This is a genomic window from Rhodococcus sp. SJ-3 (assembly GCF_051918125.1).
Classification (GTDB): Bacteria; Actinomycetota; Actinomycetes; order Mycobacteriales; family Mycobacteriaceae; genus Rhodococcus.
In genome coordinates this window covers 3,492,978-3,719,339 of sequence record NZ_CM123306.1, presented here as the reverse complement: position 1 = coordinate 3,719,339, position 226,362 = coordinate 3,492,978, and the positions used below count along the sequence as shown (strand labels likewise).

At 65.9% G+C, this 226,362-nt stretch carries 233 protein-coding genes, 2 tRNA genes, 3 pseudogenes and 2 riboswitches (2 of these 240 running past the window's edge); of the genes and pseudogenes, 98 read left to right on the top strand and 140 right to left on the bottom strand.

The annotated features are described in order from the left end of the window. Positions 1–711, bottom strand: the 5' portion of a protein-coding gene (gene rsmI, locus ACTDXD_RS17365) for a 16S rRNA (cytidine(1402)-2'-O)-methyltransferase (RefSeq protein ID WP_440123547.1). Its footprint begins 174 nt before the window's first position; 711 of the gene's 885 nt are visible here — the first part of the coding sequence; the start codon lies at positions 709–711; its stop codon lies off the left edge, out of view. A 23-nt stretch (positions 712–734) separates the two neighbouring features. Between rsmI and ACTDXD_RS17360 the strand changes: the two genes are divergently transcribed. Beyond that, entirely contained in the window at positions 735–2,288 is a 1,554-nt protein-coding gene (locus tag ACTDXD_RS17360; RefSeq protein WP_440123546.1) for a dolichyl-phosphate-mannose--protein mannosyltransferase, read from the top strand. Positions 2,289–2,321: 33 nt separating this feature from the next. Here the strand turns inward: ACTDXD_RS17360 and ACTDXD_RS17355 are convergent, their stop codons facing one another. From ACTDXD_RS17355 to mscL (ACTDXD_RS17330), 6 genes are all read right to left on the bottom strand, one after another. Further along, positions 2,322–3,095, bottom strand: a complete 774-nt coding sequence (locus ACTDXD_RS17355) for a T3SS (YopN, CesT) and YbjN peptide-binding chaperone 1 (protein ID WP_440123545.1) — start codon at positions 3,093–3,095, stop codon at positions 2,322–2,324. 96 nt (positions 3,096–3,191) lie between these two features. Continuing rightward, positions 3,192–4,493: a class I SAM-dependent methyltransferase gene (locus ACTDXD_RS17350; protein ID WP_440123544.1), complete on the bottom strand. Its 1,302-nt coding sequence runs from the start codon at positions 4,491–4,493 to the stop codon at positions 3,192–3,194. After that, positions 4,490–4,900 (bottom strand): hypothetical protein, encoded by a 411-nt coding sequence (locus ACTDXD_RS17345; protein ID WP_440123543.1) that lies wholly within the window; start codon positions 4,898–4,900, stop codon positions 4,490–4,492. The genes ACTDXD_RS17350 and ACTDXD_RS17345 overlap by 4 nt, the downstream gene beginning before the upstream one ends. Further along, a complete protein-coding gene (locus tag ACTDXD_RS17340) occupies positions 4,897–6,501 on the bottom strand; it encodes a BCCT family transporter (RefSeq protein ID WP_440123542.1) in 1,605 nt (534 codons plus the stop codon). The genes ACTDXD_RS17345 and ACTDXD_RS17340 overlap by 4 nt, the downstream gene beginning before the upstream one ends. 459 nt (positions 6,502–6,960) lie before the next feature. Continuing rightward, positions 6,961–7,320: a GntR family transcriptional regulator gene (locus tag ACTDXD_RS17335; protein WP_440123541.1), complete on the bottom strand. Its 360-nt coding sequence runs from the start codon at positions 7,318–7,320 to the stop codon at positions 6,961–6,963. 94 nt (positions 7,321–7,414) lie between these two features. Next, entirely contained in the window at positions 7,415–7,858 is a 444-nt protein-coding gene (gene mscL, locus ACTDXD_RS17330; protein WP_440127676.1) for a large conductance mechanosensitive channel protein MscL, read from the bottom strand. 154 nt (positions 7,859–8,012) lie between these two features. Between mscL (ACTDXD_RS17330) and arsC the strand changes: the two genes are divergently transcribed. Continuing rightward, positions 8,013–8,360, top strand: a complete 348-nt coding sequence (arsC, locus tag ACTDXD_RS17325; RefSeq protein WP_440123540.1) for an arsenate reductase (glutaredoxin) — start codon at positions 8,013–8,015, stop codon at positions 8,358–8,360. Positions 8,361–8,367: 7 nt separating this feature from the next. Here the strand turns inward: arsC and arcA are convergent, their stop codons facing one another. Next, positions 8,368–9,579 carry an arginine deiminase gene (arcA, locus tag ACTDXD_RS17320; RefSeq protein WP_440123539.1) on the bottom strand — a complete coding sequence of 404 codons (1,212 nt, stop codon included), beginning with the start codon at positions 9,577–9,579 and terminating at the stop codon, positions 8,368–8,370. Positions 9,580–9,648: 69 nt separating this feature from the next. Between arcA and ACTDXD_RS17315 the strand changes: the two genes are divergently transcribed. Then, positions 9,649–10,128 (top strand): FABP family protein, encoded by a 480-nt coding sequence (locus ACTDXD_RS17315; protein WP_440123538.1) that lies wholly within the window; start codon positions 9,649–9,651, stop codon positions 10,126–10,128. A gap of 23 nt (positions 10,129–10,151) precedes the next feature. Here ACTDXD_RS17315 and ACTDXD_RS17310 read toward each other — a convergent pair whose 3' ends face one another. From ACTDXD_RS17310 to ACTDXD_RS17295, 4 genes are all read right to left on the bottom strand, one after another. Then, positions 10,152–11,009 carry an SDR family oxidoreductase gene (locus ACTDXD_RS17310; protein ID WP_440123537.1) on the bottom strand — a complete coding sequence of 286 codons (858 nt, stop codon included), beginning with the start codon at positions 11,007–11,009 and terminating at the stop codon, positions 10,152–10,154. A gap of 47 nt (positions 11,010–11,056) precedes the next feature. Beyond that, complete coding sequence (locus tag ACTDXD_RS17305; RefSeq protein ID WP_440123536.1) at positions 11,057–11,200, bottom strand: hypothetical protein; 144 nt, start codon at positions 11,198–11,200, stop codon at positions 11,057–11,059. A 102-nt stretch (positions 11,201–11,302) separates the two neighbouring features. Then, positions 11,303–11,947 carry a response regulator gene (locus tag ACTDXD_RS17300; protein ID WP_440123535.1) on the bottom strand — a complete coding sequence of 215 codons (645 nt, stop codon included), beginning with the start codon at positions 11,945–11,947 and terminating at the stop codon, positions 11,303–11,305. Then, positions 11,944–13,044, bottom strand: a complete 1,101-nt coding sequence (locus ACTDXD_RS17295; protein WP_440123534.1) for a sensor histidine kinase — start codon at positions 13,042–13,044, stop codon at positions 11,944–11,946. The genes ACTDXD_RS17300 and ACTDXD_RS17295 overlap by 4 nt, the downstream gene beginning before the upstream one ends. 112 nt (positions 13,045–13,156) lie before the next feature. Here ACTDXD_RS17295 and ACTDXD_RS17290 point away from each other — a divergent pair, with 112 nt between their 5' ends. The 5 genes from ACTDXD_RS17290 to ACTDXD_RS17270 all read left to right on the top strand — a co-directional run bounded on the left by ACTDXD_RS17290 (position 13,157) and on the right by ACTDXD_RS17270 (position 17,559). Next, on the top strand, positions 13,157–13,894 hold the full coding sequence (locus ACTDXD_RS17290) for an ABC transporter ATP-binding protein (protein WP_440123533.1): 738 nt from the start codon (positions 13,157–13,159) through the stop codon (positions 13,892–13,894). Continuing rightward, the gene (locus ACTDXD_RS17285; protein WP_440123532.1) at positions 13,891–14,658 is read left to right on the top strand and encodes an ABC transporter permease; all 768 of its coding nucleotides are present in this window, start codon (positions 13,891–13,893) and stop codon (positions 14,656–14,658) included. The genes ACTDXD_RS17290 and ACTDXD_RS17285 overlap by 4 nt, the downstream gene beginning before the upstream one ends. 4 nt (positions 14,659–14,662) lie before the next feature. Beyond that, complete coding sequence (locus ACTDXD_RS17280) at positions 14,663–15,253, top strand: DUF998 domain-containing protein (RefSeq protein WP_440123531.1); 591 nt, start codon at positions 14,663–14,665, stop codon at positions 15,251–15,253. 43 nt (positions 15,254–15,296) lie between these two features. Continuing rightward, positions 15,297–15,388: riboswitch (TPP riboswitch) on the top strand. A gap of 54 nt (positions 15,389–15,442) precedes the next feature. Further along, a complete protein-coding gene (locus ACTDXD_RS17275; RefSeq protein WP_440123530.1) occupies positions 15,443–16,222 on the top strand; it encodes a 3-oxoacyl-ACP reductase in 780 nt (259 codons plus the stop codon). Continuing rightward, positions 16,222–17,559 carry an LLM class flavin-dependent oxidoreductase gene (locus tag ACTDXD_RS17270; protein ID WP_440123529.1) on the top strand — a complete coding sequence of 446 codons (1,338 nt, stop codon included), beginning with the start codon at positions 16,222–16,224 and terminating at the stop codon, positions 17,557–17,559. The genes ACTDXD_RS17275 and ACTDXD_RS17270 overlap by 1 nt, the downstream gene beginning before the upstream one ends. A 32-nt stretch (positions 17,560–17,591) precedes the next feature. On the opposite strand, the gene ACTDXD_RS17265 is transcribed toward ACTDXD_RS17270, so the two are convergent. Continuing rightward, a complete protein-coding gene (locus ACTDXD_RS17265; protein ID WP_440123528.1) occupies positions 17,592–18,047 on the bottom strand; it encodes a MerR family transcriptional regulator in 456 nt (151 codons plus the stop codon). Positions 18,048–18,103: 56 nt separating this feature from the next. Here ACTDXD_RS17265 and ACTDXD_RS17260 point away from each other — a divergent pair, with 56 nt between their 5' ends. From ACTDXD_RS17260 to ACTDXD_RS17245, 4 genes are all read left to right on the top strand, one after another. Then, positions 18,104–18,745, top strand: a complete 642-nt coding sequence (locus ACTDXD_RS17260; RefSeq protein WP_440123527.1) for a class I SAM-dependent methyltransferase — start codon at positions 18,104–18,106, stop codon at positions 18,743–18,745. Between the two features lie 100 nt (positions 18,746–18,845). After that, complete coding sequence (locus ACTDXD_RS17255; protein WP_440123526.1) at positions 18,846–19,181, top strand: ArsR/SmtB family transcription factor; 336 nt, start codon at positions 18,846–18,848, stop codon at positions 19,179–19,181. Then, positions 19,174–19,608: an SRPBCC family protein gene (locus ACTDXD_RS17250; RefSeq protein WP_440123525.1), complete on the top strand. Its 435-nt coding sequence runs from the start codon at positions 19,174–19,176 to the stop codon at positions 19,606–19,608. Before ACTDXD_RS17255 ends, ACTDXD_RS17250 begins: the two co-directional genes overlap by 8 nt. 49 nt (positions 19,609–19,657) lie before the next feature. Continuing rightward, entirely contained in the window at positions 19,658–20,017 is a 360-nt protein-coding gene (locus ACTDXD_RS17245) for a nuclear transport factor 2 family protein (RefSeq protein ID WP_440123524.1), read from the top strand. Positions 20,018–20,039: 22 nt separating this feature from the next. Here ACTDXD_RS17245 and ACTDXD_RS17240 read toward each other — a convergent pair whose 3' ends face one another. Next, positions 20,040–21,056, bottom strand: coding sequence for a GNAT family N-acetyltransferase (locus tag ACTDXD_RS17240; RefSeq protein ID WP_440123523.1), 1,017 nt, complete (start codon positions 21,054–21,056; stop codon positions 20,040–20,042). A 114-nt stretch (positions 21,057–21,170) separates the two neighbouring features. Between ACTDXD_RS17240 and ACTDXD_RS17235 the strand changes: the two genes are divergently transcribed. Both ACTDXD_RS17235 and ACTDXD_RS17230 read left to right on the top strand, forming a co-directional pair. Beyond that, complete coding sequence (locus ACTDXD_RS17235) at positions 21,171–21,779, top strand: TetR/AcrR family transcriptional regulator (RefSeq protein WP_440123522.1); 609 nt, start codon at positions 21,171–21,173, stop codon at positions 21,777–21,779. Between the two features lie 69 nt (positions 21,780–21,848). After that, the gene (locus ACTDXD_RS17230; RefSeq protein ID WP_440123521.1) at positions 21,849–22,049 is read left to right on the top strand and encodes a hypothetical protein; all 201 of its coding nucleotides are present in this window, start codon (positions 21,849–21,851) and stop codon (positions 22,047–22,049) included. 14 nt (positions 22,050–22,063) lie between these two features. Here ACTDXD_RS17230 and ACTDXD_RS17225 read toward each other — a convergent pair. The 5 genes from ACTDXD_RS17225 to ACTDXD_RS17205 all read right to left on the bottom strand — a co-directional run bounded on the left by ACTDXD_RS17225 (position 22,064) and on the right by ACTDXD_RS17205 (position 26,269). Then, positions 22,064–22,136 (bottom strand) — tRNA-Ala (locus ACTDXD_RS17225). 145 nt (positions 22,137–22,281) lie between these two features. Next, positions 22,282–23,136 carry a divisome protein SepX/GlpR gene (sepX, locus tag ACTDXD_RS17220; protein WP_440123520.1) on the bottom strand — a complete coding sequence of 285 codons (855 nt, stop codon included), beginning with the start codon at positions 23,134–23,136 and terminating at the stop codon, positions 22,282–22,284. A 265-nt stretch (positions 23,137–23,401) separates the two neighbouring features. Next, positions 23,402–24,037, bottom strand: a complete 636-nt coding sequence (locus ACTDXD_RS17215; RefSeq protein ID WP_169687842.1) for a GNAT family N-acetyltransferase — start codon at positions 24,035–24,037, stop codon at positions 23,402–23,404. Beyond that, positions 24,034–25,296 (bottom strand): molybdotransferase-like divisome protein Glp, encoded by a 1,263-nt coding sequence (glp, locus tag ACTDXD_RS17210; RefSeq protein ID WP_440123519.1) that lies wholly within the window; start codon positions 25,294–25,296, stop codon positions 24,034–24,036. The genes ACTDXD_RS17215 and glp overlap by 4 nt, the downstream gene beginning before the upstream one ends. A 61-nt stretch (positions 25,297–25,357) precedes the next feature. Further along, positions 25,358–26,269, bottom strand: a complete 912-nt coding sequence (locus tag ACTDXD_RS17205) for a UTP--glucose-1-phosphate uridylyltransferase (protein ID WP_247272835.1) — start codon at positions 26,267–26,269, stop codon at positions 25,358–25,360. A 60-nt stretch (positions 26,270–26,329) separates the two neighbouring features. Here ACTDXD_RS17205 and ACTDXD_RS17200 point away from each other — a divergent pair, with 60 nt between their 5' ends. The 4 genes from ACTDXD_RS17200 to mscL (ACTDXD_RS17185) all read left to right on the top strand — a co-directional run bounded on the left by ACTDXD_RS17200 (position 26,330) and on the right by mscL (ACTDXD_RS17185) (position 28,698). Then, the gene (locus ACTDXD_RS17200; protein WP_440123518.1) at positions 26,330–26,932 is read left to right on the top strand and encodes a 5-formyltetrahydrofolate cyclo-ligase; all 603 of its coding nucleotides are present in this window, start codon (positions 26,330–26,332) and stop codon (positions 26,930–26,932) included. A 68-nt stretch (positions 26,933–27,000) separates the two neighbouring features. Continuing rightward, a complete protein-coding gene (locus ACTDXD_RS17195; protein ID WP_440123517.1) occupies positions 27,001–27,288 on the top strand; it encodes an FmdB family zinc ribbon protein in 288 nt (95 codons plus the stop codon). Positions 27,289–27,400: 112 nt separating this feature from the next. Then, entirely contained in the window at positions 27,401–28,153 is a 753-nt protein-coding gene (locus ACTDXD_RS17190; RefSeq protein ID WP_440123516.1) for an SAF domain-containing protein, read from the top strand. 116 nt (positions 28,154–28,269) lie between these two features. Next, a complete protein-coding gene (gene mscL / locus ACTDXD_RS17185) occupies positions 28,270–28,698 on the top strand; it encodes a large-conductance mechanosensitive channel protein MscL (RefSeq protein ID WP_440123515.1) in 429 nt (142 codons plus the stop codon). An 85-nt stretch (positions 28,699–28,783) separates the two neighbouring features. Here mscL (ACTDXD_RS17185) and ACTDXD_RS17180 read toward each other — a convergent pair whose 3' ends face one another. The 9 genes from ACTDXD_RS17180 to mrf all read right to left on the bottom strand — a co-directional run bounded on the left by ACTDXD_RS17180 (position 28,784) and on the right by mrf (position 36,776). After that, on the bottom strand, positions 28,784–29,419 hold the full coding sequence (locus ACTDXD_RS17180) for an MspA family porin (protein ID WP_247272832.1): 636 nt from the start codon (positions 29,417–29,419) through the stop codon (positions 28,784–28,786). 54 nt (positions 29,420–29,473) lie between these two features. Continuing rightward, positions 29,474–30,235: an MspA family porin gene (locus tag ACTDXD_RS17175; protein WP_440123514.1), complete on the bottom strand. Its 762-nt coding sequence runs from the start codon at positions 30,233–30,235 to the stop codon at positions 29,474–29,476. Between the two features lie 765 nt (positions 30,236–31,000). Continuing rightward, positions 31,001–31,498 carry a MogA/MoaB family molybdenum cofactor biosynthesis protein gene (locus tag ACTDXD_RS17170; RefSeq protein WP_440123513.1) on the bottom strand — a complete coding sequence of 166 codons (498 nt, stop codon included), beginning with the start codon at positions 31,496–31,498 and terminating at the stop codon, positions 31,001–31,003. 74 nt (positions 31,499–31,572) lie between these two features. Further along, positions 31,573–32,811, bottom strand: a complete 1,239-nt coding sequence (locus ACTDXD_RS17165; protein ID WP_440123512.1) for a S1C family serine protease — start codon at positions 32,809–32,811, stop codon at positions 31,573–31,575. A gap of 114 nt (positions 32,812–32,925) precedes the next feature. Further along, positions 32,926–34,308 (bottom strand): ATP-binding protein, encoded by a 1,383-nt coding sequence (locus tag ACTDXD_RS17160; protein WP_440123511.1) that lies wholly within the window; start codon positions 34,306–34,308, stop codon positions 32,926–32,928. An 8-nt stretch (positions 34,309–34,316) separates the two neighbouring features. Continuing rightward, on the bottom strand, positions 34,317–35,006 hold the full coding sequence (locus tag ACTDXD_RS17155; RefSeq protein ID WP_169687854.1) for a response regulator transcription factor: 690 nt from the start codon (positions 35,004–35,006) through the stop codon (positions 34,317–34,319). A gap of 45 nt (positions 35,007–35,051) precedes the next feature. Then, positions 35,052–35,225: a 50S ribosomal protein L32 gene (gene rpmF / locus ACTDXD_RS17150; RefSeq protein WP_440123510.1), complete on the bottom strand. Its 174-nt coding sequence runs from the start codon at positions 35,223–35,225 to the stop codon at positions 35,052–35,054. Between the two features lie 28 nt (positions 35,226–35,253). Then, complete coding sequence (locus tag ACTDXD_RS17145) at positions 35,254–35,511, bottom strand: type B 50S ribosomal protein L31 (RefSeq protein ID WP_440123509.1); 258 nt, start codon at positions 35,509–35,511, stop codon at positions 35,254–35,256. Then, positions 35,508–36,776 carry a ribosome hibernation factor-recruiting GTPase MRF gene (gene mrf, locus ACTDXD_RS17140; protein WP_440123508.1) on the bottom strand — a complete coding sequence of 423 codons (1,269 nt, stop codon included), beginning with the start codon at positions 36,774–36,776 and terminating at the stop codon, positions 35,508–35,510. The genes ACTDXD_RS17145 and mrf overlap by 4 nt, the downstream gene beginning before the upstream one ends. 118 nt (positions 36,777–36,894) lie before the next feature. Here mrf and rpmB point away from each other — a divergent pair, with 118 nt between their 5' ends. The 6 genes from rpmB (at position 36,895) to ACTDXD_RS17110 (ending at position 39,936) form a co-directional block, all read left to right on the top strand. Further along, entirely contained in the window at positions 36,895–37,131 is a 237-nt protein-coding gene (rpmB, locus tag ACTDXD_RS17135; RefSeq protein ID WP_440123507.1) for a 50S ribosomal protein L28, read from the top strand. Further along, complete coding sequence (gene rpmG / locus ACTDXD_RS17130) at positions 37,131–37,295, top strand: 50S ribosomal protein L33 (RefSeq protein WP_440123506.1); 165 nt, start codon at positions 37,131–37,133, stop codon at positions 37,293–37,295. The genes rpmB and rpmG overlap by 1 nt, the downstream gene beginning before the upstream one ends. A 2-nt stretch (positions 37,296–37,297) precedes the next feature. Continuing rightward, positions 37,298–37,603 (top strand): 30S ribosomal protein S14, encoded by a 306-nt coding sequence (gene rpsN / locus ACTDXD_RS17125; RefSeq protein ID WP_440123505.1) that lies wholly within the window; start codon positions 37,298–37,300, stop codon positions 37,601–37,603. Positions 37,604–37,614: 11 nt separating this feature from the next. Then, on the top strand, positions 37,615–37,872 hold the full coding sequence (rpsR, locus tag ACTDXD_RS17120) for a 30S ribosomal protein S18 (RefSeq protein ID WP_054719669.1): 258 nt from the start codon (positions 37,615–37,617) through the stop codon (positions 37,870–37,872). A 177-nt stretch (positions 37,873–38,049) separates the two neighbouring features. Continuing rightward, positions 38,050–38,919 carry a DUF559 domain-containing protein gene (locus ACTDXD_RS17115; RefSeq protein WP_440127675.1) on the top strand — a complete coding sequence of 290 codons (870 nt, stop codon included), beginning with the start codon at positions 38,050–38,052 and terminating at the stop codon, positions 38,917–38,919. A gap of 90 nt (positions 38,920–39,009) precedes the next feature. Next, positions 39,010–39,936: an AEC family transporter gene (locus ACTDXD_RS17110; RefSeq protein WP_440123504.1), complete on the top strand. Its 927-nt coding sequence runs from the start codon at positions 39,010–39,012 to the stop codon at positions 39,934–39,936. Here the strand turns inward: ACTDXD_RS17110 and ACTDXD_RS17105 are convergent. Together ACTDXD_RS17105 and ACTDXD_RS17100 are read right to left on the bottom strand one after the other, a co-directional pair. Next, positions 39,925–41,715, bottom strand: coding sequence for an ABC transporter ATP-binding protein (locus tag ACTDXD_RS17105; RefSeq protein ID WP_440123503.1), 1,791 nt, complete (start codon positions 41,713–41,715; stop codon positions 39,925–39,927). The two genes, ACTDXD_RS17110 and ACTDXD_RS17105, sit on opposite strands and share 12 nt — an antisense overlap. Then, complete coding sequence (locus ACTDXD_RS17100; RefSeq protein ID WP_440123502.1) at positions 41,712–43,427, bottom strand: ABC transporter ATP-binding protein; 1,716 nt, start codon at positions 43,425–43,427, stop codon at positions 41,712–41,714. The genes ACTDXD_RS17105 and ACTDXD_RS17100 overlap by 4 nt, the downstream gene beginning before the upstream one ends. A gap of 61 nt (positions 43,428–43,488) precedes the next feature. On the opposite strand from ACTDXD_RS17100, the gene ACTDXD_RS17095 reads away from it, so the two are divergent. Genes ACTDXD_RS17095 through ACTDXD_RS17085 form a run of 3 tightly spaced genes read left to right on the top strand, consistent with a single transcriptional unit; the run spans position 43,489 to position 45,485 of the window. Next, the gene (locus tag ACTDXD_RS17095; protein WP_440123501.1) at positions 43,489–43,881 is read left to right on the top strand and encodes a hypothetical protein; all 393 of its coding nucleotides are present in this window, start codon (positions 43,489–43,491) and stop codon (positions 43,879–43,881) included. Between the two features lie 3 nt (positions 43,882–43,884). Further along, positions 43,885–45,057 carry an MFS transporter gene (locus ACTDXD_RS17090; protein WP_440123500.1) on the top strand — a complete coding sequence of 391 codons (1,173 nt, stop codon included), beginning with the start codon at positions 43,885–43,887 and terminating at the stop codon, positions 45,055–45,057. Between the two features lie 47 nt (positions 45,058–45,104). Next, positions 45,105–45,485, top strand: coding sequence for a hypothetical protein (locus ACTDXD_RS17085; RefSeq protein WP_440123499.1), 381 nt, complete (start codon positions 45,105–45,107; stop codon positions 45,483–45,485). 10 nt (positions 45,486–45,495) lie between these two features. Here ACTDXD_RS17085 and ACTDXD_RS17080 read toward each other — a convergent pair whose 3' ends face one another. Together ACTDXD_RS17080 and ACTDXD_RS17075 are read right to left on the bottom strand one after the other, a co-directional pair. Next, complete coding sequence (locus ACTDXD_RS17080; RefSeq protein ID WP_440123498.1) at positions 45,496–47,430, bottom strand: vWA domain-containing protein; 1,935 nt, start codon at positions 47,428–47,430, stop codon at positions 45,496–45,498. Beyond that, positions 47,430–48,815, bottom strand: coding sequence for a sigma 54-interacting transcriptional regulator (locus tag ACTDXD_RS17075; RefSeq protein WP_440123497.1), 1,386 nt, complete (start codon positions 48,813–48,815; stop codon positions 47,430–47,432). Before ACTDXD_RS17075 ends, ACTDXD_RS17080 begins: the two co-directional genes overlap by 1 nt. Positions 48,816–48,914: 99 nt before the next feature. Between ACTDXD_RS17075 and ACTDXD_RS17070 the strand changes: the two genes are divergently transcribed. From ACTDXD_RS17070 to ACTDXD_RS17060, 3 genes are all read left to right on the top strand, one after another. Continuing rightward, positions 48,915–49,496, top strand: a complete 582-nt coding sequence (locus ACTDXD_RS17070; RefSeq protein WP_440123496.1) for a DUF4126 domain-containing protein — start codon at positions 48,915–48,917, stop codon at positions 49,494–49,496. Positions 49,497–49,534: 38 nt separating this feature from the next. Next, positions 49,535–50,506, top strand: a complete 972-nt coding sequence (locus tag ACTDXD_RS17065; RefSeq protein WP_440123495.1) for an alpha/beta hydrolase — start codon at positions 49,535–49,537, stop codon at positions 50,504–50,506. A 273-nt stretch (positions 50,507–50,779) separates the two neighbouring features. Beyond that, entirely contained in the window at positions 50,780–51,016 is a 237-nt protein-coding gene (locus ACTDXD_RS17060; protein ID WP_440123494.1) for a hypothetical protein, read from the top strand. Between the two features lie 55 nt (positions 51,017–51,071). Here ACTDXD_RS17060 and purH read toward each other — a convergent pair whose 3' ends face one another. Further along, positions 51,072–52,682: a bifunctional phosphoribosylaminoimidazolecarboxamide formyltransferase/IMP cyclohydrolase gene (gene purH, locus ACTDXD_RS17055; protein WP_440123493.1), complete on the bottom strand. Its 1,611-nt coding sequence runs from the start codon at positions 52,680–52,682 to the stop codon at positions 51,072–51,074. Beyond that, a complete protein-coding gene (gene purN, locus ACTDXD_RS17050; protein ID WP_440127674.1) occupies positions 52,669–53,295 on the bottom strand; it encodes a phosphoribosylglycinamide formyltransferase in 627 nt (208 codons plus the stop codon). Before purN ends, purH begins: the two co-directional genes overlap by 14 nt. Between purN and ACTDXD_RS17045 the strand changes: the two genes are divergently transcribed. After that, positions 53,225–53,374 carry a hypothetical protein gene (locus ACTDXD_RS17045; RefSeq protein ID WP_440123492.1) on the top strand — a complete coding sequence of 50 codons (150 nt, stop codon included), beginning with the start codon at positions 53,225–53,227 and terminating at the stop codon, positions 53,372–53,374. The two genes, purN and ACTDXD_RS17045, sit on opposite strands and share 71 nt — an antisense overlap. On the opposite strand, the gene ACTDXD_RS17040 is transcribed toward ACTDXD_RS17045, so the two are convergent. After that, positions 53,371–54,969: a cell division protein PerM gene (locus ACTDXD_RS17040; protein WP_440123491.1), complete on the bottom strand. Its 1,599-nt coding sequence runs from the start codon at positions 54,967–54,969 to the stop codon at positions 53,371–53,373. The two genes, ACTDXD_RS17045 and ACTDXD_RS17040, sit on opposite strands and share 4 nt — an antisense overlap. A gap of 49 nt (positions 54,970–55,018) precedes the next feature. Further along, entirely contained in the window at positions 55,019–55,978 is a 960-nt protein-coding gene (locus ACTDXD_RS17035) for a DUF5336 domain-containing protein (RefSeq protein WP_440123490.1), read from the bottom strand. Positions 55,979–56,042: 64 nt separating this feature from the next. Between ACTDXD_RS17035 and ACTDXD_RS17030 the strand changes: the two genes are divergently transcribed. Next, positions 56,043–56,663, top strand: a complete 621-nt coding sequence (locus ACTDXD_RS17030) for an IMPACT family protein (RefSeq protein ID WP_440123489.1) — start codon at positions 56,043–56,045, stop codon at positions 56,661–56,663. A 91-nt stretch (positions 56,664–56,754) separates the two neighbouring features. Here the strand turns inward: ACTDXD_RS17030 and sucD are convergent, their stop codons facing one another. Continuing rightward, positions 56,755–57,657 carry a succinate--CoA ligase subunit alpha gene (sucD, locus tag ACTDXD_RS17025; protein ID WP_440123488.1) on the bottom strand — a complete coding sequence of 301 codons (903 nt, stop codon included), beginning with the start codon at positions 57,655–57,657 and terminating at the stop codon, positions 56,755–56,757. A 15-nt stretch (positions 57,658–57,672) separates the two neighbouring features. After that, a complete protein-coding gene (gene sucC / locus ACTDXD_RS17020) occupies positions 57,673–58,842 on the bottom strand; it encodes an ADP-forming succinate--CoA ligase subunit beta (RefSeq protein WP_440123487.1) in 1,170 nt (389 codons plus the stop codon). A 488-nt stretch (positions 58,843–59,330) separates the two neighbouring features. Here sucC and ACTDXD_RS17015 point away from each other — a divergent pair, with 488 nt between their 5' ends. Then, complete coding sequence (locus ACTDXD_RS17015; protein ID WP_440123486.1) at positions 59,331–60,287, top strand: M23 family metallopeptidase; 957 nt, start codon at positions 59,331–59,333, stop codon at positions 60,285–60,287. 85 nt (positions 60,288–60,372) lie between these two features. Here ACTDXD_RS17015 and pcrA read toward each other — a convergent pair whose 3' ends face one another. Beyond that, the gene (gene pcrA / locus ACTDXD_RS17010) at positions 60,373–62,739 is read right to left on the bottom strand and encodes a DNA helicase PcrA (protein ID WP_440123485.1); all 2,367 of its coding nucleotides are present in this window, start codon (positions 62,737–62,739) and stop codon (positions 60,373–60,375) included. A 209-nt stretch (positions 62,740–62,948) separates the two neighbouring features. Between pcrA and ACTDXD_RS17005 the strand changes: the two genes are divergently transcribed. Further along, on the top strand, positions 62,949–63,272 hold the full coding sequence (locus ACTDXD_RS17005) for a chorismate mutase (RefSeq protein WP_440123484.1): 324 nt from the start codon (positions 62,949–62,951) through the stop codon (positions 63,270–63,272). Positions 63,273–63,292: 20 nt separating this feature from the next. Here the strand turns inward: ACTDXD_RS17005 and ACTDXD_RS17000 are convergent, their stop codons facing one another. Beyond that, on the bottom strand, positions 63,293–64,744 hold the full coding sequence (locus ACTDXD_RS17000; RefSeq protein WP_440123483.1) for an NAD-dependent succinate-semialdehyde dehydrogenase: 1,452 nt from the start codon (positions 64,742–64,744) through the stop codon (positions 63,293–63,295). A 75-nt stretch (positions 64,745–64,819) separates the two neighbouring features. Between ACTDXD_RS17000 and pgi the strand changes: the two genes are divergently transcribed. After that, the gene (gene pgi / locus ACTDXD_RS16995) at positions 64,820–66,454 is read left to right on the top strand and encodes a glucose-6-phosphate isomerase (protein WP_440123482.1); all 1,635 of its coding nucleotides are present in this window, start codon (positions 64,820–64,822) and stop codon (positions 66,452–66,454) included. 6 nt (positions 66,455–66,460) lie between these two features. Here the strand turns inward: pgi and ACTDXD_RS16990 are convergent, their stop codons facing one another. The 9 genes from ACTDXD_RS16990 to ACTDXD_RS16950 form a co-directional block, all read right to left on the bottom strand. Beyond that, on the bottom strand, positions 66,461–67,249 hold the full coding sequence (locus tag ACTDXD_RS16990) for an FAD:protein FMN transferase (RefSeq protein WP_440123481.1): 789 nt from the start codon (positions 67,247–67,249) through the stop codon (positions 66,461–66,463). A 95-nt stretch (positions 67,250–67,344) separates the two neighbouring features. Next, positions 67,345–68,967, bottom strand: coding sequence for an acyl-CoA dehydrogenase family protein (locus ACTDXD_RS16985; protein WP_440123480.1), 1,623 nt, complete (start codon positions 68,965–68,967; stop codon positions 67,345–67,347). Next, positions 68,964–69,590: a TetR/AcrR family transcriptional regulator gene (locus ACTDXD_RS16980; protein WP_440123479.1), complete on the bottom strand. Its 627-nt coding sequence runs from the start codon at positions 69,588–69,590 to the stop codon at positions 68,964–68,966. The genes ACTDXD_RS16985 and ACTDXD_RS16980 overlap by 4 nt, the downstream gene beginning before the upstream one ends. A gap of 73 nt (positions 69,591–69,663) precedes the next feature. Beyond that, positions 69,664–70,182 carry an RNA polymerase sigma factor gene (locus tag ACTDXD_RS16975; RefSeq protein WP_440123478.1) on the bottom strand — a complete coding sequence of 173 codons (519 nt, stop codon included), beginning with the start codon at positions 70,180–70,182 and terminating at the stop codon, positions 69,664–69,666. A gap of 52 nt (positions 70,183–70,234) precedes the next feature. Further along, on the bottom strand, positions 70,235–70,555 hold the full coding sequence (locus tag ACTDXD_RS16970; RefSeq protein WP_440123477.1) for a hypothetical protein: 321 nt from the start codon (positions 70,553–70,555) through the stop codon (positions 70,235–70,237). A 22-nt stretch (positions 70,556–70,577) separates the two neighbouring features. Then, positions 70,578–70,952 (bottom strand): hypothetical protein, encoded by a 375-nt coding sequence (locus tag ACTDXD_RS16965; protein WP_440123476.1) that lies wholly within the window; start codon positions 70,950–70,952, stop codon positions 70,578–70,580. Positions 70,953–71,048: 96 nt separating this feature from the next. Beyond that, entirely contained in the window at positions 71,049–72,128 is a 1,080-nt protein-coding gene (locus ACTDXD_RS16960; protein WP_440123475.1) for an Hsp70 family protein, read from the bottom strand. A gap of 59 nt (positions 72,129–72,187) precedes the next feature. Further along, positions 72,188–73,624: a GTPase gene (locus ACTDXD_RS16955; protein ID WP_440123474.1), complete on the bottom strand. Its 1,437-nt coding sequence runs from the start codon at positions 73,622–73,624 to the stop codon at positions 72,188–72,190. Beyond that, entirely contained in the window at positions 73,624–75,462 is a 1,839-nt protein-coding gene (locus ACTDXD_RS16950; protein WP_440123473.1) for a dynamin family protein, read from the bottom strand. The genes ACTDXD_RS16955 and ACTDXD_RS16950 overlap by 1 nt, the downstream gene beginning before the upstream one ends. A 119-nt stretch (positions 75,463–75,581) precedes the next feature. Here ACTDXD_RS16950 and ACTDXD_RS16945 point away from each other — a divergent pair, with 119 nt between their 5' ends. After that, the gene (locus tag ACTDXD_RS16945; RefSeq protein ID WP_440123472.1) at positions 75,582–77,093 is read left to right on the top strand and encodes a carboxylesterase/lipase family protein; all 1,512 of its coding nucleotides are present in this window, start codon (positions 75,582–75,584) and stop codon (positions 77,091–77,093) included. Positions 77,094–77,118: 25 nt separating this feature from the next. Here ACTDXD_RS16945 and ACTDXD_RS16940 read toward each other — a convergent pair whose 3' ends face one another. From ACTDXD_RS16940 to ACTDXD_RS16930, 3 genes are read right to left on the bottom strand one after another with little or no spacing between them, the layout of a single operon-like run. Continuing rightward, positions 77,119–77,445, bottom strand: a complete 327-nt coding sequence (locus ACTDXD_RS16940; protein ID WP_440123471.1) for a cupin domain-containing protein — start codon at positions 77,443–77,445, stop codon at positions 77,119–77,121. A 34-nt stretch (positions 77,446–77,479) separates the two neighbouring features. Beyond that, entirely contained in the window at positions 77,480–77,971 is a 492-nt protein-coding gene (locus ACTDXD_RS16935; RefSeq protein WP_440123470.1) for a dihydrofolate reductase, read from the bottom strand. Further along, positions 77,968–78,768, bottom strand: a complete 801-nt coding sequence (locus ACTDXD_RS16930) for a thymidylate synthase (protein ID WP_440123469.1) — start codon at positions 78,766–78,768, stop codon at positions 77,968–77,970. The genes ACTDXD_RS16935 and ACTDXD_RS16930 overlap by 4 nt, the downstream gene beginning before the upstream one ends. 88 nt (positions 78,769–78,856) lie before the next feature. On the opposite strand from ACTDXD_RS16930, the gene ACTDXD_RS16925 reads away from it, so the two are divergent. From ACTDXD_RS16925 to ACTDXD_RS16910, 4 genes are read left to right on the top strand one after another with little or no spacing between them, the layout of a single operon-like run. Further along, entirely contained in the window at positions 78,857–79,723 is an 867-nt protein-coding gene (locus tag ACTDXD_RS16925) for an Fpg/Nei family DNA glycosylase (protein ID WP_440123468.1), read from the top strand. A 1-nt stretch (position 79,724) separates the two neighbouring features. Next, positions 79,725–80,810: a tellurite resistance/C4-dicarboxylate transporter family protein gene (locus tag ACTDXD_RS16920; RefSeq protein ID WP_440123467.1), complete on the top strand. Its 1,086-nt coding sequence runs from the start codon at positions 79,725–79,727 to the stop codon at positions 80,808–80,810. 19 nt (positions 80,811–80,829) lie between these two features. Next, the gene (locus tag ACTDXD_RS16915; protein ID WP_440123466.1) at positions 80,830–81,474 is read left to right on the top strand and encodes an alpha/beta hydrolase family protein; all 645 of its coding nucleotides are present in this window, start codon (positions 80,830–80,832) and stop codon (positions 81,472–81,474) included. A gap of 5 nt (positions 81,475–81,479) precedes the next feature. Next, positions 81,480–83,141, top strand: coding sequence for a sensor histidine kinase (locus ACTDXD_RS16910; RefSeq protein WP_440127673.1), 1,662 nt, complete (start codon positions 81,480–81,482; stop codon positions 83,139–83,141). Positions 83,142–83,163: 22 nt separating this feature from the next. Here ACTDXD_RS16910 and ACTDXD_RS16905 read toward each other — a convergent pair whose 3' ends face one another. Next, the gene (locus ACTDXD_RS16905; RefSeq protein WP_440123465.1) at positions 83,164–83,811 is read right to left on the bottom strand and encodes a response regulator transcription factor; all 648 of its coding nucleotides are present in this window, start codon (positions 83,809–83,811) and stop codon (positions 83,164–83,166) included. Between the two features lie 188 nt (positions 83,812–83,999). Between ACTDXD_RS16905 and ACTDXD_RS16900 the strand changes: the two genes are divergently transcribed. Both ACTDXD_RS16900 and ACTDXD_RS16895 read left to right on the top strand, forming a co-directional pair. Further along, complete coding sequence (locus tag ACTDXD_RS16900; RefSeq protein ID WP_440123464.1) at positions 84,000–84,923, top strand: nitroreductase family protein; 924 nt, start codon at positions 84,000–84,002, stop codon at positions 84,921–84,923. A gap of 22 nt (positions 84,924–84,945) precedes the next feature. Next, on the top strand, positions 84,946–85,215 hold the full coding sequence (locus tag ACTDXD_RS16895; RefSeq protein WP_440123463.1) for a hypothetical protein: 270 nt from the start codon (positions 84,946–84,948) through the stop codon (positions 85,213–85,215). A gap of 66 nt (positions 85,216–85,281) precedes the next feature. Here the strand turns inward: ACTDXD_RS16895 and ACTDXD_RS16890 are convergent, their stop codons facing one another. Further along, a complete protein-coding gene (locus ACTDXD_RS16890; protein WP_440123462.1) occupies positions 85,282–87,435 on the bottom strand; it encodes a DUF6924 domain-containing protein in 2,154 nt (717 codons plus the stop codon). 277 nt (positions 87,436–87,712) lie between these two features. Further along, the gene (locus ACTDXD_RS16885; protein ID WP_440123461.1) at positions 87,713–88,669 is read right to left on the bottom strand and encodes an alpha/beta hydrolase family protein; all 957 of its coding nucleotides are present in this window, start codon (positions 88,667–88,669) and stop codon (positions 87,713–87,715) included. A gap of 118 nt (positions 88,670–88,787) precedes the next feature. On the opposite strand from ACTDXD_RS16885, the gene ACTDXD_RS16880 reads away from it, so the two are divergent. Further along, complete coding sequence (locus tag ACTDXD_RS16880; protein ID WP_440123460.1) at positions 88,788–89,375, top strand: TetR/AcrR family transcriptional regulator; 588 nt, start codon at positions 88,788–88,790, stop codon at positions 89,373–89,375. Between the two features lie 733 nt (positions 89,376–90,108). On the opposite strand, the gene ACTDXD_RS16875 is transcribed toward ACTDXD_RS16880, so the two are convergent. From ACTDXD_RS16875 to ACTDXD_RS16865, 3 genes are all read right to left on the bottom strand, one after another. Beyond that, complete coding sequence (locus ACTDXD_RS16875) at positions 90,109–91,017, bottom strand: universal stress protein (RefSeq protein ID WP_440123459.1); 909 nt, start codon at positions 91,015–91,017, stop codon at positions 90,109–90,111. A 46-nt stretch (positions 91,018–91,063) separates the two neighbouring features. Further along, a complete protein-coding gene (locus ACTDXD_RS16870; RefSeq protein ID WP_440123458.1) occupies positions 91,064–92,104 on the bottom strand; it encodes an LLM class F420-dependent oxidoreductase in 1,041 nt (346 codons plus the stop codon). Between the two features lie 65 nt (positions 92,105–92,169). Next, entirely contained in the window at positions 92,170–93,081 is a 912-nt protein-coding gene (locus ACTDXD_RS16865) for a universal stress protein (RefSeq protein WP_440123457.1), read from the bottom strand. A gap of 145 nt (positions 93,082–93,226) precedes the next feature. On the opposite strand from ACTDXD_RS16865, the gene ACTDXD_RS16860 reads away from it, so the two are divergent. The 3 genes from ACTDXD_RS16860 (at position 93,227) to ACTDXD_RS16850 (ending at position 97,296) form a co-directional block, all read left to right on the top strand. After that, positions 93,227–93,688, top strand: a complete 462-nt coding sequence (locus ACTDXD_RS16860) for an RrF2 family transcriptional regulator (RefSeq protein ID WP_440123456.1) — start codon at positions 93,227–93,229, stop codon at positions 93,686–93,688. Beyond that, positions 93,685–94,911 (top strand): globin domain-containing protein, encoded by a 1,227-nt coding sequence (locus ACTDXD_RS16855; RefSeq protein ID WP_440123455.1) that lies wholly within the window; start codon positions 93,685–93,687, stop codon positions 94,909–94,911. Before ACTDXD_RS16860 ends, ACTDXD_RS16855 begins: the two co-directional genes overlap by 4 nt. Before the next feature lie 78 nt (positions 94,912–94,989). Next, on the top strand, positions 94,990–97,296 hold the full coding sequence (locus tag ACTDXD_RS16850; protein ID WP_440123454.1) for a M28 family peptidase: 2,307 nt from the start codon (positions 94,990–94,992) through the stop codon (positions 97,294–97,296). Between the two features lie 78 nt (positions 97,297–97,374). Here ACTDXD_RS16850 and ACTDXD_RS16845 read toward each other — a convergent pair whose 3' ends face one another. Together ACTDXD_RS16845 and ACTDXD_RS16840 are read right to left on the bottom strand one after the other, a co-directional pair. Further along, the gene (locus ACTDXD_RS16845) at positions 97,375–98,886 is read right to left on the bottom strand and encodes a glutamate-cysteine ligase family protein (protein ID WP_440123453.1); all 1,512 of its coding nucleotides are present in this window, start codon (positions 98,884–98,886) and stop codon (positions 97,375–97,377) included. A 199-nt stretch (positions 98,887–99,085) separates the two neighbouring features. Continuing rightward, positions 99,086–99,898: a peptidoglycan DD-metalloendopeptidase family protein gene (locus tag ACTDXD_RS16840; protein WP_440123452.1), complete on the bottom strand. Its 813-nt coding sequence runs from the start codon at positions 99,896–99,898 to the stop codon at positions 99,086–99,088. A 241-nt stretch (positions 99,899–100,139) separates the two neighbouring features. On the opposite strand from ACTDXD_RS16840, the gene ACTDXD_RS16835 reads away from it, so the two are divergent. Next, positions 100,140–100,212 (top strand) — tRNA-Arg (locus tag ACTDXD_RS16835). 26 nt (positions 100,213–100,238) lie between these two features. On the opposite strand, the gene ACTDXD_RS16830 is transcribed toward ACTDXD_RS16835, so the two are convergent. Further along, a complete protein-coding gene (locus tag ACTDXD_RS16830; protein ID WP_440123451.1) occupies positions 100,239–101,132 on the bottom strand; it encodes a siderophore-interacting protein in 894 nt (297 codons plus the stop codon). 191 nt (positions 101,133–101,323) lie between these two features. Between ACTDXD_RS16830 and ACTDXD_RS16825 the strand changes: the two genes are divergently transcribed. Then, positions 101,324–101,782 (top strand): hypothetical protein, encoded by a 459-nt coding sequence (locus tag ACTDXD_RS16825; protein ID WP_440123450.1) that lies wholly within the window; start codon positions 101,324–101,326, stop codon positions 101,780–101,782. On the opposite strand, the gene mddA is transcribed toward ACTDXD_RS16825, so the two are convergent. The 17 genes from mddA to ACTDXD_RS16740 all read right to left on the bottom strand — a co-directional run bounded on the left by mddA (position 101,769) and on the right by ACTDXD_RS16740 (position 119,427). Then, complete coding sequence (gene mddA, locus ACTDXD_RS16820) at positions 101,769–102,548, bottom strand: methanethiol S-methyltransferase (RefSeq protein WP_440123449.1); 780 nt, start codon at positions 102,546–102,548, stop codon at positions 101,769–101,771. The genes ACTDXD_RS16825 and mddA overlap by 14 nt on opposite strands. Before the next feature lie 76 nt (positions 102,549–102,624). Continuing rightward, complete coding sequence (locus ACTDXD_RS16815) at positions 102,625–102,954, bottom strand: YnfA family protein (protein WP_169687915.1); 330 nt, start codon at positions 102,952–102,954, stop codon at positions 102,625–102,627. Between the two features lie 48 nt (positions 102,955–103,002). After that, positions 103,003–103,263, bottom strand: a complete 261-nt coding sequence (locus ACTDXD_RS16810) for a LuxR C-terminal-related transcriptional regulator (protein WP_440123448.1) — start codon at positions 103,261–103,263, stop codon at positions 103,003–103,005. Positions 103,264–103,405: 142 nt separating this feature from the next. Further along, positions 103,406–105,691, bottom strand: coding sequence for an ATP-dependent DNA ligase (locus tag ACTDXD_RS16805; RefSeq protein ID WP_440123447.1), 2,286 nt, complete (start codon positions 105,689–105,691; stop codon positions 103,406–103,408). A 52-nt stretch (positions 105,692–105,743) separates the two neighbouring features. After that, positions 105,744–106,175 (bottom strand): type II toxin-antitoxin system Rv0910 family toxin, encoded by a 432-nt coding sequence (locus ACTDXD_RS16800; protein WP_440123446.1) that lies wholly within the window; start codon positions 106,173–106,175, stop codon positions 105,744–105,746. 109 nt (positions 106,176–106,284) lie between these two features. Next, entirely contained in the window at positions 106,285–107,919 is a 1,635-nt protein-coding gene (locus tag ACTDXD_RS16795; RefSeq protein WP_440123445.1) for a solute symporter family protein, read from the bottom strand. Further along, complete coding sequence (locus tag ACTDXD_RS16790) at positions 107,916–108,278, bottom strand: DUF485 domain-containing protein (protein ID WP_440123444.1); 363 nt, start codon at positions 108,276–108,278, stop codon at positions 107,916–107,918. Before ACTDXD_RS16790 ends, ACTDXD_RS16795 begins: the two co-directional genes overlap by 4 nt. Positions 108,279–108,403: 125 nt before the next feature. Next, positions 108,404–110,176 (bottom strand): sodium/solute symporter, encoded by a 1,773-nt coding sequence (locus ACTDXD_RS16785; protein ID WP_440123443.1) that lies wholly within the window; start codon positions 110,174–110,176, stop codon positions 108,404–108,406. Positions 110,177–110,187: 11 nt separating this feature from the next. Further along, entirely contained in the window at positions 110,188–110,493 is a 306-nt protein-coding gene (locus ACTDXD_RS16780; protein ID WP_247273046.1) for a hypothetical protein, read from the bottom strand. Between the two features lie 74 nt (positions 110,494–110,567). Further along, a complete protein-coding gene (locus ACTDXD_RS16775; protein WP_440123442.1) occupies positions 110,568–111,350 on the bottom strand; it encodes a LytR/AlgR family response regulator transcription factor in 783 nt (260 codons plus the stop codon). Positions 111,351–111,381: 31 nt separating this feature from the next. Beyond that, a complete protein-coding gene (locus tag ACTDXD_RS16770; protein ID WP_440123441.1) occupies positions 111,382–112,605 on the bottom strand; it encodes a sensor histidine kinase in 1,224 nt (407 codons plus the stop codon). Positions 112,606–112,653: 48 nt separating this feature from the next. Then, positions 112,654–114,291 carry a Na+/H+ antiporter gene (locus tag ACTDXD_RS16765; RefSeq protein ID WP_440123440.1) on the bottom strand — a complete coding sequence of 546 codons (1,638 nt, stop codon included), beginning with the start codon at positions 114,289–114,291 and terminating at the stop codon, positions 112,654–112,656. A gap of 96 nt (positions 114,292–114,387) precedes the next feature. After that, positions 114,388–114,567 carry an antitoxin gene (locus ACTDXD_RS16760; protein ID WP_206039891.1) on the bottom strand — a complete coding sequence of 60 codons (180 nt, stop codon included), beginning with the start codon at positions 114,565–114,567 and terminating at the stop codon, positions 114,388–114,390. A gap of 88 nt (positions 114,568–114,655) precedes the next feature. Further along, a complete protein-coding gene (locus tag ACTDXD_RS16755; protein WP_440123439.1) occupies positions 114,656–114,940 on the bottom strand; it encodes an antitoxin in 285 nt (94 codons plus the stop codon). A gap of 96 nt (positions 114,941–115,036) precedes the next feature. Further along, positions 115,037–117,490, bottom strand: a complete 2,454-nt coding sequence (locus ACTDXD_RS16750; protein WP_440127672.1) for an HAD-IC family P-type ATPase — start codon at positions 117,488–117,490, stop codon at positions 115,037–115,039. Positions 117,491–117,580: 90 nt separating this feature from the next. Then, on the bottom strand, positions 117,581–118,699 hold the full coding sequence (locus tag ACTDXD_RS16745; RefSeq protein WP_440123438.1) for an MBL fold metallo-hydrolase: 1,119 nt from the start codon (positions 118,697–118,699) through the stop codon (positions 117,581–117,583). Beyond that, positions 118,696–119,427, bottom strand: coding sequence for an enoyl-CoA hydratase (locus ACTDXD_RS16740; RefSeq protein WP_440123437.1), 732 nt, complete (start codon positions 119,425–119,427; stop codon positions 118,696–118,698). Before ACTDXD_RS16740 ends, ACTDXD_RS16745 begins: the two co-directional genes overlap by 4 nt. 152 nt (positions 119,428–119,579) lie before the next feature. Here ACTDXD_RS16740 and ACTDXD_RS16735 point away from each other — a divergent pair, with 152 nt between their 5' ends. After that, positions 119,580–120,566: an Acg family FMN-binding oxidoreductase gene (locus tag ACTDXD_RS16735; RefSeq protein WP_440123436.1), complete on the top strand. Its 987-nt coding sequence runs from the start codon at positions 119,580–119,582 to the stop codon at positions 120,564–120,566. Positions 120,567–120,594: 28 nt separating this feature from the next. On the opposite strand, the gene ACTDXD_RS16730 is transcribed toward ACTDXD_RS16735, so the two are convergent. The 8 genes from ACTDXD_RS16730 to ACTDXD_RS16695 form a co-directional block, all read right to left on the bottom strand. Further along, entirely contained in the window at positions 120,595–122,550 is a 1,956-nt protein-coding gene (locus ACTDXD_RS16730) for an ABC transporter ATP-binding protein (protein WP_440123435.1), read from the bottom strand. Then, positions 122,547–124,280 carry an ABC transporter ATP-binding protein gene (locus ACTDXD_RS16725; RefSeq protein ID WP_440123434.1) on the bottom strand — a complete coding sequence of 578 codons (1,734 nt, stop codon included), beginning with the start codon at positions 124,278–124,280 and terminating at the stop codon, positions 122,547–122,549. The genes ACTDXD_RS16730 and ACTDXD_RS16725 overlap by 4 nt, the downstream gene beginning before the upstream one ends. A gap of 86 nt (positions 124,281–124,366) precedes the next feature. After that, positions 124,367–125,347 carry a glycine betaine ABC transporter substrate-binding protein gene (locus ACTDXD_RS16720; RefSeq protein WP_440123433.1) on the bottom strand — a complete coding sequence of 327 codons (981 nt, stop codon included), beginning with the start codon at positions 125,345–125,347 and terminating at the stop codon, positions 124,367–124,369. After that, complete coding sequence (locus tag ACTDXD_RS16715) at positions 125,344–126,081, bottom strand: ABC transporter permease (protein ID WP_440123432.1); 738 nt, start codon at positions 126,079–126,081, stop codon at positions 125,344–125,346. Before ACTDXD_RS16715 ends, ACTDXD_RS16720 begins: the two co-directional genes overlap by 4 nt. Then, entirely contained in the window at positions 126,078–127,280 is a 1,203-nt protein-coding gene (locus ACTDXD_RS16710; protein WP_440123431.1) for an ABC transporter ATP-binding protein, read from the bottom strand. Before ACTDXD_RS16710 ends, ACTDXD_RS16715 begins: the two co-directional genes overlap by 4 nt. After that, positions 127,280–127,921, bottom strand: a complete 642-nt coding sequence (locus tag ACTDXD_RS16705) for an ABC transporter permease (protein ID WP_440123430.1) — start codon at positions 127,919–127,921, stop codon at positions 127,280–127,282. Before ACTDXD_RS16705 ends, ACTDXD_RS16710 begins: the two co-directional genes overlap by 1 nt. Before the next feature lie 125 nt (positions 127,922–128,046). Beyond that, positions 128,047–128,250, bottom strand: a complete 204-nt coding sequence (locus ACTDXD_RS16700; RefSeq protein ID WP_440123429.1) for a hypothetical protein — start codon at positions 128,248–128,250, stop codon at positions 128,047–128,049. 10 nt (positions 128,251–128,260) lie between these two features. Continuing rightward, the gene (locus ACTDXD_RS16695) at positions 128,261–129,148 is read right to left on the bottom strand and encodes an SPFH domain-containing protein (RefSeq protein WP_440123428.1); all 888 of its coding nucleotides are present in this window, start codon (positions 129,146–129,148) and stop codon (positions 128,261–128,263) included. Between the two features lie 172 nt (positions 129,149–129,320). Here ACTDXD_RS16695 and ACTDXD_RS16690 point away from each other — a divergent pair, with 172 nt between their 5' ends. The 4 genes from ACTDXD_RS16690 (at position 129,321) to ACTDXD_RS16675 (ending at position 133,672) form a co-directional block, all read left to right on the top strand. After that, positions 129,321–130,430, top strand: coding sequence for an NAD(P)-binding domain-containing protein (locus tag ACTDXD_RS16690; RefSeq protein WP_440123427.1), 1,110 nt, complete (start codon positions 129,321–129,323; stop codon positions 130,428–130,430). Further along, positions 130,427–131,521 carry a S1C family serine protease gene (locus tag ACTDXD_RS16685; RefSeq protein WP_440123426.1) on the top strand — a complete coding sequence of 365 codons (1,095 nt, stop codon included), beginning with the start codon at positions 130,427–130,429 and terminating at the stop codon, positions 131,519–131,521. Before ACTDXD_RS16690 ends, ACTDXD_RS16685 begins: the two co-directional genes overlap by 4 nt. Before the next feature lie 134 nt (positions 131,522–131,655). Next, the gene (locus tag ACTDXD_RS16680) at positions 131,656–132,990 is read left to right on the top strand and encodes an MFS transporter (protein WP_440123425.1); all 1,335 of its coding nucleotides are present in this window, start codon (positions 131,656–131,658) and stop codon (positions 132,988–132,990) included. 37 nt (positions 132,991–133,027) lie between these two features. Next, positions 133,028–133,672, top strand: a complete 645-nt coding sequence (locus ACTDXD_RS16675) for an FMN-dependent NADH-azoreductase (RefSeq protein WP_440123424.1) — start codon at positions 133,028–133,030, stop codon at positions 133,670–133,672. Between the two features lie 4 nt (positions 133,673–133,676). Here ACTDXD_RS16675 and ACTDXD_RS16670 read toward each other — a convergent pair whose 3' ends face one another. Then, positions 133,677–134,186 (bottom strand): pyridoxamine 5'-phosphate oxidase family protein, encoded by a 510-nt coding sequence (locus tag ACTDXD_RS16670; protein WP_440123423.1) that lies wholly within the window; start codon positions 134,184–134,186, stop codon positions 133,677–133,679. 55 nt (positions 134,187–134,241) lie between these two features. On the opposite strand from ACTDXD_RS16670, the gene ACTDXD_RS16665 reads away from it, so the two are divergent. Next, positions 134,242–135,879 carry an ABC-F family ATP-binding cassette domain-containing protein gene (locus ACTDXD_RS16665; RefSeq protein WP_440123422.1) on the top strand — a complete coding sequence of 546 codons (1,638 nt, stop codon included), beginning with the start codon at positions 134,242–134,244 and terminating at the stop codon, positions 135,877–135,879. After that, on the top strand, positions 135,880–136,254 hold the full coding sequence (locus tag ACTDXD_RS16660) for an RNA-binding S4 domain-containing protein (protein WP_440123421.1): 375 nt from the start codon (positions 135,880–135,882) through the stop codon (positions 136,252–136,254). 387 nt (positions 136,255–136,641) lie between these two features. Here the strand turns inward: ACTDXD_RS16660 and ACTDXD_RS16655 are convergent, their stop codons facing one another. Then, positions 136,642–137,880: a helix-turn-helix domain-containing protein gene (locus ACTDXD_RS16655; protein WP_440123420.1), complete on the bottom strand. Its 1,239-nt coding sequence runs from the start codon at positions 137,878–137,880 to the stop codon at positions 136,642–136,644. 76 nt (positions 137,881–137,956) lie between these two features. After that, positions 137,957–138,817: a phytanoyl-CoA dioxygenase family protein gene (locus tag ACTDXD_RS16650; RefSeq protein ID WP_440123419.1), complete on the bottom strand. Its 861-nt coding sequence runs from the start codon at positions 138,815–138,817 to the stop codon at positions 137,957–137,959. Positions 138,818–139,118: 301 nt separating this feature from the next. Here ACTDXD_RS16650 and ACTDXD_RS16645 point away from each other — a divergent pair, with 301 nt between their 5' ends. From ACTDXD_RS16645 to ACTDXD_RS16610, 8 genes are all read left to right on the top strand, one after another. After that, positions 139,119–140,654, top strand: a complete 1,536-nt coding sequence (locus ACTDXD_RS16645) for a flavin-containing monooxygenase (RefSeq protein WP_440123418.1) — start codon at positions 139,119–139,121, stop codon at positions 140,652–140,654. After that, positions 140,651–141,709 (top strand): alpha/beta hydrolase, encoded by a 1,059-nt coding sequence (locus ACTDXD_RS16640; protein WP_440123417.1) that lies wholly within the window; start codon positions 140,651–140,653, stop codon positions 141,707–141,709. The genes ACTDXD_RS16645 and ACTDXD_RS16640 overlap by 4 nt, the downstream gene beginning before the upstream one ends. A 30-nt stretch (positions 141,710–141,739) precedes the next feature. After that, positions 141,740–142,447, top strand: coding sequence for a hypothetical protein (locus tag ACTDXD_RS16635; RefSeq protein WP_440123416.1), 708 nt, complete (start codon positions 141,740–141,742; stop codon positions 142,445–142,447). Positions 142,448–142,582: 135 nt separating this feature from the next. Further along, positions 142,583–142,855 (top strand): helix-turn-helix transcriptional regulator, encoded by a 273-nt coding sequence (locus ACTDXD_RS16630; protein WP_440123415.1) that lies wholly within the window; start codon positions 142,583–142,585, stop codon positions 142,853–142,855. Positions 142,856–142,858: 3 nt separating this feature from the next. Continuing rightward, positions 142,859–143,389 carry a hypothetical protein gene (locus ACTDXD_RS16625; RefSeq protein ID WP_440123414.1) on the top strand — a complete coding sequence of 177 codons (531 nt, stop codon included), beginning with the start codon at positions 142,859–142,861 and terminating at the stop codon, positions 143,387–143,389. Between the two features lie 4 nt (positions 143,390–143,393). Next, the gene (locus ACTDXD_RS16620) at positions 143,394–144,284 is read left to right on the top strand and encodes an ABC transporter ATP-binding protein (protein ID WP_440123413.1); all 891 of its coding nucleotides are present in this window, start codon (positions 143,394–143,396) and stop codon (positions 144,282–144,284) included. Next, complete coding sequence (locus ACTDXD_RS16615) at positions 144,281–145,474, top strand: ABC transporter permease (protein WP_440123412.1); 1,194 nt, start codon at positions 144,281–144,283, stop codon at positions 145,472–145,474. The genes ACTDXD_RS16620 and ACTDXD_RS16615 overlap by 4 nt, the downstream gene beginning before the upstream one ends. A gap of 117 nt (positions 145,475–145,591) precedes the next feature. Next, the gene (locus ACTDXD_RS16610) at positions 145,592–147,097 is read left to right on the top strand and encodes a carboxyl transferase domain-containing protein (protein WP_440123411.1); all 1,506 of its coding nucleotides are present in this window, start codon (positions 145,592–145,594) and stop codon (positions 147,095–147,097) included. A 10-nt stretch (positions 147,098–147,107) separates the two neighbouring features. On the opposite strand, the gene ACTDXD_RS16605 is transcribed toward ACTDXD_RS16610, so the two are convergent. After that, the gene (locus ACTDXD_RS16605; protein WP_440123410.1) at positions 147,108–147,776 is read right to left on the bottom strand and encodes a GOLPH3/VPS74 family protein; all 669 of its coding nucleotides are present in this window, start codon (positions 147,774–147,776) and stop codon (positions 147,108–147,110) included. A gap of 133 nt (positions 147,777–147,909) precedes the next feature. On the opposite strand from ACTDXD_RS16605, the gene ACTDXD_RS16600 reads away from it, so the two are divergent. After that, on the top strand, positions 147,910–149,802 hold the full coding sequence (locus ACTDXD_RS16600) for a propionyl-CoA synthetase (protein ID WP_440123409.1): 1,893 nt from the start codon (positions 147,910–147,912) through the stop codon (positions 149,800–149,802). Positions 149,803–149,812: 10 nt separating this feature from the next. On the opposite strand, the gene ACTDXD_RS16595 is transcribed toward ACTDXD_RS16600, so the two are convergent. The 3 genes from ACTDXD_RS16595 to ACTDXD_RS16585 are packed head-to-tail and all read right to left on the bottom strand — an operon-like array spanning position 149,813 to position 151,577. After that, positions 149,813–150,070, bottom strand: coding sequence for a DUF3618 domain-containing protein (locus tag ACTDXD_RS16595; protein WP_440123408.1), 258 nt, complete (start codon positions 150,068–150,070; stop codon positions 149,813–149,815). Continuing rightward, positions 150,067–150,492: a phage holin family protein gene (locus ACTDXD_RS16590; protein ID WP_440123407.1), complete on the bottom strand. Its 426-nt coding sequence runs from the start codon at positions 150,490–150,492 to the stop codon at positions 150,067–150,069. Before ACTDXD_RS16590 ends, ACTDXD_RS16595 begins: the two co-directional genes overlap by 4 nt. Beyond that, on the bottom strand, positions 150,489–151,577 hold the full coding sequence (locus ACTDXD_RS16585) for a YihY/virulence factor BrkB family protein (RefSeq protein WP_440123406.1): 1,089 nt from the start codon (positions 151,575–151,577) through the stop codon (positions 150,489–150,491). The genes ACTDXD_RS16590 and ACTDXD_RS16585 overlap by 4 nt, the downstream gene beginning before the upstream one ends. Before the next feature lie 73 nt (positions 151,578–151,650). On the opposite strand from ACTDXD_RS16585, the gene ACTDXD_RS16580 reads away from it, so the two are divergent. The 5 genes from ACTDXD_RS16580 (at position 151,651) to ACTDXD_RS16560 (ending at position 154,742) form a co-directional block, all read left to right on the top strand. After that, positions 151,651–152,157 (top strand): flavin reductase family protein, encoded by a 507-nt coding sequence (locus ACTDXD_RS16580; protein WP_440123405.1) that lies wholly within the window; start codon positions 151,651–151,653, stop codon positions 152,155–152,157. A 38-nt stretch (positions 152,158–152,195) separates the two neighbouring features. After that, positions 152,196–152,957, top strand: a complete 762-nt coding sequence (locus ACTDXD_RS16575) for a pyrimidine reductase family protein (RefSeq protein WP_440123404.1) — start codon at positions 152,196–152,198, stop codon at positions 152,955–152,957. Between the two features lie 115 nt (positions 152,958–153,072). After that, positions 153,073–153,645, top strand: coding sequence for a dihydrofolate reductase family protein (locus ACTDXD_RS16570; RefSeq protein WP_440123403.1), 573 nt, complete (start codon positions 153,073–153,075; stop codon positions 153,643–153,645). Positions 153,646–153,653: 8 nt separating this feature from the next. Further along, positions 153,654–154,172 carry a CinA family protein gene (locus tag ACTDXD_RS16565; protein WP_440123402.1) on the top strand — a complete coding sequence of 173 codons (519 nt, stop codon included), beginning with the start codon at positions 153,654–153,656 and terminating at the stop codon, positions 154,170–154,172. A gap of 81 nt (positions 154,173–154,253) precedes the next feature. Continuing rightward, positions 154,254–154,742: a hypothetical protein gene (locus ACTDXD_RS16560; protein ID WP_440123401.1), complete on the top strand. Its 489-nt coding sequence runs from the start codon at positions 154,254–154,256 to the stop codon at positions 154,740–154,742. 7 nt (positions 154,743–154,749) lie between these two features. On the opposite strand, the gene ACTDXD_RS16555 is transcribed toward ACTDXD_RS16560, so the two are convergent. Continuing rightward, positions 154,750–156,549 (bottom strand): acyl-CoA dehydrogenase, encoded by a 1,800-nt coding sequence (locus ACTDXD_RS16555; protein ID WP_440123400.1) that lies wholly within the window; start codon positions 156,547–156,549, stop codon positions 154,750–154,752. Between the two features lie 113 nt (positions 156,550–156,662). Between ACTDXD_RS16555 and ACTDXD_RS16550 the strand changes: the two genes are divergently transcribed. Next, complete coding sequence (locus tag ACTDXD_RS16550; RefSeq protein WP_440123399.1) at positions 156,663–157,166, top strand: hypothetical protein; 504 nt, start codon at positions 156,663–156,665, stop codon at positions 157,164–157,166. An 83-nt stretch (positions 157,167–157,249) separates the two neighbouring features. On the opposite strand, the gene ACTDXD_RS16545 is transcribed toward ACTDXD_RS16550, so the two are convergent. Beyond that, a complete protein-coding gene (locus ACTDXD_RS16545; protein WP_440123398.1) occupies positions 157,250–157,888 on the bottom strand; it encodes a class I SAM-dependent methyltransferase in 639 nt (212 codons plus the stop codon). A gap of 125 nt (positions 157,889–158,013) precedes the next feature. Here ACTDXD_RS16545 and ACTDXD_RS16540 point away from each other — a divergent pair, with 125 nt between their 5' ends. Then, on the top strand, positions 158,014–158,319 hold the full coding sequence (locus ACTDXD_RS16540; RefSeq protein WP_440123397.1) for a hypothetical protein: 306 nt from the start codon (positions 158,014–158,016) through the stop codon (positions 158,317–158,319). 86 nt (positions 158,320–158,405) lie between these two features. On the opposite strand, the gene ACTDXD_RS16535 is transcribed toward ACTDXD_RS16540, so the two are convergent. The 5 genes and pseudogenes from ACTDXD_RS16535 to bla all read right to left on the bottom strand — a co-directional run bounded on the left by ACTDXD_RS16535 (position 158,406) and on the right by bla (position 162,717). Further along, complete coding sequence (locus ACTDXD_RS16535; protein ID WP_440127671.1) at positions 158,406–158,771, bottom strand: FKBP-type peptidyl-prolyl cis-trans isomerase; 366 nt, start codon at positions 158,769–158,771, stop codon at positions 158,406–158,408. A 6-nt stretch (positions 158,772–158,777) separates the two neighbouring features. Beyond that, a pseudogene (locus tag ACTDXD_RS16530) lies at positions 158,778–159,128 on the bottom strand (FKBP-type peptidyl-prolyl cis-trans isomerase); the annotation flags it as partial. A gap of 54 nt (positions 159,129–159,182) precedes the next feature. Beyond that, positions 159,183–160,481, bottom strand: coding sequence for a citrate synthase (locus ACTDXD_RS16525; protein ID WP_440123396.1), 1,299 nt, complete (start codon positions 160,479–160,481; stop codon positions 159,183–159,185). Positions 160,482–160,702: 221 nt separating this feature from the next. Beyond that, positions 160,703–161,671 (bottom strand): aldose epimerase family protein, encoded by a 969-nt coding sequence (locus ACTDXD_RS16520; RefSeq protein WP_440123395.1) that lies wholly within the window; start codon positions 161,669–161,671, stop codon positions 160,703–160,705. A gap of 83 nt (positions 161,672–161,754) precedes the next feature. Next, on the bottom strand, positions 161,755–162,717 hold the full coding sequence (bla, locus tag ACTDXD_RS16515; protein WP_440123394.1) for a class A beta-lactamase: 963 nt from the start codon (positions 162,715–162,717) through the stop codon (positions 161,755–161,757). Positions 162,718–162,881: 164 nt separating this feature from the next. On the opposite strand from bla, the gene ACTDXD_RS16510 reads away from it, so the two are divergent. Together ACTDXD_RS16510 and ACTDXD_RS16505 are read left to right on the top strand one after the other, a co-directional pair. After that, entirely contained in the window at positions 162,882–163,757 is an 876-nt protein-coding gene (locus ACTDXD_RS16510) for a LysR family transcriptional regulator (protein WP_440123393.1), read from the top strand. Continuing rightward, positions 163,754–164,656 carry a serine hydrolase gene (locus tag ACTDXD_RS16505; protein ID WP_440123392.1) on the top strand — a complete coding sequence of 301 codons (903 nt, stop codon included), beginning with the start codon at positions 163,754–163,756 and terminating at the stop codon, positions 164,654–164,656. Before ACTDXD_RS16510 ends, ACTDXD_RS16505 begins: the two co-directional genes overlap by 4 nt. 54 nt (positions 164,657–164,710) lie before the next feature. Here the strand turns inward: ACTDXD_RS16505 and pdxH are convergent, their stop codons facing one another. Together pdxH and ACTDXD_RS16495 are read right to left on the bottom strand one after the other, a co-directional pair. Next, positions 164,711–165,358, bottom strand: a complete 648-nt coding sequence (gene pdxH, locus ACTDXD_RS16500; RefSeq protein WP_440127670.1) for a pyridoxamine 5'-phosphate oxidase — start codon at positions 165,356–165,358, stop codon at positions 164,711–164,713. A gap of 44 nt (positions 165,359–165,402) precedes the next feature. Next, complete coding sequence (locus ACTDXD_RS16495) at positions 165,403–165,873, bottom strand: hypothetical protein (protein ID WP_440123391.1); 471 nt, start codon at positions 165,871–165,873, stop codon at positions 165,403–165,405. Between the two features lie 166 nt (positions 165,874–166,039). Between ACTDXD_RS16495 and ACTDXD_RS16490 the strand changes: the two genes are divergently transcribed. From ACTDXD_RS16490 to ACTDXD_RS16475, 4 genes are all read left to right on the top strand, one after another. Further along, positions 166,040–167,167: a citrate synthase 2 gene (locus ACTDXD_RS16490; RefSeq protein ID WP_440127669.1), complete on the top strand. Its 1,128-nt coding sequence runs from the start codon at positions 166,040–166,042 to the stop codon at positions 167,165–167,167. Between the two features lie 66 nt (positions 167,168–167,233). Next, the gene (serC, locus tag ACTDXD_RS16485) at positions 167,234–168,355 is read left to right on the top strand and encodes a phosphoserine transaminase (protein WP_440123390.1); all 1,122 of its coding nucleotides are present in this window, start codon (positions 167,234–167,236) and stop codon (positions 168,353–168,355) included. A gap of 246 nt (positions 168,356–168,601) precedes the next feature. Beyond that, positions 168,602–169,504 (top strand): septation protein SepH, encoded by a 903-nt coding sequence (gene sepH, locus ACTDXD_RS16480; RefSeq protein ID WP_440123389.1) that lies wholly within the window; start codon positions 168,602–168,604, stop codon positions 169,502–169,504. Positions 169,505–169,528: 24 nt separating this feature from the next. Then, positions 169,529–170,245: a DUF6928 family protein gene (locus ACTDXD_RS16475; RefSeq protein WP_440123388.1), complete on the top strand. Its 717-nt coding sequence runs from the start codon at positions 169,529–169,531 to the stop codon at positions 170,243–170,245. Positions 170,246–170,257: 12 nt separating this feature from the next. Here the strand turns inward: ACTDXD_RS16475 and ACTDXD_RS16470 are convergent, their stop codons facing one another. The 4 genes from ACTDXD_RS16470 to ACTDXD_RS16455 are packed head-to-tail and all read right to left on the bottom strand — an operon-like array spanning position 170,258 to position 173,327. After that, positions 170,258–170,524: a DUF2537 domain-containing protein gene (locus ACTDXD_RS16470; RefSeq protein WP_440123387.1), complete on the bottom strand. Its 267-nt coding sequence runs from the start codon at positions 170,522–170,524 to the stop codon at positions 170,258–170,260. A 2-nt stretch (positions 170,525–170,526) separates the two neighbouring features. Continuing rightward, positions 170,527–171,333, bottom strand: a complete 807-nt coding sequence (locus tag ACTDXD_RS16465) for a TrmH family RNA methyltransferase (protein ID WP_440123386.1) — start codon at positions 171,331–171,333, stop codon at positions 170,527–170,529. 46 nt (positions 171,334–171,379) lie between these two features. Then, positions 171,380–171,811 carry a MarR family winged helix-turn-helix transcriptional regulator gene (locus ACTDXD_RS16460; RefSeq protein ID WP_440123385.1) on the bottom strand — a complete coding sequence of 144 codons (432 nt, stop codon included), beginning with the start codon at positions 171,809–171,811 and terminating at the stop codon, positions 171,380–171,382. 46 nt (positions 171,812–171,857) lie between these two features. After that, positions 171,858–173,327 carry an NCS2 family permease gene (locus ACTDXD_RS16455; protein ID WP_440123384.1) on the bottom strand — a complete coding sequence of 490 codons (1,470 nt, stop codon included), beginning with the start codon at positions 173,325–173,327 and terminating at the stop codon, positions 171,858–171,860. 81 nt (positions 173,328–173,408) lie between these two features. Here ACTDXD_RS16455 and ACTDXD_RS16450 point away from each other — a divergent pair, with 81 nt between their 5' ends. Next, on the top strand, positions 173,409–173,657 hold the full coding sequence (locus tag ACTDXD_RS16450) for a DUF2530 domain-containing protein (protein ID WP_440123383.1): 249 nt from the start codon (positions 173,409–173,411) through the stop codon (positions 173,655–173,657). A gap of 26 nt (positions 173,658–173,683) precedes the next feature. Here the strand turns inward: ACTDXD_RS16450 and ACTDXD_RS16445 are convergent, their stop codons facing one another. From ACTDXD_RS16445 to ACTDXD_RS16435, 3 genes are read right to left on the bottom strand one after another with little or no spacing between them, the layout of a single operon-like run. Further along, positions 173,684–174,232, bottom strand: a complete 549-nt coding sequence (locus tag ACTDXD_RS16445; RefSeq protein ID WP_440123382.1) for a phosphatase PAP2 family protein — start codon at positions 174,230–174,232, stop codon at positions 173,684–173,686. A 13-nt stretch (positions 174,233–174,245) separates the two neighbouring features. After that, positions 174,246–177,008 (bottom strand): sacsin N-terminal ATP-binding-like domain-containing protein, encoded by a 2,763-nt coding sequence (locus ACTDXD_RS16440; RefSeq protein WP_440123381.1) that lies wholly within the window; start codon positions 177,006–177,008, stop codon positions 174,246–174,248. 1 nt (position 177,009) lies between these two features. Beyond that, entirely contained in the window at positions 177,010–177,861 is an 852-nt protein-coding gene (locus tag ACTDXD_RS16435) for a DUF3027 domain-containing protein (protein ID WP_440123380.1), read from the bottom strand. Between the two features lie 96 nt (positions 177,862–177,957). Here ACTDXD_RS16435 and ACTDXD_RS16430 point away from each other — a divergent pair, with 96 nt between their 5' ends. The 3 genes from ACTDXD_RS16430 (at position 177,958) to ACTDXD_RS16420 (ending at position 181,050) form a co-directional block, all read left to right on the top strand. Next, positions 177,958–178,749, top strand: a complete 792-nt coding sequence (locus tag ACTDXD_RS16430) for a glutaminyl-peptide cyclotransferase (protein ID WP_440123379.1) — start codon at positions 177,958–177,960, stop codon at positions 178,747–178,749. Between the two features lie 94 nt (positions 178,750–178,843). Continuing rightward, positions 178,844–180,559 carry an MFS transporter gene (locus ACTDXD_RS16425; protein ID WP_440123378.1) on the top strand — a complete coding sequence of 572 codons (1,716 nt, stop codon included), beginning with the start codon at positions 178,844–178,846 and terminating at the stop codon, positions 180,557–180,559. Continuing rightward, complete coding sequence (locus tag ACTDXD_RS16420) at positions 180,556–181,050, top strand: DUF2771 domain-containing protein (RefSeq protein ID WP_440123377.1); 495 nt, start codon at positions 180,556–180,558, stop codon at positions 181,048–181,050. Before ACTDXD_RS16425 ends, ACTDXD_RS16420 begins: the two co-directional genes overlap by 4 nt. 99 nt (positions 181,051–181,149) lie before the next feature. Here ACTDXD_RS16420 and ACTDXD_RS16415 read toward each other — a convergent pair whose 3' ends face one another. After that, positions 181,150–181,560 carry a cold-shock protein gene (locus ACTDXD_RS16415; RefSeq protein ID WP_308198756.1) on the bottom strand — a complete coding sequence of 137 codons (411 nt, stop codon included), beginning with the start codon at positions 181,558–181,560 and terminating at the stop codon, positions 181,150–181,152. Positions 181,561–181,608: 48 nt separating this feature from the next. On the opposite strand from ACTDXD_RS16415, the gene ACTDXD_RS16410 reads away from it, so the two are divergent. The 3 genes from ACTDXD_RS16410 to ACTDXD_RS16400 all read left to right on the top strand — a co-directional run bounded on the left by ACTDXD_RS16410 (position 181,609) and on the right by ACTDXD_RS16400 (position 183,404). Further along, positions 181,609–181,956 carry a hypothetical protein gene (locus ACTDXD_RS16410; RefSeq protein WP_440123376.1) on the top strand — a complete coding sequence of 116 codons (348 nt, stop codon included), beginning with the start codon at positions 181,609–181,611 and terminating at the stop codon, positions 181,954–181,956. After that, complete coding sequence (locus ACTDXD_RS16405) at positions 181,953–182,345, top strand: YccF domain-containing protein (protein WP_440123375.1); 393 nt, start codon at positions 181,953–181,955, stop codon at positions 182,343–182,345. Before ACTDXD_RS16410 ends, ACTDXD_RS16405 begins: the two co-directional genes overlap by 4 nt. 334 nt (positions 182,346–182,679) lie before the next feature. Next, positions 182,680–182,807: riboswitch (cyclic di-AMP (ydaO/yuaA leader) on the top strand. A gap of 9 nt (positions 182,808–182,816) precedes the next feature. Beyond that, positions 182,817–183,404 (top strand): transglycosylase family protein, encoded by a 588-nt coding sequence (locus tag ACTDXD_RS16400; protein WP_440123374.1) that lies wholly within the window; start codon positions 182,817–182,819, stop codon positions 183,402–183,404. A gap of 105 nt (positions 183,405–183,509) precedes the next feature. Here the strand turns inward: ACTDXD_RS16400 and ACTDXD_RS16395 are convergent, their stop codons facing one another. Beyond that, positions 183,510–183,698 (bottom strand): hypothetical protein, encoded by a 189-nt coding sequence (locus tag ACTDXD_RS16395; protein ID WP_440123373.1) that lies wholly within the window; start codon positions 183,696–183,698, stop codon positions 183,510–183,512. A gap of 60 nt (positions 183,699–183,758) precedes the next feature. On the opposite strand from ACTDXD_RS16395, the gene ACTDXD_RS16390 reads away from it, so the two are divergent. From ACTDXD_RS16390 to ACTDXD_RS16380, 3 genes are all read left to right on the top strand, one after another. Then, a complete protein-coding gene (locus ACTDXD_RS16390) occupies positions 183,759–186,035 on the top strand; it encodes a helicase-associated domain-containing protein (protein WP_440123372.1) in 2,277 nt (758 codons plus the stop codon). A 312-nt stretch (positions 186,036–186,347) separates the two neighbouring features. Then, positions 186,348–186,515: a hypothetical protein gene (locus ACTDXD_RS16385; RefSeq protein ID WP_440123371.1), complete on the top strand. Its 168-nt coding sequence runs from the start codon at positions 186,348–186,350 to the stop codon at positions 186,513–186,515. A 286-nt stretch (positions 186,516–186,801) separates the two neighbouring features. Next, on the top strand, positions 186,802–188,460 hold the full coding sequence (locus tag ACTDXD_RS16380) for a DNA repair helicase XPB (protein ID WP_440123370.1): 1,659 nt from the start codon (positions 186,802–186,804) through the stop codon (positions 188,458–188,460). Positions 188,461–188,486: 26 nt separating this feature from the next. On the opposite strand, the pseudogene ACTDXD_RS16375 reads toward ACTDXD_RS16380, so the two are convergent. The 6 genes and pseudogenes from ACTDXD_RS16375 to ACTDXD_RS16350 form a co-directional block, all read right to left on the bottom strand. Beyond that, a pseudogene (locus tag ACTDXD_RS16375) lies at positions 188,487–189,168 on the bottom strand (response regulator). Then, on the bottom strand, positions 189,150–190,250 hold the full coding sequence (locus tag ACTDXD_RS16370; RefSeq protein ID WP_440123369.1) for a sensor histidine kinase: 1,101 nt from the start codon (positions 190,248–190,250) through the stop codon (positions 189,150–189,152). Before ACTDXD_RS16370 ends, ACTDXD_RS16375 begins: the two are co-directional and overlap by 19 nt. Positions 190,251–190,294: 44 nt before the next feature. Continuing rightward, positions 190,295–190,534 (bottom strand): annotated as a pseudogene (locus ACTDXD_RS16365) (hypothetical protein); the annotation flags it as partial. A 12-nt stretch (positions 190,535–190,546) separates the two neighbouring features. After that, positions 190,547–190,831, bottom strand: coding sequence for a zinc ribbon domain-containing protein (locus tag ACTDXD_RS16360; RefSeq protein WP_440123368.1), 285 nt, complete (start codon positions 190,829–190,831; stop codon positions 190,547–190,549). Then, positions 190,828–191,397, bottom strand: coding sequence for an RNA-guided endonuclease InsQ/TnpB family protein (locus ACTDXD_RS16355; RefSeq protein WP_440123367.1), 570 nt, complete (start codon positions 191,395–191,397; stop codon positions 190,828–190,830). The genes ACTDXD_RS16360 and ACTDXD_RS16355 overlap by 4 nt, the downstream gene beginning before the upstream one ends. Beyond that, entirely contained in the window at positions 191,325–191,708 is a 384-nt protein-coding gene (locus tag ACTDXD_RS16350) for a hypothetical protein (RefSeq protein ID WP_440123366.1), read from the bottom strand. The genes ACTDXD_RS16355 and ACTDXD_RS16350 overlap by 73 nt, the downstream gene beginning before the upstream one ends. A gap of 147 nt (positions 191,709–191,855) precedes the next feature. Between ACTDXD_RS16350 and ACTDXD_RS16345 the strand changes: the two genes are divergently transcribed. The 3 genes from ACTDXD_RS16345 (at position 191,856) to ACTDXD_RS16335 (ending at position 193,364) form a co-directional block, all read left to right on the top strand. Then, positions 191,856–191,996, top strand: a complete 141-nt coding sequence (locus tag ACTDXD_RS16345; RefSeq protein WP_440123365.1) for a hypothetical protein — start codon at positions 191,856–191,858, stop codon at positions 191,994–191,996. A gap of 117 nt (positions 191,997–192,113) precedes the next feature. Then, the gene (locus tag ACTDXD_RS16340; protein ID WP_440123364.1) at positions 192,114–192,782 is read left to right on the top strand and encodes a DUF3239 domain-containing protein; all 669 of its coding nucleotides are present in this window, start codon (positions 192,114–192,116) and stop codon (positions 192,780–192,782) included. Between the two features lie 18 nt (positions 192,783–192,800). After that, positions 192,801–193,364, top strand: a complete 564-nt coding sequence (locus ACTDXD_RS16335; RefSeq protein WP_440123363.1) for a GNAT family N-acetyltransferase — start codon at positions 192,801–192,803, stop codon at positions 193,362–193,364. A 22-nt stretch (positions 193,365–193,386) separates the two neighbouring features. On the opposite strand, the gene ACTDXD_RS16330 is transcribed toward ACTDXD_RS16335, so the two are convergent. The 7 genes from ACTDXD_RS16330 to ACTDXD_RS16300 all read right to left on the bottom strand — a co-directional run bounded on the left by ACTDXD_RS16330 (position 193,387) and on the right by ACTDXD_RS16300 (position 199,929). Beyond that, positions 193,387–194,373 carry an LLM class F420-dependent oxidoreductase gene (locus tag ACTDXD_RS16330; protein ID WP_440123362.1) on the bottom strand — a complete coding sequence of 329 codons (987 nt, stop codon included), beginning with the start codon at positions 194,371–194,373 and terminating at the stop codon, positions 193,387–193,389. Between the two features lie 40 nt (positions 194,374–194,413). Beyond that, on the bottom strand, positions 194,414–195,760 hold the full coding sequence (locus ACTDXD_RS16325) for an LLM class flavin-dependent oxidoreductase (protein ID WP_440123361.1): 1,347 nt from the start codon (positions 195,758–195,760) through the stop codon (positions 194,414–194,416). A gap of 46 nt (positions 195,761–195,806) precedes the next feature. Then, the gene (locus ACTDXD_RS16320; protein ID WP_440123360.1) at positions 195,807–196,679 is read right to left on the bottom strand and encodes an ABC transporter permease; all 873 of its coding nucleotides are present in this window, start codon (positions 196,677–196,679) and stop codon (positions 195,807–195,809) included. Then, positions 196,666–197,520 (bottom strand): ABC transporter ATP-binding protein, encoded by an 855-nt coding sequence (locus ACTDXD_RS16315; RefSeq protein WP_440123359.1) that lies wholly within the window; start codon positions 197,518–197,520, stop codon positions 196,666–196,668. The genes ACTDXD_RS16320 and ACTDXD_RS16315 overlap by 14 nt, the downstream gene beginning before the upstream one ends. Continuing rightward, positions 197,517–198,605 (bottom strand): ABC transporter substrate-binding protein, encoded by a 1,089-nt coding sequence (locus ACTDXD_RS16310; protein ID WP_440123358.1) that lies wholly within the window; start codon positions 198,603–198,605, stop codon positions 197,517–197,519. The genes ACTDXD_RS16315 and ACTDXD_RS16310 overlap by 4 nt, the downstream gene beginning before the upstream one ends. Before the next feature lie 221 nt (positions 198,606–198,826). Then, entirely contained in the window at positions 198,827–199,318 is a 492-nt protein-coding gene (locus tag ACTDXD_RS16305; RefSeq protein WP_440123357.1) for an NUDIX domain-containing protein, read from the bottom strand. Beyond that, on the bottom strand, positions 199,315–199,929 hold the full coding sequence (locus ACTDXD_RS16300) for a GyrI-like domain-containing protein (protein ID WP_440123356.1): 615 nt from the start codon (positions 199,927–199,929) through the stop codon (positions 199,315–199,317). The genes ACTDXD_RS16305 and ACTDXD_RS16300 overlap by 4 nt, the downstream gene beginning before the upstream one ends. 61 nt (positions 199,930–199,990) lie before the next feature. On the opposite strand from ACTDXD_RS16300, the gene ACTDXD_RS16295 reads away from it, so the two are divergent. Then, the gene (locus ACTDXD_RS16295) at positions 199,991–200,914 is read left to right on the top strand and encodes a sigma-70 family RNA polymerase sigma factor (RefSeq protein ID WP_440123355.1); all 924 of its coding nucleotides are present in this window, start codon (positions 199,991–199,993) and stop codon (positions 200,912–200,914) included. A gap of 12 nt (positions 200,915–200,926) precedes the next feature. Here ACTDXD_RS16295 and ACTDXD_RS16290 read toward each other — a convergent pair whose 3' ends face one another. Beyond that, positions 200,927–201,508 (bottom strand): carboxymuconolactone decarboxylase family protein, encoded by a 582-nt coding sequence (locus ACTDXD_RS16290; protein ID WP_440123354.1) that lies wholly within the window; start codon positions 201,506–201,508, stop codon positions 200,927–200,929. Positions 201,509–201,616: 108 nt separating this feature from the next. On the opposite strand from ACTDXD_RS16290, the gene ACTDXD_RS16285 reads away from it, so the two are divergent. Next, positions 201,617–202,828, top strand: coding sequence for a pyridoxal phosphate-dependent aminotransferase (locus tag ACTDXD_RS16285; protein ID WP_440123353.1), 1,212 nt, complete (start codon positions 201,617–201,619; stop codon positions 202,826–202,828). Positions 202,829–202,830: 2 nt separating this feature from the next. Further along, a complete protein-coding gene (locus ACTDXD_RS16280; RefSeq protein WP_440123352.1) occupies positions 202,831–203,835 on the top strand; it encodes an AraC family transcriptional regulator in 1,005 nt (334 codons plus the stop codon). Positions 203,836–203,857: 22 nt separating this feature from the next. On the opposite strand, the gene ACTDXD_RS16275 is transcribed toward ACTDXD_RS16280, so the two are convergent. Further along, complete coding sequence (locus ACTDXD_RS16275; RefSeq protein WP_440123351.1) at positions 203,858–204,283, bottom strand: VOC family protein; 426 nt, start codon at positions 204,281–204,283, stop codon at positions 203,858–203,860. A gap of 167 nt (positions 204,284–204,450) precedes the next feature. Between ACTDXD_RS16275 and thpD the strand changes: the two genes are divergently transcribed. Next, on the top strand, positions 204,451–205,338 hold the full coding sequence (gene thpD / locus ACTDXD_RS16270) for an ectoine hydroxylase (protein WP_440123350.1): 888 nt from the start codon (positions 204,451–204,453) through the stop codon (positions 205,336–205,338). Here thpD and ACTDXD_RS16265 read toward each other — a convergent pair. The 8 genes from ACTDXD_RS16265 to ACTDXD_RS16230 all read right to left on the bottom strand — a co-directional run bounded on the left by ACTDXD_RS16265 (position 205,322) and on the right by ACTDXD_RS16230 (position 215,453). Beyond that, complete coding sequence (locus ACTDXD_RS16265; protein WP_440123349.1) at positions 205,322–206,182, bottom strand: hypothetical protein; 861 nt, start codon at positions 206,180–206,182, stop codon at positions 205,322–205,324. The genes thpD and ACTDXD_RS16265 overlap by 17 nt on opposite strands. Continuing rightward, positions 206,179–207,057 carry a MerR family transcriptional regulator gene (locus ACTDXD_RS16260; protein ID WP_440123348.1) on the bottom strand — a complete coding sequence of 293 codons (879 nt, stop codon included), beginning with the start codon at positions 207,055–207,057 and terminating at the stop codon, positions 206,179–206,181. The genes ACTDXD_RS16265 and ACTDXD_RS16260 overlap by 4 nt, the downstream gene beginning before the upstream one ends. A gap of 48 nt (positions 207,058–207,105) precedes the next feature. Beyond that, positions 207,106–208,191, bottom strand: a complete 1,086-nt coding sequence (locus ACTDXD_RS16255; protein ID WP_440123347.1) for a 3-deoxy-7-phosphoheptulonate synthase — start codon at positions 208,189–208,191, stop codon at positions 207,106–207,108. Positions 208,192–208,408: 217 nt separating this feature from the next. After that, the gene (locus ACTDXD_RS16250; RefSeq protein ID WP_440123346.1) at positions 208,409–209,122 is read right to left on the bottom strand and encodes a siderophore-interacting protein; all 714 of its coding nucleotides are present in this window, start codon (positions 209,120–209,122) and stop codon (positions 208,409–208,411) included. A gap of 97 nt (positions 209,123–209,219) precedes the next feature. Continuing rightward, positions 209,220–210,575, bottom strand: coding sequence for a phosphotransferase family protein (locus ACTDXD_RS16245; RefSeq protein ID WP_440123345.1), 1,356 nt, complete (start codon positions 210,573–210,575; stop codon positions 209,220–209,222). Then, the gene (locus tag ACTDXD_RS16240) at positions 210,566–211,750 is read right to left on the bottom strand and encodes an acyl-CoA dehydrogenase family protein (RefSeq protein ID WP_440123344.1); all 1,185 of its coding nucleotides are present in this window, start codon (positions 211,748–211,750) and stop codon (positions 210,566–210,568) included. Before ACTDXD_RS16240 ends, ACTDXD_RS16245 begins: the two co-directional genes overlap by 10 nt. 301 nt (positions 211,751–212,051) lie before the next feature. Then, complete coding sequence (locus ACTDXD_RS16235; RefSeq protein WP_440123343.1) at positions 212,052–212,933, bottom strand: glycosyltransferase; 882 nt, start codon at positions 212,931–212,933, stop codon at positions 212,052–212,054. A 93-nt stretch (positions 212,934–213,026) separates the two neighbouring features. Then, entirely contained in the window at positions 213,027–215,453 is a 2,427-nt protein-coding gene (locus ACTDXD_RS16230) for an ATP-dependent Clp protease ATP-binding subunit (RefSeq protein ID WP_440123342.1), read from the bottom strand. A 130-nt stretch (positions 215,454–215,583) separates the two neighbouring features. Between ACTDXD_RS16230 and ACTDXD_RS16225 the strand changes: the two genes are divergently transcribed. Further along, complete coding sequence (locus ACTDXD_RS16225) at positions 215,584–217,884, top strand: DEAD/DEAH box helicase (RefSeq protein WP_440123341.1); 2,301 nt, start codon at positions 215,584–215,586, stop codon at positions 217,882–217,884. 14 nt (positions 217,885–217,898) lie between these two features. Here ACTDXD_RS16225 and ACTDXD_RS16220 read toward each other — a convergent pair whose 3' ends face one another. The 4 genes from ACTDXD_RS16220 to ACTDXD_RS16205 form a co-directional block, all read right to left on the bottom strand. Next, positions 217,899–218,789 (bottom strand): oxidoreductase, encoded by an 891-nt coding sequence (locus ACTDXD_RS16220; protein WP_440123340.1) that lies wholly within the window; start codon positions 218,787–218,789, stop codon positions 217,899–217,901. A 60-nt stretch (positions 218,790–218,849) separates the two neighbouring features. Continuing rightward, the gene (locus ACTDXD_RS16215; protein ID WP_440123339.1) at positions 218,850–219,875 is read right to left on the bottom strand and encodes a YeiH family protein; all 1,026 of its coding nucleotides are present in this window, start codon (positions 219,873–219,875) and stop codon (positions 218,850–218,852) included. Positions 219,876–219,970: 95 nt separating this feature from the next. Next, entirely contained in the window at positions 219,971–220,648 is a 678-nt protein-coding gene (locus ACTDXD_RS16210; RefSeq protein ID WP_440123338.1) for an ABC transporter ATP-binding protein, read from the bottom strand. Beyond that, the gene (locus ACTDXD_RS16205; RefSeq protein WP_440123337.1) at positions 220,645–221,637 is read right to left on the bottom strand and encodes an ABC transporter permease; all 993 of its coding nucleotides are present in this window, start codon (positions 221,635–221,637) and stop codon (positions 220,645–220,647) included. Before ACTDXD_RS16205 ends, ACTDXD_RS16210 begins: the two co-directional genes overlap by 4 nt. A gap of 216 nt (positions 221,638–221,853) precedes the next feature. Between ACTDXD_RS16205 and ACTDXD_RS16200 the strand changes: the two genes are divergently transcribed. The 3 genes from ACTDXD_RS16200 (at position 221,854) to ACTDXD_RS16190 (ending at position 224,943) form a co-directional block, all read left to right on the top strand. Then, the gene (locus ACTDXD_RS16200; RefSeq protein WP_440123336.1) at positions 221,854–223,065 is read left to right on the top strand and encodes a sensor histidine kinase; all 1,212 of its coding nucleotides are present in this window, start codon (positions 221,854–221,856) and stop codon (positions 223,063–223,065) included. Further along, on the top strand, positions 223,062–223,697 hold the full coding sequence (locus ACTDXD_RS16195; RefSeq protein ID WP_440123335.1) for a response regulator: 636 nt from the start codon (positions 223,062–223,064) through the stop codon (positions 223,695–223,697). The genes ACTDXD_RS16200 and ACTDXD_RS16195 overlap by 4 nt, the downstream gene beginning before the upstream one ends. A 94-nt stretch (positions 223,698–223,791) precedes the next feature. Continuing rightward, positions 223,792–224,943: an RNA polymerase sigma factor gene (locus ACTDXD_RS16190; protein WP_440123334.1), complete on the top strand. Its 1,152-nt coding sequence runs from the start codon at positions 223,792–223,794 to the stop codon at positions 224,941–224,943. A 41-nt stretch (positions 224,944–224,984) separates the two neighbouring features. On the opposite strand, the gene ACTDXD_RS16185 is transcribed toward ACTDXD_RS16190, so the two are convergent. Both ACTDXD_RS16185 and ACTDXD_RS16180 read right to left on the bottom strand, forming a co-directional pair. Next, positions 224,985–225,854, bottom strand: coding sequence for an oxidoreductase (locus tag ACTDXD_RS16185; RefSeq protein ID WP_440123333.1), 870 nt, complete (start codon positions 225,852–225,854; stop codon positions 224,985–224,987). After that, a protein-coding gene (locus ACTDXD_RS16180) for an alpha/beta hydrolase (protein WP_440123332.1) crosses the window boundary here: on the bottom strand, positions 225,844–226,362 show its 3' portion. The gene runs 474 nt beyond the window's last position; only the last 519 of its 993 coding nucleotides appear in the window; the start codon falls outside the window, past its right edge; the stop codon is at positions 225,844–225,846. The genes ACTDXD_RS16185 and ACTDXD_RS16180 overlap by 11 nt, the downstream gene beginning before the upstream one ends.

Genomic DNA, 226,362 nt, shown 5'->3' with positions numbered 1-226,362 from the left:
AGTGATTTCACCTCGAACCCCGCCCGCTGCCCACTCGGAGAGCTCAGCGAGGGTTCCGCGTTTGACCTCCTCGTAGGTCTTCGTCAGCTCGCGGCACACCGCGGCGCGGCGTTCTCCGCCCAAGACCTCGGCGGCATCGACCAGACACGCGGCCAGTCGGTGCGGCGCTTCGAAGAACACCACGGCCCGTGGCTCGGTCGCGAGTGTCGCCAGCCAGGTGCGGCGCTGCCCCTGCTTACGGGGCGGGAATCCGTCGAAGCAGAAGCGTTCGACGGGCAGACCAGACAACGCGAGTGCGGTGGTCACCGCGGACGGGCCCGGCAGGCACGTCACGGGCAGGCCCGCCTCGACGCATGCGGAGACCAGCCGGTAACCGGGATCGCTCACCGACGGCATGCCCGCATCGGTGACGAGCAGCACCGTGCGGCCGCTTTCGATATCGGCGATCAGCGCGGGCGCCCTCGACACTTCGACCTGGTCGTAGAAGCTCACGACACGGCCGGTGATGGTCACGCCGAGCGCGGAGGCGAGAGACCTGGTGCGACGGGTGTCCTCTGCCGCGACGACGTCCGCGGTGGCCAGCGCGTCGCAGAGCCGTTTGGAGGCGTCGCCGATATCGCCCATCGGTGTCGCGGCCAGCACGAGCCGACCCCGCCCCGGATTCGCGTGGTGTCCCGGATTCCCCTGTTGTCCCGGATTTTCTGCCTGCATGCGGTTCAGCCTACGATCGGATTGTGACCGCGACGGACCTGCGCCCTTCCGAGGCCCCGCACCGCCGCCTCTCGAGTCCCGCTCCGCTGGTACCACCCCCGCAGTCCGCTCCGGCCGATCGGACACGCGGTTGGGTCGTCACGGCGTTCGTCACGGTTCTCGCGGCCATCACCCGTTTCACGATGCTGAACTATCCGACCGACGCCAGGACGCCGGTATTCGACGAGAAACACTACGTTCCGCAGGGCTGGCAGATCCTCACCGGCGGGTGGATCGAGGACAACCCGGGATACGGGCTCGTGGTGCACCCGCCGGTAGGCAAGCAGCTCATCGCGGTCGGCGAAGCACTGTTCGGTTACAACGGTTGGGGTTGGCGGATCTCGTCTGCCGTCGCCGGCGTCGTGCTGGTGCTGTTGGTTGTGCGCATCGTGCGCCGGATGACGCATTCGACGATGCTCGGTGCCGTTGCCGGATTGCTCCTCATCGTGGACGGGGTCACGTTCGTCTCGTCGCGGATGGGCATGCTCGACATCTTTCAGGCGGTGTTCGTCGTCGCCGCATTCGGATGCCTGCTCGTCGACCGCGACGATATCCGCCGCCGTATGGCCCGCGTGTACGCCGAGGGTCGCCTCGGCGACTCGGTGTGGGGGCCTCGCTTCGGGGTGCGGTGGTGGCGTTTCGGGGCCGGTGTCCTGCTCGGTCTGGCCGTGGGCACCAAATGGTCCGGGCTGTACTTCATTGCGTTCTTCGGTCTGATGTCGGTGGCGTTCGATCTCGCTGCACGCCGGGCCTACGGTGTGCAGCGACCGTGGATCGGCACCGCGCTCCGCGATATCGGTCCCGCGCTGTATGCACTGGTGGTGATCCCCGTCGGCGTCTATCTGGCGACGTTCTGGGCATGGTTCGCCAGCGAGACCGGGGTCTACCGCCATGCCGTGGGCAATCAGATCGGCCACGACAGTGCCTTCTCGTTCGTGCCGGATGCGCTGCGGTCGCTGTGGTACTACAGCGCGAGTGTCCTGCAGTTCCACTCGGGTCTGACCAATTCCGCGGGCAACATCCATCCGTGGGAGTCGAAGCCGTGGACGTGGCCCATGGGGCTGCGCCCGATGCTGTATTACTTCGCGGACGGGTCGAACATCGACGGTTGCGGAGCCGACGAATGCGTCAAGGCCGTGATGCTCATCGGTACTCCGGCCCTGTGGTGGGTGTCGGTGCCCGTCCTCGGGTGGGGTTTGTGGCAGATGCTGGTCCGCCGCGACTGGCGGTGGGCTGCGGTGCTCACCGGTTACGGGGCCGGCATTCTGCCGTGGCTCGCGAGCCTCGACCGGCAGATGTACTACTTCTACGCGGTTCCGCTCGCGCCGTTCCTCGTCATGGCGATCACGCTGGTTCTCGGTGAGGTGCTGGGACAGCGTTACGCGTCGCCGGAAAGGCGGACCACCGGTCTGCTCGTGGTGTGCCTCTACGTGGGTCTGGTGGTCGCGAACTTCGTGTGGTTGTGGCCGATCCTGACCGGGTTGCCGATCACGGTGGCGCATTGGCACAGCGAACTGTGGTTGCCCAGCTGGCGTTGATTCTGCTGATCCGACCGTGCGTGTCCGGCTCGGTCAGCTCGGTTCGTCGAACACCGTCGGTTCGTCGAACAGTGTGGGCTCTGCGTCGGTGTCGCCGGTGTACCGTTCCCCGTCGAAGCGCTGTGCGAATCCGGTGTCGATGGTGCCGAGAAGCACTCTCAACGCACCGAAGAGGTCGGCGAGGTGCCGGGGCACGAACGGGTCGCCCATCACGTCGATCGTCGCCACGAGCCGGTCTTCGACGAGGAGCAGTTTGATGTGCGGCCATGCGCGGTTGAGTTCGAGTAGTTCCTCGGCCGCCCGCGCACGCCCGGTGATGCCGTGCAGCAGCGGCGCCCACAGCTGGATGGTGCGGGCGCTGTCGTCGACCACGACGAACACCGCCTGGGAATCGACGACGACGACATAGTCTCCGTCGGCGTCGAGAGGGATCGGCCGCCCGAACTGTAGCTGGAGTGCCTCACCGACACGCGAGCGCAGTGTGCGGGGAGTGTCGGGCTCCTCGCTGCGCAGGAAGGTGGGATGCAGCACGCCGTAGGTCTCGCGCAGCGCAGAGACGATGCGGTGCGCGATCTCGTCGGCCTGACGCACCGGGCTGATGCTGGGGCCGATTCCCGCCATCTCGACCTCGATACACCTCGCATCGAGCGCGACGATCTTCACCAGGGTGAGATGTTCACCTGTGGTCTCGGCAGCGAGGTCGATTCGCTCGCCCTTTCCGAGCGCGGCGATCCGCGCCGCAAGTCGAGTGCGGAAACGCTCCCAGCCCCGTTCCAGAATTCCGTCGAAGCGGTCTGTGCGGGCCATCCGTGTCTCCCCTCTCGCAGTGCAACAGCGGGCTGCGGTCACGCTACTGCGAGGTGCCGACAACTCCCGTCAGGCGCACCGTCCGAGACCGGGACATCACCCGCTCGAGAGCCATTCGTGACGGGTCCGCGGCATGTTGCTCGCGCCGGTGGCTGTGGGTCGTACGGCGAGAACCTGGTGGATCGACAGACGTCCGGGTTCCTCGAAGCCGAGTGCGCTCGCGGTGAGGTACAGCAACCAGGTCCGAGCTCGTTCGGCTCCGACGAGCGAGCTCGCCTCGTCCCACGATTCCTGCAGGTTCGCGACCCACGCACGCAATGTCAGCGCATAGTGTTCGCGCAGCGCCTCGACGTCGCGGACTTCGAGGCCCGCGCGTTCGAATGCATCGAGGGTCCGGCTCAGCGGCAGTATCTCCCCGTCGGGGAACACATAACGGTCGATGAAGGTAGCGGGACGGCTGCGGGGATCAGGCCGGTGCACCACCGACGCGATGGCGTGGTTGAGCAACCGCCCACCCGGGACGAGCAGTTCGTGCAGGTGCTGCGCGTACTCGGGGAGCTTGGCCGCCCCGACGTGCTCGGACATTCCGATGCTCGAGATCGCGTCGAACGGGCTCTCGTCGATGTCGCGATAATCCTGCAGCCGGATCTCGATGCGATCCGACATGCCTGCCTCGGCGATACGCGCCTGCGCGAAGTCGCGCTGCTCGGCGCTGAGCGTGACGCCGAGGACATCGACGCCGTAGTGCTGCGCTGCATGCAGAGCCATCGATCCCCACCCGCAGCCGACGTCGAGCAGCCTCATGCCCGGTTCGAGTCCGAGTTTCCGGCAGACCAGGTCGAGCTTGTCGTGCTGTGCGTCCTCGAGGCCGGGTGTGCCGGTTTCGGGCCGGCTCCAATAGCCGCACGAGTACACCATCGAGGGGCCGAGAAACAGCCTGTAGAAGTCGTTTCCGACGTCGTAGTGATGCGATACCACCTGGGCGTCGCGTCGTTTGCTGTGCAGGGCACCGCGCCGGCGAGGGATCTCCACCGAGGGTGGTCGTGGCGGGGGCCCGACGATGCCGAGCGCGGCGAACTTTCGCGCCAGACGCGCGAACTCACGTGGCGATGTGTCGCGCAGCGTGCGGCTGCCGAGTCTGTCGACGAGGTCCGGAAGCCCGAGGACCGCGTAGAGATCGCCGTCGACCACGAGGTCGCCGCTGACGTAGGCGCGGCTCAACCCGAGTTCGTTGGGAGCCCACAGCACACGGCGCAGCGCCCGGCGGTTGCGGAATTCGACGCGAGCCTCGGCGTCGGGCGGTCCCGCTTCGGAGCCGTCCCAGCATCGGACGTGAACCGGAATCTGCACTCGCAGGAACTCTTCGAAGGTGGTCAGGAGGTCGCGTGCGGCGCTCATCCTTTCACCATGGCACAGACACCGATCACGCACCGCCCTTCGAGTATGTCGACGATCGCGAGTCCGGCCTGCGAGAGCGTCGTGCTGATCTGCATCGACAGCGGCCCGGCCGACTCGCCGTGCGCAGGCGAATCGAACACCCACAGTTGCCCAGCGGGTGCGAGCAACTCCGCGACACCAGTGAGCTGCGACGCGCCGCCGACACGGAAATCCGGCACCCCGAACGCGCAGACGAGATCGGAGGTGCCGGTCGCGTCGGCCAGGGTGCGGCTGGTTCGAATCACGCCGGCCGGTCCGACGCGCACCGCGAATGCGTCGGCGGCGGTGTCCGTCCCGATCACGAGGACACTGCATCCGGGCTGCGGATCCGTCACCTCGACAGCGAATGCGGCGTAGCCGGGGGTCACTCGATGCGTCTGAGCAGTCGCCGACGCCGGCCACCGGTGATGATCGGATCTCGTCTCAGATCGCGGTAGAGCGACACGCACAGACCGATCATGACGATGACGAACGGCGCTGCGGCGATGATCGTCATCGTCTGTAGTGCATTGAGTGCCTCGGAGCCACCCGTCCACAGCAGCAGCGCCGCGACACCACCCGTCAGACCACCCCAGAACACCACCACGCCTCGGCTCGGTGTGAGCGTTCCTCGTTGCGTGAGACTGCCCATCACCATCGATGCGGCGTCGGCACCCGAGACGAAGAAGATGGACACGAGCACCATCACGACGACGGTGGAAATGCCCACGAGCGGTAGGTGGTCGAGCATGCCGAACAACTGCTCTTCGACGCTTCCGGCACCGGCGACGTCGTAGCCTTGTTCCTGCTGGTTGATCCCGGCGCCACCGAAGACGGCGAACCACAGCAAGCTCACCACGCTCGGCACGATCATCACGCCGATGACGAATTCACGGATGGTGCGGCCACGGCTGATCCGCGCCAGGAACATGCCGACGAACGGCGCCCACGAGATCCACCAGGCCCAATAGAAGATCGTCCAGCTGGACAGCCATTCGCCTGCTTCGGGCCCGGATGCCGCGGTACGAGCCGACATCTCGGCGAGGTCGGCGGCATAGGCGCCGAGCGTGGTGGGAATGAGGTTGAGGATGAAAATCGTCGGGCCTAGCACGAACACGAACAGCGCGAGCACACCCGCAAGCACCATGTTGATGTTCGAGAGCCACTGGATACCCTTCGCGACTCCCGACACCGCGGACGCGACGAAGGCGAGGGTGAGCACCGCGACGATCGCCACGAGGAGCCCCACCCCGGCGGTCTCCAGCCATCCGGTGACCTCGAATCCCGACCCGATCTGCAATGCGCCCAAGCCGAGCGACGCAGCCGTTCCGAACAGTGTCGCGTAGAGCGCAAGGATGTCGATGAGCTTCCCGATGGGGCCTTCGGTACGGCGTCCGAGAAGCGGAATGAACGCGGCGCTCATCAGCTGCTTGCGGCCTTTTCGGAAGGTCCCGTAAGCGATGGCCAAGCCCACCACCGCGTAGATCGCCCACGGATGGAGACTCCAGTGGAACATCGTGGTCGCCATCGCCACTCCCGTTCCGCCATCGGTGCCGGGAGGCGCTGTCACGTAGTGCGAGACCGGCTCGGACACGCCGAAGAACATCAGTCCGATGCCCATCCCCGCGCTGAACATCATGGCGATCCAGCTGACGGTGCGGAACTCGGGTTCCTCCTCGTCCTTGCCGAGTGGTATCTGCCCGTATTTGCTTGCTGCGATCCACAACACGAAGATGACGAAGGCCGTTGCCGAGAGGACGAACAGCCAGCCCATCTCGATGACGATCCAGTCGAGAACGGATCCGGTCACGGAGCTGAAGTTGTCCGGAGCTGCGAGACCCCACACGACTATGGCAACAACCAGGGCCGCGGAGATTCCGAACACGACGCGGTCGGTGCGGATGCGCGGTGGGTCGGTCGGCGGAATATCCGGTGGTCCGGCGGCCACAGCGGCTTCTGCGTCGTGAGTCCGGTCGTCTGGCACAGTCATATGTCCCAACTTTCCTTCATTGACTCGAAATTGTGCCGCTTTCGCAGAACTCGAGCGGCACACTGTGCGGTATTTCCTGCGCCGTCCGGGCCACCGCTCCCGGCGCGTGGCGACGGTAGTGGATGACGCCGCTGACGCGCGTGTGGTGGCGCGGCGGGCTCGGAAGGTCGGCGCGGTTCGCGAAATACCGAGGATTGATCTATCGCTGCGGCGACATCATTCGAAGTGCACTTCGTTCCATATGTTGCCGGTGCGCGTGGGACAGCAGGTACCCGAAAGCCCCTGATCAGGTGGCCGCATCCAGCGTGGGCCTGCCAAGGTCGAGACCTGTCGCAGGAACGCCTCGTAGTGGTTGTTCCGTGCCATGGTTTTCGATCATCTCATCTCCACGACGGAATTTGCCGAAGCACCGGGGTGGGGGCGGCGGACGACGTTGTGCTATCGCGCGGAAGTCGTCTGTCAGGCGCGCAGCGCGGCCTCGACGAACTCGATGATCTCCTCGTCGGACATTCCCAGTACACGCGCAGATGCGACGTATTCGATCGTCGCCTGTTGTGCGAGCGAACGCGTCGGGTCGCCCGAATCCGCGATGAATGTACCGGCCCGTCCGCGTGTTTCGAGTACTCCGAGTTGCTCTAGCTCGCGATATGTCTTCGCCACCGTGTTCGGTGCGATCCCGAGGGTCTCTGCCATTCCACGCACGGTGGGCAGCTTCGTGCCGGCGATCAACTCTCCATCCCGGACAAGTTCCACGATCCGCCGGCGGAGTTGCTCGAACGGTGGGACGGATGAGTCCGAATCGATCGCGATATCGAGCATTAATGCAGGCTAGCAGCGTCCTCGAGAGGTTTCGACCGGAAGAGAACGCGGGCCCCGGATACAGGATCGCCGGTTCGGCCCGGCGACCGCGAAGTCAGACGCGCACCTTGCCGCTGTGGCGGCCATCTGTGTCGTCGTCGACGGTGTTGTAGCTGCCCTTCTCGAGCAGGTCGCGGATCTGGATGAGCAGGTCCGTCTCGCTGAGCGGCTCGTCCTCCGGTTCCTTGTCCGGGGCGAAACGGGCCTTGGCTGCGTTGACCGGCACGATCAGCACGAAGTAGACGACCGCAGCGATGATGACGAAGTTGATCACCGCGGAGATCACAGCACCGAGGTTGATGAAGGTCGCCTCGTTCGACGCAAGGATCTTGAAGCCGAAGCCCATCTCGTTGTTGCCGCCGACCACCGCGACAAGCGGATTGACGATGTTGTCGGTGAACGCGGTGACGATCGCGGTGAACGCCGCGCCCACCACGACTGCGACGGCGAGTTCGATGACGTTTCCGCGCAGCAGAAAATCCTTGAAACCTTTGAGCATTCCCCCGGGCCTTTCACGATTGAGCCACATGGTGCGAACAGATTGACCCGGAAATGTTAATGGGGCCGAGCAACCACGCTCAACAGAGACATTTCCGACAGCCGCACCGGCAGGGACATTTCCGACAGCCGTACCGGCAGGGCACAATCGAGACATGGCACACACCGCAACGATCTACCACAATCCTCGCTGCAGCACGTCTCGCAACACCCTCGCACTCCTGCGCGAGGAAGGTCTCGAACCCACGATCGTGAAGTACCTCGATACCCCGCCGTCGCGCGACGGCCTGCGCAAACTCCTCGACGACGCGGGACTGCGCCCCAGCGAAGCGATCCGGAAGAAGGAATCGCTCTACAAAGAGCTGAATCTCGCCGAAGCATCCGAGGAAGAACTGCTCGGCGCGATGGTCGACAATCCCATCCTCATCGAACGCCCCCTCGTCGTCACCGACAAGGGAACGGTGCTCGCACGCCCCGTCGACAAGGTCCGCGACATTCTCTGACGCGCTTCTACAGCGCCGCCCGCGCCAGCGGGCACGACATGCACCGCGGACCGCCGCGGCCGGAGCCCAGCTCCGACCCGGCGATCCGCAGCACTTCGATTCCGGAATCCTCGAGTCGCGTATTGGTTTCGACGTTGCGCTCGTACGCGACGACCACCCCCGGCGCGACCGCAAGGGTGTTGTTCCCGTCGTCCCACTGTTCCCTCTCCGCGACAACGGAATCGAGCCCCGTGTCGATCATCCGGAGCTTCTCGATGCCCATTGCGTCGGCCGCTGCCTCGAGGAACGGCTGCGGTCCCGATATCCGCGCAGAGCCGTCTTCGCGTCGAATCGTGAACGCCTCCAACGTGTCGCGGATGGCGGGATACATCACGACGGCGTCGACGTCGACCATGGTGCACACCGTGTCGAGATGCATCGATGCGCGCCGCTGCTCGATCGGCACGGCAAGTACCGTATGAGCAAGACCGTCTTCGAAGACACTGCGCGCCAATGCTTCTGCCCCTGCCGGACTCGTCCGCTCCCCGACTCCCACCGCGATCACGCCCGGTGCGAGGAGCAACACGTCGCCACCTTCGACGGGAGCCGTGTGCGACTCGTACGCCCGTCGTACACCGAGGAACTTCGGGTGAAACGCATAGATGAGGTCGGTGAGGTTGGTTTCCCGTCGCCTTGCCGGCAGCGCGAGCGTCGAGATCGCCACGCGCGAGCCCACCCAGAACGACGAATCCCGGGTGAAGAGCAGGTTGGGGAGCGGCTCGATGACGAAGTCCGGGCCGTGATGCATCAGCCGCACCAGCGACGGTGGCGAACCCATACCGGCCGCGGGCAATTCGTCGAAAGTCATTCCTGCGATCAGGATTCGCGCCAGTTCGGGTGCGGCAACGGTGCGCAGATGACCGGCGAGTTCCTTGGCCAGCGAGTGCCCGAGGCGACGCGGATCGACGGCCGACGAAATGCTCTGCACCCGCGCAGCCCCGCTGACCTCGAGGGTTTCGGTGAGCAGATCCGAAAGAAGGAGCACTTCCACACCCCGACTCCGCAGCACCTCGGCGAACGCGTCGTGCTCCTCCTGAGCTCGCGCGACCCACGGCAACGCATCAAACAACAGTTGATCGTTGTTCCGAGGGGTGAGCCGCTCGAGTTCCGCGCCGGGCCGATGCAGCATCACGGACGTGAGCGCACCCACCTCGGAATCGACACCCCACTGCTGGTTCATGCGACAACGGTAACTCTCTGCGGAAGGATGGCGGGTGCACACGCGCAGCCCACCCGCGAGGAGTTACCGATGTCCGACAATCCGGCCGACAACGATCCACTCGGCGAACTCGCCGCGTTCGCGGGTCGCTGGGTGGGAGGCGGTGAAGGCCACTACCCCACCATCGACGACTTCTCGTACGACGAGACGATCGAATTCGCCTCGATCCCCGGCAAACCGTTCCTGATGTACGTGAGCCGGACCCGTCACCGCACCGAGGCGCGACCGCTGCACACCGAGAACGGGTACCTGCGCAACAGCGGCGGGGACATCGAACTGCTCGTGTCGCAACCGACGGGTTTCGTCGAAATCCAGCGCGGTCGCCTCACCCAGGGCGTGCTCGACCTCACCGCGGTAGTTCTCGAACGCTCACCCGATGCGAAACCGGTGCACGAACTGAAGCGTCGCTACGTCCTCGACGGCGACACGCTCACCTACGACCTGTGGATGGCCCACGCCGACACCCCGCTCACCCACCACTTGCACGCCGCACTCCGGCGCGACGCATAGATCGGTTTCGCGGGCAGGTCCGGCTACTTCGCGGAGCCCGAGCGTAGAACCTTGCGGAAGTAGTCGTTGGCGCCCTGCATCACGAGGTTGTAGGGCGGGGCGAACTTGCGGGCCCACCAGAAACCGAACCTGGTGTCGAACGACGTGTACACCATGAAACGATTCTTCCTGATGCCGGCGAGAATGCACTCGGCGACCTTCTCGGGCGACGCCGCGTGCTTGACGAAACGCCCCGTCAGTTTCCGGACCGCGGGCGCGTCGCGATCGACGCCGATGATGTCCACCGTGTCGACCAGCGGGGTGGCCACAGCTCCGGGCACCACGAGCGAAACACCGATACCGTCCCGTTTGAGGTCGAACCGCAGCACCTCCGATACGCCACGTAGCCCGAACTTGCTGGCGCTGTACGCCGAATGCCACGGCAATGCGAGAAGCCCAGCGGCCGACGAGACGTTGACCAGATGCCCTCCGCGACCGGCCGCGATCATCGGCGGCACGAAGTTCTCGATGACGTGGATCGGTCCCATGAGATTGACGTCGACCATGAGCTTCCAGTGCTTGTGCTCCAGGCGGTCGACGGTGCCCCACACCGACACCCCCGCGACATTGGCGACGATGTCGACCGACTCGCAACGCTCGTGGACGGCGTGCGCGAAGGCGGTGACGGCATCGTAGTCCGAGATGTCGAACGCTGCGGAATGCAGTACGGTCCCGCCGCCTGCGCGCACGGCGTCGACAACGCTGTCGAGACCGTGCTGTTGAAGGTCGGTCAGGATGAGATCGGCTCCCTCGCGGACTGCCGCGAGAGCGAGAGCGCGGCCGATTCCGCTGGCCGCGCCCGTAACGAGAAATCTGGTTCCGCGCAGGTCCTTGATCGCCATGGCGACACCCTAACCGCCGCGGCGTTCCGGAAAGCGCAGACCGATCGTCAGAGCCGCTGGGACATCTCCTCCTGGTAGCCGTGAATCGTCTTCTCGAGCATGTCGGCATCGTCGTCGCGTCCCTCGTTACGCGCCCGGTCCGCGCGTTCGCGCAGCACCCGAATGGCCCGCCGCAATTCGTCGTCACTCATCCTGTGATCCATGACACATAGTGTGCCGGGTTCTCCCGATCGGCGCCATGGTCCCGGATGACCGTTCACGCGATCGAAATCCTGCTCACAGCACCGAACAGCTCAACGTAGGACTCCCTCGTGGAGGGCACGCAGCACGGCGTTGGTGCGATCCCGGGCGCCTAGTTTGAGCAGAATCGACGACACGTGGTTCTTGACCGTCCCCTCAGCAAGAAACAGCGTCTCGGAGATCCGACGATTACCGAAGCCTTCCGCCATCAGTCGCAGCACCTCGAGTTCGCGGTCGGTGAGGCGCTGCGCGGGCGGCGCATCGACGCCCGCGGGCGACGGGCCGGACCGGATCGCGCGGAGAAGCCGGTCGGTGATCGACGGGGCGATGAGGGTTCCGCCGTCGGCGAGGGTTCGCACCGCGTGCGTCAACTGGTCGAGCGTGACGTCCTTGAGCATGTAGCCGCGCGCTCCCGAGCGCAGAGCGTCGAGAACGAGGGCGTCGTCGTCGAACGTCGTGAGCACGAGGACCGGGACCCCGACCTCCCGCTCACGCAGGCGATCGAGTGTCCAGATGCCGTCGTACCCGGGCATTCTGAGATCGAGCAGGACCACGTCGGGGCCGGCGTCGGCGATGACGTCGAGGGCCACCCGGCCGTCGTCCGCCTCCCCGACCACGTCGATCTCGGCGACCTCCAGCAAACTCCGGATGCCCTGGCGCACGAGCGTCTGGTCGTCCACCACCACAACGCGAGTCATGAGATCGGCACCCTCGCTGTGACCCTGAAACCACCGTTGCCGTCGAAGGTGGCGTGTCCGCCCAGCGCCTCGAACCGTTCAGCGAGGCCACGCAGACCGTTGCCGACGGTCAACTTCCGGGTGCCGGCACCGTCGTCGGTCGCGGACAGGACCACGCCTCCGGCCTCCGACGAGATCTCGACGCGAACTGTACGAGCATCGGCGTGCCGAAGCGCGTTCGTCACGATCTCCTGCACGGCCCGCACGAATGCCGCGGCCTGCTCTTCTCGGACCTCCACGTCGGATGCAACCTCGATCTGCACATCGAGCCCCGGCAGGTCGCGCACCACACGGTTCAAGGCGACCTCGAGGTTCAAGGGCTCGACTCGCAGCTCCCCGACCGTGGACCGGACGTCGGCGAGCAGTTCCCGTGCGACCCCGTTCGCTCGCTCGACGTGTTCCCGGGCCCGGTCACCGTCTCGGTGCCGTGCCGCCTCCAGTTCGAGCGCGAGCACCGTGAGCTGGTGACCGATGAGGTCGTGCAAGTCGCGGGAGATCCGCAGTCGTTCCGCGGTGCGCGCGGATTCCGACAGCAGGACGCTCGCCGCCTGGAGTTCGACGTGTGCCTCGGCCAGCTCCCGCCGCATCTGCTGTTCCCGCAACAGCGACAACGAACTGAATAGCGTCGCCAGCTGGATGAGGAGATAGAAACCCGCGGTCAGTATCGTCGCACCGGTATCTCCGGTCTGCTGCGCTGTCGCGAAGGCAATGACGAGCGTGTTGAGAACCACCACGAGCAGGCCGATGCGAATCTGTACCACGTAGACGCTCAGGGCAGCGACGACGACGAGCAGAATCGGCAGCGGCCCCATTCCCGGCGCGGTCGCCACCACAGCCCAGCCGGAGACGACAGCCACTGCCAACGAGGCCTTGCCTGCCGACGGTCGCTGGGCCGCAGCGGCAAAGAACAACGCGACGAGCAGGACACCGAACAGCACGATCCATGCGGCGCGCGGGATCTCGGTGTGAGCGCCGCCGAACAGGATCGGTCCGCCCACCACAACCGAGACGACGAGCATCGCCACGCCCGACAATCCCTCAGGTGACCATCGATGCACGACACCACTCTAAGCCGCGACCATCATGCTGAGCGGGTGCCGAAAGTCATGGTCGGCATTCCTGACATCCGGCACACGCGATCACGCACGCTCGGCTCATACCGTCGGCGTCATGAACATCAGCGCCCCGGCTATCGTTGCCGAGCACCTGTGCAAGCGGTATCGCGACAAGGTCGCGGTCGACGACATCAGCTTCACACTCGGGGTCGGCGAAACCCTCGGGATCATCGGGACGAACGGGGCGGGAAAGACCACCACCGTCGAAATGGTCGCGGGCTTGCGATCGCCCGACGGTGGACGTGTGCGTGTTCTCGGCGTCGATCCCCACCGCGACCGTGCGCACGCCCGACAGATTCTCGGAGTTCAGTTGCAGGCGGCCACCCTCCACGGGGCGCTGACCGTCGCCGAACTCGTCGGCCTGTATCGCACCTTCTATCCGGCACCCGCCGGTGCCGCAGAACTCTTGGAGATGGTCGGTCTCACCGCGCAGCGAGGAATCCGATTCGAGAAGCTCTCGGGTGGTCAGCAGCAGCGGTTGTCGATCGCGCTGGCACTCGTCGGACGGCCACGAGTGGTCATCCTCGATGAACTCACCACCGGCCTCGACCCGCGGGCTCGGCGACAGATGTGGGAAACGGTCGAGCGATTGCGCAACGACAACGTTGCTGTCCTTCTGGTCAGCCACGCAATGGAAGAGGTCGAACGTCTCTGCGACCGTGTGGCCCTGCTCGACGCAGGCAGACTCGTCGCCCTGGACACCCCGTCCGGACTCGTTGCCGCAGCGTCTGCGAACAACCTCGACGAGGCATTCGTCGCGCTCACCGGAAAAGAACTGGAGGACACCGTATGAACACCGGTACGGAGATCCGGCGGCCCGGTTTCGCGGCATGGCTGACGCTGATCGCGTGCGAAGCGAGGATGGTGGCACGCGACACGGCGGGTCTCGTCGTCCCGATCGGCCTCCCGCTGCTCATCCTTGTCATGAGTGCGGCGACCGCGAGCGGCGAGGTTGTGATCAACGGACGCTCAGCGCTCGATGTGTACGTTATGCCGCTGGTGTTCACGATCATCATCGCCACGATCGGTGTCATCAACATGCCGAGTTTCCTGGCGTACTACCGTCGCACGGGGATTCTGCGTCGACTGTCGGTGACACCGGCGTCTCCTGCGATGGTCCTGGTGGCACAGGTCGTGGTGAGCGTGCTGCAGACCCTGGTCGGGCTCGGTGCGGCGCTGATCGTCGCGATCGTCTTCTTCGACGCCCGGCTACCTGTGCACCCAGGCACTGCTCTCGGTGTCTTCGTGCTTTCGATGGCGGCGATGTATGCGGTGGGAATGATCGTCGCGGCGATCTCCCCGACCCCGAACTCCGCGGTGGCGATCGGTCTCGTCGCGTTCTTCGCACTCGGCGCGACCGGCGGCTTGTTCGGCAGCATCGATTCGCTCCCGGAGCCCGTTGCCGCGGTGGGAGAGTGGCTACCGTTCGGCGCCTCGTCGCAGGCCATGTCCGCGGCATGGGCCGGAAGTCCGGCCGATCCGGCCCATTTCGTCGCGCTCGGCGTGGCGATCGTGACCGGTGTCGTCGTTGCGGCGGCGCTCTTCCGGTGGGAATGACCGCGTGACGATCATCGGTTCGGTCGCGCTCACGGTCTTCGTCGTGGTCTTCCTCGTCGAGGGGTGGACCCGCCCCGGCTATCACCCGGTACGCCAGCCCGTCAGTGCGCTCGCACTCGGCCGCCGAGGCTGGATCCAGACCACCAACTTCATCGCGTGCGGCGTAGGAGTGGCCCTCGGATCCGTCGGCGTCGCCGACGCATTCGGCAGTGTGTTGCTCGGCGTGACGATCGGAGTGTTCGGCGTCGCCCTCGTACTCTCGGGACTCTTTCCGATGGATGCGATGCGTGGATATCCGCCGGGCACACCGGACCGCACACCGACGGTGTACACGCGCCGCCACAAGATTCATGACCACGCGGGTGCAGTCGTGTTCACCTCGCTTCCTGCAGCCGCGATCATCGCCGCGTTCACGGTGTCCGGCGCCGCGTGGACATGGTTTTCGGGCCTGACCGCCGGCGCGCTGAGCATCGGCTTCGTCGCATTCGGGCAGGCGTGGGAAAACGACGCCCGGCTCGCCGGGCTCGTGCAGCGGGTGGTGATCACCGTGGGCTGGGCGTGGCTCGCGTTGCTGTTCGCCCATGCCGGAACGTGACGTGCTCCGGCGTTGCCCGTGCACACTGCTAACCTGGGGTTCGGAACTCGACACGGGGTGCCGGAAACGGCTGAGACCACACCCGTAGAACCTGATCTCGATCATGCGAGCGAAGGGATGCCGAGTCGGCAACAGACCAGTGGACCGATGCCGCCTGTGTATCCCTCGCTCCGAAGGGAAGGCGCCACAATGGCTCTCGTCACAACGTCACTGCAGAATCAGATCGTCCTGATCACCGGCGCAGCCCGCGGGCTCGGCAGCAGCATCGCGCAGGCCTTCGCGGACGAAGGCGCGTCGGTCGTGGTGAACTACCGGCGCAGCGGCGATGCAGCACAGGCTCTCGCCGAGAGCATCGGCTCCGAACGAGCGATCGCCGTGCAGGCCGATGTCACCGACCGCACGCAGGTACAGGCTGCGTTCGACCGGGCGCGCGAACACTTCGGACGTCCGGTGACCACCGTGGTGAACAATGCCCTTCCCGACTTCTCCTTCAACGGTGACGCCCGAGACAAGGCCGACGAGATCGGTTACGGTGCGTTCGCAGCGCAACTCGAAGGCATCGTCGGTGGCGCGGTGAACACGATCCAGGCCGCCCTGAGGGGCATGCGCGAAGCCGGCGGCGGCAGCATCGTCAACATCGGGACCAACCTGTTCCAGAACCCGGTCGTGCCGTACCACGACTACACCGCGGCGAAAGCGGCCCTGCTGTCGACGACCCGCACCTTTGCTGCGGATCTGGGCCCCGAAGGCATCCGGGTGAACATGGTGTCGGGCGGACTCCTGCGCACCACCGATGCATCGTCCGCGACACCTCCTGAGGTCTTCGACCTGATCGCCGCGTCCACCCCGCTGCGTGCGGTCACGACGCCGGAGGACTTCGCCGCCGCCGTGCTGTTCTTCGCGTCCGACTGGTCGCGAGCAGTGACCGGGCAGAACCTCGTCGTCGACGGCGGGCTGGTGATGGACTGATGCCGGTGGTACGCACCCTGCATCTGGGCGCATTTCTGTACGGTGCCGGGCATCATTCTTCGGCGTGGCGGCACCCGGACTCCGCCGCGGAGCGCATCGGCGACATCGCCTACTTCGAGGAACTCGCGCGCACCGCCGAACGGGGCTGCTTCGATGCGGTGTTCTTCGCCGACGGGCACAGTGTGAACACCGCGTACACGGCGGGCACGACGTGGTTTCTCGAACCGCTCACGGCGCTGTCTGCGATGGCGCGGGCCACTGAGAAGATCGGCCTGGTCACCACGGTGTCCGCAAGTTTCTACACGCCGTTCCACGCGGCCCGCATGCTCGCCTCGCTCGATCACATCAGCGGTGGACGCGCCGGTGCCAACATCGTGACCTCGATGTTCGACGCCGAAGCCCGCAACCACGGACTCGAGTCACTACCGGCCCACGCCGAACGATACGGGCGAGCGGCGGAGTTCATCGACGCGATTGTCGCGCTGTGGGATTCGTGGGAAGAGCACGCCGTGATCGCGGACCGCACTGCCGGGCGTTTCCTGGATGCCGACGCGATCCACCGGATCGAACACCACGGTAGACACTTCCGAGTGGACGGCCCGCTCACGGTGCCACGCTGCCCGCAGGGACGCCCCGTGTTGTTCCAGGCCGGCGCCTCCGACACCGGACGCGACCTCGCAGCACGCCACGCCGAGGCCGTGTATTCGGTCGCCTGGGACCTTCCGGCAGCGCTCGAGTTCGCTACCGATCTGCGGTCCCGCACCGCCGCCGCGGGGCGTGATGCCGCGTCTATCGCGATACTGCCCGGTCTCGTCACCTACGTCGGCCGCACCGACGACGAAGCACACGCGAAGAAGGCCGCATTGGACTCTCTTCTCGATGTCGAGGGTGCTCTCGCCCAGCTCGGGTCGTTCACCGGCCGGGACTACACCGGTCATGCTCTCGACGCTCCGGTTTCGGACCTGCCTCCCATATCGGAGTTCACCGGCCCGCAGGGGCGGTACGCGACGGTGCAGCGAATCATCCAGACGCAGCGTCCCACGCTGCGGGAACTGCTCGGATTTCTCGCAGCAGGTGGCGGCCACGCCACCATGATCGGCACACCGGAATCGATCGCCGACCGTATCGAGGAATGGTTCGCTGCCGGCGCCTGCGACGGCTTCAATCTGATGTGCCCTGCCTACCCGGATTCTCTCGTCGACTTCGTCGACCTCGTGGTGCCGGAGTTGCAGCGCCGCGGTCTGTTCCGCATCGAGTATCCGGGTAGAACCTTGCGCGACTCACTGGGGCTGGAGGTACCGGCTCTACCGCCTCGGCACAGTGCGGTTACCGGATAGTGCACGGAAGTTGCGCCGAGTCCGAGAACGACTCATCGAGATGCCTCTTCCGTCGCGGTACGGTGCGAGCCGAAATCAGGACGTGTGCCGGTGCGGTTCTCGAGGAGATCGGCGACGCCTGCTGCGAAATTGGGGCATGTCGCGATGTCGTGAGCGCGGCATTCGAGTGCATGCAGTGTCATCTCCCGGGAGCGGGCCATCTCCGCCATCCGTCGCTCCAGGTCGTCGAGGTGCGCGGTGAGCACCTCGCGCCGCTCGTCCGTCTGCCCTGCCAGCAGGACATGGATCTGGTCGAGACTCATTCCAGCGGCCTTGCTCCTGATGATCACCGCCACCCTGGTGACGTCGGTGTCGCGGTAGCGGCGGCGCCCTGCGCTGTCGCGGTCGGGCGCGATCAGCCCGACGTCCTCCCAATGTCGCAATACATGTGGGGCGAGGCCGAAGCGCTCGGCCACCTCACCGATCGTCCACCTCGGACTTGACTTCATGTCAACATGAAGTCGCATTATCGGCGGTGACGCAAGCCCGCACACGAGGAGAGTTCATGCACGCCGACACATCACCGGCACAATTCTGGGAGAACCGCTACACCGACAGCGACGGTCTGTGGTCGGGCAATGCGAACGCGTCCCTCGTCGACGCGGTGTCCGGCCTGGCACCGGGCACTGCTCTCGACCTCGGCTGCGGCGAAGGTGCCGACACGATCTGGCTGGCACGCGGCGGCTGGGACGCGACCGGAGTAGACATCTCCCGCACCGCCGTCCGCCGCGCCACCGACGCTGCGCGCGCCGCCGGACTTCCCGTCGATCGCATCCGGTTCGCCGCGGCAGACCTGGCAACCTGGCGCGAAGACAGCAGCTACGACCTCGTCGCCGCATCGTTCCTTCATTCGCCCGTCGAGTTTCCGCGCACCGACGTGCTTCGCCACGCCGCCGGACTCGTCGCGCCGCGCGGGCACCTCGTGATCGTCTCGCACGCCGCGTTCCCACCGTGGGCGGGCGCCGATGCGCACGAGGGGCACGGCGACCATCGGTTCCCGAGCCCGCAGGAAGAGGTCGAGGCACTCGACCTCGAACCGGGCAGCTGGGAAGTGCGGATCGCCGAGACCCGCGCGCGTGACGCCATCGGCCCGGACGGAACCCAGGTCGTACTCGACGACACCGTCGTGGTCCTGCGGCGGCTGTGAGCGCGGGATAGCTATTCCGAGCACTCGAGTCCACGCATATGCATGAGTACAAATATTCATTTGTGCTACCCTCATGGCACTCGATGAGCGGAGGCGAACAATGGGTGCCGAGGCTGCAGCGGACCTCGACAGGGCGTTACGGGCGCTTGCCGACGAGAATCGACGGACGATCCTACGGGTCATCCGCTCCGCTCCGCGCCCGGTGGGTTCTATCGCCGAGGAAGTCGGATTGTCCCAACAGACGACGTCGCACCACCTCGGAGTCCTCCGGAAAGCGGGCCTCGCAGTCAGCACACGCGAGGGCACACGCCATCTGTTCACAGTGAACACCGACGGTCTTGCCGCAGTGCGGTCATACCTCGACGATTTCTGGCCGGGGAAGCTGTCTGCACTCAAGACCGTGATCGAAGCGAGGGCGGGCGAGAACCGTGGCTGAGTTCCGAGATTCGATCGACATTGCCGCAGCGCCCGAGACAGTGTTCGAGTACCTGACCACGAACTCCGGGATGACAGCGTGGATGGGCCAGTATGCCGAACTCGATCCGAGACCCGGCGGCCTCTTCGCGGTCGACATCGCCGGCTACCCGGTCCGTGGCGAGTATCTTCACGTCGACTACCCGACCCGCGTGGTCGTCTCGTGGGGATTTGCAGGGAATGCGGATCTGCCCATCGGAGCATCGACGGTCGAGTTCCGGCTCACCGCCGTCGCCGGCGGCACCCGCGTCGACCTCGTCCACTCCGACCTTCCCGATACCGAACTGCGCGGGCACGCCCACGGGTGGGACCATTTCCTCCCCCGTCTGGCCACAGCAGGCTCCGGCGGCGACGCCGGACCGGACGAGTGGCAGCCGCGCGGCGAGTGAACCGACCCGAAAGACATCACTACACGAACGAGAATCGAGGGAGTCTCCCATGCCACAGGAATCCGCCTACGACGTCGTGAAGAACTACCACCGGGCCTGGACGAGCGGGGATGTCGCGCGTGCCATGACCCACGTTGCCGACGACATCATCTGCCGAGCACCGGGCATCGATCTGAACGGCAAAGCCGCGTACCAGGACTTCATCGCCGGATTCGCACCCGCACTCACCGGTGTGGCCGATATCGCCGACTTCGCAGACCGAGATCGCGTCGCGCTCTTCTACTACCCGCAGACCGCAGCAACCGCCACGGCCCCGGCCGCGGAATGCTTCACGGTGCGCGACAGCAAGATCAGCGCGAGTGTGCTGATCTTCGACCGTCTCTCGTACGGTCCGCCCCAACAGGATTGAGGGGACGTTTGCGTGGTGCGGCTCACCGGTCGCTGGCAAGCATCCCGAAGATGAGGGTGTCCGTCCACTCACCTTTGCTCCACCAGTCCCGGCGCAGATGCGCTTCGTGATGCATTCCAACGGCAGTGGCGAGCTTGGCCGAGGCGGTATTACGCGCGTCCATCTGTGCGGAAACACGGTGCACTCGATAGTGGTCGAACGCGACCTGCAGCACCGCGCTCACCGCCTCGCGTGCGAACCCTCTCCCGCCGTGATCGGGGTCGAGCACCCAGCCGATCTCCGCGACTCTGCGGTCGGCGTCGACGAACCACAGGAGAACATCTCCGATCGGCGTTCCGTCGTGTTCGATAACGAGCGCCAGCGCTCGAGCGTCGCTGTCGAGGCCGGTCTTGGCCAGTCGCTCGCTGACCCGCTTGGCGGCGTCATCGCGGCTCCACGGCTCATCCAACAGATACCGCGCGACACTGGATTTCGAGTACAAACGGTGCAACCAACCCATGTCGCCAGACTCGTGGAGCCGGAGACGGAGGCGTTCGGTCTCCACCGGAATCAGCGGGTTCGATACAAGTTCACGCGAGTAGTGCAACAGGACGACCGCTTCGCCGGAGGGGGCGACGTCGTCGACTTCGGCTCCGCACGAGAACCCTGCCTGTTCGAGTACGCGCCGGGAAGCCAGGTTCTCCGGCACGGTGCGCGCTGTCAGACGGGTGAGTCCGCTGCGCTGGGCGAGCGTGTCAGCGAGGGAGAGTGCGGCACCGGCGAGTCCTTTGCCGCGATGGTCGCGGTGCACCCAGAAGCCAACCTCAACCGACTTGTCGGTGACGTCGAACAGAACGAGACTCCCGGCGAACTCACCTGTGGAGGGGTCGCTGATGGCGAGCACCGCGAGGTCGCCGCGCTCCAGCCCCTCGCTGATTGCGCCGTTGATGAGCGCTGTGACGGACGCCTCGGTGTACTCCGGTTCGGGCAGATGCGCGTACCGGCGCACTGAGGCATCGGCAGTTCCCTCGGCGTATGGGCGTGCGTCGCCGGTGTGCATCGCTCTAAGCACGGCGTGTTCGCTGCGAAGCGGGAGGCGCGTGGCATCCAACATACCCCCAAAACTAACATAGTGCGGATAACAATGCGAACATCGTTCGGATAACCTGGAAGGGTGAGCTACTGGGAGCACCCCAAGCCTGTACGCCGCACACGCGCTGTCGACGTACGAGACATCGCCCGCGCCGCCGTCACCCTGCTGGACGACGGCGGGCTGCGTGCGCTCACCGCTCGCGCCGTCGCGACACGACTCGACGTGGCTCCCGCCAGTCTCTATTCCCGAGTCGAATCCGTCGATGACCTGTTCGACCTCGCTCTGGATGAAGCCCTCGGCAACGACCCGACCATCAGCCAAGCCATCGCTGATGCACCGCTGCTCGAACTCATGCGCGCCTACTACCGGCACCTGACCGACCATCGCTGGGCCTGCCAAGTCATCGGGATGCGCGCACCGCGAGGGCCGAACTACCTCCGGCTCTCCGAGCGCATGGTGATCCTGCTCCAGCAGGCAGGAGCACCAGACCCTCTCGGCGCGGCGTACGCACTGTCGAACTTCGCCATTGGCAGCGCCACGACCGCTCCGATGGCAGACAGCGAACGCGCTACGGCGATCGACGTCGAGACCTCCCCCACCTACGCCCGCCTGCATGTCGCACATGAGGTCGACACCGAAGCCATCTTCACTACGGGGATCGCTGCCCTGCTCGAATACGTGGCGAAGTGACTCGTCCCGTACCCACAAGGGTCGTAGTGATCGCGAGTCGCGGCCAGACGCACAGTAACGAGCAAATTCATGGCCAGTGCCAGAGGACTCTGGCCACTGATCGAGCGATGTTCAGCGGCGCGTCGCACTCACTCCACGGGGCGGCTGACGAACCAAGCACTCACCGACGGCATCGAGATCAGCGAATACGAAAGGGCGACGATCAAGCTCGCTGAGCCGTTCGCCGCCCTCGCACCAACCCCCGGCTTCCACCGATGTCAGGTGTTCTAGTACGTCTGAAATTGTGGAGCTGAGGGGAATCGAACCCCTGACCTCTTCGATGCGAACGAAGCGCGCTACCAACTGCGCCACAGCCCCGAGGGTTCCGCAGAACCAACTCGCAAACCTTAGCAAACGCAGACCCTCAACACGAAATCAAGATATAGACGCAGGTCATGGCCTCACAAGCAGGAAAGCCCGCACCCTGTGGTGCGGGCTTTCCGAAGTCGTTTCCCAGTGTCCGTCATGCACCGGAGGCGTGCCGGACGGGGAAGTCGTCGGGTTCGTCGTAACCCGGGTCGAGGTACCCCGGGTCGACGTACTCGGCGTATTCGTCGTCGAACCTGTCGAGGTGCTCGAATTCGGGGTCTTCGTCGTCGAGTTCGAGAACCACGGCCCCCGGGCGACGCAGTCGCGACGGAACCTCGCCGGAGTCGCCGTCGCCCTGCACGTGCACTCCGGTCGCTGCGGACCTCTGCAGCCGGGCCATTCTGCGCCGGCGGATGTCCTGTTCGAGCCGTACCTGACGGCGCAGATAGAAGAGGTAACCGACGAACGCTGCCACCACGAGGGCGCATACCCACCACATCACGGGCGACAGGATCAAACCCAGCGCCGCAGTCATGATGGAGCCGATGAGCAGACCCAAGACCGCGCGCTGGCGGAACTCGTATCGTTCGGCCGATGCCACCGCATCGGCGTGGGGATCGAATCCACCTCGCCCGCGGCGGCGCGGAACGCTCTGACGCGCCGGGGGGTCGTGGGCCTCGTACCGGTGCTCGTCGGAGTCGATCGCCGCAGCGTCGTCGAGGTCGTGGAAGTCGGGTTCGGTGTCGGGCCTGTCGTCGGTCTGAGTGTTCATACGAGCCTCCGCATGGCGGTGCGTGTGATCACGACTCGGACGCCAGTTCGGATCGGTGCGGTGACCTGTCGCGGGGCCTCGGGGGGCCTTCGGCTTCTGGTCGCCCCGATGCAGAACCCGTGTTGCGAGTGCGGCGTCGGTCGTCTGACGGATGCGAGGACGCTTCGTGACCAGCATGGGAACCAGGACGAACAACCACACGGCAACTAGCCCGATCCACAGGAGTGAGTTCGGCATTCCGGCGGCCCTCCTCCCAGTTGTCGCCTACCAGTCCGTCGACGCCACTGACCTTTCCCAGGTTAACGGCATCATCACTCTTATCTCTACAGAAACGCCGACTCAGACGGCTACTGCCGTCACACTAGTCACGCGAAACCATGGGACACACTCTTCACTCTAGTCACACACGTATATCTCTGCGGTGGGGATTGTTACTCATGTTGCACGTAACTTGCATTACACGCAGCACACCGTTCTCACGGAGACGGGCAGCGGCGGACGCTCAGGCCCAGGTCGCGCGCCCACTGCGCACCAAACGATCGGCCACCGAGCCGGGTACTTCCTCGGCCGTCATCGCAACGAGAAGATGATCACGAAACCGCCCCTGCACGTCGAGATAGCGCTGGAGCAGACCTTCGTCACGGAAGCCGACGTTGCGCAGCACGGCGCGGCTTGGCTGGTTCTCCGGACGCACCGTCGCCTCGACACGGTGCAGGCCGATGGGGCCGAAGCAGTGATCGAGCCCGAGCGCGAGTGCTGCGGTTGCGACGCCGAGTCCGTTGACCTCTTTCTCGACCCAGTAGCCGATCCACGCGGATCTCAGCGCCCCGCGCACGATGTTGCCCACCGTGATCTGACCGCAGTACCGACCGTCGAGTTCGATCGCCATCGGCACCATCAGTCCCTTGCGGGCCTCCGCGCGCAGACTCCGATACAGGCCCGGCCACACGGAGATGTGATGCCGCATCTCCCACGGTGACTCCCCCGTCGGCTCCCACGGCTCGAGGTGCTCACGGTCGCGTGTGCGCAACCGGCTCCACGCGGCGGCGTCCCTGAGCCGCACCGACCGCACCGTCACCGACCCACCCGCGACACGAAGCGGCCCCAAATCGGCCGGCCACCCGGGGTGACGACTCATCCACGTTGCCCGAGGAACGACACATCCACCGGGTCGCCCGTGCGGATCTCCGACACCTCCGGCGGAACCAGCACGAGGCAATTCGCTTCCGCAAGAGTCGCGAGCAGGTGCGACGACCCGCCCGCCGCGCCCCCGAGCGCCTGCACCAGATAGTCACCTGACGTTTCGTCGCGCATGAGCTGCCCGCGCAGAAATCCTTTGCGCCCCGGAATCGACGTGATCGGGGCGATCGTGCGGGCCGTGACGATGCGGCGCATCGGTTGGCGTCGCCCCAGCGCGATCCGGATCAACGGACGCACCATCACCTCGAACACCACCAGGGAACTGACCGGATTCGACGGAAGCAGGAAGGTGGGCACCTCGTCGCGACCGAGCTGTCCGAATCCCTGAACAGAACCCGGATGCATCGCCACCCGCTCGACCTCGAGCTTGCCGAGATCGGTCAGGGCCTCACGGACGTCGTCGAGCGCACTACCACCGACAGCACCCGCGATCACCACGATCTCGGAGCGGATCAGCTGTCCTTCGACCACCTCGCGCAGCCGTTTCGGCTCGGTGCTCGCGATCCCGACCCGATTGACGTCGGCGCCTGCGTCGCGCGCGGCCGCAGCCAGCGCGTAGGAGTTCACGTCGTAGACCTGCCCCGGGCCGGGCGTACGGTCGATGTCGACGAGTTCGCCGCCGACCGAGATCACCGACAGTCGCGGTCGCGGATGCACGAGCACCTTGTCGCGCCCGACCGCGGCGAGCAGACCCACCTGTGCGGCGCCGATGATCGCGCCCGCACGCACGGCCACGTCGCCGGGCTGTACGTCGTCGCCGGTGCGTCGCACGTAGTCGCCCGAGCGGACCGGTTCGAAGACCTTGATCCGGGCGTCGCCCCCGTCGGTGCTCCCGAGCGGGAGCACCGCATCGGCGAGCGTGGGCAGCGGCGCACCGGTATCGACCCGCACGGCTTGCCGCGGCTGCAACCGGATGGGCTGACGCGAGCCCGCGCGCACTTCGCCGACCACCGGGAGCGTCACCTCGGCGGGTTCCTCACCGGATTCCGGATCGGGGCGCGCACCCACCGTCTGCACATCGACGCTGCGAACCGCGTAACCGTCGATCGCGGCCTGGTCGAATCCCGGTAACGGACGCTCGGTGACCACCTCTTCTGCACAGAGCAATCCCTGCGCCTCCGAGATCGCCACCCGCACAGGCCTGGGCGCAACGGCTGCCGCCGTCACCCTGGTCTGCTGATCCTCAACCGACCGCATACCGCTACCGTCCTCCAGCCCGCACTACCGCGCGTCACCGTTCACAGATCACCCGTCGACGTCATCGTTCGAGACGTTCGACCAGCCACTCACGAAGCGAGGGACCGTACTCCTCGGTGTTCAACGCAGAGTCAACCGCAGCACGCAGGTAGCCACCGGGATTTCCGAGGTCGTGTCGGGTGCCGCGGTGGACCACGACGTGGACGGGGTGTCCCTCGGAGATCAACAGCGCGATCGCGTCGGTCAGCTGGAGCTCTCCGCCCGCCCCGGGCTCGATGCGACGCAGCGCGTCGAAGATCGCGCGGTCGAGCAGGTAGCGGCCTGCCGCGGCGAAGGTCGAGGGCGCATCCTCGATGGCCGGCTTCTCGACCATGCCGAGCACCTTGAGCACATCCGGGTTGGTGGCGTCGGGCACGACCTCGACGTCGAACACGCCGTAGGCACTCACCTGGTCCTTCGGCACGTCGATCGCGCACAGCACCGATCCCCCGCGCTTGGTGCGCACCTTCTGCATGGTCTCGAGCACGCCCACGGGCAGCACGAGGTCATCGGGCAGGAGTACCGCGATCGCATCCTCGTCGTCGTCGAGCGCATCCTCGGCGCACGCCACGGCGTGGCCCAGACCGAGCGGCTGAGCCTGGATCACCGAGTCGACCTCGAGGATTCCGGACGACTTGCGGACCTTGGCGAGCAGCTCGTACTTGCCCTTCTCCTCGAGCTTGGACTCCAGCACGAGATCTTCGACGAAGTGCGCAACCACCCCGTCCTTACCGGGCGAGGTGACGATCAGCAGTCGCTCGGCACCCGACTCGGCGGCCTCCCCCGCCACCAGCTCGATTCCCGGTGTGTCGACCACAGGAAGCAGTTCCTTCGGAACGGTCTTGGTGGCGGGAAGGAAGCGCGTTCCCATGCCCGCTGCCGGCACGACCGCGGTTTTGAAATGCCGCGCGACCTCGGTCGAATTGTTCGTCATAAGCTCCAACCCTAACTTTTGCCGGCGAAGTGATGGCTCGGTGATCCTAAGGTGACGAATATGCATCCCCCGACCAAGGCCGATTGGCGCACCAAGGTCCTCGACGGACGGCGCACTCTCAGCGCCGAACAGCGCCGTAGCGAGAATGCCGCTTTGGCCACGTTAGCCGCAACGCTCGTTCCCGCTGACACGACCGTGTGCGCGTACGTCCCTGTCGGGTCCGAGCCCGGCGGCATCTCGATGCTCGACGCGCTGGCCGAGGCAGGTGCCGAGGTCCTCGTACCGGTCACCAGACCGGACACAGCCCTGCACTGGGCACATTTTCTCGGGGCCGACACACTGGCTGCGGCAGGTTTCGGACTTCACGAACCCACCGGCGAGGTACTGCCGCCCGAGACGGTGGGGCGGGCGCACACCGTTCTCGTCCCGGCACTCGCGGTGGACCGGCGCGGCGTACGACTGGGACGCGGCGCTGGGTTCTACGACCGCACTCTCCACCTGGCCGCGCCGCAGGCACGGATCATTGCGGTGGTGCGCGACGACGAATTGGTCGATGAGCTGCCCGAAGATCCGCACGACATCCGTATGGGCTGGGCGCTCACACCGGGATCCGGCCTGGTCCGTCTCGGCTCCGGCGAAGGTGCGGAACAACACAGTCCCTAGATTTGTTGGCACTGTCGACTGTAGAGTGCTAAAGCTGCGGTTCGATCTTATTCGCGGAGGAGTCACCGGTGCCCACTTATTCATATGCCTGCACAGCGTGCGACAACAAGTTCGACATCGTGCAGTCGTTCAGCGACAACTCGCTGACCGTATGCCCGCAGTGCAGCGGCAAGCTCCGCAAGCTCTTCAACTCCGTCGGCGTCGTCTTCAAGGGAAGCGGCTTCTACCGCACCGATTCGCGTAGCGGCAGTACCGCGAGCGAGTCTGCTGCTCCTGCGAAGACCGAGACGAAGTCCGACTCCGCGCCTGCCGCAGCGTCCGCGTCGTCGACCTCGACGGCCGCAGCTGCCAGCTGACATTTTCGGCTCCACGCCGGAGTTGTCCACAGCTGCCCTGTTCATCCACAGGCCGCGGCAATCCCCCGGTTCCTCAGGTCCGGCGGGCCGATCCGAGCTCTAGGTTCGGAGCATGCCCGCCGGACCCTTGTTTTCTCGAGATCTACAGTTCTTCCGAGATCGACCGCAATTTCGTGATCGTGCGCAGTTTCGTGACCGTGCGCAGCGACCCGCGTCGTCGCTGGAGCCGAGCCTCTCCGACCGCATCGGCGCCCTGCTGCGCCCCGGCTGGGCCCGCACCGTGGCCGTCAGGCGTGCGATAGCGGCACTCCTCGTCGTCCTCGCTGTGGTCCTCGCGTTCCGAGACGATTCCTCTGCCGAACGGACCGCCGTGGTGGTCGCGGCCCGCGATCTGGCGCCGGGAGTCGCGCTCACCGCCGACGACGTCGAGTTCGCCGACCGCGACACCGCCGCTCTCGCGACGGGCACCCTCACCGATATCGCCGACGCCGTGGGCCATACACTCGCCGGTCCGGTGCCTGCCGGTGAGGCACTCGTCGACACCAGGATCCTCGGCCCCAGGCTCGCGGCTGCCGCCGTCGGCGCCGATAATGCCCGCGTCGTGCCCATCCGGCTCGCCGATGCGGGGGTCGGCCGGTTGCTGCGCGAAGGCGACAAGGTAGACGTCCTGACGGTGACGGGCGAGTCCGACTCGGCGATGCCCGATGCGCACGTCCTTGCGCACGGAGCCGTAGTGGTGCTCGCTGAGCATGAAGAGGCGACCGACCAGCGCGAACGCGTGATTCTGGTGGCTCTCGAACCCGAGCAGGCCGTGTCGGTGGCGGCCGCCTCACTCACCAGCGCTCTGACGGTGACGCTGCACTGACCCCCGCGATCGCTCTTCGCGGTTTATCGTCCCCATATCGGCATGTGACGCAGAACACGCATGTCGCCACAGGGTCGATTCCGCATTCGCGCGGTCCAGCCGAAAGGGAGAGCAGCATGTTGAAGGGATTCAAGGACTTCCTCCTGAGAGGAAATGTCCTCGATCTTGCCGTCGCAGTGGTGGTCGGCACCGCGTTCACCGCGATCGTCACCGCCTTCACCGAATACATCATCGACCCGCTCATCGCGGCCCTCGGCGGCGACAACGAGATGGGGTGGGGATTCCAGGTCATCGCCGACAACCCCGCAACATTCATCAACATCGGCGCGGTGATTTCTGCGGCCATCAACTTCATCATCATCGCGGCGGTCGTGTACTTCGTGCTCATCGTCCCGGCCAACGCGGCGAAGAAGCGCTTCGCGACCGAGAAATCCGACGAGAAGGCCAGCGCCGAAGACCTGCTGATCCAAATCCGCGACATTCTCGAATCCCAGGCTGCGCAGTCGGGTCAGGGCGGAGCGCACGCAAAGCCACTGCCGGAGTAGCCGCTACAGGCAGACGAAGCTGGGCCCGCTCGCAGTACGAGCGGGCCCAGCTTGTGGAGCGTCGGCTTACGCCGGATGGTCCGTCTTAGACGGTCCAGGCCTGACCGTAGGTGGTGACGTTGTCGCCGTTCGCGGTGATCGCGCGGACGAACGGACGCACCTGGACAGCGCCGAGGACGCCGGAGGCGGTGCCGTGGACGTTCGAGAACTGAACGGTCTTGAAGTCGCCGTCGAACTCGCCCTCGGCGACGACGAGCTCCTCGATGCCCGGAGCCGGGGTCAGCTCGAGCTCGGCGTACGCCTGCGGGAGGATGTCGGTGACCTTGGCCTCAGGGCCCGACTGCTTCAGCGAGAGCTCCAGCTGCGGGGTCGAGTAGGTGACCCCGATGGCGCCGTCGATGCTGCCTGCCCATGCGAACTGGTAGCCGAACTGCATGGTGGTGCCGGACTCGTCAGCAGCACCCTCACCGAGGAGGTTCACGGTGCCGCGGCCGTTGTGGAAGAACTCGCGGTTGAACGGGCTGCCGCCGAGCGCCGGGACACCCTGGATGAAGGTGTCTTCCTGCGTCACGACGACCTCGAGGCCGTCGGAGACGATGCGGTTCTGGTCGTTGACCTCGGCCGAAGCGGCACCCGAGGCACCGACGACCATGCCGAGAACGGCGGCACCGGCCAGGACGCTGTTGCGAGCGGCCTTGAAGCCACGCGACTTGATTCCCATGATTACTCCGTACTAGGTGGTGGGGATTTACTGCGGGATTGCTCGGACCGGACTCTAAAGAGTCCAGACCTGGCCGTAGGTGGTGACGTTGTCGCCGTTGTCGGTGATGACGCGGACGAAAGGACGGAGCGAGACCGGGCCGATGACGCCGGTGGCCGCACCGTGCACGTTGGCGATCTGGACTTCCTTGAAGTCGCCGTCGAACTCGCCCTCGGCGACGACGATCTCTTCGATGCCGGGAGCCGGGGTCAACTCAACCGCAGCAGTCGCCTGCGGCAGCAAGCCCTTGGCTACAGAGGACGATTCAACCGAATCGACGTTCTTGTACGCCGGGACGGGTTGTCCCTCATCATCCAGAATTGGAGTGCCATCCTGGTTGTACTGGTACACAGGATCACCGTTGTCGTCGACAATCGGCACTTCCACCTGAGTCGGTTTGAACGTGGCCTCCAGCTGCGGGCTCGTCCAACTGAACCCGATCGAACCGTCGAGCGACGCCGACCACGCGACCTGGTAGCCGAACTGGAAGGTCGAGCCCTCGAAGTCCGCTGCTTCGGGTCCGACGATGTTGGCGAGACCGCGACCGTTGTGGAACCACTCACGGCTCAGCGGGCTGCCACCGATCGGAGGCACACCGTTGATGAAGGTGTCTTCCTGGGTGACGATCACTTCGTGGCCGTCGGAGACGATCCGGTTCTGATCATTGACCTCGGCACTTGCTGCCCCGGCCGATCCGAGAACCAGACCGGCCACAGCGGCCGCCGCCACCGTGGCGTTGCGGGCGGTTCGGAAACCGCGTCGCGTCTGAATCTTCATGAATGTCTCATCCGTTCTCTGCGTGCCGGTATGCGCGCCCGCGTCCGACAACTTGGTCGCCCTAGCCGTCCGCGAGGCGTATCCCACACAGAGCTCACCGCCGGTGGTTGCCGCCGGTGAGCTCGTTGTTGATCAACGTCCGCACGGTTTGCGTTACCGATTCGTGATCGAAGGCGGCCCCTGCGACCTTTCCTTGATCTGATCGAACCTGTCAGGAGATTAGACCGTGACCTATCTCGAGGCAATGGCTACACCTGGCCACCGGAACGCTCACGAAACACAGTCGGACACAAGTGGGAAACCTCCGATACGCGCTACCGGGATTCACCCCAAGATCCGGAACGAGCCTCGCGCATTGGTTCTTGCCACCAAGATCTGAACGTTCGTGCAGGTAGTTGCTCGAATTTTGTGCACTTGAAGTGCACATACACGATGCATGCCTGTGATCATGAACACTCGTCACGCCCGCCGAACCCTACCCCGTAGGCAAACGAGACATTACGAACCGGTTGCGACACGCCGACACCGAGCCGAGCTCGGGACTTAAGTTACCCTACGCAAAGTGATTGATATCACAGTTAACCGTGATGAGGCGGAACCTGACGTTTGAGCCATTCGTCGGAGTCGCCCGATCGGTCTTCATCGACCCCGCGTTCGTCCTTCGTCGTGTCGGGAAGTGCGTCACCGAAGATCCGAGCAAGCCGCGCCCGGTCGATCCGGGCGCGGCTCTCATGGTCCGTCTTGTCCGAGTCTGCAGAGATGGTGCTACTCCTCCACCCGCGACAACTCGTCGATGACGTGGGTAGCGAGTGGCAATAGGGTCGCCATGCCGTCGCGGATCGCCGCGCGAGACGAAGCGAGGTTCGCGACGAGCGTCGAACCCGACACGCCCACCAGGCCGCGAGAAAGTCCGGCATCGACGGCACCCGATGCGAGACCGGACGAGCGCAGAGCCTCGGCGATACCCCTGATCTCATGGTCGAGCACGTCAGCAGTGGCGTCCGGCGTCACGTCGCGCGGGGTCACACCGGTGCCACCGACGGAGATCACAAGGTCCACTCCCCCGATCACCGCGGTGTTGAGCGCGTTGCGGATCTCGACCTCGTCGGCCGACACCGACACCACACCGTCGACGACGTAGCCGGCTTCGACGAGCAGTTCCGTCACCAGCGGGCCGGTCGAATCGGGGCTGTCGCCATGCGACACGCGGTCGTCGACGATCACCACGAGTGCGCGGCCGGTTCGGGGGGCTTCGAATTCCATGGATCCAAAGGTAGTTCGCAGGTCGTCCGGACGCGCTGTATGTTCGACAATCTCCATGATGTCTGCCTCCTGAATCATCGGCCACCATCCGCGTCGGAGGCGGTTTCCACATCGACAGTCGTCGGGTTGTTGCCCTGCGCGTCGGTGTAGGTGACGCTCACCGTGGTGCCCGGGGCTTGCGAGCGGATCGCCGCGATCAGGGAGTCACCATCGGTTACCACCCGGTCGTCGACCTTCGTTATGACCGAACCGGCGGGGATTCCGGCACGCGCGGCGGGCCCGTCCGCAACCACCTCGACGACCGCGGCTCCGTTCACGTCCGCGCGAGCGGGCACCTGCACACCGATGAGCGCATGTGTTGCGGTCCCCGTGTCGATGAGTTCGTCGGCAATGCGCCGGGCCTGATCGACCGGGATCGCGAAGCCGAGGCCGATCGAACCGGACTGCTGACCCGAGGTCGCGATCGCGGTGTTGATTCCGACGAGGTTGCCTTCCATGTCGACGAGCGCGCCACCGGAGTTGCCCGGATTGATGGCCGCGTCGGTCTGGATCGCGTCGATCACGGTGTTCTGATTACCCGTCTCACCACTGGTGGAGACGGGCCGGTTGAGCGCGGAAACGATCCCGGAGGTCACGGTGCTCTCCAGTCCGAGCGGTGAACCGACCGCGACGACAGCCTGCCCCACCTGAAGGTTCTCGGAGTTGCCCATCTCGATCGGGGTGAGATCGTCGCGGCCGTCGACACGGATGACCGCGATGTCCGTGATCGGGTCGGTCCCGACGACGGTCGCCTCGGCGGACGTTCCGTCGGCGAAGGCCACGGTGAGCTCGGCGCCCGGCCCGGCTCCCGCGACGACGTGGTTGTTGCTGAGGATGAGGCCGTCGGACGAGAGGACGACACCGGATCCTTCACCCGCACCCGAACGCCCGACCACCTCGATACGGACGACGCTGGGCACGACCCGCTGCGCGACCGCCTGCACGGTGCCCTCGGGAGCGTTCGCCACCGTGGTGGTCTCCGGCCGCGGAGAGTCGAGTGCATTGGTCACCCCGACGCCCGACCCGGAATCACGGACCGACAATGCACCCACCGCGCCACCGATACCGCCACTGACGATCGCCAACGCGATGGCACCCACGACGAGTGCGGTACGCCCGGACTTGCGCGGCTGCGCGGGCGCATGCGGCTGCTGATATGGGGCGGTCGGCGGCGTTCCGTACGGGTGGGGCTGCTGCGGCTGCGCGGGACCGGGTTGTCCGGGCACAGGTTGTCCAGGCGCAGGCTGTCCGGAACCGTGGGTAGGGTCGGTCATCTCGTTCGTCGCCTTCGTCCTTCGAGTCGATCCGGGTGGAGGGTGTGTACTCCATCCAATATGGACCTGTCGGCTGAGAAGCTCCTGAAGAATCGGCTCACAGTTTCCTGGCAATCAGTCGGCGTCGAGCTGCGGGGTGCCCGGGAGCACGATGCGGATGAGCGCACCACCGCGCTCCGATCTGTCCACCGCGATGGTCCCGCCGTGCTTCATCACGACCTGCCGCACGATTGCCAGCCCCAACCCCGAACCGGGCATCGACCGCGCTGTGGTCGCACGATAGAACCGTTCGAACACCAGCTCCCGTTCTTCCTCGGGGATACCCGGCCCGGCGTCGTCGACGGTCAGTTCCATCAGTCCGGTGCCGATCTGATGCATCTTCACCACCACGTCCTCACCCGCCGGGCTCCACTTCGCCGCGTTGTCGAGGACGTTGACCACCGCACGGGTCAGGGTCGCGTGGTCGCCGAACACGAACCACGGTTCGGTGACGGCGGTGAAATCGATCTCGGTACGACGTCGTCGTGCTCGTTCGAGACTGCGATCGACGACCTCGGCGATGTCGACGGCCTCGAACACCGTTTCCGGTGCCTCCTCTCGGGCCAGATCGACGAGGTCGCCCACCAGTGTCGACAATTCCGCGATCTGTCCCACGACGTCCTCGCGGAGTTCGGCCATGTCGTCGTCGGGGAGGCTCGGCGCCCCGGGGCGACTCGCGGCGATGAGCAGTTCCATGTTGGTCCGCAGCGAGGTCAGCGGTGTGCGCAATTCGTGGCCGGCATCGGCCACGAGCCGGGCCTGCCGCTCCCTCGATTCGGCCAGCGCCCGCAACATCATGTTGAAGCTCTCGGTGAGTCGCGCCAGCTCGTCGTGCCCGGTCACGCGGATCGGTCGCAGGTCGTCGGTCCTCGCGACACGTTCGGCGGCGGCGGTCAGCCGCGCCACCGGCCGCAGACCGGTCCGGCCCACCGTCGCGCCGACGGCCGCAGCGAGCACGACCCCGCATCCGCCGACGACGAACAGCACGCTTGCGAGGCGGTTGAGCACCTCACCCGTGGGCCGCAGACGTTGCGCGATGACGATGGTGCTGCCGTCGGGGATCTGTTGCGCCAGGACCCGCTGCTGTTCGACGGTCCGCAACGACGATGTCTGCTCGCCTTCCGCGACAGCGAGTTCCGGTGCGCCGATCGGTACCGACGATCCGGGCGGCACGTAGCGTCCGAGGTCGGGATAGATGAGAGCGACGCTGATGTCGGAGCTGTAGAGCTGAGCGCCGCCGATGTAGCGGGGGTCGTAGGTGATCAGCGTGCTCGATTCGACGAGCGCAGAAGCACGAGCCTGCAGTTGCTTGTCGATGTCGGAATAGAGAGCCCGCGAGACCACCATGTAGGCGGCGATGGAGGTCACCGCGACCGCGAGGGCAACCGCTCCCGCAGCGAGCAACGTGACCCGGGTGCGCAGCGGCACCGACCGGGTCAACAGCATGGGGGGTCTCATCTGACCGCTCACGGAGGGGTCTCGCGCAGCACGTAACCGACGCCGCGCACCGTGTGGATGAGCCGTGGTTCGCCGCCCGCCTCGGTCTTGCGGCGAAGATATCCGACGTACACCTCGAGGGCATTGCCCGACGTCGGAAAGTCGTAGCCCCACACCTCCTCGAGGATCCGGCTACGGGTGAGCACCCGCCGCGGGTTCGCCAAGAGCATCTCCATGAGCGCGAACTCGGTGCGGGTGAAGCTGATCTGCCGCTCGCCGCGGGTGACCTCGCGTGTCGCGGGGTTGAGAGTGAGGTCCTCGAAGCGCATCGTGTCCTCGAGTCCACCGTCCGGATCCGGGGCGGCTCGGCGCAGCAGTGCCCGCAGCCGGGCGAGGAGCTCTTCGAGTGCGAACGGTTTGGGCAGATAGTCGTCGGCACCCGCATCGAGCCCGGATACCCGCTCCGAGACCGAGTCGCGGGCGGTGAGCACGAGGATGGGCAGGTCGTCGCCCGTGCTCCGCAGCCGACGGCACACTTCGAGTCCGTCGACGCGGGGCATCATCACGTCGAGCACCATCGCGTCGGGCCGGGCGGCGGCGACCTTCTCCAGCGCGTCCTGCCCATCCGTCGCGAGTTCGACCGTGTAGCCGTTGAAGCTGAGTGACCGGCGCAGGGATTCCCGCACCGCCCGGTCGTCGTCGACCACCAAGATGCGCATGCGCACCATTTTGGCCCCGACCGCTGAGAGGTGCCTGAGAACGGGTCAGAGTGTGTCGGGGTCGACCATTCCGAGCCGGACGGCCTTGACGAGCCGACGTGGCACGCGGTGGGTCACGCCGCCCACGGTCACCGGCACCAGATCCGGCGCTTTCGCGTGCCATCGGGACCTGCGGCTGCGCGTGTTCGCGCGGGACATGCGGCGCTTGGGAACTGCCATGTGAAGTCTCGTTTCTGTTGATTCGGGATCAACCGCGGGGACGCCGGGTGCCGTACTTGCGTTCGAACTTCTCGACGCGTCCAGCGGCATCGAGGACGCGAGCCGTACCCGTCCAGAAGGGGTGCGATTCGCTGGTGACATCGACGACGACGAGCGGATAGACGTTGCCGTCCGGCCACTCGACCGTGCGGTCGGAGGTGATCGTCGAGCGCGTCAGGAACGTCGACCCCGTGTTCGCGTCCTGGAACACGACCGGGTGGTAGTCGGGGTGGAGACCGGATTTCATGCGTGACCTCTCTGTTCGGAGCCTGATTCCGTGCGTTCGGCTGCCTGCTCGACGCGAGTCCCGTCGGTCGGCAGATCTGTGCACGGGTCCTGGTGGTAGTGGCCGAACGGGTCGTCCCACGTCGGCCACAGCTCGGGGTGGACGAATTCGTCGTCGGTGAGGAGGGCGTCCCGCAATGCACCGAGCACGGTGTCGGGATCGGCATCGTGGACGAGCACGACGAGAGAGCTGTCGCGGTCTCCGTACGTGTCGCTCCAGCGCAGGGCGGCCATCGCGCGGCGGGCATCGGGGACGCGCTGCTGCTGTTCGGGTGTCATCGACGCCAGCCACGGACCCCCGTGTGCCACTCGCAGGCCACAGCCCGCCGACTCGATGATCAGCGCGGTGTCGGGCTGGGTCGCGACCCAGGCGCGACCACGAGTGCGCACGACTCCGTCGAGCAGCACGTCGATCGCCTCGTGGAGTCGCTGGGGATGGAAGGGTCGCTGCGCGCCGAATTCGAGCAGCCGGATTCCGCAGTCCTCGTCGAGCGGCGGTTGGCCACGCAGCAGCGGTGAGTGCGCATCGGAGATCTCTCCGCGCCGCGCGCCGGCCGGGATGCGTCGCAGCAGTGCCTCGACGTCGGGGCTGTTGCTCCACACGATCGGTGCGTCGGGCGCGAGCCTGGCCAGTACGGCGTGGAGCCGGGCCTGTGCCCAGCCGTCGGCTCCGGGCCGGACGACGAGTGCGTCTGCGAACTCGACCTGGCCCACCACCACCTGGGCGACGGTGCGTTCGTCGTCAGGTGTGGTCGCAATGTCCTCGTCGCCGGTGGCATCGGTCATCCATGAGGCGGCGTCCACACACGTGACGACTCCTTCGATGCGTACGTCACGAGAGGCGGGGCCGTCGATCTGCCCGACGACGTCGGCGATGATGACGTGCTCGATCGCCCAGCACAGCGCCTCGGGTTCGAGTTGCGGATCGAGGTGGAGCACGATCCGATCGACGTCGGAACGCCTGTGCAGCCGGCGCAGCAGCGGCAGGAGATCTTCCCGCAGGGTGCAGGACACGCAGGCGTGCGCGAGTTCGAGAGCTTCGTGTCGCCGATCGCCCGGTGTGGTGACGGTGCGGTGCACGATGCCGTCCCCGACATGCGCGAGGTCGTGGTGGACGACGATCGTGCCCGCCCGCAGGAATCCGTGGGCGACCTGCCCAGCACCGGCGTCGCGGGTGCCGGTTCCGCCCCGTCCCGCGACGAGTATCAGCGGTGTCCTGGTATCCACCTCTCTCCTTTCGACAATGATTGTCATTAGCCATTCGGCAGCGTACAGTCGGCCCAGCCATTTGTCGAAAATGATTGTCGTTACGCTCTGCGGAGCGGCCGACAGGAAGGACAACATCGTGTCGGCGCACTGCCAGGTGACCGGACGCTCTCCCGGGTTCGGGAAATCCGTCTCGCACTCCCACGTCCGCACCAACAGGCGCTGGAACCCCAACATCCAGCGCAAGACGTACTTCGTCCCGTCCGAGGGGCGACGCATCACGCTCACCCTCTCCGCGAAGGGCATCAAGACCATCGACCGCGACGGCATCGACGCTGTGATCGCCCGGCTGCGGGCGAGAGGAGAGAAGTTCTGATGGCACGAAACGAGATCCGGCCGATCGTGAAACTCCGGTCGATGGCCGGGACCGGATACACCTATGTCACCCGCAAGAACCGTCGCAACGATCCCGACCGCCTGGTCCTGCGCAAATACGATCCGACGCTTCGCAGGCACGTCGACTTCCGAGAGGAGAAGTAGCCGTGGCCAAGAAGTCCAAGATCGCCCGCAACGAACAGCGCAAGCAGGTCGTCGCGCGCTATGCCGAGCGTCGCGCCGCACTGAAGGACACGATCCGCAGACCGACGAGCACCGCCGAGGAGCGCGCCTCAGCACAGGCCGCCCTCCAGCGCCTGCCCCGCAACGCCAGTCCGGTACGATTGCGCAATCGAGACGCTGCCGACGGTCGCCCACGCGGCCACCTGCGTAAGTTCGGGCTCTCGCGAGTACGTGTACGCGAGATGGCCCACCGCGGGGAGTTGCCCGGCGTCCACAAGTCGAGCTGGTGAGGAGCGAGAACATGGCAGTCAAACGAGGGCCGTCGAAGAAGTCGCGGGCCGTCGAGGGCCGCAAGCCGAAGAAGAATCCCCTCTTCGCGGCGAAGATCGACCACGTCGACTACAAGGATGTGAACCTGCTCCGCACCTTCATCTCCGATCGCGGCAAGATCCGCAGCCGCCGCGTCACGGGCCTGACCCCGCAGCAGCAGCGTGAGGTCGCCATCGCCGTCAAGAACGCGCGCGAGATGGCTCTGCTGCCCTACGTCAGCAGCAAGTAGCAGCCGCACCGAGGGCGCCCTTTCCGATTCGTCGGGAAGGGCGCCTTCGTCGTTGGTTGCGCAGTTGTTGTCGTGAATATCGAGTACCGACGACAACAACTGCACACTCGATCGAGTTATCCACAGGACGCAAATCGGTACTTCCGCCAGGTCAACGCATCGGGCAAGGTCGCGGACATGGGGGATTTCTTCTTCGACGAGCCGTTCGTCGGCACCGAAGCGGTCGCTGCGGGACGGTTGACAAAGGGGCAGCTCCGGCGCTTCCGCCGGGTACACCGGGGTGTCTACATCGATCCGACAGTGTCGGTGACACCGATCCTGCGCGCGCAGGCAGCGTGGCTGTGGGCGGGCGGCAAGGGTGTACTTGCCGGACGATCGGCTGCGGCCCTGCACGGGTGCAGGTGGATCGACACTCTCGCACCTGCCGAACTCATCCGAGGCGGTAGTCGCCGCGGATCGGCAGGCCTGGTGGTCCACGGCGACACGCTCCTCGACGACGAGGTGTGCCACGTCGACTCCATGGCCGTCACCACACCGGCACGGACCGGCTTCGACATCGGCCGATGGCTCGACCCAGACGACGCGATCGCCCAACTCGACGCATTGTGCCGCGCCACGCACCTGATTCCCCGCGACATCCTCGAGCTCGCCGGTCGTCACCCCCACGAACGTGGGCTCGTACAGCTGGGCACCGTTCTCGCGAAGGTAGACCCCGGGGCCGAGTCGATTCCCGAGTCCCGGGTGCGGCTGTTGCTCATCCGCGGCGGGCTTCCCGTCCCCGAGACCCAGCTGCCGATCGTTGACGGAGCCCGGGTCATCGCGCGAGCCGACATGGGGTGGCGGCAGTGGCGGACCGCCGTCGAGTACGACGGCACCCACCATTGGACGGACGAGCGGCAACGCACGCGCGACATCGAGCGGTACGAAGAATGTGCGTCACTCGGCTGGTCGATGATCCGGGTGAATTCCGAGCAGCTGCGCCGACGTCCGAAATCCATCGTGAACAGGGTCCGGCTCCGGCTTCGCGCAGCCGGTGCCCCGGTTTGAGTGAGCAGTACTTGTCGTGAATATCGAGTACCGACGACAACAACTGCACACTCGACGGAGGTTCGGAACAGGTCGTTAGACTGGGCAACCGTGTCTGGTGTGATCTCGGGGTTCACTGTGATCTTCGTGATCATCGCAATCGGCTTCGTGCTGGGCCGGCGCGGCACCCTCGGCGCCGAGGCGCAGACCGTGCTCAGCCGCATCGTGTTCGTCGTTGCGACGCCCGCATTGTTGTTCGACGCCCTCGCAACCTCCGACCTGTCGACGATCTTCTCCGAACATCTCTACGTCGGCGCGGCCACCGCATTCGCCGTTGCCATCGGCTATCTCCTGATCGCGCGACTGTGGCTGAAGCGTGCGGTACCGGAGTTGACGGTCGGTGCGCTCTCCGCCGGATACGTCAACTCCGCCAACCTCGGGATCCCCATCGCGGTGTTCGTTCTCGGTGATGCGTCGTTCGTCGCGCCGCTGATGCTCTTCCAGATCATCGTGCTCTCCCCCATCGCTCTCACCGCACTCGATCTGTCCACCGCGCGACCGGGAGCATCGCGACTCGAAACGCTCATCACACCGTTCAAGAACCCCATCGTCGTCGCCGGTGCCGCGGGACTCGTCGTCGCGGGAACGGGCTGGCATGTGCCCGACGCGCTGCTGCAGCCGATCCAGCTGCTCGGCGGGGCGTCGGTACCCGGGGCACTCCTCGCGTTCGGGTTGTCGCTGCAGGGTGTGCGCGTACTCCAGAAGGGCACCAGTCCCCGTCGCGACGTTGCGCTCGCATCAGTACTCAAGATCGTCGTCCAACCACTGCTCGCGTGGGCGATGGGTCGCTACCTGCTCGACCTCGACGGCACCGAACTGTTCGCGGTGGTCGTCGTCGCGATGCTGCCGACTGCCCAGAGCGTGTTCGTCTACGCGAGCGCGTATGGTCGCGGCATGGTCCTGGCCCGCGACGCCGCGCTCGTCACGACGCTCGCAGCGATCCCCGGACTCGGCGTGGTCGCGGCACTACTCGCCTGATCGGCCCACCGACCACGCGGCCCACAACCGCGCATACCGGCCACCCCGAGCGACCAAGTCGTCGTGTGAGCCCTGTTCGACGATCCGCCCGTCGTCCATCAGGACGATGCGGTCGGCCCGCGCTGCCTGACTGAGCCGATGCGCGACGATCAGCGCGCTCCGCCCTCGCAGCGCCTCCTCGGCCGACGCCTCGAGTTCGTCGGCACCGGCCGACCCCGCATCCGCGGTCGCCTCGTCGAGAATCACCAACGCCGGATCCAGCAGGATCAGACGTGCCAGCGCAAGCTGCTGTTCCTGCATCGGAGTGAGTACGTGGCCACCCGAGCCCACCTCGGTGTCGAGCCCCGAGGGCAGCCGCGACACCCAGCCGTGTGCACCGACCCTCTCGAGCACCTCGACGAGCGTGCCGTCCTCTGCGTGGGGCGCCGCCATCCGGAGATCGTCGCGCACCGACCCGGAGAACACGTGCACTTCCTGGGTGACGAGAGCGATCTCGCGCGTGCGACGCTCGTCGCCCAGTTCGCCGATGGGGACCCCGCCGAAAGTGACGGTTCCGGCGCTCGCCGGGTGCACACCCGCGAGCACCGCGGCGAACGTCGTCTTTCCTGCCCCGGAGGCACCGACGAGCGCGACGTGTTCGCCGTCGCCGATCGTCAGGTCCACTCCGTGGACGATCTCCGGCCCGGTGTCGTATCCGAAATGCACGTCGCGCGCAACGAGTTCACGCCCCGCCGGCTGCGTTGCAACCCGAGGCTCACGGTCGGCGCCCTCGAATTCCTCGCATTCCTCGATCAGACCCGCGATCCGCGACAAGGACGCAAGACCGCTCTGCAGCGAGTCCATCACCATCAGCAACTGACCCAGCGGACCGAACAGGCGCAAGAAGAACAGCATCGCGGTAGTCGTGACGCCGACAGTGATCGCGTCGTTGTCCACAAGCAGGAAGCCGACGAACAGGATCGAGGCCATTCCCAGGAACTCGGCGAGATTGACTCGCCCGAACAGACGGTTGACGACGATGCGGGCCCGCAACTCCCAGCGCGCAACCCACCACGAATGCTCGTCGATCGGGCCTGCCAGGCTCGGGCCGAGATCGAACGCGTGCACCGTCGGAAGGCCGCGGATCCCGCCGAGCACGTGGTGAGCGCGCTCCCCCATTGCCACCCGCGACTGCTGGTAGATCGGCGGCGCATCCCGCGTGTACATACGCGCACCCAGATAGTGGACCGGCAACACCACGATCAGCACGATCAGGAACCGCCAGTCCAGTACCGCGAGACCGAACATCGTGAGGACGACGGTGAACAGTGCACCGGAGATCGCCGGCGCGGCCTCGCGGATCGCGGAACTGACCTGGGCCACATCGTCGGTCGCCCGCGACACGAGGTCGCCGCTGCCCGCCGATTCGATCCTGGCCAGCGGCAGCCGCATCGCGGCCTCCAGCATACGTTCGCGCAAGCGCGCCAGGCCTGTCTCGAACAGCTGCGAGGTGAGCATGAGCCCGAGACCGCTCAATGCTGCGAACACGATGACTCCGGCGACCATTGTTCCCGCAAGCCACGCGATGTCGGTGAGATCGCCGCCTTCGAGCACGACGTCGACGGATCGCCCCATCGCCCACGGCGTCACCAGACCGGCCGCTGCACCGACCACCAGCACGACGAATACGCCGGAGGCCATACGACCCTTACCTGCGAACACGGACCGCGCAACACGCACGGTGCCGCGCGCATCCGCGGTCCGGAACCGCTCGCCCGCACGAATAGCTGTAGTACTCATCGATCATCTCCGGAAACTGCGAAGGAAAGGTCGCTCAGCTCGAGCACATCGTCGGCCGCCGCCGTGAACGCGGGCGACCGCGTGAACACCACAGTGGTCCGTCCGCGCCGGAGTTCGGGTACGCGCTCGGCGATCGCGGCCTCGGTGACGGAATCGACGGCCGTCGTGGGGTCGACCAGCACCAGCACTTCTGCGGGCGCCGCGAGAGCGCGTGCAAGCGAGACACGTTGACGCTGTCCACCGGAGAGCAACCTGCCCGCTTCGCCGACCGGTGTGTCGAGGCCAGCGGGAAGCACCCGCGCGACGTCGTCGCACGCCGCGGCGAACACCGCGCGAGTGACGCGGGCATCGGCGTCGGGTGCGTCGTCCGGGACACCCGCAGCGATGTTGTCCACGACAGTGCCCTCGAACAGGTGCGACGCGTGGGGCACCACCCGCACGCTGCGTCGCGCCGCGTCGTTCCCCAGATCGAACAGGTCGACGCCGCCCACCAGGACTCGTCCGTGTTCCGGGTGACGCGACCGCGCGAGCACAGCGACCAGATCAGCGGTGGTCTCGGCGTCGGTATGGACGACGGTGAACTTGCCGGCTGCGATCGTCAGATTCAGATCACGTAGTCGCCCGGCCGTGAACGCCTCGAATTCGAGGGTGCCCTCGTCCGGGGCGTCACGATCGCCGGTGTCGACTGCGGGGGGTGCTTGCAGAACACTCAGGACCCGTTCGGCAGAGGCGACCGCTGCCGCCCACACCGCGCCCATGTTGGATCCGAGCGCGGCGAGCGGCCCCATGATCACCTGTGTCACGCCGACGACGGTGATGAGCTGCCCGACAGTGAGCGAGCCGGAGACGGCCATCGCGCCCGCGGCCACCGCGACACCGACGATGAGCAGGCCCGACGCGAATTCCATGGAGGCAATGTAGGCGCCTTCGGCGCGCGCCGAACGGAGCACACCGTCGAGCGCTCGACGACTCGCGCCGACGTATCGCCGCGACGCCTCCGCGTCGGCGCCGATGCCCTTGACCACGCGGATGCCGGTGACGAGGTCGGTGGCGGTACCTGCTGCAGCCCCCGCCACCTTCTGCTCCTCGAAGCTGCGCCGCCGCAGCGGACCGGAACCCTTGTCGAGCAACCACAGGATCACGGGCGCTCCGACGAGGATCGCCAGGCCGAGCGGCCACGACACGCTCAGCAGCACGACGGCGCCGAACACCACAGCGACGACATGCCCGATCGGGTACACCATGACGGCGATACCGCGAGCAAGCTGTTCGACGTCCGAGGTTGCGATATTCAGCATGTCGCCGGGGGTGCGCTGCGGGCCGCCGACGCCGCGCACGTCGAGGATCCGGTCGGTCACACGCGTGCGCATCCGATGCTGGACCGCAAGCATGCCCGCCTGTCCGATGCGCCCACCGAAGCGTGCCGAAACCGTCAGGACCGCGAATACGAGGGCGAGGACGAGCAGCCATCGCCACAGGGCATCGAAATCCCTGGTCGCGACCGCCCGGTCGATGGCATGCCCCATGACGACGGGCACCAGCGTCTCGCACACCTGATGGATCGCAACGAGCAACGCAGCCGGGGTCGTCCACTTCTTCGCCGCCAGCATCGTCCGCACGGTGAAGCGGCGGGGTGTCAGGGTGTCGTCGACGACGACCTCGGGTGTCGGCATCGCCCGGGGTGGCGGGTCGAAAAAGACTGGCAGCTTCATGTTCCTCCGTTGTGGTGCGCGGGTACACACATTGCCACGTGGCACGCCTACGGTGGAACGCATGCGTCTCGTCGTGCTCTTCGCCTGCTGCCTTCTCGCCGCTGCGTGCGGTTCGACGCCCCCTGATGTCGACCCGCTACCGGAGAGCCCCGAACCGGCAGGCGCCACGGTGTTCTCGGCCCGACCGGACATCGTCGAAGCACATCCGCTCACCATCACGTCGTTCTCACGCATCGGCGACGACCGGCTGTCTCTGCATTTCGAGACCGGAACCCCGGAGTGTTTCGGCGTCGACCCCGCCGTGACCGAGACCGATGACGTCGTGACGGTGTCGCTCGAGGGCGGCACCCTGCCGGAGGCGCAGGACAGCATGTGCATCATGGTCGCGGTGTTCGGGACCATCGAGGTGCCGTTGCAGTCGCCCCTCGGGGATCGAGTGGTCACCGCCTCCTGATCGATGCATTCCCCGCCCCGGCACTGGCTGCTCTATCTCTGCATCTCCACCGCGCTGCTGCACGCAGCATTCCAGTCGGTGCGTGTGCTGGTGTCGTACCGGATCCTCGCTCTCGGCGGCGACGCCGCGACGATCGGCATGATCACCGCCCTGTATGCGATCGTGCCGCTGCTCGCGGCAGTACGGATGGGTCGCGCCGTCGACCGCGGCCACGCGACCGTGATCCTGCGCGGTGGGATCGTCGTGTCCACCGTGGGTCTCGGATCGATCGCGCTCAGTTCCGGCCTGCTGGTGCTCGGACTCGGCAATATCGTGCTCGGGCTCGGTCAACTGCTCGTCACCGTCTCGGGTCAGGCGTTCGTGTCGATCCTGTCGTCGCCCGGCGAACTCGATCGCGGGTTCGCCGGCATCACCCTCGGTGTGTCGGTCGGGCAGGCCGTAGGAGTTCCGGTCGCGGGTGCGATCGCCGCGACCCACAGCACGAGCGACGGCACCGTCGAGACCACCGGCGCGCTCATCGCGATGACAGTGCTGGCGGCGCTCGCCCTGCCGTTCGTCATCGGCCTGCGGGAGCCGCTCGGCTCCGGGCGCACTGGAGACGACGGCCCACCGCAGTCGGTTCGCTCGATGCTCGCCACTCCCGGGATGAAGCCGGCGATGTTGTCGAGCCTGATCGTGCTGGCCTCCGTCGACCTCGTCGTCGTGTACCTGCCGCTGCTCGGAGAGCAGTTCGGTTTCGGGGTCCTGCTCGTATCGGTGCTGCTCACCGCGCGGACGGTCGCATCGATCGTGTCCCGGGCGCTGCTGCCGTGGGCGTTGCGCCGGATCCCGCGACGCCGACTGCTGTTGTCGGCGACCGCTGGCACGATCGTGCCGGTCGCGCTGATTCCCGTGGTGCCGAACCCGTGGGTGATCGGTCTGCTGCTCGCGGTATGCGGGGTTTTCTGGGGCGTGGGTCAGCCACTGACGATGACGTGGGTGGTCGAGCTGGTGGAACCGTCGGATCGGGCCTCGGCGCTGGCGGTGCGGTTGACGGGCAACCGGCTCGGGCAGGTCGCGGTGCCGCTCGCGGCGGGCGCGGTCGCCGGTGTTGCGGGGGTGGCGTCGGTGTTCTGGGTGACGGCCGCGCTGTTGTCCGCAGCAGCCACCTCCACGTGGCGGGCGCTGCGCCGCTGATTCGTCTCCGCGCGAATACACGAGGGGAATCCGGGTACTACCAGAAGATGAACCTGTCGCCCGCATATCCCCGCATCGTCGGGCTACTGACCGCCGCGTACGGCGCCTACACCGCGTTGCGCCCCGCGTCGCTGGTGCATGCCGCCGAACTCGAGGCACGAGGAAGCGGAGAAACCCGCACCGGTCGCGCCCTCGGCATTGCCCTCGGTGCCCGCGACGTGCTGTCCGGACTCTCGATGATGCTGGCCACACCGGGAGCACCGCTCCGGTCGGCCGTTGCGGCGAGGGTCGCGTTCGACCTCGGCGACGTCGTCGCGTTCGGTATTGCCAGTCCGCCCTCCGCGAAAGCCAAGGTCATGGGTGTCGCGGCCGGATGGGCCGCGGTGTGCGCCGCCGCGTTGCCGTCAGCGAGCCGCGTCACGCGCTGACGGCCCGCACCTACCTGCGACGCATCCGTACGTAATTGCCCACCACCGCCGCACCGAGACCGTCGAGGTCCGGAGCGACCACCCGGCCGGCCACACGACGGGCCATCCTGTCGACGATCCGGGCGAGCCCGGGATCGTCGCCGAGCCGGAAGATCGTCACCTGCGCATCGATCTTTGCGAGATGGTCGAGCTCGCGCACGGTCAGCCCGAGGGTCCGCGCGCTGGGCGGGTAGTCGAACGCCGCATACCCATCCGGTTCCAGGTGCGCGGTCGGTTCGCCGTCGGTGACGACGAGCACCACCGGCTGCGCGTTCGGATGACGTCGCAGATGCCGTCCGGCGAGCAACAGCGCGTGATGCAGATTGGTGCCCTGCTCGTAGACGCCGTCCAATCCTGCAAGTTCGGGGGCCGTGACCACCCGCGCGTGCCGACCGAACGCGATGAGCTGCAGTGCATCGCCGCGAAAACGGGTCGACACCAGATGATTCAGCGCGAGGGCGGTGCGCTTCATCGGCACCCACCGTCCGTCCATGACCATCGAGAACGAGGTGTCGACGAGAAGCGCAACCGCAGCCTGTGCGCGCTGTTCCGTCTCGACGACTTCGACGTCCGAGACCGTCATCCGAACGGGCACCCCGGGGTCGCGCAACGTCGCATTGGTCAACGTGCGCACGACATCCCACGGTTCGGTGTCGCCGAATTCCCACGACCGCGCTGCTCCGGTCGGTTCCCCCATCGCCCCGGCACGCCGCGTCTCTCGTTGTCCACCCCGCGACGAGAGACGGTTCATCACATCGCGCAGCGCGTGCTGCCCGAGTTGGCGCATGGCCTTGGGCGACAGACGCCACTGCCCATCCGCGCCGCGATCGAAGTACCCCTGCTTCTGCAGTTCCTTCTCGAGTTCGGCGAGCGTCCGCGCATCGGCGGCAGCTTCCGGGCCGAGATGACGTTCGAGGGCATCGAGGTCGATGTCGTCCAGCGAGGCACCCGCATACTGCTGCGACAACTGCTCGGCGAGCTGGTCGAGTTCCGAGATCTCCTGCAGCGCGCCGGTGCCTTCCCCGAGACCCATGCCCTCGTCGCCGCGGAATCGCTGCGAACCCGTCCAGTCCTCGCCGGGCCGGGCCGCACGCAGATTACCGTCGAGACGGTCGAGTTGCTGCATGAGATCCGGGGAGCCGAACGCCTGTTGAGCCAGCGCATCGAGTTCGTCGCGCTGTTCCTGAGTCAACGAATTGCGCAGTCGCTGCGCAGCGGCGGCACGCTGCGCGAGCGAATCGAGCAGTTCCTCGACATTCTGCGGATTCTCCGGGAAGAAATCGCCGTGCTCGGCCATGAACTGCTCGAAGTCCTCCGGGGTGTCCTCGCCACGGGAGTGCTTGTCGAGCAGATCGTTGAGATCCGAGAGCATCTCGGCGATGCGCTGCCGGTCTTCGTCGGTCGCGCCTTCGAGCGCCTGTTTCATGCCCGCGAACCTCTGGTCCAGCATCTCCCGGCCCAGCAGATCGCGGATCTTCTCGTAGTCCTCGCGCGCCTGAGCGCTCCGCCAGTCGTAGTCGGCCAGTTCCTGTACGGCCTGCGCGGTGGAGCCCGGGAGTTCCTCCATGCGCATCTCCGAGAAGCGCGCATCGTCATCGAGGGCGCGCGCGAGCGTCTTCCGCTCTTCGAGGACAGCCTTGTCCAGCAGCTCACGCACCTCCCGCAGAGTTCCGTCGAGATTGTTGCGGTCGAGCAGCTCACGCCTACGCCTGTTCGCCTGCGCTGCAAGTTTGTCCAGGCCCCGCATAGTGCCCTGCCCGCGGCGGAGCAATTCACGCAGCGCCTGTCGCGGCGAGCTGCCGGCGAGGACATCGTCGCCGATGAAGGCGAGCGCGTCGCGCAGATCCACGGGCGGGGCGAGTGGATCACCGCCGTGGTACGGACCGTAGCGAGCCGCCCGACTCATCAGGAGTACACCGCCGCGCCGTCGTCGCCGGTGTCCTTCGCGATCCGGCGCGCAAGATAGAGCCCCTCGAGTGCGAGTTCGAGTGCGGACGCCCTGGTTCCGGGGTCGTTCGCGGCGAGCCGGTCGGCGATGTCGTCGAGCACAGGCAGTTCGGGCAGCTCGTCGAGCAGCACCTTCGCCGTGATCCGTTCCCCAGTCACGACGGGCTCGCCCTGTTCGACGGCAGAGACGAGCGGGGCGAGATCGATACCGGCCAGGCGGGCGCGGGCAGTCTCGGCGGTCGCGCGGCGCAGCAGGTGGTCGAGCACCTCGAATTCGCGTCCCTCCTCGCCGGACTCGAATTCGACCTTGCCCCGCAGGACCTCGACGACGGTGCCGAGATCGACCGGGCGCGCGACCGGGTCGTCCTCGCCCAGGACGGCACCGCGACGAACGGCTGCGGCAGCAACGGTCTCCGCTCCCGCGACCGCGAACCGCGCCGACACTCCGGACCTCTGGTCGACCGATGTCGACTCGCGCAGCAGCCGGGTGAAGCGAGCCAGGATCTCGAGCAGGAAACCGGGAACACGGGCCTGCAGTTCGGCTTCCTGCCGGATGACCGCGATCTCGTCGTCGAGTTCCATCGGGTAGTGGGTGCGGATCTCTGCGCCGAAGCGGTCCTTGAGCGGTGTGATGATGCGTCCGCGGTTCGTGTAGTCCTCCGGGTTGGCGCTCGCGACGAGCAGTACGTCGAGCGGCAGCCTGATGGTGTATCCGCGCACTTGGATGTCGCGTTCCTCCATCACGTTCAGCAGCGACACCTGGATGCGCTCGGCAAGATCGGGCAGCTCGTTGACGGCGACGATGCCGCGGTGCGACCGCGGTACCAGACCGAAATGGATGGTCTCGGGATCACCTAGGCTGCGCCCCTCGGCGACCTTGACAGGATCGACATCGCCCACGAGGTCGGCCACGGATGTGTCCGGGGTCGCCAGCTTTTCTGCGTACCGTTCGCTGCGGTGCCGCCACGCGACGGGAAGGTCGTCACCGAGTTCGGCGGCGCGCCGGATGGAGGCGGGCGTGATCGGCTCGTAGGGGTGCTCGCCCAGCTCCGAGCCGGCGATCACGGGTGTCCATTCGTCGAGGAGCAGCGGCAGGGTGCGCAGCAGGCGGGTCTTGCCCTGGCCTCGTTCACCGAGCAGCACCACATCGTGGCCGGCGAGCAGTGCCCGCTCGAGCTGCGGGACCACGGTCTCGTCGAACCCGACGATGCCGGGCCACGGGTCGGTGTCGTCGCGCAGCGCAGTGAGCAGATTCTGTCTGATCTCGTCCTTGACGGAGCGCTGCACGTGTCCGGACGCGCGCAGCTCACCGAGAGTGGACGGGCGGGATGTGGGAGAGGTCACCCCACCCAAGGTACGACCGTCGCGTCGTTTCGGCACCCCCTCGCGAATCGAGCGAGCGAAACGACGGCAACACGGGGCCTCGCGCATACACTGCCGCTCATGGACACCTGGTTCCTGGCGGTGCTGCTCGGACTCGGCCTGGCCGCCGCGACCGGGTTGCGCACATTCCTCCCGCTGCTGATGTTGAGCGCTGCGGTGCACTTCGAACTCTTCGGCATCGTCGTGGGTGACTCGATGTTGTGGGTCGGTTCCACCGCTGCTCTGACCGCGCTCACGATCGCGACGGTCACAGAAGTGCTCGCCGATCTGATCCCGTTCGTCGACAATGCGTTGTCTCTGGCCGGTACGGTCACCCGCCCGGTCGCGGGAGCGCTGGTGGCATGGGCAGCGCTCAGCAACCTCGATCCGGCGTGGGCGGCGATCGCCGGGATCGTCGTCGGCGCGCCCACCGCGCTCGCGGTGAGCACGGCGCAGACCGGAACGCGCGCCGTGAGTACCGCCACAACCGCGGGCTTCGGCAATCCGGTGTTGTCGGTGATCGACAGCGTGGCGTCGTTCGTGACGTCGCTGATCTCGCTGGTCCTGCCGCTGTTGGTGATCCCTCTGTTGATCTTGTTCGGCTGGCTCGGATTCAAGGGGTACGGCCGGATGCGACGCGCGCGGTCTGCCGGAACGGCCTGAGTGTCCACCGAGGGGTGCCCTTCTGATAGACAAATGACATGTCGGACACCGAGATCACCTTTTCCAGCGGCGATGTGACCCTGCACGGCAGCATGCGCATTCCCGTCTCGATCAAGGGAGCGGTGCCGGCGGTGCTGTTGCTCGCGGGCAGCGGCCCCACCGATCGCAACGGCGACAGCGCCCTGCTCCCGGGGAAGATCGGCACTCTCCGGCACCTCGCCGACGTCCTCGAAGACAACGGATTCGCAAGCTTGCGCTACGACAAGCTCGGCAGCGGCACCACGGGCCTCGGCCCCTACGACGTCGAGGACGTCGCCGATCTCGGGTTCTCGACGTTCATCGAAGCCGCCGCCGACGCCCTGGCCTTTCTCGCAAAGCAACGCGGCGTGGATTCCTCGCGGATGTACGTCATCGGGCACAGCGAGGGAGCACTGATCGCCCTGTCGCTCGCGCAGAACAACGCTCGCACCGACATCGACATCAAGGGCCTCGGTCTCCTCGAGCCGCTGGCCGTGCGCCTGCTCGATCTGCTCACCGCCCAAATCGATGCCCAGCTCGACGCGGTGGTGTCTGCACGGCAGCTGCCCGTGCAGATCGCCGATCAACTGCGTCTCGCGCTCGCCGGTGCGGTCGAGTCGCTCCGCGCCGACGGTACCTTGAGTGACGACCTGCCCGAACCGCTCCGCAACGCCGGTCTCGTCTCGGCCAACGCGAAAGCCCTCGCAGAAGAGGACGCACTCGATCCCCGGATGCTCGCCGCGCAGATCGACGGCAATCTTCCCGTCCTCACGACCGTCTCGTCGAAAGACATTCAGGTCCGGATCGAGGACGTCGACGCGCTCGATTCCGCGCTGGTGCACACCCGCTTGACGTCGCTGCGCATGCAACGCACCAACCACGTCCTCAAGGACATCGGCGAGCAGCAGTCCACCGGCTCCGACTACGTCGCCGATCTGCCGTACTCCGAGGAGTTCACCAGCGGTTTCGAGAAGTGGATCAAATCGCTCTGACCAGAGGCCCGCGACCGCGCGGGGAATTTTGGATGTCGCTTACGTGTAAATCGTGTATGGTTTGCCGTTAACCCGCTGGAGCACACAAGAAAGGTACGGTCCGATGCAACGTCAGTATCAGTTCTGCAAGCGCCGCTTCGTACCGTTCGCCTACTTCCACTTCCACGTAGCCCCGCGGCAACCCCGAGAATAGAGTCCTCGACGACTCCGCTCTCGGCACCCGGGCACATCGCCCCGGGTGCCTTTTTCTTTCCCTTCCAACAGGAGAACACCATGAAATTCCGACTCTCCCCTACCGGCGAGATCCCGAAAACCCTGCCCGACGATCTGACAGGCCACGCCATCACGATCGATCTCAGCCACGTCGATGCAGAAAAAGCCGCAGAAGCTGCCGATCTCATCCGTAAGCTGCTCGATCGCGGTGCCGCCCGCCTCGTCATCGCCGACGATCGCGGCGTCCTCGACGCAGATGCTCCCGCACAGCACACCGCCCACCCGCACGCTGCCTGAAACAGCAACTGCGAGTGGGCGGTAGCCCTGCGAGAAATACTCTCTCAACGCAACATCAGTGCGCGAAGTGGCGGGCACCCGTCAAGTACAGCGTGATGCCTGCTTCGCGAGCAGCCTCGATGACATCGCTGTCGCGCACTGAGCCGCCCGGCTGCACCACAGCCTTGACGCCCGCCTCGGTCAGCACCTGCAGACCGTCCGCGAACGGGAAGAACGCGTCGGACGCTGCGACGGAGCCGACGACACGGTCCCCGGCGCGGGCCACCGCGAGGCGAGACGAATCGACCCGGTTGACCTGGCCCATACCGACACCGACGGTCGCCCCGCCGGACACCAGCAGGATCGCGTTGGACTTGACGGCACGAACCGTGCGCCACGCGAACTCGAGATCGCGCAGTGTCGCCTCGTCGGCCGGATCTCCGCACGCGAGCTGCCAGTTGGCGGGCGCATCTCCGTCAGCGGTGAGCGCGTCGCGCTCCTGCAGAAGCAATCCGCCGGAGATCTGACGCATCTCGATCTGTGCGGTCTTCGGCGAATCCGCGCGCAGGATGCGGATGTTCTTCTTTCGGGAGAGCACCTCGACGGCACCGTCCGCGTACGCGGGGGCGATGATCACCTCGGTGAAGATCTCGGCGACCTGCTCGGCCATCTTCACGCTCACCTCACGGTTCGCGGCGATCACGCCACCGTACGCCGACACCGGGTCGCACTCGTGCGCATTGCGGTGGGCGGCGGCGATATCGTCGGCGATCGCGATGCCACACGGATTGGCATGCTTGATGATCGCGACGCACGGCTCGCTGTGGTCGTGCGCAGCGCGCCACGCAGCATCGGCGTCCTGGTAGTTGTTGTACGACATTTCCTTGCCGTGGAACTGCTCGGCCTGCGCCAGACCCGGCTCGCCGTCCTCGGACACATACAGCGCAGCGGCCTGATGCGGGTTCTCGCCGTAGCGCAGGACATTCGCGCGGACCCATGTCGCACCTGCCCACGCAGGGAACTGCGAGTCGCCGCCCTCTGCGATGACCTCATCGGTCGCGGCGGCATTTCCCGTCGCTTCGCTCGCCCCGTTCGCGTAGCCGGCGTTCATCCAGCTCGCAACCGCGACGTCGTATGCAGCGGTGTGCTGGAAGGCCTGCGCCGCAAGACGCTTGCGCTGGGCCAGCGTGAACCCGCCGCCCTTGACGGACTCGAGGACGTCACCGTAGCCGGCGGGGTCGACAACCACCGCGACCGACGGGTGGTTCTTCGCCGCAGCACGCACCATGGACGGGCCACCGATATCGATCTGCTCGACGCACTCGTCGGGAGTCGCGCCCGAGGCCACGGTCTGCGTGAACGGATACAGGTTGACGATCACCAGCTCGAACGCCTCGATACCGAGATCGGCGATCTGGTCGAGGTGGTCCTGCTTGCGCGTGTCCGCGAGGATGCCTGCGTGTACGCGCGGGTGCAGCGTCTTGACGCGGCCTTCGAGACATTCGGGGAACCCGGTGAGCTCCTCGACCCGGGTCACGGGCACGCCTGCACCGGCGATCGTCGCGGCGGTGGAGCCGGTGGACACCAGTTCGACGCCCGCGTCGTGCAGCCCACTCGCCAGCTCGACCAGTCCGCTCTTGTCGTAGACGCTGACCAGTGCGCGGCGCACAGTCTTACGTTCGGTCACTGGGGATCACGGCCTTTCGTCCATCGGATACAACTCCACGGGTCGCGACGGCGGCGACAACGTCGACCAGCAAGCGTCGTTCCACAATCTTGATGCGTTCGTGCAAGGCAGCCTCATCGTCGCCGTCGAGGACCGGCACGGTTTCCTGCGCAAGAATCGGACCGGTGTCGACGCCACCGTCGACGAGGTGCACGGTCGACCCCGAAACCCTCACGCCGTAGGCCAGCGCGTCGGGCACAGCGTGCGCACCGGGGAACGACGGCAGCAGAGCGGGATGCGTGTTGATGATGCGCCCCCCGAAACGTCCGAGGAAAGCGGCGCCGAGGATCTTCATGAACCCTGCGGTGACGATGAGGTCGGGTTCGTGTTTCGCGACGGCCTCCGTGAGGGCGCGATCCCACTCGCCGCGGTCGGTGTAGTCGCGCAAGCTCGCTTTGAAGTGTGGGATATCGGCAGCAGCGGCATGCTCTTGCGCAGCGCACTCGCGGTCGACTCCGACGGCAACGATCCGCGCAGGGTAGTCGTCGGTGAAAGTCGCGTCGATGAGCGAACGCAGAAGACTTCCCGTGCCCGAAGCGAGGACGACGATCCGCGCGGGCGCGGTGGGCGGCAGCTGGTCACGCGAGGCAGTCAGCGCTGTACTCCTGGAACTCGAGGGGGCAGGCCGGAAAGGCGGCCGCCTCAGAGACTAGTCGCCTTCCTTCCCACGCTTTTCTTCGACCTCCTCGTGCGCGTCCGACTCCTCGTCTTCGAGGTCGACGACTTCTGCGTCGATGACATTCGGGTCGGTGACGTTCGGGTCGTCGGAGTCCTCGGCTTCGCCGTCGGTATCCCGAGCTTCGAGGACTTCGTCTTCGGTGCCTGCGTCTTCGGTGCCTGCGTCTTCGGTGTCGTCGTCTTCGGTGGCCGGCTCCTCGACATCTTCGGGATCGGCGGCCTCCTCGCCGTCATCCGCAGTATCCGCACCGGGGCCCTCGATCGCCTTGACCTGGTCGTCCCCGTCGTCACCATCGAGGTCGTCGTACTCGTCTTCGTAGTCGTCGTACTCGTCCTCGGCCACCTGCGCTGCCGCGAACTTGCCTTCGCGCCACATCAGCAACTGCGCGGTGATCAGCCCGAGCAGCCCGACCCACGCGAACACCAGAACACCCGTGAGCCACCAATTGCTCCCCACGATCCCGAAGATCCCGAGCGGACCACCTGCAGCCCAGGTCAGCAGCGCGATCGCGACGCCGGTCTGCGCGGCGGCCGCGAGAAGCGTCAGCGACGCGTCGGAACTGCGCACCGGGAGGCCATCGGCCTGCGCCTGCAGGACACGGTGCGCCACGAACCGGCCCGCGAGCGCCCCGACGGTCGCGGGAACCGCAAGCATCACCGGCCAGAACGCAGCTGCAGGACCGGCGGGAATCGCGGCGAGGACGGGCAGCGCAGGCAAGTCGCCGCCGCTCGCCTCGAACAGGCTCAATCGGACGTCACCGAACTGCACGGTGCTACCGGCAAGGATCGACGAGGCACCCAAGAAGACGTTGGGGAGATAGAGAACCGACAGCACCGTCAGACCGAGGACACCGACGACTCCCTCGCCACGCTCGAGCAGGTCGCCCATGGTGGTCCACGACAACGCCATGCCCACCAGCGTGAGGACACCGCCTATCGCGAACATGCTCAGGAGCGCTCGCACTGCCGGGCGCACCGACAGGACGAGCCACTCGGGGACTTCGTACCTCCTGCACACCACGCGCCACGTCCGGGAACCGATCCCCAACACGGCGGCCAGGAGATACAGGCCGTTCACCCAGGAGAGGGCAGCGGCAGCATTGGGGGTCGTCACCGGGAGCACTCCCGCGGCGTCCTGCATCACGACCAGGGCGATCACGGTCACGATCATCGGGCCCGCGAGGGTTGCGACAACGATCCGCGCCGCATCCTGCAGCGTCAGATTCTGTTCGGTGTGGTCGATGGTCGAATCCACGGCGGAGGCACTCGCCCGCGCCGCCTGCCACACGATCAGCCCCGTGGGCAGCAATGGGAGCACGCCGAGCGACGTGTCGTCGATCGACAGGGTCACCTGGTGCAGTGCCAGCCATGTGCCGGCGATCGCCGCGTAGATCCCTGTCAGATCGCTGTTCGCCACGACCATTGTGATCACCACGACGGTCGCGACGAAGGCGATCGTCACCGCGGGGACACGCGCCGCCGCTGCGATCAGGATCCGGAAGCGCTCCGAGTCGATGTGCTCGTCATCGGAAGGTGTGTGCCGAACTGGCCGGCCTAGCGTCGAAGTCATCACCTCGATGGTTGCACCGTCGTTCGGCCGACTGCGTCAGGCGCGCCGGTCACCGCTGGTCGTCGGGCGCGCGGAACACCTGAGTCGGCGCATCCTGGGTGTTCTCGGCCACAGGGTTCTCGGCCGCAGGGGACGTACTCGACTCGGTCTCGCGGGCCTGTTCGGGCTCGGCCTCCTGCGACCGGGTCGGGTCGTGGGACTGCCCCGGGTCGTGGGACTGCCCTGCCTCGCGCTGTGCCGCCACGTAGGGCTGCAGGTACTCGCTGTAGGGAGCCTGCCCGGGTGTCTGCCCCGAAAAGGTGTCCTGCCGGCCCGGGTAGTGCTGCATCCCCGGGTACTGGGTCTGACCGCCCTGTTGCGCACCGAACTGCTGTTGCTGGGCCCCGAACTGCTGAGCTCCGAACTGTTGAGCTCCAATCCCCTGACTGCCGTATCCCTGAGCGCCGTATCCCTGGGTGCCGTATCCCTGCCCGGGAGATTGCGCGCCGAACTGGCCCGCCGGAGATTGCTGGCCCTGCTGGGGTGCACCTTGCTGGAAGGACTGCGACTGGAAGCCCTGCCCGTACACGCCCTGCGGGGCAGATCGCTGCCCCGGCACCAGCACGCCGATACCGAAGAGCAGCGCGAACACCGCAAGCGCCGTCTGCAGGAGACCGAGGACGAGAATCGTCACACCGCCCCAGGCGATGCCGGTGTCCTGAGGCAGGTGGAACAGCTGGAACAGCGACGTCACGAATCCGACCCCCGACGCGACGACCGCTATAGCACGTAGATCCTGGCCGGGCAGCAAGGACAGCGCCGCGCAACCACCGCCGAAAAGCAGAAACGCCAGCGGCACGACCGCAAACCCGAAGTCGAACGACGACAACGACACGAACGAGCCGAACGTGATCCTCACGTACGGGGCGAGCCCGACGATGAAACTCACGACGCCGAGCACCGCCACGCCGATCGGTAACAGCAACGGCACAACCTTGCTCTGGACGGATGGGCCGCTGGGGTATGACATCGATCCTCCTGCAGTAGTCGGTCGCTGATCACCACCCTATGCACCCGACGCCAGAATGGTGGCCATGCCGCACACACTCGCGCTCGGATCCGATGTCGTCGTGGAAACGGAGGTGAAGCATTCGCGCTTCCTCGCCGCGCTGCGGCGGGTCGACTCGACCGGCGACGCCGCCGGTTTCGTGGAGGAACAACGTCGTCTGTATCCGGATGCCCGTCACCATTGCTGGGCATTCGTCGTGGGCGACGACCAGGCGCAACGGGCGGAACGGTCGAGCGACGACGGCGAGCCCGGCGGCACAGCCGGCGTCCCGATACTGCAGGTGCTGCACCACCGCGACCTCGTGAACATTGTCGTGGTGGTCACGCGCTGGTTCGGCGGTATCAAACTCGGCGCGGGAGGTCTGGTGCGCGCTTACTCCGGGGCGGTGTCGACGGCGCTGGACACCGCCGCACTCGTCGAACGACAAAAACGTGAGCGGTTCACCTTCGATGTCGGGCATGCCGACGCCGGGCGACTCGAAGCAGAACTGCGCGGACGGGGCGTGGCAGTGCTCGACGTCGTCTACACCGACCGGGTGGAATTCACGGTGGCGGGCGATGCGGCCGAGCTCGAAGGCCTGGTGGCTTCGCTGACCTCGGGTGCAGGCGAGCTCGAACCGGCAGGCACGGAGTGGATCGACCGGTAGGAGCGGCACTCACCGGAGAACGAGCACGCGGCGCCCCCCGGCTGTATGGTCCGGGTGGGCGCCGCGGTGAATCTGCTCAGGCGCTACCAGCTCAGAGCGATGCGAGGATCTCGCGCGCGAGTGCAGCGGTCTCGGACGGCGTCTTGCCGACCTTGACGCCTGCAGCTTCGAGAGCGTCCTTCTTGGCCTGCGCCGTGCCCGACGAGCCGGAGACGATGGCGCCTGCGTGGCCCATCGTCTTGCCTTCGGGAGCGGTGAAGCCCGCAACATAGCCGACGACCGGCTTCGTGACGTTGGCCTTGATGTAGTCGGCTGCGCGCTCTTCGGCGTCGCCACCGATCTCGCCGATCATCACGATGACCTTGGTCTGGGGATCCTTCTCGAACGCCTCGATGGCGTCGATGTGGGTGGTGCCGATGACCGGGTCGCCGCCGATGCCGATGGCGGTCGAGAAGCCGTACTCACGGAGCTCGAACATCATCTGGTAGGTCAGGGTGCCGGACTTCGAAACCAGGCCGACCGGGCCCTTGCCCGCGATGTTCGCCGGGGTGATGCCGACGAGCGCCTCACCGGGGGTGATGATGCCGGGGCAGTTGGGGCCGATGATCCGGGTCTTGTTGCCCTTTTCGACGTTGTAGGCCCACGCGTACGCGGAGTCCTGCACCGGGATGCCCTCGGTGATGACGACGAGCAGCGGGATCTCGGCGTCGATGGCCTCGACGATGGCGTCCTTGGAGAAGGCCGGGGGAACGAACGCGATCGAGACGTCCGCGCCGGTCTCCTTCATGGCCTCCGCGACGGTGCCGAAGACGGGCAGCTCGACGGCGTTGCCGTCCTTGTCCGTGTGCGAGACCGTGGTGCCTGCCTTGCGGGCGTTCACGCCACCGACGACCTGGGTGCCTGCCTTGAGCATCAGTGCGGTGTGCTTGGTGCCCTCGCCGCCGGTGATGCCCTGGACGATGACCTTGGAATCCTTGGTCAGGAAGATTGCCATTGTTCTGTGTGTCCCTTACTTCGCGGCGAAGGCGAGCTCGGCAGCCTTGTCGGCAGCCTCGTCCATGGTTGCGACGACCGTGACCAGCGGGTGAGCGGCCTCGGCGAGGATGCGCCGACCCTCGTCGACGTTGTTGCCGTCCAGGCGCACGACGAGCGGCTTGTTGGCCTCGTCGCCCAGGGTCTTCAGTGCACCGACGATGCCGTTGGCGACCGCGTCACACGCGGTGATGCCACCGAAGACGTTCACGAACACGCTCTTGACCTGCGCGTCGTTCAGAATGACGTCGAGTCCGGCAGCCATGACTGCAGCGGAGGCGCCGCCGCCGATGTCGAGGAAGTTGGCCGGCTTGACGCCGCCGTGCTTCTCGCCTGCGTAGGCGACGACGTCCAGGGTCGACATGACCAGACCTGCGCCGTTGCCGATGATTCCGACCTCGCCGTCGAGCTTGACGTAGTTGAGGTCGTTCTCCTTGGCCTTGAGCTCGAGCGGATCCGTCGCGTCCTTGTCCTCGAACTCGGCGTGGCCGGGCTGACGGAAGTCGGCGTTCGCATCCAGGGTGACCTTGCCGTCGAGGGCGAGGATCTGGTCGTCGGGCGTACGGACGAGGGGGTTGACCTCGACGAGGAGAGCGTCCTCCTTGATGAAGACCTCCCACAGCTTCTGGATGGTCACAGCCGCGGCATCGAGAACCTCGGCGGGCAGGTGGCCCTTCTCTGCGATCTCGCGCGCGAACGCGAGGTCGACGCCCTTGACGGCGTCGACGGCGATCTTCGCCAGGCGGTCGGGCTTCGTGGCGGCGACCTCTTCGATCTCCATGCCACCCTCGACCGAGCACATCGCCAGGTAGGTGCGGTTGGTGCGGTCGAGCAGGAAGGAGATGTAGTACTCCTCCGCAATCTCGCTCGCCTCTGCAACCAGCAGCTTCTTGACGATATGACCCTTGATGTCGAGGCCGAGAATGTTCTCGGCGTGGGTCTGCGCGTCGTCTGCGGTCGCGGAGTACTTCACGCCGCCGGCCTTACCACGGCCACCGACCTTGACCTGCGCCTTGACCATCACGGGCTTGCCGATTTCCTCGGCGATCTCGCGGGCACCGGCGACGGTGTCGGTCACACGGCCGGCCGATGTCGGCACGTCATGCTTGGCGAAGAGTTCCTTCGCCTGGTATTCGAAGAGATCCATCTGCTCACCGTCTCGTCTGCGTTCTCGCCCGCTCGGGGGTATTGAGCGGGCCGATTTCGGACTCTAGTTTCTCGGACGACCTACGAAACGACTGCGCCCGCACTCTGTGGCACACATCACGGGCTCCGCAGGCCTCGTATTACCTCACGGGGGTTACCTCCGGGAAGGCAGCTGTACGACACCCGAGAGGACCACCTGAACCAGGATGACAGGTGACCGAGACCGCATGGCGACCGGCACCCGGAGCGGGTTCCGGTGATCGCGCGCACAGGCATGCAGGACACCCGACGATCACATTCGCAATCTCCGCACTCATCGAAGGTTTGAATTCGTGACCTGGGGGGAATGACCGGATCCACCCAGGTCCAACCTGTGATGCCAGTCACATAAGCGCCCGCTTCGGACATACGGCTTGCCACCTACGCGACCGTTTCGTTACCGTCACCTCCAGCTCGAGTAACGATGAGGTCACGACGAAGGAGGACGGCATGCGTCCAGGCAGCCAGATCACCGGCAGCCCCGCTCGCCGCTCCACCACCCCCGACGACGCCTGGGACCCCTGGAGTTCGTCCGATACCCAGCACTTCGGCGATACCGACTTCCGCAACACCGGTAAGGCACAACCCACCTACTACGGCAGCGAGCCGGTCGAGAACGTCAACTCCCCCGCGCCGCGTACGGGTGCCCACCGCATCCCCACTCCCCCCACCGCACTCAAGGGTCGCGCAGCCGTCTTTGCGGTCGCCGCCGGTGCCGTCGTCGCCGCAGGACAGGCCGCGACCAGCACTTCCGGTTCGAGCCCCGAGACCTCCGAGATCGCACTCGCCGCCGACACCTCGAACGCGAACACCCTCACCGCGACGGCCGTGCCGCAGGCAGCCCAGTTCGCCTCCGATTCTGCGAGCAACGGCGCAGCGCCGTCACAGGCACCCCAGGTTCTCAACATTGCAGATCCCAACGATCTGTCGCAGTTCTCCAACCTGCTCGCCAAGGGCCAGCGTTTCAGCGAGGAGCGGGCAGCACGCGAAGAAGCCGCCCGCCGTCCCCTGTTCGTACTGCCTGCCGTCGGCGCGTTCACCTCGAATTTCGGAGCCCGGTGGGGCACCCTGCACGCGGGTGTCGACATCGCAGGCCCGATCGGCACCCCAATCCTCGCGGTCGCCGACGGCGAGGTCATCGACTCCGGTCCGGCCCAGGGATTCGGCATGTGGGTTCGCCTGCTCCACGCAGACGGCACGGTCACCGTGTACGGGCATATCAACGAATCGCTCGTCACCGTCGGTCAGAAGGTCATGGCGGGCGATCAGATCGCCACCATGGGCAACCGCGGATTCTCCACCGGCCCGCACCTGCACTTCGAGGTTCACCTCGGCGGCGTCGACAAGATCGACCCGTTGCCGTGGCTCGCCACACGAGGCATCTCCCTCGGCCAGAACGCCGACTGAGCAGAACACTCCGGCGCTTACGGAAAGCGCCACCGCGTCGCCACTCCGCGTGATTTCCCCCGCTGGCGCGGCGCCGCCACTTTCCTCAGAGCTTGGTCATCGGCACACCGCCGACCAGCATCAGCCGCACCTTACCTGCGCTTCCGAAATCGATGACCACCGTCGCGGTGGGCCCGGATCCCTTGGTTTCGAGCACCGTCCCCAGACCGTACTTGTCGTGTGTGACGCGGTCGCCCACGGCAAGCACCAGATGATTGTTGCGCCCTCGCGCCGCTCCGAAACTCGGAGTCGCCGAACGTGATTCGCCGGCGGAGAAGCGAGATCCGGTACCCGACCCGATGGACTGCCCACGCGCCGGACCTGGATCGGCCCGACGCCAATCGACGAGCTCCTGCGGAACCTCTTGCAAGAAACGCGATTCCGGGTTGGTCACCGGCTGCCCCCACGCCGAGCGCAGTATCGCGCGCGACAGGTAGAGACGACGACGCGCGCGGGTGATACCCACGTACGCGAGGCGTCGCTCCTCGGACAGTTCGGCCGGGTCGCCGAGCGCACGCATGTGCGGGAACTGACCGTCTTCCCAACCGGTTACGAACACCACCGGGAACTCCAGCCCCTTCGCGGTGTGCAGTGTCATGAGCGTGACGACGCCGTCGTCGTTGTCGGGAAGCTGATCTGCATCCGCGACCAGCGACACCTTCTCGAGGAATGCGGCCAGAGAGCCGGGCGCGGGTTCGCCCTCCTCGAGTTCAGGATCGACCACCCCGGCAGCGTTGCGGGCATCCGAGCTGAACTCTCTTGCCACACTGACCAGTTCGTGCAAGTTGTCGAGGCGGGTGCCGTCCTGAGGGTCGTCGCTGGCGGCAAGTTCGGCACGGTAACCGCTGCGTTCGATGATCGCCTCGACCACGTCGCCGATGTCGACCGCGTCATTTCCGTCGGCGTCGGTCTCGCTCAACATCGTTCGCAAGTCGTCGAGCATGCCGACAAAACCCGCAATTGCCTTCTGCGCACGCGTGTTCAACAGCGCGACATTGCCCTCAGCGGCATCGAGCAGCGCCTGCCCGAAACTCACGCCGTACCGTTCTGCGTGGACGGCGACACACGCCTCGGCACGATCACCGATGCCACGGCGCGGGGTATTGAGGATACGGCGCAGGCTCACCGTGTCGTGGGGATTGTCGAGAGCCTTGAGGTACGCGACGGCGTCGCGCACTTCCTTACGCTCGTAGAACCGCACTCCCCCGACCACCTTGTAGGGCACACCGTGACGGATGAACACGTCTTCGAAAGGCCGGGAAGCATTGTTGGTGCGGTAGAACACGGCGATATCGGAGTACTTGACCTCGCCGGTGTCGACCAGCCGGTCGATTTCGGAGGCGACGAACCGGGCTTCGTCGTGCTCGTTGTCGGCCACGTAGCCGGTGATCGCCTCACCCGTTCCCGCGTCGGTCCACAGTCGCTTCTCCCGTCGGCCGGTATTGCGGGAGATGACGGCGTTCGCGGCCGACAGGATGTTCTGTGTCGAACGGTAGTTCTGCTCCAGCAGAATGGTGCGCGCCTGGGGATAGTCGCGCTCGAACTCCTCTATGTTGCGAATCGTCGCGCCGCGGAACGCGTAGATCGACTGGTCGGCGTCTCCCACCACGCACAGCTCGCTCGGCGGGACATCGCCCGGTTCGTCAGGGTCGCCGACGAGGGTACGCACGAGCACGTATTGCGCGTGGTTGGTGTCCTGGTATTCGTCGACGAGAACGTGACGGAAGCGACGGCGGTAATACTCGGTGACCTGCGGATGAGCCTGCAGAAGTGCGACCGTCTCGCCGATGAGGTCGTCGAAGTCGAATGCATTGGCCGCACGCAACCGCTTCTGATACTGCGCGTACACACTCGCGACGATCTTCGGGAGCGGAGCGGGATCGGAACTTGCGGTCGCGGCGGCTTCCTCAGGGCCTATCAGCTCGTTCTTCAGGTTCGAGATCTGGGTGGCGAGCAGCCTGGCGGAGTACTTCTTGGTGTCGAGCTCGAGATCCTTGGCAATCATCGTCAGCAGACGACGGGAATCGTCGGAGTCGTAGATCGTGAAATTGGAGTTCATGCCGGTCAGCAACGCGGATTGCGCACGCAGGATCCGCACGCAGCTCGAATGGAACGTCGAAACCCACATCGAATGCGCACGCGGCCCGACGAGCCCCGCCACACGCTCGCGCATCTCGGCCGCGGCCTTGTTGGTGAAGGTGATGGCGAGCACCTGCCCGGGGGTGACACCGCGCTCGGCAAGCAGATATGCGATACGGCGGGTGAGCACAGCGGTTTTGCCCGAACCCGCTCCCGCGACGATGAGCAGCGGAGCCCCCTCGTGGGTGACCGCTTCCCGCTGTTGCGGATTGAGGCCCTCGAGAAGGGCGTCGGAAGCGGGGAGCGAATGGGCGAGCGCTGCAGGAGTGTTCATCGTCCTCTAAAACTACCGGACGGGTCGGACATCGAATCCGACTTGGCCGCTCGGTGTACGGGTGGCAAACTGGACGCCATGTCATGTGTCCTTCGTTCGGCCGAGCTGCGCGCACACGGTCGGTTCCGCGTCTCGACCACCGACGTTTCCCGATCCGGGTAACAGCCCCCGATTCCCGGACGATTCCAGAGCTGACTCGAGGAGACGACATGAGTACGAACATCGACGCTTCCCTGACCGGCGGTGCCGCCACCCCGAACGGTGCCGCAGCCGACCCCGTGCCCACCTCCGAGGCCGAGATCGACAAGCTCCGCCAGGAGATCGACCGCCTCGACGCGGAGATTCTGGCCGCAGTCAAGCGTCGCGCCGAGGTGTCCCGTCTGATCGGCCGCACTCGCATGGCTTCCGGTGGCACCAGACTCGTCCACAGCCGCGAGATGAAAGTACTCGAGCGCTTCAGCGAGCTCGGGCAGGAAGGTCACACCCTGGCGATGCTGCTTCTGCGCCTCGGCCGGGGACGCCTCGGCCACTAGCAGGCGCCCCGAGCCGTCGGTCACTGCAAGGCGATGTACTTCGTGTCGAGGTACTCCTCGATCCCTTCACTGCCGCCTTCCCGACCGAGGCCTGAGTCCTTGACGCCACCGAACGGCGCCGCGACGTCGGAGACCACTCCCCGATTGACGCCCAGGATGCCCGACTCGATCGCATCCGACAGGCGCAACGCCCGGTCGAGGTCCTTGGTGAAGGCGTAAGCCGCCAATCCGTACTCGGTGGCATTCGCCGCGGCGATCGCTTCGTCCTCGGTGTCGAATCCGCTGATCGCGGCCACCGGACCGAACACTTCCTCGCGCAGGATGCGGGCCCGCTGCGGTACGTCGTCGATCACCGTCGCGGGATAGAACCATCCCGGCCCGTCCGGCACCTGTCCGCCGAGGCGCACTCGTGCACCGGCCGAGATGGCGTCGTCGACGAGTTCGACCACGGTGTTTCGCTGGGCTTCGTTGATCAGGGGTCCGAGTGTCGTGTCCGGGTGGGTGCCTGGGCCCATGCGGTATGTCGACATCCGTTCGGCCAGCCTGGTGACGAATTCTTCCTTCACGGAGTTCGCGACGTGGAATCGGTTCGCTGCCGTGCAGGCTTCGCCGCCGTTGCGCAGTTTCGCGGCCACTGCGCCATCGACGGCGTCGTCGAGGTCGGCGTCCTCGAACACCAGGAACGGCGCGTTGCCGCCGAGTTCGAGTGATGTGCGAAGCAGTGAGCGGCCTGCGGTTTCGGCGAGCGCGCGACCCACCCCGGTCGATCCGGTGAAGGTGAGCTTCCTCAGCCGTGGATCTTCGAGGAGTGGCCCGGTGACAGCGCTCGCGTGGGATGTCGGGAGCACGGACAGCACGCCCTCGGGCAGTCCTGCTTCGGCGAAGATCTCTGCGAGCAGCAGCAACGTCAGCGGGGTCTCGGAGGCGGGTTTGACGAGCATGGTGCAGCCGGCAGCGAAGGCGGGACCGATCTTGCGGGTGCCCATCGCAAGTGGGAAGTTCCACGGGGTGATCGCGAGGCACGGACCCACCGGCTGCTTGGTGACGAGAATACGTCCGGTCCCGGCCGGCGCCTGGGTGTAGCGGCCGGGGATGCGGACGGCTTCCTCGGAGAACCACCGCAGGAACTCGGCGCCGTAGGCGACTTCGGATCGGCTCTCGGGTAGTGCTTTACCCATCTCGAGCGACATGAGGTGTGCGAAGTCGTCGGCGCGGGCAGTGACCTTCTCGAAGGCACTCCGCAGGATCTCGCCGCGCTGCCGCGGAGGGGTCGCCGCCCAGTCGGGCCCTGCAGCCACCGCCGCATCGAGGGCTGTGGCGGCGTCGCCGGGCGAGGCATCCGCCACTCGGGTCAGTTCGTCGCCGGTGGCGGGGTCGTGGACGGCAAAGACGGTGTGGTTTTCGGCGGGCACCCAGCGGCCACCGAGGAACAGGTCTGTGGGAACGGAACGGATCAACTCTGCGGTGTCCATTTCCTCATAGTGCTCGGTAGGACACGGTTCGTCATCAACCCAGCAGTAACCGCAGGTGAGAGATAGTCTTCTCGCATGATCGACATCACCTCCACTGTCGAATGGCAGGAACTCGCCGCGCATCGGGCGGAGGTCGAGTCGATACACCTGCGGGATCTCTTCGAGCAGGACCCTCAGCGTGCCACGCGAATGTGCACATCCGCGGGCGAGCTGTCGATCGACTACAGCAAGCACCTGGTAACCGAGCGAACCCTGGAGTTGTTGCTCGGTCTCGTGCGAGCAGCGCGGGTCGAAGACCGACGGGACGCAATGTTCGCCGGGGAGCGCATCAACGTCACCGAGGACCGCTCCGTCCTGCACACTGCACTGCGGCTTCCCCGCGATTCGTCGCTGGTCGTCGACGGTGAGGACGTGACCGCACAGGTACACGAAGTGCTGAGCGCGATGGGTGAGTTCACCGATCGGGTGCGTTCGGGCGCGTGGCGTGGCGCTACGGGAGAGAAGATCGCGACGGTCGTCAACATCGGTATCGGCGGCTCCGACCTGGGGCCGGTGATGGTCACCCGCGCGATGCGCCACTACGCCGACGGCCCCGAGGTGCGGTTCGTGTCGAATGTGGACCCGGCTGATCTGACGGCAGTGCTCACCGGACTCGATCCCGCGTCCACGCTGTTCGTGGTGGCATCGAAGACCTTCTCGACACTCGAAACCCTCTCGAACGCCACGGCCGCGCGACGCTGGCTGGTTGCTGCGCTCGGAGGCGATGCGGTGGCGTCGCATTTCGTGGCAGTCTCGACGCACCGTGAACGGGTCGTCGAGTTCGGGATAGATCCGGCGAACATGTTCGGGTTCTGGGATTGGGTCGGGGGCCGGTACTCGGTGGATTCGGCGATCGGGCTGTCCGTGATGTGCGCGATCGGCCGCGATCGGTTCGCGGAATTCCTGGCCGGCTTCCACACGATGGACACTCATTTCCGCACGGCCCCGCTACCGCAGAACGCTCCGATTCTGCTCGGGATGCTGGGTGTGTGGTACACGAGTTTCCTCGGCGCCCAGTCGCGGGCGGTGCTGCCGTATGCCAATGACCTGGTGCGGTTTCCGGCATACCTACAGCAGCTGACGATGGAGTCGAACGGCAAGTCGGTGCGGATCGACGGGTCTGCCGTCGACTACCCGACCGGTGAGATCTTCTGGGGCGAACCGGGCACCAACGGGCAGCACGCGTTCTATCAGCTACTGCACCAGGGCACGCACCTGGTGCCCGCCGACTTCATCGGGTTCGCGCGGGCACTGGTGGACCTCCCGGGCCGCGACGGCACAGGGTCGATGCAGGCGACCCTGATGGCGAACATGCTTGCGCAATCGAAGGTGCTGGCGTTCGGGAAATCTGCGGAACAGATCCGCGCCGAAGGCACCGCGGACGAGCTGGTGGCGCACAAGGTTATGCCCGGAAACCGGCCGTCGACGACGATCCTCGCACCGCAGTTGTCGCCGTCCACGCTCGGCCAGCTCATCGCGCTGTACGAGCACCAGGTGTTCGTACAGGGGGTGGTGTGGGGCATCGATTCGTTCGACCAGTGGGGTGTCGAGTTGGGGAAGGTCCAGGCCACGGCACTACAACCTGCGTTGGAGAGCGAGGACACGATCTCGGCGGGCGACGCGTCCACCGACGCCCTGATCCGGACGTATCACCGCATGCGCAAGAGTTGACAGTGCTCAGGCCGCACGTGGATCCGACCACGTCGACGTCGTGTGGACCCGGCCTCTCGAATCGATGAGGCGGCCCGCCAGTTCGTACTGCTCGAGCCACGATATCGCTCCGATACCCCGATGCAGCGCCGTCGCCGCGGCGGCATCGGCCCACACTGCGTCCGCTGCGATGACGGTGATCGTGCCCCATCGTTGCTCGCCGGCGGCCGACGTCCGCGAACTCATCGCGGCACCAGCAGGCAGCTCGACGATCCCGTGGTCGGGCAGCGACACCTGCCACCCGCCCGCGGGGCAGTGCCCCGCGGTCGCAATCGTGGCGCCCATCTGCACCAGCACCCCGCATTCGAGGACGGTCGCGACCAGCGTCGCCGCCCTGTCGGTGACGTCGGCGTGCGCGGTAGCGGTGATGTCGAGGCTCGCACCCCACGGTGCGAGCACTGTCTCGTCGTCGAGCTGCACGTCGAGGTAGCGCGGGATCGGATGGATCGGCGGCACGGATTTCTCGTCGAGTCTCGCGTCGTCGCCCGCGACGGGATCGACCGCGCCGTCCGTCATCCGCGCAGCCCACAGTGCAGACCGCAGGAGTGCCGCCAGTCTCGGGCTCACCCGCACCGGTGTGCCCTGCGCCAGGTTCACCGTATGAATCTCCGCGTCGCCGCGTCGGAGGTCGCATGCGGCCGCCGATTCCTCGACAACCGACCGCACGAGTTCTTCGGCTTCACCGAGTGCTGCGCATTCTGTGACTGCCACCGCGACGTCGTCCCCCCACCCCCGCCACTGTGTGCTGCTGATCATGACGGGCACCACCCGCAATCGTTTCTGGGACGTTGGTCTCCAGTATGCCTCGAATATTCGCGCCGGTCAGGTGCCGAAACAGATCCCGGCCGTGGTCAGATTCGAGACAGAATTCCTTCGGTGTCAACCCCTGTGGGCAGAGTGCCCAGTGCGATTCCCCAATCGGAATCGAGCCTGCTCGCGCAGAACGCATCGGCCACCGCGGGGTGCCCGTGCCGCACCAGTTGAGCTCCCTGCAGCACCAGTGCCATGAGTTCGACGATGCGCCGGGCTCGATATTCGATGTTCTCGATGTCGGCGAGTTCCTTGCCGAGGCGTGAGATCGCGTCGTCGAGCCGGCTGTCGGCGCCTTCGGCCAGTCGTACTTCGGAGAAGAACGCGTCGACGCTGCCGGGTTGCTTGACCATCGCGCGAAGCGCGTCGAGAGCTGCGACGTTGCCCGAGCCCTCCCAGATGGACATGAGCGGTGCTTCCCGGTAGAGCCGCGGCATACCCGATTCCTCGGCATAGCCGTTGCCGCCGAGGCATTCGAGGGCTTCGGCACTGTGCGCGGGGGCGCGCTTGCACACCCAGTACTTGGTGACCGCGAGTGCGATCCGGCGCAGCGCCGCTTCCTGTTCGTCACCGCTCGCGCGGTCGGTCGCTCCGGCGAGCCTCATCATCATCGTGGTCGCCGCCTCGGATTCGACGACGAGATCGGCGAGGACGTTGCGCATGAGCGGCTGATCGATGAGCAACGCACCGAACGCCTTACGGTGACGCGCATGATGCACGGCGCGTAGCGTGGCCGCCCGCATTCCGGTCGACGAGCCGATGACGCAGTCGAGCCTGGTCATGTTCACCATCTCGATGATCGTGTTGACGCCGCGCCCTTCCGGCCCCACGAGCCATCCGATCGCACCCTGGTATTCGATCTCGGACGACGCGTTCGATCTGTTGCCGAGCTTGTCCTTCAGACGCTGGATATGGATGCGATTGCGGATGCCGTCGGGCAGGACCCGCGGCAGCAGGAAGCACGACGAGCCGGTCTCCGTATTGGCCAGGGTCAGGAATACGTCGGACATCGGAGCCGAGGTGAACCACTTGTGGCCGACGATCGTGTAGCTGCCGTCGGCGTTGGGTGTCGCCGTCGTCGTGTTGGCACGGACGTCGGAGCCGCCCTGCTTCTCGGTCATCGACATGCCTGCGATCAGGCCGCGCTTGGACGACGGTTCGCGCAGGCCGAAGTCGTAGTGGGGTGCCGCGAGGAGCGGCTCGTAGATCGCCGCGAGCTCCGGGTTGTGCCGGAGCGCGGGGATCGCGGCGTAGGTCATGGAGATGGGGCACATGTGCCCGGCCTCGGCCTGTCCCCACACGTAGAACTTGGCGGCGCGGGCGACGTGCGCGCCCGGACGAGGATCACGCCAGGGTGCGCCGTGCAGGCCGTGTTCGACGGCGACGGTCATCAGGTCGTGCCAGTGCGGATGGAATTCGACCTCGTCCACCCGGTTTCCGTAGCGGTCGTGGGTGTGCAACACGGGCGGGTACTCGTTGGCGAGCCTGCCCCATTCCTGCGCCTCGACACCACCGGCGCGCACACCGAGTTCACGGACCTCGTCTTCGGCCCAGGATGCGCCCTCGCGGCGCAGCCCTTCGAGCAGCGTTCGGTCGTCGGCCGCCTGATAGGGCACGAGATCGGGTACCTGATTGAACACTTCGTGGGTGGCCGGGAATGTCATGACGGAACTCCTTCGTGCCGGTCGAGGGCCGGGTCGCATCCTGCCGCGCGCAGACCGAGGGTGACAAGGTCGGGAATGGTGGTGGCGGCCGCCTCACCGACGCTGAGGGGGCCGGTGAGGACTTCACCGACGGCCCCGACGAGGGCTGCGGCTACGAGCCCGGGGTTCTGCGGGGGTAGTTCGCCGGTGGTGACACCGAGTCGGATCGCATCGGCGAACGAGGCGGCGAACGCACGACGGAATTGGAGTCGCTCGGCGTCGACGGCGGCGTCGACCGGTTCCGCGAGCAGGGCGTATGCCAGGGTCGGTTTCCGCAATGCGCGGGAGGCGAACGTCTCGATGACACGCGCGATACGTTCGGCGGCCGTTCCGGTGGTGGCGACGGCGCTGACCGCGGCGACCTCGCGACCGCACTGTTCACGGAAGACACGGACCATGAGATCGGATTTGTCCGTGAAATGCCGGTAGACGGTACCGGTGGCGACCCCGGCTCGCTCGGCGACGGCTGCGATGGACAACCCCTGGTACCCGTGTTCGGTCAACAACGCGACCGCCGCGGCCGCGATGGAGTCGCGTTGGGCGTCGAGTCGTTGCTGCACTGCGGGAGTACGCCGATAGGCCACATCAAGTATTGAACTTCGGTTCATCCCTTGAGTCAAGGCCCTCGGGTCAAGGAGCATCGCGCACCGGCGACGGTCACACCGCGGGAGCGAGGGCCTCCACCAGACGGGTGCGCGCACGATTGATCCGGCTCTTGACGGTCTGCACCCCGATCCCCTGATGCTCCGCGATCTCGGCATAGCTGAGCTGCGCGTATTCACGGAGCACCACCGCGGTGCGATATTCGTCCGGCAGGTCTGCGAGCGCGCGGCGCACCGCGTCCACGTCGACGACGCGGTCGGCTACCGGCGACTCGGAACTCACACCCAGATCGATCTCGTCGACCATCACCTCGCGGCGACGACGCACGGTCGCCAGAGCCGCGTTCGCCGCGATGCGATGCAGCCACGTGCTGAACTTGGCGGCGCCCCGGAACTTGTCCAGGTTCTGCCATGCCGCAGTCAATGCGTCCTGCAGCGCATCTTCGGCGTCGTGCCGGTTGCCGGTGATCTGGAGACACACCGCCCAGGTCCGGGTTCGATAGGCACCCACCAGCTCACCGAACGCTGCGGTGTCGCCTGCTCGGCACTGCGCGATCAGCTCGTCGTCGTCCATTCATACCCCCATGTCGTGGCGGTAGATTACCGTCCCCGACCTCGGCCGAGCATCACCATCCCAGGTCGAGCCCGTCCAGTCCACCGGAGACCGGCTCGTCCAGGTCGGTTCCGGGATCGCTGTACGCATCGGAGGTCTCGTCTTCCGGGGCGGAATCGGTACCGTCGAGAACGATTTCGTCATCGTCGAGAACGATGTCGTCGCCGGCGACCGCAGATGCGTCGTCCGGCACGAGTCCGGAGTCGACGATCACCGCATCGGGATCCACCGCTGCCCCCACAGCACCGTCCCACACGTCGTCGGGCACCGGTTCGAGAGCACTGTCGGGTGACAATCCCAAGGCCTCCCACAGGGAGACATCCGAGTCGCTCATCGCGTCCCCTTCCCGGAGTCGGTCACATCAGGCCGGTCGAGTCGGTGGACTCCGCCGACCCGGTGTCGGATTCGAGTGTGTAGACCTCGTCGGCATATCCGTCCTGGTCGTAGTCGACGCCCATGACGTCGGCCACTCCATCGCCATCGACGTCGACCATCACGGTGTCGACGATACCGTCGCCGTCCATGTCGAAGTCACCTTCGTCGATCACGCCGTCCTCGTTGTGATCGAACAGTGCACCATCGATACGCCCGTCACCGTCGAGGTCGACGTACAGGGTGTCGGCAACTCCGTCGCCGTCACGGTCGACCGCGCCCTCGCCGAGTGCCGGGTTCGGGACCGGGCCCTGCTCCGAACTGGATCCCGGTCCGACACCGTAAGGATTCTCTGCCATCTTGTCCTCGATTCTCGCTGCTCACCTGCTTACGACAATGAGATGCAGCGACAACCGCAAATGTTCCCGGCCGACGAACATCGGCCGAACCGAAGACTACGACCAGCCGTCGTCGACGACCATCGTCTCCGTGCTCACCGGGGCAGTCCCGTCCCCCCGAGCCGAGGAATTCTCCGGCAGCCCCCGCACAGCGGCAACGGTGACCCCCGCCACGATCAGGGCACTTGCCACCACGATCCCCACGGGTCGGATCCAGCCGATCGCGCGGGCGCGCAAGCTCCGCCTGCTGTTCTCGGCCAAGATCAGCGCCCCCTCTGCCACCACCGCGGGATCGCTCGGGGTCGCGAGAGGGCCGAGGTGCGCCAGCCTGTTACGTAACAGGGGAATTCGCGCAGATCCTCCGGTCGCGCACAGAACGTCGAGATCCCCTACCCCGAGCCGGGCATCGGTCAAGGTGCCCCACATGGTCTCGACCACACGGTCGATGTGGGGTGTGATCGCAGCGTCGAATTCCTCGCGAGTCAGAGTCGCGGCGTATTCGGTACCGTCGAGCGTCACAGCGATCGTGGCCGTCGGCTCGTACGTCAGTACCTCTTTCGCGCGTCGCGCCTGCTCGTCGAACTCCCGGTGCACACCCAGCGGCGCCTGCTGCAGTTGCGCAGCGAATCCCGGTTCGCGCGTGGTGAACACGCCTTCCGCCCACCTGCGCACGGCCGCGTCGAGGGTGCGGCCGCCGAGAGTGTCGTCGCCTCGGGCTGCTACCACCTCGAATCTCCCGGTCTCGGTCACGACAACCACGGCCGTATCCAGCGAGGTGCCGCCGAGGTCGCAGACCGCGTACACCGTCCCGTCTCGTAGAGTCCGGCCCTGGGTGCAGTACTCGACGGTGGCCCGAGCCTCGGAGACCGTCATGATCGTGCGCGCATCGATGCCCGCCCGCGCCCCGGCGTCGGCGAGCGTCCGGATCTGCTGCTCCGACCAGGCGTCCGGATGCGTGAGGACCACGACCTTCGGACGTTGTCCGTGATGTGCGGCGAGGGTCCGCTCGTACACCACCTCGATGGGCCGGACCGCATCATCGACGATCAGCGACTCGACGGTACCGCGTATCGGATTGGTATGCGCAGCAACCGTATTCGACGCACCGAAGTCGATCGACAGCATCCAGCCGGACAACGAACCCCCTCTACGACCACACCGTTTCGTCCGACATCATGCCCTATCCGATTCCGAAATCAACTATGGGTCCGCCAGATGGTGGTATAGGCCCGCGTGAGCACCGTCAGAGCTGCATCCTCGGCTGCAGTGGACGCGGTCAACGTGCGCTGCTGGACCGCTGCGAGCCGCTGCGCCGCTGCGTCACGGATGGCGCCCGCAGGCGCCGAGGGTGGCAGACGCAACCGCTCGGCGAACGTCCGGCCGCGCAGCAGGTCTACCAGTTCCGCAACCAGCGCCGCGGACGGATCTGCCCGCAACAGTGCCCGCAGCGCCCGCAACAACAACACCGGCGTCAGCGCCGGATCGTTCTCCAGGGCGTACGCGATCGACCGGATGTGATCGCGTGCGGGATGAGCGTAGGCGAGCGAATCGATCTCCCGCAGGATCCGGCCTGCACGTTGCAGCACCGCGTATTCACGCAGAGAGGTGTGCAGCACCTCGCGGAGGCGGCCGATGCCGGATCGTTCGGACAGCCAGGTCCCCAACGCATGTGCACCCCCCGTCGCCACCTGACGTCCGTGCACGAGCCCGTACTCGCCCACCAGGTCGAGCAGTCGCTCAACGGTGGATGGGTCCACCGGCATCGGATCACCCACGTCGATGATGTCGAACAGTTCCCGGCCGGGCGGCCCCGCCAGCGAACGCAACGCCCGCGCATCGGTCTCGGTGAGTCGGCCCGTGTGGCTGGTCTCCGCGAGCAGACCCGCAACGGGAATCACCGAGCCGACCAGTCCGGGTAGTTGCGCCGCCAGCACGGCCGCGTGGTCCGCGGCGTGTGGGATCGGGTCGCGTCGGCCCAGTGCCCCCTCCCCGAAACCGTCGGCGCGAGAGAGTACCCCGAGCGTCGTCAGCGGCGTGAACCCGAGCTGATGCAGGAAATCGACCTCGTCGGCGCGCGGTGCGGAATCGAAAAGGAAGATCGCCGCGTCTGCATCCACCGACGCCGTGCGGGTCTGCTCGTATCCGTCGATCAGCGCACGCCGGGTCGTGGCGGCATTGTCGACCGTCAGCGTCGCGAGCCCCGGCGTGTCGATCAACGTGATGTCCGACAACGACTGGGACGGGAGAAACCGCTGCACATAGGCGATTTCGGTGGGCGGAAAAGCGGGTTCGACCGTCCCCCCGAAACTCAACGGCTGCGGGACGACACTGCCGTCGAGTTTGACCACCTCGGCTCGCGACGGAGCGCCGTTGCTGTAGACGGTGACGACGTTGGTCGCCTCGAGAGCCGCGGTCTCGGCCAGCGGGGCACCGATCAGTGCATTGACCAGTGTCGACTTACCGGCTTTGAGGCGACCGACGACGACGATGCGCGGCGGCGAGAAGAGGATCGCGCCGATCCGCGACGCGTGCGACGGTAGATCACCGCCCAAATTCGCCAGAGAGTGCAGTGCCGACTCGATCCGAGCGTGTACCGGATCGACGGCTCGCTGGGGGCTCCCACCCTGAGGCATCAACTCTGCACTCCCGAAGTCTGGGATCCCAGCAGTTTCTCGATCGCCTCGATCCGGTTGTGCACGATTTTCCGGTTCTTCTTCAACCGCTCCAGGGTCTTCTCACGTGTCGCGGCATCGAGCCTGGCAGTTTCCTGCGCTTCCTTCAATTGACTCTGCAGATCCTCGATACGACTCTTCAGGTCGTCGCGGTGGCGCAGCACGATCTCTGGCCGTCCCACCGACAACGCCGACTCGAGCATGCGCGAGGTGCCTGTGCGGGTCGCGGCCAACGTCTCCCGCAACCAGTTCAGGAGGTTGGTCTTTCCTGTCCGCATCGCCTTGTAGCCGAGGTTGACGGCCACCCACACCACCCCGGCCACGGCACCCACACCGATGACCGCGCCGAGCATCGACGTGCCGATCATGCCCATCGTCAGCACGCTCGGGTCGAGCAGACCCTGACGTTTCGAACCGACCTCGGCCGAGCTGACGGTGCCGGTCTGCATCGCGGCCCACACGAGTTCGCGGATCTGAGACCACTGCGGTGAGTTCGGGCCGAACAGTTCCGCGACGATCACTTCGATGCGTTCGAGGAACACCTGCGCTGCCGATTCCATCGCCGCGAGCAGATCGGTCTGCATGTCGGCGGTGAAACTCTGCGCGCTGCGCCGCATCACTTCCAGGGACGACTTGTTGACGCGGGTCGTCCACTGCTGTCGGATCCGGTCGAGTTCCTCGTCGAGGTGGGCGAGCGCGGCCTGGCGGGCGAGCGTCAGATCACGGGCAAGGTACTGCTCCCACTGTTGCGACCGGTTCTTCAAATCCTGCAGGCGGTCGCGTTCGGCGGTGAGATCAGCGGTTGCGGTGGCGTTGTCGTCGATCACCGCGATATCCGAGGCGACCCGTTCCTCGACGCGGCGAAGTCCTTCGAGGAGAGTACGGAGCGTATCGGCATGGGGAAGCTCTGCTCTCGTGTCGAGCAGGGCATTGATCTGCGCGCGCAGTTCGACGATGCCCGACGCTCGTTCGGCCCGGTCCCGTGCGTGACCGGGCGGCATCTGCGCAGCGAGTGCCGCACGCAGGCTCGACACGCCCAGCACCGGTATCTGCCGCTGCAGATGGCGCTCGATCAAGGCGCGGTTCTCGCCCACGATGGGGCGCCAGCGTCGCAGGTTCTTGTCGGTCTTGGTGACTACGACCACCACCGATTCGACGGACGCGGACGCATCGCGCAGGAAGGTCATCTCGGGTTCGGTCAGCGGGGTGGACGCGTCGCACACCATCACCAGCACCGAAGCCTGCCGTGCCGACTGTGTTGCAAGCGCAGTGTGGGAGGCGACGAGCCCACCGGAGCCCGGGGTGTCCACGACGACGGCTCCGCCAAGGACGGGCCGCGCGGTCGCGACCACCGCGCCGGTCGGCAGGTCTTCGATCGTGGGGTCGGAGACGCGCGCACCATTGCTGGTGATCCAGTCCGGCAGTTCGGCGCGAGAGATCGGCACACTTCGATCTGCGTACAGAAGTTCGACGGATCCCGGCGGGTGCCGATCGTCGGGCGGCACGAACCGCACCGCTGCGGACGTGGTGGTCTCGACGGCGGACGGTGACGCATCGAGTTCCTCGACGAGAGCGTTGACCAGCGCGCTCTTACCACGCTGCACCTCCCCCACCACCACCACGGTGCGGCGCTGCACGGGTGCTTTCGATTTGGCCAAGGCGAGCTCGGCCGTGGCATTGCGCCCGTACGCGCGCAGCACCTTCACCGACGCCTCGACCAGTACATCTACGTCGACACCCTCGGAACGAGTCGTCTCTGCAGCGGATTGCGCGGGCTGCGTGGTCTGGGTTCCGGTCACCAGCACCTCCTCTCCTGCACCGGATGCGACAGTATCGGACACCGGAAAACCGGGCATTACCGGACATAGAGGCACGATGCTCACACTGGTGTGACGGGACGTCACGTACAGTGCGCACCATGACGTCCGAGATGCTCGTCACCCCGGACGGCGCCGTCCGCGGAATCCGCAATGGCGACCTCGTCGCCTGGCGGGGTATCCCCTATGCCGCGCCGCCGGTCGGCCCGTTGCGGTTGCGTGCGCCGCAACCCGTCGAGCCGTGGTCGGGTGTCCTCGACGCGACTCGCTTCGGAAACGCCGCGAGCCAGCATCCACGCGGCCTGGTCACCGGCTCGGGCACCCGGGTCGCCGCCGGCGAAGACTGTCTGACGCTCAACGTGCTCGCCCCGTCCGGCCGCGTCCACACGCCCCGGCCGGTGATGGTGTTCATCCACGGTGGTGCCTTCACCATGGGCACCAGCGCGTTGTCCGTGTACAACGGAGAATCCCTCGTGCGCGACGGCGACATCGTGTACGTCTCGCTCAACTATCGTCTCGGCGCGCTCGGCTATCTCGACTTCACCGAGTACTCCGGCGCCTCTCGCCTCTTCGATTCCAATCTCGGTCTCCGCGACCAAGTGGCAGCGCTCGAATGGGTCCAACGCAACATCGCCGCGTTCGGCGGAGACCCGCAGAACGTGACCATCTTCGGTGAGTCCGCGGGCGGCACGTCGATCACCACTTTGCTCGCGACCCCTGCCGCGCACGGACTGTTCGCGCGCGCGATCGCGCAGAGCCCCGCGCCGGGGCTGGTCAACACCGTCGACCGCACTCGCGAGTGGGGTCGGCGCTTCGTCGAATTGCTCGGCGCCGACGCCGCCACCGCAGCGAAGGCGCTGTCGGATGCATCCCCGGCAGAACTGGGTCGTGCCGGCTCACGCCTCGGTGCCTCGGTCCTGCGTGCGACGCCGGGGCTGCACCCGTTCGGTCCGGTCGTCGACGGGAAGTACCTGCCGGTGGCACCACTCGAGGCGTACGAAGCGGGCACCGCGCACCCGGTCCCCTTGATCATCGGAACGAACGACCGCGAGGGTGCGCTCTTCCCGCGGTTCCTCGATGCACTCCCCACCGATCCGCAACGGATCGAGCGGATGTTCGCGGGCACCGACCCCGACGCCCACGAACGCATCACCGCAGCGTATCCCGGGTATCCCTCCGAACGTGCCGCCATCGACCTCGGCGGCGACACCACCTTCTGGTATCCGTCGGTGCAGATCGCCCAAGCACACTCACGCCACGCACCGACGTTCGCCTACCGCTACGACTTCGCTCCCCGCCTGCTTCGATGGACGGGTTTCGACGCCACGCACGCCGTCGAACTGCTGGCCGTGTTCGGACAGGCCGACGAACTGCTGGGCAGGCTGCTCACCTCGGTGGGTGGCCGTCGTGATCTGCGGACGGTCTCCGCCTCGGTACAACGCCAGTGGCTGCAGTTCGCGCGACACGGCGAACCGTTGCCGTCGTGGCCTCGCTACGACGAGACCGACCGCGCGACCGTGGTGTTCGACGTGCCGACCCGCGTGGAGCACGATCCTCGCAGTGAGCGGAGACTCGCATGGGAAGGCTATCGCGGCTATTCCCCTGTGCTGTAGGCACTTCGCTCATCTCGAGCGTGGCTCACATGGACACGGTGAGCAGGAACGCAACGTCTTCGAGCGCTTCGACGCTGTGCCGCTCCGGCGGGATGATCAGCAGATCGCCGGGCGAGCCCTTCCACGAATTGTCTCCTGCGATCAACTGCAACTGACCGGTGAGGATTTGCAGGGTCGCCTCGCCTGGACTGTCGTGCTCGCGCAGTTCCCGTCCGGCCTGGAGCGCGACGACGGTCTGCCGCAGGCTCTTGGCGTGCCCACCGAACACGGTGTGCGAGCTGCGTCCGCTACTCGAGGTGGCGGCAAGTTTCAGTTGCTGTCGGGCCAGCGCGGTGAGCGAGAGCTTGTCCATGGTTCGCAGTATGGCGCACCGGAAGATCCGCCACTCAACTTCGGATGTACCGGATCCATCGGAATCGGGTTCCGGAGGTGGACGTCGTCCACTCGCCGGTGTCGGCAGTAATCCACTCCGGTCCGACCGGCGGGGCAAGGGCATCGCCGTCGACCTCGAGATCGACCTCGGTGACGAGCAGCTGCGTGGCGTGATCCATCGCCTGCGCGTAGATCTGGCCGCCGCCCATCACGACGATCTCGCCGTCACCGGCCCTCTCCAGTGCCTCGTCGACACTCGACGCGGTGAGGGCACCGTCGGCCGACCACTCGGGGTTGCGCGTGACCACCACATTGCGGCGGCCGGGCAATGGCCGGAATCGTTCCGGCAGCGAATCCCAGGTGAGCCGGCCCATCACGACGGGCTTGCCCATCGTCGCCTTCCTGAAGAACGCCATGTCCTCCGGGACGTGCCACGGGATAGCGCCGTCGCGGCCGATCACACCGCCGGGAGTCTGTGCCCAGATCAGCGTGACATGGTCGCTCACACCGCCACCGGTGCCTTGATCGCGGGGTGGTGCCGGTAGTCGACGATCTCGACGTCTTCGAAGCGGTAGTCGAAGATCGAATCGCGCGGTGCCAGCCTCAGCGTCGGGTACCCGTACGCCTCGCGGGTGAGTTGTTCGGTGACCTGCTCGATGTGGTTGTCGTAGATGTGGCAGTCGCCGCCGGTCCAGATGAACTCGCCGACGTCGAGTCCGGTCTGCTGCGCCACCATGTGGGTGAGCAGTGCGTAGCTGGCGATGTTGAACGGCACGCCGAGGAACATGTCGGCGCTGCGCTGGTACAGCTGACAGCTGAGCTTGCCGTCGGCGACGTAGAACTGGAAGAACGCGTGGCACGGCATCAGCGCCATGTCGTCGAGATCCGCGACGTTCCACGCCGACACGATCATGCGACGCGAATCGGGGTTGTTCCGGATCGTGTCGATCACACCGGAGATCTGGTCGATGTGCCTGCCGTCGGGTGCCGGCCACGACCGCCACTGGACGCCGTAGACAGGTCCGAGCTCTCCCTCGTCGGTCGCCCATTCATCCCAGATGGTGACCCCGTGCTCCTGCAGCCACTTCACGTTCGAGTCGCCGCGCAGGAACCACAGCAACTCGTAGACGATCGACTTGAGGTGGACCTTCTTCGTGGTGATCAGCGGAAAGCCCTGCGCGAGGTCGAAGCGCATCTGATGCCCGAACACGCTGCGTGTGCCGGTGCCGGTGCGGTCGGACTTCGGGGTCCCGGTGTCCAGGACGAGGCGCAGCAGATCTTCATAGGGAGTCGGGACAGTCACGGTTGGCAGTCTAGGCGGCTGCGCCACCCGTGCGCGTTTCTGGTCGTCAGAGCTACCAAGACCGCGCACGGGTCGTAGCCTGAGAGGCATGCCGGAGCTCCCCGAAGTGGAAGCACTCGCCGTGTTCTTACGTGAACACGCTGTCGGGTCCGTGGTGGGTCGCATCGACGTCGCGGCCCTGAGCGTGCTGCAGACCGCCGATCCCCCGATCACAACGCTGCAAGGGCGCGACATCACCGGGGCCCGTCGCTTCGGCAAGTTCCTCGTCGTCGACTGCGGTGATCTGTCGCTGATCACGCACCTGTCGCGGGCCGGATGGCTGCGATGGCTCGACGAGCCGTCACAGACACCGCCGAAGCTCGGCAAGGGGCCGCTGGCGTTGCGCGTGCACCTGTTCCGCCCCGACGCCTCCACCCCCGCGTTCGATCTCACCGAGGCAGGCACCAAGAAACGTCTGGCAGTGTGGGTCGTCCGCGACCCCGCCCAGGTCCGGGGTATCGCACGACTCGGACCGGACGCCCTCGACGTGACCGCCGACGAGTTCGGTGCGCTGCTGGAGGGCAGTACCGCGCGCCTGAAGACGCTTCTCGTCGACCAGTCGGTGCTCGCAGGGATCGGCAATGCCTACTCCGACGAGATCCTGCATGTCGCCCGGTTGTCTCCGTTCGCCACCGCGTCGCGTCTCACAGGTGAGCAGGTCGCCACTCTCTACGGCGCGATGCGCTCGGTCCTCGTCGACGCCGTCGACCGATCGGTGGGTCAGGACGCCGCCCGGCTCAAAGGGGAGAAACGCTCAGGACTGCGAGTGCATGCCCGGGCAGGGCTGCCGTGCCCGGTGTGCGGCGATACCGTCCGCGAGGTGTCGTATTCCGAACGATCCTTCCAGTACTGCCCCACCTGCCAGACCGGCGGGAAGATCCTTGCTGATCGCAGGATGTCCCGCCTGCTGAAGTAGGGTGTGCCGAGTGGATCTCTCGTCCCGCTCCGGCGCGGCGGTCCGGACGCTCGCACCCGGATACTTCGCTCTCGTCATGTCGAGCGGCATCATCTCGATCGGTGCCCATCTCCGAGGATTCGACGTCGCGTCGGTGATCCTGCTGATCGTCACAGCCGTGTCGTACGCGGTTCTTCTCGTGCTCTCGATCTGGCGATCGATCAAGTTCCGGCACGACCTGTACGACGACATGGCCGATTCGTCGCGGGCGTTCGGCTTCTTCACCTTCATCGCGGGGAGCAACGTCCTCGGGGTACGTCTGATGATGGAGGGCTGGCATTCCACTGCGGCGGTGCTACTGCTATTCGCGGCGCTGACCTGGCTGGTACTCGGATATGTGATCCCGTGGACCGCAGTCCTCGGCACGACGAAGCGTCCCGTCCTCGCGAAGGCCAACGGCACCTGGTTCATCTGGGTGGTGGCCAGTGAATCCGTCGCCATCGCTGCTGCGGCACTGCAGCCCGTCTACCAGGAACTGGACCGGTTGCTGGCCGCGGTCGCGGTGTTCACGTGGGCCGTTGGCCTGTTCCTGTATGCCGCGGCCGGGATCTTCGTCGGTGCGCGGATGCTGCAATATCCGCTGCGACCCACAGACCTGACTGCTCCGTACTGGGTCGCGATGGGAGCATGCTCGATCACTGTCGTGGCCGGAGCACAGATCGTCGAGATGTCCGACGCGCCGATGGTCGATGCCACCCGCGGCTTGATCGCGGGCCTCGCGGTCGTGATCTGGGCTTTCGCCACCTGGTTGTTCCCGCCACTGATTGCAGCGGGCTGGTGGCGGCACCGTGTCCACAAGGTCCCACTGACGTATGACTCGTCGCTGTGGTCGATCGTGTTCCCCCTCGGCATGTATGCCGTCGCGGGGATCTACCTCGGCCGTGCCGACGAATTGCCGCTCGTCGGCGCCGTCGGTGCGGCCGAACTGTGGGTCGCGATGGCGGCGTGGTTGCTCGTGTTCACGGCCATGCTGCGCCACCTGTGGACCACTCTCGTGCGCCCGCGCGGCACACCCGCACCTGCTCCTTCCGACCGGAATGCGCCATGAGCCCGGTTACGGTGGTCTGGTGAGCGTCGAACTCCTTGACACCGGAACCGTGCACGGCCGGCTGCATATCCCCGACGGGAAGCCGCGTGGCGCGATAGCGCTCACCCACGGCGCAGGCAGCAACAGCGACGCGAAGATCCTGCAGGTGATGTGTGAGCGCTTCGCCGAACACGGCATCGTCTCGCTCCGCTACGACCTGCCGTTCCGGCGTCGCAAACCGAAGGGACCGCCCCAACCGGCCCGCGCCGCGGAGGATCGGTCGGGAGTGGCCGAGGCTATCGCCGCGCTGCGCGAACGGCACACCGGACCGATCATGGTCGGCGGTGTTTCCTATGGCGGCCGACAGACATCCATGCTCCTAGCCGAGCGACCCGGGATCGCCGACGCCCTGGTCCTCCTGTCGTACCCGTTGCATCCGCCGGGTAAGCCCGAAAAAGCCCGGACCGAGCATCTGCCCGCCGTCGCGGTGCCGACGGTGTTCGTGCACGGCGCCCGCGACCCGTTCGGCACCCTCGACGAGATCACGGCCGCCGCAGCGTTGGTGACCGGACCCACGGCCCTTCTCGAGGTGCCTGCGGCCGGTCACGATCTGAGCCGAGCGAAGACCGATCTCTCCGCCGAGACGGTCACCGCGGTACTCGACCTGCTGGGAGACTCCCTGTGAACGACATGCCCGATTCGGTCACCGAAGCGCCGATCGACACCCTCCTGACCGAGCTGCGTGACCGTCTCGACGACGCCGCCACGGCACCCGAGACTCTGCGCAGCCTGCTCGAGGCGGTGCTCGTGGTCGGGTCGGGACTCGAACTCGACTCCGTGTTGCAACGCATCGTCCAATCCGCGGTGTCACTTCTCGATGCCCGGTACGGGGCGCTCGGTGTGCGCGCCGCCGACGGAGGACTGTCGGAGTTCGTCTACGAAGGCATCAGCACTGCTCAACGCAGCAAGATGGGGCACCTGCCGGAAGGGCGCGGCATCCTCGGGCTGCTGATCAACGATCCGCGGCCGGTGCGACTGGCCGACCTGTCGAAGCATCCGGCGTCGATCGGGTTTCCCCCCAACCATCCGCCGATGAAGTCCTTCCTGGGGACTCCGATCATGATCCGCGGCAAAGTGTTCGGCAGCATCTATCTGACCGAGAAGCTGGGCAACCCGGAGTTCACCGAGGAAGATGCGGTGATCCTGAAGGTACTGGCAACGTCCGCGGGGATGGCTGTCGACAATGCGCGCCTGTTCGAAGGATCACTGACTCGCGAGCGGTGGCTCGCGGCGATGGCCTCGATCAACGCGCGTCTTCTCGTGGGTGGCTCGGTCGACGAAACACTCGGCCTCCTCACGGGCCAGGTCCGCGAACTTGCCCGCTGCGCTGGAGTTTTCGTCGTCCTCGTCGACGGTTCCCACGGCACGCTCCACGCTGCATCACCGACCGCACCGGCAGCCGACACCGTGCGGATCGACCTGACCGACACGCCGGTGCTGCATGCGCTCAAGACCCGGCAGGCTGTTCTCACCGACTCCTTGGCGGGGCTGCCGTCGGCCGGGCACGGCAACGAAGGCACCGCGATCGTGCTGCCGCTGTCGGCGACCTCCACCATCACCGGCGTGCTCATCGTCACCCGGGAGACCGGATCCGATCCGTGGGACGACGAGGAGATCGCCCGGCTCGAGTCGATGTCGAATCTTGCCGCCGTGGCACTCGAATTCGCCGAACAACAACGCAAGAAACGCTTGCTCGATGTCCTTGCCGATCGCGACCGCATCGCACAGGACCTGCACGACAACGTGATTCAGCGTCTCTTCGCAACGGGAATGAGCCTGCAGAGCGTCATGGTCCCCGGCGCAGACCCCGGCCGGGTCACCGACGTCATTCATCACGCCGTCGAGCAACTCGACCGGACGGTGCGCGAGATCCGCACGACCATCTTCGATCTGCACACCACGGGGGCCGCGGTGGGCACCAGCCTCCGACGGAGGCTGCTCGACGTCGTGGGCGATCTCAGCATTCACTCGACGGTCGCGCCGAACGTCCAATTCATCGGTCCGATCGACACTTTGGTTCCCGACCGCATCCACCCCCATGCCGAAGCCGTTCTCCGCGAAGGCCTCAGCAATGCGCTGCGCCACTCGCAGTCGGAGAACATCACGGTGTCGGTGACCGCCGACAACGACTTCCGTATCGAGATCGTCGACGACGGCACCGGACTCCCCGATGCACCGCGGCGAAGCGGGCTGGCAAACCTCGAACGCCGGGCCGCGCAATGCGGTGGCATGTGCATCATCGGCCCCGGCGACGTCGGAGGGACCAGGGTGCTGTGGCGGGCTCCGCTCTGAATAGTCCTGTACCCGAGCAGGATCAGGATTGGCCCTGCTGCTTGCCTTTACGCAGCTCGGTCGCGAGGACCGCGGCCTGCGTGCGGCGCTGCATCCCGAGCTTCGCCAGCAACCGCGACACGTAGTTCTTCACCGTCTTCTCGGCGAGGAACAGCCGCTCGGCGATCTCACGGTTCGTCATTCCCTCGCCGATCAGCTCGAACACAGCCTTCTCCTGATCGGACAGTTCCGCGAGGGGGTCGGCGTTCCGCGACGCGCGGATCCGATTCATCAGCGCGGCGGTGGCGCGACTGTCGAGCAGAGAGCCACCCTCCCCCACCGTGCGGACCGCCGACACGAGGTCGGTGCCGAGAATCTGCTTGAGCACGAATCCGGACGCACCGGCCATGATCGCGTCGAACAGCGCCTCGTCGTCGGAGTACGAGGTGAGCATCAATGCGCGCAGTTCGGGCATCCGGGTACGCAACTCCCTGCACAGTTCGACACCGTTGCCGTCGGGAAGCCGAACGTCCAGCACTGCGACGTCGGCGCCGCTCCCCGGGATCCGGGCCAGCGCCTCGCCCACGGACGCGGCCTCACCCACGACGGTGAAATCGGGGACGCTGCTGAGCAGATCCACCAGTCCGCGTCTGACGATCTCGTGGTCGTCGACGAGAAATATGCGGGGCATCGCACGCACCTTTCGTTCAGCTCGATGGTGCCATGGTCGCAGCCTTCCACGACGGCGTTCTTCCCAGGGCCGTTCGACGTCACTTTCGGGACCTTCGCCCCGTGCATCGTCTCGCACTCGTGGGAGACGCTCGTAGTACACCGGGACATGTGTCGGCGCTCGGTGACGACCGGATGAGGAGGGTAGCGATGACCGTCGATTCCGAAACCTGGTCGCCTAGTGATACCGACATCATTGCGCGAGCCGTCATCGAAGCGCCCTCGGTACACGACACCCAACCGTGGGATCTCACGCTTCCCGGCTCCGCCGCGGAGCTGGAGGAACGTCTCGAATTCGCCGAGCCGGGGACGGATCCCCTGCGCCCCGATCGGCTCATCTCGTGCGGCACCGCAGTGGCCCATCTCGAACTCGCGATGCGTGTCCTCGGCAGGCAGGTCCGCACACAGCTGTTCCCCTTCCCCGATCGTCCGTCCGTGGTCGCACGGATCGAGACACTCGGGACTTCTGTTCCGACAAGTTCCGATCTGCGCTTGTACGCTGCAATCTCCCGCCGCAAGAGCCACCGCGAGTCGTTCGCAGATATTCCGGTGCCTGCCGAAACCATCGGCGACGTCGTTGCGGCGGGAGCCGGGGAACCGAGTGTGGGCATCCGCCTACTGGCGTCCGACGAGGCTCCGGCGCTCGCCGACATGCTCACCTATTCGGCCGAGGCCAAGCGTCGCAATCTCCACTATCAGCGCGAGATGTTCTCGTGGACGTCGCATTGGCAACCGGAAGGCAACGCTGAGGTCGTCGAAGGGTGGGATGCCACGCTGGACGAGCACGGTGCCGCAGGCAAAGCCATGATCACCACCGATGTGCCCGACTCATCGGCCCTGGCCGCCGCGATCGACCGCGAAACCGTACTGCTGTTCAACGCCGACTCCGCCGACCCGATCGATCTCGTGCGGATCGGAATAGCCACCGAACGTGCGTGGCTTGCGGCCGTCGACGCGCGTCTGTCCGCGTCGGTTCTCACCCATCCACTACGAATCGAAGACTCCGCCGAACGTCTCGGCGCACGACTGGGAATGGCCACCCCGCCGCAGCTGATCATGCGGATCGGCTACTGACTGCGAGGAAGGATCGTCGAAGGTGACACAAGAACTCACCGCCATCGAGCTCGAGGAACCGTCGAGTTCCGAGCTGTTCCAAACTGTTCTGGACATGGCGCAGGCAGCGAAGTCCGGCAACACATCCGGGTGGTTGGCGGCGCGCTACAGCGGTCTCGCTCTCGAAGACCTCGCCTACACGTGCACGGAAATGCTGGGAATTCTCATCGAGAACAACGCGATCCGTGAGGGTGTTCACCCGGCCGACATGTGGCGTCGCCTGCGAGCGGCCGGCGTCGACGAGTTCGGCTGAACCACGTCCACTTCGCACTCGGAACTCATGTCGCTCACCGGCCGAGTGTCGAAGCCCGGTCACCTTTCAGGCTTCGCCAGGGCCGACCACCCGCATCCCCTCCAGCGGCACCTCCTGAACGATGAACTCGTCGTCGACGTCCGTCACGATAGCCACATAGAACACCGGCCGGCCATCGATATGCACATAGCAGCCGATCTTGAAACCCACGAGACGTGGAATCCGCTGGAGCGTAGGAACGCCACCTGTGATCTCGCCGTCGGGATGCAGCCGGGCAGCTTCGGCCAGAACAGCTCGCTGCACGACATCTCGGTCGATCAGATCGTCGTCGTCGGTCAGCGTCGAGAACGAGACCGGTTCAGTGCATACGAACGGCACCTCGAACCTCATCGGTTGCCGCACACCTTCCTGAGGTGCCGGAGGCACGTAGGCTGCGTAAGTGATGCGGTACGCCGCGATCGGTCGATGGGAAACGCGGTCGAGGACGAAGGTCCAATAGCCGTTGTGCGTCGGCACAGTACCGCGCAGCGCCGGCCCCTCAGCCGAAGTCGCGTCCAAGAACTCGTCGTACCCGAGAAGATCTGCGTGCGTTCCGTGTTCGGTGTCGCGGGTGTGAGCATGCGCCTCCGCCAGGTCGACCTCGAACAACGACACCGGATAGCAGTACTTCCGCCCGGCGATCTGGGCATGGAACTCCCGGAGCGCGTCGGTATCGAGATCGTCTGCGATCCACTGCGCGATCTCGCGGGTGGTCACTTCCTCGACGGGACGCACGGGTTCCGGGAAACCCCGAAATACCCCGTCCTCGTCGGCGCTGTCTGCGAAAGACTCGAAGTCCATGTTCGAGATCGACAGGTTGTTCTCCACACCCCACATCTCCGAGGGAATGACACGGAATGTCCGTCCGCGAGGCCGGTGCGGTTCGTCCGGCCCCGTGTAGGCGGCGACGATGGGCATCTCCGGGTTGCTCACCGTCTCGGCGTCGACGAGAAACGCGTAGTACATCAGGGATTCGCCGATTGCTTCGAGAAGCCCGTCGACAGTCAGCCCGTCGTACTCCGGATTGTCGATGCAGGTGAGGTAAGCAGCGAAATCGGTTCCGTCTCCCTGCGGTACCGGAGCCATGGCCGCGACGGCAATGCTTCGCCAGGCGGCGTCGTCGGTGAAGTCGGTGCGGATGAGCAGTGACTCGCCTTCGAGATGGTCGGTGAGGACTCGTCCTGTTCCGAGGGTGGCGAGCACCTCCGCTTCGCGGCGATCGTGCTCCTCTGCGGCGAGTTCGGCGGTGATCTCGGAGGGGTCGCGATCCGGCGGGTCGACCGGAACGACGGAGTCCACGATCCGAGCGCAATCGTCGCGGTCGATGTCCTGGTGGCTGCGGATCTCGTACGTCCAGTCGCCGATGGACCGCCGGTAGCGTTCCGGCGTCGAATCGTTCGGCCATTCGGTTTTTGGTTCGCCGATCGCGCTCACCCATCGGCGCAGCGTGAACTGCGGCGCATACCCGCTGATCGACACACTCAGCTCGCCGGTGCGGGCATCGCCGGATTGGGACTGTGCGTTTATCGTCAGCGGCAGCCACGCGGGAAGCGCCTGAGGGATCCCGGCCAGAGCGCGCTGACGTTCCTCCTGCTCCCGCTTCAATCTCGCGAAGTCATCCTCAGCTGGGCGTGACGGCCCTGTCCACGCGAACAATGTAGGATCGAATACGTCGTCGAGACTGGGGTTTTCGAGTTCCATCCAGTCGTCACCACGCTGCCACCGCAGCGCGATACCGAGTTCTGCGTCGAACACGTAGGTGACCGTGTCGTTCGCGTGCTGGTCGAGGGCGCTCACCTCCCAACCGTCGCGGCCACGTACGCGAACTGGTCTGGGCGCGCTCGGCCCGGCGAATCGTTGGTCGTCGAACCCGCGAGTTGCCCGGGGAGCAAACACGTCATAGGCGCGGAGCAGAAGGGCGGGCGAGGAGCCGCTGGTTGCGTAGCCGGTGTTGGGAGACTTGACAGTGTGCACCATCGTGCCGCTCCCGTCGCTGGACCATCTGTCGGTGGCGTTCTCGATGAAGGTGGGCTCACCTGACTCGTTCTCGTAACGCCAGGTGTTCTCGGGCGCGTGCCACACGCGGTTCCACGATCCGTCCGGACGGTGGACAGTTCCGCGAACGGTGCGTCCCATCGTGCCGTAGTTCGAGCCCCGGACCTGTTCCCACGTCGGCGTCATGATCGGAACCTACCCGACGGTCGGCTCCGGTCGAAGCCTGCGGAAGGGTACGCGGGCTTGAACTGAGGTCAGCCGAGCACATGTATCCCCCCCGACTGGGGTTGCATCGGCAAATTCGAAAGGGGCTCCGGCCATCTCGCGGGTGCACCGCATTTTCGTGCCGGGACGAGTCGGCTCGACGGTGTGCGAGGTAGGCGTGCCAGTCACGTTCGGCGATGCAGAACCACCGCGAGGTGGTCTGAGGATGGTTTCCGAGCGGATCGGCAAGCACAGCGGCTCACTTGCTGTGGACGTGACCGATCGGGTCGACGCTGTCGTTGAGGGCCGCACGGGCGGATGCCCACTTGTCGTCGATGCCGAGCGCGGTGCGGAGGTAGACGGTGCTCATCCGCTGAAGTACGGCCACACGCTCCGGGTTCTCGTCGGTGGTCTCCGCGACTTCGTACCCGGGAATCCCGCCCAGGGCGTGCTCAGCATCGCAGAAGGTGATGAGATCGGTGGCGCCGGGACTGTGGGTGTAGGCGTCGGTGAACCAGTCGGGGCCGCGGCTCGACATGTGGGACTGGTCGCGGTCGCCTGCCACGACGAGCGTCGGCGTGGTGAGCTCCCCGAACGACGGATACATGAATGGAAAGTTGGCTTGCGCGAAGGGATGCAGCTCCTCGCCGCCGACACCGGTCGCGGACAGCAGGAGGCCCGCCGCGACCCGACTGTCGGACATGTCCTCCCCGACCTGCCCGTCCTTGCCCAGGATCCGGGCGCCCAGAAGCGCCTGCGCGGTCTGCGCGCCCCAGGAGTGACCGGCGACGGCGATGCGGGTGCGGTCGACCCGTCCGCCCAGTCCAGGGATAGCGGCTTCGACGACGTCGAGTTGGTCGAGGATGCGTCCGAGGTCTGCGATCCGCTCGGTCCAGATGCTCGGGAAGCGGGGGTCGTCGAATCCGATCCCGTAGCGCCGGGAGTCCAGGTGGGTGGGCTGGACCACGACGAAGCCCCGGGAGGCCCAGAACGCGGCCAGAGGCGCATAGCCGTCGTGGTGCCACCCGTTGCCGTGTGAGAACAGCACGATCGGCAGGTCGGAGCCGGTGGCAGACGCGGAGATCCGCACGTCGAGCGGCAGTGCGCGACCACGGGCCGACAGTTCGACGGGGGCAACGGACACGACGGGAGTGCCGTCGCCGACGAGATCGTCGAGGGTGGACACAAGTGGAGTAGTCAGGACGGAAGAGGTCACAACGGGATCCTTTCGAGGGTCGGCTCCCTGCCATGAAATGGAAAACGGAGCGCTGTTCCGAATAATACGGAGCGATGTTCCGGATAGCAACACGTGACAGCATGAAAGAGTGTGTTCTGTGATCGATGAGAGTGGACGCCGCACGAAGCGCGCCGACGCGCGGCGGAACGAACAGGCGCTTCTCGACGCGGCTGCGGCGGTGTTCGTCACGTCCGGGGTAGACGCACCGGTTCGTGAGATCGCAGCGAGAGCCGGGGTCGGAATGGGAACGATCTACCGGCACTTCCCGACTCGCCCGGAACTCGTAGTGGCGGTGTACCGCCATCAGGTCGAGGCTTGCGCCGACGCCGGCCCAAGACTGCTCGAGGAGAGCCCGACCCCAGAAGCCGCCCTACGCGCGTGGGTAGCACTGTTCGTGGAATTCCTGGTCACCAAGCACGGCCTCGCCGACGCACTGCAAGGAGACAGCGCCGGATCCGATGCGCTGCACGCCTACTTCATCGATCGCCTCGTACCGGTCTGCGCCTCACTCCTCGAGGCCACGTTCGAACATCGCGGCGCCGGACACGTCGCGCCGGTCGACGCATACAACCTGATGAGGGGCATCGGAAACCTCTGCATCGGAGTAGCCGGCGACCCCGACTACGACGCCGACCGCCTCGTTCAGCTCCTCGTCTCTGGTGTACTCAACAGCTCCGATCAATAGACATATGCCGTGACCAGGCAAGACTCCCTAGCGAACCGAACAATCGTTCGAGTTGACCCCGACCACACCACGTGAGATCATCGCTCCACCGGCCTGAATACAGGTCGACCCCGGCAGGTGCGCTAACACCGAACCGGGGTCTGGGCACACGACAGAAAGAGCTGTCATGCACCGTACGGTGGATTCTATCCACACGCCCTTCAGAGGCGTAAATCAGCAACGAGCCGCGAGCGCATTCTTCCGCGCCGGCCGACACATCACCCGCCCGCCAGGTTCTCCACTGACGTCCTGATCTTCGAGCCCCTCGATCCCTGCCGATTCGGCAGCGCGCATCGAGGGGCTCGAGGTGTTCGCCTGCTTCCGCGTGCGCAAGGGCCGTTTCGGTAACCACGGCACGTCGAGAGGCATCGTCGCTCGCCTCCCACAGTACCGACGTCAGCGCATCGACGCTGCGTGCCGGGGTGCCATTCCCCGGCACGAAACCGACTGGGCGCCAGTATCCTTCGTCTCCGCAGCTGGCGGTGGAGCACCCGATCGCGCGGGTCGACACAACCGACCGGGTCCAGTACAAGCCACACGTCACCTCCGACGTGGGGCCAGAAGTGCTGGCCGAGACGGTCTATCGGGGCATGGCGACCGGGCAGCGTTGGGGAAGGGGCCGAAGGCAAGCTCAGGGACCCGTAGGGTCTCCGCACGGTCAGGCGCAGCCGCCCGCAGGGCGCCCGTCAGATCTCTACTCCCCGCCCACCTCGGACCTCGCCACCAGCACCGGGCAATCGGCGGTCTGGATCAGGGCATTGCTGGTGGACCCCAGCAACAGACCCTTGAATCCTCCCCGCCCGCGCGACCCCACCACGAGAAGCTGTGCGCTCTCGGCATATTCACTGAGCACCCGCACAGGCCGGTCGCGCGCGACCACCCGCTCGACAACGACGTCGGGGTACCGTTCCTGATACCCGGCCAGGCCTTCGGCGAGCACGACTTCCTCGCCCGTCTGGATACGGGCCCAATGCGGATCCTCGGGCACCGCGCCCAGCGACGGCTGCACACTGACATCGCTCCACACGTTGACCGCGACGAGGGTCGCGCGCCGTGCGGCAGCCTCCTCGAACGCACACTCGACGGCGGCCCGGCACGACTCCGACCCGTCCACACCGACCACGACCGGGCCCTCCAACGGGGGCGCCCCATCGAGAGTGCGGCCGCGCACGATCACCACGGGAGCAAGGGAGTGGGCGGCCACGGACGTCGACACCGAGCCCGCGAGCAGACCTTTGACCTCGCCGAGTCCACGTGATCCGACGACGAGCCGATCGGCGTGTGACGATAGTTCGACCAGTGTGGGCGCGACCTTGCCTTCGATCTGCTCGGTGCTGATTTCCACCGAGCCGTTGTTGTCGTCGACGACCTTCCGCGCGAGCACCCCCGCATTGGCGAGGCGGTCGCGGGCAGTGGTCTTCATCTCCTCGTGGAAACTTTGCGCAAGGTAGGGCTCCGAGTAGTAAAAAGCCGGAACGTGGACGACTGTGACAATGCGCAGTGGCACCGATCGGGCACTTGCCGCGCGGGCAGCCCAGATCACCGCGCCCGAGGCCGCGTCGGACCCGTCGACCGCAACTACGATCGGCTTGATCTCGCTCATATCCGGAACCTTTCTCCGTGATGGTGACGCCGACCCGGAGAACGGGTCAGCTGCAGATACTCCGCATCTGTTCGATCAGACGGACCCGCCCTGCGGTGTCGCCGGCGAGCGGAGTGACGTTCAGTGTCGTCGCGCCGGCTTCTTCGAACGCTGCGACACGCTCACGCACATAACCTTCGGGACCGATCAGCGAGACGGCGCGCACGAGATCCTCGGGCACGGCCGCCGCCGCCTGCTCCTTCTTGCCGTCGAGGTAGAGCTTCTGAATGAGCGCGGCTTCCTTCTCGAAACCGTAGCGGACGGCGAGATCGTTGTAGAAGTTCTTGCCCTTCGCTCCCATACCGCCGATGTAGAGGGCGAGCATCGGCCGCACCCAGTCGATCATGTGATCGACGTCGTCGCCGATCGCGAGCGCGACCTGGACGTACGTCTGCAGTTCACCCAGCGCGGGGTCGCGCTTGGCTTTGCCCGCAGCCAGCGCGTCGCCCCACACCTCGGCAACCTTCTCCGGGTAGTAGAAGATGGGCTCCCACCCCTCGGCAATCTCGGCGGTCAGCTCGACGTTCTTCGGGCCGATCGATGCAATGACAACCGGGATTCGTTCGCGCACAGGCTTATTGATGATCTTGAGTGGTTTCCCGAGTCCGGTGCCCTTGTCTTCGGGAAGCGGGAGCTGGTAGTACTTGCCCTGGTACTCGACTTTCTCGCGCCGCCATACCTTCCGGCAGATCTCGACGATCTCGCGGGTACGGCCGAGCGGCGCGTGATACGGCACACCGTGGAAACCTTCGATGACCTGCGGACCCGATGCCCCGATTCCCATCACGAAGCGGCCGTCGGACACGTAGTCGAGGCCGGCGGCGGTCATCGCGGTCAGCGTGGGCGTACGGGTGTAGAGCTGGAAGATGCCGGATGCGAGCTCGACCCGCGACGTCTTCGCGGCGATGTAACCGATCTGGCTCACTGCGTCGAATGAATAGGCTTCCGGGACGAACACGATGTCGAGGCCGGCCCGCTCGAGGTCGGCGACCTCGGCGACGGTCTCGGCGAATCCGCCGCTGTAGTTCAAACCCATTCCGATTCGCATGCGCACACCTCAACTCTGCGGCGTGCGGGGCACGCCTGTGGACCGTGCCCCGAACACTACCGCCGTCAGTCTTCGTCCGGACGGACGACCATGACCGGGCAGTGGGCCTCACGCAGGAGCGAATTGCTCGTGGAACCGAGAACGAGCCCCTTGAATCCACCGCGGCCTCGGCTGCCGACCACGACGAGTTGCGCATGCTCGCTCCACGCCTGCAGATGGGTGCGCGGTCCGTCGATGTAGATCTTGCGGACGACGGTGACGTCGGGATAACGCTCGCCGTAGCCTGCCAGGCGCTCACCGAGGAGCACACGCTCGACGTCCTCTAGCGCCTCCGGCTCGAATTCGAGTGGCATGGTCTCGAGGGTTCCGACCTTCAGATCGCTCCAGATGTGCACCGCAACCAGGTCGACGTCCCGGAACGAGGCCTCCTCGAACGCGGCGACGAGCGCATTCTCGCTCAACGGACTGCCGTCGATTCCGACCACGACGGGACGATAGTCGGGTTCGGGTGGCGCGTCCTCACCACGCACGACAACGACAGGACATGCGGCGTGGCCGACGACCGCAACGGGCGTCGAACCGAGGAACATTTCGCCGAGGCGCCCGCTGCCGGATTGCCCGAGCACGAGCATCCGGGTCTCCCGCGACAATCGGACCAGCCATTTCGCGGTGCCCGTGAGGGCCACCGCGGCGGTGACCTCGAGACCGGGAGAGCTCTCCTTCGCGATCTTCTTGGCTTCGCCGAGGACGGCCTTGGCGTCCTCCTCCGCCCACTCGAAGACCCGTGAGGTCTGAACGAAGGGGGTTGCTGCCCAGCCGGTGGTGGCGAAATCGACCGCATGAACGAGGTGCAGAGACAGTCCTCGTTGCGCCGCGGTGGCTGCGGCCCAGCGGACCGCCCGAGTGGACGCGGGTGATCCGTCCACACCGACAGTCACATTGTTGTGGTCCCGAGGTGTTTCACCGTGAGGTTTCACAAGATCGAGACTAGCCCCTAAGGATGTGGTGTGGAATGGACTTTCGTCCCTGCAACCGGAGAAGTAAGTGAGACAACGAGATTCCCTACGCGATCTACGTCACACTAAATTGTCATCCGGGATGCAAATTAACTAGCGTGAGGCCATGCAACTCACCCAGTTCACCGATCTCGGACTGAGAGTTGTCATGCACCTGGCCGCGTCCTCCGCGGACAGCGTGCCGAGAACGAAACTCGTTGCCGAACAACTACATCTGTCGTACGCACATACGACGAAAGTGGTCGCCAGACTGAATGAGCTCGGCGTCGTCACCACCCGCCGCGGACGTGGCGGAGGGCTGGCCATCACCGAGCTCGGTCGCACCGCCAGTATCGGATGGCTGGCGCGGCAACTCGAAGGAGACGAGGAAGTGGTCGACTGCGAGGGAGCGAACCCGTGCCCCCTCCGTCACGGCTGCAAACTCAGGAAGGCGCTGCGCGACGCGCAGGAAGCCTTCTACGCCACGCTCGACGACGTCACCGTCGCCGACCTGGCGACATCGAAGATCGAACCGGTCCTGTTGACCCTCACTCAGCCCACCCCTGACAGGAAATGGAGTTCACCATGACTCTCTCGCCCGAATCCAAGGAAGTCATCGCCGCTACGTTGCCGGCCGTCGGTGCCGCCATCGGCGATATCACGCCCCTCTTCTACAAGAAGATGTTCGCGGCGCACCCCGAACTCGAGCGCAACCTGTTCAACCGGGGCAACCAGAAACAGGGTGAGCAGCAGAAGGCACTCGCCGGATCGATCGCAGCGTTCGCCACCCTCCAGCTCGATCCCGATCCCGCACGCGTCGAGTCCATCCTTTCCCGTATCGCGCACAAGCACGCCTCTCTCGGCATCAAGCCCGACGAGTACTGGATCGTGCACAAGCATCTGTTCGAAGCGATCGTCGAAGTCCTCGGCGCCGCAGTCACTCCCGAGGTAGCGCAGGCGTGGGACGAGCTGTACTGGCTGATGGCGAACACCCTCATCGCACTCGAGGCCGACCTCTACAAGGCCGCGGGCGTCGAGGTCGGGCAGGTGTGGCGCACCGTACGTGTCGCCGAGCGCGTCTACCAGTCCGCCGACACCGTCTCGTTCGTTCTGACATCCCTCGACGGCGCTCCCCTGCCCGCGTTCCGTCCCGGACAGTATCTTTCGGTCGGCGTCGAGCTGCCCGACGGCGCCCGCCAGATCCGGCAGTACAGCCTGTCCAACGCCCCGTCCCGGGGCGACTGGCGGATCACTGTCAAGCGCGTGGCCGCATCCACCGCACCCGACGGCACCGCCATCCCGGCCGGTGAGGTCTCGAACTTCCTGTTCGAGAACTGCTTCGAAGGCGACGAACTCCAGGTGACCACGCCGTTCGGCGACCTCGTGCTCACCGATGAGGACACCCCCCTGTTCCTCGCCTCCGCGGGCATCGGCTGCACCCCCATGATCGGCATGCTCTCGCACCTCGCAGAGGTCGGCGACCAGCGCCCGATCTCGGTACTCCACGCCGACCGCTCCGCAGCCAACCACGCACACCGGCACGAACTCTCGACCCTCGTCGAGAAGATCCCGTCGGCCGATGTCTACCGCTGGTACGAGGACCTCGGTGCGCGTCAACCGCTCGAGACGATCCGTGTGGGACGGGCCGACATCACGGATCTCCCCCTCGACCCGAAGACCCACGCCTACCTTTGTGGACCGCTCCCGTTCATGCTGTCGCTGCGCGAGGCCCTCATCGAACGCAACGTGCCTGCCGAGAACATCCACTATGAGGTGTTCGGCCCCGACAGCTGGGCACCCGCGGGAGCCTGAGGACAGCTGATCGATCAACGGGCAGTGCTCCGGCTTGTCGGCCGGGGCACTGCCCGTTTTGACCGCTACGCTCGATCCATGGACACCGCCTCGCCCGAGGCTGCTCGGGCACTACCCCGACGGTCGAGCGTGCTCGCGCTACTCGCACTGCTCGTCGTCGGGCTCGCGGCGGTGCTGCTACCCCCCTCCCCGACGCCGCGCGCCACCGACGCGCCCGCCGACGTGTTCAGCGCCGGACGCGCCGCCGCCCACATCGAGGCGATCTCCGCCGAGCCCAGGGTCCTCGGCTCGCCCGCACACACCGCTGCCCGCGAGTACCTCGTCGGGGAACTCGAGGCGCTCGGCTGGCGCACCTCCGTCAAGAGCGGCGTGGGCTGGTACTCCCCCACCGACGGAGCAACGCAGCGCGGCGCCCGAGTGCACAACATCGTCGCGCTCTTCCCAGGAACGGACCCCACCGGGACGGTGGTGCTCGCCGCCCACTACGACACCGTGCGTGGTTCACCCGGCGCCGCCGACGACGGTATCGGTATCGGCACCGTCCTCGAATCCGCGCGCGCGATCACGGCCGGTCCCGCACCGCGCAACGACGTCATCGTCCTGCTCACCGACGGCGAGGAAGACGGCCTCCTCGGCTCTCAGATGTTCACGCAGACGCGCTCACCGTCCCTCGGCCCCACCGTCGTCCTCAACCACGAGGCACGCGGCAACGCAGGCATACCCGTCACCTTCCGCATCACGGACCCCAACGGCGCCCTCATCGAGACGCTTGCCCATGCACCCGGCGCCAACGCCGATTCGTTCACCCAATTCGGGTTCGAACTGCTTCCCAACGACACGGATTTCAAGCATTTCGCCGCTGCCGGGTTCCACGCGTACGACACCGCGATCGCGAGGGGATCGGCGTACTACCACAGCCCCCTCGACACCCCGGACCGGCTGAGCCACGAGTCGCTGCAACAGATGGGCGATACCGCCCTCACCGTCGCGCGCGAACTCGTCGAGTCCGACCTCACCGCGCTCGACTCCGGGGGCCAGGAGGTCGTCACCGCAGCGCCCTGGGGATTGATCCACTATCCGCGCTGGGTGGAGATCGCGCTGACGGGACTCCTCGTCGTCGCGGTCGGATGGCTGGTCGCTGCGCGGATTCGACGCGGTGAAGCCACGTACTGGAATGTCGCCGCCGCCACCGGAGTCTCGGCAGTCACGGTGGGGATCGCGGCATTCGCCGCATGGCTTCCGTGGTTCATCGCGATGCGCCTCGCTCCCGGTATGGCCTCCCCTGTCTCGAGCGAGCCCTTCCGTCCGGGTGTCTACCAGCTTGCCGCCGTCATCGCGGCGGCGGGCGTGCTCGTCACGACCTACCTGTGGGCCCGAACGCGCCTTCCGGCCGCATCCTTCGTTGTGGGGGCGTTCGTCCTGATCGCCTTCGCCTCGGTGATCGCATTGCCGTACGTCGGTGTCGCATCGGTGCTGGTTCTGCCCGCACTGCCCGCTCTCGCAGGAATGCAGATCGCTCGCTTCCTCACTGATCGTCCACCGCTGCCGACCCTTTCGGTGGCGGTCGGGGCCGTCCCCGCCGCGCTGCTCCTCGCCCCCGCCGTGGTGATGTCGTTCGATGCGGGACTCATGTTCGGAGCTCCGCTCGCAGGCATATTCGTCGCGGTGCTGTTCTCCCTGACCCTCGTGCTCTGGGAAGCGGTGCTCCCGTCATCCGCGACCCGGGTCGGGCGTATCTCCGTGACGCAGATGGCCGGAACCGCAGCCATCGCGTCGGTACTCGTGTGTGCACTCGTCGCGGGCTATCTCAACCGCGACGGCGCGACCGATCCGCGACAGGAACACCTGTGGTACGCACTCGACAGCGACCGAGACTCCGCAATCTGGGCGTCCCCGGACTCCCCGCGCTCGGAATGGAGCCGGGAACTGCTCGTCGACCCGGCGAGCCCCCTGCCCGCGGAATTCCCCTGGCGAGACGAGCCGATGGCGCACGGTCCGGCGCCCGTAGCACCTCTTCAGGCACCCGAGATGGAGGTGCTCGACGACACTGCTGCAGGCGGCGCCCGTGAGCTTCGGCTTCGCCTGTCGTCTCCCAGGGGCGCGAACGCCATCGGACTGTGGGTCGACAGCACAACGGCCACTGTCCACGGCGCAACCGTCGACGGGCACCGAGCGGAACCGGCCGACGACTTCGGATTCCGATTCTGGGCAGCGGGTCCGGAAGGAGTCGAGGTGACCCTCACCCTGAGTGTCCTCGAAGATCGAGTGGGACTGCGCCTGATCGATCTATCGGACGATCTGAGGGTCGTACCCGGCTACGAACCACCGACGGATCGAACGGTGATGGCGCCGACGGTCATCGTCAGCCGGTCGTTGCGGATCTGATCGACTCGCGACGCAACGAGATGACGATCGACACACCGACGATCGGCACACCACGGCCGGACGCGGTACGGTCCGCGCCTACGCACCCCACTCGTGTACGGGTCTGCCGTCGGTCATCGCCGCGACGTAATCGCGGAGCATCCCCGACAAAGCGGTGCGACGATCTTCGCCCGCCGCTTCACGTCGCGCGACATGCTCGCGTTGCCATGCCGCTCCGGTTTGCCGATTCAGACACCGGCCCTCGATGATCCCGAGGTAGCGGTCGCGCGCGCGGGCCGAGAGCCCGAACGATTCCAGCCCTCGATCCGCCAGGGGCAGCAACCGGCGCAGGACGAGCTCGTCGGCACCGACCCAGCCCAGTTTCGGCCAGTACAGCCGGGATTCGAGTCCGAACTTGGCACCGATGATCAGGTTTTCTTCGGCCGCGTCGAATGTCATCCGCCGCCACAGCGGGTCGTCGTCTTCGACGAGCGCTCGCAGCAATCCGTAGTAGAACGCCGCGTTCGCCATGGTGTCGAGGACGGTCGGCCCGGCAGGCAGGACGCGATTCTCGATCCGCAGGTGGGCCTGACCATCACTGATGTCGTAGACGGGCCGGTTCCACCGATAGATGGTGCCGTTGTGCATCTGAAGCTCACGCAGTTGCGGAATCAGGCCCGCATCGAGTTCTGCGGCGGGGTCGGAGTCGGTGATCTCCGGTAGCAGCGCAGTGAAGTAGCGGGAGTTCTCCTCGAACAGGTCGATCGGGGACTCGATCCAGCGTTCCCCGAACCACACTCGTGGACGCACGCCCTGGTTCTTCAACTCGAGGGGCCGGGTATCCGTGGCCTGGGCGAACAAGGGAATCCGGCTCTCGTGCCACAGCGCCTTACCCGCCAGGAACGGCGAATTCGCTGCGAGCGCCACCTGTACCCCCGCCAGACACTGCGCCGCGTTCCAATGCGGTGCGAAATCCTCGGGTGCCACCCTCAGATGCAGTTGCAGCGAAGTGCATGCCGCTTCGGGTACCACCGAGTTGGTGTCGGCGCGTAAGCGTTCCACCTCACCCGTACCGGGGAGCGGCACACCGTCGAGGTCGAGTTCGATGTCCTCGCCTCGTGCTGCGAAGATCTGCTCGTTGAGTGCCTCGTAGCGGGGATTGGCGGTGATCCGGTCTCGGCCGAGATGGTCGAGTTCGAGGGTCGGCAACATCCCGATCATCACGAGCTGGGCATCGAACTGGTGCATCCGCTCGTCCGCGCGCCGAAGCGAGTGACGAAGGGATTGTTCGATTTCGATCGTGGCGTCGCCGGACAGCGGACCCGGTTCGACATTCATCTCGACGTTGAACTGGCCGAGTTCGGTCTGGAAGACCGCATGGTCGTCGATCGCCTGGAGAACTTCCAGGTTGGACATTGCCGGAGCCATGTCGTCCTGGACGAGATTGAACTCGATCTCCATGCCGAGCTGCGGTTCCGGCGAAGAATGCGCATCGGCGAACGCACCGTCGCGGAGCATACGTTCGAGCGCGCTCATGCACTCGCGGACCTTGTGCCGGAACTGTCGGCGGTCTGCGCCGGTGAACGAACGAGCAGAAATCTCTGTGCCCACGTGTTCTCCCCGGTCTGTGCCGACAGATCGCTCTGCAGGCGTCTACGCAGATCTGATACTTCTGCCACCTGCGTAGCAGGCGGTGAAGATGAAACTACCGCACGGCCACCCGAAACACCGGAGCATGTGTGCGTCCGTGAACACGAACACACCCGGCCGCGAGGCCGGGTGTGTTTCGAAGTGTTGCCGGTAGCGGCGGTCAGACTGCGCGGTAGCCGCTCCAGTCGGCGACAACGCCGCGGTCACTGAGCCAGGTGTTGGGGTTGGTCTTGTTGCCTGCCTCGTCCCACACCTCGAAGTGCAGATGCGGTCCGGTGGACCAGCCACGGTTGCCGACGGTGGCGATCTGCTGACCCGCGGAGACGCGCTGACCCGCGGAGACCTGATAGGTGTCGACGTGACCGTAGACAGCGGTGGTGCCGTCGTCGTTGAGAACGCGAACCCACTGGCCGTAGCCGGAGGCGGCGCCTGCGTCGAGGACCGTGCCGTCGGCGGCAGACTGGATCGGAGTGCCGATAGGGGCAGCGATGTCGATTCCGCCGTGGTGGGAGCCCCAGCGCGCACCCCAGTCGGACGTGAGCGTGCCCGACACCGGCTGCACCGTGTTCGGCTTGATCGGGTTGAGGTTGTCGAGCCAGTTGCCGCCACCGGTGAATTGGTCCACCAGACCCTGGACCTCGACGGGCAGCTGCGGGGCGCCTTGCTCGGCGGGAGTGGTGATGCCGGGGATCGCGGGAAGCTCGATGCCCTCGGGCAGCTCGAACGGAAGCTGCGGGGCGGGAGCCGCCTGGACCGGGCCGTGATCGTGGCCGGGGTGGGCGGCAGCGGTGCCTGCGGTGAACTGCGCGCCGATGGCCATGAACGCGCCGGTGGCGCACGCCACGGTGGCCGCCTTGGCCGGAGCCGACGGGCCCGTCGGCTCGATGCGATGACGCCCACGCTGAGTCGATCCGACCGTCAGGTCGATCTCGAATGCCGATGCATCTTCGCGTGTCCGCTGGTGCCGTGCCACAGTCGCTGTCCCGTTCGTAGTCCCGATTTCGGCCGGCGCGTAACACCCCGGTCGTTCCTGGCGATTCAAGGTAACAAAACGATATACGTCCGGTCCAGCGTTACCTCTTCGCAATCCCACAGAGCGGGAACCGAACCAACCGGTCGGTAACAAACAGCGAATTTCCGGCTCTCTTCGCACGGCGCGGGAGCGACCGCTACACTCACAGCGCGCCGCGATTCGGTCCACCGAACCGGCGCGCGCCTTCGTAGCTCAGGGGATAGAGCAACCCTCTCCTAAAGGGTAGGTCGCAGGTTCGAATCCTGCCGAGGGCACACACTCTCGACGCACCCGTCAGGGGCTACAAGCCGACCTTCTCCAGCGCGGCCTCGTAGACATCCATCGCTTCTTCCACCGACTTCCCCTCGGCAAGCGCGGCGGCATACACCGCGCGCAGTTCGTCGCCCTGCTCCTCGAACTTCGCCGTCCATCGTTCGGCGTCCTCACGCCAGTAGCCGACGATGTCGTACTGCTCACGCGACCATCCGAGCGAACGCAGATGCTTCTTGGCCGCGCGGATATCGGCGGCCTCCCCCGAGAACCAGCAGTATCCGTCGGCGGGCAGGTCCAGTTCGGAGAGCGCCGCGGACAACCGCGTGCGCGACACACCGTTGCCGCTGCCGACGAGTTCGACGATGTCGGTGTTCTGCCGCGCGGGCAGGTACTCGAGTTCGCTGCGGTCGAGTACTTCGGCGAGGACGGTCACGTGCACCGAAGGTTCGGCCTGCTCCAGAATCCTGGCCATTGCAGGCAGCGCAGCAAGGTCTCCGGCAAGGACGTGACGCGTCGCCGACGACGGAGGTTCGTGCCATGAACGCGGACCGGCCATCAGCACACGCCAGCCGGGCTCCGCTGCTCGCAGCCACTCGATCGCGGGACCGTGCTCGTGCTCCGCGAAGTCGACCACCATCTCCCGGGACTCCGCGTCGTATGAGCGCACGGTGTAGTTGCGGTGCCCGGCGCTTCGCTCCTCGTCGACGATCTCCCAGCCGCCCAGAGCATTCGGATTCTCGCTGGGGCGCGCGTGCAGTTCCTCACCGTCGTGTGAGAGATAGAACGCCACCGACTCGTCGGCCGCAGCGAGCGGAAGGTAACCGTTGCCGGTCCCCTCCCCGATCCGGAGGCGTGCACGCAGCAGGTGTGCTGCAACCTGCTCACGCGCGACCAGCGTGGCAACAAAATTCTCCCACTTCATTAGGCCAGGCTAACCGATGGCAGATCGGGGCCTGTGACTGCCGTAACACTGCCGGACTCGAAACCGTCCCTCGATGATCGACGGATCGATAGAATCACGGCAGTCGATCGGTCGCGGGACGCGCCACGAACGAAATGCACGCCGTGGTCGGCACCCGGACACGACATTCCCCCACCCGAGGAGCCCGCAGCATGTCTGCAGTGCGATTCACCCGTCGAGCACTCACATTCGCAGCCCCCGTCGCAGCCGCTGTTCTCTTCACGGGGGTCGCCGCAGCCGCCCCGACACAACCGTTGGGTACTGCGATCACCATCGGCTGCCTCAACCAAGGCAGTCTCGCATCGCTCACATCAGTGGCAGCCCATCCGGGACCCGACGCGGAACACGGAATCGCCGCAGGTCACGTGCAGTTCTCCACCACGCAGGCACTGTGGCCGATTCCTGCCGCAGGCCAGGTGACCGTCGCGTGGCTCAACCGAGACAACGGACGCACCGGCATCGTCGACCTCACGGGGGACTACCCGAACCTGTCCGCGACGGTGGACACCGGGCCGGGCGAGGTCCTGACCACCGTGTTCGGATCGGTGAGCCTCGCCAGCGGGCCGCTGTGCAATTCGACTCCGGCCACCGGCGGGGTCACCGTCGGCTGAGACCTTTCCACGGAACGATCATCGGCACACGTCTCCGGTAGGAGCGATATCGCTCACCGAACGTCGCGATCAGGTCGCGCTCCTCGAATCTGATCGCAACGAGGATGTATGCGGTGGTGACCGTGGCGAAGAGGAGATGCCCGACGGACATGGTCGGCGCAATCCAGAAGGCAACCAGGAAACCGAGATAGAGCGGGTGCCGCACCGAACGGTAGAGCAGCGGTACCCGGAAGGTGCTCGCAGCAGGCACTTTTCCGCGCAGGTGCCGGACCACCTGCCTCAGTCCGAACAGGTCGAAATGGTCGATGGCGAACGTCGACACGAGCACAAGACCGAACCCGGCGAGCGAGAGCGCGTAGAGCAGGATCCGTAGCGTGCTGCTCTCGACGTCCCAGATCAGATGCGGGAGCGGACGCCACTGCCACATCACGAGTGCCAGCGCGGCCGAGGCGAGCAGGACGTAGGTGGATCGTTCCGCGGGTTCCGGCACGATCCTGGTCCACCGTTTCTTGAACCAGGGTCTTGCCATCACCGAATGCTGCACCGCAAACAGCGAGAGCAGCGCCAGGTCGATCGCGACCGCGATACCGGCCGGGGCACGGGGGCCCTCGTCGATGTTCCGGGGCACCACCAATCGTTCGACCCATCCGATCGCGTACAGGAACACCGCGAGAAATATGAGATACGCGCAGACCCCGTATGCGGTGACGAGCAGCCGGGAAGCCGGAGTGCGTGTGCGAGGACCCGAGTTGGTTGTCGTTGTCATGCGCCCAGTGTCGGGATGATGGCCGGCGCTCAGAAGGTCCCCTGAGGTGGCGAATCCTCCACCCTTGCACGCTCCGTCACCTCGGGGCGTACATGATCACGGCGACGCCTGCGAGACACACCAGCGCCCCCGCGATGTCCCAGCGATCAGGACGGAAGCCGTCCATCACGACACCCCACAGCAGGGAGCCCGCGACGAAGACCCCGCCGTATGCAGCGAGGATGCGGCCGAAATTGGCATCCGGTTGCAGCGTCGCGACGAACCCGTACGCCCCGAGGGCGATCACACCCAGACCCACCCAGATCCAACCGCGGTGCTCGCGCACGCCCTGCCAGACCAGCCACGCCCCACCGATTTCGAACAAGGCGGCAACCGCGAACAGGACGAGGGATTTCAGGACGGTCATGCTCGAACAGGTTACGGATCGGACCGGCCTGACTCGGCGGCACCGTCGTCACAGCTCGTCGATGGATACCACACCGTCTTGGAGTGCACGCACGAGCAGGGACGTCTTGGTGGTCGCGGGACGCCCCACACGCAGGTACTTGTCGCGGATGCGGGCGATGTGAGTACTCACGGTGGCTGCGGTCACGAACAGGCGGGCGGCTGCCTCGGACTTGGAATCACACAGAAGCCACTCCCGAAGTATCTCGGTTTCACGAGCCGAGAGCTGCGGCGAGGAGTAGATACGGGAGGGCTCGAGCACACTCGTCATGTCGGGATTCCTTCGTCGATCGATCTGACTACCGGCGGCTCCCCGACAAAGCCCCCGAGTCCGGTATGAGAAGAACATACGATTTTACACCGACAACCACCAACCGAATGGCCTCATTCGCCCTCATCGGCACCGGCGCATTTCATTCCCGGCGCACGTCGTGCGGGTCCAGATCACTCCGCAGCCCACGCCAGCTCGGGTGACGAAGTCGGCCACCTTCGGTCCACGCCGCGAACCGCACCTCCCCCACCAGATCGGGTTCCACCCACACTGCGTCACGCCGATCGACAGCGGGTAGCTCGTCCGCGAACGGGCTCGTGTCCCGCCGTCTCACCCGCAGCGACGAGGTCAACTCTGCGAGAGTCCGGTCGTCGAACCCCGTACCGACCCTCCCCGCATAGACGAGCCCGCTGTCGCCGGGAAGGCCGAGAAGCAACGAGCCGAACGCCCCCGCGCGGTTCCCCTGCCCCGACCGGTAACCGCCGATCACCACCGACTGCGTGAGCCAATTCTTCGCCTTCACCCACGCCGTACTCCGCTTTCCCGGGAGATACACCGAGTCGCGGCGCTTCGCGACAACACCTTCCCATCCGCGCTCGAGGCTCGTGGCAAGCGCAGCGGCGCCGTCCCCGGTCAACTGGCCCGGCACGGTCAATCTCTCCGCCGCCGCGGCGAGCGCATCGAGCACACGGCGTCGATCGTCGTAGGTCTTGCTCACCAGCGTGACCCCGTCGAGATACAGGAGGTCGAACACCCGGTACTCCGCGCTCGCCCCACGCTGCAACTGCTCGAAGCTCGTGATGCCCGACGCGTCCACGGCGACGATCTCTCCATCGAGAACGGCATCGTGACCGTCGAGCACGTGCGCGAGCTCTCCGAGCGCGGGGAATTCTCCGGTCACATCCCGTCCCGAGCGGGCACGCACCCGGACGGTTCCGTTGCGTACCTCGACGACAGCGCGGTATCCGTCCCACTTACCTTCGAACGCCCACGTCGCACCCTCGAGATCCTCCACATCACCCGCGGTTGCGAGCATCGGACGTAGGTCGGCCGGAAACTCCTCCGATCGCCCAGAACCCGACTGCTGCTTCATCCGGTGGGCCAGCCATTGGTCCTTCTCCGTACGGATGAACGCATATCGGCCCTCGACCTTTTCTCCGTGCAACCGCACGATCACCTCGTCGTCGCGCCACTTCTCGGTGTCGTAGGTGCCGGTGTCCCACACCGTCATCGTCCCGGCGCCGTACTCACCGGACGGTATGGTGCCGTGGAAATCGAGGTACTCGAGTGGATGATCCTCCGTCCGGACAGCGAGATGGTTGCGGCCGGTATCCTCCGGCAGGTTCTTCGGTACCGCCCATGACGCGAGCACACCGTCTCGTTCCAGCCGCAGGTCGTAATGCAGACGGCGGGCATGGTGTTCCTGGATGACGAACCGGTCGTCGTCGCCCGTGGCGGTGATTGCGGACGGGACCGGCTCGGGAGTGCGTGCGGCGTTGCGTTTACGCCGGTAGTCGGCGAGCGCGTCGTCCGCCGTGTTGTTGTCGGTGCCGAGTCGAGGATCGCCGGAGGCCGGATCCAGGCCCTCGAGAAGATCACCGTGTTCGACGATCCGCTCGAGTACTTCGTCGAATGTGAGCTGCCGCAGATCCGGGTCGTCGAGTTCGTCCCAGCTCCGCGGCGCAGCCACCCACGGTTGGTCGCGGCCGCGCAGCGAGTACGGCGCGACCGTCGTCTTGGCCGCATTGTTCTGGCTCCAGTCCACGAAGACCTTGCCGCCGCGCACTGCCTTCGCCATGGTCGCCGTGACGAGATCCGGGTGCAGCGTCGCGAGATTTGTCGCGACCTGCCTGGCGACGGTCGACGCACCGCCTGACGCGAGTTGCCGGTCCAGCGGGACATAAAGATGCAGGCCCTTACTGCCACTCGTGACGGGATAGGTCTGCCACCCGAGTTCGGCAACCATGTCGCGCACGTGCCGTGCGACCTGTGCGCACTGCGCGAGCCCGGCTCCGGGGCCGGGGTCGAGGTCGAACACGAGCCGGGTCGCGGGGCCGGGTGAGGATCCGGCGAACCGCCACTGCGGGACGTGCAATTCGAGTGCGGCCTGCTGCCCGAGCCACGCCATGCCTGCCACCGAGTCGAACACCGGATAGGTGACCGACCGTTGCTTGTGGTGCACCGTGCGACGGTCGAGCCACGACGGCGCGTGCGGCGCAAGGTTCTTCTCGAAGAACGCCGGTTCGTCGACGCCGTTGGGCCAGCGCTTACGGGTGCCGGGACGCTCCACGACGTGCGGCAGCATGACTTCGGCGACGGCGACGTAGTAGTCGATCACCTCGCCCTTGGTGGTGCCGGTGCGCGGATAGAGCACCTTGTCGAGGTTCGTCAGCGTGATGCGACGGTCCCCGATCGTGCGGGTCGGCATCACCTCATTGTGCCAACCTCACTTCGAGCCCATACGGCTTCGAACGAACGATTCAGCCGTACAACTCCGCGAACTTGCGCAGGGAGGCGTCGAGATCGCCTTGCAGTGCACGTGCCACACCCGACCCGATCGGGCCGAACAGCGGGGCTCCCCCGAGCTCGATCTTCATCGTCAACCGCGATCCCGACCCCGTGCCGGCCACCGCGAGGCGCATCTTGAACTTGGTGCCGCCCTTGCCCGCCCCGCGCAGCACCACGTGATGCGGAGCGTCGAGTTCGTCGACCTTCCACTCGACCCGGTTGCGCATCCCCTTGACCGAAACCACGGATTGCAGCGCCACCCCGGCTTCGAGCGTGTCGGGGAGCTCCCCGCGCCAGCCGTCGTGGATGCTCAGCCAGTCGCCGAATGCTTCCAGGTCGGAGGCCTTCTCCCACGCAGACTGTGGGTCGAGCGGAAGGTCGGTCGCGACTTCGAGTTTCGCCATGACTGCAGCGTAGACGAGACGGGAGCCCTCACCGGGAATGGCCGAATGTCACCCTCGGTCAGTTGAACTGACCGAGGGTGACATTCGGCTCACGGACGCAGGTGCTAAGTCAGTGCGACACGGCCTTCTCGACGCCGACACCGGTGAGCGAGCGGACCTCCATCTCTGCCTGCTTGAACGGATCCTCCGGCTTGTTGCGGCCGAGGTAGGTGCCGACGACACCGAGAGCGAACGCGAGCGGGATGGACACGATGCCCGGGTTGGACAGCGGGAAGAACGAGAAGTCGACATCCGGGAACATCGCCGAGGGGCTGCCCGAGACCGCCGGGGAGAACACGATCAGCAGCAGGCAGCTGATGAGGCCGCCGTAGATGCTGAACAGCGCACCGGTGGTGTTGAACTTCTTCCAGAACAGCGAGTACAGCAGCGTCGGCAGGTTCGCCGAGGCGGCGACAGCGAAGGCGAGTGCCACGAGGAAGGCGATGTTCTGCCCCATGGCGAGGATGCCCAGCACGATCGAGACCAGGCCGATCACGACGACGGTGATGCGCGAGACCCGCACCTGCTCGTCCTCGGTGGCCTTGCCGTGCTTGAGCACGCTCGCGTAGATGTCGTGTGCGAACGATGCGGATGCCGTGATCGCCAGGCCTGCGACGACCGCGAGGATCGTGGCGAATGCGACCGCGGAGATCACCGCGAGGAAGATCGTGCCGCCCAGTTCGTACGCGAGCAGCGGAGCCGCAGCGTTCTCCTTGCCCGGAGCGTTCAGGATGACGTCGGGGCCGACCATCTTCGCGGCTCCGTAGCCGAGTACCAGCGTGAACAGGTAGAAGGCTCCGATCAGCGCGATCGCCCACGTGACCGAACGGCGCGCTTCCTTGGCGGTCGGGACGGTGTAGAAGCGCATCAGCACGTGCGGCAGACCCGCAGTACCGAGCACCAGCGCAATGCCGAGGGAGATGAAGTCGATCCGGGTCATGCCGCTGATGCCGTACTTCGCACCCGGCGCGAGGATGTCGCGGCCGGCGACCGCTTCGTCCGCAGAGTTCGATGCCATGGCCTGAGCGTCGGCGAGCAGCTGCGAGAAGTTGCCGCGCACCGCGAGCAACACGAGCACGAACATGACGCCCGCACCCGCGACCAGCAGCACCGCCTTGACCATCTGGACGTACGTGGTGCCCTTCATGCCGCCGACGAGCACGTACACGATCATGAGCACACCGACGACAGCGACGACGATCGCCTGGCCGGCCTTGTCCTGGATGTCGAGGAGCAGGGCGACGAGTCCACCGGCACCGGCCATCTGGGCGAGCAGGTAGAACAGTGACACCGCGAGCGTCGACAGTGCCGCAGCCATCCGCACCGGCCGCTGCTTGAGCCGGAAACTCAGAACGTCGGCCATCGTGAATCGCCCGGTGTTGCGGAGCAATTCGGCGACGAGCAGCAGCGCGACGAGCCACGCGACGAGGAAGCCGATGGAGTACAGGAAGCCGTCGTACCCGTAGACGGCGATGGCCCCTGCGATACCGAGGAACGACGCGGCCGACAGATAGTCGCCTGCGATGGCGAAACCGTTCTGGGGACCGGAGAACTGACCACCACCGGTGTAGAAGTCCGAGGCCTTCTTCGTGGTGCGGCTGGCCTTGATGACCAGGCCCATCGTGACGACGACGAACGCCACGAAGATGACGATGTTGAGCAGCGGGTTACCGACATCGGTGTGGCCCTGCGCAAGTACGTTCACTGCTGCGGTCCTTCCAGCTCTTCACGGATCGCTGCCGAGCGCGGATCGAGTTCACGTCCGGCGAACTTCACGTACACGGCGGTGATGACGAACGTGGTGACGAACTGCCCGAGTCCGAGGATCAGGCCCAGATTGATGTTGCCGATCACCTTCGTCGCCATGAAATCCGCCGCGTAGGTGGCGAGCAGAACGTACAGGGCGTACCAGGCCAGGAAGAACACCGTCACCGGGAAGACGAACCGGCGCAACCGGGTACGCAACTCCTGAAATTCCGGACTCGCCTGCATGTCGACGAAGTCCTGCGGCGTTGGTACCCGCCGCTCCGGTACGTCGCTCTCGCTCAGTGGTGCTGTGGTCACTGCCGACTCCTTGGTCGTCCGTGTGAGGTGTAGTGCACACAAACGGTAATGAGACGACCATCACACATGAAGGGGTGTGGGCCCATCGCACGCCGAACTGTCGTCGCGTGCGCCGAACGGTCGTCTCATTGCGACGAACGGCGCTCTCCGAACGCACCGAGTTCTCGGTCGCGGCCCATCCCGAGCCGTTCCGGAACGTGCATTCGGGAGAACGTGCGACCGACGTCGGCAGGCACCTTCTTCTTCGTCGCGAGGCTCACCCCGATCATGACCAGGAACGCCAGCGGCACGCTCACCGCGCCCGGGTAAGCGGACAGCACTGCCGGCCAGCCCCCGGCGACCGCCGGGTCGAATCGCACGAGAACCGTGAGCAGAGCCGCCCCGCCTGCCACGACACCCCCGACGACCATGCCCACAGCGGCACCGATCGCGGTCAGCCCACGCCACCAGATTCCCAATATCAGCAGCGGACACAGTGTCGACGCCGCGATGGCGAACACCTGCCCCACCGACCTGGACAGATCCAGCGACACCACCGACACCGCAAGGAGCAGGGGAACGATCCCGGCCAGGACCGCTGCTATCCGGAAGTCCCGAACCCGTCCACGCAGCACGTCGGTCGACAGCACTCCCGCGACACTCACGAGCAGACCGGACGACGTCGACAGGAATGCCGCAATCGCCCCCGACGCGACGAGCGCGGCGAGCAGTTGACCCACCCAACCCGAGAGCACTGAGTTGGGCAGGAGCAACACAGCGGCATCCGAGCGGCCGGTGATGAGCAGTTGGGGCACGTACAGACGCGCGAACACTCCGAGAATCGTCGGGAACAGATAGAACAATCCGAGCAGGCCGATCACAGCGAACGACGTCATGCGCGCGGCCCGGCCATCCGTGTTGGTATAGAACCGCACGAGGACGTGGGGCAGTCCCATCGTTCCGAGGAACGTGGCGATCATGAGCGAATACACCTGGAACAGGTGGTGTTCACCGCCTGCACCGATGCCCGCGCCCGGCGACGCCCACGCGTCGTTGTCGGAGGGCGCCCCCGCTACCACCGGCACCGGCGAACCCGCCTCGAGCACCAATTCGGTGCCCGCGCCGAGTTCATGTTCGCCGGGGGCCAGAACGATGCGCCCTGCGACGGGCCGCGAATCCACCTCGCCGGTGGCCGTCACCGAAATCGGCTCGGCGACCTGCACGACGACATCGACAGTGATGTCGACAGTGGTGGTCTCCGTGACAGTGGGAGGTACCGGCTCGTCGACGCCGCGGTTGTCACCTACGAAGTAGATCGTCAGGACCAGCGCGGGAAGCGCCACCGCGGTGAGTTTGAGCCAGTACTGGAAGGCCTGCACGAACGTGATCGACCGCATGCCGCCGCCCACCACATTGGCGATCACGATGACACCGACGACTGCCGCCCCCACCCAGCTGGGAAGACCGAGCAGGATGTTCAGTGTCAGACCCGCACCCTGGAACTGCGGTACCAGGTAAAGCACGCAGATGATCGCCACGATGATCATCGACAGCGACCGCACCCAGGGTTCGCCGAGCCGGAACTCGGCGAAATCCGGCACGGTGTACGCACCCGATCGGCGGAGCGGCGCCGCGACGAACAACAGCAGACCGAGGTATCCGGCGGTGAACCCCACCGGGTACCACAGGGCATCGGTACCGTATTTGGCGACGAGACCTGCGACCCCGAGGAACGATGCGGCAGAAAGGTATTCACCCGAGATCGCGGCGGCGTTCCAACGGGGTCCGACACTGCGGGACGCGACGAGGAAATCCGAGGTGGTACGGGAGATCCGCACGCCGTAGACCCCGATCGCGACCGTCGCGATCGCGGCGGCGACGATGCCGACCACTGTGAGGACAGGAACCGAGGTGTTCATGGATACGGAGGTCAGTCGTCGGTCAGGTCGGTGAAATCCTGCTCATTGCGTTCGGCCAGAAACACATACAGCCACGCGCAGACCAGGAGCAGGAGATACGACACGAAACCCAGCAGGATCCACGGCACCCGCACCTTCCACAGAGTGAGATCGGCCAGCGCGGGAAACAGAGCGAGTACCACCGGAATCGCGCCGAGCAGACATACCGGGACCACCGCGATCCGCAGCGCGAGCCCGAGTTGCGCACGCACCAGACCCCGAACCATCGCGTCGCCCACCTCGGTCTGCTGCTGCACCTCAACCCGCGTACGCACCATGCGCGCGCCGCGCCTCTTCGCGAGCACGACGCGTTCGCGGTGCGGCCCGGCCGGGGGACGCGCGGACGGGCCCGTCACCGCGCCGTCCAGGACTGCATCGGCCCTCGGATCAACCGGTCTTTGAGTTCACGAGTGTGACGGCGGCTGACAGGCAACTCGACCGGAGCAGCATTACCGACCGGTTTCATGCATACGACCAGCCCCGTCCCGGCACTGCGGATGCCGGTCACCAGCGGCAACGACACCAGGTACGAGCGGTGGACACGGAGGAAGCCCGCATCCGCCCAGCGGCTCTCCAACGACGAGATCGGGATGCGCACGAGATGTGACCCGGTGTCGGTGTGCAGGCGCGCATAGTCACCGTCCGCCTCCACCCATCGCACCGACGACCGCGACACCAGGGTGGTCACGCCACCGAGTTCGACGGGGATCACCTCGTCGCGCGACTCCGCCTCGGAACCGTCCGGTAGTGCCGGTCGCCACCGCTCGACGATACGACGTACGGCCTCGACGAGACGCTCCTCCCGCAACGGCTTGAGAACGTAGTCCACAGCGCCCAGGTCGAACGCCGATACGGCTCGGTCGTCGTGCGCGGTCACGAACACCACCGACGGTGGAGTCGCGAAGTTCCGTAGGATTCCTGCGAGTTCCAGCCCGTCCAGTCCCGGCATGTTGATGTCGAGGAACACCGCGTCGATGCCACCGTCGCGCAGCAGCCGCAGCGCGGTGGTCGCATCACCCGCGGTGTGGACCCGCCCGATCTCGGGACGGGCGCGCAGGAGGAAGGCCAGCTCGTCGAGCGCGGGCGGTTCGTCGTCGACGGCGAGCACGGTCATGGTGTCGGGAGTCTCGTTCACAGCAGACTCATCGTGCCACGGACGAATCCGATCACGGCCTGATACCCGCCCGGAATTTCGGCACCCGCATGCTCACCTTGGTGCCTGCGCCCGGTGCAGTGTCGACGATCAGGCCGTAGTCGTTGCCGAACGCAGCACGCAACCGGTCGTCGACGTTGGAGAGACCGACGTGCGCCGATTCCTTGACACCGCTTCCCTCGCTGCCATCGGCGGTCGAATCGAGCATCCCCGAGCGCAGCAGTTCCGGCTCCATGCCTACTCCGTCGTCCTCCACACTGATGATGCAGTCGGTCCCCTCATCGGCCGCCACGATCGTGATGGTGCCTGCCCGTGTCGGCTTGCCCGCAATGCCGTGCCGCACCGCGTTCTCCACCAGCGGCTGCAAGGCCAGGAACGGCAGAGCGACGTTGAGCACCTCGGGAGCGACCTGCAGTCTGACCTCCAGTGCGTTGCCGAAGCGGGCCCGTTCCAGCGTCAGATAGCGGTCGATGTTGCGCAGCTCGTCGGCGAGCAACGTGTACTCGCCGGTCGCGCGGAAGGAGTACCGCGTGAAATCCGCGAAATCGAGCAGTAGCTCGCGAGCACGATCGGGATCGGTACGAACGAACGAGGCGACCGTGTTCAGAGCGTTGTAGATGAAATGGGGACTGATCTGCGCCCGCAACGCACGCACCTCGGCGCGATCGAGACGGGCACGGGACGCGTCGAGTTCGGCGAGTTCGAGCTGACTGCACGCGTACCGGGCCACCTCGGTGAGGGCACCGAGCAGCGCAGGCCCCGGATCAGCGGTGGTGACGACACCGAGCACACCCGCGACACCGACATCGTCGACGACCAGCGGCTGGGCGACCACGGCACGTGCGGCGAAATCGTGCGGCCCCCGCTCGAGGGCAGCGTGCCCGACGAGCACACGCCGCTCGCCATCGATCGCGCGGGTCGCGGCGATCCGCACCTGCCCGGACAGCGATTGGAACGGCCCGTCCCATGCGAGCAGCCCGCCCTCGGTATCGAACAGGGCCACGGCCTGCGCCTCCGCGAGCAGCCGCCGCAGATGCGGCGCCGCTTCCTGAGCCGACGTCGCGTCCAGGCCGCTGCGCAAGGGGCGCGCAGCGAGCGACGCGGTGTGCAATGTCGCGTGTACCGCACGCTCGGCGGGTGTCGTGACGACTCTGCGGGTACGTGCCCATACCGCGGCAATCCCCAAGCCGACGACAAACACCGAGACAGCGACGACGAGGAGGACGGTTACGGTCACGAACTCACGCTACGACGTCTGCTCGTCGATCGATCACGACCGCGCCGGTCAATCCTTCCGATCACGCCGGTCGATCCGCTCCTCCGCCGCTGCCTCCTCGATGTCGAGACTTTCGAGTTCCGCACGCAGCGTCTCGTCGTCGAGGGAGCCGTCGTCACGCGCGGCGATCAGCGCGGTGCGTTGCGCGCGCAGCACGGCGCGGCGGAACCGGTCGAACAACGCTCCCGCGTCCTGGCTGCGTTCGATGTCGATCTCGGACTCGGCGCGCTCGGCATCGACGCGAGAGCGAATCGATCGTTCGACGCGCTCGAGGATCCGCCGCACCTTCGCCGCGTCCGCTCCATCGGGCAGTTCTGCTGCGAGGGCATGCAACCTGTCTCTCGCCGCATCGGAACTGATGGATCGTGCAAGTGCCCGCTGTTCATCGGCGCGCAACTGCTCGTACGGGTCGGTGACATCGAGGCGCCGGATCAAGACCGGCATCGTCGAACCCTGGATCAACAGTGTGCCGACAGCGACGACGATCGCGGTGAGATGGATGATCTCACGGCCCGGGAAGGGCTCACCGGAGGCCAGCACGAATGGGATACCGCCTGCGGCGGCGAGGGTCACCACGCCGCGCATCCCCGCCCAGGACACCACGATGTGTTCCCGGAAACTCAGGGCGTCGCGGCCGAGCCTGCCCAACCCGACCGTCCGGGCGGCTCGTCTCCGACCCCAGTTCAGCAGTCCCCAAATCGGGCGGACGAGCATGACCACAACCAATACCGCGAACGCGTAGAGCAGGATCGTGACGACGTCGTATCCGTTGTCGGTCACTTCGTCGAGGACGAACTTCAGCTGCAATCCCATGTAGGCGAACACGAACATCTCGAGCAGGATGTCGAGACTTTCCCAGACGAATCGTTCCTGCAGTCTCGTCGTGACCGACAGGTCGGTCGAGCGGTGCCCCATGTACAGACCCGCTGCGACGACCGCCAGTACTCCGGATGCGTGGATCTCCTCGGCAACGAGATACGCGGTGAACGGAATGACCAGACCCAAGGCGGTTTCCAAAGAGGGGTGGTCCATTCGGGAGCGCACCCAGTGCACGGCCACAGCGAGGACGAGCCCGACCACGACACCACCGACGACCTCGTAGCCGAAGAACACCACAGGAGAATCGACGAGAACCTGGGTCCCCACCACCGCGGAGACTGCGACCGTGAACAGGGTCAGCGCTGTGGCGTCGTTGACCAGGCCTTCCCCGGTGAGGATGGCGATGACTCGCTTCGGGAGACCGAGCTTCCGGCCGACCGCGACTGCGCTGACAGCGTCGGTGGGCGCGACCACGGCACCGAGAACCAGTGCGGCACCGAACGTCAGCTCCGGGACGAGCCATTCCGCAAAGAACGCTACGGCGAATGCCGTGACGAGGACCGTCCCGATACCGAGCCGGAGGATATGCGACAGATTCCGCTTGAAGGTGGGGACGGAGAATCGCACCGAAGCCGAATACAGCAGCGGCGGGAGGACGACACCGAGGAGCACGTGGGGATCGAGCTCCATCCGCGGCAGGCCGGGAATGAACGACGCGAGCGCCCCGATCACGACGAGCACCAGCGGCGCCTGCAGATTCCCGCGATTCGCCAATCCGGTCACGGCGATCGCCGCGACCACGATGAGCAGGATCCAGGTTCCGTTCACGGGTCGATTGTGCGCCGATGGCTGCGCCGCCACGTGACATGAACGCGCGGCGTGCTCGCGCGCGTCGGCAGGTGCGGCGCGCGCGAGCAGCACGGCTCAGGCGGTGCCGAGCCCCTTCTTCGCCGCATCCTGGGCGGTGTCGACCTTGTCGGCGAACTTGCCACCGGTCTTCTCGTCGGCCAGGTCACCGACCTTGTCGATGGCCTCGTTCACCTTGTCGGGGTGCTCGGCAGCCAGATCCTTGCCCTTGTCGACGAGGCCCTTGACCTGATCCATGAATCCCACAGCGTGTCCCTTTCGTTCGGTATCGAGCGAAGGAATCCTCGCACAACCGACGGGCCTCTCGTCTGTGGACGGACCGGCGTTATGGGGTGCGCGGCCCCGGCTGGGGGTCCGGTCCGGGATCGGACTGAGGGCCCGGCTCGCCTCCGGGGCCTGGTTGCGCGCCGGGCGCAGGGTTACCGGTCGCGCCGAGATGCTTCTTCGCAGCGTCCTGAGCCTTGTCGACGTGTTGCGCATACTTGCCGCCGGTCTTCCCGTCGACCGCATCGCCCGCCTTGTCGATGTACCCCTGGGCCTTGTCGGGATTCTGCGCCGCGTAATCCTTGCCCTTGCCGAGCAGTCCCTTGACCGAATCCATGAAACCCATGCCGCTCTCCTTCCATGAAGTGGAGTCGTCGACACGAATTCCCACCGGAGAGGTCTTGCGAAACATGCATCGACGAGTCCAGGCAACAGTCGTCGGTCAGTGTACTCCCGGGAGCAGGTCGTCCGGGGCCGCAAACAGGCGCCGATGCTCGCCGTGCAGCCGCCCGGAAATCCACCAGATGACCTCGACGAGCACCACACCGATCGCGCCACAGGTCACCGCGATGGTCGAGTAGGCGACGTTCGACGGGTCCAGCGCGAAGAATTCGCGCGTGAACGGCACCGAGAACAGAATCACGTATCCGAGCAGCGACCCGGCGAGCAGGACGATTTTCCACCACTGGTACGGGCGTGCAACCACGGCGAGAACCCACAGCGCGATCATGATCAGCGTGATCAACGCCGATGTCCCGGCTTGGATCTTCTGCTCCTCGGTCTGGTCGGGGCCGCCGTAGACGAGCACATAGCAGACGAACGTGGCCACACCGATCACGACGCCCGACGGAATCGCAAGGCGCATCACCCGCGACACGAAACCCGACCGCGCACGCTCGTTGTTCGGTGCCAGCGACAACAGGAATGCCGGGATACCGATGGTGAACCAGGCCGCGATCGTCACGTGGCGCGGCAGGAACGGATACGGCAGCGGTTCGAAATCGAAGATCTGCGACAGCGCCCCCGATACACCGATGAGGAAAGCGAGCAACACCGAGTACACGGTCTTGGTGAGGAACAGGTTCGAGACGCGTTCGATGTTGCCGATGACGCGGCGACCCTCCCCCACGACGTACGGCAGGGTCGCGAACTTGTTGTCCAGCAGGACTATCTGGGCGACCGAACGGGTCGCAGGACTGCCCGATCCCATCGCGACACCGATGTCCGCGTCCTTGAGTGCCAGGACGTCGTTGACACCGTCGCCGGTCATCGCGACGGTGTGCCCCCGCGACTGCAGAGCACCGACCATCGCGCGTTTCTGATCGGGCCGGACGCGTCCGAATGTCGTTGCCGTTCCCACGGTCTCGGCAAGAGCATCCGGGTCGTCGGGCAAAGTCCGGGCGTCGACGGGATTCTCGCCACCCGGAAGGCCCAGCGACGACGCAACCGCACCCACCGACACGGCGTTGTCGCCGGAGATCACCTTGACGTCGACCTTCTGGCCGGCGAAGTATTCGAGTGTGTCCTGCGCATCGGGCCTGATCCGTTGCTCGAGCACCACCAGTGCCTGCGGTGTCACCGTGCCGGGGGCTTCAGGGTCGTCGACGGGACGGTCGCTGGAGGCGAGCAGCAGCACCCGCAGCCCCTTCGCTCCGATCTGCTCGGCCTGCCGCGCGAAATCCGACGCGGGATCGAGCAACACGTCCGGAGCGCCCAGCAGCCAGTTGCCGTGGCCCCCGTAGGACTGCCCGCTCCACTTCTTCGCCGACGAGAACGGCGCGACCGCAGTCGATTCCCCCCACCCCGCATCATCCGGAAATGCCTCGGCGATCGCGAGCACACTCGCGTTGGGCCGCGGGTCGTCGGCAGCGAGTGCGGCAAGTGCCGCTCGCGCGGTATCGAGATCGGCGCCGTCCGCACCGACGACATCCGCCAGCCTCATCCCGTTCTCGGTGAGCGTGCCCGTCTTGTCGGCGCAGACGACATCGACGCGGGCGAGACCCTCGATCGCGGGGAGTTCCTGGACCAGGCATTGGCGGCGGCCGAGCCGGATCACACCCACAGCGAATGCGATCGACGTCATGAGCACGAGGCCTTCGGGCACCATCGGTACCAGCGCGGCGACCATACCGCTCAATGCGGGCCGGAGCGCCTCGCCGCTAGAGAACAACTGGTTGTAGATGATGAGCAGGCCCGCGGGAATCATCAGGTAGGTGATGAACTTCAGGATCTTGTTGATTCCCGAGTTGAGCTCGGAGTGCACCAGCGTGAACTTGCTGGCCTCGTCCGCGAGCCGCGCGGCATAGGCATCGCGGCCGACCTTCGTCGCGCGGTACGCACCGCTGCCCGATGCCACGAAACTGCCCGACATCACCGTCGACCCGGGTACCTTGTCGATCGCGTCCGCTTCGCCGGTAAGCAACGATTCGTCGAGTTCGAGCGCCGCTGCGTCGACGACGACGCCGTCGACCACGAGCTGGTCGCCCGGCCCGAGCTCGATGATGTCGTCGAGTACCACTTCGCGCGGTGACAGCTCCGCGGAGATGCCGTCTCGCCGGACAACCGGCTTGGCCTGACCGACGATCGCAAGCCTGTCGAGGGTGCGCTTGGCGCGCACCTCCTGGATGATGCCGATCCCGCTGTTCGCGATGATCAGCAACCCGAACATGCCGTCGATGAGCGATCCCGTGAACAACACGATCAGGAAGAGCACACCGAGTATCGCGTTGATGCGCGTGAACACGTTGGCTCGCACGATGTCGTTGACGGACCGTGACGCCCTGTCGGGAACATCGTTGGTCTCACCCCGCGCGACCCGTTCCGCGACCTGCTCGGTCGTCAACCCGGTCACCCGATGGGGAGCTTCGGTCTCGATCGTGTCCGCCGGCCCGACCATCGCGGTGGGCTCGTCTGCTGCCATAGCGAACAGGTTATTCCAGGCAACCACGACCGGTAGCGTTCGCCGCCGATCACGTTCACCCGAGCGTCATCCCAGTGCCACCCACCACGGCTCGTCCGCCCGCGACCGCGACACATCGACGCGCTGTCCCGGCATCGGCACGGCGGTCACGACACCGTCGGCCTGCGCGGCGGGCAAAAGCCGGGAGATCGGCTCCGACCACGCGTGGAACGCGAGGTTGAACGTTCCCCAGTGCACCGGCACGAGAAGGCTGTCGCGGCGCTCGGTTCCGCCGAGGTCGAGATGGGTGCGCACCGCCTCTTCCGGATTCATGTGGACGTCGGGCCACCGGGAGTCGTATGCCCCTACGGGCAGCAGCGTCAGGTCGAACGGCCCGTACTTCTCACCGAGATCGGCGAAGCGGCGGGTGTAACCGCTGTCGCCGCCGAAGAACACCGAATGGGCCGGGCCCGCCAGCACCCACGACGACCACAACGTGATGTTGCGGTGCAGGCCACGACCTGAGAAGTGGCGGGCCTCGGTGCACGTCACCTTCAGCCCGCCGATCTCGGTGTGCTCATCCCAATCGAGTTCGACGATGCGTTCCTCGGGCACCTGCCACCGCCGCAGGTGCGCTCCCACCCCCAGTGGCACGAGGAATCTGGCCCGAGGCTGCAACGCCGCGAGCGTTTCCACCGTGAAACGATCGAGGTGGTCGTAGTGGTCGTGCGAAATGACGACCGCATCGATCGGCGGCAGCACCGACAGTTCGACCGGCGTGCGATGCAATCGCATCGGACCGACCGTTGCCGAAGGTGACACTCGGTCGCTCCACACCGGGTCGGCGAGCACCCGGTATCCGTCGATCTCCACGAGGACACTCGAATGCCCGAACCACGTCACCGCGAGTGGCGCGGCCTCCACCGGCGCCACGTACGGGGCGAGTGGGACCTCGCTCAGCGGTTTTCCGCGGGATCCGCGGGCGAGCAGGTCTTTGACGAACCCACCGCCGGCGTCCGGACCGAGCATCTGCGCGGGATCGGTGTTGTGGAACCGGCCCTCCCGGTACTGCGGCGATCCGGCCGCGTACGGGCGGATGTCGGATACCGACGCACCGATCGAGGTGGGTAGCCCCTGGGCCGCTCGTGCCAGCCACACCAGTCCCGCGCCCGCTGCAGCGGAGGACGCCATTCGCCCGATGTTCATCGGCCGCGGAAGATCGGGTCGCGACGTTCGGCCCGCGCCTGGCGCGCTTCCTGCGCGTCCTCACTGAGCCACGCCGCGGCGGCTGCCGCCTGCTGTTCGGCGGTGGGATCGCGGCGGGTGCCGTCGTCATTGAGGAACAGCTTGTGGGCGTGCATCGACAGCGGCGCAAGTTTCGCGATTTCCTGCGCCCACGTCTGAGCGGTGGCCAGATCACCGATCTTGTTGGCCAGGCCGTACGCGAGCGCGTCCTCGGCCTCGATCGCCTCACAGGCGAGCATCACCGTGCGGGCCCGGCCACCGCCGACGAGCGACGCGAGCCTGCGGACTGTCCACCGGTCCACTGAGATGCCCAGCTTCGCCGCGGGCACCGCGAACCTCGCGCCGGGTGCCACAACGCGGAGATCCGACGCGAGCGCCAGCTGTGTGCCCGCACCGATTGCCGGACCGTTGACGGCGGCGATCACCGGAATCGGCGCTTCCACGATCGTGCGGAGCAGCTCGGCGAGGCTGTCGGTGAATCCCTCCGCGTACACATCGCCGGACAGATCGGCGCCCGCGCAGAACGAACTGCCGCGTCCGGTGATCACGACGACCCGCGCATCGTCCTCCGCGGCTTTCTCCACGGCCTCGCGGATTTCCACGCACAACTGTGTGGTGAGGGCGTTGCGACGCTCTTCACGCTGCAGTTCCACCGTGACGACGTCGCCGTCGCGATTGATTCCGATCATCTCTACCCCATCCTCTCGGTTTCGAGCCTCCGCATTCTCCCACCCCTCGGCGTCACCCGTTCGAGTCGATGACAATCGTCTCTGGACCCGGCGGCGCGGACAGCGAACAATGGGGGCCAGACCGGACCGGTCATACAAGCGTGGGAGCAATCATGAGCACCCGGATTCCCGATTCCGACGTTGTGCGGATGGCCGTGGATCTCGCGTGCCGCGCGCCGTCGGTGCACAACAGTCAGCCGTGGCACTGGCGATACGAAACAGGATCGCTGCACCTCCACGGCGACTCGACACGGATGCTCGGATCGGTCGACCCCTCGGGCAGGCAACTCGTACTCAGTTGCGGCGCGGCGCTGCATCACCTGCAGGTCGCATTCACCGCCCTGAAATGGTCGACCGACGTTCGGCACCTCCCCGAGGGTGCGCACTCCGACCATCTGGCCACCGTGCGGTTCGGGCACGGTGCCCGTCCCGCCTCACACGACTTCGATCTCGTTGCAGCGATCAGGCGACGCTACTCGGATCGACGACCACTCGGAGCACCCGACAACACCACGACACTCGACGTGGTAGCGAGCGCCGGGCCCGGCGACGCCTCTGTGACGGTCCTGTCCCCGGAGGCACGGGCAACCTTGGCCGACGCGACCGCACGCAGCGCCGCTCTCCGCCGTTACGACACCTCGTATCAGCAGGAACTGCACTGGTGGGCAGGTCACACGACGAAGGCCCTCGGCATTCCGCCGGAGGCACTGGTGACCACCGAGCAGCATCGCCGGGTTGATATCGGACGTAGTTTTCCCGCGGGGAACAGAACTTCCCCCGCCGATGCGGCCGGTCAGGTCGACGCTTCGACGGTCCTGCTCGTCAGTACCCCGACGGACGAGCGGCGCGCGTGGCTGGCCGCGGGACGGATGCTTTCGGCACTGCTCCTCGAAGCAACAGCGCACCGTCTGGCCTCGTGTCCCCTGACCCACGTGACCGAGCTTCCGGGTAGTCGCGAGATCATCGCCGGGCTGGCACCCGATGGCGGTTGCCCCCAGGCGCTGATCCGGATCGGGACGGCCGTACCCGAGGGCAGGCCTGCGCCGACGCCGCGGCTCCCGACCGAAGCAGTGTTGTCCATGGCGCACGGTCGACGCTGAACCGAGTTCACTTCGGACAGAACGGGCATCACGCCTGTTCGACGACCGCCTCGTGGCCCCGGTCCTCCTCCGCCTCGACCGGGCCGGTGAACTGGCTGATATACAACTCGTAGTAGGCGCCGCGGGCCGCGAGCAGTTGCTCGTGGTTGCCCTGCTCGACGATATGACCGTCTTCCATGACCACGATGACGTCGGCATCGCGGATCGTCGAAAGCCTGTGCGCGATGACGAAACTCGTCCGGTCGGTGCGTAGTGTCGCCATCGCCTGCTGGATCAGCAGTTCGGTGCGGGTATCGACGGAGCTGGTTGCCTCGTCGAGGATGAGGACCACCGGCTTCGCGAGGAAGGCCCGTGCGATCGTGATCAGCTGTCGCTCCCCTGCGCTGACACCGCCGCCTTCTTCGTCGAGCATCGTGTCGTACCCGTCGGGCAGGGCCCGCACGAAGTGATCGACGTGGCTCAGCTCAGCGGCTTCGAGAACTTCCTCGCGAGTTGCGGTCGGATCGCCGTAGGCGATGTTCTCGTAGATGGTACCGCCGAAAAGCCACGAATCCTGCAGGACCATCCCGGTGCGTTCGCGCAGATCGTCGCGGGTCATGCTCCGGGAGTCCACTCCATCGACGCGGATCGTTCCCGAGTCGACGTCGTAGAACCGCATGATGAGATTGACGAGAGTGGTCTTGCCCGCGCCGGTCGGTCCGACGATCGCGACCATGTGCCCGGGTTCGGCCACCAGCGACAGGTTCTCGATGAGCGGTTTGTCGGGCACATAGCGGAACGACACGTCGTCGAAGTCGATGCGCCCGCTGTTCCTCGACGGGGTCTGCGGGTCGGCCGGATCTGCACTCTGTTCCTCGGCGTCCAGGATGTCGAAGATCCGTTCTGCCGAGGCCACTCCGCTCTGCAGGAGGTTGACCATCGAGCCGATCTGGGCGAGCGGCTGGGTGAACTGACGCGAGTACTGGATGAACGCCTGCACCGACCCGAGGCTGATCGAACCCGACGCGACCTGGAGTCCACCCACGACCGCCACCGCGACGAAGTTCAGATTGCCCAGGAACATGATGGTCGGCTGGACCAGTCCGGAGATGAACTGGGCGCGCCAACTCGAGTTGTAGAGCTTGTCGTTGCGGGTGTCGAACTCGTCCTCGACCTCCTGCTGCCTGCCGAACGCCAACATCAGTTCGTGTCCGGTGAACGCTTCTTCGACCTGCGCGTTGAGTTTGCCGGTCGACGACCACTGCGCGGAGAAGTGCGGTTTGGATCGCCGGGCGATCAGGACGGTCGCGACGATGGACAGCGGGATGGCCACCAGCGCGATGATCGTGAGCAGAGGTGAGATCGACAGCATCATGATCAGGATCGCGATGACGGTCAGCACCGAGTTCAGCGCCTGTGAGACGGTCTGCTGCAGGCTTTGCGACAGATTGTCCAGGTCGTTGGTGACGCGGCTGAGCAGATCCCCGCGCGGGGTCGTGTCGTAGTAGTGCAGAGGCAGACGATGAACCTTGTCCTCCACATCGGAACGCAATCGCTTGATGGTGCCGACGACGACGATGTTGAGCAGATAGGCACCGATCCACGCGAGCAGCGCCGATCCCAGGTACAGGGCGAGAACCGTCAGCAATACCCGCCCGACGGCAGTGAAGTCGATACCGACTCCGGGGGTGAGGTCCATCGAGCCGACCATGTCGGCGAACGTGTCCTGTCCCTGTGCCCGGAGGTCGGCGACCGCCTGCTCCTTGGTGGTACCGGCGGGGAGCATCCTGCCGATGACACCGTTGAAGATCAGGTCAGTGGCGTGACCCAGGATCCGTGGGGCGATCGCCGTGAGGATCACCGATCCGACGGTCGCAGTCAGGATCACGATCATGAAGCCGCGATACGAGACGAGCAGGTGCAGCAGCCGCTTCATGGACGGCACGAACGATCGGGGCTTCTGCACCGGGGCACCCAGCGGCTGCCTGCCACCCGGGCCCGTCACGACCGCTCCTCGACGGCGAGCTGCGATCGGACGATCTCGGAGTAGGTCTCGCACGAATCGAGCAGCTCGTCGTGCTGCCCCACCCCCACGATCCGTCCGCGATCGAGGACCACGATCTGATCGGCGTCCATGATCGTCGATACGCGCTGCGCGACTATGATCATCGCCGAACTGGTGGTCGCGGGCCGCAGCGCAGATCTCAGGCGCGCGTCGGTCGACAGGTCGAGAGCCGAGAACGCGTCGTCGAACAGGTAGATCGACGGCCGGCGGACGAGTGCGCGCGCGATCGCCAGCCGCTGGCGCTGGCCACCCGACACCGTCGTGCCGCCCTGCGCGATCGGCGTGTCCAGTCCCTGCGGCATCGCGCGGACGAACTCGTCGGCCTGCGCGATGCGCAGTGCCTCCCAGACCTCGTCGTCGGTGGCGTCCGGTTTCCCGTAGCGCACATTGGATGCGACGGTGCCGGAGAACAGATAGGCACGTTGCGGCACCAGCCCGATCTCCGCCCGCAGCACGTCGGGGTCCAGGTGCCGGACATCGGTGCCGCCGACCAGGACCGCGCCGTCGGTGACATCGATCAGGCGCGGCACCAATCCGATCAGGGTCGTCTTGCCCGAACCTGTCGACCCGATGACAGCGGTGGTGGTGCCGGGGTCGACGCGGAAGGTCATTCCCTCCAGAACCGGACTGTCTGCGCCGGGGTAGCGGAACTGCGCGGTGCGGAACTCCACGGTGGCCGGATCCGCGTGGAAGCCGATCGGTTCGGCGGGCCGCACCACCGACGTCTCGGTCGCGAGGACCTCCCCGATCCGTTCCGCGCACACGGTTGCTCGCGGAGCCATCATCGCAAGGAACGACGCCATCATGACCGACATCATGATTTGCATGACGTAGCTGATCATCGCGCTCAGTGCGCCGATCTTCACAGTGCCGTCGGAGATCTCGTGCCCGCCGACCCAGATGATCGCGACGATGGTCACGTTCGTGATCCCCATGACCACGGGAAACATCAACGCCATCATCCGTCCGACTCGCAGGCTCGCGTCGGCGAGTTCGTCGTTGGCGACCTCGAACCTGTCGGCTTCGTACCGTTCCCGGACGAATGCGCGGACCACGCGGATCCCCGTGATCTGCTCGCGCAGGATCCTGTTGACGCTGTCCAGCCGGGCCTGCATCACCCGGAAACCGGGGACCATCACCCGGATGATGAGGGCCATCGTGATACCGAGAATGGGCACCGCCACCACGAGTACCCACGCCATGGGTGCCGCGACGTGAATCCCCATGGCGATCCCGCCGATACACATGATGGGTGCCGTGACCAGGATGAACGAACTCATCACCAGCAGGAGCTGGACCTGCTGTACGTCGTTGGTGGTACGGGTGATCAACGACGGCGCACCGAGCGTGCCGACTTCGCGTGCCGAGAAGGTATTCACCCGGTGCAGCAGATCGTGACGGAGGTCGCGTCCCACGGCAAGCGCGCCGCGGGCACCGAAGTACTGCCCATACATCATGCAGACCAGCTGCACCAACGCCACCGCGAACATCCAGCCGCCGATCCGCAGGATGTATCCGGTGTCGCCTTTGGCGACTCCGTTGTCGATGATGTCGGCATTGAGCGTCGGCAGGTAGAGCATCGCGACAGTTGCCACGAACTGCAGAATCACCACCGCCACGACGTTCACGCGATATCGCGGCAGGTAGGTGACGATCAGGCGGATCAGCATGACGGCATCACCCCACGACCCTAGCGGGGGCGATCATGATTCGACCAGAGAATTTCACCGGTCCGATTACGTTCGCGCCGTTCGTTCTAGGAAACGAGCCCCTCGGAGATCAACCACTCGTACGCGACCTCGGACGGCTCCTGCCCCTCGATGTCGACGCGGGCGTTGAGGTCCTGCAGCACGTCTTCGGTCAGTCGCGCAGACAGCGTGCCCATGAGTTCGGCGATCTCCGGATGCGCTGCCAGAATCTCTCCGCGCACCACCGCGGTCCCGCTGTAGGGAAGGAAGAAGCTGCGGTTGTCCTCGAGGACCACCAGGTCGAGGTTCCGCACCCGGCCGTCGGTGGTGTACACCATGCCGAAATTGCAGGGCTCGGCCGACGCGGTAGACATATAGATCACGCCGGTGTCCATCCTGGTCACATTTCCGGCGGGAACACCGTTCGGATCATTGAACGGGATCCCGTATGCCTCGAGCATCGGAACGAAACCATCCGGCCGACTGAAGAACTCGTCGTCCACGCAGAAGGTGCGCTCGCCGACCGGCAGACTCGCGATGTCTTCGAGACGCCGCACACCGAGTCGCTCCGCGGTCGGAGTGGATGCAGCGAACGCGTAGGTGTTGTTGAAGTTCGCCGGCGGCAGCCATTCGAGATCGTATTCCTCCTTCTCGATCTCACGGACCCGCTCCCACAACTCGTGCGGGTCGACGATCGTCTCGGTCTGCCCGTGGTAGTTCACCCACCCGGTGCCCGTGTACTCCCAGACGATGTCGACGTCGCCGTTGAGCAGTGCCTGACGCGACGACGCCGATCCCGGTGCGCCCGTGAGGTCGGAGACGTCGGCGCCCGCGGCGGCAAGGTAGGTGGCTGTGATCTTGCCGAGGATGACACCCTCGGTGAAACTCTTGGACGAGACGACCAGCGACGCTCCGGCCAACGGTTCGCTTCCGTCCGGGAGGGTGGCTTTCCGGAACGTGCCCGACGAACTGACCAGACCGCACGCGGCAAGAGCCACCGCGCACACCACGACCACGAGCACGCGGGCACCGTGCAGGATCCGCGTCACGAGAGGCCTCGCGGTGTTGCGACGAATTCGACGAGCCTGCCCAGCCAATCGATGATCAGTGCCAGCAGGGCCACGAGGATCGCGCCCGAGATGAGCAACGCTGGAAGGAACAACGTGACTCCGGTGGTGATCAGTGTTCCCAGACTCGCGGCCCCGATGAAGGTGCTCAGCGTCGCGGTTCCGACGAGAATGACCAGAGCGGTCCGAATACCGTTGAGGATGATCGGCACTGCGAGCGGCAACTCGACACGCACGAGAGTGCGTGCACTGGAGAATCCGATACCCCGTGCCGCCTCGATGACTCTCCGATCCACCTGGCGCAGACCGACGATCGTGTTCTGGAGGATCGGAAGGATCGCATACACGACGAGACCGATGACCGCGGTCCGGAATCCGGTGCCGAGCCACATCGTGAACAGGACGAGCAGTCCCACTGCCGGGGCGGCCTGCCCGACGTTCGCAGCATTGACGACGACCGGGTTGAGCCATCGCATCGAGTCGCGGCTCAGCAGGATCCCGAGGGGCACGGCGATCACGATCACGATGATCGCCGCCACCACCGTAAGCACGATGTGGTCGACGATGGTCGCCCTCAGGTTGTCCCACCCGAGGGCCGCCTGTTCGGTTTCGGTGAACGACGAAGTCAGATACCAGTACAGATAACCCGCGCCGACCACAACGATGATCAGTGGCTCGAACCAGACGTCCACCGGTACCCGCCGCGCGGAGATCACGAATCCTCCCGGTGCTGGTCCTCGTCGTGTGAGACGTACGAGGGCTCTTCGTCGTCCGATCTCACCTCGGCGGTGTGGGCACGGATCACCGCCATCACCGTGTCGATGCGCAGCGCACCCCGCATGACGCCGCGGCCGTCGGTGACGAGGACTCCACCCTGACTCGCGGCGAGCATCGAGTCGAGCGCGTCGTTGAGCGTCGACGATTCGCTGACCACCGGAAGTCTCGCGTCGATGTAGTCGGAGATCTGTGGTTTTGTGGCGATCTCGGCGAGGGTGGGCCACGCGCGCGGCCTTCCGCGTCCGTCGACCACGACGATCCAGTCGTGGCCCGCAAGACGGGCGCGGTCCGCCACTTCTCCTGCGTTCTCTCCGACCGACGCGGTGACCACCTGTTCGTAGTCGACGTCGCGCACTCTCGTGAGTGTGAGCTGCGCGAGAGTGGCACCGGATCCGACGAACTCCTCGACGAAAGGGGTGGCGGGGTCTGCGAGGATCTCCGCGGGGGGCGCGTATTGCTCGATACGTCCGCCTTCGGACAGGATGAGCACCTTGTCGCCGAGTTTGGTCGCCTCCTGAAAATCGTGTGTGACCAGGACGATTGTCTTTCCCAGCTCCTGCTGGATGGACAGGAGGCTGTCCTGCAGGCGGGCCCGGGTGAGCGGGTCCACCGCCCCGAACGGCTCATCCATCAACAGCACGGGCGGGTCGGCCGCGAGGGCTCGGGCAACACCGACGCGTTGTTGCTGTCCGCCGGACATGTCCCTGGGGAGACGGTCGGCGTAGGTGCCCGGATCGAGGCCCACGAGTTCGAGAAGATACTCGGTGCGTTCAGCGATCTCGGTGCGATTCCAGCCGAGGACTCGGGGGATCGCGCCGATGTTCTTTGCGACGGACCAGTGTGGAAAAAGCCCGCCCGACTGGATGACATAGCCGATCGACTGCCTGAGCCGGTCGGGATTCTCGTCGGTGACGTCGCGGTCGCCTATGAGAATGCGGCCTTCGGTCGGTTCGATGAGCCGGTTGATCATTTTCAACGTGGTGGTCTTGCCGCATCCGGACGGCCCGACGAAGGCGACGATGTCGCCCGCTTCGATATCGAGGTCGAGGCGCTCGACGGCGGGCTTGTCTTGTCCGCGATAGCGTTTGACCACGCCGTCGAGCCGTATCGAAGTGCCGGTGATGCGCCGGTCTGCCATCAGAGTCCCTTCGAAACGGTCAGGCGTCCGAGCAGTACGAGCAGTGCGTCGAAGACCAGAGCCACGAGGATGACGAGGATGGTCCCGGTCAAAGCCATCTCCACGGCGTTGGTTCCGCCGAGGCGAGCCAGTCCGTTGAAGATCAGCGATCCCAGTCCAGGACCGAGCACGTAGGCGACGATCGCGGCCACTCCGACGACCATCTGGGTCGAAACGCGGATTCCGCTGAGAATGACCGGCCACGCGATCGGCAGTTCGACGAATGCGAGAATCCGCCATCGTGCGAGGCCGATTCCCCGTGCTGATTCGATCACCGCCGGAGACACGGATCGCAGCCCGACGACGGAACTGCCGATCACCGGCATCGCCGCGAAGAATGCGAGCATCACGAACGACGGCGTGACGCCGAGCCCGAACGGAATGATCAGCAGCGCGAGCAGTGCGAGCGACGGGATGGTCAGCGCCACCCGGCTGCCGGTGAGCGTGAGCGAGGACATCACCGGCAGCCGATAGACGGCAACACCGATCGCCAATGCGACGACACTGCCGACCAGGACGGTCTGGAACGCGAGGGAGGCGTGCTGGTAGGTCAGGAACAGCAGAGTCTGCTCACGGCCCTGTATATAGCTCCACAGACTCACGGCATTCCTCTTGTCGTTCGTGTCGAAGCCGCCTCGGGGTACCGATGAGGCGCCATCCGCACAAAGCTAACGGCAACGAAGCGCGTGCGTGGGCAGTTCGCGTTGTTCGCCCGGCGGAGATCGAATCACTCGTCCTCGTCGGCGCGGGGACGACCGGGCTTGCGGATCCGTCCCGCGGCACGCGGCATGCGCCCGGCGTCGGTCAGAGCTCGACGCAGGACGAACTCGATCTGCGCGTTGGTGCTGCGCAACTCGTCCGAGGCCCACCGCGCGAGCGCGTCGTGAACCGCGGGGTCGAGCCGCAACAGCACCTTCTTACGTTCGGCCATGCCGTCGTTCCTACTGGTAGAGCGAACCCGTGTTGACGACGGGTTGTGCATTCTGGTCGCCGCAGAGGACGACGAGCAGATTGGAGACCATCGCGGCCTTACGTTCCTCGTCGAGTTCGACGGTGTTCTCGGCGACGAGTCGGTCGAGCGCACTGCCGACGATCGTAACGGCGCCCTGGACGATCTGTTCGCGCGCGGCGATCACGGCACCGGCCTGCTGACGACGCAGCATCGCCTGAGCGATCTCCGGTGCGTACGCGAGCTGGTTGATGCGCGTCTCGATGATGCGGACGCCGGCGGACTGCACACGCTCGTGGACCTCCTCCGACAGCCTGGTGGTGATCTCGTCGGCGTTCTGACGCAGCGACATCACCTCGGTGGGACCGTCGTACGGGTAGCTGCCTGCGATGTGACGAACGGCGGCTTCGGTCTGGACTGCGACGAATTCTTCGAAGTCGTCGACATCGAAGACTGCGCGGGCGGTGTCCTCGACCTGCCAGACGATGATGGCGGAGATCTCGATCGGGTTGCCGTCGGCGTCGTTGACCTTCGCCCGCCCCGTTTCGTGGTTGCGGATGCGTGTGGTGATCTTACGGCGCGAGTTGAGCGGGTTCATCCACAACAGGCCGGGTTCGCGCAGCGTGCCCGAGTACGACCCGCCGAGCAGCTGCAGGACGCGGGCTTCGTTGGGTTCCACGAGCACCAGACCTGCGAGGGCCACTGTCGCCACGACGAAGATCACGGCACCGGCGACGATCAGGGGTACAGCGACTTCGATCGCGCCCCACACGATCAGTCCGATCGCAGCAAGGTCGACGACGAGGCCTGCGACGAGCACGGCCCAGCCGTTGTACGAGCGGCCCGGTCGCTCGACCGTAAATGTGTCCGGTGTGTCCATGAAGTTCCCTTCCGATACCTTGACGATATTAAAGTGATATCACATTCTCGGCCGATGTGGGATCACGAATCCGGCGTTACGGACGTCGAACCGCCTCCCTGCACAGTTGCCGCGCACGTCCCCGCGCCGCGGGGCATCATTGAATACACGGGAACCGACCGGGAGGGGTTCGATGACGCTCGAGGACACCGCCGCCGACACGAAGGCCGTCGACGTCGTCGTGATCGGCGCCGGACAGGCCGGGCTCTCATCCGCCTACTACCTACGTCGATTCGGCGTCCGCCCCGAAACCGGTTTCGTCGTCCTGGACCGCTCCTACGGACCCGGAGGAGCGTGGCAGCACCGATGGCCCTCGTTGACGCTGAGCACCGTCAATGGAATCCATGATCTTCCCGGGTCACCGTTCGAGGACATCGTCGGTTCCGAGACCGGTCTCGTACCCGCATCCACCGCGGTGCCGGAGTACTACGCGGACTACGAGGCGCGATTCGATCTGCCGGTCCACCGCCCGGTCCGAGTGACGGTGGTCTGCGATCGCGGCGACCACCTGCGCATCGAGACCGATTCGGGGATCTACACCGCCAAGGGCATCATCAACGCCACCGGAACCTGGGAACATCCCTTCGTCCCGTGGTATCCCGGTGCCACCCGCTTCCGCGGTCGTCAACTGCACACGAAGGACTATCGCTCCGCGGACGAATTCATCGGCAAGCACGTCCTGGTCGTCGGCGGCGGGATCTCGGCGGTGCAGTTGCTCGACGAGATCTCCCGCGTCACAAGAACCACCTGGACGACCCGACGCGAACCCGCTTGGCGCAACGAAGAGTTCAGTCCCGAGATCGGTAGAGCTGCAGTCGCGCTCGTCGAAGACCGCGTGCGGCGCGGTATGCCACCCGGCTCCGTCGTCTCCGTCACCGGCCTACCCGTCACCCCAGCGATCCGAGCCGCACGCGAACGCGGCGTCCTCGAACGTCAGCCCATATTCTCGGAGATCACCGAGACCGGCGTGCAATGGCCCGACGGGGCACAGCTCGACGTCGATGTCATCCTGTGGTGCACCGGATTTCGCAGTTCCCTGGACCACCTTGCACCACTGGACCTGCGCAACGCGGGCGGCGGGATCACGTTGACCGGCCGACTCGCGACCCAGGTCGAGGGTGATCCCCGGATCCACCTGGTCGGTTACGGTCCGTCGGCGTCCACCATCGGTGCCAACCGTGCGGGGCGCGCAGCGGCTCGCGAACTCGTCGACCATCTGGAGACGGAGGCGCACGCGACGTGACGGGGCGCGGGGGGTCGACGCTACTGGTGGCGTTCGTCGCCACCGCGAGCCTGCTCGTGAGCGCACCCGCCGTCGTCGAGGTCGGATCACCGGCCCCCGTGCCCGTCGCAGCACCCGCGCCGCCACCTCCGCCCCCACTGTCGTTCGACGAACTCGCTACCCGGACCGAATCGGTGGTGGTCAACATCGACGCGAGCCGAGGGTGGAGCGGGGTCGCGGGTACGGGCATCGTCCTCACCCCCGACGGCGTGACGCTGACCAATCATCACGTCGTGAGCGGCGCCACCGAGATCACCGCGGTCAGTCCCGCGACCGGGCTGATCTACGACGTCGCCGTCACCGGCTACGACCCCACCCGAGACATCGCGGTCCTGCAACTCGGCGCGGCGCACGACCTGCCGGTCGCCACCCTCGCCGACACGCCACCTGAAGTCGGATCCCTGGTCACCGCCTTCGGTAATGCCGACGGCGGTGGCGTCGTCGTCGCAGCACCGGGCACCGTCGTCGCCCACGACCGCAACGTCGTGGTGCGTGATTCGACCGACGGATCGCGCCACCGGCTCACCGGCATGCTCCAGACCGACGCGGCAATCCGTCCCGGCGATTCCGGCGGGCCCCTCGTCGACGAGTTCGGTGTGGTCGTGGGGGTCAATACCGCGGGTTCGGTCTACCGCGACCCGTCGGAAACCATCGGGATCGACACCGGCGGGGCACCCCCCGAGGCGTACGCGGTGCCGATCAGCGAAGCACTCGACGTGCTGGAGCAGGTGCAAAGCGGGGTCGGATCCGAGACCGTTCATGTGGGCCCCACCCCGCAGCTCGGCGTCAGCGTCACCACTGCTCGCTCCGACGGTGGCGACCGGGGCGCCGAGGTGCTGTGGGTCTCGTACGGCTCTCCCGCCTACCACGCCGGCCTCGAAACAGGCTTTGTGATAATCGCTTTCGATGGCGCGCCGGTCTCCTCCACCAACGATCTCGAGGACGCGCTGCGTCGGCATCGGCCGGGCGATCGGGTGCGTGTCGAATGGATCGACGAGGCAGGAGTTTCAGGCTCCACCGACCTGACGCTCGAGTCGGGGCCCGTCCGCTGACACCCGATCGAGCATGCAGTTCACGTCGCATTCTTCGAGAGGAGGCGACGAAAACTGCACGCTCGACGACGAAAATCGGTTGCCGATCCCCGTCCGACCGGCCGACACTACGGAAGGCAGGACGGAGGAAGAACGTGCACGACACTACCGCGCGATGGGCACGCGGGCCGGCTCGTCCATTCCGGTGGCAGCAGTACCGGGCACTGGTACTCGCGTTGTCGCTGGGAATGCTCGCGGCGGGCATGTGGCTGATCGCGCTGGTGTGGCAGGTGATAGAGCTCGGCGGCGGACCCGCCCAGCTCTCACTGGTCGCGACCGGTCCGGCAGTCGGCATCGTGCTCACGAGCCTCGTCGGCGGTGTGCTCGCCGACCGGATACCGCAGCGACGGATTCTGCTCGCCGCATTCATCGCACGGGCCGCGATCGTGGCGATCGTCGCGGTACTCGCACTGACCGATCGGGTGACGTTCTGGCATCTCGCGGTCGCAGGCTTCGCTGTCGGCCTCTCGGAAGGATTTCACTACCCGGCCTATTCGGCTCTACTACCGTCGATCGTTCCCCCACAAGACCTGCTGGCCGCCAACGGAATCGAAGGACTACTCCGCCCGGTGTGCATGCAGGCCGCGGGGCCCGCGCTCGCAGGCACAGTGGTCGCGTCGATCTCGCCGGGCGCGGCGCTGGCCGCGGTCGTCGTGTTGGAGGTCGCCGGAGCGCTGTGCCTGCTCGCGGTGCGGCCCACACCGGTACGCCGCGATCTACCGGTCGCGAACGGCCATCCGTTACGTTCGGCCACCATGGATCTCGTCGAGGGATTTCGCTATATGACGCGGACCCCGTGGCTACTCGGCACGCTCCTGTTCGGATCGATGATCGTGCTCGTCCTGACAGGTCCGATCGAGGTGCTGATCCCGTTCGTCGTCAAGGACATCCCCGGCGGCGGGCCGGGCGCCCACGCGATCGTCCTGGCCGCGTTCGGCGTGGGAGGCGCCGTGGGCGCGCTGACGATGGCCTCCACGCGGCTACCTCGCCGCTATCTGACGGTGATGATGCTGATGTGGGGAGTCGGGTCGATTCCGCTCGTCGTCGTCGGATTCGCCGATTCGATCGTGCTGATCGTCGTAGCCGTGTTCGCCGTCGGAGTGCTGTTCGAAGCACCCACCGTGCTCTGGGGGACGCTGCTGCAGCGGCGTGTGCCGCCGCATTTGCTGGGCAGGGTGTCGAGTCTGGACTTCTTCGTCTCGCTCGTGTTCATGCCGCTGTCGATGGCGGTAGCGGGCCCGATTGCACTCGCAGTCGGTCTGGTACCTGCATTCGTGCTCGCCGGTACGGTGCCCATGGTCGTCGCGCTCGTCGTGATCGTCGTGGCGCGCATGCCACGCGACGAAATCGCGAATCCGCTGGATGTCCAGGTGGAGAGCGGGCACTCCCCCTCCGTCGGCGGCGCTACGCAGCCGCAGACGGCGCAGTAAGCTCCGACGACATCACCGCCGGAACCCAGGAGACGCCATGCCTGCACTGCTGCACCTCGATTCCTCCGCCGACCTGCACGCCTCGGTCTCCCGCGGCCTGACCGCGCTGTTCGCCGACACGTGGCGTTCGCTCGGCGACGAGCACACAGTGCTCGTGCGAGATCTGCACCGATCGCCGCTGCCCCACCTACCCGACGCCGGTCTGCACTACGCAGCGCGGTTGCGTACCGGTGCGGAACGGCCGGATCCCGAGGCCGAGGCGTTGCAGGCCGCGCTGATCGAGGAGGTCACGAACGCGGACGTCGTCCTGATCGGTGCGCCGATGTACAACTGGTCGATGCCGTCCACACTCAAGGCGTGGATCGACTACATCCACGTGCTCGGCACCACCGTGCCGTTCGACACCCCGGACGCACCGCTGAAGGGCAAGCCCGCGGTGATCGTGTCGAGTCGAGGTAATACGTACGCACCCGGCACCCCCGGCGAGGGCACCGATTCGGTGATCCCGCCGCTCCAGCAGACGCTGGGCGAATCACTCGGCATGTCGGTGTCGGTGGTAACGGCGGAACTTACTCTCGCCGAAAGGATTCCACCGATGTCCCCGCTCGCCGGGCAGGCTGCGGAGAGCCTTTCCGCCGCACAGAATGCAATCCGAGAGCTTGCCACGAAGCTGGGCTCCTGAACGTCTAGCCGAATCGGTGGGTGGTCTGGCCGTGCGGCTTCTTCGCGAAGACCAGCACCTTCCGGGGCGGGATCCGAAACACCCAGGCGAACTCATCGGCGATACCGAAGCCTCCCTCTCCGACCTCGAAGCGCCATGCTTCGCCGTATTTGGCGAAGTACGCGGCGGCGATCGCGGTGAGTGCGTCGTGGTCGGTGACACGATGGGCTTCCCCTTCGAGCACCACGTCGACGCCGGCATCCCAGTCGTTGCGTCCGGTGGTGACTGCGATGCGGGGATCCTCCACAAGATTGAGTGCTTTCTGTTCGCCCGGGCCGACCGTGAGGTGGAAGGCGCCGCCGTGCCACACGCCGACGAGCGGCGCCACGTGTGGCCGACCGGTCGTGTGGATCGTGCTCACCCAGTACAACGGCGCCGACGCGAACAGGGCCTCCGTCTCGGGCCACGACGTGGGTTCGGCGCCGGGTTCGCCGTAACGGACGTCAATCGTGGTGGTGACTGCAGCTGTTGTCATACCTGTACTGACCCGCGCCGGACGGCGAACTCATCGCGACGGCGATAATCGTGGGGTGAGCGCAACCCTACGAATCAGCGACCTGTCGGCCTCCCGCGGTGAACGCACCTTGTTCGACGGACTGAACCTGACGGTCGCGCCCGGCGACGTGATCGGGCTGGTGGGCGCGAACGGCGCAGGCAAGTCGACCCTGCTCACGACCCTTGCAGGTACGGGAAGCGCCGACGTCACCGGTTCCGTCACGTTGAGCCCGCCCGATGCGACCGTCGGGTACCTCGCGCAAGAACCCGAGCGGGTGCCCGGAGAGACCATCCTCGCGTTCCTGGGTCGCCGCACCGGCGTCACCGACGCCGAGAACACCATGAATGCCGCAGCCGAAGCGCTGGGCACCTCCGACGTCGACGACTACACCCCCGCACTCGAACGATGGCTCGCGCTCGGCGGAGCAGATCTCGCGGAGCGGGCCGAGAAGGTCGTCGCCGACCTCGGCCTCGATATCGGCCTCGATGCCCCGATGGAGGGTCTGTCCGGAGGACAGGCCGCCCGCGCCGGACTGGCAGCGCTGTTGCTGTCGCGCTACGACGTGCTCTTGCTCGACGAGCCGACGAACGATCTGGATCTGGCCGGCCTGGACCAGCTCGAGCGGTTCGTCGCGGAGACACGGAACGCGCTGATGGTCATCAGTCACGACCGAGAGTTCCTGGCGCGGACGGTGACAGGAATCGTCGAACTCGACCCTGTGCAGCAACAGATCTCGGTGTACGACGGGGGTTACGAAGCGTATCTCGTCGAGCGCGAGGTTGCGCGAAGGCACGCGCGGGAACAGTACGACGAGTACGCCGACACCAAGTCGGCGCTCGAGGATCGCGCACAGATGCAACGCAACTGGCTCGAACACGGCGTGCGCAATGCCCGGCGCAAGACGAAGGACAACGACAAGGCCGGACGGAAGGTCCGTGCCGAATCCACCGAGAAACAGGCCGCGAAGGCGCGGCAGACCCAGCGGCGGATCGAGCGCCTCGAGGTGGTCGAGGAACCCCGAAAGGAATGGGAACTGCGCATGTCGATCGCGGCGGCGCCGCGCAGCGGCACCCTGGTCGCGTCGCTCGACGGTGTGGTTGTGACTCGGGGCGGGTTCACGCTAGGTCCGGTCACCACCGAAGTCGAATGGGGCGACAGGATCGTCGTCACAGGACCGAACGGCGCGGGAAAGACCACCCTGCTGCGTCTGCTGCTGGGCGCGCTCACCCCGGACGCGGGTCGTGCTGCACTCGGATCCGGTGTGCTGGTGGGCGAAATCGACCAGGCGCGTGGACTATTCGAAGGCAACGAGCCGCTGGTCGAAGCCTTCGGTGCACACGTGCCCGAGTGGCCGGATGCCGATGTCCGCACACTGCTCGCGAAATTCGCGCTCAAAGGTCATCACGTGATGCGGCCGGCGTCGTCACTGTCACCGGGCGAACGCACCCGGGCAGGTCTCGCCCTGCTCCAGGCCCGCGGCGTGAATCTGCTGGTGCTCGACGAACCCACCAACCACCTCGACCTTCCCGCAATCGAACAGCTCGAGCAGGCCATCGAAAGCTTCGAGGGCACCCTGCTGCTGGTGACCCATGATCGGCGGATGCTGGACACCACCCGCGCAACGCGCAGGTGGAAGCTGGAAGACGGAGAACTGAGCGAGGAGTTGCTGTAGATGGGTGGAAGTGTTCGGGTCGACAGCTGGACGTGGTCGGTGCGGTTGTTCAAGACCCGCTCGGCAGCGGCGAGCGCATGCCGGGGCGGGCACGTGCGCGTCGACGGGGTCACCGCGAAGCCGTCGACCCCCGTCACGATCGGTACCGAAGTGCGGGTTCGCGTGCACGGCATGGAGAAGATCGTCGAGGTCGCGCAGCTCGTGAACAAGCGGGTCGGTGCACCGATCGCGGCGACGGCGTACATCGATCACAGCCCTCCCCCGCCGCCGAAGGAGGTACTCGCGTCGATTCCACGTCGCGACCGCGGCGCAGGACGGCCGACGAAGAAGGAACGTCGTGAGATGGAGAGGCTTCGCGGCTTCAACGAGGATTGAGGGTCGTCCATCAGTTGCCGCCTTACGCCGGCGTGGGTGTACCGGCTCCAAAGCGGTGTCGAGCGCGGACTCTCCTCGCTTGCGCGCTGGAGGGCGGGAACACACTGCGTCGGTCGGCGACAATCATTTCTGCGGTGGTCAAGATGTAGACACCCACTTACCCGATAGTTGCCATACCGAGGATGTACGAGAACGCGGTCTCGTTGAATAGCGCGGTCACCAGGAAGAACACCGAGACAGCGGCCGAACCCCACACCGCGGCGGTTGGAATCTTGTGCGAACGGGGTGACGGATCGATCGAGTTACTGTTCGTACCCGAAACGGCCGTTGACCCGGACGCCAGAATCGCCTGACCACGGCGAGACAGTGGGGCAAAGAGCTGCTTGCTCAGGTGGTGCTGCGCCGAACGAGCAGCATGGTCAGAGCTGCCGCCACCTCTGTGGGGTTCTGCGCGAACGGTTTGGGGAGGAGTTCGTCGACGCGAGCAAGCCGACGATCGATCGTGTTGCGATGGGTATACAACCGCTCGGCCGTGCTCGTCCGGTTGAGACCTTCCTCGACATACGTGAGTACCGTCTGATGCAGGACGGGACTGGCGTCGAGGAAGTCTCCGAGGACATCGACGACGAATCGGTCGCCTGCGGCGAGGTCCGCGGAGAGCAGATCCACGAGGTGGACGTCCTCATACCGCACGACCGACATACTGGAGCCCAGTCGGGCCAGAAGACGTTGTGCTGCAGCGGCATCCATGTGGGTGCGCCGGAAGCCGGGCACGCCCCTGGCCGATCGGCCCAATGCAACGCGGACACGTCGCCGGCCCCGGAGCCGTTCAACCAGGACCGAGGCCGGTGGCGGCGTCTTCCCCGGAATCCACAGCCATAACGCCGCCGTGCCCGCGGCCACGGTGAGGCGACGGTCGGCACCGCACGCGCGCATCACTTGCTCGGCGGCGCGCTCCAGCAACGAGACGTCTTTCTCGGAGTCGACCCAGATCACTGCCCCGATATGCGATCCGGTGAGCGCGTACCCGAGTTGGGCCTCTGCGTGCGGCGTCGTGATGTCCGCGCCTTGAAGGAGCAGCTCGACGGTGGCGTATCGCTGCAGCTGCGGTCCGCCGGCGAGCTCCTCCCGGATCCGCCGCACGTGCTCGCCCAACTCCGCCATGGAGTCGTCGGTGAACGTCGTCAGAGAGTTCCCGGAGATCTCCGTCAGTTCACGAAGCTCGTCCAGATCGTCCGTCGAATCGAAGCACGCGGTAAGCCACCAGTGCCAGCACACACGCTCAGCGCCCCGCCACGCTTGGATCTCGTCGGCGACGAAACCACGCAGCACAACGTCACGCGCATAGGTACGGATCTCGCTACCGCCGATCGGAGCCACCCGCCGACCCGGGTGCGCGATGTTGAACGTGAGCCAATGATCGAGCAGAGAAACGACCAAGCGCGCGTCGGCGGCCGCGAGCACAGGGTCGTCGGCGATCATCCGATACTCCGGAGCGCTGACGGACGCCGCGGTGACCGCGGTGACGATCTCGCCGGACCGCGCAAGCATCCGTTCGGCCAAGTCGCGGATCAATCGCTCGACCGGCTCCGAGGGATCCGACCACAGCGGCTCAGGTGTCGTCATGCCCGCAAGTCTCCTCGGTGCGGTCGGTGGCTTCAGCGAATCCAGCAGACCCCACTGATCAGCTGCGTCGCCGTCCTTACAGCTCGAGGTAATCGGCGAGCTCCGCGTAATCGACCTGCCAGAGCCCCGGCGAACCGAGGGGGTACTGCGACCGGAATCCCAGGATTCGCTGGACGCGCTCGGGGAGAGTCGCCGCGACCTCGCGGTCCACGAGGAACGGATATGCCTCTTCGCCGACCAGGTAGCCCGGGTTGAACGCGAACGACACACCGCGTCGGTACTGGCCCGTGGTGAGGTTCGCTCCTCCTCCGTGAACGGTCTTCCCACTGATGAACAGGGCATCACCCGCCTTCATGATCGCGGGGATGGTCTGTTCCGGTGCGCCGCGGTTCTCGAAGTCGGACCAGTGGTTGCTGCCGGGGATCACCCGCGTCGCACCGTTCTCCTCGGTGAAGTCGGTGAGTGCGATGAGGAAGTTCAGGGTGATCTCGGGTCCCGCAGGCCCCATACCGACGAACGGGTACCAGTTCTCCAGATCCCGGTGCAACATCTGTGCGCGGTTGCCAGGGCCGATCTCGATCACCTGCGCGGTAGTCATCCAGTACGTCCCGGACTCCTCGAGGAACCGTGCGTCGCACAACTCGTGGACCAGGTCGAGATCGATGATCTCGTCGCGGAACATATCGCTGCGATTGACCAAGTTGGTCAGTCGCTTGGTATTGACCCCGTGGAACTCCTGCACGATCTCGTTCTCGTGGGTGCTGCCGGGTGCGAGCGCCGCGAGGTCGGGATCGATCTCCGTATTGAAGCGCTCGACCTGCTCCGGGGAGAGGAGACCTTCGATGATGACGCCCCCCTCTCGCTCGACAGTCGTCAGAATGTCTGCGACTGGGGTGGTCCGGGGAACCCGTGTGATGGTGGTTTCGGCGGTGGTCATGGTGTTCCGATCTTTGGATGCAGGTTCTGTGTCGCAGGTCTCACTATCACTGCCCCGAGTGAGGCTGCCTATCCCCAGATCTCAGCGTTTCCGGCTCCCTGACGGTGCACATCGCACCTGTGACGCAGGTAGGACGATTTCGGAGCTCGGATCACAGGCCCGCCGTCGCCGAAGTGTGTGAGATTTCCACACCTGCCGACAACAAGACGCTGAGATTCGATGTGGCGTGGGTTACACCGACTTCGGCACGCTGAGGGACATCCCGAAGTCGTAAACATACCCAAGAGTGGAGTCAGAGACGATGAGCAGGTCAGCAGCGCAGCCGGAGCACTTCGACGTCGTCATCATCGGCGGCGGCATCTCGGGCATCGGCACAGCGGTGTACATCACGCAGGAGTTCCCGAAGAAGAAGATGGTCCTCCTCGAAGGGCGCGATACCATCGGCGGAACGTGGGACCTGTTCCGGTACCCCGGCATTCGCTCCGATTCTGATCTGCACACCTTCGCCTACGAGTTCAAGTGCTGGCGGCACGAGACCGCGATCGCCGATGCCCCGCTGATCCGCGACTACCTTCAAGAGACCGTCGACGAGTACGGCCTCGACAAGCTCATCCGCCACCGCAACCAGGTCACCTCCGCAGCGTGGTCGAGCGACGATGCCGAGTGGGTGCTGTCGGTGGACGTCACCGATGCCGACGGCACCGTCCGCCACGAGATCATCAAGGCCGACTGGGTCTTCGGGGCTACGGGCTACTTCCGGTACGACGAGGGCTTCACCCCCGAGTTCGACGGTCGCGATGACTTCGAAGGCGACATCATCCATCCCCAGCACTGGCCCGAGGACTACGACTACTCCGGCAAGAAGGTCGTCGTGATCGGCAGCGGTGCCACCGCTATCACCCTGATCCCCTCGATGCTCCAGGGCGACAACGCAGCCTCACATGTCACGATGCTTCAGCGGACGCCGACCTACATCATGACGATGCCGAGGATCGACGGTCTCAGCCTCGAACTCACCAAGCTGCTCGGTGAACGCGGGGGTTACCTCGCGACCCGCTGGAAGAACGTGTGGAGCGACTGGGCCGTGGTCAAGATGCTCACCGCGTTCCCGCAAGCGTCCCGCCGAATGATTCGATACCTCAACAAGAAGCAGTTGCCGACCGGGTTCGACGTCGACACTCACTTCAATCCGCCCTACGACCCGTGGAACCAGCGGCTCTGCCTGGCCCCCGACGGCGACTTCTTCGCGTCCATCCGGAAGGGGAACGCATCCGTCGTCACCGATCGGATCGCCCGCTTCACCGAGGACGGCATCGAGCTCGAGTCCGGTGAGAAGCTCGAGGCCGACCTGATCGTCACCGCCACCGGACTCAACATGCGTCTGTTCGGCGGGATCGACCTCACGATCGACGGGCGTCCGGTCGATCTGTCTTCCTCCGTCGTCTACCGCGGAATGATGCTCTCGGGCGTCCCGAACTGGGTGATGGCGATCGGCTACACCAAGTCGTCGTGGACCCTGAAGATCGGCCTGCTCGGCAAGAGCTTCATCGAGCTGCTCCGCCACATGGACACCCACGGCTACGACACCGCCGTCGCCCACGCCCCCGAGGGCACCGGCACCCGCCCGATCATCGACCTGGATGCCGGCTACATGCTTCGCGCCAAGCACACGCTGCCCCGCCAGGGCGATGAGATGCCGTGGCAGATGAAGAGCGTCTTCCTCGAGGACCGGAAGATGTTCCGCGGTCCTGTCATCACCGACGTCCTTGCGTTCAGTTCGAGGCTCGAGCGTGAACTCCGGAGCGCCCCGACGGCACCGGAAGGAGCACGGCAATGACGGTCATCGACCGGCGCTCGACCGCCGAAGCCCCCGCCCCGCTCACCCCGTCGGAGCGGATTCAGCGCGCGGCGTTCACCGCCCTCGGCCGTGTGCCGGAGCGGATCATCCGCAGCGTGGTGGCCGATGTCGTCAATACCGATGGCGACGTCATGGCCCCCGAGATCACGATTCTCATGCGCGCCGGCGCATCCGGCCCCGACTTCAGCGACGGCACGGTCGCGCAGGCACGGACGTCAATGGACAACGACTGCCGAGTCTTCGCCGATGACGCCCCCGCGATCGACGTCGACGACCTCGCGTTGCCCAGCGGGATCCGGGCGAGTCTGTATCGTCCGGCCGCACGGTCGGCCGGGTTGGTCGTGTTCCTTCACGGCGGCGGATTCGTGCTCGGCAGCCGGGCTGGGTACGACCCGCCGGTCCGCTTGATCGCAGACCGCGCCGGCGTCGCAGTGCTGTCGATCGAGTATCGACTGGCGCCGGAAGCACAGTTCCCCGGACCCGTCGACGACGCGCTCGAAGCATGGCGGTTCGCGGTCGATCACGCCGCCGAGTGGGATGTCGACCCCGAACGGATCGTGCTGCTCGGCGATAGCGCCGGGGCCAATCTCTGCGCGGTGCTCGCGAACGACCTTTGCGGCGAACCGCTCCGCCCACTGATGCAGGTGCTGATGTATCCGGTGCTCGACGCCATCAGCACGAGCTCGTCCCGCTCGGAGTTCGCGGACAATCCCGCCCTCTCGGCCAAGCAGATCGATTGGCTGGCGGGGCTGTATCTGCCCGACGGCCACCCCGGGACCGACCCGCGCGTGTCACCCCTCCACGCCGACGACCTGTCCGGGGCACCCGCCACGCTGATCACCGTCGCCGGGTTCGATCCCCTTCGCGACGAAGCGATCGCCTACGCCCACCGTCTCGCCGACGCCGGCGTACCGACGCGACTGATGCGCGAAAGCGGCCTCGTGCACGGCTACATCTCGCTGACGCGGATCAGCAGGGCAGCGCGCGACGCCGTCGACCGCGTCTCGGACGCCATCGCCGACGCGCTTCGGTAGTACGCCGCATCTCCCTCGAAGGACCCTTTCATGGACATGATCCACATGATATTGATCTTGATTGCGAACGTCGCCATGCTCGTGACCGGGTACGTCTACGGCGTCAGATTTCTCCGTCGGCATCACAACTTCCTGCTCGGCTTCGAGTGGCTGGTGATCGCCTTGTCCGGGACCAACGTGTTGTTCCTGGCAGGCACCGGCGTCTCACACGACAGCTTCAGCTACCACCTCATGGTGTTCTTCGACGCGTTCTCGCGGTCGTTCGGCATGACGCTGATCTTCATCCTCGGCATGCTCACCATCACGCACCACTACCGTCCGAACTGGATCGTCGAAGCCGTCGCGATCACCCTCGCCACCGTCGTCGGGTTGAACCGCGCCCTCGACGTGCGGCCTGTCAGCACCGGATGGACGGTCTTCTACACCATCGCGAACCTCGCGGTCGCGGTGTTCATGCTCTACGTCGCCATCCGGCTCTGGCGAATCGGTGCGCGCAACCACGCCGCATGGGTGTCGTTCGCAACCCTTCTCGGCGCGATCATCGCGGTCTCATACGACATCGTCCGAATTCCCGGCGATGACGCCGACCGCACCCTGTTCTACAGCATCGCGATGGCCGTCTGGGCTCTCATGCTCGTGACGTACTACTACGGATACCGTGTGCTGGAGCAGCACAACCAGCGCATCACGCCCGCCGACGACGCCGACTCCCCGGCTGCCGTGTCGGATTCCCTGTAGTGATCCGGTGGGTTCGGTTGTCAGGGGGTGCATCGCACAGCTGCGCCCCGATGTACGCAGGACCGTGAGTGGCCAGAGCGACCCATTCGCCTGACGACATTGACAAATCGTTGTGTTTTTACAACACTTTGTTCCATGAGTCCGGTACGACGTGGGGAAACGCTCCCCATCTACAACCGCATCCGCGTACTGCGCGCGGAGCGTGGCATGAGCCGCGCGCAGCTTGCCGAGCTCATCGACGTGAACCCGCAAACAGTGGGCGCGCTCGAACGCGGCAACCACTATCCGAGTCTGGACCTCGCGTTTCGCATCTGCGATGTGTTCTCCCTACCGGTGGAAGCCGTCTTCTCCCGCAAGGAGTTCACACCCTTGTCGACCGAGCTCTACAAGCCTCGGAAGGAGGCCTGAGACATGCCCGCCGAATCGCTGCTCGACCGCTACGAGACCTATCGCACCCGACGGTTCCTCAAGAACGAAGAACTGACCGCTCACTGGCTACCGAACTGGCGCACCCAGAAACGTCGACGCGCTCTCGCAGGCACCGTGATGACTCTGCTCGCAACCATGTTCGTCATCGCGATCGTCTCGTACTTCTCGATCACCGCCGCGGTTGCCTGGCTGCCGATAACCCTGGTGTTCCTGCCGACCTGGACGTGCCTCCAGATCGTGTCCGGCCGCCAATCGGACGCACCGCGCCATGCACTCGACGAACGCGAAATCACCGAACGGAACAGCGCCCGTTCCATCGGCCTGTCCGTTGCTCAAACTCTGCTGCTGTTACCGATTTTCGCACTTCTGTTCGGTGCGGCAATCGATTCGCTCGACCATCAATCGCTCGCGTACTCAGCGGGCGGATTCGCGCTCGCATCGATACTGTTCAGCGGATGCCTACCCGCCGTCCTGCTCGCCTGGAACCGCCCCGACGACGACCCTGAGGACTGAAAACGTGACACTCACAATCGACAATCTCTCGAAACGCTACGGCAGCACGGTCGCTCTGGACGGCGCGAGCTTCGACGTCCACCCCGGCGAACTGTTCGGCTTCGTCGGCAGCAACGGCGCAGGCAAGACCACCACCATGCGCATCATCCTCGGAGTGCTCGCCGCCGACTCCGGCGAAGTCAGGCTCGACGGCAACCCCGTCGACCTCGACGTGCGCCGCACCATCGGGTATATGCCGGAAGAGCGCGGTCTGTACCCGAAGATGAAAGTGGGGAAACAACTTTCCTACCTCGCTCAACTCCACGGTCTGTCGAAGCCCGAAGCATCCGACGCGGTGCAGCGCTGGACGAAGCGACTGGGAATCGCTGAGCGCCTCGGCGACACGGTCGATTCGCTCTCGCTCGGCAACCAGCAGCGGGTCCAGCTTGCCGCCGCCCTCGTCCACGATCCGAAGGTTCTCGTCCTGGACGAGCCGTTCTCCGGACTCGACCCCGTCGCCGTGGACGTCATGAGCGACGTGCTGGTGGAGAAAGCGAATGAGGGTGTCCCCGTCATCTTCTCGAGCCACCAACTCGATCTCGTGCAACGTCTGTGCCAGCGCGTCGGCATCATTTCCAAGGGGCAGATGCGCGCCGTGGGTACCGTGGACGAACTTCGCTCCGGTGGAGAGTCGCGCCTCGTGGTGCACGCTCCTCAAGCCCCGACCGGATGGGCGAACGGGCTCCCGGGCGTCACGACCGTCGAGCACTCGGGTGATCGGACCGTCCTGTCGGTCTCGCCCGGTGTCGACGACCAGCAGATCCTCAAAACCGCCCTCGAAACAGGTCCCGTCCACGAGTTCTCCCTGCACCAGCCGTCCCTGACCGATCTGTTCCGAGAGGTGGTTGCCGCATGAGCGCCCCGTTGTCCACCACGCGCGCCATCGGCCTCGTCGCCGGTCGCGAGTTCCAGACTCAAGTTCAGAAGAAGAGCTTCCTCATCAGCAACGCGATCATCCTGGTCGCGATCGTCGCGGGCATCGTTGCCATGTCCGTCTTCGGTGGGGGTGACGAGGAGCGGCCCACCGTCGGCATCGTCGGAACGCCGAGCCTGAACACAACCCTCGGCGCGCTCGGCGACGCCACCGGATCACCGCTCGAGATCTCCGAACTTCCGGACGCCGACGCCGGACGCACCCAAATCGCCGCAGGTGAGCTCGAAGTCGCCCTGATTCCCGGCGACGACGGCAGCGTCGTCGCCCTCACCGAATCCGACATCGACTCCACGTTGAAGACCCTGATCGATGCTGCTGTTGCGCAGGAAGCACAGTCCGCTGCGCTGACCGGCCAGGGTGTCGATCCGGCAGAGATCGCCGCAGCGGCCGCGCAGGCCACCGTCACGGTCGAAGCCATCGACCCGCCGGATCCCGAACAAGGTGAACGCATGATCCTCGCGATCGTCGCGGTGATCCTGCTCTACATGCAGATCCTCATGTTCGGCATGTACGTCGCCATGGGTGTCGTCGAAGAGAAGTCGTCGCGCGTGGTCGAACTGCTGCTCTCGACACTGCGTCCGCTGCAGTTGCTGTGGGGAAAGATCCTCGGTATCGGCGCCGTCGGTCTGCTCCAGCTCGCGGCCTACGGTGTCGTGGGCGTCGGTGCTGCGCTGGCCACCGACACTCTCACCATCACCGGAACCGCGATCAGCGTGTTCGCAGGCACTCTCGGCTGGTTCGTGCTCGGATTCGCATTCTTCGCGGTGCTCTATGCGGCTGCCGGGTCGATGGTGTCGCGCCAGGAGGACGTCAACTCCACCTCCGGGCCGCTCATGTTCATCATTCTGGCGATGTTCTTCGCGGCGTTCTCGTCGATCGACGATCCCGAGGCCACGTGGAGCACCGTGCTGAGCTGGATCCCGCCGTTCTCGGCCATCCTGATGCCGCTGCGCATTGCGGCCGGGGTCGCTTCGCCGTTCCAGATCGTGGGCACCATCGTGCTGATGGTCGCGGTCACCGCACTCCTCGGTCTGGTGGCCGCGAAGATCTACCAGCGTTCGATCCTGCGCATCGGACGCACGGTGACTTGGAAGGAAGCTCTCGGCCGATAGAGACACACGAGGGGGCGGTTGTGCGCGAGATTCTCGTCGAACTCGCACACAACCGCCCCCTCGTCTGTCCAGGACGCGTCGTACAGTCGCACGTGACCGGACCGATAGGGAGGCCACGTGGCTCGGACCAGAATCTCTGCACACCAGTTCATCGATGCCGTGCTCGACAAAGGCAGTTTCAGCTCGTGGGACGAGGCGCCGCTCGACGTCGAACCCGACGACTCCTACCGCACCGAACTCGAGCGCGCCGCGGAGAAGTCCGGCGTGGACGAGTCGGTACTCACCGGTGTCGGTACCGTCCACGGACGCCGGGTCGCGCTGATCGCCTGCGAATTCGCTTTCCTCGCAGGGTCGATCGGGGTCGCGGCGGCCGAACGCATCGTGACGGCTGTCGAACGCGCCACCGCGGAGGGCCTTCCGCTGCTCGCCTCCCCCACCTCGGGCGGAACCCGCATGCAGGAGGGCACCCTCGCGTTCGTGCAGATGGTGAAGATCGCAGCTGCGGTAGCTGCGCACAAGGCCGCGCATCTCGGTTACCTCGTGTACCTGAGAAACCCCACCACCGGCGGGGTGTTCGCGTCATGGGGGTCGCTCGGGCACGTCACCGCGGCAGAGCCCGGTGCACTCGTCGGCTTCCTCGGTCCACGCGTCTACAAGGCCCTGTACCAGGAGGACTTCCCCGAAGGAGTCCAGACGGCCGAGAACCTCCATCGGCGCGGCGTGATCGACGGGGTGATCCCGCTCGGGGGCATCCGGCAGGTGGTGCATCGGCTGCTGCGGGTTCTCGTCGAACCGGATCATCCCGACACCTCCGCAGAGTCTGCACTCACCGATGTCGACGACGTCCCCGATATTCCGGCCTGGCAGTCGGTGATCCTCACCCGCCGACCCGAGCGACCCGGAATCCGTCAGCTGTTGCGGCACGCGGCGTCCGCCCAGGTGCCCCTGTCCGGTACCGGTGAGGGCGAATCCGATGCCACGGTGATGTTGTCTCTGGCGCGGTTCCGCGGTGTGTCGTGCGTGTTGTTCGGCCAGGACCGCAGTGGCCAATCGGCTGCAGCACCCATGGGTCCCGGAGCACTGCGGGAAGCACGACGCGCAATGAGACTCGCCGACGAACTACAACTCCCCTTGGTCCTCGTCATCGACACCCTGGGGGCGGCGTTGTCGAAGGAAGCCGAGGAACGTGGGCTCGCGCCAGAGATCGCCCGTTGCCTTGCAGATCTGGTGACATTGCCGACGCCGACCGTGTCCGTGTTGCTCGGCCAGGGCACCGGAGGCGGCGCCCTCGCGTTGCTTCCTGCGGATCGGGTGCTGTGCGCGCAACACGGCTGGCTGGCACCGCTGCCCCCTGAAGGCGCAAGCGCGATCGTCCACCGCGACACCACCCACGCTCCTCGGATGGCCGAGGCGCAGGGGATTCGCTCGAGGGATCTGTTGCGCAACGGGATCATCGACGGTGTCATACCTGAGCAGCAGGATGCAGCAGACGAGCCGATCCAGTTCCTCAAACGGGTCGGCGCCGCAGTGGCGCGCGAGTTGTCCTCTCTTGCAGACGAACCCGCCGACGAGCGTTACCAGCGCCGAATCTCCCGCTTCCGCGCTCTGGGCTTGCCCACCTGAGTCGCGGCGCTCAGCTGCTCGCTACCACTGCGGGCACGGTGACCGCAACGAGGATCGCCGTGTTGATCGCATCGACCGCTTGACGAACTGCCTGACCCGCCCACTGACCTTCGGCTATGTCCTTGGCACGCTCTGCAATTCTCTTCTTGTCGGCATCGGGGAAGATCTTCGGCGTCGATTTCGTGGCCGACAACAACGAGATCAGCGCTGCTGCGCGGGGCGAGGGTGTCGTCCCGTCGACCAGTACGGAATGAAGCTCGTTGCGTACCCGCCGTTCATGACTGTCGTCGACGGCGGGCCAACGGCGAGCCGGGAACAGCCCGAGTACCTTGCCGCGCTCTTCGCGAACCCAGCCGTTCGCCACGACACGTTCGAGCACGGTGTCTCTCATGTTCTTGCTCAGCTTCTCGATCGCTGCTGCCGGTTTCATCGGCCTGCGCCGGTCGAGGCGCGCCACCGCGTCGGTCAGTATCGGGTCGACGGGCACCGCACTGCCTACCACGACCCGGCTCTTCTTTCCTCCCTCCCCTTTGTCATCGAGGAGAACGACATTGTCGAGTGCCAGTTCGAGGAGCACAGCGCCTGCAAGCGCACGGGGCAGGGTGATGCTGTCGACGATCGCCTTTCCCGACTCGTCGTCGAGCGCGAGAAGCAGCAGATCCTCCGCAAGCAAAGACATGCTCACACGGTACGGCCGTTCACCGATCCATCGGTACCACCCGGCGCAGATGCGTCCGATCCTGTCCCGCCCGGCGGACGGTGTCGAATAGGGTGGTCGCGGTCACGTCGATGTCGAGGAAGGACACGAACCGATGAGCTCGTACGAGGACGCGTTCCGGCGAAGTGTGGACGATCCGGAGTCGTTCTGGCTCGCGGCCGCGCAGGATGTCGAGTGGGACACCGCCCCGACCCGCGCTCTCGACGACACTTCGGCCCCGTCGTACCGGTGGTTCCCCGACGGCACCCTCAACACGAGCGTCAACGCCCTCGACCGGCACGTCCGAGCAGGTAACGGCGACCGGCCCGCTCTGATCTGGGATTCGGCGATGGTGCCTGCCAAGCGCACCTACACGTACTCGGAGCTACTCGACGAAGTGGCCACGTTCGCGGGCGTCCTGCGGGACCAGGGCGTGGTATCGGGCGATCGCGTCATCATCTACATGCCGATGATCCCCGAGGCCGCCATCGCGATGCTCGCGTGCGCCCGTATCGGCGCGGTGCACTCGGTGGTGTTCGGCGGGTTCGCTGCCAAGGAACTCGCCACCCGCATCGACGATGCGCAACCGGTGCTGCTGGTGACGGCATCCGGCGGGCTCGAGCCGGGACGCACCATCGAGTACCTGCCGATGGTCGATCAGGCACTGCAGTTGTCGCAGACTCCCCCGCACACCGTGATCGTGAAGAACCGCGAACAGATCCCCGGTTCCGCAGGCGACTACAAGGCATCCACGGCCGCATGGTTCGACTGGGATGCGCTCGTCGCCGACGCCTCCCCGGCCGAACCGGTGGCTGTGGCGGCAACCGATCCGCTCTACATCCTGTACACCTCCGGCACCACCGGGAAGCCGAAGGGCGTCGTTCGCGACAACGGCGGCCACGCAGTCGCACTCACGTGGTCGATGCGCAACATCTATGACATCGCCGCAGGCGATGTCTGGTGGACCGCCTCCGACGTCGGCTGGGTCGTCGGCCATTCGTACATCGTGTACGGACCGCTGCTGGCCGGAGCGACGACCGTCATGTACGAAGGCAAACCCGTCGGTACCCCCGATGCGGGCGCGTTCTGGCGAATCATCGCCGAGTACGGAGTCAAGGCACTGTTCACCGCACCCACCGCCATCCGGGCCGTGCGTAAGGCTGATCCCGACGCCGACGAGCTGAAGAAATACGACATCTCCTCGATGCAGACGCTGTTCGCGGCCGGTGAGCGTCTCGACCCCGACACCTACGAATGGGCGACGAAGGTCCTGGGACGTCCGGTGGTCGATCACTGGTGGCAGACCGAGACCGGTTGGGCGATCGCCGCGAACCTGCGCGGACTCGACCCGATGCCACTCAAGGCCGGCTCCCCCACCGTCCCGGTCCCGGGTTATCGAGTCGAGATCGTCGACGGCGAAGGCAAGCAGGTCGAGGCAGGCACCGAGGGCAATATCGTCGTGAGGCTACCGTTGCCACCCGGCACCCTCACCGGGCTGTGGCGCGACGACGACCGCTACCGCCGCTCGTACCTCGATACGTTCCCCGGCTACTACCTCACCGGCGACTCCGGCTTCATCGACGACGACGGGTACGTGTTCGTACTCGGCCGCTCCGACGACGTCATCAACGTCGCCGGACACCGGCTGTCCACCGGCAGCATGGAGGCCGTGGTCGCGGCGCATCCCGCGGTCGCCGAGTGCGCCGTCGTCGGAATCCGCGACGAACTCAAAGGTCAGCGTCCGTCCGGATACGTCGTACTCAAGGCCGGTGTCGACATCGACCCCGAAACCCTTCGCCAGGAACTGGTGGCGATGGTGCGCGACCAGATCGGCGCTGTTGCCACCTTCCGCGACGTGACCGTCGTGGACGCGCTTCCCAAGACCCGATCCGGAAAAATCCTGCGGAAGACCATGCGGCAGATCGCCGACCACGAGCAGTACACCGTGCCGTCGACCATCGAGGACCCCGCCGTACTCGAAGCGCTGAGGGAGCAGCTCGGCGGCTGACGGACGCCGGCTACGTTCGTGATCCTCGCCGTCGCCGCCACACGACGAGGGCGAGGATCACGACGAGCGCGCCCGCACCCAATGCGACGAGGTCGGGCCGTTCCCGGACCGATTCGACGCGTTCCTCTGCCGCATGCTTGACGCGGGTGGGCACGTCGAGACGGTCGGTGAGTTCGCCCACGGTCGCCGCAAGTTCGGCCCGCTGACGCTCGATGTCGGGCTCTGCTGCACCGCTCGTTCCGTCTCCATTGGTGGTGGACTCACTCATCGCACTGCTCCCTTCGCTGCGGCGACATCTCCGCGGACACTGTCGATGGTCCGGTCAGGCACGGGCGGCGCCGCATTCTTCGCCTTCGATGCACCGAGCGCTGCGAGGATGCCACCGACCGCAAGCACCACCACCGCGACGATCAAGGTCGCGAGCCATGGATCGAGCACCGTAGCGAGCCCCAGCGCTCCCGCGGCGATCAGAGTCGCCACTCCCAGATACAGAAGGAGTGCGCCGGCGCCGGAGATACCCACGCCGACACCGATGCGAGTGCCCTTCGATTTCACCTCGTCGAGGGCATGAGTGACCTCGGTGCGCACGAGAGTGGACACCTGGGCCGTGAGCCGTTCGGTCAGTTCTACCGTCGACAGGTTCGCGGGTTGTTCCGCAACGGGGCGAGATTCGCCGGAATGCGTCGTCATGAGCGGGTTCCTTCCGTATCGTCGTCGAACTCCGGGGGGCCGTGTGCGGTGCGTAGGCGGCGTCCGTGCTCGATCAATTCCTGATGTTTCGCCTCGTTCTTGTCGATCACCCGGGTGTCGCGCTCGGGAAGTTGCAGCGATTCCTCGGCCTCGATACCGGCCTGCAGTTGCCGTCCGCGTTCGAGTTCCGCGTCGAACTCCGCACCGAAGAGCAAGGCCAGGTTGGTGATCCACAGCCAGAGCAGGAAGACCACCGCCCCTGCCAAAGAGCCGTAGGTCTTGTTGTAACTTCCGAAATTCGATACGTAGAGGGCGAATACGACCGACGCGAGAATCCAGACGACGATCGCGATGAGCGATCCGAGACTGACCCATCGAAACTTGGGCTGAGCCACGTTGGGAGTGGCGTAGTACAGCACCGCCACGATCACGACGACGAGAGCCAGCATCACCGGCCACTTCACGATGTTCCACACGGTGACAGCCGTATCACCGAGCCCCACGGCCTCGCCGATCGCGCGGGCGACCGGTCCGCTGACCACCAGCATCAGCGCGGTGGCCCCGGCTGCAACGAGTGCCAGCGCGGTCACGAGCAGCATCAACGGACGCAGCTTCCAGACCGGCCTGCCTTCCTCGATCTCATAGATTCGGTTCATTGCCCGGCCGAACGCCCCGACGTAACCCGACGCCGACCACAACGCGCCGAGGAGACCGATGATCAGGGCGAACCCTGCGGTAGGTGCCTGAACCAGCTGTTCGATGGGGCCGCGCAGGGTGTCGACTGCAGAACTCGGACCCACATCCTCGATCATCTGCAGGACCGTGTCGACGGTGTTCTGCCCCTGCCCGAACACTCCGAGCAGAGAGACCACTACCAACAGCGCCGGAAACAGTGACAGCACCGCGTAATAGGTCAGGGCAGCGGCAAGGTCTGTGCACTGGTCTCGGCCGAATTCACCGACCGTCCTTCGAAGCACATATTTCCACGACGGCTTCGCCAGATCCGTGGGCGAATCGGGTTTGCGCGGGTCGTCGGGTGCCACCGTCGTATCCGCTGCATCCCTCGGCTCCGAATGATCCGTCATGGCCTCTCGGGTACCGCATGGGCGGAAAATCAAACCCGGGCCGGCTCGGATACGTGCCACGTACGATGCGTGCATGCCTACCGACGACCACGGCTCGAACGACGGCTTCTCGGCCATCGTCGGCCGGTTCGACTATCCGATGTTCATCGTCACCACCAGGGCAGTGAACGAACGCAGCGGATGTCTGGTCGGCTTCGCCACACAGGTCGCGATCGATCCGCCGAGATTTCTGGTGGCGCTGTCCGACAAGAACCGGACGTTCCGGGTAGCGGGTGCCGCCGAACATCTTGCGGTACACATACTCGACCGGTCGCAGCTGGCACTGGCCGACCTGTTCGGTTCACGAAGCGGCGACGACACCGACAAATTCGCACAATGCAACTGGAGCGACGGACCACACGGGCTACCGATCCTCGACGACGCGGCCGCGTGGTTCACCGGCGCCATCGTGGGGAGAGTCGACCTCGGAGACCACGTCGGATTCTTGCTCGCCCCGGATCGCGGCGAACTCCGCTCGGATCTGAGCGACCCGGTGATGTTCGACGACGTGCGGCACCTGGATCCCGGGCACGGCGCGTGACGTGACGGTACCGCCGCCGCCGTGGTCTGATCGACGGTATGCGACGACTCGACGACCCCACAGTGCCCGGCCAAGTCCTCGACGGCTCCGATCTGCACGAGTTGTACGCCTATCCGCCCGACCTCGCCGAGCCGTGGGTTCGTATGAACTTCGTGTCCTCTCTCGACGGCGCGGTCGCTGTCGACGGCCGTTCCGGCGGGCTCGGAACACCGGCGGACAAGGTCGTGTTCGGTCTGCTCCGCGAACTCGCCGACGTGATCCTTGTCGGTGCAGGTACCGCGCGCACCGAAAACTACGGCGGTGCACGGACGAGCGCTTCCCTTCGGGAACGTCGCACCGCCGCGGGGTTGTCGGAAGTGCCGCCGATTGCAGTGGTCACTGCATCGGGCAATCTCGATCCGGGGATGCGGTTGTTCACCGACACCGTCGTACCACCGGTTGTGTTCACGAGCGGCGCGGTGCCGGAGGAGAAACGTCGCACACTCACCGACGCCGGCGCTGACGTCCGTGTCATCGCGGACGGTGATATCGGCGGTGAGGCCCTCGTCGCCGCCGTGGCCCGAGCAGGGTGGAACCGGGTCCTGTGTGAGGGAGGCCCCCGACTGTTCGGTCGTATGATCGCCGACGGCGTCGTCGACGACCTGTGTCTGACCTGGGCGCCGCTGCTCGCTGCAGGGTCTGCGGACCGTATCGCTCACTCCCCCGCCTCCGCTGTCACCGAGATGCGGCGCACTCACCTGGTGTGCGACGACGACGGCACGATTCTCACTCGATGGATCCGCGATGCGGCCACCGAGTAGTGAGTGACAACTTTTCGGTGGAAACCGGTCGAATGTGCTGGCTTCGGTGCTACGCCCGTTCTAGCGTTGCAGTTCGATCAGGTCTCGGCCTGTACCCACATTCGAGGAGGGCTGTGTGCGCACACTGACCTATTACGTCGCGACAACACTCGACGGATTCATCGCCGACCCCTCCGGCGGCACCGAATTCTTCCCCACCGAGGGCGATCACATGTTTCACCGGATCGAGGAGTATCCCGAGACACTGCCGGTGCACGTTCGCGACCAGCTCGAGGTCACGGCGCCCGGCAAGCACTTCGACGCGGTGGTCATGGGTCGTCGCACATGGGAGCCCTCGCTCAGCGTCGGCCTCACCAGCGCCTATCCGCATCTCCAGCAGTACGTCTTCTCGAAGACGCTACCGCAATCCCCCGACGACACCGTCACTCTGGTGGCGACCGACCCCCTCGAATACGTTCGCGACCTGAAGAAGCAGGACGGCAGGGGAATCTGGTTGTGCGGTGGCGGGACTCTCGCGGGTGAGCTGCTGCCGGAGATCGACGAGCTCGCTGTCGAGGTCACCCCGATCATCGCAGGAAACGGGATTCCGTTGTTCCGAACAGGTTTCGAGCCGCAGTTCTTCGAGCTGGCGGAAAGCCGCGTGTTCGACAGCGGCGTCGTCTTCAATCGCTTCACGACGAAGGGCTGAGGCCGGCCATGGCGAGTCGCGGGAACGACCCCGATGCCCACGATGACGATGTCGTCGAAGGAACGGATCTGTCCGATGCGCTGATCGACGAACTGGGCACACTCGCATCCGACTGCAATTTCACCATCGGATGCGTCGAATCTCTCACGGCGGGCACCCTGGCGGCACGACTCGGAGCAGCAAAGGGAAGTTCCGAATGGTTCCGCGGCGCGATCGTGGCCTACTCACGATCCGTCAAGCACGGATTGCTCGAAGTGCCCGAAGGGCCGGTGGTGTGCGAGTCGGCAGCGCGCGCGATGGCCCAGTCGACAGCCGGGCTGCTCGCCTCCGACATCGTCGTCGCCGTCACCGGCGCCGGCGGCCCCGACCCACAGGACGGGCGGCCGCCCGGCACCGTGTGTTTCGCGACAACCGGCCCGCGTGGAACACGCTCCGAAGAACAGCATTTCGACGGGGACCCGGAAAGCGTGCTGGCACAGACGGTACGTCACGCTCTGCGGCTGCTGATCGACGAAGTATCTGCCTGACGCGGAAGGTCCGATTCGCACCGGCCCAGCGGCGCCGAAAACCACGTGCGCATAATGTTCCCGTGGCCTACCGTGCACGGTATGCGTGTCGTGTTCACGAAAGGCCCCGGGACGAGTTACGAGATCGCCGTACACCGTGAGACCGGGGCGACGCTCGCTCCTCGCAACGGCCCCGGCGGGCATCCCTATCTCCCCCACGACCTGCTGCATTTCCTCGTCGAAGTCGAGGCAGGCATTCCTCGCGGGGTGTTCGGGCAGCTCGCTGCCGGCGACAACGGCCTGTTCTGGCCCGCCGACCCCGCCGAACGAACCAAGGCAAACCGGCGCCGAAAGACGAAGGGAGACAACGCGCATTCCCGTCCCAAGGCCGACCTGATCCGCTCCGAGGAACTGGTGGGAATGACGTTACCCGTCTGGGAGTACCGACGCGGCCACGCGCGGGCACTGCCACCGCCTATGACGGCAGACACAGTTCCCCCGCTGGTCGAGCGCATCGTCGGCCGATTCGACGACTACGCCGACCGCTGGCACGCCATGGAGGTGGGCGGGACTCTCACGGTGACGTGGTGAAGTCGTATCAGAATGCAGCTGGTGAGACGTCGAGCGTCGTACGGTCGAGGCCGGCGAGCAGATCGAACTGCGGTCCGGTCTTCGGGAGCTCGAAACGATAGAAGTACCTCGCTGCCGCACGTTTTCCGTCGAAGAAGTCGCCCTCACGGCCGGCTACAGCCAGCATCTGTTCGAGCCACATCCATGCGACCACCACGTGCCCCACCGCTTCGAGATACACCGTCGAATTCGCCAGCGCCAGTGCAGGATTCCCGGAAGACCACAGCGTTGCCGTCGTGGTGCCGACACGCTCGGCCGCGGCGCGCAACAGCTGCGCGTACTCGGCCGCGTCGCCGCCGGCTGCGAGCGCCTTCTTCACGGTGGCGTCGATCGTCGAACCGAGCAGCGCCAGTCCGGCCCCGCCCTGCATGACGACCTTGCGCCCCAGCAGATCCATACCCTGAATGCCGTGCGTGCCCTCGTGGATGGGGTTGAGCCGGTTGTCGCGATAATACTGCTCGACGTCGAATTCGCGGGTGTAGCCGTAACCGCCGAGAACCTGGATCGCCAGACTGTTGGCTTCGAGGCACCACTGTGACGGCCAGGACTTCGCAATCGGGGTGAGCACGTCGAGGAGCAGCCCTGCTTCGGCACGTGCTTCGTCGTTCGTGGCGGTATTCTGTTCGTCGACAAGCTTCGAACAGTACAGTCCCAGGGCAAGAGCACCTTCGACGTACGATTTCTGCGCGAGTAGCATCCGCCGGATGTCGGCATGCTCGATGAGCGGAACCTGCGGTGATGCAGGGTCTTTCGCCCCGAGCGGCCTCCCCTGTGTGCGGGTGCGCGCGTAGTCCAGCGACTGCAGGTAGCCCGCGTAGCCCAGCGAGGTCGCCAAGAAGCCGACACCGATACGCGCCTCGTTCATCATGTGGAACATGTACTGCAGGCCCTTGTGCGGTTCGCCGAGGAGATAGCCGACGGCCCCTGCCTGCCCACCCGGCGCGAAGGCACCTTCGCCGAGATTGAGCAACGCGTGGGTGGTGCCACGGTTGCCCATCTTGTGGTTGAGGCCCACCAGCGCAATATCGTTGCGGTCACCCAGCGTGCCGTCGTCGTTCACCAGGAATTTCGGGACGATGAACAGCGAGATTCCCTTGACCCCGGCGGGGCCGCCGGAGATCTTTGCGAGCACCAGGTGGACGATGTTCTCGGTCAGCTCGTGGTCTCCGCCGGAGATCCACATCTTGGTCCCGGTGACCCGGTAGGTGCCGTCATCCACTGGAACGGCCTTGGTCGTGATGTCTGCCAGCGACGATCCCGCTTGCGGTTCGGACAGACACATCGTGCCGAAGAACCGGCCCTCGAGCAGCGCCGGGACGAACCTCTCGATCTGCTCCCTGCTGCCGTGAGTGACGAGAAGACTCGCATTGGCGGCGGTGAGGAACGGGTACGACGAGGTTCCGGCATTGGCGGCCTGGAACCACGCCATCGATGCGCGCAACAACGTCATCGGCAGCTGCATTCCACCGAGCGACTCGTCGAATCCTCCGGCGATCAGCCCGGCTTTGGCGAACAGATCCAGCGCCGCCTTGACCTCGGGAATGATCTCGACGCGTCCGTCCTCGCCGATCCGCGGCTCCTGGGCGTCGGCCTTCTTGTTGTGTGTGGCGAAATGCTTGGTCGCGAGATCGGCACTCAGATCGAGCACAGCGTCGAACGTCTCGCGTGAGTGCTCGGCGAAACGCTCCCGCGACGTCAGTGATTCGACGTCGAGCCAGTCGTAGAGCAGGAAGTCGAGGTCACGACGGGACAAGACAGGAGCGGGCACGGACAATCCTTTCGGAGGATCTTTCGCGGGGGACACTGTGCCCACAAGTAGACCAACGAGCATGCATGATGTCCAGTAAAAGCAGTGTCCCTCAGAGACGGGAAGCGGGCCTGATGAGCAGCGAGATCATTGTCGAGCACGAGTCGGCCGTCGATGCACCGAATACGGTTGTGTGGGCCCGGGTCACGAGCGTCGAGGGGATCAACGACGAGCTCGCACCGGTACTCGCAATGCGCATGCCCCAGTGGGCGCACACACTCTCCGAGGACACGGTCCCCATCGGACGCCCACTCGCCCGAGTCCCACTACTTCTGTTCGGCGTGCTGCCGGTGGACTACGACCATCTGTCCATCGCCGCGCTCGAGCCCGGTCGCCGGTTCCATGAGAAGTCGACGATGCTCCTCGTGCGTCGCTGGGAACACGAACGCACTCTGGATAAGCTCGCGACGAACCGCACCTGGGTCCATGATCGGCTCACATTCGAGTTGCGCGTGCCGCTGTCGGGGATTCCGGGCGCGGGCACACTCGCGCGCCGCATCGTCGCTGCCCTGTTCGCGCACAGGCACAGACGGCTGGCCGCGTTCTTCGATTCGCCGTACAACGGCCGGCCGTCGTAGAAACGGAGCAACGGACAGATACAACCTCCGCAAAGTCCTGTATCTACCCGTTGTCGTTGTAACTACCGCCTTTCCAAGAGGATTCAGTCTCGGCGCCGTGCGGTGATGGCGCCGTGCGGCCGGTGACCGCTCACCGTTCGCATGTGCGTCTCGATCACGTCGAAGCCGGCAGCATCAAGTTCCGCGCCGAGCTCGTCCACGGGCCATCGATAGGCAGTGGCGACGGCGTGGTCGAACGGCTCGACGGCCGGTCCTTCGAAGAAACCCACCAGCAATCCTCCACCGGGCCGGATCACACGCGCGAACTCGGTGAGGGGAATCGCGATGTCCGCCGGATCGTGATGGATCAGCGAATACCACGCCAGTACACCTCCCAATGATGCTGTCGTGGCGTCCAATTGTTCGAATCGGCCGAGATCGAAGGTGAGCTCCGGATACCGGTCGCGAGCTCGTGCGAGGAACTCGGGCACCAGATCGATTCCGCTCACGTCCAATCCGCACTCGGCCAGAAAGTCCGTCCACTGCCCCGGACCACACCCGGCATCGAGTACAGCACCCGTGAGCGCGGCGGCCCAACTGCCCACCAGCGCACGGTCGGATGGGTGCGTCGAGGTCATGGTGCCGAACAGATCCACGTATTCCTGCGATCTCGCCGAGTAGGCCTCACGGACCGAACTCGACTTCCGGACAGTGTGAGCAACCCCGCCGTGTGCGCTCTCCATACCGTCGATGATCACCTATCGCGCCCAGCCGGGTGTACCGACCCCACCCCTAGGGTGGGTTCGGTGAACGCCACCGAGGGCGCACTCTTGTATCAGCCACCACGCCCCCGCCCCAGGAGAATCGAATGTCGAAGCACCACAAAGTTTTCGCCGCCACCATCATGATCGCCGCAGCTGTGCTGGGCGGGGCCGCCACCGCCTCGGCGGAACCGAAGGTCGATCCGGTCGGGGGACCCGGAAAGGGCTGCCCGATCGTGCACGAGGACGACAACGGCAACGTCGTCAAGGTCGAGTACGCCTCACCCGGTACCCGGAATGGTGCGCTCGTGTGCGGCAACGACGGCGAGTGGAGCTTCGGCAGGACCGTCGGCAACTCCGGAGCCATCCGGGGCAGTATCACCGACAACGGACTTGCCACTGCGGGCTACTGATCGGAGCCACCCGAAACAAACGCAGGCCGCGCATCACCATGGATGCGCGGCCTGCGAACGTGATCGGAATCAGCGCACTGCGCTGATCAGTTGGTGCCCATCAGGTCGATGACGAACACCAAGGTCTTGCCGGAAAGCTGATGCCCCGACCCCGCCGGACCGTAAGCAAGCTCCGGCGGCACCGTCAGCTTGCGACGGCCGCCGACCTTCATGCCGGGAATGCCGTGCTGCCAGCCCGGGATCAGACGAGCGAGCGGGAACGCCACCGACTGACCGCGGCTCCACGACGAGTCGAACTCTTCCCCGGTGTCGAACTCGACACCCTTGTAGTGCACGTCGACGGTGGCGCCGGGCTGGGCCTCCGCGCCGTCGCCGATCTCGATATCCTCGACGACCAGCTCGGTCGGGGCCGGGCCTTCGGGCTTCTCGATCACGGGAGGCTCCGGCGGCACCTGCACGGCGAGCAGGTCGATGATGAACACCAAGGTCTTGCCGGAAAGCTGATGCCCCGACCCCGCCGGACCGTAAGCAAGCTCCGGCGGAATCGTCAGCTGACGACGGCCGCCGACCTTCATACCGGGGATGCCTTCCTGCCAGCCTGCGATCAGACCTGCAAGCGGGAAGCGGATCGATTCACCACGGCTCCACGACGAGTCGAACTCTTCGCCCGTGTCGTACTCGACACCCACGTAGTGGACGTCGACGATTGCGCCCGCAACGGCCTCTGCCCCGTCGCCGACGGTGATGTCCTTGACCACCAGCTCAGTGGGGGCGGGCCCCTCCTGGAATTCGATTTCCGGTTTGGTCATAGGTCCAGCTCCCTCGTCGAACAGTCGATCGTCGAACTCATCGTCGGTGACACGTCAGCGTGCGCTGAGTCCCTTGTAGTCGCGCTCGGTGTACCCGGTGTAGATCTGACGCGGACGGCCGATCTTCAGGGTCGGATCCGAGTGCATCTCGCGCCAGTGCGCAATCCAGCCCGGCAGACGACCCAGCGCGAACAGCACGGTGAACATGCGGTCCGGGAAGCCCATCGCCCGGTAGATCAGGCCCGTGTAGAAGTCCACGTTCGGGTACAGCTTGCGCTCGATGAAGTAATCATCGGTCAGCGCGGCTTCCTCGAGCTTCATCGCGATCTCGAGCAGTTCGTCGCCGGCGCCGAGCTTGTTGAGGATCTTGTCCGCGGTCTTCTTCACGATCGCAGCACGCGGATCGTAGTTGCGGTAGACGCGGTGCCCGAAGCCCATGAGCTTCACACCGTCTTCCTTGTTCTTGACCTTGCGGACGAACTCCGTGACGTCGCCGCCGGACTTCTGGATCTCGTCGAGCATCTCCAGCACGGCCTGGTTGGCACCACCGTGCAGCGGACCCCAGAGGGCATTGATGCCACCGGAGATCGACGTGAACAGGTTCGCATCCGAGGAACCGACCAGACGCACCGTCGACGTCGAGCAGTTCTGCTCGTGGTCGGCGTGCAGGATCAGCAGCATCTCGAGAGCCTGCGCGACCTCGGGGTCGATCTGGTACGGCTCGGCCGGGAACCCGAACGTCATCCGCATGAAGTTCTCGACCAGCGACAGTGAGTTGTCGGGGTAGAGGAACGGCTGACCGACCGACTTCTTGTAGGCGTAGGCCGCGATCGTCGGCAGCTTGGCCATCAGACGGATGGTGGAGAGCTCGACCTGCTCGGGATCGTCGGGGTCGAGGGCGTCCTGGTAGTACGCGGACAGCGCGTTCACAGCGCTGGAGACGACGGGCATCGGGTGCGCGTTGCGCGGGAAACCGTCGAAGAAGCGCTTGAGATCCTCGTGCAGCAGCGTGTGCCGGCGGATCTGATCGGTGAAGACGTCGAGCTGCTCGGTGGTCGGCAGCTCCCCGTAGATCAGCAGATAGCTGACCTCGATGAACGTCGACTTCTCCGCGAGCTGCTCGATGGGGTATCCGCGGTAGCGCAGGATTCCCTTCTCGCCGTCGATGTATGTGATCGCCGACTTCGTGGAGGCGGTGTTGACGAATCCGGGATCGAGGGTGGTGTACCCCGTGTCCGCAAGGAGCTTGCCGAGCTCGATGCCGTCATTGCCTTCCGTCGCCTTGGCGATAGCCATTGTGTGCTCGCCACCGGGGTAGCTGAGGGTGGGCTGTGTGTCATTCTCAGCGGGCACGAAGGATCCCTCTCAAGCTCAGACCTACCAGAAACTTCCGAACATTCACGTAGAACCTAACGGTTCCGTGGCTGCAGCGCGGAGGCAGGGTCGGTCGAAAGTCCCCGAACGGTGTGTCGCACGTACCGCCGAAGGGAGCCCGACAGCACCTTCCGAATCTCCGACGGGACGTCGATGCACGCCGCTCACCAGCATCGATCGTACGCGACGTGCGGCAGAACTCAGCCTTGGGAGTCGTACGCCCGCAGACCCCATCGCCCGCTCCACCGTTCCCCGGACTGCAGGACGAGCAGATCGATGCCGAGATTGAAGGCATCGGGCGGGCACGTCATCGGGGCAAGGGCGAGCGCGCGCGTTCCGGCATCCTCGATCGTCGTCGCATGGAGCCATCCGAATCCCCGGCCGGTCCAGAGTTCGGCACCCCGGCCGTCCGGCCCACACAGTCGATGCCGGGCGTTACCGTCCAGATCCTCGTCGAGGGCGCTGAAGGGAACATCGAGGTGCACGTCCCCCAGCAACCTCGCCCGGGTGAAGTCGTATTCGGTGTCCGCGACGGACTGCGAGTATGCATCGGGCAGACCTCGCGCGCGGTCGAGGGGCATCCTCGTCCCAGCAGCCAACTGCAGCGTGCACTCGTCGAGCGGGGTGTCACCGGCCCGCAGGTAGGGACACACCCCCAACCCGAACGGCGAATGGTATCCGCCGACGTTCGTCGCCGTGTGAGTGACGGTGAGGCCGTGCGGACCCACTTCGTGCGCGACCGTCAACCGCAATTGGTACGGCCAGCCCTTGTGCAGCCCGACCTCCAACGTGTGCTGGATCCTCGAGTCGGTGAGAGCCGTCACCTCCCATCGCCGATGCCAGGCGAGACCGTTGACGGCAGTACCCCGCTCCGGATCGGTGAGGGCGAGCTGATGCTCGATTCCGTCGAAATAGAAGTGCCCGTCGCGGATGCCGCCGGGCCACGGAGCAAGCACAGCCCCGACGTAGTCCTGTGGGGGTTCGTGGCCTGGCGGGGTCTCGACCAGCCGGTAGGCCCCCGCCGAGCCTCGAGCAGCCGAGCCTCGAGCAGCCGATTCTCGCGTGTCCGAGCTGACGTCGTAGTCGAGTGCGAGCAGCGCAGCACCGGTACCGGACACCTCGGCCCGGTATCCGCCGCCCCGGATGGAGTGATGGATCGGCTCGGACATGATCAACAGTCTGCCCGGCGGACACCGTCTTCACTGCGGATTCGGCCTGCCGATTCGGGGCTTCACGGCAGGAGTACCAACCGTCAGGGCACAGCTCTCATCGCCGAGACGAGTGCCGCCGTCGTGTCCACGATCGGAGCGTTCTCGAACGGAGCGTCGCGGTCGCCGGTAGTGGTGTCCGAGAGAATCACCAGCACCAACGGCTCCCCCTCCGGCGACCAGACCACCCCGGCGTCGTTCAGCGTGGCGAAATATCCTCCTCCCGATTTGTCTGCGGCGACCCAGCCCGAGGGGAGACCTGCACGCATCCTCGTATCGGATGTGATGCTCGCATGCATCCATCCCGTGAGGATTCGTCGGCGCGCCGGGTCCAGCGCCGAGCCGAGAAGCAGCTCCCGGTATCCGCGCCCCAATCCGGCCGCAGTCGTCGTGTCGCGCTCGTCGCCGCGCGCGGCGTCGTTCAGCTCGGGTTCCCACCGGTCGAGGCGTGTCGTATCGTCCCCGACCGAGCGTGCGAACGCGGTCACCGCGTCCGGGCCGCCCAGCCGCCTCAGCAGCAGATTGCCTGCCGTGCTGTCGCTGCGGGTCAGTGCGGCCTCGCACAGTTGTGCGTAGGTCATCATTCGGCCCTGGTTCTCGGAAGTGACCGGTGAGTTGACGACGATGTCACCCGGTTCGACAGCGACGGCGTCGTCGAGCCGCAGCCGCCCTTGGGATTCGAGTTGCAGGATGCCTGCGGCGGCGTACGGCTTGAACGTCGAACACATCGCGAACCGTTCGTCGCCGCGATACGTGTAGGTCCGGCCGCTCCCCGGTGAATGTGCGGCCACTCCAAGACGCACCGCATGCATCTTCTCGATCTCGTCGAGGCGCTCGTCGAGTTCCGCCAGGTGGAGCCTCGTTTCGAGTGGCGCACCGTCCGATGGACGATCCGGAACGGACGCGGCAGTCGGTGCGCCACATGCTGAAACGACGGGGATCGACACCGCCACGAGCGCGGAGTTGAGAAACCATCTGCGGGACAATGTTGTTCGCTGCTCAGTCATGCCATCACCACAGCACTCGAGCAATCCGGACCGCCAATATCCGCATGGGTCAGCGACGGGTCGCAAAAAGTATCGCCGCCGGTAGGCGACCCGCAGGAGACGGACGTCGAACTCCCGAAGCGGCACTCCACACCGTGCACAGCAGGCGCTGGTTGAATAGCGGCATGGATCTGATCCGCCATCTCCGCTTCTTCGTCACCGTCGCGGAAGAAGGTCACTTCGGTCGCGCAGCAGCCGCCCTTGACATGACGCAACCTCCTTTGTCACAAGGACTTCGAAGGCTGGAGCAGCACATCGGCACCACTCTTGTGCACCGCACACAGCGGGGAGCCGTCCTGACCACTGCCGGCGCCGCACTGCTCCCCCGCGCACGGTTGCTCGTCGACGACTCCGAACGGTTCCTTGCCGAAGCCGAGCGCGTCTCTCGAACCCGCGGTGTCGTGCGCTGGGGCGCAACGGCCGCACTCCCCGATCGGAATATCACCGCCTGCGCCGCAGCGCTTCGCACCGAACCGGACGTGACGATCGCGACCGAGGTGGCTGCAACAACCGACCTGATCGCGGCCGTCCGCTCCGGCATGTGTGACCTCGCGGTCGTCGAACACCCTGCACTTCTCGACGGTATCGAGGCCGGACCGGTGACGAAGGTGCCTCGATGGGTGGTTGTCCCTGCCGGGCACCGCAGCGCCCGAGCGGAGCGGCCCCGCTTCCCGATGCTCTGCGACTTGTCGTTCGCGACACCCCCGCGAGCCGGAAACCCGGCGGGTTTCGATGCCACACAAGACATTCTGCGAGAGCGCGGACTCGATGTCGATCCGACGACCGTCCCTGACGACCGGACGATCCTCGCGGCGGTCGCAGCCGGAAGGCACTTCGGAATATCCACCGCACCACCGGGCTCGGCGCCCGGCGTCGCGTGGCTGACACTCGCTCCGGATGCCATTGCGCTGCGTGTGCGCATCGTGTGGCGCCCCGGTGCCGAGGTCGACCGGCACGTCGCGGCGATCGATCGCGTGCTGTTCCGCGAGCGCGCGAAATGAGATCGGCTGCCGATCGGATCCGGGCCGTGTTCGCCGACGCCGGGTGCAGCGGCTGGTTGCACGCGCGCCGCTGCTCGACCGACGACATCACGTTGTCGGTGCACGGTGATGAGCGGGTGGTACTCGCCTCGGTCTACAAGCTTCCGCTGTTCCTCGCGTTCTGCGCAGAGGTGGACGCGGGCAGGATCGACCCGACGTCCGAACTGCGGATCGATCCGTACGAGTGCACACCGGGGTCGACCGGCATCGCGAGCATGCGTGATCCGGTGACCATGAGCAGACGCGATCTCGCCGCGTCGATGATGACCGTCTCCGACAATGCCGCTGCTGACGTGCTGCTCGGAGAGATCGGCACCGTCGCAGTGCACGACATGCTCGCCAGGCTCGGTCTAGAGCGCACGAACATCGTCGGCGGCACCGCCGATATGTACCGGCGGCTGGTCGAGGAGACCGACAGCCGCACCACCGTCGAAGCATTCAAGGCCCTCACCGACAACGACGCGGCGTGGTCGGTCTCCGCATACGATCCGGCGTTCACCAGCGCGACCACCGCCGAGGAGATGACCCGGCTGCTCGCCGCGGTGTGGGCAGGCGACGCGCTCTCCGCCGAGCAGACGAACTTCGTCCAGAACGTGATGCGCAACCAGATCTGGCCGCACCGCATCGCCGCGGCCTTCCCCTATCGCGGAGTATCGATTGCGGGTAAGACCGGCACGATCGGCGTCATCCGCAACGAGGTCGCGGTCGTCGAGTTCCCCGGTGAGCATCCGGTGGCGGTCGCGGTCTTCACGCGCGCCGCGCGGGCGGAGCCGGCACTACCGGTGGTGGATGCGGCGATCGGAGAGGCCGCACGGATCGCGGTCACCGAACTGCGGGCACCGAACATGTCGAGTGCGTAGTTCTCCTCGGCTTGAATCCTCCGGGCAGGTCGCGACAACAACTGCACACTCGAATCACGGTTGCAGCCGTTGCGTGTGCCACCTGCCATCAACGAGCCGGGACCGGACACGGTTGTGCATCCTGTTGGGCCTGCCCTGCCAGAACTCGACGAATTCTGGAGAAATGCGGAATCCTCCCCAGAAAGGAGGCACCGGAATGTCGTCGACACCGAACCTTTCGCCTGCCTCGACAAGTGCGTGGTCCAGGTCGGCGCGCGAGGCGACGGGCTGCGACTGATGCGATGCCCACGCTCCCAGCTGCGACCCGCGCGGCCGAGTCCGCCAGTAGGTTTCCGTCTCCTCGGCCGGGATTCGAGTGACCTGGCCTCGGATACCGAGCTGCCGGTGCAGCGGTAACCACACGAAGGTTGCGGACGCGTAGGGCACAGCGTCGAGGTGACGTGCCTTGTCCGATCCGTAGTTGGTGAAGAAGGTGACGCCGTCGGCATCGATTCCTTTGCACAACACGGTCCGGGTCGCGGGATGACCGTGTTCGTCGACGGTGCCGAGAACGATGGCGTTCGGTTCGGGGGCACCTGCGGACACCGCGTCGGCCAGCCACCGTCGTGCCAGCGGAAACCAGCCGTCGGCGACGTCTTCCGGCTTCAGATCGACGTCCGGCGACACCGTTACCGGGGTCGCCGGGGTGTAGTCCACGCGCATGGACGCGAAGGGGTTCTGCGGATCGTGCTGCACGGATGTGGACGCTACTCCGAGATCGCCGTCTCTCGCCGGTCGGTGGATTCTGAGCGATCGCCCCAGCCGAGACGGACAGCAATACTGCGACCCGCCCACTCGAGTGCACCAAGGGGCCGGACGGCGATCTCGGCGATGTCGACGAGCGACTCGAGGCGGCCGGTGACCCTTTCGAGCCGACCGACGACGTCACTCATCTGGCTCACGGTCGCGTCGACCTGGTCGAGAGTTCTGTCGAAGCGGGCCAGCGTGACGCCGAGCCCGGCGATCGCGCCGTCCAGTCCGCTGATGGTGTGGTCCATGTTGCCGAGAGTTCGGTCCAGATCGCCGATGATCGTCTGCAGCTGGTCGACGGTCATGTCGGCGTTGAGCGCGGCCTGCGCGAGTTTGCGGAGGCGCTGTCGTTCGGGTTGCCGCTCCCCGTGCGGCGGGCTCGCGATGCTGCTCGGGACGTCCTTGATTTCCTGCTGCGAGTCGGCCATTCGCCGATTATCCACAGCGAGCACCTCCCGGAGGTCGAAGATGGACTGGGAGACTAGAGTCCTCTTCGACGACAGAGATGAGCTGCCGATCACAACACTGCGCACTCATTCCACCGGCAGTGCCGCCCGGACCGGGCCGCACGTGAACGAGGAGAGCCACACCGTCATGGCACCACACGCGTCCGTACCCGAGGATTTCGTCGCAGGACTCGAAGGCGTCGTCGCCTTCACCAGCGACATCGCCGAACCCGACAAAGACGGTGGCTCACTGCGATACCGCGGTGTCGACATCGAAGAGCTCGTCGGCAAGGGCGTCACCTTCGGGGACGTGTGGGCGCTGCTGGTCGACGGCGAGTTCGGACGCGGACTGCACCCCGCAGAACCGTTCCCCCTGCCGATCCACACCGGCGACGTGCGTGTCGACGTCCAGGCAGGCCTCGCGATGCTCGCACCCATCTGGGGCTTCTCACCCCTGCTCGACATCGACGACGAAACCGCGCGCGACAACCTCGCCCGGTCCGCGGTGATGGCCCTGTCCTACGTCGCCCAGTCCGCGCGCGGCATCTACCAGCCTGCCGTGCCCCAGAAACGGGTCGACGAGGCACAGACCGTCACCGAACGCTTCATGGTGCGCTGGAAGGGCGAGCCCGATCCCAAACACGTCGAGGCCATCGACGCCTATTGGGTCTCCGCCGCCGAGCACGGTATGAACGCCTCCACCTTCACCGCCCGTGTCATCGCCTCTACCGGCGCCGACGCCCCGGCCGCGCTGTCCGGCGCAGTGGGCGCGATGTCCGGTCCCCTCCACGGCGGGGCACCGGCGCGCGTGCTGCCGATGATCGAAGAGACCGAGCGCACCGGCGATCCACGCGCCATGGTCAAGGGCATCCTCGACCGCAAAGAGAAGCTCATGGGCTTCGGGCACCGCGTCTACCGCGCAGAAGACCCTCGTGCCCGCGTGCTGCGCGCCACCGCCAAGCGCCTCGACGCGCCGCGCTACGAGGCCGCCGCCGCACTCGAGCAGGCCGCCCTCGCCGAGCTGCGTGAACGCCGCCCGGACCGCGCGATCGAAACGAACGTCGAATTCTGGGCCGCGGTCATCCTCGACTTCGCGGAGGTTCCCGCCGCGATGATGCCCGCGATGTTCACCTGCGGTCGTACCGGCGGCTGGTGCGCACACATTCTCGAGCAGAAGAAACTCGGCAAGCTGGTGCGTCCTGCCGCGATCTACACGGGCCCCGACCCCCGCGCTGCCGCCACCGTCGCGGGATGGGATTCGATCACACATCGGTGATCGGCCACGCGAGGCGGTTTAGACTACTGCTGCACTTGTCCCTCGACGCTTAGGACACGCTTTCCGATGGCTGACGCTTCACCGATCATTCCCGCCGATCTCAAGCCCGCAGACGGCCGCTTCGGCTGCGGTCCCTCCAAGGTCCGCCCCGAGCAGCTGCAGTCGCTGGTCGACGTCGGCGCTTCGGTGTTCGGCACCAGTCACCGCCAGAAGCCTGTCAAGGACGTCGTGGCTCGTGTCCGCTCGGGGCTGCGCGATCTCTTCTCGCTGCCCGAGGGCTACGAGGTGGTCCTCGGTAATGGTGGCACCACTGCATTCTGGGATGCCGCAGCATTCGGCCTGGTCCGCGAACGTTCGCAGCACTTCACGTACGGCGAGTTCTCGTCGAAGTTCGCCACCGTCACGAAGAACAACCCGTTCATCGGCGACCCGGTCGTCGTGAGCGCCGATCCGGGTTCGGCTCCCGAAATCGTCGCCGACTCGTCGGTCGACCTCATCGGCTGGGCACACAACGAGACGTCCACGGGTGTTGCTGTGCCGGTGTCCCGTCCCGCGGGGTCCGGCAACTCGCTGATCGCGATCGACGCCACGTCGGGCGCGGGTGGACTTCCCGTGAACATCGCCGACACCGACGTCTACTACTTCGCGCCCCAGAAGTGTTTCGCGGCCGACGGCGGACTGTGGATCGCGCTGATGAGCCCGGCAGCGCTCGAGCGCGTCGCCGAGATCAAGGCATCGGGCCGGTTCACGCCGGAGTTCCTGTCGCTGCCGATCGCCGTCGACAACAGCAGCAAGGACCAGACCTACAACACGCCTGCGCTCGCAACGCTGCTGCTGTTCGCCGATCAGATCGAGTGGATGAACAGCAACGGTGGCCTGGACTGGACGGTCGCGCGCACCAAGGATTCGTCGTCGCGTCTGTACGAGTGGGCCGAGGGTTCCGAGTTCGCCACGCCTTTCGTCACCGATCCGGCTCTGCGGTCGCAGGTCGTCGGTACCATCGATTTCGCCGAGTCCGTCGATGCGGCGCAGGTCGCGAAGATCTTGCGGGCCAACGGGATCGTCGACACAGAGCCGTACCGCAAGCTGGGCCGGAACCAGCTGCGTGTCGGCATGTTCCCGGCGATCGACCCCGAAGACATCACGCAGCTGACCAAGAGCATCGACTGGGTCGTCTCCCAGCTCTGATCCCGATGTTGCGACCGCTGTCGCAGCATCGGGGCGAGGGCCGGACCCTGTGGGTCCGGCCCTCGCGCCTTTTCCGAAACCCTCAACCACACATCGAGACATAATCGGCAAACTCAGTACGATAACGCCTCCGACCGGAATTCCTGTGATCCGACCCGGCGTGGCGCGGCGTGTCCACCTCCCGGATCGCGGACAACTCCGATAATCTCGGGCAAGTCGATCGCGAGCCGGCGCGAGGAGGTCAGTGTGCGAGAACTGAAGGTGGTGGGTCTCGAGCCGGATGCTAAGCATGTCGTGCTCGCGGATCCCACAACGGGGGACAAGTTCCGCATTCCAGTCGATGACACACTCCGCGCCGCATCACGCGGCGATCTCGCCCGGCTGGGACAGATCCAGATCGAAACCGCCAGCACCCTCCGCCCACGGGAGATCCAGGCCCGCATAAGGGCAGGCGCATCCGTCGAACAGGTCGCCGAGGAAGCAGGAATCCCGATCTCGAAGGTCGAGCGCTTCGCTTACCCGGTGCTCCTCGAGCGTTCCCGTGCCGCCGACATGGCACAGCAGGGGCACCCGGTGCGCCCCGACGGTCCCGCCGTGCAAACGCTCCTCGAGATCGTCACACAGGCATTCCGCTCGCGGGGCCACAACCTCGACGAGGCGACGTGGGATGCGTGGCGCGACGACGACGGGCACTGGGTCGCTCAGCTCGAGTGGCAGGCCGGTCGCTCTACCAATGCGGCGCACTGGCGCTATCAGCCCGATGCACACGGCGGCACCATTTCGGCGCTCGACGACATCGCCGCCGACCTCGTCGACCCGGATTGCGGTCGCCCCTTGCGTTACCTGACGCCTGTGTACTCGTCCCGCGACATCGACGACACAGTGGAGTCGGAGACCGAGCGGTTCGTCGCCCCACCGGCGGACGCGGTCGTCATCGATCGACAGCCGGAGCCCGAAGAGCACGAGGTACCCGTCGTGGAGGCGGGCCGGTCGATGCCGACCGTCACCGAGCACGATACCGACACCCAGCGCGGCGCTGCCGTCTCGGCCAAGTCGGCAGCGAACCCGAGCAAGGACAAGCGCGGCAAGCCCGCACTTCCGTCCTGGGACGACGTACTACTCGGCGTCCGCAGCAACGGACGCGCCTGAGGGCCGACGCCGATGGCGGCGGTCGTGTCGACACTCTGGTACGTCGACGCCCCGGATCCGGCTGCGGTACTGCGTAATTCAACTCCCGACCGCGATACCGCGCATGCCCTGCTCACGCGCTTGCATCCCGATCGGCACGCCACTGCGGGCGGTCGCGCGACGCTCGCACAGGTCGCTGCAGGAAAAGGGCCGGACGATACGGAGTTCGACGACAACACAGTCTTCGTCGGCAGCTTCCCCGGTGTCACGGTGGTGTGCAGCCGCGAACTCATCCATCGTCGCCCGTCCGCGGTGGGTGCCAACTGGCTGCACACACTCGCATCGGAGAGCACCTACCTGATCGTGTCCGACGCGGCCGGTGGGTGGGGCTCGTTCGCAGCATGGGAGCGCGGTACGCTCCGGCGCGCGTTCGGGGCCGGTGCCATCGAGTTCTACGAGGACGAGGGCATCCCCTTCTTATGGGAGCGTCCGTACTGGTCGGGCGAACACCCCATGCGGTGGCCTGCCGGCTCTGTTCCGCACCCCGAAGCACTGCCGTTCCATCCCCGGCGCCTTGTCGAAGCCGCCAATGCCGCATGGCTCGGATTCCGGTATGTCGGTCGCGCCGAGGACGAGCCCGAGCCGAGCGGTATCGATGTATGGAGTTTCACCCTGCGCAGGCCAGGGGAACCCGCACCGCTTGCCGCACCGGCCGGACAACAGCCCACACGCTCCTGGTGGCGTCGCGCAGTAGGCCTGTAGGTCACCCCGCACTCATCCGAGCAGCAGCACCCCCCACGCCACAGGCACTGCGGCAGCGACACCCCACGCCACCCACCGCCATACCTCTCGCTGTCGCCAAAGAAGAAAGGTCGGGAGGGCTCCCACGACAGCCACGACATTGACCAGTACCGCAACCACGGGATGAATGTCGGCGAGCACATCCCCGATCGCGATGAGGGTTACCGCGCTCATCGCGAAGACGAACACAGACAGCGGTAGCCCCGTCGACCACGGGGTCGGCGAGGGCACGGAAGTCATATTCACCGCGGAATCCGAACCCGTTCGTAGAACGCCATCGCCGCGGCCGTCGCGACATTGAGCGAATCGGTCCCCGGCGCCATCGGTATCCGGGCACGCACATCGGCGGCGCCCATCGCCTGCTCGGTCAAGCCGGGTCCTTCCGCGCCGAGCAGCAACGCAACCTTCTCCCCCGTCATCACCTCGGCGAGCGGCATCGCCTCCGGGTTCGGGGTCAGCGCGATCAGCTGGAAGCCGCAGTCACGCAGCGTATCGAGGTCGCTCGGCCATTGCTCGACGTGCGCGAACGGGACTCGCAGAACATGCCCCATCGACACGCGCACCGCGCGCCGGTACAACGGATCGGCGCAGCTCTTACCGAACAGCACAGCGTCGACACCGAGCCCTGCGGCATTGCGGAACATCGAGCCGATGTTCTCGTGATCGTTGACGCCTTCGAGTACCGCAACGGTGGTTGCCTTCTCGATCATTTCGACGACGTCGAGCGGTTCGGGCCGATACGCGACCCCGAGCACGCCGCGATTGAGGTGGAAACCGACCACCTCTGCCATGGTCGCCGCGTCGGTCCTGTAGAACGGCACGTCCACGTCGCACAGGTCGTCGGCGAGTTCACCGAGACGACGATCGACACCGAGCATGGCGTGCAACGGGAATCGGGAGTCGAGCATGCGCTGCACCACCAGCACACCCTCGGCGACCACCAAACCCTTGCGACCTGGAAGATCAGGACGCCGGTCGGAGGAGTTGAGATCGCGGAAATCGTCCAGCCTTGGATCGGCGGGATCGTCGATGTCGATGACGTGAACCACGACAACATTCTCCCAGTCGGAGACACGATCGCCGCATCGGACTCGACTAGTCTTCCTCGGACACCAACTCGGTCAGGATGCCCACCGCGTCGCGCAAGGTCGCGATGCTGTCGTCATCGAGCTTCGTGAGGCGTTCGGTCAGCCACACTTCACGCGCCTGGTGCTCATCGGCGAGCAAGCTGTCTCCTGCAGAAGACAACTTGACGATGATCTGCCTGCCGTCGGTGGGATGCGGAGTGCGATCTACGAGGCCGAGTTCGTTCAGCGACGCGATCACACGGGTCATCGACGGCGGCTGCACCCGTTCGCGGGACGCGAGCACTCCAGGCGTCATCGCTCCCTCCGTCCGCAACGTCTGCATGGCCGACAACTGCGTCAGAGTGACTCGGGAATGGCTACGCTGTCCCCGCAGATGCCGCGTCAAACGCACCACAGCAAGCGCGAGGTCGCCTGCGAGTGCCCGTGTGTCCGAGATCATGGCGAGCACAATACGGGACAGATCGGGCCTTCGACCCGCCGCTGTGTCAGGTGAGCAATTCCGTGAGCGGGTCCACGGCGAAGTACAGCCCGAACAGTATCGCCACGATCCACAGCAGCGGATGAATGGTGCGCGCCTTGCCGCTCACCGCATGGAGGACGACCCAGGTGATGAAGCCGACCCCGATGCCGTTGGCGATCGAGTAGGTGAACGGCATCGCCATGATCGTCAGGAAGGCGGGGAGCGCGACGGCAAACTTCGTGAAGTCGATCTCGCGGACCTGACCGATCATGAGCGCGCCGACGACGACGAGTGCGGGGGCCGCGGCCTCGATCGGCACAACCTCGTAGAGGGGGGTCAGGAACATCGCGAGCAGGAACATCAGGCCGGTGACGACGTTGGCTAGGCCGGTACGGGCCCCTTCGGCGATGCCCGACGCGGACTCGACGAACACGGTGTTCGACGATGCGGAGGCTCCGCCACCGACGATGGCTCCGGCGCCTTCGACGACGAGGGCTTTCCCGATGCCCGGCAGATTGCCGTCCTTGTCGGTGAGGTTGCCTTCCTTGCCCAGGCCCGTCATGGTGCCCATCGCGTCGAAGAAGTTGGCGAGCACGAGGGTGAAGACCAGCAACGACGCGGCGATCACACCGATACGGGTGAACGCGCCGAACAGATTCACGTCGCCGACCAAGGACAGGTCGGGGAGGCCGATGAAGGAATCGGGTGCTGCGGGAAGACCGAGGTTCCAGCCCTTCGGGTTGGTGCCCTGCGACGGTCCGACCTCCGCGATGGCCTCGACGATCATCGCGAGGATCGTGGTGGTGACGATGCCGATGAGCAGGCCGCCCCGCACCTTCCGCACCACGAGGACACCCATGAGCAGCACACCCACGATGAAAACGAAGGTCGGCCACGACGCGATGGAGCCGTCGATACCCAGTCCGACGGGGACCGTGGTCCCTGCCGCGTCGGGGATGCGCCGCACGAACCCGGCGTCGACCATCCCGATGAAAGCAATGAAGGCGCCGATACCGGCGGCGATCGCCGCCTTGAGTTCCTTCGGGATCGCGTTGAACACGGCGGTGCGGAAACCGGTGAGGGCGAGCACCACGATGATGATGCCGTCGATGACGACCAGGCCCATCGCTTCGGGCCATGTCACCTGAGGAGCGATCGTGACAGCGAGCAGGCTGTTGATGCCCAGGCCTGCGGCGATCGCGAACGGATAGTTGGCGACGACACCGAAGATGATGCTCATCAGACCGGCAACGAGGGCGGTGACCGCGGCAACCTGGTTGACCGGCAGGATGTTGCCGAGGACGTCGACCTTCGCGGTCGCATCGTCGGCGGAGAAACTGCCGAGAATCAAGGGGTTGAGCACCACGATGTACGACATCGCGAAGAACGTGACGAGTCCACCACGTACCTCCCGCGAGACCGTCGAACCTCGTTCGGTGATCTTGAAGTACGTGTCCAGGAATGATGATTTCTTGGAATCGGTGCCTACGGCCATGTCCACTTTTTCCGCTCGTCGAGTACGGTGCGTCGCAACGGGTGAAGATTATTGCAGCGTTGAGGATCTAATCTGCAATTCGTGAGAGATTCAGAAATCATCGCCGGACGGATCCGCGCCATCGCCGACCCCCGGCCCGCACTCGTGATCGGAACGGGGCTCTGGGTGATCGCCACGGTCGCGGTCCTGATCGCCGGCGAGAGCTGGTCGGCTGCACTTCCCGTCTGTATCGCCGGAATCATCGTGGGGCTCTTGGGAACTGGCCTGTTCCTCGTTCAACGCTCGGCGTCGCGTCGCGGTCGGCGGGGTGCGCAGGTAGGTCTCGAGTGAGACCGCCGAGGTCTCGGCGTCCCGGGCTAGCCGCGTAGCCGCTTGCCCTGCACCCACGTGAGCAACCACACCCACAGTAACGCCCAGCCGAAGCCGAGAACCCACCCGGCGAGGACATCGGTCAACCAGTGCACCGCGAGGTACACACGGCTCAGCCCCACCAGCACGGTGTAGGTACCGAGACCGGCGATCGCGACCGTTCTCCGGCCATCGCCACGGGGCCAGGCCCGCATCGCGACGACCGCAAGGGTCGTCGCAAGCACCGCGCTCATCATCGCGTGTCCCGATGGAAACGACCACGTGGCAAGGTCCAGCAGTCGTTCGGGTTCGTCCGGACGCGCCCGGACCGCCAGATTCTTGATCGCCGTCATCACGGGCCATGCCGTGGCCACCGCTCCCCCGACGAGCAACGCGTCTGCCGGCCTCGAGATCCGTAAGAGCAGCAGCACCGCAGTCGTGGCTATCACCAGGTTCGCGATCCCGCCGCCGGCGTGAGTGACCAGAGTGAGCGCCGTAGTGAGCTCCGGACTGCGAATGCCGACAACCCAGTCGAGTGTCGCCTCGTCGATGTTCACGTGCTGTCGATGCTCACGAGCTACGGGACAACCCGGCGAGGGCCGCCGGCAGGCCGAGACGTGTGCAGTGGACGGTACCGGAGACGTCGACCCACCACGGCACCGCACGCTCGCCGGTGATCGCGCCGGTACAGCGCACCGTGAGCTGTTCGTGTACCACCAGTGGCGTCGCCGGTATCGGCAGGCCCGACGCCACCGAGGCGAGCACCGCATCCGGTTCACGCCGCCACGTCGTGGCCTCTCCCGGCCCCGTCGGTTCGCCGGACATCACGGCCGACGCTGCAGCGATGTCGAGAAACTCGGCGAGCGGGGCCGCGGCAGCGTGGTCGACCACGATCAGCCGATCGGCCGGAATCGCCGAAGCAAACCACGGCTGGTCGGCCACGAGAGCATGTGCGGCATCGACGACGGAGCCCGCGAGGCTACGGACCCCGGCGGGCAGGATCACGCCGTCGAGATCGACGGTGCCCGCGGCGTAGGACTGCGCGAGCGCGGTGTGCGCAGCCACGACAGCGGCGGGGTCCGGACGCCGCCCCGGATCGGCGAGCCGATCGAGGAGTATCTCGACGAGGTCGGGATCGTCGATCCCGGTTCCGGCCAGGCACGTACGGAATGCTCCCGCGTCGGGATGCGCGCACGGATCGAGCAGACCTTCGAAGACCGCGTCGTCCACGTACCGTAGATGGCCGAGCGGCTGATCGTCCAGGACCGCGTAATTGCGTAGCCACCACGCGGTGTAGCCGTCACGATCGGTGAGTGTCGCCGCGGTGCCGGGCTCGGCAGCCAGCAGCGAGAGCGCCCGCTCCCAGCGGTTCTCGTCGACGAGGTCGAGATCGCGCACCGCTACCAGCGTGTCGGGATCGGTATCGATCGTCTGCCACCAGAGGTCCTCGTCGGGCAGGTCGTGGTCGGGTCCGGTCGGCAGGTCGGCGCGCAACACGGTGAATCCCCACCCGACGCCGATCGCCCGCAGCGCGTCAGCACCGTATTTCTCGACCAGTTCCGCATCGATCGTGCCGAACGGCGAATCCTCGACGAGAACCTCCGCGAGAGGTGCATCCGGAAGAAGCAGCTCATCAGCGGGGGCGAGTTCACCGTCCACGCCCGGCAACAACAGCCTCCCGAGGTCGTGGGGCACGGCCCCGGCGGGGACCTTCGCGACGAGCGTCAACACGACGGCGGCGAGGTCCTCGGCCGCTCGGTCGTCGGGATCGTGGTACACATCGTCGATGGCTGCGGCGAGCGCCGGATCGCCGAGCAGATCCGCTGCTGTGGCGACGCCCGCGCCGAGCCGGGTCAGCAGCGGGTGCGCCGCATCGGGGTGTACGAGCCTCACCCACGGAAATGCGACGGAGCCGAGGTCGTGCAGGACGACGGTCCGAGGCCCGGTCACGGTCCGTCCATCGGACAGCGGCACCGGAAGGGCCGCGAGCTCCTCGGCTGCGACGGCGTCGACGACCAGGGGTGCCAGCGCCTCGTACAACCTGTTCCACCAGGCCGGCTCCCGCGACTGCCCGGCAAGTAGATCGGCGACTCGCGCAAGACCGATGCGGTGCACGTCGAGCGCAGCAAGCGCCGCCGCGTGTCGAGGTGAGCACAACGCCGGAGAGATCAGTCCCGGGACGACCTCGTCGAGTGCCTCGGCAAGAGCGTCGTCGAGTCCGGTCAGTGCGGTCGCGCGGTCGGGTGCGAGATCGTCGCCCCCGCGTGCGGCGGGCAACCACCTGGTGCGACGAAGCTCGTCGAACAGTGCCTCACGGATGCGTCCGTCGACCTCGCTGCGCGCGAAACCCGGTGTGGGCACCGCCGCGAGTCGCTGATCGCCGGGCAATGCCGCGACGAAATCTGCGTAGCCCGAGACAAGCTGTTCCACCGGAGCGCCGGGCAGAACCCGCCGACGGTCGGGCTGCATCGGAACGTCGGCGACGACAAGGGCGGGTAACGACAGTTCCTCGTCCGACCGGGTGGGTGCGCGGAGCACGTCGTCGCCGACCGGCCGGACCACGCCGTCGACGACGGGCATGAGCCATCGGGCCGAAGCTCCACGATGCTCCCACCAGCAGTGATCGCCGATGCGTAGTTCCCGCAGACCGGACTCGAGAACACGTTCGGTGCGGACGAACTCGTCGTCGTCGACGACGATCGTCTGCAGTGCGGGCAGTTCGAGCAACAGATCCATCGCCTCGCGGCGGAAGTCGCCGAGCAGCGTTTCGACGTCGATTCCGGAACGGACGTCGAGCACCACTTCGGTGTCACTTCCCGCGGCCGGTGCGGTCGTGCTGGGCCACACCAGACGCAGGGTCGGCACGCTGCGGCCGGACACGGCCAATCCGTGTTCGGTCAGCAAGTCACGGGTCTGCGCGGCGGAGAACCTGACGGACCCGGTGTGAGACCGCACCTCGACCTCATCGGAAATTGCGAGTACCGCGGTGAATCCGACGCCGAATCGCCCCACACCGCCACTCTTGCTCGACGCTCGCAAGGCGGTCAGTGCCTGGACACCGGCTTCGTCGAGGGGCGCTCCGGTGTTCGCGATGTGCAGGCAGGTTCCGACCCGCCGAACTCGCAGGGTGCCCGGAATTCCGGCACGACTTGCAGCGTCGGCAGCGTTCTGGGCCAGCTCGGTCAGGACCCGGTCGCGGTATCCGCCGCGGACGAGATCCGCTTCGGTGGCGATGTCCTCTCGTAAACGTGTCGGCGATGACCGCCACGCGGTCACGAGACCATCGCGCAGCGCCGCGGTGCCGAACGGATCCGCGGTGTCGGAGGCGTGCACGTCAGTCGATCTGTTCCGACTGCGCGTTCTCGGTGACGGCTGGGTCGTCGGTGGGCTCTGCAGCGGCACCGGGAAGTTCGACCACCTCCACCGCTCCGTCGTCGTACGCGTCGAACTTCGGCGACCCCGCGCCGGTGGGCAGAGTGGTATCGGAGTGAGCGCCGCAACCGAATTCGGCGTGCACCACATGACCGTCGGCGGCGAGTTCGTTTCCGCACACACCGAACGCTGCCCGCAGCGACCCCGCGAGCGGCAGGTAGAACCCACACAGCATGCACGTCGACGGTGCGGCCTTCGCCATCTCCGAGCGGGGGCCGTATTCACCGTCGAACCAGCGCTCTGCTGCGGCGAGCCGGCCTTCGAGACTCATCACCTGTTTGCGGCCGAGCCCGATTTCACCGGCGGTCTCGTCGACGTCGGGATCACCGGAAGCGGTGTAGCCGGGAACGAGCCGCTCGTCGTCCGGCGCAGGGGCCAGCAGGTCGCCGGGGCCCAGGTCGCCGGGGCGGATGCGTTCGTTCCACGGCACCCATGCGGGCGCAACCAGCGATTCGGGGCCCGGAAGCAATACGAGTTCACTGACGGTGACGTGATCGGATTCGGGCGCCGCGGCCACCACGACGGCCCACTGCCAGCCGTGGTACCCGGCCAGATCGGCTGCGAAGCGGTGGGTGGCTGCGCATTCGTCCTCGGAGGTGACGCCCAGATAGGCGCCGACCACGCCCTCTCCGACCTCGCTCAGGGCAGCCCGAGCGACCTCGACGGCCTCCGCGAGCACCGATCGGACGGCCGGATCCACCGAAGGAACCGTTCCGGGGGCAACGGCAGAAGATGCAACGCTCACGGGCACCATTGTGCCGGACCGATGCCCCGGCATGGTGCCCGGCCACGAGAAGACACATGAGACCGCTGAGAAGAAGCAGGAGAGAACACCGGGAAAATGAACCCCATGACGCGTCGACCGGCTACCTTCGTGCTCGCACTCGTCCTCCTGACCGCGGGATGCAGCGACACCGTCGTCGACGAAACCGGGCCACCCGTAGATCGACTACGCGTCGAGGTCGTTGCGGAGCATCCACACGATCCGGCGGCATTCACCCAGGGCCTCGAACTGGACGGCGGTGAATTGTTCGAGGGCACCGGGCGTGAGGGGACGTCATGGCTGTCGGCCCGCCCACTCGACTCACCCACCGAACGCATCCGGGTGCCACTTCCCGACGACATGTTCGGGGAAGGCATCACCGTCACCGACACGGCGGTGTGGCAGCTCACGTGGAAGGACGGTGTGGCGTTCGTCCGCGACCGCGACACTCTGACCGAGCAGCAACGCATCGACTACGACGGTGAGGGCTGGGGTCTGTGCGACCAACCCCTTCGACTCGTGATGAGTGACGGCTCCGCAGACCTGACGTTCCGAGACCGGGACACGTTTGCCGAACTGGGACGGGTGACGGTACATCGCGACGGCCGTGCGGTGTCGAACCTGAACGAACTCGAATGCACCGACGACGGCGCCGTCTACGCGAACGTGTGGAAGACCGAGGAGATCGTGCGGATCGATCCCGATTCCGGGCGGGTCGAGGCAACGATCGACGCGTCTGCCCTGCGCAACCGACTCGACGAAGCCGATCGAGACAATGTGGACGTCTTGAACGGGATCGCCCACATCCCCGGTACGGACCGATTCCTGGTGACAGGCAAGTTGTGGCCGACGCTGTTCGAAGTCCGGTTCGTCCCATGAGGGTGGCACGCGCAGCCCGCACGTCCGGGCATTGCGAGCGACGCGACAACCGGCCCGACTGCACAACAGGTGCGCGGTGGTGAAGAATCGAAGAGTGACCGAACGGGAAGAGCGACCTGCCGACAAGGCGGATGATCGTGCCCCGGGCTCTCGGCATCCGGGGTACAGCAACTATCCGCCTCCGCGCCGCACTTCTGCGCGCCGCACACCGTTGCCGCCATTGCATCCGATAGACGAGTCGTACCGCTCGGGCCCCGAAGACACCGACAAGCGCGCGGCGGGGCGAGGCACCGGACCGTCGAAGGACTCCTCGGACACGAAGGACGACCGCGCGGATGACACCAGTGGGCCCCGCGCACCGAGGATGCCCCGCAAACTCACCGTGACGCGCGTTGCTGCGTTCCGAAGCCGAGAGCTCACGAACAAGGGAATCGCCACGTTCCGTCGGGCCGCGACCGCCGACGGCGCCGACAAGTCGGGCCTGACGGCACTGATGTACGCGACCATGGCGAACTTCGCAGCCGACGCCGCGATGGCAGTGGCGTTGGCGAACACACTGTTCTTCTCGGCCGCGACCGGTGAGGACAAGACGAAGGTCGCGTTGTATCTGCTCATCACGATCGCACCATTCGCCGTCATCGCCCCGCTGATCGGTCCGCTCCTGGACCGGCTTCAGCACGGTCGTCGCGTGGCGCTGGCGACGTCGTTCGGGTTGCGGACCGTTCTCGCGATCGTCTTGATCTTCAATTTCGACAGCTGGGCATTGTATCCCGCCGCGCTGGCAATGATGGTGCTCAGCAAATCGTTCGCGGTGCTCAAATCCGCGGTCACGCCGCGCGTACTGCCACCCGAGATAGACCTGGTGCGTGTCAATTCCAGACTCACCGTGTTCGGCTTGGTCGGAGGCACCCTCGGCGCCGGAGCAATTGCCGGTGCAGCGGCGTGGGCATTCGATTCGGCGGGCGCACTGTGGCTGTGTGCCGCGATCACCGTTCTCGGCGCGTACCTGAGCATGCGGATACCGGCCTGGGTCGAAGTCACCGAGGGTGAGGTACCCGCGACATTGTCGTACCGCGGGTCCGAGGCCCGCACCGAGGTGCTCGATACCAAGACCGAGGTGCTCTCCCCCGGCGGCAAGAACAGGCAGCCGCTCGGCCGTACGGTCGTCACGGGGTTGTGGGGCAACGGCACCATCCGTGTGCTCACCGGCTTCCTCACCCTGTTCATCGCCTTCGTAGCGAAGAGCACCACCGAACAATCACCGCTCATGCAGGCTGCGATGCTCGGTCTCGTCGGCGCTGCCGCCGCGATCGGGAACTTCGCGGGGAATGCGACCGGCGCACGGATGGCGTTGGGCCGTCCGGCCCTGATCGTTGTGCGCTGCGTGGCCGCAGCAGTCGTCGTGGCGGCGATCGTCGCTGCAACGGACCACGTGCTCGCCGCTGCCCTGGCCGCGCTGGTCGCCGCCTGCGCCAGCGCCCTCGCGAAGGTCTCGCTCGACGCCTCGCTGCAACAGGACCTGCCCGAGGAGTCCATTGCGTCCGGATTCGGCCGGTCCGAGACCGTCCTGCAGCTGAGCTGGGTGCTGGGCGGCGCCATGGGAGTTCTGCTTCCCACCGAGTTGTGGATCGGATTCTCGGTCGTGACGGTGGTGCTGGTTCTCGGTTTCACGCAGACCCTGCTCACCTACCGTGGAAAGACGTTGCTGCCCGGCCTGGGCGGCAGGAGGCCCGAGCACGCCTCCACCGAATCTGCCGACGAGCGTCGAGTACGCACGGATGGGCAGCCGACACGAAATGGGAGCCGATGAATCTGCAAGCCCGGACGAAGAAGGCGATCGCGCTGATCGCGGTAGTCCTGGTGGTGGTCGCCGTGGGTATCGGCGCGGTGGTGTGGAGACTCGTCGACTCGGCCGAGCCGCGACTGCCCGAGATCACAGCCTTCGGAGACGGAAACTCGGTCACGGTCCCTCCGACACAGCACTGCAACATCAATCTCGAGGACTGCGTCGAGAATCCGATCACGCAGCTCCCCGTTCGCGCCGGATTCCCGCTTCAGCTGTCGCTGCCGTCGGAGATCTCCGGTGCGCCGTGGCGTCTGATCGCCGTGTACGGCGATCTCCAGACGGGCGAGACGTTCCTCGACGGCATCATGGTCGAGCCGGGACAGCAGCGCGCGATCACTGTGCCGAGCGACCCGACTCTGCAGTTGCTCGGCGTGGAAGTCCAGCTGCCCTCCGCTGTGGTCGACGAAGCCGGCGAGCCGATCGCTCACGCCGTGTGGGCTGTCCAGACGTTCTGACGCGGCCCGGCCGAGGTCACTCCTCGGTCCGGTGAAGACCGAATGCCGTATCCGATTCGTTCGGATACGGCATTCGGCGTTTCTGTCCTCGTGGTCCGTTCAGTGATCGAGCTCGCGGGCGATGGCTCGCATGACCTCGGAGATCCGCTGTCCAGCCTTGCGGTCCGGGTAGCGCCCACGCTGTAGGTCGGGCTGGACCGCGACTTCGAGAAGCTTGATCATGTCCTCGACCATGCCGTGCAGCTCGTCGGGCGAGCGTCGCTCACGCGCCGGTGCCTCGCGCCGTCCGGCCTGTTGCCGCAACGACGGCTTCTCGAGCAATTCGACCTTGAGCGCCTGGGGTCCGCGACGACCTACGGCCATTCCGAATTCGACGCGTTGGCCCGCTTTGAGGCTCTCGACACCCTCGGGGAGCGCCGACGCGCGAACATAGACGTCCTCGCCTTCATCCTGAGACAGGAAGCCGAAGCCCTTCTCGACGTCGTACCATTTCACCTTGCCGGTCGGCACCGCGCTCACCTGCTCCTGGACGGCCGTGCCCGAGGGCACGATATGGACATGCAAAACAACGCGCCCCAAACTCATCGAGCGGGACGCGCAGACGCGTTCAGTGTACCTCGGCGCACATTCCGCCCCCGACTGCCTGCGACTACCGTAGTCGTCGTGGGTAACTCTTCTTCCGATTCTGCTCGTGCACCCCGCCGGGGCCTGTTCAACGCAGCCATCGCGTGCTTCGTGGTGGGCATCGTGGCAGTGGTCGCAATCTTCCTGACACCGATCGTCACCGACGGCAAGCCGGGTCTCGTGCTTTTCCTGCTCACTCTCGCGTGGCCACTCGGCTTCGCGCTGGCAATCGCGTTCGCTCTGCAGTCAGGTCGGCGCTCGAAGGGCGGTAACGGTTCATGAGGGTCGTTCTCAATATCATCTGGCTGATCTTCGGCGGTTTGTGGCTGGCGCTCGGATACTTCCTCGCCGGCATCATCTGCTGCATCCTCATCATCACGATCCCGTTCGGTATCGCCTCGTTCCGCATCGGCGTCTATGCGCTGTGGCCGTTCGGGAAGACAACGGTCGACAAGCCGACTGCGGGGGCCGGTTCGCTGATCGGGAATGTGATCTGGGTCGTGATCGCCGGCATCTGGCTGGCCCTCGGACACATCACGACAGCGATCGCCATGGCCATCACGATCATCGGTATTCCACTCGCGATCGCGAACCTGAAGATGATCCCGATCTCTCTGATGCCGCTCGGGAAAGACATTGTTCCCGTCGATGCACGCCCAACATACCTGTGACCTTAATCACATAACGAGCTGATAACAGCGCGGGCTCGAAACGGGTTTCGGAGGCTACTCGCGCGACTACCAGCGAGTTCACTCTGGAATAGCCCCAGTACAAGCTCGAGACCGCTTCCGGTCGCGCGTTACCAATTGGTGACACTCGCCCACCGGACCGTTACCGTCGTCATCGGTCGGACCGCCTGGTCCAACCAACCCGGGCCCGCCGCGCCAAATTCCTGTCCCGCGGAAGTCCGGTTATCCCGACGAACGATCCACGAGGGACAGGAAACGGGGGACCCAACCGGTCTCCCTCGGAAGCACCCCGGCCCCCGCCGGGACGCTTCCCCGGAGGCCCGGCCCGCCGCACACGCGGCAGGCCTTGGGGTGAAGCCGGAGCGCTCGACGAGCGCAACGGCCGGACTACCTCTTCAGTCCGAACCCGACAGCTGACCTCGTAGGCGCGTGCGGAGAGGAAACGGAACCGACATGAGCGGACGCCATCGCAAGCCCACCAACACCGGCCGGACCGTCGCGAAGTTCGCGCTGACCGGCGCCGTCCTCGGCGTCACGGGTGTCGCCTTCAGCGGCACCGCCGCCGCAGCACCCGATTCCGATTGGGACCGCCTCGCACAGTGCGAGTCCGGCGGCAACTGGGCCATCGCCACCGGCAACGGCTACCACGGCGGCCTGCAGTTCTCGCCGAGCACCTGGAACGCCTACGGCGGCCAGGAATACGCACCCACCGCCAACCAGGCCAGCCGCGACCAGCAGATCGTCGTCGCCGAGCGTGTCCTCGCAGGCCAGGGCTGGGGCGCATGGCCGTCCTGCTCCTCGAGCCTCGGACTGTCCAGCGCTCCGACACAGCGTGAGGCCCCCAGCGCCCCCGCTCAGTCCACGCCCGCGCCGGTCACCGAGAACCGTGCGGTTCCGCAGCTCGCCGAGGTTCCGGCGCTGCCCGCCGAGGCACAGGGCATCATCGACGGCTTCGAGCAGGGTGTCGACGCACTGCAGGCCGCCGGTATTGCGCTCGACCCGGCCGTCCTCGACGCGGTCCGCGCCGTTCTGCCCCAGTAGGCAGCACTCAGCAGCATCAGCAAAGAACCCCCGCACCGGTCTCGGTGCGGGGGTTCTTCGTTGTCGGGGAGCCTGACAACCGAGGAGGCCTCGGTGTCGAGGAACTCAGCGGTTGATGACGGTGTGCGGGTGCGTGTAGGGAAGCTCGTCCGCCGGGACGGGGAACACGGCGTCCTCGCCGTACGGGGAGAGCGGACCCGAACGCGTCGACGACAGTTCGGTGACCGCATGGTCGCCATCTGCCAACTCCGGCCATCCGCGATCGACGTAGAGGTTCTTCGATTTGTCAGCCATGACGCTCATTTTGGCAGGTGAGTTCGTCTCAGGCCATCTCAGGTCTCTAATCTGGAGCGGATGACACCCGCCACGCCCACCCCCGACGCCGCATCGGACTCGCTCGCCCAGTGGCTGTCCGATCGCCGCGACACGGAACTCGTCGAGCTTCTGCGCTCGCGACCCGATCTGGTGGTGCCCCCACCCGCGTCCATGGGCGTGCTTGCGAACCGCGCACGTCAACGCGCTTCGGTGTTCCGCGCAGCGAACGACTTCACGACCGCCGAGTTCGGAATCATCGAGGCACTTGCCCGTCTCGGAGCTGCAGACGAGGCGGTGGCCAGAAAAACCCTCGTCGATGATCTGCGGGGACGGATCACCGCCAAGGCCGTCGATCGGATTCTCGACCGGCTGCGTTCCGTCCTGCTGGTGTGGGACACACCCGAGGGTCTGCGTCTGATTGCGGCCGCAGTGGAAGCGGTGCCGTGGCGGGTCGGGCGCACCCCCGAAACGGACGCGTTCACCCGCGAGGAACTCGACGTCGTCCTCGCCGAACTCGACCCTGCACAGCGCGGCATCCTCGACACCCTGGCACGCACGTCACCCATCGGGCGTACCCGCGACGCCGCGCCCGGCTCCGACGAGACCCGGCCCGTCCAGAGGCTGCTGGCGTCCGGGTTGCTCACCCGCATCGACGACGAGACGGTCGAACTTCCTCATAAGGTCGGGCAAGCACTACGGGGCGAAGCACCGTTCGATCCGGCATCGCTGCTCGCCCCGAGTGTCGAGGCGGGCACCAAGGCTGCCACCGACACGAACAGCACCGCCGCAGGCGCCGCCCTCGAGCTGCTGCGTCACTGCGAGGACCTGGTCACCGCACTGGGCCGACAACCCGCTCCCGCGCTGCGTTCCGGTGGCCTCGGGGTTCGCGAACTCCACCGACTCGCCAAGGCACTGGACCTCACCGACGACCACACCGCATTGCTTGTCGAGGTGCTCGCGGCTGCGGGACTCGTCGCACGCGGCAATCCCGACCCTGCCCCACCGGGCGACATCGACGATTACTGGGCTCCCACCACCTCGGCGGACGGATGGCTCACCGCGAACACCGCGCATCGTTGGGCGGTACTCGCCGGCGCGTGGCTCGACGCACCACGACGGCCATGGCTGATCGGGCGCCGGGATCAGAACGACAAGCCGATCGCAGCCCTGTCCGAGGAGGTGAACTCCCCGACCGCGGCCTACGACCGCAGACTGCTCCTCGAAGTTCTCGCCGACCACGTCACGCCGACCACCGCCGAGGTGCAGGCCATTGCCGCATGGCGGCGGCCGCGGTCGGCAGGTCACTTCGGTAATGAGACGGTGTCCGAGACGATTCGTGAAGCCACCGCACTCGCACTGGTCGCGCACGGCAGCCTCGGCTCACCCGGCAAGGCCCTGCTCCACGGTGGTGACGCCGAGGCGGAGATGGCGAACGCACTCCCCGAGCCTGTCGACTACGTCCTCGTCCAGGCCGACCTCACCGTCGTCGCTCCGGGTCCGCTCGTCGCGGAACTGGCCGGGCGGGTCGCGCTTGTCGCCGACGTCGAATCGGCCGGAGCCGCCACCGTCTACCGGATCAGTGAGGGCAGTGTGCGCCGTGCGCTCGACGCGGGCATGGGTGCCGGTGATCTGCACGCCCTGTTCTCGGCCCATTCGCGCACACCCGTCCCCCAATCTCTGACCTACCTGATCGACGACGTAGCACGGCGCCACGGTCGCCTGCGTGCCGGCATCGCGTCGTCGTTCGTGCGCGCCGACGATCCGGCACTTCTCGCAGAGGTGCTCGCGGCGCCGGTCGCGGCGACGTTGGCGTTGCGCGCGGTCGCCCCGACGGTCGCGATCTCGCAGGCACCCCTCGCCGAGGTACTCACCTCGCTGCGAGCGGCCGGTTTCGCACCGGCGGGAGAGGATGCGTCGGGTGCGGTGCTGGATCTGCGTCCGCGCGGCGCACGGCTGGTCGTGCCGCGGTCGCGTCCCAGATACGCCGGCCCTCTGCCGCCCAACGACGAACAGCTCGAGACACTCGTACGCACCCTGCGTGCGGGCGATCGTGCCGCCTCCGCGCCGGCAGGCAAACCGGTGCGCGGAGACGGAAGCCGGACGGGAGGTGCGGCCACGATGGCGTTGCTGCAGCTGGCTGTGCACGCGAAACGCAGTGTGACCCTCGGGTACGTCGATGCTCAGGGCACCGCGACCCGTCGCATCGTCGATCCGGTCAGCGTCGCGGGCGGGCAGCTCGAAGCGTTCGACCCCGCGACCGGCTCGGTGCGCAGCTTCGTGCTCCATCGCGTCTCGTCGGTAGCGCTGGTCGACTGAACCTCCCGTTTCCCCCAGCAGTCCGGCCGCATCGGGCAACGGTCACACCGACTGCGAGAGATCGCCGACCTTGATATGCACGCGCGGAAATCGAATCGATTTTTCGCAAACTGGCTTTTTCCAGGATTTGACGTATGGTGTGGCTCGTTGAGTAATTGCCACTCGAAATGAGGAGCGACAATGGCCGACAAGGGAAAAACACTCAAGAAACCCGCGCAGTCCATGAAGGAGCGCCGGGCAGAAAAGCGTGAGAAGGCTGCAGCGGCCGGGGAATTCATTCGTAAGCGGAAGCGGAATTGAGAACCGCACGCCATGAACACCGAAACCGCAGTGCTGGAGGCACTGTACGAAAAGATCCGTGACCTGCCGTCACGATCCGCGGGAACCGACGCGCACAGCAACGGTCATCGGGCAGCGTTGGCCCGTGCACGAGTATTCGTACTCGACGAACGAGCCGGAGTGATCAGAACACCGGTATGAGATAAGAAGACGGTATCGAAATGAAACGGACACTCCACGCCCTGGACAGAATTCAGGAAAGGCTCGAAGGAGAATTGGATTCCGTGATGATTTCCTCCGAAAAGGACGCCGGATATCGTTCCGGAATTTCGGAGGCTCTCGTGTGCGTGATGGAGGTGCGCCGATCGCTGACGAACTGATCATGTTCCTCTGGTGATGTCCGGACGCATGGGCGGCGCGCAGGTGGCGCGCCGCCCTCCGCATCTGGACAATGGAAGAGTTCTACATTCTCTCACCAGGAGGCTTCGTGGCCGACGGACCGCTCATCGTCCAGTCCGACAAGACCGTGCTGCTCGAGGTCGACCACGAGCAGGCGAACGCGGCCCGGCAGGCCATCGCTCCCTTCGCTGAACTCGAGCGCGCACCCGAGCACGTCCATACCTACCGGGTCACTCCGCTGGCCCTGTGGAACGCACGCGCGGCCGGCCACGATGCCGAGCAGGTCGTCGACGCGCTGGTCACCTATTCTCGCTTCGCCGTGCCTCAGCCGCTGCTCGTCGACATCGTCGACACGATGGGCCGATACGGCCGCCTTCAGCTGGTGAAGAATCCCGCCCACGGACTGACACTCGTCAGCTTCGACAATGCGGTGCTCGCCGAGGTCATGCGCAACAAGAAGATCGCTCCTATGCTCGGCGCACGCATCGACGACGACACCGTGATCGTCCACCCGAGCGAACGCGGCCGCCTCAAGCAGATGTTGCTCAAGGTCGGCTGGCCTGCCGAAGATCTCGCTGGGTACGTCGACGGTGAAGCGCACAGCATCGACCTCGACTTCGAGACGCATCCGTGGCATCTGCGCGACTACCAGGAGATGGCCGCGAGCTCGTTCTGGGACGGCGGTTCGGGAGTCGTGGTACTGCCCTGCGGGGCAGGCAAGACGATGGTGGGCGCGGCCGCCATGGCGAAGGCCGGTGCCACCACATTGATCCTGGTGACGAATACCGTCGCCGGACGGCAGTGGAAGCGCGAGCTGATCGCCCGCACCTCGCTCACCGAGGAAGAGATCGGCGAGTACTCGGGCGAGAAGAAGGAGATCCGCCCGGTCACCATCGCCACCTACCAGGTGATCACCCGCAAGACGAAGGGCGAGTACCGCAACCTCGAGTTGTTCGACTCCCGCGACTGGGGGCTCATGATCTACGACGAGGTGCACCTTCTTCCGGCACCGGTGTTCCGGATGACCGCCGACCTGCAGTCCCGACGTCGTCTCGGTCTCACGGCCACGCTGGTGCGAGAGGACGGACGCGAAGGCGACGTGTTCTCACTGATCGGGCCCAAGCGGTACGACGCGCCGTGGAAGGACATCGAGGCACAAGGGTGGATCGCCCCTGCCGACTGCGTGGAGGTGCGCGTGACGCTCACCGACGCAGAGCGGATGGCGTACGCGGTGGCCGAGCCGGAGGAACGTTACAAGCTGTGCTCGACGGCTCGCACCAAGAACGCAGTGGTCAAGTCGATCCTCGCTCGTCACCCCAACTCCCCCGCGCTCGTCATCGGCGCCTATATCGATCAGCTCGACGAACTCGGCGAAGCCCTCGATGCCCCGGTGATCAAGGGTTCGACGCGCAGCAAGGAACGTGAGGCACTGTTCGATCGCTTCCGCAACGGCGAACTCGACGTCCTCGTCGTCTCGAAGGTCGCGAACTTCTCGATCGACCTGCCGGAGGCGTCGGTCGCGGTGCAGGTGTCGGGCACGTTCGGGTCGCGGCAGGAAGAGGCCCAGCGTCTCGGACGGTTGCTGCGCCCGAAGCAGGACGGGGGGCAGGCGCACTTCTACTCGGTGGTCTCCCGCGACACTCTCGACGCCGAGTACGCCGCACACCGCCAGCGTTTTCTTGCCGAGCAGGGCTACGCATACCGGATCACCGATGCCGACGACCTACTGGGGCCGCAGATCGGCTGAGTAAGCGGACCACGCGGCGAATCCTTTCAGGCTTTGTCGGTGCGGACGAGCCGGTACTCCTGTTCGGGGCGGCCCGTGCTGCCGTATCTCAGCTGCATCCGCAGGTTCCCTTTCGCGACGAGTGCCGCGAGGTACCGCTGAGCCGTCGCGCGCGACACCCCCGTCGCCATCGCGACCTCCCCGGCCGACATCGGGTATTCGGACTCCCGAAGTGATTTCATCACAAGCTCTTTGGTGACCGAACGCGCCGGAAGTGCGGCGGTGTCCGATGACGGCAGCACGGGACGCAGCGCCGCGAGGGCCGTGTCGATCTCGGTCTGGGTCAGTTCCGCCGACGACGTGATGCGACGGTACTGCGCATACGCGGCGAGCCTGCGCGCCAATTCGGTGTTGGAGAACGGTTTGACAAGGTAGACCAGCGCCCCGGCAGCCAGTGCCCGCCGCACGGTGGGCCCTTCTCCGGCTGCGCCAAGGACGAAACTGTCGCAATCCAGTTCACGGATCAGATCGATCCCCGAACCGTCGGGTAGATACACGTCGACGAGTGCCAGGTCGACCGGATTCTCTCGCACTGCGTTCCGCCGCAGAGACACTGCCCACCGCATTCGCGACCGTGAATCCGGGGACACCCGACACCACCTGCGCGTGCAGTTCGGCGACGCGGAAATCGTCGTCGACGACGAGCACCGTCAGATCTGATCTGCCCACCCTGTGTCTCCTTCGTCGAGAACTCCGGCGAGCACCGCGAGGAACACCGCGCCGCCGGTCGGGTTGTCCGGTGTTCGACGTCCGCCACGCTCGACCAGGTGCACGTCTCCGCCGTGCTCGCGTGCGATCTGCCGTGCCAATGCGAGACCCATTCCCCGTCCGCCCGGAACCCCACTGGCGGTGTGGGTGGTGGCGCCCTCCTCGAACACGTCGGAAAGCCCAGCGGCAACACCATTTCCGGTGTCGGCGACCGTAATGTGCAGATCCGCTGCATCCTCGACGAGCTCCACCTCCACCTCCGCAGGCCGTCGCCGGCTTTCCCTGGCTGCCTCGATCGCATTGTCCAACAGGTTCCCGAGCACAGTGGTGACATCGACGGGTACGCGCAGCACGCCGTGCACCCATGTGTTCTCCCCCAGCACGAGGCGAACACCGTTCTCCCGGGCGTGAGCCGCCTTCGCGGTGAGGAAGGCGTGCAGGTAGGGGTCGGCGAGAGCATCGACGCCCTCGAGGTGCTGTCCCAGTGGCCCCGACCCGATGATCTGCTCGATGAAGTCGGCGGCCTGCTCTGTACGACCCCGCTGGAGAAGTCCGTTCAGCAGGTGGAGTAGGTTGGCGAACTCGTGCCGTTGCGCGCGGAGCGCTGTCGTGAGCGACTGTACGGCTCCGAGTTCACGCGTGAGGTTCTCCACGTCGGTGCGGTCGCGCACCGACATCACAGTGCCGAGATCCTTTCGATCCCGTATCACCCGCCGCGCGACCGCTACGACGACACGGTCCCCGGCGGTCGCAGCGACCGGTGCGCTCTGCGAATCGTGCAGAATGTCCAACAGGCGCGGACTCATCCCGATCTCCTCGACCGGATCACCTGCACCACCGTGCAGATTCAGCAATCGCCGCGCTTCGGAATTGACCACGGTGACGGTTCCACCCGCATCAGTCGCGACCACGCCATCGGAAATCCCGTGAAGGACGACCTCCTGCTCCCGGACGAGTTCCGCGAGCTGATCGGTTTCGAGTCCGAGTGTGAGCGTCTTCCACCGATTCGCGAGCAGAATCGAGCCGACGGTCCCGAATGCCAAGGCACCGAGCGCGACGAGCGCGGCATAACCGAGATCGCTGCGCAGAGCCGCACAAGCGGATCGAACAAACCGACGTCGATCATGATCCCGAAGAAGATGATCGCGAAGAACAACAAGGCCGCAGTCGGAGCAAGGGATTCGATTCCTCCGACGATCATGTCGCCGATACCGGTACCAGCTCCTGCGATCAGGCCGAACGCGACGGGAACGAGGATCAGTCCCACGACGGGAGTCGCTCGCTTGGACAGGACCAGATACTTAACGCCTCTCCCGCCTGAAGGCAGGAGATTCCCGACTCAGACCGCACCCGAACCACCACCCGAAGGAGGCAGATCCCCGTGACCTACGTCGTCGACACCGGTGTGGCCACGCTCCGCCACAGCCAGAACCACTCTGGCAGCGTTCCGATCCCGACACGCGGTATGCCCGCACGCCCAGCATCGGAAAACTCGTTCAGCGAGTTCGAGGGGTTGCTTGGCTCTCGCGAAACACCCCGAACACGTCATCGTCGTATACGCGGGCCGCACCAACACCACCTTCCGGCCGGCCCGCCTGCCACATTCGACAAGTTCCCGCTTCATCTCGCGATCGCCGCATCCGCGGCCTTACGCGCCATCGTCGACTTCGCCAGGAACTTCGGCTTGAAATCCTCCACCGCCAACAACTGATGCCGATCGACAACCCGCTTGGCCCAGCCTCGTCCGTCGTGCCGGTTCTGCCGGGCCGCCTTCTTGTGCACCTTCGCGGCCTGTTTGCGGGCCTGCTGGTAGCCCTTCGACGGCGCCTGCCCCTTCCCGCGACGGCGTCGGGCCATCCGTTTCTGGGATTTCGCCAACTCCGCCGCACAGCGTTTCCGATGCTGCGCATGCGGCAGATCGAACTCCTCGGCGGTGGCCGTCGCGGTCTTGCTCACACCCCAGTCGATCCCCACACCACTGCCGTCGTCGAGCGCCGGTATCGGCTCTCTCGCGCGGGTCACCACGAACGACGCGTACCAGTGCCCCAACGAATCACGCGTGATGCGCACACTCGACGGCTCCGACGGCAACTCCCGCGACCACACCACCGGAACACTCACACCCTTGGGCAGCACCAACTGCCCGTCACGAATCCGGAAACCTCGTTGGGTGTATTCGAGCGACGGCAACGTGTTCTTCCGCGCCTTGAAGCGGGGACGACCACGGCCTTGACGGTGAACGATGCATCCAACGCCTGCGCGTAGGTGCGGAGCATCTGCTGCTGCGCTACCTGCGAACCGTCGCGCAGCCACGACGAGCGAGCTCGGGTCTCGGTCAACATGGTGCTGAGTTTCGTGAAGTTCGGTCTGCCGCCGGTTTTCTGCTGGTGGACGGCTTCGTTCCACAGAAATCGGCAACGGTGCCATTCCTGGATCAGGGCGCGTTCGGCGAGGGTGCCCGGCCTCAGCCGGTAGTTGTAGCGCACCACCTCGGTCTCCATGCCCGGTACCGTAACCGGACCCACCGGCAAGGTTTCTCGACCCGATTCGGTTGCTCCACGCAGCCCACCCTGTGGAAGGAGGACGGCGCTTCCGCTCCCCGTGAACGAGGGAGTATCCGCGCCGAACATCAGATGAAGGCGGCAATCATGAGGAAGCCGAGGCCTACCAGCATCGTCAGCACCCACTTTCTTGCGATCCGGATGCGGTGGGCACACGCCGTCCACGAGCGACTGCACGATCGGGGCGGGGTGCGGCTCTCGGGAACCCGAGCAACCATCCGGTGGTGACATCAACTGGAGCAAGTGTGGGTTGCATCACGTGGGCCCGTCACGTTTGAGTGCGATAGTCCCGTTGTGCGCATTGTGCTCGAGCCGGGGCCGACGCGCGTCCCATAAGCTGGGTGGGTGCGCCGATTCGAGTTCTCCGTCGACCTGCCCCATGCCAAGAGTGTGAACCAGACGCTCGCCGAGGTCCGCAGCCTGCGGCGTTCCGGCATCATCGTCGCGCTGTTGTGCGCCGCGGGAGCTGCGTGGCTCCTCTATCTCGGTGAGTCCTGGTCGTACGTGGTGGGCGCAGTACTGGTGGTCGCGGCGCTCACGTCGCTGTGGGTGGCGTTGTGGGCCCCCCGCAAGATCGGCACCATCGAGCAGCTCTATCACGACAACCCGCTGGTCCCGGCCGTTGTCGCGGCGACACGTGCGCGTGGAATGACGTTGCTGGCCCTGATCGACATTGCGAAGCCGGAGGCAGGCACCCGCCACTACGCGCTGGTGACCCGCGACGTGCAGGCAATTCCCGGGCACCGTGTCCGTGTGGGCGAGCAGGTGCCCTCGGTCGCCGTGCTGTCCGACCGCTCGACGAACAACAAATCACAGGTGTGGCAGATGGCCAGCCCGATGCCTATCGCATGGGGCACCCGCGACACCAAGGTTCTCGCGGAAGCGGCGGGCGCGATCGACAACGCCGAATGGCGCTTGCTCGCGAACAAACTGAAACTCGCCGACGAGGTCAACGCCACCGACGAGCGGCGCATGGAGCTTCAGAGCAAGGACCTCCCGCCGGAGCTGCGCTGACAGAAGTTCGGAGCCGATATGGAAACCCGAGTTCTCGCTGATGGCGGCGTGACGCTGTCGGCGCCCGTCCCGGAAGACATCGACGTCATTGCCGAGGCCTGCCAGGATTCGGCGATCGCCGCGTGGACGAACGTGCCGAGCCCGTACACGCGAGCCGATTCGGTGCGTTTCGTCGGCGACATCGTGCCTGCGAAATGGGCGGACGGCTTCCCCGACTGGGCGATTCGCACGAGCCTGCACGGTCGGTTGTGCGGCATGGTCGGGTTTCTGGGGCGTGGTTCGGGGGCTCCGGAAATCGGTTACTGGATCGCCCCCGGTATACGGCGACACGGTTTGGCCACCGCTGCCGTACAGCTCGCGTGCAACTTCGCTTTCGCCACCGACGGAATGGGCGTCTCGCGGATCGAATGGCGCGCATTCGTCGGTAACCGGCCGTCGGCAGCGGTCGCGCGGCGGGTGGGATTCCAATATGAAGGAGTCGCCCGGCACGGCACGGTGCAGCGCGGTGTTCCACGCGACGTATGGGTCGCCGGGCTGTTGCCCGACGACCCTCGCACGCCCACCGGCACCTGGCCGATCTGAACCGGATACCGCGAAGGCGACATCACGCTAGTTGCGGAAGCACTTCCTTCTCGAGGAGTTCGAGGCCGGACGTGTCGTATGCGGCCTCTGGGACGTAGAAGATCGCGTACTCGAGACCCTTCTTCTTCAGCGCTGTGAGGTTCTCGACGATCTGCTCGGGAGTGCCCACCGCGGGCATCCCCCGGAATGCGTTGAGCGCCCCATCAGCCTTGTCCGCACCGACGATCGGCTCGAGTCGGCTCCGAAGTTGTTCGAGCCGGTCCTGGACCTCACTCTCCGTCCGTCCGATCGCAACGTTGTAGTTCGCCGAACGCACGATTGCGTCGAAGTCGGTGCCCACGTCCGCACAGTGCTCACGCAGGACGTCCGACTTGTGCGCGAATCCTTCGGGTGTGCCGTCGAAGTTGGTGTATTGCGCGTACTTCGCGGCGATCTTCAACGTGACCTTCTCGCCTCCGCCTGCGATCCAAAGCGGAATACCACCGTCCTGCAACGGAAGTGGGCGACAGATCGCTCCATCGACCTGGTAGTACTTCCCGTCTAGAGTCGCAATGCCGTCGGTCCACGCCTGCTTGAAGATCTGCACGCCTTCGTCGAGGCGACCGAGCCGCTCCCCCGCCGACGGGAACCCGTAGCCGTAAGCGCGCCACTCGTGCTCGTACCACCCGCCGCCGATCCCCATCTCGACGCGACCGCCGGAGATGAGGTCGGCGGTGGCCGCGACTTTGGCCAGGTACGCCGGGTTCCGGTAGGCCATTGCCGTGCACATCTGCCCGATACGCACGCGTTCGGTCACCGCCGCGAATGCCGACACCAGCGACCAGGCCTCATGGGTCGCCTCCTCCGACGGCACAGGCACCGTGTGGAAGTGGTCGTACACCCAGATCGATTCCCACGGACCGTTGTCGGCTCGTTGCGCGAGGTCGCGCATGACCCGCCATTGGTCGGCGGGCGCGACACCCACGAGGTCCAGCCGCCAACCCTGGGGAACGAAGTATCCGAAGCGCATGAAAGTCCTCTCCGCCGATGATCGGTGCGGCGCAGCCCGGTCAGGCAGTCGCTGCGTGCCGACGATCAGCGTACCGACTTTCCGGGCGGTCGAGCCCGTAGTGCCCGCGCAGTGTCGTCTCGGTGTAGTCGGTGCGGAACAGGCCTCGCCTCTGCAAGATCGGCACGACCAGCGCCGTGAAGTCCGCGAGCCCGCCGGGCAGGTATGGGGGCATCACGTTGAACCCGTCTGCCGCATCGCTGACGAACCAGAGCTCGATCTCGTCGGCGATCTGCTCGGGTGTTCCCGCGAAGGTGCGGTGCCCACGGCCACCACCGAGCTTGGCGATCAGCTCTCGCACGGTGAGGTCTTCGTTCTCGGCGAGGTCCTTGACCAGCTGGTAGCGACTCTTGTTGCCTTGGATCTCGTCGATGGGTGGAAGCGGTGGAAGCGGAGCATCCAGCGAGTGCTCGGTGAGGTCGACGCCGACCATCCGTGAGAGCTGCCGCAGTGAGTAGGCAGGCGAGATGAGGTCGGTGAACTCCTGCTCTAGTGCTTTCGCCTCGTCTTCCGTCGTTCCGATGAACGGGACGATACCGGGAAGGATCTTCAAGGACTGCGGGTCGCGACCGGCCTTGATCACGCGGGCCTTCAGATCGCGGTAGAACTCCTGCCCTTCGGCGAGAGTGCGCTGCGCGGTGAACACGGCTTCCGCGTATTCGGCGGCGAAGTTCTTGCCGCTCTCGGACGACCCGGCCTGCACCAGGACGGGACGGCCCTGCGCCGAGCGCGGTGAGTTGAGCGGACCTCGGACCCGGAACCGTTCACCCTCGTGTTCGATCGCATGAACCTTGTCGGCGTTTGCGAAACGTCCTGTCCGGGAGTCCAGTTCGATCGCATCGTCCTCCCAGCTGTCCCACAGTGAAACCGCGACGTCGACGAATTCCGAGGCCCGGTCGTAGCGTCCGGCATGATCCGGAGTCTCGTCGTAGCCGAAATTGCGGGCCTCGTCCTCACCACCCGAGGTGACGATGTTCCAGCCGGCTCGACCACCGCTGATGTGGTCGAGCGACGCAAATTTCCGAGCGAGGTTGTAGGGCTCGTTGTAACCCGTGGAAGCGGTGGCGATGAGCCCGACATGCTCGGTCACCACAGCCATTGCGCTGAGCAGTGTGAGCGGCTCGAAAATCGCCTGTGTGTTGTTCTCGATACGAGGGCCGACCGCGAGACCGTCGGCGAAGAACACCGAGTCGAGTTTGCCGCGCTCGGCGATCTGGGCGAGTTCCTGGAAGTGATTCACATCGAGGACTCGATGGGCTTCGGTGCGCGGGTGACGCCACGCTGCTTCATGATGACCTACGCCCATCAGGAAGGCATTGAGGTTGAGCTGCTTCGGAGACCTGGTCATGACTACCTAACCGATTGCGAGAGAGGACGGGCAAGAGGAAACGGACCTACTGCGTGACGCGCCAGCGCGAGAGCCGGCGTTCGATGGCGATCAGGATGCCGTTGAAAACGAGTCCGACGATCGAGATCGCAATGATGCCCGCATACATGTTCGGAATCTGGAAATTGAGCTGAGAGGCGGTGATCAGATATCCCAGACCGGCCTTGGCGCCGACCATTTCGGCAGCGATGAGGACCAGGATCGACGAGGCCGCCGCCATACGGATACCGGTGAAAACAGTCGGTACCGCGGCCGGAAGGATCACCTTCTGGAACAATCGATGCGGTGGAAAACCCAGCGAACGCGCACTTTTCACCAGGAGAGGATCCACGGTGCGGACACCGGAGATCGTGTTCAGCAGGATCGGGAAAGTGCTCGCATAGATCACCAGCGCGACCTTGGAGGTCTCACCGATGCCCAGGATCAGGATGAACACGGGCAGCAGTGCGAGCGCCGCCGTGTTACGGAAGATCTCCAGAATGGGATTGAGGGTCTCGGCGACGGGTTTGTACCAGCCGATCGCGACGCCGAGCGGAATCGCGAACACGAGTGCGATCGCGAATCCGGTGAGCGCCCGAGACAGACTCGCCCCCAGATGCTCTGCGAGTTGGCCGCTGGCGACCAGCTCACCGAAGGCTTCCAGCACCGTGGTGAGCGGAGGAAGGAACACGTCGTCGACCAGACCCGCGCGCGGTGCGATCTCCCACAGCGCGAAGAACGCAACGATAGCGACGGCCGGCTTGAAGATTCTCCAGGCCACTGCACGGACGTGATCCACCACGCTCGGAGAGGAGGTGGCCTCCGGCGTGTCCGACTTCCGTTCGGCGACGGGCGCAGCCGATTCGGCCGGCCTGGTCAGTGTGGCACTAGTGCTGGACATGCTTCACCTTCTCCGTTGTGATGGTCGGCTCGACTGCCGCGGTTTCGATGCCCAGACCGCGCTCCACCTCCGAGTGCAGTTCACTCCAGATGTCATGGCGGTGGCGGCGGAAGGCGTCGCCGGACCTGACATCGTCCACGCTACGGTCGATTTCGATGTCGACGACCGTTTTGATCCGCCCCGGTCGCGATGTCAGAACCGCGACGCGTTGCCCGAGGTAGACGGCCTCGTCGATGCCGTGAGTGATGAACAGGATGGTCTTGCCGGTTTCCCGCCAGATCCTCAGGAGTTCGTCCTGCAGAGACTCCCGGGTCTGCGCGTCGAGCGCTGCGAAAGGTTCGTCCATGAGCAGCACTTCGGGGTCGAATGCGAGACTGCGCGCTATGGCGACTCGCTGCTTCATACCGCCCGAGAGTTCGTGCGGGTACCGGTCTCCGAATCCGTGCAGGCCGACGAGTTCGAGATAGCGATCGGCGAGGTCGCGTCGCTCCTTCTTCTGCAGCCCCTTCGCTTCGAGTCCGAATTCGATGTTCGAACGGGCAGTTCGCCATGGAAGGAGCGCATACTGCTGGAAGACGATGCCACGGTCGAGTCCGGGCCCGGAGATCTCGCGGCCGTCCAGAAGAATGCGACCGGATGTCGGTTCGCTGAGCCCACCGAGAAGATCGAGCAACGTCGACTTGCCGCAACCGCTGGGTCCGACGAGGACGAGGAACTCGCCCTCTGCGAGATCGATACTGATGTCGTCGATCGCGGTGAACCGTTCGCTGCTACCGCGAACGGCGAATTGCTTGGTCACGTGCTCCAGTCGGAGCTTCGGATCGGTCTGCCGAATCGTCACTGCACTGCCTCCTCGACCGGCTCGCCGTTCGGACCGCTGTCGGGGTCGTAGGTTCCGTTGAAGTAGGGATTGAACTCGTTGGTGTAGACATCGGATGCCTCGAGCGCGCCTTCGTCGAGCTCGCCGTTGCGGGTGAGCCAGTCCAGCCAGATCTGTATTTCGCGATCGGTGATCACGCCGCCCGGCCCCGCGATTCCGGTGCTCTTCCAATACCCCACGAGATCGGTGTTCTCGCTGCGGCCGCGAGTGTCGATGATCTCCTCGAACTTCGCGATCACCTCCTCGCGTGGAGTGATCTGCGCCCAGCGGATCGCACGAGCGGTCCCCTGCACGAAGTCCTCCACGGCGTCGCGATTGTTCGCGATGAAGTCGTCACGGAACGCCAGCGTTCCGTATGTGAATGCACCGAAAAGGGTTTCGTCGGTGAACAGGGGCCGAAGCCCACCGCGCTCCACAGCGGTCTCGCGGAACACACTCCCGAGCGTCCCGACGTCGATCTGGCCTTCACGCAGCGCCTGCTCGGTGTTGACGGGAGGCACCACGATGAGCTCGACCTGCGCGATCTCGTCTTTCGTCAATCCTTGCTGCGCCAGCCATTCCCGCACGAGGAACTCGTGGTGGGCCCCGAGAGTGTTCATGCCGACCTTCTTGCCGATCAGGTCGCGCGCCTCCCGGATCGGGCTGTCATCGAGCACGTAGTAACCTTGAAAGCTCTGCGTGTCGGCCCCGTAATAGCCGAGGACGGAAGTGAGCGGTGAACCGCCGGCCTGTGCCTTGATGACGGCACCGTTGAAAGCGCCGCCGAATTCGATCTGGTTCGTCGCAGTATTCTGCAGCGACTGCGGCCCGTTGCCGTTGTCGCCGATCCATTCGAGTTCGACGTCGTCGAAGTAGCCGAGTGCTTCGGCGAGCTCAGGATAGATGACCTGAGCGGGTGCACCTTCGTACCGCAGGACGGTCCTGCCGTCGGCGGTCACCGAGGCGTCGGAGCCCGTCGAGCAGGCTGTGGTGACAGTGGTCAGAGTGAGAAATGCTGCGCCTGCTGCGACGGCGGTCGTGAGGCGCCGCAGCGCGGAATGAGACATCGCGTAGAAGTGTCCTTGCGTCGGCCCGCTGTTGCGGGCACCGGTACGGGAACGAGGTTGCGGTATGAGCGACGGTGCTTCAGCGACACGGACAGCTACGCACGACGATTCCTTTTCTTTTCGACAACGACCGTGCAAGCATCGCGACCCGGCGCCGCACCGGCAAGGGTTCGGCTCACGGTGATTCCAACGCGGCGCAGTAGGACTACCGCTGCCGTGAACTATTCGAGGCGATAGGGGCGTCCGAGTTCGTCGAGGCGCGCACGAAGTGCATCGAGAACTGGGCGCTGGCCTTTGTGGAGTTTGATCTCGGCCTCGGGCAGCGGCCACCACCGCGCATCGTCGACCTCTGGAAACTGCTGCATCTTTCCCGACCGCGGAGGCCACTCGAGGTCGAACATGTTGCTGGACACGAACTCCAGTTCGGTCGCGGTTTCTCCGGTGTAGACGCTCACTATTTTCCCCGAGGGCTGCTTGTACCGTCCGAGCAGAGTCAACGGAACGTCGGGGGCGGCGAATCCGCACTCTTCCTCGAATTCACGCAGAGCGACCTCGCGTGGATCCTCCTCGTCTCCGTATTCGCCTTTCGGAACCGACCACGCTGCCTCGTCCTTGCCTGTCCAGTACGGCCCGCCGGGGTGCACAAGCCACACTTCGAGGAGACCGGTGTCGTCGATGCGATACAGCAGCAATCCCGTGCTGGTGACAGTCATGCGACGGTGACCGGTTGCCTGAGAATGGTTTTCAGCCTCCCAGGCGCGGTACGGCGGGGATCACTCAGGTAGATCTCGTGATGTCTGCCGTTGTAGGTGAGCCCCCTCTCAGGAAGCACGCGATGATGCAAGCTCTCCAGGGTCGGCCCTTCGTCGTCGTACGCGCCGATGTGCAGGATCTGCACACATCGTCCCTCGGTCCACGTCATCGAATGCAGCAGCGGCAACGAGGCCGGCGCCTTCTTCGCTACAACGGCCTTCGCCGAGTCGACCATCTCGTCAGTGACCCACGGCGGCTGGTTGATCAGCATCGTCCATTTCCATGCCCGCTTGTCACGGCTGACGAATGTCGACATGTCGTCGGCCCACCACAGCCCCTCCAACGGCCCCACAACGGCATCGCGCCCGAGCTCCTTCTTCGAGGCGAACTTGATCGTGTACGACACGCTGTACAAGGCCTCGACCGCCTCCGCGTATGCCCGGCTGCTGTTCGGGTCGCCACTCCCCTCGACCGCAAGATACCGGAACTCGGGCACGTCTACTTCCGTAAAGTCCCCGGCCGACGACGAATACAGATTCTTGTGTGCACGTTTCACGTCGTACTTGTCCATACGTTCCCTCGTCAGGTCCGTCGCTCGTCCCGCATCGTTCTCCCGTCGTAGCATCGAGAATATGCGCGCAGTTGCGATGGCGGAATCGTTCGAGGAACACCGCAGTCACCTGTTGTCGGTCGCATACCGGCTCACCGGCAGCGTGGCGGACGCCGAGGACGCCGTACAGGATGCGTGGTTTCGGCTCGACAACACAGATCCCGACAGCATCGGCGATCTACGAGCGTGGTTGACGACCGTCGTGGGTCGTCTCTGCCTCGACAGGCTGAAATCGGCGGCGGTGCGCCGCGAGAAGTATGTGAGGCAGTGGCTCCCCGAGCCGATCGTCACGCCCCTCGCGGGCACGACGCCACCCGACCCGCTCGAGCAGGTGGTGCGCAATGAGGACAACCGCCTGGCAGCACTGCTCGTGCTCGATACGCTCACACCCACACAACGGATAGCGTTCGTATTGCACGACGGCTTCGGTGTCCCTTTCGACGAGGTCGCACGCATCCTCGATGTCGGTGTTCCGGCGGCACGTCAACTCGCGTCACGAGGGCGACGCGCCCTTGCCGATGCCCCGCCGCCCTCGTCCGCGACCGACCACGAGCATGCCGTACAGCAGCTCTTGACAGCACTTGCCACAGGCGACATCGACACCGTGGTCGCGGCACTGCACCCGGACGCCCGCATGATCGGCGATGCAGGCGGGACCACGCGCACCGCGATCAACGTCATCACGGGACCCGACAAGTTCGCACGATTCTTCCTCGGACTCGTGCACCTCTACGGTGCCGACGCACTCACCACGCTCGAGCCGGCCCTTGTCAACGGCGAACTCGGCTTCCTCAATCGAGGATCCGTCGGCGACGACACACACCGAGGATTCCCCGGGCGCGTCCTGGGCGTCACCGTGCGCGACGGACGTGTGTGGGCCGCATACGACATGGCGAACCCGGCAAAACTCGGCGGTGTCAGGCTTCCGTCCGACCCGCCGGAGTGATCACCGAGCCGGTCAGCGAGTTGTCTCCTCCGCCCATGGCACGCGGCACGCGTCCGTACTGAAGCCCTGGTCGTGGATGCCCAGTGCCGAGTTCATGCGGGCGCGCATGTTCTCGAGCCCGATCTGGTAGGTCAGTTCCACAACGCCCGCACGACCGAACCGCCTCTCGAGGTCGGCGATCTGTTCGTCGGTCACCTCGTTCGCCACATCGCCGGTCATCGCGTCTGCATACGCGATCGCGGCCTTCTCGTCGTCGCTGTACAGGTCCGAGGTGGCGTACTCGGCGATATGTTCGAGCCGATCGGTGTCGAGACCGTCGAGCCGTTGCAGCATCGTGCCGAAATCGACGCACCACGAGCAGCCCACAGTCCATGCCGTGCGGTAGACCGCTATTTCCCGCACGTTCTTCGGCAACACCTTCGATGCCCGATCAGCGAGCATTTCGTGCAGACCGCTCGCACGGAGCAGGCCGGGGTGGTAGGCCACCACGGTGAACGGCTCGGGGACCTGGTCGAACATGCGGCCTGCGACCTTGTACATCGCCTTCGTCGTCAATCCCGCCTGGTCGGGCGTGAGCGGTGGTATCCGTGTCATGATCTGCCTCCTCGGTCGTTTTCATCTTCCTCTTGTTGGACGAGACAGCACCCCGAGATGTGACACAGCATGCGAACAGGGCAAGCACGTACCGGCTACCCTGCAGAAATGCGAGAATCGCCGAACTCGGGACAGGCCCGCACCGTTGCCAGGCTTCGGCCGTTCGCCTCCACGATCTTCGCCGAGATGACCTCACTCGCCGTCGAGCACCGTGCGATCAACCTCGGACAGGGATTCCCCGACACCGACGGGCCGCCGGAGATGCTCGAGGTTGCCCGACGAGCAATCGCGGAAGGCGTCAACCAGTACCCGCCCGGTTCCGGGACCCCGGCACTGAGGGCGGCGATCTCTGCCGACCGGTTCGCGCGATACGGGCTGGAACACGACCCGGACACCGAGGTTCTGGTCACCGTCGGTGCCACCGAGGCCATCAGCGCCGCGCTGCTCGGTCTCGTCGAACCCGGCGACGAAGTGCTGCTCACCGAGCCCTACTACGACTCCTACGCAGCCGCAGTTGCCTTGGCAGGCGCGACCAGACGGACCGCGAGGTTGACCCGATCGGGCAACGAATTCGTGTCCGATGTCGATGCCCTCCGGGCCGCGGTCACCGACCGCACCCGCATGCTCGTCGTCAACACCCCGCACAACCCGACCGGGACCGTCTACGACGACGGCGCCCTGGCAGCGATCGCCGAGCTTGCGTGCGAGCGTGATCTGCTGGTGTTGTCCGACGAGGTCTACGAGCACCTCGTCTTCGACGGTCGTCACCACACTCCCCTCGCTTCACTACCCGGAATGGCCGAGCGCACGATCACGGTGTCGAGCGCCGCGAAGACCTTCAACGTCACCGGATGGAAGATCGGCTGGGCAATCGGCCCCCGCCCACTGATCGACGGGGTCCGCGCCGCCAAGCAATTCATGACCTTCGTCGGCGGTGCACCGTTCCAGCCCGCGGTCGCGCACGCGCTGACGCACGAACAATCGTGGGTCGGATCGATGCGCGACGACCTGCAGCGTAAGCGAACCTTTCTCTCACATGCGCTCACCGAAGCCGGATTCGATGTTCTCGACTCTGCGGGAACGTACTTCGTCTGCGCAGACATCACGCCGCTCGGCTTCCGCGACGGTGTGCAACTCTGCCGTGCACTGCCGAGCAAGATCGGCGTCGCCGCCGTGCCGGTGAGCGTGTTCGTCGACGACTCTGCATCATGGAATCATCTGGTGCGCTTCGCCTTCTGCAAACGCGACGACGTTCTCACCGAGGCGGCCCAGCGACTGCACGGCGTCCGGCGTCTTCACAGCGAAGGAAGGGCACTGTAAGCGTGTCAGCCCCAACGATTCCCTCCGACTTCGTTGGTCGAGCGGTGAGTGTCGCGGCAGCCGACGGCATCGACCTCGCTCCGGCGCTCGCCGCGGCCAGGATCAGCCGAGCAGTGCTCGCGCAACCACACGCGCGACTCACTCCCGAGCAGGTCAGCCTGTTCACCCGCTCGGTCTGGCAGATCACCGATGACGAGTTGTTCGGACTCGGCGCAGGATCGGTGCCGCGCGGATCGTTCCGGATCATGACACTGACACTGATCCATTGCCCGGATCTCGCGCACGCTCTCACACGAATGATCGAGGTCAACCGGGTCCTGCAGGGGCTTCCTCGATTGAGTCTGACCATCGGCGAGACGAGCACCTACCTGGATGTTGCCCTTCCCGAGCATGTGACGGAAAAGACCCGTGTGGCAGTCGATTTCCTACTGATGCTCTTGCACCGCTTCGCGGCCTGGCTCGTCGGGGGCCGGATACCGCTGGTGTCGGTGTCGCTGCCGTATGCCGAGCCCGATCCGATCCTTGCGCGCAGCTACGACGCGATCTTCGGCATCCCCGTCACCTTCGACGCGGGACGCGCGGCGCTCGAAATGGACAATTCGGCCATGCGGTCGCCGATCGTCAGGACCGAAGAGTCGCTCGAAACGTATCTCCGGGATTCTCCGAACCTGATGTTGTCCGAACGCGACTACGAATCGAGCGTGTCGAGCCAGGTGCGCAGAATCTTCGAGTCCGGCATCCAGGGCCGCACCGCAACCACCGACGAGATCGCCGACATGCTTGCAGTGAGTCCGCCACATCTGCGGCGGCTGCTGCGCCACGAGGGTACGTCCCTCGGCCGTCTCCGGGAGGAAGTGCTGTGCGACCTGGCGATCGCCGGACTACGGCGGGGCGAGCCGGTGGACGACCTGTCGGCGCGTCTCGGATTCTCCGAGCCGAGCGCCTTCCGCCGCGCGTTCAAGCGGTGGACGGGGAACACGCCGCGCGCCTACCGCGCGCCGGCCTGATCAGAAGCCATCAGCACAACTGTCAGCACAGGCAGAACTCGTTACCTTCCGGGTCCGCCATCGTGATCCACACGTAAGGACCCTGACTGCCGCGATGCAGCAGCGTGGCACCTGCCGCGACCAGGCGCTCGGCCATCTCCTCGCGGTTGTCTCCCGCTTGGATGTCCAGATGCGCTCGGTTCTTGACGGTTTTTCCCTCCGGGACCCTCTGGAACAACATTCTGGGGCGGTGCGGGTTGTCCGGGTCGGTGATCGCAGACCCCGCCCGCCACACGAGTGTGCCGTCGAAAATCTCGGTGTCCTCTTCTTTTGCGTGCCCGGCCGCAACGAGGCCGCGAATGAAATCCTCGTCGCTGGGTTCGACACGCCATTCGAGCGCTTCGGCCCACCATCGCGCCTGAGTATGCGGGTTGCTGCAATCGATCGTGACCTGAAATTCGTATCCCATGTCGTGACCCTACTGCGCATCTCCGACACGGTCCCGCGTTCGAGTCCCGAGGCGACGAGCAGGGCGTTCTCCGGCGCAGACCCGGTTTGCCGGGTTGCATAACCGACCCGGTTCTGAGACGGTCGGGTAGAACCATCGTCTATCCTCGAGAGGGTGATTCGGAGAATATGCGCACGGTCGTGAAGGATGCCTATCCGACTCGCAACCGCACTGTTTCGGAATCCATCGCGCGGAAGGATCCTGTCGTCTGGGGTTCCCACCCCGGCCCGCTGGATTCCGCCGCAGTCAAGGCGTACGATACACGCGGATTCCACACTGCGGAAGCACTTCTCGCCGCAAATGATGTCGGAAACCTTTTGGAAGAAACCTCCCGTCTCGGACTCGAGCTCGGCAACGACGAACGCGTGGTCCGTGAGCACGCCGGCGGCGATGTACGTTCGATCTTCGATGTACACCGCTTGAGCGGCCTGGTCGATTCGATCATCCGCCGTCCTGAAATTGCAGGTATTGCAAGGCAATTACTCGGATCCGACGTCTATATCCACCAGTCCCGGCTCAATGTCAAGCCAGGGTTCCGCGGTGGGCCGTTCTATTGGCACTCGGACTTCGAGACCTGGCACGCAGAGGACGGCATGCCGACCCCTCGCGCGTTGAGCATCTCGATCGCGTTGACCGAGAATTACGGGTACAACGGCGGGTTGATGATCATGCCGGGCTCACACAAGACGTTCGTCTCGTGTGCCGGCGAGACTCCCGACGACTACTATCGAGAGTCGCTTGTAACCCACGTCCCGCCGACGGGATCGCCCGATGAAGACACCCTGACCCGGATGTGTGCCGAGTTCGGCATCACCACGTTCTGCGGATCTGCAGGTTCTGCAACAGTTTTCGACTCGAACTGCATGCACGGATCGAACGGCAACATCACGCCGCTTCCCCGTTCCAATCTGTTCGTGGTGTTCAACAGCGTCGAGAACACACCGGTCGAGCCGTTTGCTGCGGGCAAGCCGCGTCCGTCGTATCTCGGCAGCAGGGATTTCACGCCTCTGCGCTGAAGCCCTTCGGCCTGAGCCCCACGGCACTGAAGTGCGCCACCACCGCCTCCGGATCGTCCACCTGCAATGACAGGCGCGATACCGAGGCGGTGGTGCGCTTGTGTTCGAAGAAGGCCGGGAGCGTGACGTCGACGGCTTCTCTGAGCACCAGATCGAGGCAGGTGCCGTCCGGCCCCGGGAGGTAGAGCGCGTCATCGTCGACGATCTGAGATGTGTACTCCCACCGCCTCCGCTCGAGCACGCGTTCGACGTCACCTCGATCCAGTTGCACGATCACCTGGTGTCCCGCCCGGATCGTCAGCCGCGTATCCGTCAGCAGATGCGGGTGTGTGATCCGGCCTGCGAGAATCCCGAGAATCTGGATCAGTCCCCAGATCGAGAGTACGAGCAGTACGTTGCGGACCGCCGGCCACGGGACCAGCACGTGGACGACCACGGCTTCGATGACGCACGCGACGAGAAACGCCATCGGGATACCCATCGTCCCCTTCGTGTATCCGACGGGCACCACCCCGGGCTCTCCGCCGTCGTAACGGCGGCGCACGAATTGCCATATCGCGCGGTAGCCGCGTGCCTCGAACCGAATGAGGTCGGCAGTAATCTTCCCGGCGATCTCATCGAGGGTCGCAGTCCAACCGAATCCCTCGCGCCTCAGAGATCGGATGCGCTGCACGGTCATGACACCGACCACGATGCCGAGCGGTATCTCGACCCCCAGCCACAGTACGAAGGCCGCTCCCGGACTCAGGATCCCGATTGCAGCGAGCGTCGCATTGACGGCGGCCACAAGCACCGTGATCGCCACCGCCACCCCGTGGATCCGGCGTGCCGTCCGGGCGATCATGACCTTCCCGCCTTGTCGGCTGACTTTCCCGCCTTGTCGGCTGACTTTCCCGCCTTGTCGGCTGACTTTCCCGCCTTGTCGGCGACGCGGCCGATCACCCCGATCGCCACCGCCCGCTGTGCTGGATCGGGCAGCACCTCCGACATCATGAACTGCCCCTCCTCCGCATAGGCGGCCGCAGTCGCAGCCCAGTCCGCGAACACGCCGCCTTCACCGCTGCCGATGAGTACCCCGAAGAAGCCGGCCATCTCCTCGGCAACTGCGTCGATCTCGTCGCGGACGTCGTCGGGCCGGTGCCCCGCGAGCGCTCCGAACCTGCGATACAGCGCTACTACGGAATCTCGCTGCGCGGGGTCGACGAGCAGCACCGTCGCCGCATCGAGGAATGATTCCGGGACCTGGCCGGACAGAACGATGACCTCCCAGCTGTCACGTTCACGTTCGAATACCTCGCGCGTACGGGGGTCCTGCTCGCCGTCGATGAGTTCGGCGAACGCCTGCACGAGTGATTCGGGAAGCGGCGACAGGGTTTCGCCGCGTCGATGCCCTTCGAGCATCGCGGACAATGCACGTCTCTTACCGTCGAGTGCGTGCACTTGCGCGTCGAGGTCTGCAATCAGCGCTTCGAGATCCGCAGTGAGGTCGTCGCGAGCTTCGCTGTCATCGGTTGTTCCGATCACCGTCGGGATCGCGCCGAGCGGTACACCGGCACCGGCGAGCCAGCGGATACGCATCAGACGCACGAGGTCCTCCATCGAGTACACGCGGTACCCGTTGGAGGACCTCGGTGGCTCCGGCAGTAACCCGAGCCGGTGGTAGTGCCGGATGGTGCGTACGGTCGTATCTGCGGCTGTGGCCAGTTCGCCGATTCTCATGACCCCAGCATCAACCCTGACGCTACGTCGGGGTCAAGCTGCGACCTGCTAGGACCGGCGAGCGCGCACCGCTTCCGCGAGGCGGTCGAGCTGATCGACGGTGGTCGCCCAGTCGATGCACGCATCGGTGATCGACTTGCCGTATTCGAGCTCGTCCGCCTGACCGAGCGTGAGGTCCTGTCGGCCCGCTTCGATGAAGCTCTCGAGCATGAGACCGACGATCCCCTTCTCACCTGCAACGATGCGGTCGGCGATGTCGGTGACGACGTCGACCTGCTTCTCGTGGTTCTTGCTGCTGTTGCCGTGGCTCGCATCGATGACGACCCGCTCGGGCAGCCCCGACTTGCGCAGCCGAGCCATCGTGTCGGCGACGGTCTCGGCGTCGTAATTCGGTCCTGCACTGCCGCCACGCAGGATCACGTGGCAGTCGGGGTTACCGACGGTTTCGATCAGCGCGGCCTGTCCGTCGAGATCCGTTCCGGGGAACACGTGGCTTGCGGCGGCCGCACGCGTGCCGTCGACCGCCACCTGGACGTCACCCTCGGTGGAGTTCTTGATGCCGACCGGCATCGACAGGGCGCTGCACAGCTGACGATGCACTTGGCTCGCGGCAGTGCGGGCACCGATCGCGCCGTAGGTGACAAGGTCAGCGTAGTACTGCGGGAGGATCGGATCGAGGAACTCGCAGCCGACGGGCAGGCCGAGGCTCGAGACATCGAGAAGCAGCTTGCGGCCGATGCGCAGGCCCGTGTTGATGTCGTATGTGCCGTCGAGGTGCGGGTCGTTGAGCAGGCCCTTCCAGCCGAGCGTTGTGCGGGGCTTCTCGAAGTACACGCGCATCACGATGTGCAGGTCATCGCGCAGTTCGTCGGCCTTCGCAGCGAGCTTGCGGGCGTAGTCCATCGCGGCGGCGGGGTCGTGCACCGAGCACGGGCCCACGATGACGACGAGACGGTCATCCGTGCCGCTGAGGATGTCGACGGTGGCAGCGCGGCCCGAACGCACGGTCGCGGCAGCAACCTCGTCGGGTGCGTGCTCGGCACGCACGACGGACGGTGCTGCAAGCGGGCTGATCCGCACGGTGCGCTGATCATCGAGATTCGCGGTGGAGATGCTATTGGTCTTGGTGCTCATCGGGTTCTCGGTTCCTGTTCTCAGGCCGACCCTCGAGGAAGCTGCGATATCCAGCGAGCCGGTCTGTAATCCGGCTCGTAGGTGGAAGAAGTCAGCGCGTGGTAACGCCGACCGACCCACCCCGGGCCGGCCTGCTAAACCAGAAATATGCGCGCTGCATGTCGACGAGAGTAACAGAAGGTTCCGACGAGCGAGTGTGACGGCCACCTCATACTCGCTACATCCAGTAGGCCTGCGACTTGATCTGCTTCTTGGGGATCTCGAATTCCCCCTTGAATGCGGCGGCGATCGCACGCGTCCACTTCGCTTCTGCTGCAACCCAACCGAAGTGATCGCGTGCGTGAAAAGCCTCAGCCTTCACAGCGTCGGCAAGGCTCTTGCCTTCGTTCGCGCGCTGAATCCATTTCACCGTGACGTTCGAACCCGCGGCGAGCGGGAGAGTGCGGTCCCTCTCGTGCACCCATTCGATCCACACCGTCGCGGGCACATCACCGATCGAGGCGAGCAGAGAATTGATGGCAGGTAGCGAGGCGATATCGCCGGCGATGAGATACCCCGCGGGCGTCACCTCCGGGACTTCGAACTTCGATCCCATCACGGTGGCACCGATCTTCTCGCCCGGCGTCACCGTCTGCGCCCATCTCGCGGCAGATCCGTCGTGGATCGCGAAGTCGATGTCGAAGGTTCCTTTGTCGACATCGATGTCGACGAGGGTGTAGCCCCGTTGGTGCACCTTGTCGCCGTCGGGGAACCACATGCGGATCCACATGGTGGGGTGCACCGGATGGTCCGCGAGCAGGCCGCCGTCGGTGAATCCGATCCGCAGATAGTGCTCGGTGATCTCGGTGCGGCTCGTGACAGTAAGTTCGTAGTCGTCGGCGCGGAGGAGCTTGAGAACCGCACCTTGCCATCCGCGGGACTTCTCGGCCATACCGTCTCCTACCATCATCGAACGCGATCCCCACCGGAATCGTCGACCGATCCTAACGCAGCGAAGATAGGTTTGCCTTAGGTAACTTCTCCGCCGTTCAAGGCCGATCGAGCTGTCTCGGGTTCGCGACACGCAACCTTTCGACGACCGCACCGAGAACCGCGGAGCGCACGTCCGAGTCGGCGACATCGAGCAACCCACTACGGAGGCGCAGAGCAAGCTCCGCTTCGTCGCAGCAGCCCACGCGCGCAAGACGGCCGGCGTGCGCTGCCCGCTGAACCGAGCCCAGCAGTTGCTCCCTTCGCGCGACCCGCAGCAGACTCGTGCAGATCTTCAAGCGATACGCCGCACCCGGGTCGGTGAGCGACGGAGCGATGCCACTGCCGAGTTCGTCGATCACCGCGCCCAGCAGGTCGGAGGCAACAGGAAGTCCGAACAGGTCTGTGCGAGTTTCGGGCTCCGGCACCGGATCCGGCGGCAGGACAACGTCATCGATCAGACCCAGGGTGTGCAGCACGTCCCATTCGGATTCGCACACCCGCCTACCGATCGCCGCGAACTCGGCGGAGTATTCCGCTCCCGAGATGTGCTTCTGCGCCTGGAACCGGCCGAGAACGAGCCAACGCAGCGTGCCGAAAGCCTCCCACCAGTGAAGCTCTTCCAGGTCGGGACGCCACCCGGTGAGGCGTTCGTATCCGTCGAGCAGATCGTCGCGTGTACCGACCCCGGCGACCGGACGATCACCTCCGAAACGCCATGCGCGCACGCACAACCACCCGAGATCTTCGACCGGATTCCCGAGGTGCGCCAGTTCCCAATCGAGAACGCCCGCGGTCCCCCCGGGCCCGATCAGGAGGTTGCCGAGCCGGAAATCACCGTGCACCAGCGCGTTGCCACGCCTCGGTGGACGATGCCGATCGAGCCACCGCAGGGCGATTTCGACGACGGGTCGCGGCTCGTCGAACGAGCGATAGAGGTCTCGCACCACGTCGAGGGGGTCCTCGTTACCGAGCATCGCAACCTCGGAGACCGGCACGGAATGGATACGCGCGAGGATTCCGCCCAGTTCGTCGGCGAGTCCTGCCCGCGCGCCGGCGAGCGCCTCGTCCCGCTGAACCTTCCTCGGAATGCTCTCACCCGTCACACGTTCCATGATGAGAAAAGGTGCGTCGAGTCCCGGTGCGGCGTCGGCCGCAACGACGACTTCCGGCACAGGCACTCCCGCCTTCCGCGCCGCGAGCAGGCATGCGGCTTCGGCGCGCATCCGCGGTGCGTCGCCCTGGCCCGGAGGATCGCGGCGCAACACGTACCCGTTCGTGTCCCCGTTGCGGGCAGCGTCGAACGACCAGATCTGTCTACTCGCGCCACCGGTGAGTCTGCGCAGGCCCGTCACCGACACCGATGTCTCCCAGTGTGTCGACAGGACGTCGGCGATGCCCACCGCTACTTCCACGGGGCCCTCTCCCCGTCGCGAAGGAGTCGACGAGCAGTCGACATTCGATGCACCTCGTCGGGTCCGTCGTAGATCCGCGCGTAGCGGGCCTGCCGGTACATCCTTTCGAGCGGCGTGTCGGCGGTCAGCCCGAGGGCGCCGTGGACCTGGATGGCTCGATCGACGACGTTGTGAAGCATTCGGGCTCCCCAGAACTTGACGAGCCCGATCTGCACTCGGGCATCCTCGCCGGAATCCATGACCCGGGCGGCATCGAGCGTCATCAGCCTCGACGCCTGGATCTCTGCGGCCGATTCGGCCACATACCGTTGGATCTCGCCCTTTTCGGACAGCAGTGAACCGTGGGCGAAGCGTTCGTTGGCGCGCGCACACATCATCTCGAACGCGCGTTGCGCCTGCCCGAGCCAGCGCATGGCATGGAAGATCCGGCCCGGGCCGAGCCTGTCCTGCGCGACGACGAACCCGTTGCCGCGCGCTCCCAGCAGGTTCGTAGCAGGCACCCGCACATCGGTGTAGCGAACCTCGTAGTGGTCGCTGGGGTCGTGTCCCATTGTGGGAATGGACCGGACTATCTCGAAGCCGGGGGTATCGGTGGGGACGATGATCGCGCTGATGCTGCGGTGCAACGCTGTCGCCTCGGATTCGGTGCGGGCGAACACCGTGCAGTACCCGGCCTCCCGCGCACCAGTGGTGAACCACTTGTGTCCGTTGATGATCCAGTGGTCCCCGTCGAGAGTGGCGGCGGTCCGGACCAGAATGGGGTCGGATCCGGCAACCTCCGGTTCGGTCATTCCGACGGACGGAAGGATCTCTCCCGAAACCAGACCGGGAATCCAGCGATGGCGTTGCTCGTCGGTGCCGTGCCGCTGCAGCATCAACGCGTCCTGCATGGACACCGACCCGACAGCGAGTTGCCCGAATTCGGAGCGGCCGATGATCTCGTTGAGATAGACGAAGTCGAGGAATGGCACACCTGCACCACCGATCTCCTCGGGATGCCCGAGCGCCCACAACCCGAGACCTTTCGCGCGGAATTTCAGTCGGGTGAGTGCGGCTACCGCCTCGTCGTCATGTCGCGAGAGGACGGGTTCGAGGGGAACGACCTCGTCGTCGATGAAGGAGCGCATGCGGGTGCACAGCTCTGCCACCCGCCCCTCCGGCCGGTTCGCTGTCATGGTCGACAATCTATCGGCACACACGTGCGTTCACATGCATTTCGATCCGCTATGGCTCGGCGGTGCACAATCCTGCGGGTCGCGGCCGATCCGGTGCCTGACCGACAGCGTCGAAACCCAAACCCTTGCGCATAAGGTTTGCCTAACCTATATTCATCGGTGGGCCCGTTGAGGACTGAGCGGAGAGCTGAGGGCTGCAGCGAACTCCCGGTCCCCGCCTACGGCGGGTCCCGTCGCTTTCGAGCACGGGACCCGCCGGTTCGCCTTCCCCCACCTTGGCACAGGGCATCGACTCCCAGCGCTATTTTGCGTCGATACCGGCACTCACCGGCATCGTCCGAGCCCGGGGCTTCCCCAATAGCGCGCGCAGCGAGAACCGGCCGAGCTCCGGATCGTAGGGCCGATATGCGGCGTAGACGAGGACGTGGAACTTCTCATGCAGTGCCAGCGCTCGACGAATCTCGGATGTCATCCGTCCGTGCAGTTCGAAGGTCTTCACACCCGACTCGATGTAGGAGCCGAACTCCCGCGGCGGGGTCAACGCCCGCCTGGGAGAGATATCGACTCGCATGTCGCTGAGCTGGACGATCGGGACCTCCGCCGCACCGAGACACAGCGCCAGGTCGAGGTCCTCGTGGATATCCGGAGCCACACTCACGTCCTCACGGACCCGCTCCCACGCCGACCGACGGATTGCCATGTTGGCGCCGTGCAAATTGCGGTAAGGACGCTCGCCACCGAAAATTCCGCGCTGGACCTGTTTTTCGACGTACCAGCCTTTGAGTCGCCGATACGGTGAATCGTACGAATTGTTCAGCCCGCTGACAGCTCCGACCTCGTCGGTGTCGCCTCTGTCGAAGTAGTCGCACACCACCCGAGCCCAGTCCGAACGGACACGCGTATCGGCATCGACCCGCCCGAGGATGTCGCCGCATGCAGCTTCGAATCCGGCATTCCTCGCGTACGCAACACCGGGCCTCGTCTCACTCACCAGCTTGATCTTCGGGCATTTCGCCTGCGCACGCCACACCACATCGACGGTGGAATCCGTGCAGTTGTTGTCGACCACGACGATCTCGACAAGGTCGTCCTGCTGCTCGATCAACGCGTCGAGACACGGCCCGATATACACCTCTTCGTTGTGGACGGGAATGATGACGGACAATCCGGATCGGGTGGCCATGGCGCCCGATCCTACCGTCCACAGAGCGTTCGGCCCGCCTCAGGTGTTGCCACCCGAGGCGGGCCGAAGCATCTCTTTACCAACCGTTTCCGGTCACCTGACGACCAGTTCGCCGTCCTCGACCGCCACAGACACCGCGCCACCTTCGACGAGTTCGTCATCGAGCAGCAGATCTGCGATACGATCGTCGACCTCACGCTGGATCGCACGGCGCAACGGTCGCGCACCGAACTCGGGCTGACGCCCACGATCGGCGAGCCAGTCGACGGCCACACCATCGATGTCGAGATCGATACCCTTGTCCGCCAGCTTCTTCCGAGTGTCGTCGAGCAAAAGGTCGGTGATGCGCCGCAGTTGCTCGTCGTCGAGCTTGCGGAACAACACGATCTCGTCGATCCGGTTGAGGAATTCCGGTCGCATGGCTTCGCGCAATCGAGCCATCACCCTGTCTCTCAACGGCTTCTCGGCAGCCTCGGCGTCACCGGTGGTGAAGCCGAGCGCGCCACCACGGCTCGAGATGATGTCCGACCCGAGGTTGCTGGTCATGATCACCACGGTGTTGCTGAAGTCGACCGTGCGACCTTCACCGTCGGTCAGACGACCGTCGTCGAGGACCTGGAGGAGCGTATTGAACACATCCGGGTGCGCCTTCTCGATCTCATCGAGCAGCACCACCGAATACGGGTTGCGGCGCACCTTTTCGGTGAGCTGACCGGCCTCGCCGTACCCGACGTATCCGGGTGGCGCACCGACCAGGCGACTGACCGTGTGCCGCTCACCGAACTCGCTCATGTCGATGCGCAACATCGACCGCTCGTCTCCGAACAGCACCTCCGCCAGGGCTTTCGCCAGTTCGGTCTTACCGACGCCGGTCGGCCCGAGGAAGAGGAAGCTACCTACCGGCCGGCCCGGATCACTCATCCCCGAACGGCTTCGACGCACCGCGCGCGCCACCGCACGGACCGCTTCGTCCTGGCCGACGACGCGCTCGTGCAGCTCGTTCTCGAGGTTCCGCAGCCGGTCCTTCTCCCCACTCGTCATCCGAGTGACGGGAATACCTGTTGCGCGAGAGACAATTTCGGCAATCAGCTCCGTGTCCACCTCCGGGATCTCGGCGTCATCGCTCGTCGCAGATCCCGAGTCGATCCGGGCCTGCGTCTTCACGATCTCGTCGCGGATCCGCGACGCCTCCTCGTAGCGTTCGGCTGCAACGGCGGCGTCCTTCTCCGCTTCGAGAGAGCTCACCTGCTCGCGGAGCGCCTCGGCGTCGACCGTCGGCGTACGCAGCCTCAGCCGCGCGCCCGCCTGGTCGATCAGGTCGATGGCCTTGTCCGGAAGGTGCCGGTCGGGCAGATACCGCACCGACAGATCCACCGCCGCCTCGATCGCCTCGTCCGAGTACCTGACGCGGTGGAATTCTGCGTACCGGTCGCGGAGTCCGTGCAGGATGGTGACGGCATCGTCGTGCGACGGCTCGCCCACCGTGACGGGCTGGAATCGCCGTTCGAGCGCCGGATCCTTCTCGATGTGCTTGCGGTATTCGTCGAGCGTGGTCGCACCGACCACATGCAGTTCGCCGCGTGCGAGCTTGGGCTTGAGGATGTTGCTCGCATCCATGGAGCCCTCATTGCCGCCACCCCCGGCTCCGACGACGGTGTGCAGTTCGTCGATGAAGACGATCAGCGCGCCGTCCTGCGCGGTGATCTCGTCGAGGACCGAGGTGAGTCGCTCCTCGAAGTCGCCGCGATAGCGGGTACCGGCCACCATCGAGGTCAGGTCGAGCTGGACGATGCGCTTGTCGCGCAGAGTGTCCGGAACGTCACCGTCCACGATGCGCTGGGCCAGGCCCTCGACGATCGCAGTCTTGCCGACACCGGCCTCACCCACGAGCACCGGGTTGTTCTTGGTACGACGCGAAAGAATCTCGACGGTCTGCTCGATCTCGTCGGCACGACCGATGACGGGGTCCACACCGCCGTTCCGAGCACGGTCGGTGAGGTCGACGCCGTATTTGTCGAGGGTCGGCGTCGACGACTCCGCCTCAGCAGGCGCAGCAGGCACCGGCTGGAGCGCGGTCTGCAGTGCCTGCGGGGTGACACCGAGCGACGCAAGCAGACGCCCTGGCGCGCGAGTCTGGTCTGCAGCGAGCGTGAAGAACAGGTGTTCCGGATCGATGTACGTGGATCCGAGTGCACGTGAGAGCTGGTGTGCCTCGAGCAGGGCGGTCTTCACCACGCCGCTGAGTGCGGGCGCAATCGCGCCGCTCCCGGGATCGCCTTGCGGGAGTCGCTGCTCCACTGCCTTGACCACGTCGGCGGGATCAGCACCGGAGCGGGTCATGACCGTCCGGGCCGGGTCCTGCTCAGCCATGGCACGTAGAACGTGCAGTGCATCGAGATCCACGTCGCCGCGTTCCGCTGCGAAACGCGCCGCAGCAGCCATGAGCTCCTGCGTTCCGCGGCTCATGAATCGCGAAATGTCGATGCGGCCGGGGCCACCAGGCCCGAAGAATGACGGCATTCCGAAGCCTTTCTGTTGAACTTGAGTCGTACGTACTCAACTAACGTGCATACCTCGCGATCAATTCCCGCAGTCAGGTGATCCGCGCCACACCTTCGCGTTGCCCGAAGCGTCCGCGTAGCGTGGACACGTGCATACGCAGTACGGGCCGCAGCTCACGCTGTTCGCGGCCGAGCTCGACTTCGTCCTCGACGAATTTCAGACCCGCGCTTGCGGCGCACTCGAGAACCACCGCGACGTGCTGGTCTGCGCGCCCACCGGCTCCGGAAAGACCGTCGTCGGGGAGTTCGCAGCCCACCTCGCCCTCGTCTCGAACGGAACGTGCTTCTACACCACACCGATCAAGGCTCTGAGCAATCAGAAGTTCCACGACTTCGCCCAAAGATTCGGTGACCATCGAGTCGGCCTGCTCACCGGCGACATCACGCACAATCCCGATGCGCCCGTGGTCGTCATGACCACCGAAGTCTTGCGGAGCATGCTGCACGGGCACTCCCCTCTGCTGACCGGGCTGACCCACGTCGTCATGGACGAAGTGCACTATCTCGCCGACCGCGAGCGCGGCGCAGTGTGGGAGGAATCGATACTTCACCTCCCCGCGACGGTACGTCTCGCCAGCCTGTCCGCGACGGTGAGCAACGCCGAGGAATTCGGCGAGTGGATTGCCCGCGTCCGCGGCGACACAACCGTGGTCGTCGAGGAGACCAGACCGGTGCCGCTGACCCAGCACATGCTCGCGGGAGGTCGCCTGTTCGACCTGCTGTCGCCGCTTGACGGCGGTGTCGACGACAACCTCGAGCGGTACATCGCGCATCGACGACTCGTCGAGGCCGCGCCACCACCGGCCCCCGGAGGGGGACGCCGCCGCAGACGGGGTCACCGGCCCGAACCCGCGGGCGCCGACCGACCCGAGATCGTCGCACGTCTGGAAGCCGAACAACTCCTGCCTGCCATCTGGTTCCGGTTCAGCCGCGCCGGATGCGACGCCGCGGTCACCGAATGCCTCGACGCCTCGGTGCGGCTCACTGACGGAACCGACCTGTCCGAGATCCGGGCCATCGCGGAGAAGCACACTGCCTCGCTGCCCCCGGGCGATCTCGATGCGCTGGGTTACGCCGATTGGATCGACGGGCTCGAGCGTGGTTTCGCCGCACACCACGCCGGCCTCGTTCCCGCGTTCCGGCACACCATCGAAGAACTGTTCGCTCGCAACCTCGTGAAGGTGGTCTTCGCGACAGAGACACTCGCGGTGGGCGTCAACATGCCTGCCCGGACAGTCGTACTCGAACGCCTCGTCAAACCGACGGCCGATGGGCCGGTGCGGTTGACGGCCGGCGAGTACACCCAATTGACCGGCCGCGCCGGTCGCCGCGGCATCGACGACGAGGGGCACGCCGTAGTGCTGTGGAGTCCCGACATCGCGCCCGCAACCGTCGCCGGACTCGCCTCCACTCGCACCTACCCGCTGCACAGTTCGCTGCGCATCGGATACAACACGGCGGTCAATCTCATCGACGATCTCGGTGTGGGCGGCGCTCGCGCATTACTGGGTCGCTCATTCGCCCAGTTCCAGGCGCAGAACTCGGTCGCCGCGCTCGCCGAGGCCGCCCGTGTCAACTCTGCGACTCTCGCCGCACTCGACACAGAGCTTGCCGAGGCCGACGGATTCGACGAATACCGGAGTCTGTGCGACCGGCTCGCCATTGCCCGCACCACCGCTCCGGCCGACACCGTCGCAGTCCTGGCGCGTGCGGTCCGCTCTCACCCCGGTCATCGTCGTGGCGACCGTGACCGCCTCTTGACGCTTGCCGCCCAACGCAGCGCCCTGAACGCGGACACCGAACTGCTACTCGCGCAGGTTCATACGGTCTCGGGCCGACTGATCGACACATTCGACCGCACACTGGCACTGCTCGACGAACGCGGCCACGTCATGTACGACCCGATCAGCGGGCATGCCCACGTCACCGACGACGGCGTGCGGCTCAGCCGGATCTATTGCGGAAGCGATCTTCTCGTATCCGAGTGCCTGCGCACCGGGGCATGGGCCGGACTCGAGCCTGCCGAGCTGGCCGCGGTTGCGTCGAGTGTGCTCGGCGAGAACCGCCGACGCTCGGCCACATCCGCGGGACGTACGACACCGGCGATCGACGAGGCACTGCGCGCGACAGTCCGGTTGTGGGGAGAACTCGCCGCCGCCGAGGAACGGCACGGCCTTGCGGTGAGCCCTGAGCCCGACCCGGCCCCGGTGGCGGCGATCCACCGGTGGGCGCGAGGCGACGGGCTCGCTGCGGCACTGCAGGTGGCCTCCGATTCGGCGCGCTCGGGAGGAGATCTGGTCCGCCACTATCTGCGGACGCTCGATCTCGTCGACCAGACCCGGCTGTGTCGGCGAGGCGCGCTACCACCCGTTCCTGCGACGCTGTTGTGAACGACCTGCCACCTTCAGTCCGACAGCAACTCCACCTCGCACAGTTCCTCCGAGAGCGACCACAGCCTCGACGCAACGGATTCGTCCTTGGAACGTGCGCTCGACTGCACCCGCTTCGGATGCCCGCGCATCTCGAAGAACGAGTCGGGACCGTAGAACCCACCCGGTTCGACGTCGGGGACTGTCGCCGCATACAGCGATGGCAACGCACCCATTGCAGGTGACTGCCCGATGATCGGGGTCGCAAGCTCCATGAGCTTGCCGTAGAGGGTCTCGCTGCGGAACTGCAGATTTGTCGACGAGTAGCCCGGATGGACAACCAGCGAGCGCACCGGTGACTCGCGATCGGTCAGGCGCCGCTGCAGTTCGTAGGCGAACAACAGATTGGCCAGCTTCGACTGCCCGTACGCGAGCCAGCGGTCGTATCGCCTGCGCTCCCAGTTGAGGTCGTCGAGATCGATTCGCCCGATCCTGTGCATCGCGCTACTCACCGTCACCACGCGGTCGGTGATGCGCCCGAGAAGCAACGCCGTGAGCGCAAAATGCCCGAGGTGGTTGGTACCGATCTGCATTTCGAAGCCATTTGCTGTCCGCCGCAGCGGAACTGCCATCACACCCGCGTTGTTGATCAGGACGTCGATCACCTCGTGCGACTCCGCGAGAGCGTCGACGAACCCGCGCACCGAATCCAGATCCGCCAGGTCCAACCGACGCACCTGAACGCGGTCACCGAGTTCGCCCGCGACCTTCTCGCCCTTTTCCACATCGCGGCACGCGAGCACCACACGCGCACCCGCGGCAGCCAAGGCCCGTGTCGTTTCGGCGCCGAGCCCGCTGTTCGCGCCCGTCACGACGAACGTGCGGCCGGTCTGATCGGGGATGTCCTGCGCAGTCCATGCCACCATGACCGCCAGCCTACGGGCGGCGGAGCCCGCGGAACAGGCCCGGAACCGTCGAACAGGGTCTCAGGACCCGAGACCTGCGAGAAACACTCCGACCAACGCGATCGATGCAACCCACACGGTCGAGATCGCCGCGAGGACGAAGGGGCGTGCGCCCACCTTCCTGATGGTTGCTACCCGGACACCGGCGCCGAGGGCGAACATGGCCGCGGTGAGCAAGGCGGTCTGCACTACGGACGCCGCGCCGAGTACGACGTCCGGAACGAGCCCGGTGGCCCGCACCCCGACGCACACGAGAAACGCTGCGACGAAAAGTGGTACCAGCGGAGGACGGTGGGCATCGGCTCCGGAGGCGGTGAGCCGCTGACGTATACCGAGGATTGCGATCACGGGCGCCAGCATGAGGACGCGGGCCAGCTTCGTCACCGCGGCCACCCCCAGCGCTGCGCCGCCGATGACGCCACCTGCCGCAACGACCTGAGCGACCTCGTGGATCGACCCTCCTGCCCACACGCCTGCCGCTTCGTCGGACAGTCCGAGAGCCTGCGACAGCAGGGGTACCGCGGGGATCATCAACGTTCCGAAGATCACCACGAGTGCGACCGCGGTGAGCACTTCGTCCTCTTTCGCGTCGACGACACCGTCCACTGCGGCGACAGCCGCCGCTCCGCAGATCGAAAATCCGCAGGCAATCAGGACTCGCTGAGTCCAGGTGAGACCGAGTAGTCCGCCGACGACCATCGTTCCCGAGATTCCCAGGGCAACAATGGCAACCACCACCACGATGATCTTCCAGCCGAGGCCGAGGACGTCCGCGAGAAGCAACTGCAGGCCCAGCAGCGCGATGCCGACACGCAGCAGCCGTTTGGCCGAGAAGGCAAGGCCGGGACGCACACGCTGCGGAAGGTCGACCACGTTCGCGACGACCGCGCCGAGCACGATTGCGATCAGCAGCGGACTCAACGCAGGCACGAGGGCACCTGCAGCCATTGCGATCGCCGACGCAACCGCACACAGCGCGAGTCCCGGCGTAAGTCGGGCGATCGTCGATACCGGGGCTACCGGCGCGATTTCCGTTCTTGTCTGCACCTGTCGAGCGTGCGCCGAACCGATGCCGGCTGCTAGCCGTCAGTTGCGCATGAAGACATATCGAAACGATATGTCAATGCGCTAGGCCATGCGTCTCAGGCATGTTCGGCCGCGATCCGGCCATCGATCACCGGGATCACGTCGTCGACCGCGACGAGGTGAGCGCGGTCGTGCGTGACCAGCACCGTTGCTGTCCCCTGCCGGTGCGTCAACCCGGTGATGAGGTCGACGATGTCGGCGCCGCGCTCATGGTCGAGTGCACTCGTCGGTTCGTCGACGAGGAGCACCGAAGGGTCGTTCATCAACGCGCGTGCGATGTTGACGCGCTGCCGCTGCCCGCCGGAGAGTTGGTGCGGACGTCGATCCGAATGGTCGGCGAGCCCGACCGCGTCCAGCAGCTCCAACGCCCGGGAGCGGGCATCGGACGTCGACCTGCCGTCGATCGCCGCCGTGACCTGCAGTTGCTCGACGGCAGTCAGAGAGGGCAGGAGATTGGGTTGCTGGAAAACGATGCCGATCTTCTTTCGACGCAGGTCCGCCAGCGCGCCGCGGGACAGACCGGCTGTGGAGGTTCCCGCGATCGTGACCGTGCCGGAATCCGGGGTGATCAGGGTCGCGGCGACGGCGAGGAGGCTCGACTTGCCCGAGCCCGACGGTCCTACCACCGCGGTGACCTTCCCCGCAGGCACATCGAGAGTGACACGATCGAGCGCGACCAGCCGCTGGTCGCCGTCGGGATAGGTGAGAGTCACATCGTTCAGGTTCAAGCTCATCGGGCACTTCCAAGGGCAATCAGAGGGTCGACGGAGGTGACGCGGCGAACTGCCAGGCCTGCACCGGCCGCACCGAGGACGATCATCACCACCGCGGGGGTCAGGACGGTCGAAACCGTCAGTTCGAACGGGACGGAACCGGAGATCACAGCGCCGAGCGCAGCGGCGATACCCGTGCCGACGACAGTGCACACCGACAGCAGGACCACCGCCTGCCCGAGCGCGTCGCGCAGCAGAGCCGACGTGGGTGCCCCGAGCGCCTTCAGCACGGCGATGTCACCACTGCGCTGAACGGTCCACACGGTGAAGAACGCGCCGATCACGAGCGCCGAGATGACGAACAGGAAGCCGCGCATCAGCTGCAACGAACCGTTCTCCGAGGTGTAGGAACCGATGGCCGACAGCGAGTCGCTCTTCGAGACGGTCTCGGTTCCCGCGAGCCGGTCGGCCCCGGCGCTGTCGAAGCCGTCCGCGGTGGTCAGTGCGATCACCGTGGCCGTCGGCTCGATGAGGGTGGTCCACACCACGGGGGTGTGGCTGAAGGCGTCGTCACCTCGGATCGCGGCCACGGTCAGGGTCCGGGAGTTCACCGTGATGCGCTCGCCCTCGTTCACGGACAAGGCCTCCGCTGCTGCCGCGGACACCACAGCGGTGCCGTCGGAGACACCGGCCCCGCCCGGCACGAGGCCCGAGTCCGGTTCGACCGCGAACTCGGAGACGGTGGCGGTCGACTGCCCCGCCGTCGCCCTTGTGGTGGAAATGCCGAGCGGTTCGGCGCGAGTCACGCCGGGTGCGGTGGCCCACTGCTGCCACTGCTGACGGGTGACCATGGAACTCCCGAACGCCGGATCGTCGTCGCCGGGATCTGCGAAGGTGATGTGGTCGGCGGGCAGATCCGTGATCGCGGAAATGTTCTGCCGAGCCAGACCGGCGGTGAGGCCGGACAGCAGGCCGACCAGGAGGGTGATCAGGACGATGACAGTCCCCATCAGGGCGAATCTGCCCTTGGCGAATCTCAGGTCTCTCCAGGCAACGAACACGGCTCGGCTTTCTCTCGGTGGAACTCGGAACGCCGTCCACTTTCGTCGTCCCCCGAGCCGCATTCATCGGGCCCGAGTGATGTCTTTCCGAGTCGAACGAAGCGGGTCGCTCTCCACCTTTCGGCAGATGTGACACGCCGCAGCGACCCGTAGGCTTGGCCGACAGTGAACACCTCGACGACCGCCACCAGGGTTCTGGCCTGGTGCCTGCACCTGCTCGTGATGGGACTGCTCGCGCTGACGGTGGTACGCGCTGTGGCGGGCGACGCTCCCCATGCCGGCGCGGTGGCTGCTACGGCCGTGGTCCTCGCCGTGACATATGCGATCGGACCGCTGCTGCCCGTGGTCGCTCGATCTCCCCGCGCGGCCGCACTCTGGCTCATCGCCGTCGGTGCGGTGTGGCTGGTGCTGCTGACACTGTCCGCCGAGGCAGTGTGGCTGGCCTTTCCGCTGTACTTCGTGCAGCTACACCTGCTACAGCGGCGTGGCGGTCTGATTGCGGTGGTCCTCACCGCGATCACCGCTGCGGCGGGGTTCGCCGCTCATCAGGACGCCGTGACTCCCGCAGCCGGGATCGGCCCGGCCCTCGGTGCCGCGGTCGCGGTCGCAGTCGTCTGGGGCTATCGGACCCTGTACCACGAGAGTGAGCGGCGACGGATGCTGATCGACGAACTCACCGCGACGCGGGCCGACCTCGCTGCCGCACAGCACCGCGCCGGTGTCCTCCAGGAACGCGAACGACTGGCCCGCGAAATCCACGACACCCTCGCTCAGGGGCTCTCCAGCATCCAGTTGCTTTTGCGCGCGGCCGAGCGTGCGCTGCCATCGAATATCGATGCCGCGACCGGATACGTCGAACAGGCCCGGATCGCCGCTGTCGACAACCTTGCCGAGGCACGACAGTTCGTCGCTGCACTGTCACCTCCCGCGCTCACGGACTCCACCCTCGCCGACGCACTCGACCGGCTCTGCATGACCACGGCGGCACGGCACCCCTTCGTCGCCCGGTTCCACCTGACCGGAACCCCGGTCGCGTTGCCCACCGCCCACGAGGTCGCGCTGCTCCGGGTCGCGCAGTCCGCACTCGCCAACGCCGCAAACCACGCCGACGCCGCGAATGTGGCCGTCACCCTCAGTTTCCTCGACGACGAGGTAGCGGTGGACATCGTCGATGACGGTCGCGGATTCGTTCCGGACGGTGTGCCACGCCCCGGGAAGGACGGCGACGGTTTCGGGCTGGCAGCGATGCGCTCACGAATACTCGACCTCGACGGCACGTTCACCGTCGAGTCGGCCCCCGGACGCGGTACCGCTCTGGCTGCCCGACTTCCTCTTCCCCCTCCGACCGAACCGGCTGCTACCGAGGTGACCGAGTGAACGAACAACCGATTCGGTTGCTGCTGGCCGACGACCATCCGGTCGTGCGAGCCGGTTTACGCGCCGTGCTCGACACCGAACCGGGCATGACGGTGGTCGCGGAGGCGGCGACGGCAGAGGAAGCCGTTTCTCGCGCAGCGGAGGGTGACATCGACGTCGTCGTCATGGATCTTCAGTTCGGCGGTGGAATGACCGGCGCGGAGGCCACCGCTGCGATCACCTCCCGTCCCGGCGCGCCGCGGATCCTGGTCGTGACGACCTACGGCACCGATGCCGATACTCTCCCCGCGATCGAGGCAGGCGCAACCGGTTATCTCCTCAAGGACGCTCCCCCCGAGGATCTTGCCGCGGGGATCCGCACTGCCGCGGCGGGACGCACCACCTTGGCTCCCGCCGTGGCCGACCGGCTCGTCACCCGGCTGCGCAATCCAGGGACGGCATTGACCCGGCGCGAGGTCGAGGTCCTCACGCTCGTCTCCGAGGGACTGTCCAACCAGCGGATCGGACGGCGATTGCATCTGACCGAAGGCACCGTCAAATCGCATCTCGCGCACATCTACACCAAACTCGGTGTCGACTCACGCACCTCGGCGGTCGCGGCTGCCACCGAGCTCGGCTACATCCGTCGCTGACCGACCGTCGCAGAGGCCCGGGCGACTCGCACACGGGTTCCCTCGTAGACTGCGCCGGACGACACGACCGATTCCGACACGGAAGGTTCGACGATTGAGCCGGCATTCGGGAGGAACAGACCGTTCGCTCGTCTCGGCACTGCGAGCGAAGGCCGGCGACTCGGCCGCCGACGTCTACGACCTTCACGCCGCGACGCTGTACGGATACGTGCGCGGGTTCCTCGATCCCTCCAGTGCGTCCGACGTGGCACACGACGCCGTGTGGATCGCGGTCGAACGGATCCGGACGCTGCGTGATCCCGACATGTTCACGGCTTGGCTGTGCGCAATCGCGCGGTCTGAGTGCGTGCGCGTATCCGGCGGTGCTGCACCGGGCTACGTCCCCGCGGGCCCCGAAGCCGATGTCGACGCCGAGACCACCGTTCTGCCGCCGGTACACGCGCTGGATCCGGCAGACCTCGAGGCGGTCGACCTCACCGTGCGGTACGGGTTCACCGAACGTCAGGTCGCCGCGATCATCGGCGGGGATTTCGATGTCGAAACTGCGCTCGAGCACGCGAACGCTGCCGTCACCGACCCGGCCGGACAACTTGTTCGACTTCCGACGACACCGCCGCCGCCGTACCTGCGCGACCGAGTCCTCACCGCGCCGCCGTCCGCAGCGGAACGCGCGGCAATGGGTCGCCGGATCGATCCTGTCGATCGTGCAGGTTTCCCTGCTCCCGGGAAACCACGACGCGCGATCGTGGCCTGGGGCGCATCTGCAGCCGGGGTCGCAGCGTTGGTTGCGGTCACGGTGTTCGCGTTCACCGGTCGCGCGCCCGCAGGACAGAGTGTCCCGAACCCGAGCGAAGCGACCGTACGAATGAACCTCGGGGACTATCCGCGCGACCCGATCACCACTACACCGGCCACGACGTCGGAGCCGAGCACGACGACCGCTGCCCCGCCCCCGGTCACGACGACCGTGACGCCCGAAACCGTGACAAGAACATCCTCGCCGGAGACCACCACCGAACCGTCCCCCACGCCCTCGCTCTCCCCTACGACGACCGAGACCGGATGGTCCTCTCGCCGCGACCGTTCGCGCAACGACGACTCCGACAACGAATCCGACGCTGAACCGGAGCAATCGGAAACCGGCGGGGGCAGTGGCAGTGGGAACGGCAGCGGTGGGAACGGCGGTTCGACGAATACGGCACCGCCGCTGTTCACGTTCGAACCAGGGTCGCCCTTCGGCAGGTAGAGATAACGTCACTGCAGGGAGAACGTCCCTGCAGTGCAAAGTCACTTCAGGGAGAACGTCACTGCGGTGTACTTCTCCGACAGTTCCCACAGCCTGCGGGCGACATCGCGGTCGCGTGCCCGCTGCGCAATCCGGGCCTGGTGAGGTGAGCCGTACAGCAGCATGTGCGGTCCGATCAGGCCACCGGCCATCGTCGGCTCCGTCGCGGCGTACACCACTGATTCGGCGCCCTGCGCGGAAGTGCGTTGCAGGATCTTCTTGCCGAAACCGAAGAGGCCGTCGAACCATGTGCCGGTGTTGCTCCCGACTTCGGTGGCGGCGTACCCGGGGTGAACAGCGATCGCACGCAACCGCGAACGTGCCGCCGCCAGGCGCCGCTCCAGTTCGAGGCTGAACACCAGATTCGCGAGCTTGGACTGCGCGTAGGCGCCAGCCCTGCTGTAGCGGCGGTGTTCCCAGTTGAGGTCGTCGAGGTCCAGCCGGCCGAGAAGGTGGGCAGCGCTGGACACGGTGACGACGCGCGTGGTGATGCGGTCGAGCAGCAGGCCGGTCAGAGCGAAATGGCCGAGGTGATTGGTACCGAACTGCATCTCGAACCCGTCCCGTGTCCGGGTCAGTGGCAGCGCCATGACCCCGGCGTTGTTGACGAGCACGTCGATCGTACGGTCGCCGAGGGTGCGGGAGAACTCGTGGACCGAATCGAGGTCGGCCAGGTCGAGACGGTGCATCGACGCGTTGGGGCCGATCTCCGATGCGATCCGTTCACCTGCGGCCGTGTTGCGGCCTGCGAGCAGGACCGTAGCTCCCGCAGCACCGAGTGATCGAGCAGTTGCCTCCCCCACACCGCTGGTAGCGCCGGTCACCAAGTAGGTGACCGGCGCTACCGGTGATGCGGTGGAGTCAGGCGCCAATCGACGCCTTCATCATCGGGAGCATCTCCCACAGCTCGTCTTGCCAGTAGCCCCACGTGTGGGTGCCGGTGGAAGGGAAGGAGAAGTGCGCGGAGTCGATACCGAGGGTGGCCAGCCGGACCTGGAATGCGCGGTTCTGCGCGAGTGCGAGCGCTTCGAGCCCCATTGCGTTTGCAGTGTTGAACACGCCGATCGCGGAGTTCGGACGGTCGTGCTCACCGGGCAGGCCGCTCGAGGCCGCGATCCACATCGGCAGCCCGCGCATCTTCGGTGCCGCGACGAACGGGTCGTGGCGCAGCCACGCGGAATCCCAGGGAGGGCCCCACATGGCATCGGAGTTGAATCCGCCTGCATCGAGCATGGCGATGCGGATCGCTTCGCGCATACCGGGCGCGGACAGGTTCAGGTAACCGGACAGCGAGCCTGCGAAGCCGAACTGGTCGCGGTGGTAAGCGGCGAGGATCAGCGCGGCGTTACCGCCCATCGACAACCCGACGACCGCGTTGTT

Coding starts and splice junctions, on each gene's coding strand:
- ACTDXD_RS17355 (WP_440123545.1), bottom strand. CDS start 3,095: ATGGCCCGCACAGACCGCTTCGACGGAATTCTGGAACGGGGCTGGGAG.
- ACTDXD_RS17350 (WP_440123544.1), bottom strand. CDS start 4,493: ATGAGCGCCGCACGCGACCTCCTGACCACCTTCGAAGAGTTCCTGCGA.
- ACTDXD_RS17340 (WP_440123542.1), bottom strand. CDS start 6,501: ATGACTGTGCCAGACGACCGGACTCACGACGCAGAAGCCGCTGTGGCC.
- ACTDXD_RS17335 (WP_440123541.1), bottom strand. CDS start 7,320: ATGCTCGATATCGCGATCGATTCGGACTCATCCGTCCCACCGTTCGAG.
- mscL (WP_440127676.1), bottom strand. CDS start 7,858: ATGCTCAAAGGTTTCAAGGATTTTCTGCTGCGCGGAAACGTCATCGAA.
- arsC (WP_440123540.1), top strand. CDS start 8,013: ATGGCACACACCGCAACGATCTACCACAATCCTCGCTGCAGCACGTCT.
- arcA (WP_440123539.1), bottom strand. CDS start 9,579: ATGAACCAGCAGTGGGGTGTCGATTCCGAGGTGGGTGCGCTCACGTCC.
- ACTDXD_RS17315 (WP_440123538.1), top strand. CDS start 9,649: ATGTCCGACAATCCGGCCGACAACGATCCACTCGGCGAACTCGCCGCG.
- ACTDXD_RS17310 (WP_440123537.1), bottom strand. CDS start 11,009: ATGGCGATCAAGGACCTGCGCGGAACCAGATTTCTCGTTACGGGCGCG.
- ACTDXD_RS17305 (WP_440123536.1), bottom strand. CDS start 11,200: ATGAGTGACGACGAATTGCGGCGGGCCATTCGGGTGCTGCGCGAACGC.
- ACTDXD_RS17300 (WP_440123535.1), bottom strand. CDS start 11,947: ATGACTCGCGTTGTGGTGGTGGACGACCAGACGCTCGTGCGCCAGGGC.
- ACTDXD_RS17290 (WP_440123533.1), top strand. CDS start 13,157: ATGAACATCAGCGCCCCGGCTATCGTTGCCGAGCACCTGTGCAAGCGG.
- ACTDXD_RS17285 (WP_440123532.1), top strand. CDS start 13,891: ATGAACACCGGTACGGAGATCCGGCGGCCCGGTTTCGCGGCATGGCTG.
- ACTDXD_RS17275 (WP_440123530.1), top strand. CDS start 15,443: ATGGCTCTCGTCACAACGTCACTGCAGAATCAGATCGTCCTGATCACC.
- ACTDXD_RS17270 (WP_440123529.1), top strand. CDS start 16,222: ATGCCGGTGGTACGCACCCTGCATCTGGGCGCATTTCTGTACGGTGCC.
- ACTDXD_RS17265 (WP_440123528.1), bottom strand. CDS start 18,047: ATGAAGTCAAGTCCGAGGTGGACGATCGGTGAGGTGGCCGAGCGCTTC.
- ACTDXD_RS17260 (WP_440123527.1), top strand. CDS start 18,104: ATGCACGCCGACACATCACCGGCACAATTCTGGGAGAACCGCTACACC.
- ACTDXD_RS17255 (WP_440123526.1), top strand. CDS start 18,846: ATGGGTGCCGAGGCTGCAGCGGACCTCGACAGGGCGTTACGGGCGCTT.
- ACTDXD_RS17245 (WP_440123524.1), top strand. CDS start 19,658: ATGCCACAGGAATCCGCCTACGACGTCGTGAAGAACTACCACCGGGCC.
- ACTDXD_RS17240 (WP_440123523.1), bottom strand. CDS start 21,056: ATGCACACCGGCGACGCACGCCCATACGCCGAGGGAACTGCCGATGCC.
- ACTDXD_RS17230 (WP_440123521.1), top strand. CDS start 21,849: ATGGCCAGTGCCAGAGGACTCTGGCCACTGATCGAGCGATGTTCAGCG.
- sepX (WP_440123520.1), bottom strand. CDS start 23,136: ATGCCGAACTCACTCCTGTGGATCGGGCTAGTTGCCGTGTGGTTGTTC.
- ACTDXD_RS17215 (WP_169687842.1), bottom strand. CDS start 24,037: ATGAGTCGTCACCCCGGGTGGCCGGCCGATTTGGGGCCGCTTCGTGTC.
- glp (WP_440123519.1), bottom strand. CDS start 25,296: ATGCGGTCGGTTGAGGATCAGCAGACCAGGGTGACGGCGGCAGCCGTT.
- ACTDXD_RS17205 (WP_247272835.1), bottom strand. CDS start 26,269: ATGACGAACAATTCGACCGAGGTCGCGCGGCATTTCAAAACCGCGGTC.
- ACTDXD_RS17200 (WP_440123518.1), top strand. CDS start 26,330: ATGCATCCCCCGACCAAGGCCGATTGGCGCACCAAGGTCCTCGACGGA.
- ACTDXD_RS17190 (WP_440123516.1), top strand. CDS start 27,401: ATGCCCGCCGGACCCTTGTTTTCTCGAGATCTACAGTTCTTCCGAGAT.
- mscL (WP_440123515.1), top strand. CDS start 28,270: ATGTTGAAGGGATTCAAGGACTTCCTCCTGAGAGGAAATGTCCTCGAT.
- ACTDXD_RS17180 (WP_247272832.1), bottom strand. CDS start 29,419: ATGGGAATCAAGTCGCGTGGCTTCAAGGCCGCTCGCAACAGCGTCCTG.
- ACTDXD_RS17175 (WP_440123514.1), bottom strand. CDS start 30,235: ATGAAGATTCAGACGCGACGCGGTTTCCGAACCGCCCGCAACGCCACG.
- ACTDXD_RS17170 (WP_440123513.1), bottom strand. CDS start 31,498: ATGGAATTCGAAGCCCCCCGAACCGGCCGCGCACTCGTGGTGATCGTC.
- ACTDXD_RS17165 (WP_440123512.1), bottom strand. CDS start 32,811: ATGACCGACCCTACCCACGGTTCCGGACAGCCTGCGCCTGGACAACCT.
- ACTDXD_RS17160 (WP_440123511.1), bottom strand. CDS start 34,308: ATGAGACCCCCCATGCTGTTGACCCGGTCGGTGCCGCTGCGCACCCGG.
- ACTDXD_RS17155 (WP_169687854.1), bottom strand. CDS start 35,006: ATGCGCATCTTGGTGGTCGACGACGACCGGGCGGTGCGGGAATCCCTG.
- rpmF (WP_440123510.1), bottom strand. CDS start 35,225: ATGGCAGTTCCCAAGCGCCGCATGTCCCGCGCGAACACGCGCAGCCGC.
- ACTDXD_RS17145 (WP_440123509.1), bottom strand. CDS start 35,511: ATGAAATCCGGTCTCCACCCCGACTACCACCCGGTCGTGTTCCAGGAC.
- rpmG (WP_440123506.1), top strand. CDS start 37,131: ATGGCACGAAACGAGATCCGGCCGATCGTGAAACTCCGGTCGATGGCC.
- rpsR (WP_054719669.1), top strand. CDS start 37,615: ATGGCAGTCAAACGAGGGCCGTCGAAGAAGTCGCGGGCCGTCGAGGGC.
- ACTDXD_RS17115 (WP_440127675.1), top strand. CDS start 38,050: ATGGGGGATTTCTTCTTCGACGAGCCGTTCGTCGGCACCGAAGCGGTC.
- ACTDXD_RS17105 (WP_440123503.1), bottom strand. CDS start 41,715: ATGAGTACTACAGCTATTCGTGCGGGCGAGCGGTTCCGGACCGCGGAT.
- ACTDXD_RS17100 (WP_440123502.1), bottom strand. CDS start 43,427: ATGAAGCTGCCAGTCTTTTTCGACCCGCCACCCCGGGCGATGCCGACA.
- ACTDXD_RS17095 (WP_440123501.1), top strand. CDS start 43,489: ATGCGTCTCGTCGTGCTCTTCGCCTGCTGCCTTCTCGCCGCTGCGTGC.
- ACTDXD_RS17090 (WP_440123500.1), top strand. CDS start 43,885: ATGCATTCCCCGCCCCGGCACTGGCTGCTCTATCTCTGCATCTCCACC.
- ACTDXD_RS17085 (WP_440123499.1), top strand. CDS start 45,105: ATGAACCTGTCGCCCGCATATCCCCGCATCGTCGGGCTACTGACCGCC.
- ACTDXD_RS17080 (WP_440123498.1), bottom strand. CDS start 47,430: ATGAGTCGGGCGGCTCGCTACGGTCCGTACCACGGCGGTGATCCACTC.
- ACTDXD_RS17070 (WP_440123496.1), top strand. CDS start 48,915: ATGGACACCTGGTTCCTGGCGGTGCTGCTCGGACTCGGCCTGGCCGCC.
- ACTDXD_RS17065 (WP_440123495.1), top strand. CDS start 49,535: ATGTCGGACACCGAGATCACCTTTTCCAGCGGCGATGTGACCCTGCAC.
- ACTDXD_RS17060 (WP_440123494.1), top strand. CDS start 50,780: ATGAAATTCCGACTCTCCCCTACCGGCGAGATCCCGAAAACCCTGCCC.
- ACTDXD_RS17045 (WP_440123492.1), top strand. CDS start 53,225: ATGAGCGAACGCAGAAGACTTCCCGTGCCCGAAGCGAGGACGACGATC.
- ACTDXD_RS17040 (WP_440123491.1), bottom strand. CDS start 54,969: ATGACTTCGACGCTAGGCCGGCCAGTTCGGCACACACCTTCCGATGAC.
- ACTDXD_RS17035 (WP_440123490.1), bottom strand. CDS start 55,978: ATGTCATACCCCAGCGGCCCATCCGTCCAGAGCAAGGTTGTGCCGTTG.
- ACTDXD_RS17030 (WP_440123489.1), top strand. CDS start 56,043: ATGCCGCACACACTCGCGCTCGGATCCGATGTCGTCGTGGAAACGGAG.
- sucD (WP_440123488.1), bottom strand. CDS start 57,657: ATGGCAATCTTCCTGACCAAGGATTCCAAGGTCATCGTCCAGGGCATC.
- sucC (WP_440123487.1), bottom strand. CDS start 58,842: ATGGATCTCTTCGAATACCAGGCGAAGGAACTCTTCGCCAAGCATGAC.
- ACTDXD_RS17015 (WP_440123486.1), top strand. CDS start 59,331: ATGCGTCCAGGCAGCCAGATCACCGGCAGCCCCGCTCGCCGCTCCACC.
- pcrA (WP_440123485.1), bottom strand. CDS start 62,739: ATGAACACTCCTGCAGCGCTCGCCCATTCGCTCCCCGCTTCCGACGCC.
- ACTDXD_RS17005 (WP_440123484.1), top strand. CDS start 62,949: ATGAGTACGAACATCGACGCTTCCCTGACCGGCGGTGCCGCCACCCCG.
- ACTDXD_RS17000 (WP_440123483.1), bottom strand. CDS start 64,744: ATGGACACCGCAGAGTTGATCCGTTCCGTTCCCACAGACCTGTTCCTC.
- pgi (WP_440123482.1), top strand. CDS start 64,820: ATGATCGACATCACCTCCACTGTCGAATGGCAGGAACTCGCCGCGCAT.
- ACTDXD_RS16990 (WP_440123481.1), bottom strand. CDS start 67,249: ATGATCAGCAGCACACAGTGGCGGGGGTGGGGGGACGACGTCGCGGTG.
- ACTDXD_RS16985 (WP_440123480.1), bottom strand. CDS start 68,967: ATGACATTCCCGGCCACCCACGAAGTGTTCAATCAGGTACCCGATCTC.
- ACTDXD_RS16975 (WP_440123478.1), bottom strand. CDS start 70,182: ATGGACGACGACGAGCTGATCGCGCAGTGCCGAGCAGGCGACACCGCA.
- ACTDXD_RS16970 (WP_440123477.1), bottom strand. CDS start 70,555: ATGAGCGACTCGGATGTCTCCCTGTGGGAGGCCTTGGGATTGTCACCC.
- ACTDXD_RS16965 (WP_440123476.1), bottom strand. CDS start 70,952: ATGGCAGAGAATCCTTACGGTGTCGGACCGGGATCCAGTTCGGAGCAG.
- ACTDXD_RS16955 (WP_440123474.1), bottom strand. CDS start 73,624: ATGCCTCAGGGTGGGAGCCCCCAGCGAGCCGTCGATCCGGTACACGCT.
- ACTDXD_RS16945 (WP_440123472.1), top strand. CDS start 75,582: ATGACGTCCGAGATGCTCGTCACCCCGGACGGCGCCGTCCGCGGAATC.
- ACTDXD_RS16940 (WP_440123471.1), bottom strand. CDS start 77,445: ATGGACAAGCTCTCGCTCACCGCGCTGGCCCGACAGCAACTGAAACTT.
- ACTDXD_RS16925 (WP_440123468.1), top strand. CDS start 78,857: ATGCCGGAGCTCCCCGAAGTGGAAGCACTCGCCGTGTTCTTACGTGAA.
- ACTDXD_RS16910 (WP_440127673.1), top strand. CDS start 81,480: ATGCCCGATTCGGTCACCGAAGCGCCGATCGACACCCTCCTGACCGAG.
- ACTDXD_RS16905 (WP_440123465.1), bottom strand. CDS start 83,811: ATGCCCCGCATATTTCTCGTCGACGACCACGAGATCGTCAGACGCGGA.
- ACTDXD_RS16900 (WP_440123464.1), top strand. CDS start 84,000: ATGACCGTCGATTCCGAAACCTGGTCGCCTAGTGATACCGACATCATT.
- ACTDXD_RS16890 (WP_440123462.1), bottom strand. CDS start 87,435: ATGACGCCGACGTGGGAACAGGTCCGGGGCTCGAACTACGGCACGATG.
- ACTDXD_RS16875 (WP_440123459.1), bottom strand. CDS start 91,017: ATGAGCGAGATCAAGCCGATCGTAGTTGCGGTCGACGGGTCCGACGCG.
- ACTDXD_RS16870 (WP_440123458.1), bottom strand. CDS start 92,104: ATGCGAATCGGAATGGGTTTGAACTACAGCGGCGGATTCGCCGAGACC.
- ACTDXD_RS16860 (WP_440123456.1), top strand. CDS start 93,227: ATGCAACTCACCCAGTTCACCGATCTCGGACTGAGAGTTGTCATGCAC.
- ACTDXD_RS16855 (WP_440123455.1), top strand. CDS start 93,685: ATGACTCTCTCGCCCGAATCCAAGGAAGTCATCGCCGCTACGTTGCCG.
- ACTDXD_RS16850 (WP_440123454.1), top strand. CDS start 94,990: ATGGACACCGCCTCGCCCGAGGCTGCTCGGGCACTACCCCGACGGTCG.
- ACTDXD_RS16830 (WP_440123451.1), bottom strand. CDS start 101,132: ATGAAGTGGGAGAATTTTGTTGCCACGCTGGTCGCGCGTGAGCAGGTT.
- ACTDXD_RS16825 (WP_440123450.1), top strand. CDS start 101,324: ATGTCTGCAGTGCGATTCACCCGTCGAGCACTCACATTCGCAGCCCCC.
- mddA (WP_440123449.1), bottom strand. CDS start 102,548: ATGACAACGACAACCAACTCGGGTCCTCGCACACGCACTCCGGCTTCC.
- ACTDXD_RS16815 (WP_169687915.1), bottom strand. CDS start 102,954: ATGACCGTCCTGAAATCCCTCGTCCTGTTCGCGGTTGCCGCCTTGTTC.
- ACTDXD_RS16810 (WP_440123448.1), bottom strand. CDS start 103,263: ATGACGAGTGTGCTCGAGCCCTCCCGTATCTACTCCTCGCCGCAGCTC.
- ACTDXD_RS16805 (WP_440123447.1), bottom strand. CDS start 105,691: ATGCCGACCCGCACGATCGGGGACCGTCGCATCACGCTGACGAACCTC.
- ACTDXD_RS16800 (WP_440123446.1), bottom strand. CDS start 106,175: ATGGCGAAACTCGAAGTCGCGACCGACCTTCCGCTCGACCCACAGTCT.
- ACTDXD_RS16785 (WP_440123443.1), bottom strand. CDS start 110,176: ATGAACACCTCGGTTCCTGTCCTCACAGTGGTCGGCATCGTCGCCGCC.
- ACTDXD_RS16780 (WP_247273046.1), bottom strand. CDS start 110,493: ATGGTGCGTACGCGGGTTGAGGTGCAGCAGCAGACCGAGGTGGGCGAC.
- ACTDXD_RS16760 (WP_206039891.1), bottom strand. CDS start 114,567: ATGGATCAGGTCAAGGGCCTCGTCGACAAGGGCAAGGATCTGGCTGCC.
- ACTDXD_RS16755 (WP_440123439.1), bottom strand. CDS start 114,940: ATGGGTTTCATGGATTCGGTCAAGGGACTGCTCGGCAAGGGCAAGGAT.
- ACTDXD_RS16750 (WP_440127672.1), bottom strand. CDS start 117,490: ATGGTCGGGCCGGCGGACACGATCGAGACCGAAGCTCCCCATCGGGTG.
- ACTDXD_RS16745 (WP_440123438.1), bottom strand. CDS start 118,699: ATGAACATCGGGCGAATGGCGTCCTCCGCTGCAGCGGGCGCGGGACTG.
- ACTDXD_RS16740 (WP_440123437.1), bottom strand. CDS start 119,427: ATGATCGGAATCAATCGCGACGGCGACGTCGTCACGGTGGAACTGCAG.
- ACTDXD_RS16735 (WP_440123436.1), top strand. CDS start 119,580: ATGAGCACCCGGATTCCCGATTCCGACGTTGTGCGGATGGCCGTGGAT.
- ACTDXD_RS16725 (WP_440123434.1), bottom strand. CDS start 124,280: ATGCTGATCCGCCTGATCGTCACCTACCTGCCGCGATATCGCGTGAAC.
- ACTDXD_RS16710 (WP_440123431.1), bottom strand. CDS start 127,280: ATGGCAGACCGGCGCATCACCGGCACTTCGATACGGCTCGACGGCGTG.
- ACTDXD_RS16700 (WP_440123429.1), bottom strand. CDS start 128,250: ATGGCCGAACGTAAGAAGGTGCTGTTGCGGCTCGACCCCGCGGTTCAC.
- ACTDXD_RS16695 (WP_440123428.1), bottom strand. CDS start 129,148: ATGGACACACCGGACACATTTACGGTCGAGCGACCGGGCCGCTCGTAC.
- ACTDXD_RS16690 (WP_440123427.1), top strand. CDS start 129,321: ATGACGCTCGAGGACACCGCCGCCGACACGAAGGCCGTCGACGTCGTC.
- ACTDXD_RS16675 (WP_440123424.1), top strand. CDS start 133,028: ATGCCTGCACTGCTGCACCTCGATTCCTCCGCCGACCTGCACGCCTCG.
- ACTDXD_RS16670 (WP_440123423.1), bottom strand. CDS start 134,186: ATGACAACAGCTGCAGTCACCACCACGATTGACGTCCGTTACGGCGAA.
- ACTDXD_RS16660 (WP_440123421.1), top strand. CDS start 135,880: ATGGGTGGAAGTGTTCGGGTCGACAGCTGGACGTGGTCGGTGCGGTTG.
- ACTDXD_RS16655 (WP_440123420.1), bottom strand. CDS start 137,880: ATGACGACACCTGAGCCGCTGTGGTCGGATCCCTCGGAGCCGGTCGAG.
- ACTDXD_RS16650 (WP_440123419.1), bottom strand. CDS start 138,817: ATGACCACCGCCGAAACCACCATCACACGGGTTCCCCGGACCACCCCA.
- ACTDXD_RS16645 (WP_440123418.1), top strand. CDS start 139,119: ATGAGCAGGTCAGCAGCGCAGCCGGAGCACTTCGACGTCGTCATCATC.
- ACTDXD_RS16640 (WP_440123417.1), top strand. CDS start 140,651: ATGACGGTCATCGACCGGCGCTCGACCGCCGAAGCCCCCGCCCCGCTC.
- ACTDXD_RS16635 (WP_440123416.1), top strand. CDS start 141,740: ATGGACATGATCCACATGATATTGATCTTGATTGCGAACGTCGCCATG.
- ACTDXD_RS16630 (WP_440123415.1), top strand. CDS start 142,583: ATGAGTCCGGTACGACGTGGGGAAACGCTCCCCATCTACAACCGCATC.
- ACTDXD_RS16625 (WP_440123414.1), top strand. CDS start 142,859: ATGCCCGCCGAATCGCTGCTCGACCGCTACGAGACCTATCGCACCCGA.
- ACTDXD_RS16615 (WP_440123412.1), top strand. CDS start 144,281: ATGAGCGCCCCGTTGTCCACCACGCGCGCCATCGGCCTCGTCGCCGGT.
- ACTDXD_RS16605 (WP_440123410.1), bottom strand. CDS start 147,776: ATGTCTTTGCTTGCGGAGGATCTGCTGCTTCTCGCGCTCGACGACGAG.
- ACTDXD_RS16600 (WP_440123409.1), top strand. CDS start 147,910: ATGAGCTCGTACGAGGACGCGTTCCGGCGAAGTGTGGACGATCCGGAG.
- ACTDXD_RS16595 (WP_440123408.1), bottom strand. CDS start 150,070: ATGAGTGAGTCCACCACCAATGGAGACGGAACGAGCGGTGCAGCAGAG.
- ACTDXD_RS16590 (WP_440123407.1), bottom strand. CDS start 150,492: ATGACGACGCATTCCGGCGAATCTCGCCCCGTTGCGGAACAACCCGCG.
- ACTDXD_RS16585 (WP_440123406.1), bottom strand. CDS start 151,577: ATGACGGATCATTCGGAGCCGAGGGATGCAGCGGATACGACGGTGGCA.
- ACTDXD_RS16580 (WP_440123405.1), top strand. CDS start 151,651: ATGCCTACCGACGACCACGGCTCGAACGACGGCTTCTCGGCCATCGTC.
- ACTDXD_RS16575 (WP_440123404.1), top strand. CDS start 152,196: ATGCGACGACTCGACGACCCCACAGTGCCCGGCCAAGTCCTCGACGGC.
- ACTDXD_RS16565 (WP_440123402.1), top strand. CDS start 153,654: ATGGCGAGTCGCGGGAACGACCCCGATGCCCACGATGACGATGTCGTC.
- ACTDXD_RS16560 (WP_440123401.1), top strand. CDS start 154,254: ATGCGTGTCGTGTTCACGAAAGGCCCCGGGACGAGTTACGAGATCGCC.
- ACTDXD_RS16550 (WP_440123399.1), top strand. CDS start 156,663: ATGAGCAGCGAGATCATTGTCGAGCACGAGTCGGCCGTCGATGCACCG.
- ACTDXD_RS16545 (WP_440123398.1), bottom strand. CDS start 157,888: ATGGAGAGCGCACACGGCGGGGTTGCTCACACTGTCCGGAAGTCGAGT.
- ACTDXD_RS16540 (WP_440123397.1), top strand. CDS start 158,014: ATGTCGAAGCACCACAAAGTTTTCGCCGCCACCATCATGATCGCCGCA.
- ACTDXD_RS16520 (WP_440123395.1), bottom strand. CDS start 161,671: ATGTCCGAGCCGATCCATCACTCCATCCGGGGCGGCGGATACCGGGCC.
- bla (WP_440123394.1), bottom strand. CDS start 162,717: ATGACTGAGCAGCGAACAACATTGTCCCGCAGATGGTTTCTCAACTCC.
- ACTDXD_RS16510 (WP_440123393.1), top strand. CDS start 162,882: ATGGATCTGATCCGCCATCTCCGCTTCTTCGTCACCGTCGCGGAAGAA.
- ACTDXD_RS16505 (WP_440123392.1), top strand. CDS start 163,754: ATGAGATCGGCTGCCGATCGGATCCGGGCCGTGTTCGCCGACGCCGGG.
- pdxH (WP_440127670.1), bottom strand. CDS start 165,358: ATGCGCGTGGACTACACCCCGGCGACCCCGGTAACGGTGTCGCCGGAC.
- ACTDXD_RS16495 (WP_440123391.1), bottom strand. CDS start 165,873: ATGGCCGACTCGCAGCAGGAAATCAAGGACGTCCCGAGCAGCATCGCG.
- ACTDXD_RS16490 (WP_440127669.1), top strand. CDS start 166,040: ATGGCACCACACGCGTCCGTACCCGAGGATTTCGTCGCAGGACTCGAA.
- serC (WP_440123390.1), top strand. CDS start 167,234: ATGGCTGACGCTTCACCGATCATTCCCGCCGATCTCAAGCCCGCAGAC.
- ACTDXD_RS16470 (WP_440123387.1), bottom strand. CDS start 170,524: ATGACTTCCGTGCCCTCGCCGACCCCGTGGTCGACGGGGCTACCGCTG.
- ACTDXD_RS16460 (WP_440123385.1), bottom strand. CDS start 171,811: ATGATCTCGGACACACGGGCACTCGCAGGCGACCTCGCGCTTGCTGTG.
- ACTDXD_RS16455 (WP_440123384.1), bottom strand. CDS start 173,327: ATGGCCGTAGGCACCGATTCCAAGAAATCATCATTCCTGGACACGTAC.
- ACTDXD_RS16435 (WP_440123380.1), bottom strand. CDS start 177,861: ATGGTGCCCGTGAGCGTTGCATCTTCTGCCGTTGCCCCCGGAACGGTT.
- ACTDXD_RS16430 (WP_440123379.1), top strand. CDS start 177,958: ATGACGCGTCGACCGGCTACCTTCGTGCTCGCACTCGTCCTCCTGACC.
- ACTDXD_RS16420 (WP_440123377.1), top strand. CDS start 180,556: ATGAATCTGCAAGCCCGGACGAAGAAGGCGATCGCGCTGATCGCGGTA.
- ACTDXD_RS16410 (WP_440123376.1), top strand. CDS start 181,609: ATGCAAAACAACGCGCCCCAAACTCATCGAGCGGGACGCGCAGACGCG.
- ACTDXD_RS16405 (WP_440123375.1), top strand. CDS start 181,953: ATGAGGGTCGTTCTCAATATCATCTGGCTGATCTTCGGCGGTTTGTGG.
- ACTDXD_RS16400 (WP_440123374.1), top strand. CDS start 182,817: ATGAGCGGACGCCATCGCAAGCCCACCAACACCGGCCGGACCGTCGCG.
- ACTDXD_RS16395 (WP_440123373.1), bottom strand. CDS start 183,698: ATGGCTGACAAATCGAAGAACCTCTACGTCGATCGCGGATGGCCGGAG.
- ACTDXD_RS16390 (WP_440123372.1), top strand. CDS start 183,759: ATGACACCCGCCACGCCCACCCCCGACGCCGCATCGGACTCGCTCGCC.
- ACTDXD_RS16385 (WP_440123371.1), top strand. CDS start 186,348: ATGAACACCGAAACCGCAGTGCTGGAGGCACTGTACGAAAAGATCCGT.
- ACTDXD_RS16360 (WP_440123368.1), bottom strand. CDS start 190,831: ATGAAGCGGGAACTTGTCGAATGTGGCAGGCGGGCCGGCCGGAAGGTG.
- ACTDXD_RS16350 (WP_440123366.1), bottom strand. CDS start 191,708: ATGGAGACCGAGGTGGTGCGCTACAACTACCGGCTGAGGCCGGGCACC.
- ACTDXD_RS16345 (WP_440123365.1), top strand. CDS start 191,856: ATGAGGAAGCCGAGGCCTACCAGCATCGTCAGCACCCACTTTCTTGCG.
- ACTDXD_RS16335 (WP_440123363.1), top strand. CDS start 192,801: ATGGAAACCCGAGTTCTCGCTGATGGCGGCGTGACGCTGTCGGCGCCC.
- ACTDXD_RS16330 (WP_440123362.1), bottom strand. CDS start 194,373: ATGCGCTTCGGATACTTCGTTCCCCAGGGTTGGCGGCTGGACCTCGTG.
- ACTDXD_RS16325 (WP_440123361.1), bottom strand. CDS start 195,760: ATGACCAGGTCTCCGAAGCAGCTCAACCTCAATGCCTTCCTGATGGGC.
- ACTDXD_RS16320 (WP_440123360.1), bottom strand. CDS start 196,679: ATGTCCAGCACTAGTGCCACACTGACCAGGCCGGCCGAATCGGCTGCG.
- ACTDXD_RS16310 (WP_440123358.1), bottom strand. CDS start 198,605: ATGTCTCATTCCGCGCTGCGGCGCCTCACGACCGCCGTCGCAGCAGGC.
- ACTDXD_RS16305 (WP_440123357.1), bottom strand. CDS start 199,318: ATGACTGTCACCAGCACGGGATTGCTGCTGTATCGCATCGACGACACC.
- ACTDXD_RS16300 (WP_440123356.1), bottom strand. CDS start 199,929: ATGGACAAGTACGACGTGAAACGTGCACACAAGAATCTGTATTCGTCG.
- ACTDXD_RS16295 (WP_440123355.1), top strand. CDS start 199,991: ATGCGCGCAGTTGCGATGGCGGAATCGTTCGAGGAACACCGCAGTCAC.
- ACTDXD_RS16290 (WP_440123354.1), bottom strand. CDS start 201,508: ATGACACGGATACCACCGCTCACGCCCGACCAGGCGGGATTGACGACG.
- ACTDXD_RS16285 (WP_440123353.1), top strand. CDS start 201,617: ATGCGAGAATCGCCGAACTCGGGACAGGCCCGCACCGTTGCCAGGCTT.
- ACTDXD_RS16275 (WP_440123351.1), bottom strand. CDS start 204,283: ATGGGATACGAATTTCAGGTCACGATCGATTGCAGCAACCCGCATACT.
- thpD (WP_440123350.1), top strand. CDS start 204,451: ATGCGCACGGTCGTGAAGGATGCCTATCCGACTCGCAACCGCACTGTT.
- ACTDXD_RS16265 (WP_440123349.1), bottom strand. CDS start 206,182: ATGATCGCCCGGACGGCACGCCGGATCCACGGGGTGGCGGTGGCGATC.
- ACTDXD_RS16260 (WP_440123348.1), bottom strand. CDS start 207,057: ATGAGAATCGGCGAACTGGCCACAGCCGCAGATACGACCGTACGCACC.
- ACTDXD_RS16255 (WP_440123347.1), bottom strand. CDS start 208,191: ATGAGCACCAAGACCAATAGCATCTCCACCGCGAATCTCGATGATCAG.
- ACTDXD_RS16250 (WP_440123346.1), bottom strand. CDS start 209,122: ATGGCCGAGAAGTCCCGCGGATGGCAAGGTGCGGTTCTCAAGCTCCTC.
- ACTDXD_RS16240 (WP_440123344.1), bottom strand. CDS start 211,750: ATGACAGCGAACCGGCCGGAGGGGCGGGTGGCAGAGCTGTGCACCCGC.
- ACTDXD_RS16235 (WP_440123343.1), bottom strand. CDS start 212,933: ATGGCCACCCGATCCGGATTGTCCGTCATCATTCCCGTCCACAACGAA.
- ACTDXD_RS16230 (WP_440123342.1), bottom strand. CDS start 215,453: ATGCCGTCATTCTTCGGGCCTGGTGGCCCCGGCCGCATCGACATTTCG.
- ACTDXD_RS16220 (WP_440123340.1), bottom strand. CDS start 218,789: ATGGTGGCATGGACTGCGCAGGACATCCCCGATCAGACCGGCCGCACG.
- ACTDXD_RS16210 (WP_440123338.1), bottom strand. CDS start 220,648: ATGAGCTTGAACCTGAACGATGTGACTCTCACCTATCCCGACGGCGAC.
- ACTDXD_RS16205 (WP_440123337.1), bottom strand. CDS start 221,637: ATGGGGACTGTCATCGTCCTGATCACCCTCCTGGTCGGCCTGCTGTCC.